134 protein-coding genes, 3 tRNA genes, 1 other RNA gene and 1 riboswitch are annotated in these 202,739 nt (G+C 40.2%); of the genes, 58 read left to right on the forward strand and 80 right to left on the reverse strand.

Annotation, left to right across the window (positions count from 1 at the left end; all coding sequences use genetic code 11):
- Positions 1 to 251 precede the first annotated feature (251 nt).
- From DDZ16_RS12010 to DDZ16_RS12020, 3 genes are all read right to left on the reverse strand, one after another.
- On the reverse strand, positions 252 to 1,520 hold the full coding sequence (locus tag DDZ16_RS12010; RefSeq protein WP_109264725.1) for a pectate lyase: 1,269 nt from the start codon (positions 1,518 to 1,520) through the stop codon (positions 252 to 254).
- Positions 1,513 to 2,055: an acyltransferase gene (locus tag DDZ16_RS12015; RefSeq protein WP_109264726.1), complete on the reverse strand. Its 543-nt coding sequence runs from the start codon at positions 2,053 to 2,055 to the stop codon at positions 1,513 to 1,515. Before DDZ16_RS12015 ends, DDZ16_RS12010 begins: the two co-directional genes overlap by 8 nt.
- A gap of 364 nt (positions 2,056 to 2,419) precedes the next feature.
- Entirely contained in the window at positions 2,420 to 3,187 is a 768-nt protein-coding gene (locus DDZ16_RS12020) for a hypothetical protein (RefSeq protein ID WP_232526644.1), read from the reverse strand.
- Between the two features lie 455 nt (positions 3,188 to 3,642).
- Between DDZ16_RS12020 and DDZ16_RS12025 the strand changes: the two genes are divergently transcribed.
- Complete coding sequence (locus tag DDZ16_RS12025) at positions 3,643 to 5,172, forward strand: pectate lyase family protein (protein WP_109264728.1); 1,530 nt, start codon at positions 3,643 to 3,645, stop codon at positions 5,170 to 5,172.
- Positions 5,173 to 5,362: 190 nt separating this feature from the next.
- Here the strand turns inward: DDZ16_RS12025 and DDZ16_RS12030 are convergent, their stop codons facing one another.
- The 14 genes from DDZ16_RS12030 to DDZ16_RS12095 all read right to left on the reverse strand — a co-directional run bounded on the left by DDZ16_RS12030 (position 5,363) and on the right by DDZ16_RS12095 (position 22,909).
- A complete protein-coding gene (locus DDZ16_RS12030; protein ID WP_109264729.1) occupies positions 5,363 to 6,523 on the reverse strand; it encodes a glycosyltransferase family 4 protein in 1,161 nt (386 codons plus the stop codon).
- Complete coding sequence (locus tag DDZ16_RS12035; RefSeq protein WP_109264730.1) at positions 6,513 to 7,571, reverse strand: glycosyltransferase; 1,059 nt, start codon at positions 7,569 to 7,571, stop codon at positions 6,513 to 6,515. The genes DDZ16_RS12030 and DDZ16_RS12035 overlap by 11 nt, the downstream gene beginning before the upstream one ends.
- A gap of 46 nt (positions 7,572 to 7,617) precedes the next feature.
- The gene (locus DDZ16_RS12040; protein WP_109264731.1) at positions 7,618 to 9,051 is read right to left on the reverse strand and encodes a glucosamine inositolphosphorylceramide transferase family protein; all 1,434 of its coding nucleotides are present in this window, start codon (positions 9,049 to 9,051) and stop codon (positions 7,618 to 7,620) included.
- Positions 9,051 to 10,139, reverse strand: a complete 1,089-nt coding sequence (locus DDZ16_RS12045; protein ID WP_109264732.1) for a glycosyltransferase — start codon at positions 10,137 to 10,139, stop codon at positions 9,051 to 9,053. The genes DDZ16_RS12040 and DDZ16_RS12045 overlap by 1 nt, the downstream gene beginning before the upstream one ends.
- Positions 10,140 to 10,189: 50 nt before the next feature.
- The gene (locus DDZ16_RS12050; protein ID WP_109264733.1) at positions 10,190 to 11,317 is read right to left on the reverse strand and encodes a glycosyltransferase; all 1,128 of its coding nucleotides are present in this window, start codon (positions 11,315 to 11,317) and stop codon (positions 10,190 to 10,192) included.
- A 1-nt stretch (position 11,318) separates the two neighbouring features.
- Positions 11,319 to 12,539, reverse strand: coding sequence for an asparagine synthase-related protein (locus DDZ16_RS12055; protein ID WP_109264734.1), 1,221 nt, complete (start codon positions 12,537 to 12,539; stop codon positions 11,319 to 11,321).
- 2 nt (positions 12,540 to 12,541) lie between these two features.
- A complete protein-coding gene (locus DDZ16_RS12060; RefSeq protein WP_109264735.1) occupies positions 12,542 to 13,723 on the reverse strand; it encodes a sugar-transfer associated ATP-grasp domain-containing protein in 1,182 nt (393 codons plus the stop codon).
- A 37-nt stretch (positions 13,724 to 13,760) separates the two neighbouring features.
- Positions 13,761 to 14,924, reverse strand: coding sequence for a sugar-transfer associated ATP-grasp domain-containing protein (locus DDZ16_RS12065; protein WP_109264736.1), 1,164 nt, complete (start codon positions 14,922 to 14,924; stop codon positions 13,761 to 13,763).
- Between the two features lie 78 nt (positions 14,925 to 15,002).
- Positions 15,003 to 15,836, reverse strand: a complete 834-nt coding sequence (locus DDZ16_RS12070; protein ID WP_109264737.1) for a glycosyltransferase family 2 protein — start codon at positions 15,834 to 15,836, stop codon at positions 15,003 to 15,005.
- Positions 15,829 to 17,091: a glycosyltransferase gene (locus DDZ16_RS12075; protein ID WP_109264738.1), complete on the reverse strand. Its 1,263-nt coding sequence runs from the start codon at positions 17,089 to 17,091 to the stop codon at positions 15,829 to 15,831. The genes DDZ16_RS12070 and DDZ16_RS12075 overlap by 8 nt, the downstream gene beginning before the upstream one ends.
- Before the next feature lie 105 nt (positions 17,092 to 17,196).
- The gene (locus tag DDZ16_RS12080) at positions 17,197 to 18,582 is read right to left on the reverse strand and encodes an MATE family efflux transporter (protein WP_109264739.1); all 1,386 of its coding nucleotides are present in this window, start codon (positions 18,580 to 18,582) and stop codon (positions 17,197 to 17,199) included.
- A complete protein-coding gene (locus DDZ16_RS12085) occupies positions 18,554 to 19,807 on the reverse strand; it encodes an O-antigen ligase family protein (protein ID WP_109264740.1) in 1,254 nt (417 codons plus the stop codon). The genes DDZ16_RS12080 and DDZ16_RS12085 overlap by 29 nt, the downstream gene beginning before the upstream one ends.
- Positions 19,791 to 22,142 (reverse strand): exopolysaccharide transport family protein, encoded by a 2,352-nt coding sequence (locus DDZ16_RS12090; protein ID WP_109264741.1) that lies wholly within the window; start codon positions 22,140 to 22,142, stop codon positions 19,791 to 19,793. The genes DDZ16_RS12085 and DDZ16_RS12090 overlap by 17 nt, the downstream gene beginning before the upstream one ends.
- A gap of 2 nt (positions 22,143 to 22,144) precedes the next feature.
- Positions 22,145 to 22,909 (reverse strand): polysaccharide biosynthesis/export family protein, encoded by a 765-nt coding sequence (locus tag DDZ16_RS12095; protein ID WP_109264742.1) that lies wholly within the window; start codon positions 22,907 to 22,909, stop codon positions 22,145 to 22,147.
- Between the two features lie 490 nt (positions 22,910 to 23,399).
- Here DDZ16_RS12095 and DDZ16_RS12100 point away from each other — a divergent pair, with 490 nt between their 5' ends.
- Complete coding sequence (locus tag DDZ16_RS12100; protein ID WP_109264743.1) at positions 23,400 to 25,115, forward strand: hypothetical protein; 1,716 nt, start codon at positions 23,400 to 23,402, stop codon at positions 25,113 to 25,115.
- A gap of 190 nt (positions 25,116 to 25,305) precedes the next feature.
- Here DDZ16_RS12100 and def read toward each other — a convergent pair whose 3' ends face one another.
- The 6 genes from def to DDZ16_RS12130 all read right to left on the reverse strand — a co-directional run bounded on the left by def (position 25,306) and on the right by DDZ16_RS12130 (position 35,768).
- Positions 25,306 to 25,866 (reverse strand): peptide deformylase, encoded by a 561-nt coding sequence (gene def / locus DDZ16_RS12105; protein WP_109264744.1) that lies wholly within the window; start codon positions 25,864 to 25,866, stop codon positions 25,306 to 25,308.
- A 94-nt stretch (positions 25,867 to 25,960) separates the two neighbouring features.
- Positions 25,961 to 26,380, reverse strand: a complete 420-nt coding sequence (ruvX, locus tag DDZ16_RS12110; RefSeq protein WP_109264745.1) for a Holliday junction resolvase RuvX — start codon at positions 26,378 to 26,380, stop codon at positions 25,961 to 25,963.
- Between the two features lie 87 nt (positions 26,381 to 26,467).
- Entirely contained in the window at positions 26,468 to 29,179 is a 2,712-nt protein-coding gene (gene ppdK, locus DDZ16_RS12115) for a pyruvate, phosphate dikinase (RefSeq protein ID WP_109264746.1), read from the reverse strand.
- 379 nt (positions 29,180 to 29,558) lie between these two features.
- On the reverse strand, positions 29,559 to 30,569 hold the full coding sequence (locus tag DDZ16_RS12120) for a dihydroorotate dehydrogenase-like protein (protein WP_109264747.1): 1,011 nt from the start codon (positions 30,567 to 30,569) through the stop codon (positions 29,559 to 29,561).
- 373 nt (positions 30,570 to 30,942) lie between these two features.
- The gene (gene nifJ / locus DDZ16_RS12125; protein WP_109264748.1) at positions 30,943 to 34,476 is read right to left on the reverse strand and encodes a pyruvate:ferredoxin (flavodoxin) oxidoreductase; all 3,534 of its coding nucleotides are present in this window, start codon (positions 34,474 to 34,476) and stop codon (positions 30,943 to 30,945) included.
- A 113-nt stretch (positions 34,477 to 34,589) separates the two neighbouring features.
- Positions 34,590 to 35,768 (reverse strand): AAA family ATPase, encoded by a 1,179-nt coding sequence (locus DDZ16_RS12130; protein WP_109264749.1) that lies wholly within the window; start codon positions 35,766 to 35,768, stop codon positions 34,590 to 34,592.
- A gap of 434 nt (positions 35,769 to 36,202) precedes the next feature.
- Between DDZ16_RS12130 and DDZ16_RS12135 the strand changes: the two genes are divergently transcribed.
- The 22 genes from DDZ16_RS12135 to lepB all read left to right on the forward strand — a co-directional run bounded on the left by DDZ16_RS12135 (position 36,203) and on the right by lepB (position 64,480).
- A complete protein-coding gene (locus DDZ16_RS12135) occupies positions 36,203 to 38,416 on the forward strand; it encodes an O-antigen ligase family protein (protein ID WP_109264750.1) in 2,214 nt (737 codons plus the stop codon).
- A gap of 362 nt (positions 38,417 to 38,778) precedes the next feature.
- Entirely contained in the window at positions 38,779 to 39,147 is a 369-nt protein-coding gene (locus DDZ16_RS12145) for a hypothetical protein (protein WP_109264752.1), read from the forward strand.
- A gap of 108 nt (positions 39,148 to 39,255) precedes the next feature.
- Positions 39,256 to 40,464, forward strand: coding sequence for a 6-bladed beta-propeller (locus DDZ16_RS12150; protein ID WP_109264753.1), 1,209 nt, complete (start codon positions 39,256 to 39,258; stop codon positions 40,462 to 40,464).
- Positions 40,461 to 41,330 (forward strand): DUF1573 domain-containing protein, encoded by an 870-nt coding sequence (locus tag DDZ16_RS12155; RefSeq protein ID WP_158275659.1) that lies wholly within the window; start codon positions 40,461 to 40,463, stop codon positions 41,328 to 41,330. Before DDZ16_RS12150 ends, DDZ16_RS12155 begins: the two co-directional genes overlap by 4 nt.
- A gap of 60 nt (positions 41,331 to 41,390) precedes the next feature.
- Positions 41,391 to 41,783: a hypothetical protein gene (locus DDZ16_RS12160; RefSeq protein ID WP_109264755.1), complete on the forward strand. Its 393-nt coding sequence runs from the start codon at positions 41,391 to 41,393 to the stop codon at positions 41,781 to 41,783.
- A complete protein-coding gene (locus DDZ16_RS12165; RefSeq protein WP_109264756.1) occupies positions 41,780 to 42,325 on the forward strand; it encodes a hypothetical protein in 546 nt (181 codons plus the stop codon). The genes DDZ16_RS12160 and DDZ16_RS12165 overlap by 4 nt, the downstream gene beginning before the upstream one ends.
- 48 nt (positions 42,326 to 42,373) lie before the next feature.
- Positions 42,374 to 44,305, forward strand: a complete 1,932-nt coding sequence (locus DDZ16_RS12170) for a hypothetical protein (protein WP_109264757.1) — start codon at positions 42,374 to 42,376, stop codon at positions 44,303 to 44,305.
- A 634-nt stretch (positions 44,306 to 44,939) separates the two neighbouring features.
- Entirely contained in the window at positions 44,940 to 45,269 is a 330-nt protein-coding gene (locus DDZ16_RS12175) for a hypothetical protein (protein WP_109264758.1), read from the forward strand.
- A 184-nt stretch (positions 45,270 to 45,453) separates the two neighbouring features.
- Positions 45,454 to 46,596: a 6-bladed beta-propeller gene (locus DDZ16_RS12180; RefSeq protein ID WP_109264759.1), complete on the forward strand. Its 1,143-nt coding sequence runs from the start codon at positions 45,454 to 45,456 to the stop codon at positions 46,594 to 46,596.
- A complete protein-coding gene (locus tag DDZ16_RS12185) occupies positions 46,583 to 47,044 on the forward strand; it encodes a hypothetical protein (RefSeq protein WP_109264760.1) in 462 nt (153 codons plus the stop codon). Before DDZ16_RS12180 ends, DDZ16_RS12185 begins: the two co-directional genes overlap by 14 nt.
- Positions 47,045 to 47,056: 12 nt before the next feature.
- A complete protein-coding gene (locus DDZ16_RS12190) occupies positions 47,057 to 48,175 on the forward strand; it encodes a 6-bladed beta-propeller (RefSeq protein WP_109264761.1) in 1,119 nt (372 codons plus the stop codon).
- Positions 48,176 to 48,335: 160 nt separating this feature from the next.
- Positions 48,336 to 49,403 carry an efflux RND transporter periplasmic adaptor subunit gene (locus DDZ16_RS12195; RefSeq protein ID WP_109264762.1) on the forward strand — a complete coding sequence of 356 codons (1,068 nt, stop codon included), beginning with the start codon at positions 48,336 to 48,338 and terminating at the stop codon, positions 49,401 to 49,403.
- A 300-nt stretch (positions 49,404 to 49,703) separates the two neighbouring features.
- Positions 49,704 to 50,075: a GxxExxY protein gene (locus DDZ16_RS12200; protein WP_109264763.1), complete on the forward strand. Its 372-nt coding sequence runs from the start codon at positions 49,704 to 49,706 to the stop codon at positions 50,073 to 50,075.
- Between the two features lie 67 nt (positions 50,076 to 50,142).
- Positions 50,143 to 53,391, forward strand: coding sequence for an efflux RND transporter permease subunit (locus tag DDZ16_RS12205; RefSeq protein ID WP_109264764.1), 3,249 nt, complete (start codon positions 50,143 to 50,145; stop codon positions 53,389 to 53,391).
- 249 nt (positions 53,392 to 53,640) lie between these two features.
- On the forward strand, positions 53,641 to 56,709 hold the full coding sequence (locus DDZ16_RS12210; protein WP_109264765.1) for an efflux RND transporter permease subunit: 3,069 nt from the start codon (positions 53,641 to 53,643) through the stop codon (positions 56,707 to 56,709).
- A 286-nt stretch (positions 56,710 to 56,995) separates the two neighbouring features.
- A complete protein-coding gene (locus tag DDZ16_RS12215; protein ID WP_109264766.1) occupies positions 56,996 to 58,486 on the forward strand; it encodes a TolC family protein in 1,491 nt (496 codons plus the stop codon).
- A gap of 265 nt (positions 58,487 to 58,751) precedes the next feature.
- Positions 58,752 to 59,081, forward strand: coding sequence for a LytR/AlgR family response regulator transcription factor (locus tag DDZ16_RS12225; protein WP_109264768.1), 330 nt, complete (start codon positions 58,752 to 58,754; stop codon positions 59,079 to 59,081).
- A gap of 888 nt (positions 59,082 to 59,969) precedes the next feature.
- Positions 59,970 to 60,227, forward strand: a complete 258-nt coding sequence (locus tag DDZ16_RS12230) for a hypothetical protein (RefSeq protein WP_109264769.1) — start codon at positions 59,970 to 59,972, stop codon at positions 60,225 to 60,227.
- A gap of 203 nt (positions 60,228 to 60,430) precedes the next feature.
- The gene (locus tag DDZ16_RS12235) at positions 60,431 to 61,504 is read left to right on the forward strand and encodes a BF3164 family lipoprotein (protein ID WP_109264770.1); all 1,074 of its coding nucleotides are present in this window, start codon (positions 60,431 to 60,433) and stop codon (positions 61,502 to 61,504) included.
- A gap of 116 nt (positions 61,505 to 61,620) precedes the next feature.
- Complete coding sequence (locus tag DDZ16_RS12240) at positions 61,621 to 62,097, forward strand: hypothetical protein (RefSeq protein ID WP_109264771.1); 477 nt, start codon at positions 61,621 to 61,623, stop codon at positions 62,095 to 62,097.
- A gap of 211 nt (positions 62,098 to 62,308) precedes the next feature.
- Positions 62,309 to 63,241, forward strand: a complete 933-nt coding sequence (locus DDZ16_RS12245) for a hypothetical protein (RefSeq protein WP_109264772.1) — start codon at positions 62,309 to 62,311, stop codon at positions 63,239 to 63,241.
- Between the two features lie 78 nt (positions 63,242 to 63,319).
- The gene (gene lepB, locus DDZ16_RS12250; RefSeq protein WP_146192232.1) at positions 63,320 to 64,480 is read left to right on the forward strand and encodes a signal peptidase I; all 1,161 of its coding nucleotides are present in this window, start codon (positions 63,320 to 63,322) and stop codon (positions 64,478 to 64,480) included.
- Positions 64,481 to 64,598: 118 nt separating this feature from the next.
- Here the strand turns inward: lepB and rho are convergent, their stop codons facing one another.
- Positions 64,599 to 66,362 carry a transcription termination factor Rho gene (gene rho, locus DDZ16_RS12255; protein WP_198416711.1) on the reverse strand — a complete coding sequence of 588 codons (1,764 nt, stop codon included), beginning with the start codon at positions 66,360 to 66,362 and terminating at the stop codon, positions 64,599 to 64,601.
- A gap of 936 nt (positions 66,363 to 67,298) precedes the next feature.
- Here rho and DDZ16_RS12265 point away from each other — a divergent pair.
- From DDZ16_RS12265 to DDZ16_RS12280, 4 genes are all read left to right on the forward strand, one after another.
- Entirely contained in the window at positions 67,299 to 68,168 is an 870-nt protein-coding gene (locus DDZ16_RS12265) for a sigma-70 family RNA polymerase sigma factor (RefSeq protein ID WP_109264776.1), read from the forward strand.
- 227 nt (positions 68,169 to 68,395) lie between these two features.
- Positions 68,396 to 69,043, forward strand: coding sequence for a ribulose-phosphate 3-epimerase (gene rpe / locus DDZ16_RS12270; protein WP_198416712.1), 648 nt, complete (start codon positions 68,396 to 68,398; stop codon positions 69,041 to 69,043).
- A 113-nt stretch (positions 69,044 to 69,156) separates the two neighbouring features.
- Positions 69,157 to 69,557, forward strand: a transfer-messenger RNA (tmRNA) gene (gene ssrA / locus DDZ16_RS12275).
- Positions 69,558 to 70,225: 668 nt separating this feature from the next.
- Positions 70,226 to 72,532, forward strand: a complete 2,307-nt coding sequence (locus tag DDZ16_RS12280; protein ID WP_158275660.1) for a T9SS type A sorting domain-containing protein — start codon at positions 70,226 to 70,228, stop codon at positions 72,530 to 72,532.
- 501 nt (positions 72,533 to 73,033) lie between these two features.
- On the opposite strand, the gene DDZ16_RS12285 is transcribed toward DDZ16_RS12280, so the two are convergent.
- The 4 genes from DDZ16_RS12285 to DDZ16_RS12300 all read right to left on the reverse strand — a co-directional run bounded on the left by DDZ16_RS12285 (position 73,034) and on the right by DDZ16_RS12300 (position 81,584).
- Positions 73,034 to 74,674, reverse strand: coding sequence for a hypothetical protein (locus tag DDZ16_RS12285; RefSeq protein WP_109264779.1), 1,641 nt, complete (start codon positions 74,672 to 74,674; stop codon positions 73,034 to 73,036).
- 10 nt (positions 74,675 to 74,684) lie between these two features.
- A complete protein-coding gene (locus DDZ16_RS12290; RefSeq protein ID WP_109264780.1) occupies positions 74,685 to 76,445 on the reverse strand; it encodes a RagB/SusD family nutrient uptake outer membrane protein in 1,761 nt (586 codons plus the stop codon).
- Positions 76,446 to 76,464: 19 nt separating this feature from the next.
- The gene (locus tag DDZ16_RS12295; protein ID WP_109264781.1) at positions 76,465 to 79,566 is read right to left on the reverse strand and encodes a SusC/RagA family TonB-linked outer membrane protein; all 3,102 of its coding nucleotides are present in this window, start codon (positions 79,564 to 79,566) and stop codon (positions 76,465 to 76,467) included.
- Positions 79,567 to 79,700: 134 nt separating this feature from the next.
- Positions 79,701 to 81,584 (reverse strand): alpha-1,3-galactosidase-related protein, encoded by a 1,884-nt coding sequence (locus DDZ16_RS12300; protein ID WP_109264782.1) that lies wholly within the window; start codon positions 81,582 to 81,584, stop codon positions 79,701 to 79,703.
- A gap of 384 nt (positions 81,585 to 81,968) precedes the next feature.
- Here DDZ16_RS12300 and DDZ16_RS12305 point away from each other — a divergent pair, with 384 nt between their 5' ends.
- Both DDZ16_RS12305 and DDZ16_RS12310 read left to right on the forward strand, forming a co-directional pair.
- The gene (locus DDZ16_RS12305) at positions 81,969 to 84,527 is read left to right on the forward strand and encodes a T9SS type A sorting domain-containing protein (protein WP_109264783.1); all 2,559 of its coding nucleotides are present in this window, start codon (positions 81,969 to 81,971) and stop codon (positions 84,525 to 84,527) included.
- A 79-nt stretch (positions 84,528 to 84,606) separates the two neighbouring features.
- Complete coding sequence (locus DDZ16_RS12310; protein WP_109264784.1) at positions 84,607 to 86,061, forward strand: arylsulfatase; 1,455 nt, start codon at positions 84,607 to 84,609, stop codon at positions 86,059 to 86,061.
- Positions 86,062 to 87,127: 1,066 nt separating this feature from the next.
- Here DDZ16_RS12310 and DDZ16_RS12320 read toward each other — a convergent pair.
- The 15 genes from DDZ16_RS12320 to DDZ16_RS12400 form a co-directional block, all read right to left on the reverse strand.
- A complete protein-coding gene (locus tag DDZ16_RS12320; protein WP_109264786.1) occupies positions 87,128 to 90,160 on the reverse strand; it encodes a glycoside hydrolase family 2 TIM barrel-domain containing protein in 3,033 nt (1,010 codons plus the stop codon).
- A gap of 85 nt (positions 90,161 to 90,245) precedes the next feature.
- Positions 90,246 to 92,588: a glycoside hydrolase family 2 protein gene (locus DDZ16_RS12325; RefSeq protein WP_109264787.1), complete on the reverse strand. Its 2,343-nt coding sequence runs from the start codon at positions 92,586 to 92,588 to the stop codon at positions 90,246 to 90,248.
- Between the two features lie 192 nt (positions 92,589 to 92,780).
- Positions 92,781 to 93,278: a DUF4625 domain-containing protein gene (locus DDZ16_RS12330; RefSeq protein ID WP_109264788.1), complete on the reverse strand. Its 498-nt coding sequence runs from the start codon at positions 93,276 to 93,278 to the stop codon at positions 92,781 to 92,783.
- Between the two features lie 155 nt (positions 93,279 to 93,433).
- Positions 93,434 to 94,804: a T9SS type A sorting domain-containing protein gene (locus DDZ16_RS12335; RefSeq protein ID WP_109264789.1), complete on the reverse strand. Its 1,371-nt coding sequence runs from the start codon at positions 94,802 to 94,804 to the stop codon at positions 93,434 to 93,436.
- Between the two features lie 256 nt (positions 94,805 to 95,060).
- Positions 95,061 to 96,284, reverse strand: coding sequence for a ComEC/Rec2 family competence protein (locus tag DDZ16_RS12340; RefSeq protein ID WP_109264790.1), 1,224 nt, complete (start codon positions 96,282 to 96,284; stop codon positions 95,061 to 95,063).
- A 157-nt stretch (positions 96,285 to 96,441) separates the two neighbouring features.
- Positions 96,442 to 100,575 (reverse strand): hybrid sensor histidine kinase/response regulator transcription factor, encoded by a 4,134-nt coding sequence (locus DDZ16_RS12345; RefSeq protein WP_109264791.1) that lies wholly within the window; start codon positions 100,573 to 100,575, stop codon positions 96,442 to 96,444.
- A 246-nt stretch (positions 100,576 to 100,821) separates the two neighbouring features.
- Entirely contained in the window at positions 100,822 to 102,411 is a 1,590-nt protein-coding gene (locus DDZ16_RS12350; RefSeq protein WP_198416713.1) for a sulfatase family protein, read from the reverse strand.
- Positions 102,412 to 102,520: 109 nt separating this feature from the next.
- Positions 102,521 to 104,044: a sulfatase family protein gene (locus tag DDZ16_RS12355; RefSeq protein WP_109264792.1), complete on the reverse strand. Its 1,524-nt coding sequence runs from the start codon at positions 104,042 to 104,044 to the stop codon at positions 102,521 to 102,523.
- A 397-nt stretch (positions 104,045 to 104,441) separates the two neighbouring features.
- The gene (locus DDZ16_RS12360; RefSeq protein ID WP_109264793.1) at positions 104,442 to 105,224 is read right to left on the reverse strand and encodes an ABC transporter ATP-binding protein; all 783 of its coding nucleotides are present in this window, start codon (positions 105,222 to 105,224) and stop codon (positions 104,442 to 104,444) included.
- Complete coding sequence (locus DDZ16_RS12365; RefSeq protein ID WP_109264794.1) at positions 105,212 to 106,201, reverse strand: FecCD family ABC transporter permease; 990 nt, start codon at positions 106,199 to 106,201, stop codon at positions 105,212 to 105,214. The genes DDZ16_RS12360 and DDZ16_RS12365 overlap by 13 nt, the downstream gene beginning before the upstream one ends.
- Positions 106,198 to 107,226 carry an ABC transporter substrate-binding protein gene (locus DDZ16_RS12370; RefSeq protein WP_109264795.1) on the reverse strand — a complete coding sequence of 343 codons (1,029 nt, stop codon included), beginning with the start codon at positions 107,224 to 107,226 and terminating at the stop codon, positions 106,198 to 106,200. The genes DDZ16_RS12365 and DDZ16_RS12370 overlap by 4 nt, the downstream gene beginning before the upstream one ends.
- Before the next feature lie 678 nt (positions 107,227 to 107,904).
- Positions 107,905 to 110,040 (reverse strand): TonB-dependent receptor plug domain-containing protein, encoded by a 2,136-nt coding sequence (locus DDZ16_RS12380; protein ID WP_109264797.1) that lies wholly within the window; start codon positions 110,038 to 110,040, stop codon positions 107,905 to 107,907.
- Positions 110,041 to 110,095: 55 nt separating this feature from the next.
- Positions 110,096 to 110,497, reverse strand: a complete 402-nt coding sequence (nikR, locus tag DDZ16_RS12385) for a nickel-responsive transcriptional regulator NikR (protein WP_109264798.1) — start codon at positions 110,495 to 110,497, stop codon at positions 110,096 to 110,098.
- Positions 110,498 to 111,009: 512 nt separating this feature from the next.
- A tRNA-Met gene (locus tag DDZ16_RS12395) sits at positions 111,010 to 111,083 on the reverse strand.
- A 124-nt stretch (positions 111,084 to 111,207) separates the two neighbouring features.
- The gene (locus tag DDZ16_RS12400; protein ID WP_109264799.1) at positions 111,208 to 112,164 is read right to left on the reverse strand and encodes a DnaJ C-terminal domain-containing protein; all 957 of its coding nucleotides are present in this window, start codon (positions 112,162 to 112,164) and stop codon (positions 111,208 to 111,210) included.
- A 201-nt stretch (positions 112,165 to 112,365) separates the two neighbouring features.
- Here DDZ16_RS12400 and DDZ16_RS12405 point away from each other — a divergent pair, with 201 nt between their 5' ends.
- Together DDZ16_RS12405 and DDZ16_RS12410 are read left to right on the forward strand one after the other, a co-directional pair.
- Entirely contained in the window at positions 112,366 to 112,845 is a 480-nt protein-coding gene (locus DDZ16_RS12405) for a low molecular weight protein-tyrosine-phosphatase (protein ID WP_109264800.1), read from the forward strand.
- 12 nt (positions 112,846 to 112,857) lie between these two features.
- Positions 112,858 to 113,721, forward strand: coding sequence for a fructosamine kinase family protein (locus DDZ16_RS12410; protein WP_109264801.1), 864 nt, complete (start codon positions 112,858 to 112,860; stop codon positions 113,719 to 113,721).
- 234 nt (positions 113,722 to 113,955) lie between these two features.
- Here the strand turns inward: DDZ16_RS12410 and DDZ16_RS12415 are convergent, their stop codons facing one another.
- Both DDZ16_RS12415 and DDZ16_RS12420 read right to left on the reverse strand, forming a co-directional pair.
- Positions 113,956 to 114,660, reverse strand: coding sequence for a cytidylate kinase-like family protein (locus DDZ16_RS12415; RefSeq protein ID WP_109264802.1), 705 nt, complete (start codon positions 114,658 to 114,660; stop codon positions 113,956 to 113,958).
- A 1,175-nt stretch (positions 114,661 to 115,835) separates the two neighbouring features.
- Positions 115,836 to 116,195: a DUF6249 domain-containing protein gene (locus tag DDZ16_RS12420; protein WP_109264803.1), complete on the reverse strand. Its 360-nt coding sequence runs from the start codon at positions 116,193 to 116,195 to the stop codon at positions 115,836 to 115,838.
- A gap of 141 nt (positions 116,196 to 116,336) precedes the next feature.
- Between DDZ16_RS12420 and DDZ16_RS12425 the strand changes: the two genes are divergently transcribed.
- Complete coding sequence (locus DDZ16_RS12425) at positions 116,337 to 116,915, forward strand: RNA polymerase sigma factor (RefSeq protein WP_109264804.1); 579 nt, start codon at positions 116,337 to 116,339, stop codon at positions 116,913 to 116,915.
- Between the two features lie 109 nt (positions 116,916 to 117,024).
- Entirely contained in the window at positions 117,025 to 117,432 is a 408-nt protein-coding gene (locus DDZ16_RS12430; RefSeq protein ID WP_109264805.1) for a hypothetical protein, read from the forward strand.
- Between the two features lie 205 nt (positions 117,433 to 117,637).
- Here DDZ16_RS12430 and DDZ16_RS12435 read toward each other — a convergent pair whose 3' ends face one another.
- Positions 117,638 to 118,798 carry a CD0519/CD1768 family membrane protein gene (locus tag DDZ16_RS12435; RefSeq protein ID WP_109264806.1) on the reverse strand — a complete coding sequence of 387 codons (1,161 nt, stop codon included), beginning with the start codon at positions 118,796 to 118,798 and terminating at the stop codon, positions 117,638 to 117,640.
- A gap of 187 nt (positions 118,799 to 118,985) precedes the next feature.
- Here DDZ16_RS12435 and DDZ16_RS12440 point away from each other — a divergent pair, with 187 nt between their 5' ends.
- Both DDZ16_RS12440 and DDZ16_RS12445 read left to right on the forward strand, forming a co-directional pair.
- The gene (locus DDZ16_RS12440) at positions 118,986 to 121,493 is read left to right on the forward strand and encodes an endonuclease MutS2 (protein ID WP_109264807.1); all 2,508 of its coding nucleotides are present in this window, start codon (positions 118,986 to 118,988) and stop codon (positions 121,491 to 121,493) included.
- A gap of 214 nt (positions 121,494 to 121,707) precedes the next feature.
- On the forward strand, positions 121,708 to 125,055 hold the full coding sequence (locus DDZ16_RS12445; protein WP_232526649.1) for a sensor histidine kinase: 3,348 nt from the start codon (positions 121,708 to 121,710) through the stop codon (positions 125,053 to 125,055).
- Positions 125,056 to 125,438: 383 nt separating this feature from the next.
- Here the strand turns inward: DDZ16_RS12445 and DDZ16_RS12450 are convergent, their stop codons facing one another.
- Positions 125,439 to 126,356 (reverse strand): DMT family transporter, encoded by a 918-nt coding sequence (locus DDZ16_RS12450; protein WP_158275661.1) that lies wholly within the window; start codon positions 126,354 to 126,356, stop codon positions 125,439 to 125,441.
- 420 nt (positions 126,357 to 126,776) lie between these two features.
- On the opposite strand from DDZ16_RS12450, the gene DDZ16_RS12460 reads away from it, so the two are divergent.
- The gene (locus DDZ16_RS12460) at positions 126,777 to 131,195 is read left to right on the forward strand and encodes a M6 family metalloprotease domain-containing protein (protein ID WP_109264856.1); all 4,419 of its coding nucleotides are present in this window, start codon (positions 126,777 to 126,779) and stop codon (positions 131,193 to 131,195) included.
- Positions 131,196 to 131,241: 46 nt separating this feature from the next.
- Here DDZ16_RS12460 and DDZ16_RS12465 read toward each other — a convergent pair.
- From DDZ16_RS12465 to DDZ16_RS12475, 3 genes are all read right to left on the reverse strand, one after another.
- Positions 131,242 to 131,313 (reverse strand) — tRNA-Thr (locus DDZ16_RS12465).
- 138 nt (positions 131,314 to 131,451) lie between these two features.
- Positions 131,452 to 131,524: transfer RNA gene (locus DDZ16_RS12470), tRNA-Gly, on the reverse strand.
- Between the two features lie 324 nt (positions 131,525 to 131,848).
- Complete coding sequence (locus DDZ16_RS12475; protein ID WP_109264810.1) at positions 131,849 to 133,021, reverse strand: DUF6051 family protein; 1,173 nt, start codon at positions 133,019 to 133,021, stop codon at positions 131,849 to 131,851.
- A gap of 529 nt (positions 133,022 to 133,550) precedes the next feature.
- On the opposite strand from DDZ16_RS12475, the gene DDZ16_RS12480 reads away from it, so the two are divergent.
- From DDZ16_RS12480 to fmt, 10 genes are all read left to right on the forward strand, one after another.
- On the forward strand, positions 133,551 to 134,387 hold the full coding sequence (locus DDZ16_RS12480; protein WP_109264811.1) for a LytR/AlgR family response regulator transcription factor: 837 nt from the start codon (positions 133,551 to 133,553) through the stop codon (positions 134,385 to 134,387).
- A 43-nt stretch (positions 134,388 to 134,430) separates the two neighbouring features.
- A complete protein-coding gene (locus tag DDZ16_RS12485; RefSeq protein WP_109264812.1) occupies positions 134,431 to 135,183 on the forward strand; it encodes a LytR/AlgR family response regulator transcription factor in 753 nt (250 codons plus the stop codon).
- Positions 135,184 to 135,985: 802 nt separating this feature from the next.
- On the forward strand, positions 135,986 to 136,996 hold the full coding sequence (locus DDZ16_RS12495) for a glutamate ligase (RefSeq protein ID WP_109264814.1): 1,011 nt from the start codon (positions 135,986 to 135,988) through the stop codon (positions 136,994 to 136,996).
- 475 nt (positions 136,997 to 137,471) lie between these two features.
- Entirely contained in the window at positions 137,472 to 138,827 is a 1,356-nt protein-coding gene (locus tag DDZ16_RS12500; protein ID WP_109264815.1) for a glutamate--cysteine ligase, read from the forward strand.
- Complete coding sequence (locus tag DDZ16_RS12505; protein WP_232526651.1) at positions 138,767 to 140,632, forward strand: ABC transporter ATP-binding protein; 1,866 nt, start codon at positions 138,767 to 138,769, stop codon at positions 140,630 to 140,632. The genes DDZ16_RS12500 and DDZ16_RS12505 overlap by 61 nt, the downstream gene beginning before the upstream one ends.
- Positions 140,633 to 140,635: 3 nt before the next feature.
- Positions 140,636 to 142,393 (forward strand): ABC transporter ATP-binding protein, encoded by a 1,758-nt coding sequence (locus DDZ16_RS12510; protein WP_109264816.1) that lies wholly within the window; start codon positions 140,636 to 140,638, stop codon positions 142,391 to 142,393.
- Positions 142,394 to 142,527: 134 nt separating this feature from the next.
- Positions 142,528 to 142,917 carry an START-like domain-containing protein gene (locus DDZ16_RS12515; RefSeq protein ID WP_109264817.1) on the forward strand — a complete coding sequence of 130 codons (390 nt, stop codon included), beginning with the start codon at positions 142,528 to 142,530 and terminating at the stop codon, positions 142,915 to 142,917.
- A gap of 108 nt (positions 142,918 to 143,025) precedes the next feature.
- Positions 143,026 to 144,519 carry an LptF/LptG family permease gene (locus tag DDZ16_RS12520; protein ID WP_109264858.1) on the forward strand — a complete coding sequence of 498 codons (1,494 nt, stop codon included), beginning with the start codon at positions 143,026 to 143,028 and terminating at the stop codon, positions 144,517 to 144,519.
- A gap of 248 nt (positions 144,520 to 144,767) precedes the next feature.
- Complete coding sequence (locus tag DDZ16_RS12525; protein ID WP_317046375.1) at positions 144,768 to 146,051, forward strand: bifunctional 3,4-dihydroxy-2-butanone-4-phosphate synthase/GTP cyclohydrolase II; 1,284 nt, start codon at positions 144,768 to 144,770, stop codon at positions 146,049 to 146,051.
- A gap of 128 nt (positions 146,052 to 146,179) precedes the next feature.
- Positions 146,180 to 147,127 carry a methionyl-tRNA formyltransferase gene (fmt, locus tag DDZ16_RS12530; protein ID WP_109264819.1) on the forward strand — a complete coding sequence of 316 codons (948 nt, stop codon included), beginning with the start codon at positions 146,180 to 146,182 and terminating at the stop codon, positions 147,125 to 147,127.
- Between the two features lie 316 nt (positions 147,128 to 147,443).
- Here fmt and DDZ16_RS12535 read toward each other — a convergent pair whose 3' ends face one another.
- Both DDZ16_RS12535 and DDZ16_RS12540 read right to left on the reverse strand, forming a co-directional pair.
- Complete coding sequence (locus DDZ16_RS12535; RefSeq protein WP_109264820.1) at positions 147,444 to 147,860, reverse strand: PAS domain-containing protein; 417 nt, start codon at positions 147,858 to 147,860, stop codon at positions 147,444 to 147,446.
- Positions 147,861 to 147,957: 97 nt separating this feature from the next.
- Positions 147,958 to 148,881, reverse strand: coding sequence for a glucosaminidase domain-containing protein (locus DDZ16_RS12540; protein WP_232526653.1), 924 nt, complete (start codon positions 148,879 to 148,881; stop codon positions 147,958 to 147,960).
- Positions 148,882 to 149,062: 181 nt separating this feature from the next.
- Here DDZ16_RS12540 and cdd point away from each other — a divergent pair, with 181 nt between their 5' ends.
- Positions 149,063 to 149,551 (forward strand): cytidine deaminase, encoded by a 489-nt coding sequence (cdd, locus tag DDZ16_RS12545; protein ID WP_109264821.1) that lies wholly within the window; start codon positions 149,063 to 149,065, stop codon positions 149,549 to 149,551.
- Between the two features lie 11 nt (positions 149,552 to 149,562).
- On the opposite strand, the gene xseB is transcribed toward cdd, so the two are convergent.
- The 7 genes from xseB to DDZ16_RS12580 all read right to left on the reverse strand — a co-directional run bounded on the left by xseB (position 149,563) and on the right by DDZ16_RS12580 (position 157,915).
- The gene (xseB, locus tag DDZ16_RS12550; protein WP_109264822.1) at positions 149,563 to 149,763 is read right to left on the reverse strand and encodes an exodeoxyribonuclease VII small subunit; all 201 of its coding nucleotides are present in this window, start codon (positions 149,761 to 149,763) and stop codon (positions 149,563 to 149,565) included.
- 6 nt (positions 149,764 to 149,769) lie between these two features.
- Positions 149,770 to 151,170 (reverse strand): exodeoxyribonuclease VII large subunit, encoded by a 1,401-nt coding sequence (gene xseA / locus DDZ16_RS12555; protein WP_109264823.1) that lies wholly within the window; start codon positions 151,168 to 151,170, stop codon positions 149,770 to 149,772.
- 40 nt (positions 151,171 to 151,210) lie between these two features.
- Positions 151,211 to 152,068, reverse strand: a complete 858-nt coding sequence (locus tag DDZ16_RS12560; RefSeq protein ID WP_109264824.1) for a toxin-antitoxin system YwqK family antitoxin — start codon at positions 152,066 to 152,068, stop codon at positions 151,211 to 151,213.
- A gap of 148 nt (positions 152,069 to 152,216) precedes the next feature.
- Positions 152,217 to 154,133 (reverse strand): molecular chaperone DnaK, encoded by a 1,917-nt coding sequence (dnaK, locus tag DDZ16_RS12565; RefSeq protein WP_109264825.1) that lies wholly within the window; start codon positions 154,131 to 154,133, stop codon positions 152,217 to 152,219.
- A 167-nt stretch (positions 154,134 to 154,300) separates the two neighbouring features.
- Positions 154,301 to 155,758 carry a monomeric [FeFe] hydrogenase gene (locus DDZ16_RS12570; protein ID WP_109264826.1) on the reverse strand — a complete coding sequence of 486 codons (1,458 nt, stop codon included), beginning with the start codon at positions 155,756 to 155,758 and terminating at the stop codon, positions 154,301 to 154,303.
- Positions 155,759 to 155,927: 169 nt separating this feature from the next.
- Positions 155,928 to 156,452, reverse strand: coding sequence for a TrmH family RNA methyltransferase (locus tag DDZ16_RS12575; RefSeq protein ID WP_109264860.1), 525 nt, complete (start codon positions 156,450 to 156,452; stop codon positions 155,928 to 155,930).
- A gap of 62 nt (positions 156,453 to 156,514) precedes the next feature.
- Positions 156,515 to 157,915 carry a CCA tRNA nucleotidyltransferase gene (locus DDZ16_RS12580; RefSeq protein WP_109264827.1) on the reverse strand — a complete coding sequence of 467 codons (1,401 nt, stop codon included), beginning with the start codon at positions 157,913 to 157,915 and terminating at the stop codon, positions 156,515 to 156,517.
- Positions 157,916 to 158,252: 337 nt separating this feature from the next.
- On the opposite strand from DDZ16_RS12580, the gene trxA (DDZ16_RS12585) reads away from it, so the two are divergent.
- The 3 genes from trxA (DDZ16_RS12585) to DDZ16_RS12595 all read left to right on the forward strand — a co-directional run bounded on the left by trxA (DDZ16_RS12585) (position 158,253) and on the right by DDZ16_RS12595 (position 160,020).
- Entirely contained in the window at positions 158,253 to 158,612 is a 360-nt protein-coding gene (gene trxA / locus DDZ16_RS12585) for a thioredoxin (RefSeq protein ID WP_109264828.1), read from the forward strand.
- Positions 158,613 to 158,652: 40 nt separating this feature from the next.
- Entirely contained in the window at positions 158,653 to 159,117 is a 465-nt protein-coding gene (gene trxA, locus DDZ16_RS12590; protein WP_109264829.1) for a thioredoxin, read from the forward strand.
- 396 nt (positions 159,118 to 159,513) lie between these two features.
- A complete protein-coding gene (locus DDZ16_RS12595) occupies positions 159,514 to 160,020 on the forward strand; it encodes a hypothetical protein (RefSeq protein WP_109264830.1) in 507 nt (168 codons plus the stop codon).
- 36 nt (positions 160,021 to 160,056) lie between these two features.
- Here DDZ16_RS12595 and argS read toward each other — a convergent pair whose 3' ends face one another.
- From argS to DDZ16_RS12620, 4 genes are all read right to left on the reverse strand, one after another.
- The gene (gene argS / locus DDZ16_RS12600; protein ID WP_109264831.1) at positions 160,057 to 161,850 is read right to left on the reverse strand and encodes an arginine--tRNA ligase; all 1,794 of its coding nucleotides are present in this window, start codon (positions 161,848 to 161,850) and stop codon (positions 160,057 to 160,059) included.
- Between the two features lie 361 nt (positions 161,851 to 162,211).
- Entirely contained in the window at positions 162,212 to 164,104 is a 1,893-nt protein-coding gene (gene speA / locus DDZ16_RS12610; protein ID WP_109264833.1) for a biosynthetic arginine decarboxylase, read from the reverse strand.
- Between the two features lie 56 nt (positions 164,105 to 164,160).
- A complete protein-coding gene (locus DDZ16_RS12615; RefSeq protein ID WP_109264834.1) occupies positions 164,161 to 165,909 on the reverse strand; it encodes a TonB-dependent receptor in 1,749 nt (582 codons plus the stop codon).
- A 74-nt stretch (positions 165,910 to 165,983) separates the two neighbouring features.
- Positions 165,984 to 169,067, reverse strand: a complete 3,084-nt coding sequence (locus DDZ16_RS12620) for a tetratricopeptide repeat protein (RefSeq protein WP_232526655.1) — start codon at positions 169,065 to 169,067, stop codon at positions 165,984 to 165,986.
- 499 nt (positions 169,068 to 169,566) lie between these two features.
- A riboswitch (TPP riboswitch) is annotated at positions 169,567 to 169,658 on the forward strand.
- Positions 169,659 to 169,706: 48 nt separating this feature from the next.
- Between DDZ16_RS12620 and DDZ16_RS12625 the strand changes: the two genes are divergently transcribed.
- Positions 169,707 to 172,142 (forward strand): TonB-dependent receptor, encoded by a 2,436-nt coding sequence (locus DDZ16_RS12625; protein ID WP_109264835.1) that lies wholly within the window; start codon positions 169,707 to 169,709, stop codon positions 172,140 to 172,142.
- 315 nt (positions 172,143 to 172,457) lie between these two features.
- Here the strand turns inward: DDZ16_RS12625 and DDZ16_RS12630 are convergent, their stop codons facing one another.
- The 4 genes from DDZ16_RS12630 to DDZ16_RS12645 all read right to left on the reverse strand — a co-directional run bounded on the left by DDZ16_RS12630 (position 172,458) and on the right by DDZ16_RS12645 (position 176,828).
- Positions 172,458 to 172,904: a C-GCAxxG-C-C family (seleno)protein gene (locus DDZ16_RS12630; RefSeq protein ID WP_109264836.1), complete on the reverse strand. Its 447-nt coding sequence runs from the start codon at positions 172,902 to 172,904 to the stop codon at positions 172,458 to 172,460.
- A 4-nt stretch (positions 172,905 to 172,908) separates the two neighbouring features.
- On the reverse strand, positions 172,909 to 173,463 hold the full coding sequence (locus tag DDZ16_RS12635) for a DNA-3-methyladenine glycosylase I (protein WP_109264837.1): 555 nt from the start codon (positions 173,461 to 173,463) through the stop codon (positions 172,909 to 172,911).
- Positions 173,464 to 173,584: 121 nt separating this feature from the next.
- Entirely contained in the window at positions 173,585 to 174,601 is a 1,017-nt protein-coding gene (locus tag DDZ16_RS12640; protein ID WP_109264838.1) for a histone deacetylase family protein, read from the reverse strand.
- 85 nt (positions 174,602 to 174,686) lie between these two features.
- Positions 174,687 to 176,828: a P1 family peptidase gene (locus DDZ16_RS12645; RefSeq protein ID WP_109264839.1), complete on the reverse strand. Its 2,142-nt coding sequence runs from the start codon at positions 176,826 to 176,828 to the stop codon at positions 174,687 to 174,689.
- Positions 176,829 to 177,933: 1,105 nt separating this feature from the next.
- Here DDZ16_RS12645 and DDZ16_RS12650 point away from each other — a divergent pair.
- On the forward strand, positions 177,934 to 179,484 hold the full coding sequence (locus DDZ16_RS12650; RefSeq protein WP_109264840.1) for a methyl-accepting chemotaxis protein: 1,551 nt from the start codon (positions 177,934 to 177,936) through the stop codon (positions 179,482 to 179,484).
- A 215-nt stretch (positions 179,485 to 179,699) separates the two neighbouring features.
- On the opposite strand, the gene DDZ16_RS12655 is transcribed toward DDZ16_RS12650, so the two are convergent.
- From DDZ16_RS12655 to DDZ16_RS12685, 7 genes are all read right to left on the reverse strand, one after another.
- A complete protein-coding gene (locus DDZ16_RS12655) occupies positions 179,700 to 182,192 on the reverse strand; it encodes a TonB-dependent receptor (protein ID WP_198416714.1) in 2,493 nt (830 codons plus the stop codon).
- Entirely contained in the window at positions 182,189 to 183,064 is an 876-nt protein-coding gene (locus DDZ16_RS12660; protein ID WP_109264863.1) for a FecR family protein, read from the reverse strand. Before DDZ16_RS12660 ends, DDZ16_RS12655 begins: the two co-directional genes overlap by 4 nt.
- Before the next feature lie 33 nt (positions 183,065 to 183,097).
- Positions 183,098 to 183,583 carry a sigma-70 family RNA polymerase sigma factor gene (locus DDZ16_RS12665; RefSeq protein WP_109264841.1) on the reverse strand — a complete coding sequence of 162 codons (486 nt, stop codon included), beginning with the start codon at positions 183,581 to 183,583 and terminating at the stop codon, positions 183,098 to 183,100.
- A 171-nt stretch (positions 183,584 to 183,754) separates the two neighbouring features.
- The gene (locus DDZ16_RS12670; RefSeq protein ID WP_109264842.1) at positions 183,755 to 184,705 is read right to left on the reverse strand and encodes a hypothetical protein; all 951 of its coding nucleotides are present in this window, start codon (positions 184,703 to 184,705) and stop codon (positions 183,755 to 183,757) included.
- Positions 184,706 to 184,817: 112 nt separating this feature from the next.
- Positions 184,818 to 186,764 (reverse strand): PAS domain-containing sensor histidine kinase, encoded by a 1,947-nt coding sequence (locus DDZ16_RS12675; RefSeq protein ID WP_109264843.1) that lies wholly within the window; start codon positions 186,762 to 186,764, stop codon positions 184,818 to 184,820.
- A 10-nt stretch (positions 186,765 to 186,774) separates the two neighbouring features.
- On the reverse strand, positions 186,775 to 188,097 hold the full coding sequence (locus DDZ16_RS12680; protein WP_109264844.1) for a 2-hydroxyacyl-CoA dehydratase family protein: 1,323 nt from the start codon (positions 188,095 to 188,097) through the stop codon (positions 186,775 to 186,777).
- A gap of 65 nt (positions 188,098 to 188,162) precedes the next feature.
- Positions 188,163 to 189,857, reverse strand: coding sequence for a thiamine pyrophosphate-binding protein (locus DDZ16_RS12685; protein ID WP_109264845.1), 1,695 nt, complete (start codon positions 189,855 to 189,857; stop codon positions 188,163 to 188,165).
- Between the two features lie 298 nt (positions 189,858 to 190,155).
- Between DDZ16_RS12685 and DDZ16_RS12690 the strand changes: the two genes are divergently transcribed.
- The 3 genes from DDZ16_RS12690 to DDZ16_RS12700 all read left to right on the forward strand — a co-directional run bounded on the left by DDZ16_RS12690 (position 190,156) and on the right by DDZ16_RS12700 (position 192,172).
- Positions 190,156 to 191,289 (forward strand): helix-turn-helix domain-containing protein, encoded by a 1,134-nt coding sequence (locus tag DDZ16_RS12690; RefSeq protein WP_109264846.1) that lies wholly within the window; start codon positions 190,156 to 190,158, stop codon positions 191,287 to 191,289.
- 101 nt (positions 191,290 to 191,390) lie between these two features.
- Positions 191,391 to 191,702, forward strand: a complete 312-nt coding sequence (locus DDZ16_RS12695; protein ID WP_109264847.1) for a hypothetical protein — start codon at positions 191,391 to 191,393, stop codon at positions 191,700 to 191,702.
- The gene (locus tag DDZ16_RS12700) at positions 191,699 to 192,172 is read left to right on the forward strand and encodes a flavodoxin domain-containing protein (RefSeq protein WP_109264848.1); all 474 of its coding nucleotides are present in this window, start codon (positions 191,699 to 191,701) and stop codon (positions 192,170 to 192,172) included. Before DDZ16_RS12695 ends, DDZ16_RS12700 begins: the two co-directional genes overlap by 4 nt.
- A gap of 420 nt (positions 192,173 to 192,592) precedes the next feature.
- Here the strand turns inward: DDZ16_RS12700 and DDZ16_RS12705 are convergent, their stop codons facing one another.
- Complete coding sequence (locus DDZ16_RS12705) at positions 192,593 to 193,288, reverse strand: RluA family pseudouridine synthase (protein WP_232526657.1); 696 nt, start codon at positions 193,286 to 193,288, stop codon at positions 192,593 to 192,595.
- 78 nt (positions 193,289 to 193,366) lie between these two features.
- Positions 193,367 to 194,185, reverse strand: a complete 819-nt coding sequence (gene panB / locus DDZ16_RS12710; RefSeq protein ID WP_109264849.1) for a 3-methyl-2-oxobutanoate hydroxymethyltransferase — start codon at positions 194,183 to 194,185, stop codon at positions 193,367 to 193,369.
- A gap of 535 nt (positions 194,186 to 194,720) precedes the next feature.
- Between panB and DDZ16_RS12715 the strand changes: the two genes are divergently transcribed.
- A complete protein-coding gene (locus DDZ16_RS12715; protein WP_109264850.1) occupies positions 194,721 to 195,554 on the forward strand; it encodes a CvfB family protein in 834 nt (277 codons plus the stop codon).
- Between the two features lie 14 nt (positions 195,555 to 195,568).
- Here DDZ16_RS12715 and DDZ16_RS12720 read toward each other — a convergent pair whose 3' ends face one another.
- Positions 195,569 to 196,600 carry an endonuclease/exonuclease/phosphatase family protein gene (locus tag DDZ16_RS12720; RefSeq protein WP_232526660.1) on the reverse strand — a complete coding sequence of 344 codons (1,032 nt, stop codon included), beginning with the start codon at positions 196,598 to 196,600 and terminating at the stop codon, positions 195,569 to 195,571.
- A gap of 352 nt (positions 196,601 to 196,952) precedes the next feature.
- Positions 196,953 to 198,380, reverse strand: a complete 1,428-nt coding sequence (locus tag DDZ16_RS12725; protein WP_109264852.1) for a hypothetical protein — start codon at positions 198,378 to 198,380, stop codon at positions 196,953 to 196,955.
- A gap of 294 nt (positions 198,381 to 198,674) precedes the next feature.
- Here DDZ16_RS12725 and DDZ16_RS12730 point away from each other — a divergent pair, with 294 nt between their 5' ends.
- Positions 198,675 to 199,850: an AI-2E family transporter gene (locus tag DDZ16_RS12730; RefSeq protein ID WP_232526662.1), complete on the forward strand. Its 1,176-nt coding sequence runs from the start codon at positions 198,675 to 198,677 to the stop codon at positions 199,848 to 199,850.
- A 347-nt stretch (positions 199,851 to 200,197) separates the two neighbouring features.
- On the opposite strand, the gene DDZ16_RS12735 is transcribed toward DDZ16_RS12730, so the two are convergent.
- Together DDZ16_RS12735 and mdh are read right to left on the reverse strand one after the other, a co-directional pair.
- Positions 200,198 to 200,947, reverse strand: coding sequence for a head GIN domain-containing protein (locus tag DDZ16_RS12735; RefSeq protein ID WP_232526663.1), 750 nt, complete (start codon positions 200,945 to 200,947; stop codon positions 200,198 to 200,200).
- 199 nt (positions 200,948 to 201,146) lie between these two features.
- On the reverse strand, positions 201,147 to 202,076 hold the full coding sequence (gene mdh, locus DDZ16_RS12740; protein WP_109264853.1) for a malate dehydrogenase: 930 nt from the start codon (positions 202,074 to 202,076) through the stop codon (positions 201,147 to 201,149).
- Positions 202,077 to 202,739: the final 663 nt, after the last annotated feature.

The following is a 202,739-nucleotide window of genomic DNA, read 5'->3' on the forward strand; positions in this document are numbered from 1 at the left end:
CGAATTACTGGTTTGTTGGTATTTTTGTTTCGCCTGAAGAGTCCCATATATAAATTGTTTTTGTGGTGAAAACAAAAATATTGGATTCTTCGGGCTTTTAAAAATTAAGACTTTCGGATGACAGTGAAAGCAGGTTAAAGTTTCGCTTCTAAAATTTTAAGGTTTTGAAGAAGGTTCAGAAAAAATCAGGCCTGTAGGCATATGCCTTTAGCAATGCATTCAGGCTCTTCCAGTTACGTCCCTAAAAAGAGTTACTCCTGAATAAACCGGTTTAACATACGGTTGAGAAATATTTCCAGATTTGTAAATTTGCTTCCATGCGGTTTATGGTGCAATTCCTGTGGCAGACATTCCTGAATATGGATTCTTTTATGTGAAAGCTCTGTATTTATATCCAGCTCATCATCCGTTTGAATAATCCGTCCTGAAACATTCTTAATATTTCCAATAATCAAACTATCAATAGCATCCCTGTTTTGAGGTTTAGCTCCTGAGCTTTCCGAGAGAACACCCAATAAGTTAACAGCGGGAGTCATGTCAGAAACTGAAGGATTAAAAGGTCTTTTGGTTACCGGCCTGAAATTTTCAGTTTTATCAAAAAGCTGTTCCCCCCAATAATCCAAAACCCTTCCTTCATGAAGAGTCAGGTTGCCTTGCCAGAAAACCGCCAAAGTATCAGGGGCATTGGCATGAATTGACAACAAATAACGGTTCATATTATCCGGACCAGTTATGTAAAGATTATTTTCCAGCAGCATATGTAAAGGTCTGTTCCTGCCGGCTCTTGTGCCCAAATATACTGCATGGGAAGCCGAATTATAGATCAGGTTATTAATCACCTCTACATTGGTGGATCCTCCACTGACATTAGGGTTTCTGTCATGATTAAAAGCAAAAATATTATTGATTAAACTTACTTTTTCTGCGCCAGAAACCAACATCCCGCAGGAATGGCCCAGCTTATGAAGTCCATAACCAATAATGGAATTACTAATGGTAATACCCGGACCTACTTTCAGCAGCCCCAGGTTTTCATCCAGCCCGAAAGCAAAGGAACATCTGTCAAAAACGACATTGAATACATTAGAGTCCCGGCCTCCAAAACTCACACAATCACTTTGACGAGGGTAATCAGCACCTAACCTGAACCTCAAATCCTGTATCAGCACATCATGTGTTCTGACAATAAAAGGAGCCCCAACAACTGAAATACCTTTTCCAGGTGCCGACTGACCGGCAAGAAACAAATAAGGATCATTCACGATTAGGGCCATATTGGAATGAATGGTGCCCGATACATTAAAAAGCACAATTCGCGGAAATTCCTGACTAAGGGCATCTCTTAAAGAACCGGGCCCGGAATCATTCAGGTTATCCACATAAAGAATTTCAGGAAGACTGTCTCCTGCATAGGCTCCCCTGGATTCGGTGCCAAACCCTGCAGAACCCGGAAAAATATTTTGACCGGAAACTTTAAATGTCACGAGAAGAATCCATCCAAATATCAATATTCTAGTCATTCTTTGCATTTTTCTTCCTGAAATAATCCGTCAACATTTCCTTTTTTTCCTTATAGGTCATTCCTTTGGAATTAAACCGGAACTTGCTCATCAACATTAATCTTTTTTGCATGTCAGTAGACATTACCACTTTGGCCGGGTTGCCAAAGACGACTGAATTGGGAGGTATTTTTCCTTTTACAATAGACCCGGCAGCCACAATTGAATTATCTCCGATTTCAGTATTGGGGAGCAATATCACATTAAACCCCAGGCAAACATTATCCCCTACTTTAATCGAACCAAAAATATCCAGATCAGGATGTTCTTTCCGAAAGACCCAAACAGCTCCGTCATGAGTCAAAAAACGAACATTATTTGAGACCACCACATGGTTTCCAACCTCAACAAGATATGGCTCGGTGCCCCAATCTGCCTTAAAAAGCCTGCAATGCTCACCAATTTTAACACCAATTTTGCGCAGCATCCAGGCCCTGGCCTTACTAACAGGAATCCAACGAACCAGCCTTAAGACAACTTTAACTAAGTACCTCATTATTTATCGTTTGGATAAAAAAAAACACTTAAGCAGGCATTTGTTTTAATCTGCAGATATTACTGAACCAGTTTTGACTCTTTTGATTTTACAAATGCCCCTGTTAAGCTCATCCACATTTCAGACTAAGAAGTGTCTTTCCTTAAATTACCATTTGCGTCGTTGCGCTTGCCGCCCAAATACTCATCCCGAAGCATCGGGACTCCGTTTTTGGCGGCTTCGCTCCCGAAGAATCGGGATGCAACTGGCACTTTCTGACCAGACACGTTATAACAAATACACTATCCCGACTTATTAGACGGGCACCAAGCAAAACCACACTCCTGCATTAAAGCCTAAAAAAGCAAGGGAGTGTGTGACAATCTTATCTTCCTGTAACATTCCCCGTATCCCCATTGCTTTCCAGCACATCCACTATTCTTTGACAGAACAATGGATAAACAGTTCTTGAAAAAGAATGAGAGGGATGCGGGTCCTTCTCGCCGGAAGCATTTTTAGGAAGTAGATAATTCCCCCCCTCTGTTTCTAAAACTCGAAAGTCCCAAACAAAAATATTATCACCAGGTTTATCCCACTCATTAACAACCCAGTTTGAAAAATCTGTAGCTGCCTGAGCGGCTTCAGGATTGGTAATAGCTTTGGTTAATGCCGGGGGCGTCCACAAAATGAACTTAGTGTCCGGATACTTAAGGAGCTCTTCTTGCAAGGCCTGGTATTGCATTTTATAATTCTCAACCATTTTTCTGTCTGAGTCAATGTCCGGCTCTCCGTCAAAAACAATTTTACTAGCCGGAAAGCAGTGTTTGAATATGATCACATCATACTCCGGGGCTAAAGTCTTAAGGGTTGGCTCCTCCATGTAATAATCCCGGTCACCGTTTTTCACCCAAATATTATAGTAATCATAGGGATAGTTTTTCCATCCATATGGAGATTTTTTAGGAAATTCCTTATCCTGAATCAAATAAGATGTTCCATTCTTTTTATTGTAACGGCGAAACCATTTCTCAACACCCCCTTTTAAGCCAAGTTTGCCTTTTACTTTGGTAACAAAACTATTTCCCCCCTGCCATATGTTTTTACCTGTACTATGATGGAGAAATAAAATCTTCTTTGTTTGTTGGTTATTCATATCATCTGATTTAGAATTTTGACAACCAGTAGTTAAAATCATAATAAAAACTATACTGAAAAAAATCGCTAATTGATTCCTCATGGCACAATGTTTTAATTGGTACTTACATCAGGGAAAATAAAGCAGACATTACTGAATGTCCAGTTTTTTTTGACCAATCCATCTACTGAGGCGATAAAAAAACTTAACATATAAGATTAGCCATACCGAACAAAAGTTTTCCACTTTCAGACAATTGCCTGATTTTTTGACGAAAAGACCCCTTTTTTAGACTAATTACATTAACATTTTTTAACCTACCAGCACCAACACCAATAAAGACGGACTTCTTTAAAAGAAATATTTCCGGAATAACTTCAATAATTTATTGACGAAATAACATTTTGAAAAGATCAACGTAATCATGGTCAAAACAAGCAAAAAAGATTACAAACATTTTTTTACTAAAGGCCATGAAGAAATTTTTTTTGAACAGGACACTTTTGTCCATTGGGTTAGTTGGGTTTTTATTTGTTGGATGTGAGCTGGAGAACATTTCCCCGGTAACTGATCCAAAGGTGGACAGAGACCAGGAAGATATTGTAGCCGAGCAACCAACTGAAGAAGAAACGCAAACCCCGGAAGACACCTCTGATACTTCTAATGAATTTAAAGTTCCTGCATTTAATGAAACAAAAGCATTTCCTTCCGCTGAAGGTTATGGACGATTTACAAAAGGCGGACGCGGAGGAAGAACTGTATATGTTACCTCACTGGAAGACAATTCGAATCCGGGCACTTTAAGATATGCCCTTGAAGTGGTATCGGAACCAAGAACAGTTTTATTTAAGGTATCGGGTATCATAGAACTAAATTCTGTCATAAAAATTAAGGATCCTTATGTAACCATAGCGGGTCAAACAGCACCGGGTTCGGGTATCACCATCAAAAATGCTGCTATTCAGGTTGAGACTCATGACATAATCATAAGAAACATCAGATTAAGACCTGGAGATTCTTCAACTGGTGAAGCCCCATCTGACAGGGATGCATTTCGACTTTATAAAAACCGTAACTGTCACAACATCATGCTTGATCAGGTTTCCTTCACCTGGGGAATTGATGAAAACGTTGACTTCTCTACCGGATCGAACAATGTTACAATCCAGAAGTGTATCATTGCAGAAGGACTTTCAAACAGTCTGCACGAAGAAGGCGAGCACTCCAAGGGAATATTGATGCTGAATGACCTTGACAATATTTCTATAGTAAACAATCTGTTTGCTCACAACATGAATCGCAATCCTCTAATGTCAAGCAACAGCCGCAATATCCATGTTGTTAACAACCTTATTTACAACTGGGGACATATGGCTCCCGGATATGGGACGCATTGCCAGATATTCAAAGACGAGATTCCAATCAATGATGCAGTCATTTTCAGAAACGTATACAGAAAAGGTGAAACTTCTCATGATGTACCGCTTTACAGAACAGGTAACTTCTACCTGGTTGACGGATCTTCCTTCTTCATTGATGAAAACTACATGGACGAAAACGGAACCTTGCACGATCTTAAAGATGTAAGTCCCTCTTATAACAAGTACACCGACTTCTATACATTTATCATGGAGTCAGCGCCAAGCGGATGGAGTTCAGGCTATTCTGAAATCCACCAGGCAGATAATGTGGTTGACTACGTGCTTTCCAATGCAGGAGCCAGAAAACCAATCCTGGATGCCGTTGATGAGCGTATTATTGAAGAGTCAAGAAACTTTACCGGTAACTTTGTAGATTCCCCAAGCGACAGAGGTGGTTACCCGGAGCAATATCAAGGGACTGTACCAACTGATTCTGATGAGGATGGTATTCCTGACAAATGGGAAAACGCAAAAGGACTTGATCCGGAAGTAAGTGGCGATGCACAAGAGAACACACTGTCTCCATATTACACTAACCTGGAAATGTACCTCAACGAGCTTGCCGGAGATTACACATTGTAAACCATTCAATTTGCAATAGACCGTTAGATTTTTAGATTTGAGATGTAAGATAAATCGTATAACACTGAAAAACGGCGCATTACCCCAAATCAAAGCATCCCTGAAAACAACTAATTACAAGTACATTGTAAAAATTTAACAGAGTATCGAATATAAGGAATAGCTTTTTTATAGACAAAATTGAGATTACTTATTTCCCCTGGAACGCATCATTATTGCGGTTCAGGGGTTTTTTATGCTCTATCAGCCAATTGTAAATATCAGCATACCTCTGCGCCAAAGTTTCCCAGTCATAATCCTTCCTCAAACGCTCATACCCCCTTCTGGCAACCGCCTCTGCTATCTCCCTGTTCTCCAAGGCATAATTGATCTTTTTGGCCAAATCATCTGGTTCTCCCGTTTTAAAGAAAAAGACTTCTCCTTCGTCAAATACCTGTTCATTTTCAGGAATATCACTACAAATAACTGGAACCTGCGCAGAGACAGCTTCCAAAAGCATATTAGACATACCCTCATGAAAACTTGGAAAAACGAACATTCTGGAATTACGCAAATACGCCATCAGAAGATCTTTATTTTTAATAATATCGATAAATCTTACATTTAATGATTCGGCCAGTTGTTCCAACTTTTCAGAATATCCGGGAGAATGGTCACGGTTACCAATAATCAGCACCCGGCCCTGATAATTGAGTTGATTAAGGGATTGTAACATTACATGTGCCCCTTTAGATGATATCACCCGCCCTGAAGCAAATAATATGTAATCCTTTTCCTTAATATCATAAGGTTTTGGATTATTTTTAAATACAATCCCGTTCGGGATAAAGAATATCTTACGCCTGGTGCGATTTTGAAATAAACCCACAATTGGTTTGCTTACAGAAGTTACCACATCAGCGGGCATTTTAAAGAACAGCCATTCCATAAAAACGAAATACTGCCTGACAACGGAGTTCCACTTTGCAGCTAACTGAGGTCTGGCTCTATGTCCCGATACAACCCGGTATCTTAAGCGGAGCAAAGGCACAATAAACGCCGCATCTACGTGATAAACATGAATGACATCAAAACCTCCTTTAAACAAACAATAAAAAGTAGAAAGCAGGTAATAGTAAATCGTATTAAGCGACTTTATAAAAAACTTCTTAAAAACCACTTGCTCTATTTCGTCATAAACACCGGTTTTACGACTTGTATGTGTCGTGGTGTTGAAAACCACAAAATGGAAATCATCTCTAAGGAAAGCCATCATATTTTCTCCTGCACGGGCAGATCCTCCGTAGGCAGGAAATCCTTTAAGGCCAATAACTCCTATTTTAGGTTTTCTATCTAATTGTTTATTCCTCATGATCTAAAATTTGCAGGTATTGATTCAGAAAATTTTGGGTCGAGAACTTCTCTTTTAAATGTTGATAACCTCTAATGCCCATATTCATGCGCAATGACTTATCATTGATAAGATTCTCAAGGGCATCGGCAAGGGAAGCAACATCTCCAATTCCGGTTAGGAACCCATTCCTTCCTTCTTTAACAAGAAACCGGTTATCCCCTACATTTGTTGCAACTACAGGTAGTCCGGCATTTAGTGCCTCCATAATTGAGTTTGAAAGACCTTCTTTTAGTGAAGTACTTAAATAAATATTGGATTGTAAAAACAGTTCAGGAAGATTATCAGGTGAAATTTTCACTTCTGTCCTATCATTCAGGCCTAACTCCCCAATCCAATTTCGAATTTCCTCCTCCTGCTGACCGTATCCGGCAATAACATATTTAAATTCTGCTCCACGTTCCTTTAATACCTGCAAGGCCTTCAATGCAGTATAATGGTCTTTTTGGGGAAGAAACCGGGCTGCAGTAAAAATAAGGGTTTTCCCATTCTCTTCCTGTGAAGCAGTAACACGTTGAATATCTATCCCGTTGTGAATAACCGTAATCTTCTCCGGGTCAAATCCTCGTTTTGAAAGCACATCAGCCCCTGCCTGATTATTAAAAATGGTTTTATGAGAGACATGATTGTGAAGGAATCTCTGAAGGAAGAACTTGGTTTTCGCGATCTCACAATTCCTTATTCCTCCATAAATTCTCTTAACACCGGAAAGCCTTCCAATAATTCCTCCCACAAAATTATTGATCAATAAGAAGTTGAAAATATGAGTTACCTTTTCCTTCCTTATAATTCTCCAAAACTGAATCATGCGTGAAAGGACAGAACCTTTCAGAAATCTCACCGACAGGTTATTCTCATCAATAAACCGGGCATAACTGGGAGCCACAACCTTTTGCGTCCACACCACCAGAAAAACCTTGTGTTTTTTTTGTAATTCGCGAGACAATAAAAGACTTTGCTTTTCGGCTCCTCCAACACTTAATTGCCTTATAAAAACGAGTACAACCATATTTAAAATTCACTTTTACTTGTCCAACTCATGATATTATTAGTCATCACACGTAACAGTCTCCTATGATGTGATCGCCATAAAGAGCAACGGTGTGAAAAGAAGACATAGGCTTGTTAACAGGAAACCTGAACTCACCCAATACTCTTTCTTCATATCTTTCTTCTGAAAGCTCCAGAACTTCGCAAAACTGAAGCCCCCCTCCATATTTATTATGACAATTCTGAGCCGGACGAATCAACCTTCCTTCATAAAAAAACAGAGCTCCGCCTCCTCTGGCATGCCTTACATCTGAAACAACAGGATTGCAGGGATGCACCTGCCAGTCATCTTTTAAAATATCATCGCAATAAAACAAATAAAGATCCTGATAAGATGATCCATAGTCGGCTACTTTCCGGACTGAAAAAATCCACCACTTCCCTTTGAAAAAAAACGGGGTTGTATCAACCCATTTAGAACCCGAAAAAACTGTTTTGAAATGTGTCCATTCAAAAGGAAAAGCCTCTGCTTTATAAATAGAAAGATCATTGGCAGCGCTATTCTCCGGTATCATGTACCATTGTTCATCTACATTTAAAACAAAAGGATAGGATAAATGTGTTTCTTTCTCCATCACAGTTTTGGAAGGTCCCTGGGGTGACAGACTTTTCCTGTTCAACTCCAAAACAGAAAGCTGTCCCTTCCCTTGCACGATTTCTTCGAAAAACAAAAAGAGTCCTTCACCACTGTCTGCAATAAATGGATCAGCCCATCCCTCTCCTGAGAACAAAGGAATCAGAGTTTCATCAACGGAGGTAAACCTTTCAAGTGATTTTCGACTCATTTTCACCAGTTGCCAGTTAGCCTTCAATACTTTTCTTTTAATTTTTTGAAGAAACTGCCAAAATGGATAGCGAATGTATTCCCGTATTGGAAAATGGACAAAGTCGTTATTAGACCAAACCGGATAACCATGCGGTTTGTCATAAATCAGAAAGTCTAAAATCTTCTCAAGGTTAAAACGCAGGAAACCAAGATTCCGGGAGAGTTTAAAATCACGTGTCTGAAAGAATATACTGAATCTTTGTTGAGTTTTGCTATTTGAAAAAACCAATGGATGTCCTAACCAAAAAAAAGTATGAAAGAAATTAAACCAACCTCTTAAACCTGAAGCCGCTAAATCACTTCCCTTCTCTAAAATCCAGACATTGGCATTTGATGATCCGGCACAAAAATTCTGACAATCACCAAAACAAAGCAAAGGCTCATCCTGATCTAATTCTTGAGGCGAAAGGCAATTTTCAAGTTTTTTGGATGCCCAAAAGCGGATAATATTTTTAGGTAACCACTTTTCCCAAATAGCCCCCCCTTTCCCGGAAGTTCTTAGGCAAGCAAATGAAATTTCCACCTCATTAGCTTTGCCATAACACTCCAATACCTCTGCAAACCAGCGGGCCACAAAATTACTTTCTAAAACTATAGTTACTTTTTGTCTCATCATTTAAGCACCTCAGAATAAACCGATTCGAATGCTGATACCATCTGGTCAATGGAATAATTATTATTCACAAACTCCTTTCCCGCTGTCCCCATTTTCATCGACAATTCAGAATTCTCCAACAGGTCATCAATTTTTTCATGCATAGAATGATAATCATTTGAAGGTACCAGAAAACCATTAACCCCCTCTTCAATTACCTCATTCACACCATATACATCTGTGGCAACAACAGGTTTCCCCAAAAGCATATATTCCAGAAGACTGTTTGAAGTGCCCTCTCCGAAAGAAGCAAGCACCCCGACATCAAAAAGAGATACCACTTCTTCAACATTTCTGATTTTACCTGTGAAAATAAAATGATTATTCAACCCTGAAGGTATCAGTTTTTGTATTTCCTCTTTATCGGGACCATCGCCGACAATAAAAAACGTGACATCGTTTCTTTCTGAAAGTAATTCCAGAGCCGCTTTGACATACATTGGAAAATTCTTTCGCCAGTCAATAGTGGCTACCATCCCTACTACTTTCTGACGCACATTCAATCCATAGAATTTCCGGATTTCATCTTTGTCTTTTAAGTCCACCAACCGGTCAAGATTAATTCCGTTCCGAATCAATCTCTTTTTATCGTCAGGTACTTTGTATACATCTAATCCTATTTGGGAATTGGCAATAATGACATCCGAAAATGGGAAAGTCCATTTTGTGCGAAACCATTCCCGTGACAAAAATTTAAGTCTGGAATTGGCGATCATGCCGTTGACAAAAGGTTTTCGGGATGTAAGTACGTAAGGTAAAGATACCATTGAGGGCAAACCACCCCATGAATGAACAATATCGGGATTAAATCCCCGGGCAATCCTCAGAAAAGAAAAGAAAACCCGTGGATCCAGGCGAAAGCCCCGCTTCAAATAATGAACTTTAACTCCCTTTAATTCTGAAGCTTCCTCATAATGCATATTGTCCTTCAATACCAAAACAAGAATCGAGTACTCTCTTTTGGCAGACAAGATCCGCAACAACTCAATCATTCGTCGCTGTTTGCCACCATCCCTCAAACTTTCTATGATCATCAATAACTTCATGTATCCAAAACCAGATTTTACAAAGTGAATAAAAGAAACTGTTAAAGAGTTCAGCTAATTCGACCGGACAACCAGTCAAATATTAAAGACGCCCTCTTTTTCCAGGTGTAATAATTGATAAATTCCTGATAAGCTTTGTCAGCCATATTCTCTCTCTTATCTTTATCCTGCTTCAGATCTTTTACGGCTCTCACCCAGGCTGACGAATCGCCCGATGGAACCATCATGGCCGTTTCTTCACTTAATACTTCTTTTAGAACAGGCATGTCGCTCACGATAATTGGCTTTCGGGCCGACATGTATTCAAAAATTTTCAAAGGTGACATGTAAGAACTCGTGGAAAAAGCCTGCTTAGCAGATACAAAAACATCGGGCTGATAAGGAGCCAACAAAACATCACACGCGTTTCGAAACTGATGCACCTCGGAAGGTGAAACAAATCCGTAAAACATCAGATTCTGCGGAATATGACCATTATGATTCACCTGATTCTTTTCACCTCCAAAAATATGAAAACCTGTTTCCGGCATCCTTTCAGCCATTTCAATAATTACATCCACTCCTCTACCTGCGAATACACTGCCAAAATAACCTGCATTAAAAGCATAACCTCCTGTCAACTCACCCAAATAATTAAGTGACTTTTCATCTGCTCCATCATGGGCAACAAAGATGTTTTTTTCGGCAATACCTTTTTCTACATACATCTTTTTCAAAGCCTCAGAGATTACAACCAAGCCAAGGAAAGAAGATTTCTGAATGAGTTTTTTAAAAAAGTATTGGGCATAACCCTTTTTCTTTTGGAATAAAAAGGTGTGTGCTTCGAAAGCAGTTTTGCCCGCCACTAAAGACATAAAATAGGCAGACACAACAGATCTTGTATATGCAATGGAAGGCTTGAATCGTAAAACCTGAAAAAATGCAGTTATAGCCAGCCAAAACGCTGCGATTCTTCCGGTTCCGGGAGCATTCACCAATTTGACATCCATGTCTCCATCGATCCCATAATAATCCAACAAAGAAGATTTGTTTTTAAAGGTGGGTGACCGAAACGCTAACAAACGAACCTGAATACCCTGATTCGCGAATGCCTTACACATTCTCATAACATGGATACTACTGGCTTTTTGACCAGGTAAATGCACTTCAGCTGCATATAGTAATTTGGGTTGCTTCATATCACAATGTTTTACCGGCTTTCAAATGAATTTCTAAAGAAAAAAGTCCCTGAATAAGTTGAGTATGATCCATCACTCTTCTTTGATGTTCCTCCCATATTTTTAAGGGACTAAAATCATCCAGAATTTGACGTCTCTGCAGATCAACCAATTGCCCTTTTACCATGGTTTTCAGCTCAGGATCATCTATGAACCGGTTTGAAAGATCAAAATAGTTTATGTTGGGATCTTTTTTCAACCCCATTTTATGTCTTAATTTCAGCCACTTTTTTCTCATTTTTGGCTTCCACTCCGCCACCCCAAGAGGATATCCCATCATACCCTTTACCGGCAAATCAAACAAAGATGGTTTCCACCACATTAGAAACTCATAGAAAAATTTTTGATTCCTTTTTTGCTCGGCGGTTAAGCCCAAAAAGAATTTAATCAACGCGGGATCATTAAACGGAGCTCTGTGTTCAAACCCATTAAGCATAACATGAGGAGCCACATATTTGTCCTGGCGGTTCATCATATCCAAAGGCTCTTCAAAAGTCAGAAAGCCATGATCCGGAGAGGCATATCTTAAGCATTCACTGGCATATTGTCTTGAATCACTTAAATAAAAATTGTCATCCCCTTTTAAAAATTGATTTTTCACGAAAAACCGCTCCCTTGCCTCATCCAAAGATTTGGTCAGCTCCCCTCCAATATGGCTCCCGGCAATAACATCGCCCAAAAAACCAGACCAATGAACCGCTTCCTTAAACTCACGTTCGACAAAACCTAGCGGGGCATGAAAGAACATATGAGTTTGATGATCCATTCTTTTTGAAACTTCAATCAACTCGTTTACCGAAAACCGGTATTTATTCAGATCAATCCTTATATTTTCGACCCCTATCTCACGTGCAACCTGTCCTCCAATTTCATAGTCATAGGAACCAGGTGATCCATAGGTATAGGTCATGATATTAGAAGCCTCGGTAAATTGAAGCAGCCCACCCAGAATAGCTCTGCTATCGCATCCTCCGCTCAGGGGAACGACACAAATCTGACCTGGAGCAAACCCCTGGTCAAAAGCTTTTAGAAGCTTCTGCCTTACAGTCATAAAAAGTTCTGTCTGAGATACACCTTTCTGGTCGAGAGGCTCTATCTTATCCGGAAAATTAATGGTTTGTTTCGGATAATCGATAAAATACCCCATCTCCAGGAAGGAAGATATTTTAGGATTTTGTATCATAATCAATGAATTGTATATCTAAATCCTTTTTTGTGCTTTTCACAATAGTCAATAACCTCATCGGTAAACTCCCGAAATAACGGGCCATTGCTTCGCTGGATAGATTCTACACCAATATCGATGTTATTAATTTCAATGAGTCGCACCTGATCATTTTCATCAACACAGAAATCAAACCCCAGAAAACGACTGTAAAACTGAGTGGCTGCGACTTCTTTGGCTCTCTTCTGCACTTCATCAAACATATAAACATCAAGCCCATTGCTCAAATCAACGTCTCTTACTTTACTAAAAACCTCGCCTGCCGAACTATTGGCACATTTCTTAAACTTCCCTTCATGTGTAATGCCAATGGCTTTTCCGCCCCCGGACATATTATCCACCAAAGAGCCCTCCTTTCCAACTCTGAGCATGGCATGAAGCACATGTATTACATCGTCTTTAACCGAACGATAGGTATAAACCCGCATGGTATTTAATGACGAAGGATTGAACCTTGCATAAAAGGGATGCTGCTGAACGAAACGCTGAATCAGAAAATTATCGCCTACATTTTTTTCGAGCCAGTCGTTATCAACTATCTGCCCCCTTAAGAAAAGTTTTCCGTTTTCACTTTTTAGCAAATATATTTTCTTTCCTCCCCGGGAATCGATGGCCGGTTTTAAAATAAATTTGGCTTCTTCAGTGGAAGCAAGATGAGTTATTTTTCCATCTACGTCTTCAACATGCTGATAATTCTGATCCAGATACTGACCGTGAATCTTACGCAAAACTACGGCCGGTTGCAAAGAGGTATCAAACAGTTTTGCATACATATTCTTATCTGCAAAACTAATCGAGTAAGTATAATTATTAAGAATTGGTTCGATAATGTTGTAGAAAAGCGGGCTGGGAACAAAATCAGGGCTCTCAATTCCGGTAAATGAGGGATATATTTTAATAAAGGATTTGGGCACGGTTGATTCCAGACGCTTCCATTTCGACCTATATTCATTTTCTACTTTTTTATCTACTACTCTAATCGATGGCTTCATCGTTAAAAGAGTTCGCAGAGCTACCAACTTGATATCCATATTGTGGTGATGGTATGAACATCTTCTGAGAATCTTCTTTAACCCCCTATAACCGTAGCCATAGTAATGACGATAACTCTTCAGTATTTCGTATTTTATCTTTTTTATCATCAGCAAACAAATTATTAGTGAAAACAGCTAATTCGGTTCAGACGCGCAGTATATCCTCTTTCTTATGAGATTTACAATACTCTATCACCTCCTCAGTGTAATCACCAAACAGAGGAATTCCGAATATTTGGATAGCTATGCCGGCGTCGTAGTTGTTCAATTCAATCACCCTGGGCTTTCCATTCTTATCCAGGTTGGTGTCAAAAGCAATTAAACGGTTGTAAGGAACTTTTTCAGCAACCTTCACCGCTAATGCTTTCATATCATCCAAACCGGGGGCTTTCCCTAATTCACTGAATTTAACTTCAGGCTCAAGGGGAAAAGATAAGAACCTTTTCATTTGGGAATTAAAGCCGTACCTCACAATGCCATCGCTATCTATGTAAACCGGCATCCCCCCGGCTTTTACATTGTCTACTACACTTCCCTTGCCCCCAATTCGCATTACCGAATGCATAACTCTTGGTTTTTCATCTTTGGGAGATCGATAAACGTAGAGTCTGATAGTATTGAACGAAGATGGGTTAAAACGGCTGTAAAAAGGATGCTGTTCCACATATTCCTGAACCACATAATTATTACCGTAAAACCTCTGTAAAACAGAGAGGTTTAAATCCAGTTCGTCGTTCAGACATTGCCATTTCCCATTTCTATCTCGTTCAAAAACCGCTATTTTTTTGCCTCCACTTGAATCAACTGCGGGTTTTACCAATATCTTTTGTTGCTCTTTCAGGCTCTCATTTAAAAATTGCTCCGGCTCTTTTACCGGATGTCCTTTAAAGTCATAAAAAATGCCATTGAGATTTCTGAAAAGCGACAAAGGCTCGTTGTCAATATCAAACATCCGGGCATAATTTCCTTTTTGAGCATACCCCCATGCCATCAGTCGATTATTGATGGTGGCATTGATGGTATTAAAATAAACTCCAATGGGAACAAAATCAGGTCGCTGAACCCCACTTAAAGAGTAGTACAAATCCATTTCTGTGCGAGGAAGCCTGAAGGATTCACTCCACCCCAGCCACATCTTTCTATGCTGGCGAAGAACTTCATTATCCACCCTGAGCTTCTTTTCCAACTTACTGTAATCCTCCCTGAACTCTTCATTAATTTCAAGATCGCGCCTCAGATAAAAAAGCTTGGAGGCCAAGGTTCTTGTTACCTTATATGCCAAACTAACGGGTTTCGAAAGATTAACCATACCCCTTGATTTTAGTTAGATTAAAAAGAATTGCTATTGAAAACACAGGTTGGGGAGGATTAATTCCAAATAAACGATTCAGGTATTAGCGATTAAATCTCTGATTTCTTCTCTCATTAACCTTCGTTTTTTCTTATTTCTTTCATAGGCCTGCCTTACCAGGTTGATATATCTACTTAAACGTCTGAAGAAACGAATTCTTGAAAGTGTTGATGAATATTGCTTCCTCAGGTATTTAATTTCTTTAATGGCCTTATCAGACTTAGTTTTTCCCAAGCCATACACAGATTTCGATTCTTCATGATCGCGGTAAGCAGCAATAAAGAAAGGGATATGCAAGAATGAAGTTTCTCTCATAAATCGCATCCATAAATCAGCATCCATGGCAAAATGAAGAGACTCGTTGAGGCCATTTACTTTTTTCCAGAGCTTCCCGGTAAAAAAAGTGGCTTCCTGAGGAATACGAAAATTGAAAGCGGCCAAAGTACGGTTCACCGAGACCGGTTCAAACGCATCAATAATGCGTCCTTTGCCGTCAATGACGATCCTGTCGCCATAGACCACCTCATTTTGGGGATATTTCTGCATGTAATGAACCGCAATTTTAACCGCATCCGGGTACAAAATATCATCTGAATTCAGCCAGTTATAGATATCCCCGGTTGCATGTTTAAATCCCTTATTAATGGCATCACTCTGACCATTATCGGGCTCACTCACCCACCAGGCAAGCTTATCTTCGTATTTTTTGATGATATCAACACTGCCATCTGTCGAACCTCCATCCACAATAATGTATTCTATATTGGGGTATGTCTGGTTTAAGACAGATTGTATTGTATCCTCAAGGAAGTCTGCCTGATTGTAAGAAGGCGTAACAATTGTTACTTTAGGTAAATCTGTTTTACTCATAGTCTTTCTTCAATATTGATTGAAAAATTTGGTTTAATCTGTTCCCTACTACTTCTCTTGAAAAATGATCCTCAATTTTCTTGCGGGCAGATTTCTGCATTCTCTGATATTTCTCTTCCGGCATTTTCACCATTTCTTCAAGAGAATCTGCTAAAAGATTCGTATCTGTTTCATCCACCAGAAATCCATTGGATTGATGATCGATCATATCAGAAATGCCTCCAATATCAAATGCTACAACGGGTGTTCCGCAGCCCAGGGATTCAAGTACCGTATTGGGAAGATTGTCTTCCAACGATGGCAGAACAAAGGCTGTACTTGCTGCGTAATATTTGGCCAAATCTTCTTTTTCGCTCACAAAGCCAAGATTTATAACTCTGAAGGGAACGGACTCTAAAGCGGGAGATTCTTTGGCTCCAAATACCAAAAAGACCAGATCATCAGCCGGCACTCTGTTTTCCAGCTTTTTGAGGGCATCCACCAATAGATGGGCGCCTTTTCGGGTATCGTGCATAGAGTTTACGGCACCAAACAGCAAGACCTTTTGGTGTGACTTTATGCCCAGACTCTCCCGAAAAGTCTCACTGTCCATGGGTTTAAAAATGTCCAGTTCAATACTGTAAGGACATACTTCAACACGTTTTTTACCAAACAGTTTACTCTCTTTCACCTTTCGAGCCATCCAGTTACTGGGACAAAGAATGGTTATGTCTTTATCGGCCCAGTTTTTATATTTCTGCATCCACAAATATCGACTCCAGTCCTGATCATGCGAATATTTAAGTTTCGGACAATTGCCACATCCTGTTTGAAAGCCGATGCAATCGCCAGGATAATGACAGCCTCCGGTTACAGCCCATAAATCATGGAAAACCCAAACAACCGGGGCATTAAAGTCACCAATTTCTTTAACAGATAAAAAATCATCATTGATCCAGTTAAGACATAAAAGATCAGGCTTCAATTTTTCTATTTTATTTTTAAAGAATCTGGGTTTAACAGAAACAGACCAATACCCCTCTCCGGGAATTTTTCTTCTTAAAGTTTTCTTTTTCTCACTTTTAAACAAGTATTTCACCAGTTTCTTCTTCAGAAAAGAACGCTTTAACTGCACAATACCATTACCCGGCTTTTGAACATGGGGACTGGCATAAATGGAGGTTCCACCAACACTTCTATAAGCATCGAAGTAGCGGTTGGCAGCAATAGCAGCACCTCCCTTTGTCTGATTTGTACTTAAGAAAACAACATTCATCCGTGTAAAAATTTTTTTTAAAGCTCCTGCGAAACCAGTATGCAAGAACTTACAACAGTTCTTTGTGAATTAAACTTTAATATGCCCGTTTCATCAGAACTTATTTTACTGGTTCCAGATTCCTCTGGCAGTTCCGTTAATAATCCTTTTATATTGAATGGGATGCAGTATTGCCCCAAATGAGAGACATACTATTGTTCCCAGGATAACACCTGAAGATCCCATTTCAAGATTCTTGGCAAAAAATATAGACAATGGAATATTTATCACTGCAATAATTAATGACATGTACAATTGCATCCTTATTTTTCCCACCCCATTGATGAGATAAACAAAGACATTATTCCATGATTTGATCATGTAGAAAAACATCATCAAAACTGACAAACGGAGGGGGACTGAAACCATATCACCAATCCAGATTTCATAAACCCAGCCTGAAAGAGACAGCATAATCAGACTACCAACGACTGAAAGTCCCCATAAAAACAACAATTGCTTAATAGATTTTCGTATCCAGCTATATTCCTTTTTGGTATATGCCTGAGTAAAAGCTGACCAAAAAGGTTCCAATACAATCAGGAAAAGCATTTCAACGATCCCAAAATATTTCCGGGCCACATTGTAAGGAACAACATCCTCAGGCCCGGTTATCTGTGATATGATAATGTTGTCGGTTGAGAACATTATTATGACAGAAATCTGGACAATAAAAAACTGAACACCAATAGATGCCAGGCTTTTAAATTTGTGCCAGTCGATAAACCTGAGCGAGGGCCGAATGTGACGGTAACGTTTGGAAAAGAGAATTATCGAGGCTGCAATTTGAACCAACAGGACCGATCCACTCGATAAAACACCTATCATTACCAAATTTCCGTACATGATGCGATACTTCAGAGCCAGCCATATTCCTATAAAGAAAATAACACTGGCTATTGAGCGAATTGCCTGACTCACTGCCGGTCGTTGGTCGGCTACCAAAATGGTGCTCACCAGCTTGAGAACAAACCGCATAGAGAAAAAGGAAAATACAATAAGCAGGGTGGCTGCTAACATACTCTTGTACGTATCGGGAACAGCTAATATCTTAGGCCAGTTTAGCACAAAAACACTCCCACCAAGCAATAAAAACATAATCAGGCTAATGATCCCAATAATGGCATAGGTTGAACTCACATAACTTCGGGCCAGCGAAATTTCATTCTTTGCAAGAGCTTCTGCCAGTTTGTTTCTTAATCCGGTTCCTAACCCAACATTAAAGAAGCTAAACCAGTTGATGATGCCACCCAATGTCAGCCAGACACCATGAAGCTCTGTTCCCAGGAACTTCAATGTCAGTGGAAAACGCAGATAGCTAACCCCCACATCCACGCCTCTGAGTGCCAGAAGACCTAAGATATTTTTCTTAAGTCCTTCGCCTCTTTTGCTTCCGGACTTAAGAAAACGTTTTTTTAGTATATCAAGTAAGTTCTTTTTCTTTTGACTCATAATAAGATGAAAACAAATAACACAATGCCAGACCGAAAGTAAAAACCCAATAAAAAACCATTGTCACATTGGCCCATAAAAAGACCATAAACCCAAAAAAACTACCGTAGAAACCAGTTATTCTGGCCACTCGCCATAATCTTCTTGCAATTAAGACCCAAAAAAACAGAGCCAGGGAAGTTCCAACTAGTCCGTATGAAAAAAGATGATTTAAGTATCCCACGTGTATTTGGGATGACCTGTCAGCCAATGCCACTTCTACCTGGTGGGTCATGTGCACCCCTGTTCCAAAGAAGGGGGCCTCGGGGAAAAACCGGTTGAAAATTTCAAATGCCAATAATCTTGAGCTCCCGGAATCATCCAATAGCCTTTCCTGCACATACCGGTCAATGTCATATCCTATAGCCTGTAGAATTACTGCCATCAACAAAACCATCAGGATTAAGCTTATCCCCGCATAAACACTGTTCCGTAAAATTTTTCCCTGATAAAACAAGGCCGGGGCTGCAGCCACAAAAAAACCAAGTTGGATGTATCGGGAATTATTAACCACTGCAATAAAAAATCCCAATACAAGGGTTAATATAGGTATCTTTCCGTTCTTTTTTATTTCATGCCCGGTAATTAATGCAATCATTGGCAAAAAAGACAATCCAACGTCATTGACATCTGTAAAGCCAAATATAGACAGCCGCCGGACATGCAAGGTATTGGTTCCCCAATCATATCTGGTCATAAACTGCATAAACTTCTCCGGGGTAAAAAAGAACGGATCATAAATAACCTGCAGCAACGAAACCAAGGCACCTACCACGATTAACCCCTTCATCATACCCACCAGCACATCAATCAGTCTCTTGGAGAACAAAAGGTTATCAACAATAAAAAGAACGGCAACTGCGTGTAATGTTTTATTCAACAGAAACTCATAAAAGATACCTTTCCGGGCTACAGTGGATTGCCACAAAACAATATCCCAGGTAGCATAATAGACTGCCAATATGATCCCTATCGTTATATATGCCTTGATTACTACATTTCCTATACCCCGGCTTATTAAAAGAAGCAGGGCCAAAAGAATAATTGTGGCCCCGTAAATCTTATCAAACCCCTGATCTACTGAATAGTAATCAACAAAACAAACAAACGGGGCAAGCACCAGGGCAAAGAAATACCAGTGCGCCCAAAATCGAACAGAATATAAATTACTATTGTCTATAACCATATTTGTAATTGTAATATCGTCTGTTCAACCCCATAGTTACATCATTTAGTATAACCCCCACTTTTCCTGCTTTGAATTCCTTCATGTTATCGAAGGTCTTCTTAAGCACATTGAGGGGTGTGTAACCGGCACGTGCCACCATTACTACGGCATCGGCTAGTGCAAGGGTTGCTCTGGTATCTGCAACAATAAGTGGAGCTGAGTCTAATACAACAAACTCAAAGTGTTTCTTCACTTCCTCCAACATTTCCCTGAACTTTTCAGATTCGAGAATCTCACTTGGATTGGGAGACATTGTACCTGCCGGTATGACATAAAACCCTTCATCTGAAGTTGGATAAATAATACTTTTCAGATCCGTTTCACCCGTAACGTAATCGACCAGGCCTGGTCGGCCTTTGAACTCGGGAATGTAGTTGCTTACCAATCGTGGACGTCTTAAATCCAATTCAATGAGAAGCGTTGGACGCTCGAGCCGTGCGAGTCCTCTACTCAGGAAAAAGGAGGTGAAAGTTTTCCCTTCTCCCTGAACCGATGAGGATATCAGAATTAACTCCGACTTTGCCTTATGGGGCTGCCCATCTTTACAGAAGGCCAATACATGGCTTCTGAGTGTTCGTAAAGATTCCGCCTGAGCAGAAAACTGGTTCTTTCCTGAAAGTTTTTTAAGCGAACTTGTATGCAGTACTTCCCCAAGAAAATGAGTATTGTCGAGATCTGCCAGATCCTTTTCATCTTTCACTTTTCCAAAAGCATTATCATAAATCAAGGCTAAAAGGGTGGCAAATGCCAATGCCAGAAAAATAGCAAACCCTGTGATACGCTTAGCTTTTGGGCTCACCAATGAAGCATAAGAAGGCGGATCAAACACCTCATAATCCGGCAAATTAGAAGCCCTGGCAATTTGAGATTCGGCTTTCTTCTGCATCAGGTATGTGTAAGTGTCATCGTTCAGCCTGAAATCACGTTTAAAAGTCTGAAGGTTGCGTTGAGTTTCCGGAAGTTGCCTCATCTGACTTTGAATCGAAGCCAGTCTGGAATTAGCTTTCCGCAAATCCTGCTCAGCAATATTCAAAGAGTACCGCACATTTTCACGAATGGTTTGTCGCAAATTGCTGATTCGCGATTCAATCTGACTCAACAAAGGACTTTTTGTTTGCTGATTTTCAATAAGCCGGTTTCTTTGAGCAACCAATCCGATATACTCCTCCATTAATATACTCAGGGAGTTATTATTGAGCGCCATAACCGCCGACATGGAATATTCAGTATAGTTATCATCCTGAGTAATTTGCTCAGACAAATATCTCAGATAATCAACCTGGGATTCATATTCTGTCCTTTGCTCTTTTACTCTTGATAATTCCTCATAAAGTCTCTCCGCACTTTGGGTAACATCCAGAACATCTCTGGCAGATTGATAACTCTGAAGGGTACGCTCAGCCTGACGTAATGAATCAGATACTGATTCAAGAAGCGAATCAATGTAATTGATGGTAGAGTTAGCAATATGATTTTTGCGCTCAAGGTTGTAATTAATAACGGTTTCCAGAAAAGCATCAAGAAAATCCATTCCTTTGACAGCATTATCTGTCCTGAACCAAACATTGACAACCGTACCATTTAAATTGGCCGGTTCCAATGTAAGACGGCTTTTAAAGTTGGCCACTAATTGATCATCGGTTCGAATAAAGAACTTGTATTTCTGCTCCAGCAAAGTAGTAAGATCATCCTGCTCAAGAAAAATCGTGAACTTGAAATTGTCGGTTTCAAAGGGTTTACCAAACTCCCCAACTGCCGAAAAGTTAAGCTCTTCAATTCTTCTTGTGAAAGTGTTATTAATAAAATCGTAAACCCCGCCATTACCTTTCTCTATGGTAATTCGATATTGAGTCTCGGATAATACTTCCAGTTGATAAGGAACGCTTACTAATTGAGGCACCGCTCCATCCATTACAACATTAAAGGGGCTTGAATTGTATAATTCCTCATCAAACATCCAGTTGGCCTGATAGTATTCAATCCTTGTATTAAACTTAGAAATGGTCTCACGGATAATTGGCGAAGCCTGAATGGTGAGCAAGCTGTTCTCAAAATTATTGCGCCCGGCAAACAATTCGGAACCCGGCAAAAAAGAAGATGGATCCACCACTCCCCTTTCCCGCTCATGCACCACAAGCTTGGCATTCAATTCATGGATACTTGGCTTTGACCTAATGTATAAAAAAGCCAATCCCACAAAAATCACCAAAAAGACAGGATATAATTTCCAATATTTAAGAAGACGACGAAATACATTTCTTACATCGTCAGAAACTTGATTTCTTTGAATCATAATTAGTTCCCATTTATATAGTCAAAAATCAATAATGAAGTAGTAGCTGCAGACAGAATAAGTGAAAATGGCACCCGATCAATTCCCCAAACGCGACGGTTAAGGGGTTCTACATAGATAACATCCCCCGAGTCGAGATAGTAATAGTCGGATATAAAAATGCTTTTGTCTGTCAGATCTACTTTATCTTTCATTATACGTCCGTTTTTTTCGCGAATAATGACAACTTCTTCGCGGTTTCCGTATTCACCAATATCTCCTGCCAATCCCAATGCCTGAAAAATATTAATGTTCTCCCCGGAATAAAAGTAGCGTCCGGGACTGGCAACCATACCAACAATCGTGATATTCTTATTTACAAAGGAGACTTTAACCGAAGGTGAGTAGAAGTAGCTTTTTAACTCTTCCTGCACTTCTTCGGCCACCTGATCAACGGTTTTTCCAGCAACATGGGTTTTTCCCAACAGAGGAAGATCAATGTTCCCGTCTTCATCAACCTGATAAGATATCAGAGAATAATCAGTACTGTTGCGCCCCCCCATTCTAACTTCACCGGAGGATAGCATATCGGGGTTTTCTTCGCTAAAACTACTGACATTCACATAAAGTTCATCAAAAGTTTGAATCAAGGCCCGATTTTGTTCATTAACAAATTCATTCCCCAAATCTTTCCTTTTTGATTCATCTTGAATGTAGGCAACCCGATTATTGGTCATACAGCCCGAAAAAATTACGAGCATCAAAATTGAAACAGATATTTTCCACATAGAATTTTGTCTTTCTTTTTAAACAAAAATAGATGAAGTATGATCAGAATGTCAATCGCATTTTTACTGGACTTTTCATCAAAAAACACGGTTTACATCTTACTTTCAGCATCATAAAAAAGACACTAATAACTGTATATCTGACATTTATAAAAATAAAAAAAGTTCAATCCCTCACAAGGCGCCAAAAATCACCATTTGACAAATAAGAGCCCTTACGGGGTGAAGGTTGCACAAAACAGGATAAAAAACACAGGCTTTTCCCTATTTTCAAGCCATTTTCGACTGCAATCCCTTATTAAAATTGATTCTAGTTTAAGTTTTCCCTAAATTATATGAACATAAAGCAGTATTCACCATGTCATTTGCATAGACAGCACGAGTAAATATTGAATGGTTTCGTTTCCGGAGAGATCAAATGCGCAAATACCGCTTATAAAAACAGCCTCTTATATCAACTTGAAAAAAAATTCTTCAAAAAGAAAAAGTCATGGCTAAAACAATCTGGGTATGTTCAAAAAAGCAACTGGGAGAGTTTACTGAAAAAAAACTTCAAAACATTTGTTCCTGCCTGACACCGGACAACATCACCCCCAATAAGCCCGAAATACTTGTTGAGGATAAATTGGCTTTTGCCGTGGTAAACCCAAATGGGACTCAACAGACAAAGGAAAACAGCCTGGCGCTTGGAGTATTCTTTGATGAAATTAAGAACTGGCATATTCCACAAAAACATTATCCCGACGGCTCCTATTCCATGTTTCGTTACGATGAAAAATTCCTGGAATTGGTTTCTGATGCAACAGCCTCTCGTGCCATTTGGTATTACATGGATGACCAACAATTCATTGCTTCAAGTTCTCAAAGGGCTATTATTTTATACCTGGATAACTTTGAATTTAATGAAAATGTAATCCCCTGGATGATGTCAACAGGATGTCTGGGCCCCTCTTTGTCCTGGGACAAAAGATTGAACTTTGTTCCTCCGGACTCTTCTGTAGTTTTGAACAGAAAAGACTGGAGACTTAAGACAAGCACCACTCCTATTGTTTTTAAAGAGGAAAAAAGCACCGAGAAAACCCACCGGAAACATTTGGAAAATGCTCTCCAAAAGACTTTTGAATCGATCAAATTCGATTACAAAAGATGGGCTCTCCCCCTGTCCGGAGGTTACGACAGCAGAGGGATTTTAAGCTATTTACTATCAACCAGCGACACAAAAGATTTAAAAACCCTGACGTGGGGACTGAAATCGTCTTTATCAGATAAAAAGAATGATGCTTATTTGGCTAAAAGACTTTCCGGGGAATTCAATATATCTAACCAATACTACTTCACCAACCTCTCTGAGGAGCCGGCTGAGAAAGTCCTGGACAGATTTCTGATAAACGGAGAGGGCCGTTTGGATAATTTTGCCGGTTACATGGATGGTTTTAAGTTATGGAAAACTCTTTTTGATTCAGGCATCCAGGGCATAATAAGAGGAGATGAAGGAATGGGTTGGACCGATGTATCCTCATCTCTTACAGTAAGATTATCCGTTGGACTTGCCCTTTGTTCTGATTACTCAAACCTGCGGTACATTGCCAAAAAGCATTTCCCAGATCAGGAGATTCCGGAATCGTTGAAACAAAGAAAGAACGAATCGTTAAAACAATGGCAGGACCGTTTATACCAGGGTTACCATACCCCTTTTATCCTGTCATCATTAGGTGATTTAAAGCTTTCATATGTAGAAATGGCAAACCCCCTCTTATCCAGAAAAATACTCTCTGCCGTTCGTACACTCCCGGATTACCTGCGAAAGGACAGAGCCCTGTACAAAAAAATAGTAAACTCAAGAATGCCTAAAATTCCTATTGCCAGGCATCATGCTGAAGCGGTTATATCCAACAGCGTGAGACAAAAAAAGGTAGTTGACCTAATAATTAAAGCATTAAATTCAAATCTCGCCAGCGAATTATTTCCTGAGGAATTGCTGAATCAGGTTTTATCAAAAATCAAGATATCAGATAGTAAGAAGCATAATGAGGCTCGTCCCTTTTCTGTTCCTTTAATCTTGAAAAGGCTTTTGCCCCTCAAAATAAAGAATTTCCTGAAAGACCATGCTTCTTCACGAATGTTTATGGATAATAATTTAATGGCTTTCAGAATGTTTATCATCATAAAAATGAATGAATTATTACAAGAAAAGCATGAAATATAAAAGATTGTATTTTATCACAATAGATCGCCAGATTTTAAGATAAAAGATTCGAGACAAGTCTCAATACACTGAACACATACCCCTTAACGCTAAATTATAACAAAATAGCATCGAAATATTCTTCACAAAAAAAGCCCCAAAAGAGTAATCACTTGCCCTTCTGAGACCTGAATCTTAAAATATTTCAATTCTATTGCTTTGGCAATTTTATGCGATAGCCTACATTCACCTTGCCTTTAGTAATGGCATTCAATTTGCCTTTTAACAAACGTTTTTTCAATGGCGCCAAATGGTCGACAAACAAGATTCCGTCGATGTGGTCGTATTCATGCTGAATAACCCTTGCTGCCCAACCTTCATAAACCTCATCATATTCATTAAAATCCTCATCCACATATTGAATACGGATGCGGGAGGGCCGCCCTACTTCTTCGCTTATTCCGGGTAAACTTAAGCATCCTTCATTGTCACTCATTTTATCCCCGTCTCGTTCAATGATGCGGGCATTGATGAATGCTTTTTTAAAGTCTCCCAATTCGGGAAAATCTTCTGCCAAAGGAGATGCGTCAATAACAAAAATTCGTTTTGAAAGCCCTATTTGCGGGCCGGCCAGGCCAAGACCATCGGCTTTGTACATAGTCTCATACATATCACTGATCAACTGCTTGAGATCATCTTTCTCTTCGGGCACAAAATCGTCAGCTTTCTTTCTCAACAACGGATGCCCGTAAACTACAATTGGATATATCATTACTCAAAAGATTGTTAGATACAAGATTTTTAGATATAAGATTTTTAGATAATAGACAATTTTATTTTCGCCTTTACTTTCTGTTATCTGACTATTAAAGGGGCCTGTTTTCTTCCAGATAGGTCTGAAGAATAATGGTGGCACTGATTTTATCTACCAGCATTTTATCTTGTCGTTTCTTTTTACTCAAACCAGCATCAATCATGGTTTGAAATGCCATTTTACTGGTATAACGCTCATCAACCATAAAAACAGGGATGTGGGGATATTTGTTTTCTAAAGACCTTACAAACGGACGAATCTGCTTCATTGACTCAGAGTCTTCTCCAGAATCTTTGGTCGCATGTCCCACAACAAATGCTTCGACTTCCTCCTTTTCAAGATAATCCTTTAAAAAGGTGTATATTTTGGCCGAAGGAACTGTTTCCAGACCATTGGCAATTATTTTTAACGGATCGGTAACTGCTACACCTATTTTCTTTTTCCCGTAATCAAAAGCAAGTATTCGTCCCACAGCATCAGTTTTTTCAGGGGTACAAAATTAACAAAAAAAGCGGGAACCGCCAGATTCCCGCTTTCTTTCAATTATTTAAAACGTTGCTTATTGCTCACGTGCAGCTGCCTGAGCTGCTGCCAAGCGTGCGATAGGCACACGATATGGAGAACAACTTACATAGTTCATCCCTGTACGGTGGCAGAACTCAACAGAAGAGGGTTCCCCGCCGTGCTCACCACAAATACCTACTTTCAGGTTATCATTGGCACCGCGACCAAGCTTGGTTCCGGTCTGAACAAGTTGACCAACACCTTCCTGATCCAACACCTGGAAAGGATCATCTTTAAGAACACCTTTTTCAAGATAAATTGGCAGGAATTTACCGGCATCGTCACGAGAATAACCGAAGGTCATCTGCGTAAGGTCATTGGTTCCGAATGAGAAGAAATCAGCTTCTTTGGCAATTTCGTTAGCCGTAAGAGCTGCACGAGGAATCTCGATCATGGTACCTACCAGGTAATCGATCTTATCACCACGTTCTTTAAACACAGCCTTTGCAGTAGCATTGATAATTTCAGCCTGCATCCTAAACTCTTTAACGGTTCCAATAAGAGGCACCATGATTTCAGGACGGGCATCCACGCCTTTTTTCTTGAGATTAAGCGCTGCCTCGATAATGGCACGTGCCTGCATCTCGGTAATCTCAGGATAAGTGATTCCCAAACGACAACCACGATGTCCCAACATGGGGTTGAATTCTTCCAGATCAGCAACAGTATTGCGAATTTGCTCGATGGGCACTCCCATTTCCTCTGCCAAAGATTTCTGAGTAGCCTGTTGGTGAGGCACAAATTCGTGCAATGGTGGATCTAACAAACGAACTGTCACACCGTATCCGGCCATAGCTTCGAAGATACCTTCAAAATCCTCACGCTGATAAGGCAACAATTTGGCAAGTGCTTTCTTACGCCCTTCTACCGTTGAAGAAAGAATCATCTCACGCATTGCTTTGATACGCTCTCCTTCAAAGAACATGTGCTCAGTACGGCAAAGTCCGATACCTTTAGCACCGAAGTCACGGGCAACTTTAGCATCATTTGGAGAATCGGCATTGGTCCGAACACTCATTGTGGCAAACTTATCAGAAATCTCCATGATCAAACCAAAGTCACCGCTCAAATCCGGTTTACGGGTTTCAACTTTCCCTTCGTAAACTTCACCGGTTGAACCGTTAAGAGAAATCCAGTCACCCTCCTTGTAAGTTTTTCCATCGATGGTCATGGTACGAGCACGGTAGTCGAGCTTTACATTACCCGCTCCTGACACACAACATTTACCCATTCCGCGTGCAACCACAGCAGCGTGAGAAGTCATACCACCACGAGCTGTCAGAATACCGCGAGCCACATTCATACCTTCAAGGTCTTCAGGAGAAGTCTCAGTACGAACCAGGATGGACTTTTCGAACTTAGTAGCTTCATCAGCAAAGAAAACAACCTGACCGGTAGCAGCACCAGGAGATGCAGGAAGTCCTTTGGCCAATACTTTGGCAGAACGGATCGCTACTGAGTCAAAAACAGGGTGTAACAACTCATCAAGTTTACCGGGCTCAAGACGAAGCAAAGCAGTTTTTTCATCTATGAATTTATCACGATACATATCCATCGCAATTTTCACCATAGCAGCACCGGTACGTTTTCCGTTACGGGTTTGCAACAACCAGAGCTTGCCTTCCTGAATGGTAAACTCAAGATCCTGCATATCTTTATAGTGATTCTCAAGTTTCCTCTGAACTTCAAATAGTTCTTTGTAAAGTTCGGGCATAGTTTCTTCGAGAGAAGGGAATTTACTTGAGCGCTCTTCTTCAGAAATACCCTGGAGTTTGGCCCAACGCTTACTTCCTTCAAGAGTAATTTCCTGTGGGGTGCGGATACCTGCTACAACATCTTCACCCTGTGCGTTAATCAGGTATTCGCCATTGAAAATATTTTCGCCTGTGGCAGCATCACGTGAGAATGCCACACCGGTTGCTGAAGTATCGCCCATGTTTCCGAATACCATGGCCTGAACATTCACAGCAGTTCCCCACTCGTCAGGAATACCATTCAAACGACGATAGTAAACAGCACGACTATTGGTCCAACTGTCAAATACAGCGGCAACTGCTCCCCACAACTGCTCGTAAGCATCAACAGGAAAATCCTTTCCGGTGCGTTTTTTAACAGCATCTTTGAATTTCTGTACAAGGCTTTTCAGATCCTCAACAGTGAATTGGGTATCAAGTTCAATACCTTTCTCTTCTTTCACTTTTTCCATGATTTCCTCAAAAGGATCGGAATCTTCTTTTGATTCTGGTTTGAGGCCCATTACCACATCACCGTACATTTGGATAAAACGACGGTATGAGTCCCATGCAAATCGATCATTACCGGTTTTTTTAGCCATTCCTTCTACTACTTCGTCGTTCAGACCAAGGTTAAGAATAGTATCCATCATACCTGGCATAGAGGCACGAGCTCCTGAACGAACAGAAACCAACAAAGGGTTTTCATTGTCACCAAATTTGGTTCCGGTCTGCTCCTCAACCTGAGCAATGGCCTTCTCAACTTCGTCTTTAAGAAGTTCAACCACTTTATCGTGACCTAACTCATTGTACTCCGTACAAACATCGGTGGTGATCGTAAAACCCGGAGGTACAGGCACTCCAATAAGATTCATCTCGGCAAGGTTGGCACCTTTACCTCCAAGGAGCTCCTTCATACCAGCTTTACCCTCGGCTTTTCCGTTTCCAAATGTGTAAACACGCTTTTCACTCATAATTGCTTTTTTTGTAATGTTTTATGATTAAAGCCTAATAATTTTTTAATTCACGGCCCTAAAATTAATTAAATTTCTATCGTTTTTTCAACATTTTAAGACATTAGATTTCTTTTATTAGGTTTTTTTAAAACCTACTCCTATATCTGACTGCAAATGGTATGGTGAACCAGGCCTAAGAACAAACGACCTATACAGCCTTACAATTCAACACATAAACAAGAATAATCAACCCCACACTAACAAACTAATTCGTCAAAACACAACAATAATGGTCCCTGACCATTTTTTTAAAGCCCAATAATTTATTCAAAAAATTCATAAAAAAACCGGCCTGTTTTTTAATCAGCCCGGTTTTTTTTCAATTCTTTGCTACGAATTACCGCATTGGATATTTCTTAAAATACTCTTTCCCTTTCATCAAGAAATCAACATACTGCCCTCTCTTATAGGCAAATGGCTCAGTTATCCGGCTATGGGCCATTTTCCCTTTGAAGTCATCAATGGACTGGTAACCTTTTTCCTTCATCCATTCTGCCAGTTCATCCAGCATCTTAGTAATTTGGTCGGCCCCGTTTCGATAAATGGTACTAACAACCTGAGCAACGTCGGCTCCGGCCAGAAGCGCTGCAATAAAGTCTTCTCCATCAAGAATCCCGGTATTGGCTGCTAAATTTGCATGAATGCGTCCGTGTAACAACCCAATATAGCGAAGAGCCAGACGACTATCCCCTTTATGACTCAAGTTATAAGGCATTTCAAAGCTTTCCTGCCAGATATTGATATCAGGCTGAAATAAGCGGTTAAACAACACCAAACCATCGGCACCATCTTCTGCCAAACGGTTAATAAACTCCAAAGCATTAGTGTAGAAAGGACTCAGCTTTACTGAAATTGGAATATCAATCTTTCGCTTAACTCTTTTCAGAATCTCAATACGGTTCTGTTCGATTTCCTGCGGTGTTTTGTTAGGATCGGTAATGGTACTGTAAAAGTTAATTTCCAGTCCGTCGACTCCGGTTGATGCCAATTGCTCGGCATATTCTTCCCATGTCTGATCATAGATACAATTAAGACTAGCTATAACCGGAACAGAGACCGATTCTTTAAGTTCCTTAACTGCCATGAGATGAGCCCTGGGGCCCGAATGTTCAACCTTGGGAAAGAGATCGATCATTTCGGCATGCCGGTCATCATATTCATGAAGATCTTCCTCAAGCTCTGCAGCCTCAAGGTTAATTTGCTCCTCAAAAAGAGATTTGTAAACAATGGCGGACGCACCTGCTTCTTCAAGTTTTTTTACCATCTTTTTGTCGGTTACCAGATTACTGGCTCCAACTACTAAAGGGTTTTTAAGGGGAATCCCCATGTAATGCGTAGATAAGTCCATATTTCCAGGGTCTGTTTTTATGGTTATTAAATCTGAGAGTTACTTTATTAACATATTCAAAGGCTTTTTTGTTGAAAAAAGCATAATAATTAACAGGGGCCAAATAGAATTAAAAACACAACAAACTTCAATTCCCTTGAAAACAAGAATCTATCTTTTTTAGATTCATGACAATTAGGAGTTTAATAAAACATTCAAAATCTCCCCCCAATAATACCTCCCAAAGTAAGCTACTTTCGTTTCAATTTTAAATAAAACAAATCATTCACAATTTAGCAAAGCTATCCCAACAAATCAACTGCAAATTTTTATCACTAAAAAAGGGCAGCTCCGGAACCGGAGCTGCCCTTCAAAGGACTATAATGATTACTTATTATTCAGCATCGTATGCCATAGCTGCAAAGCGCTGGTACGTATTGTAACGCCACTTTGCATTATCCTGAGCTGCCTTGAAAAGCTCTTCCGCCTGTTCGGGGAATGATTTCATAAGGGCAGTATAACGAACCTCGCCTTTCAGGAAGTTCTGGAATTTATCCCAGTCGGGTTCTTTAGAATCCATAACAAATGGGTTCTTTCCTTCAGCCTCAAGCAATGGGTTGTAACGGAACAAGTGCCAGTAACCACACTCAACAGCTTTTTTAGACTCTTCCTGCGATGCTCCCATACCACCTTTCAACCCATGATTGATACATGGAGAGTAAGCGATAATAATAGAAGGACCAGGATAAGCTTCTGCCTCCTTAAGCGCTTTGAAGTATTGGTTCTGATTAGCTCCCATTGCCACCTGGGCAACATAAACGTATCCATAAGTAGTGGCCATCAAACCAAGATCTTTCTTGCGAATTTGTTTACCTGCGGCAGCAAACTTGGCAACTGCACCAACCGGAGTTGACTTGGAAGCCTGACCTCCAGTATTGGAGTAAACCTCGGTATCCATAACCAGGATATTGATATCGCGACCTGAAGCAATCACGTGATCCAATCCACCGTAACCGATGTCATATGCCCATCCGTCACCACCGAATACCCAAACGGATTTTTTCACCAGGTAATCTTTAATGGCAAGGATTTCTTTGGCAACAGCATGTTTCTCATTCTCCAGAGCTTTAACAACTGCATTGGATACTTCACGGGTCTTTTCTCCGTCTTCTTTAGCCTCAATCCATGCTTCAAAAGCAGCTTTGGTATCAGCAGCTACCTCAGACAAACTTTCAGTCATCAGACGTTCGATACGATCACGAAGTTTGTCAACACCAACAGCCATACCCATTCCGTACTCAGCATTGTCTTCAAACAATGAGTTGGCCCAGGCAGGTCCGTGACCGTTTTTATCGGTACAGTAAGGAGTAGCAGGGGCAGAACCACCATAGATAGAAGAACAGCCAGTTGCATTGGCAACCATCATACGATCACCGTAAAGCTGGGTGATCAATTTGATATAAGGCGTTTCACCACAACCGGCACAAGCCCCCGAAAACTCAAACAATGGCTGTGCGAACTGAGATGCCTTAAGATTGGTTGACTTGGGTGTAATATTATCTTTAATAGATACTTTCTCAGACATGTAATCCCAACGCTCTGTTTCTTGCATCTGAGAATCAAGCGGCTTCATGATCAAAGACTTTTGCTTGGAAGGACAAACATCAGCACAGTTTCCACAACCGGTACAGTCAAGCACACTTACCTGAATGCGGAATTGCAGTCCGGCAAAAGCTTTTCCGTTGGCCTTTTTAGCTTCAGTACCCTCAGGCGCATTGGCCAGCTCTTCTTCATCCAATAAGAATGGACGGATACAAGCATGAGGACAAACATATGCACATTGGTTACACTGGATACAGTTGTCCATCTGCCATTCAGGAACATCTACAGCAATACCGCGCTTCTCGTAAGCTGTAGTTCCTGCAGGGAAGGTACCATCTTCGCGGCCTTTAAAAGCACTTACCGGAAGATCGTCTCCTTTTTGAGCATTAATAGGGAATACAATATTACTGATGAATTCAGGCACCTGTTTTCCGTTCGAAGCTGCTTCAGGCTGAACCTTGGTCCAATCTGCAGGAACTTCAATTTTAGTTACGTTACCACCTTCTTCAACAGCCTTAAAGTTCATATATACGATGTCTTCACCTTTTTTTGAGAAAGACTTAACGATGAACTTCTTCATTTCTTCAACAGCCTGGTCGTAAGGTATCACTTCAGCAATCTTAAAGAAAGCGGACTGCATGATTGTGTTGGTGCGGTTACCCAAACCAATTTCCTGTGCAATCTTAGTGGCATTGATGATGTAGAACTTAATGTCATTCTCAGCCATGTACTTCTTCATATCGGCCGGAATCTTGTTCTTGGTTTCTTCTTCGTCCCAAATACTGTTGAGCAGGAATGTACCTCCTTTTTTAAGCCCTTTAAGCATGTCGTATTTGCCCAGATATGAAGGAACGTGACAAGCAACAAAGTCGGGAGTATTCACCAGGTAGGGTGAGCGGATTATTTCGTCACCAAAACGGAGGTGAGAAATGGTAATACCACCGGATTTTTTAGAGTCGTAAGCGAAGTAAGCCTGAGCAGACTTATCGGTATTTTCACCAATAATCTTAATAGAGTTTTTGTTGGCACCTACAGTTCCGTCAGATCCCAAACCATAGAATTTACCAGCGAAAGTACCTTTTGGTGCAAGGTCAATCTCTTCCTTCAATGGAAGTGACTTGAATGTCACATCGTCAACGATACCTACGGTAAAGTCATTCTTTGGCTCATTCATTTTCAGATTTTCAAATACTGAAACGATCTGAGCCGGAGTAGTGTCTTTTGAAGAAAGACCATAACGTCCACCAACAACAACAGGGGCATCTTCTTTACCATAGAAAAGGTCACGAATATCAAGATAAAGAGGATTACCGTTTGCTCCAGGTTCTTTAGTACGGTCAAGAACTGCAATGCGTTTGGTGCTTTTTGGAAAAGCTTCGAAGAAATATTTTGCTGAAAAAGGACGGTAAAGATGAACAGCGATCAATCCAACCTTCTCTCCCTGAGCATTCATGTAGTCAACAGTCTCTTTAATGGTATCGGTAACAGATCCCATTGCAACCACAATATGCTCAGCATCTTCTGCACCGTAATAGTCGAAAGGACGGTACTTACGGCCGGTAATTTCAGAAATCTTATCCATGTATTCAGCAACCATATCAGGCACTGCATCATAGAAAGAGTTTGAAGCCTCACGCGACTGGAAGTAAATATCAGGGTTCTGAGCTGTACCACGTGTAACCGGATGTTCAGGATTCAAAGCATTGTCACGGAACTTCTGCAAAGCATCGCGGTCAACCAGTTTGGCCAACTCATCCTGATCAATGGCTTCAATTTTCTGAATTTCATGCGAGGTACGGAAACCATCGAAGAAGTGAAGGAAAGGAATGCGGCTTTCGATAGAGGCAAGGTGAGCAACTCCGGCAAGATCCATAACTTCCTGAACACTACCGGTTGCCAACATAGCAAACCCGGTTTGACGAGCAGACATAACGTCACTGTGATCGCCAAAGATAGAAAGTGCCTGGGCAGCCAAACTACGAGCACTCACGTGAAAAACGCCTGGAAGCAATTCACCGGAAATTTTGTACATGTTAGGGATCATCAGCAATAACCCCTGAGAAGCCGTAAAAGTAGAAGTCAATGCTCCCGCTTGCAAAGATCCGTGTACAGCACCTGCTGCCCCAGCCTCTGATTGCATTTCTTCAACTTTTACAGTCTCTCCAAAAATGTTTTTCCGTCCGCTGGCCGCCCACTCATCAATGTTTTCGGCCATGTTCGATGACGGTGTAATGGGGTAGATAGCGGCTACCTCACTGAACATATAAGCTACGTGAGATGCAGCATAGTTCCCATCACAGGTAATGAACTTTTTGTTTTTAACCATTTGTCTGTTCTCCTTATTGTTTAAAAAATCAGTTTATTTTTTTCACAGCCCGTATTCTGAGCTGTTCTGTCAACCACTTAATTTATTTTTCCAGGTTCCCGTGAGCATTTAGCTTAAAACAAAAAGCCAAACAACCATAGAGGAATCTGATTTCCGGATCCAATCTCGACCATATCACGGGCAAAATAACCTTTTTTGTTGCGGCTTTTCTTTTCAATATTGCGTCCGCCAATAAAAAACGGTTTGTCTCCATCCACTAAAAAGTCGGCATCGCTACTTTTATTTATCCGACTCAAATATCCTACCTGATTGTAGAAAAAGGTTTTATGCAACACATCCATTTCCACATCCCCTCTTGCTACAGAATAAACCAAATTGGGGTTTTGCATAAATACGCAAGCAGGTTTTTTAAGCGGATCAGCTTCCTCTTCATACAGCAAACTAACCAGTCGTCCCTGTTTGAGGTAATTCAGATAATTCATAATGGTTGCCCTGCTGGTTTCCACATCAATACTCAGCCTGCTGATATTTGGCTGAAAAGGGGCAGATTTGCCCACAATATAAAGCAATTTCCGCAATTTGGGAAGATATTTCAATTCAATCTGTTGCAGGTAACTGATGTCTATTTCCAACACCAGATTGATGGTCTTAAGCAGATTTTCAAGATAATTGCGCTTTTCAAGGAAAAACGGATAATAACCATGATGCAAATAATCGGTGAAATATGCCAGTGGCCTTACCTTATCCACAATCTCCGAGGCAATGATCTCATGGTTATTGAGCAATTCATCAAAACTTACCGGCTTAAAATCATTACCGGTCTTAAGGTTAAGGAACTCCCTAAATGTAAACCCCTCAAGATTATACACCTTAGCACGATTGTCCAATTGTGAATTCTCTTCATCAAGCCGCATCAATGGCGATCCACTGAAAACAATTTTCAAATCATCAAAATGGTCGTAACAATACTTAAGTTCCTCAGCCCAGTTTGGGTACTTATACACCTGATCAAGTATGAGAATTTTGCCCCCGGTCTTCCGGAATTCATCAGCAAAAGTAACAACACTGGTTTCGGCAAAATAAAGATTGTTCAGGTTGACATACAGGCAGGCCTTGTCATTGCCATAATGGGTTTTGGCATAATCCAATAAGAAAGTCGTTTTCCCTACACCACGAGAGCCCTGAATACCAATAAGGCGATGTTCCCAGTCGATATACTCGAGCAAATACCGATTAACCTGAACATTCAGGTGATCCAGCAAATAACGGTGCGTTTTTATAAATGCCTGCATCAAAACAATTAGGTTTTGTTGGCAAATTTAAACAATGCAACGAGCTTTTTGCAACTTGCAGATTACATTTTTTAGTCTTGTTTGTTATTTATATTTAGTAAAGATAAATGTAAAAGACTTCTCAAGGCCATGAAACCTTACTAAATCAAAAGCATCCTATTACCAAAGAAACAAAAGGATCCAAAAAACAAACTCGAAAACAATCCATGATTGGCCGCATCCAATAGTTGCCAATGTTTCTTTTTTTCGATATTTACACATCTTACATGGATTATCTTTTTATTAACAATCCGAAAAGCCTTATCCAAAAAAAAACATGATATTCATCACCAAAAACAAGTCATTCATCATTAATTACCCCCCCCATTATTTGTAAAAATGATTTTTTTTATCAATATTTGTAAAAGTAAAAATTACTCTTAAACTCAATAATTATGATACGCACCCTACCCCGTGCTTCATTTATTATTTTTCTCATTTTGACAGTCCTGCTCTTTGCATCGATTTTTGCAATCAAGGCTGATTTCTTCCAATTTCTCGTAACCGCAAAACAATGGAGACTTGAGAAAACATCGCTGGTTGTCATTGCTTTTCTTGTACTTTGGCTCCCATTTGCCAGGAGAGTTAAAATAAGTCTTATTGATGCAGGTGTTCTGTTACTCTCGATTTGGTGGGTATTAAATGAAGTAATTCTTCAAACAAATTATGCTTCTTTCGGGCAAACCATCTTTCAGGTAGTATTGTGGCTTTCCATTTATTTATTCATCCACACCGGGGCATCAAACAATAAATTCATAGCCGGTGTGGCCATAGTATTTCTCTTCACAACATTTTTGCAAAGCGGTTTAGGGCTTCTGCAGTTGTATGGGGTTCAACCTTCATTTCATTCGCTTTTCAGGATTACCGGAACTTTTCATAATCCCGGGCCATTTTCGGGATTCGTGGTGAGCGCGTTGCCGTTGGCAGTTATTTGCTACACAACTTGTCCTGATCTTTCGGGAGAGTTTCACAGAAAAGACACAGAGAAACACGGAGAGAAAGATGCCAGAGTAATACCTGTTAAATGGTCGAAGGCAAGATTTCCAGCCAATAAAATTTTACAGCAAGGCATTAAGTGGCTTTCGTTGCTTACCATTATCTCTATTCTTCTGATTATACCAGCAGCACAGTCCCGCGCGGCATGGCTGGCCGGTATTGCCGGGTGTCTTTATGTTTTCCTGACGTACCCGGGGTCAATTTCGCTCAGGGACAAGCTTAAGGCATCCTTCAAACGATTGCGTTTGTTTACCCGCTTTTTAATTATCACGGGCGCTATCATTGTCATCATCGGCGCGGGCACGGGGCTCTACCTCATGAAACAAGGCTCGGCCAACGGGCGGTTGCTCATGTGGCAGATCACCGCGCAATTAATCAAAGACCGCCCCTTGACCGGTCACGGCAACGGTGCTTTCAGTGCCCTTTACATGGACGAACAGGCCAACTGGTTCGAGAGTGGTAATGGCACAAATGCCCAGACAGCGGTGGCCGGCTCTCCGGAAGCGCCTTTTAATGAGCCTCTGAAACTGTGGCTGGAAAAGGGATTGATTGGGTTGTTGCTGGCGGGAGCGGTGCTGGGAATAATCTTCTTTCCAGGAACTTTCAACAAGAAACCAGAAACTCTAAACTATGAACCCATAAAACCCCACCCTATACCCCCTAACCCCCTTGAGGGGGAACCCCAAACCCGCGATCACAGCACACCCAAAACGGAACCAGAAACTCGAAACAAGAAACTCAAAACAAGAAACTCGAAACCCAACACTCTCAACTCAAAACTTAGATACCCCCAGACATCCGGGAAGTCCCCCTTGGGGGGATTTAGGGGGCTCTCAACTCTTATTTCCGGTCTCAAAGGCACTCTTGTATCCCTTCTCACATTCAGTATCTTCTCCTACCCCTTCGACATCAGTTCTTTCATATTGCAACTGGTCGTAGTTGTCGCACTGTTATCTGCCACAACTCCAGCGTTGATAACCACTAAGGGGCGAAAAAGCCTTCTTCTTACCGTGTCCGTTGTCGGGATGCTTATTGCCGCCGGCATCTGGCACTTCCCAAAGCGGCAGGTACATTACGCTGCACTGAAAACCTGGCAGGAAGCTGCGCAGTTTTACAATATGCGCTCTTATGGTATTGCCACGGAAGCTTATGAAGAGGTATTTCCTGTATTGAAACACAACGGACTTTTTCTTCAAATGTACGGCAAGGCCCTCAGCATGAATGAACAATACAAAAAAAGCAACAAAATCCTGACCTTGGCGCAAAACCACTTGAGCAGTTACATCATCCAAAATACCCTTGGCGACAATTACAAAGCACTTGGCAATTACAAGAAAGCAGAAACGGCCTACAGGAAAAGTGCATCCATGGTCCCCTCTATGCTCCTGCCTAAATATTTGCTGGCAAAACTGTACGTGAAAAGCGACCAACATCAAAAAGCAAAACAAACAGCACAAGGCATATTGAACAGCCCTGTAAAAATAGAATCCACAGCAACAAAGAAAATTATGACTGAAATGAAAGAAATTGTCACACAGAGTAACACGAAGGGATCAAAAAGTTACACAGAGATAACAAATAATCCTCTATGTCTCTCCGTGGCCTCTGTGTAACAAAAAAGATAAATGAGTTATGAAACAACCCGGAATACCACAAGGATACAATGAGAATCACCAAAAATATTACAAAATATTTCTCCGTGAATCTCTGCGTCTCCTCTGTGTGCTCCGTGTAACAAACTGGGAAAAAGAAGAGGAAGCCAAACGCTGTCCAAGCCCACGCTTCCTCTTCCAGCTCCCTTTCCTAAAAAAGAAAGGAGGTGATATGACACAAAGATAATGATAAACCAAACACGATAATCACACTAAGTGGTTACAAACAATGTTCCCTGCCAGGCAGGATAACATTGCACTTTTAAGAAATCAACGACTTCGGTCGTTGAAAATTGAATTTTTATCATTTAAAATTTTAGAAAATGAATCTTAAGAAAAAAGTAATATTTGGAGTGGTTGCAGGCTTCTTTGCCGTGGCTACGATTTTTAACATGGGCTTGTTGAATGATAATGGGACAGGGGATTTGTCACTGGATGCTATTGCGATTATGGCGCAGGCGCAAAGTGAAGGACCAGATTATTCAGTAGGCTATATCAATAATCCTGAAGAATGTACAATCACTGAAACAGTGGAGTGTACAATAGGGGGAATAATATACACACAGTGGGGGCCTATCGATTGCACCATAGGTTTTAGTTACCCCATCACCCACGATGGGACACAAAATTATTGTACCTACACCGGTGGTCCCGGGGGATGTTCATTCCATACTTGCCAAAAAAACAACTAGATAAATAAAAAGCACTACTGCCTAAATAAGCTTTAATACAAAATTTGAATCCAATTAAAATAAACTGAAAAACATAGTTTATTTAGGCAGTATTCAAGAAAGATAATTATGAATTATAGCAATTTAAAAGTACTGACTTTTGCCTTTTATACTTTTGGGATTTTATCTTCATCATGCAATAAGGATAATTCAGGACAAATTGTCAAAATGCAAGACAATGCTACTACAATTAATATTAACCCAATGAAAAAGGATTGGGATAAAACCGATGAGATTATTAAAGAAATTAAGGTCATTCCTTTAGAGACATCACCTGAAGCATTAATTGGAAGAGTTGAAGATATTCAATTTAAAAATAGCAAAATTTTTGTTCATGATGGAACATCTCAAGAAATTAAAATTTTCAACAAAAAGGGCATGTTCTTAAGCAAGATTTCCAATCAAAATAGAGGCCCGGAAGGATATCTCGACATATCGGGTTTTTCGTTATGCGATAATGACAGTTTAATTGAAATTTACGATAACAGAAACCATTCGTTTAAAACCTATACCATAGAAAATAAATTTGTTAAAAGACAAAAAATTGATTACATGGTTACCGATTTCCGAAATATTTGCAACCATAGAAAGATAGTTTATTCTGGATTTATGCCTTCGTATAATTTAAAAAGTTTTCCTTCATTATCGCGTGTACTTTTCTGTAACCAAAATTCTAAAATTTATAAAACAGCTTTGCCTTTTGAATACAAGGAAAACTCAGAAATTCATATGTTTTCCCGCCCAAAAAACAATCTAAGCTATTACAAAGACACAGTTGTATTAGCAGGTGAAAAGCTAACTAATGCTGTTTATCATATACACGGAGACTCTATTAGCAAAAAATATTTTTTAAATTTTGGTAAAAAATATAACATCCCATTAAACTACTGGTCTTCAGAGCACGAATTAAAAGATCTCAGAAAGTCAAATAAATTTAATAATTACGTAAAAATACGCTCAGTATTGGAATCTAAAAATCATCTTTATGTAAAATATTCTTTAAATAACAAGATTTGTTTTTACATATTCAATAAATCTAATCTAAAAGGATATAATATTCCATTATTCTTTAGACGCCAAAGCGATGTATTAAATTTACCTATGCCTTCCTTTAAATGGGATGAGCATTTTGTTGGAATAAAAGACGCATATACGGTAAAAAAAGAGATAACTGAATATAAAAATAAAGAACTTGAGTTACCTATTCCTCTTAAAGACATAGATAATAAAATTACAAACCAAAGCAATCCTTTGCTTTTTTTAATTCAATGGAAATGAAAACAAAATATTTCTTTTTTTTCATCTTATTGGTAATTCTAATCATTTCCGGATGTACTAATAAAAAAATCAAAGAATGTTTTTTAACAAATATTCAAAATCAATGCTCCTTTTCACTATCAGGGAACATATCTTTGTTAGACATAAATGCCAATCAACTATTTATTAATGATTTAACATTAAAAAACACCACATTAGCCCTAAGAATACCGCCAAATGCTCCAATAGCAACATGGCAAACAGAAATAGACTTTATTAAAAGTCAAGCCATAGATGAATCCGAAGTTTTATTGATTTTTTCGGAAAAAAATCTAACTGATCTAAAACTAAAATACAACAAAAATAACTATAATTTTTTTGCAGTCAATTTATATGATTATGAATACGTATTTCCCGAAAATTTAGAAAATTACAAACAACCTTATTACTTTACTATAAGTCAAAATCATACATGTAACAATGTTTTTTTCCCTCATTCAAAATTATTCAACTATAGAGAAATATATATTGATCATATAAAAAGAACTAGTTTATTTCAAAACCATATTAAACAGTCAGAATTTGAACGCTTATTTCAAAGCCGAAGAATTGATATTGGAGAAATAAACTATAAAGACTCAAAACAAATCAGGTTAACTTTCGAAAACACTATAGATAAAACAATTACAATAGAAAGCATAAAAAGCAATTGTGGTTGTATTGTCACTAGTTTGAGCAAAAGAACGATTATGCCAAAAGAAACATTTTCAATTATTGTAACTTATACAGCATTAGATTTCGCTCAATTTTACAAGCATTTCTATTTAAATATAAAAGATAAAGATTCCCCAGTTCGTTTTACCATATGTGGTGTAGTAATAGAATAAGTTAACCTTACATTTTTTATATAACAGAATAACTTTCAATAATTGCAAAAACACCTTATTATGAGCTTTTCACACCCCAAAGATTTTCTTTTGTGGGCTTGCACCAGCTTACTTCAAAAAGAAGAGAAACCTCGGAAAATGGTGAATAAGTCTCTTAAACTTGAAAAATTTGAAATTGTCCAACAAGCAATCACCCTATTGACATTAGAGGAAAAAAGACAAACCCATAAATACCTTTCCATGGTTTACCTACAAAACAGTTGCAATCCCAGCTACCCCAAATTCATCGAGTGGCAGCAAAAAATGGATGCCATTGACACTTTAGACTTACCCCTTACAAAAAGGCTTCATTCCTATTTTGGAAATAAAGACTCTTTTGACCAGCATCTATTATCATTATTGATGCTCATCAGAAAACCACACCCTTTCATAAACATAACCATATTTCAATGAAAAATTTTCTATTTTTAGTAGGAACAGTATTTCTACTTTTCTCATGCAACAACCTTCCCCCAAAGGAAAAGGAACTTCGTAAAATACTGAATAAATCTCTTAACCTTGACAATTTTGAAACCGTCCAACAAGGAAACACCCTATGGTCTTTGGACGAGCTAAAGCAAAACCACGGATACCTCTCCGTGGTTTATCTCCAAAACAGTTGCAACCCCTGCTACCCCAAATTTATCGAGTGGCAGCAAAAAATGGATTCCATCAACACCCCTAACAGTTATACCGTATTATTCGTCATCAAAGGCAACAGTTATGGTGAGTTCATGACCAATGTTCTGGACATCGAATACGTGGAGGATAAGTACTACACAATCATGGACCCCGAGGGAAAATTTCTGGCAAACAACAGCGATATTCCACGGTGGATTATCGACAATTCCATACTTATCGATTCCGAAAACAAGATAAAAATGGTGGGGGCGCCTTTCGCAACGCCGGAAATGACGGAGTTGTTTTATGAGGTATGCCAAAAGCCTTTAAAATAAAAAATCCCTATTTTTTGCATCATTGAAAACCAAACAAACTTATATACCATGAAAAAACACCTAACAATAATCCAAATCCTCTTTCTTTTCTCTATTGCATCGTGCAACAACAGAGAAGCATGCCGCATATCTCCAGAAGTACAGGCAAGATGCGACAGCATAAAGCAGGAGATAAGCCGCTTATCAACAGACATCAACGACACACTAAAACTTGAAGCTCTGCAATTTCTACTGAAACATGTTCCCTATCGCACGCATTACAAAGTTCCTAACATGGGCATTTACAGCGATACTATAAAAAAGTATACCTCAACCCCGAAACTGCAGGAAGAAAAATTACGAGAACTGGCACGCCTTTATTCTCATCAAAACAGGAAGGAGGTCGTAAATGATGCATTTCATTTAACAGGAGAACAACTGGTTGAACATGTTTCCAAGGTAACTGATTTTTATCAACTCACACCTTGGTCTGACCAAATTCCCTTACACGTTTTTCAGGAATATTTATTGCCCTATAACATTTATTCCAATGGAAACAATTCTTGGATTAATTATTACAGGAAACAATTTTTTCAGGAAAACGACAGTGCAATTTTAGATGTGCCACTGGTAGATGCATTTAAAATAGTCCACAATTGGATTTACAAAAAAACAAAAGGATTCAGAGTACGTTGGGGAAATAAGGCACTTAACCTCCCTGATTTAAGCCCACAAACATACAACTTTTTGCGTGCAGGCTCATGTGATGATATCAGCAAGTTTTCATTGATCTTAATGCGCTCACTAAGTATACCCACTTCAATAGATTTTACGCCCACCTATTTAAACCGACCCTCTGGTCACAGTTGGAACATCGCAGTCATCTCAGAAAAAAAATTCATCCCCTATATTAGCAATAATGGGACTCCAGGTAAATACAAAAATGCCAATTTTAAACTTGCAAAAGTTTATCGGCAGTCCTTCTCGGGACAAACCAAACAACAAAAACACTTTTCTAACCCACTAAAACCGCAAAGTTCATTACCCGGATTTATCTTCTTTTCGGATGTAACAGACCAATATACAGAAACCTCAGATTTGGTAATACCCTTGAAAAAACGTTTTTTTCAAGATAATAATATTGGATGGCTGAGCGTTTTCACCCGCGAAGGCTGGGCTCCTGTTGCCAGGGCAAAAGCAACAAAAAACTCACTGACTTTTAGCAAAGTGGGTCGTGGAGGTGTATATAATGTATTAAACGCTCAAGGCAAAAATATAACAAAAAAAAATGCTCCTTTTTTATTAAAACCCAATGGTGAAATTCTGTATTTCATTCCGGACACCTCTCACAGGACAACAATTAATCTGTTTCGTAAATATACTTTTTACGACCGCAATGCTAAATGGTTGGAACGAATGATAGGAGGCCGATTCGAGGGTGCCAACTCTCCGGATTTTAGCGACCGTGAAATTCTGTCAGAAATTACTGAACGCCCATCAGAACACTTCAACACATTGCATATAGAAAATAATACCCATTATAGGTATGTGCGATACCTGTCACCTCCACAATCACGAGGAAATGTTGCTGAAATTATATTTTTTGGTTCCGACAGCATACAGTCCTCTTTAAAGGGAGATGTGATTGGAACCAAAAACTATAATAACGTAAGAGAATTAGCCTTTGATGATAACCCCCTAACTTTCGTTAATATTTGGAAAGAAAATATCTGGGTAGGTATGAAGTTCAATAAACCGGAAGTCATAAGTAAAATAAAGTACATGCCCCGCAATGATATGAACGCAATCCAACCTGGCGATGAATATGAACTGTTCTACTGGAACGAAGAATGGAAATCATTAGGTCGAAAAACAGCCGACTCAACCACGCTTCAATACGACAATGCACCGTCAAATGCCCTCTTCTGGCTAAGAAATCATTCAGCCGGCCGAGAGGAAAGGATTTTTTCTTACGAGAATGGCAAACAGGTTTGGTGGTAATTTATTATTTAACGGACCGCAAAGCAAAACAAACAGCACAAAATATATTGAACAGCCCTGTAAAAATTGAATCCACAGCAACAAGGAAAATTATGACTGAAATGAAAGAAATTGTTACACATAGTACCACGGAGTAGTCACAAAGAAACACAGAGATTAGAAATAATCCTATGTGAATCACTGTTACTCCTCCGATCGCTCCGTGTAACCAAAAAAGACAAATAAATTATGAAACAACCCGGTATATCACAAGAACACCATGAGAATCACCTAAAATATCTCTCCATGAATCTCCGTGTCTTCTCTGTGTGCTCCGTGTAACAAACTGGGAAAAAGAAGAGGAAGCCAAACGCTGTCCAAGCCCACGCTTCCTCTTCCGGCTCCCTTTCCTAAAAAAGAAAGGAGGTGATGTGATCCCGAATAAGAGGATGTAAGCATTTTCGAGAAAATGCAACATTCACTAAACCGGGACAAGTAGCAAAGATAAGAAATTAAAAACCCCAGTAATCAACTTTTGATTACGAACAATGCTACCTGCAAGGCAGGAGGGCATTGAATTTTGAAACAAAACGGGAACACTGAAAAATCACCAAGTTGCCGGAAAATCAATTTTTTATCTTAAAATTTTATTGTTATGAAAATTCGTAAGAAAGTTTTTATCGGAATGGCTACAATGTTATTTGCTGTAGCCACAGTTTTTAATATGAATCTGTTGAACGAGAAAGGAATCATGGATATTACGTTAGATGCTTTTAATCTGGTAGCGCAGGCTAATCCGGAAGGAACAGGCGACTATGCAGCTGAAAGGAAATATATTAGTGGAAGTAGTACTACGAGTTGTGAAAAAAGCGACGGAACTAGTGGTACAAGATCCTATGATTATTGGGGATACGATTGTTTGGGAACAGGTAATTTAGCTTGTACTACAAGCATTACTTTTGTGTACACATCAAGCTGCAACTAAATAAAAAAATGGGATATCTTACCAACTCATATATTGAAGATAATTCAAAAATTTATTTTTGATAATATTCCCCAATGTTAGATATTAGTAAATATTTGGAAATAAATTAATCAAGTATTGGAGAAGGTTAGATATCCCATTATAAACGTTAACTTCAGTTACATTTTTGATCAAATTTAAAAACATGAAAAAAATATTTTTTACAACAGCCTTTATTTTCTTCCTTATAGCTTCTTGCAATGAAAGCAATGTTGAAAAAAAAGATATTGAAAAGATCTTTGTAGATTGTGATGATGTTGAAGGAATAAGCCACAATGATTATTTTGAAAACATAGAATTAATAAATTTAGAAACTTCTCAAAAGTCTTTAATTCATAAAATCAATCGGTTATATTTTTTCAAAGAAAAAATATACATACTTGATAAAAAACAAAATTCAATCTTTGTGTTTGACAAGACTGGTAGATTTTTTAGAAAAATCAGGAATGTAGGCAGGGGGCCTGGAGAGTATATTCAAATTGGAGATTTCACTATTGATGAAAAGAATAATGAAATAATTGTAAGCATGGAAATCCCCAAAAAAGTCTATAGATATAATTTATCAGGTAATTTTAATAACAGTTTTAAAGTAAATGATTGTTATGGCGCTTTTATTTCCATTGTTGGTAACAAAATTGTTCTCTCGGGCATAAATGAAAAATATGATTATACTACACACGAGTATAATAAATCCACCGGAGAATTTATTAAAAGTACTGATAAAAAATGCAAAAATAGCTATAATTACCCAATGATCAGGGGAATGTATCCCAATATGATCAAAAGTAGCAAGAGTTACTATAATCAGCCATTGGACAGATATATTTTTTCGCTCAATGATAGTGCAAAGAGACGTAGGTATTTAATTGATTTTGGTGAAAATAATTTGCCCATTAACATCAAAAACAAATTAGTCGATTTCAACATTTTAGGTTATTGTCGTGAAAATAATTTTAAAACCCTAATAAATAGCTTTAGGGACAATGAAGACTATTTATTTTTCAGATACGAACCTGCTTCATTTGTTTTATATAATAAAGAAACCCAGCATACCCAAGTGTTTAATCATATAATGGATTCGAATACAGGGATGAACATCTATAATATTTTCCCCCATGATGGTTCGTTTAACGGTGTAGTCTCGATTATGAACCCAATCAATATTATTTCTCGAGCAGAATTAATAGAAAAAAACAATATTGAGATTGAAGATTCAACTTTATTTAACCTTCGTAGTAAAGTTACAGAGTCAGATAACCCCATAATACTAAGATATGCGTTTAGATAGATTTATTATACTGATAACCTTTCCTTTATTTTCATGCCAATGCAGTTTTTTTAATACTGACAGACCAACGGATCACAAAAAAATTGAGATTAAATGCCTTAGCAATGGTTGCCAGATAAATAACGAATCGGTTATTATAGTGCTAAACAAAAAAGATTGTCAAAGATGCACAGAGAAAGTTGAAAGATTAGCCGAAATAATTTCAGAGAAGATAACCAAAAAACGCATAGTTTTTATCATTAAAAATTATGATAAGAATACTTTAGCGGCATATAAACGCAGCCTGAGTGGTATTTCAAATCAAATTCTGGAAGACAACGGAGAGGTAACAATGCATTCGAACATTAAGGGCATGAGCCATTTTATTGTTTTTGAAGAGTCAACAGCTAAATACAAAACTTTTTTGCCAGATCAGTTTAATGAAATGTCAAACTTATTAAACTATTAGAAAAGGATTTGCATGAAAAAATTATGCGTTATTATACTACTTTCGTTTAAATTGATTAGTGTTTGTGGTCAGGAACGTTATTATTTTGACATCTCAGAAGGCACTGACGCCTTACATGAAATTGATCTCTATAATACAATAAACCATAGTGAAGGCAATTTGGATTTTGAAATTGAATCTTTCACGCTTTTGAGATCCCGAAAAGCATGGCGGATTAACAGGATTAGAAAAACAGAAATGACTGATGATTTCATCTATGTCACAGATATAAGTAATCGAAACCTATTCATCTATGATTTACAGGGTGAAGCCAAGAACAAAATTGATATCACCAATTACGATGAGAAAGCCTGGATAACTGATTACACAGTATACAATGATACAATTTACATTGTTGATAAAAAATCTTTATTATTATTTAAATTCAACAAACATGGAAACTTCCTATCCCGGGATTTATTAACATTTAATTTTGACGATTTTACGGTTAATCGGGAGGGATTTTTTTTTATTTGCAAGCATGAAAAAGCAAGTAAGGGAAACACAATAAGAATTAATGTATTTGACCGTTCGTTGATGCTATTGAAACAATACTTTGTGTCAAGCCAAAAAAATAAATATTACTTTAAACCAGAATTCTTTTTAACTGAAGATGAAGATGAAATCTTGTTTTCTATTGCCCAAAATAATGAAATGTATAAAATCGTTAACGATTCGGTATTTAGATATCTTAAAATCAAAAATGCAAAAATAATTCATTCTTTATCACATGCACATGGGCTTCATGCCTTTCAGGCATCGAAGAAAAACATAAAGAATGGTGAGCTCTTGTGGACATGCTATTTTAAAAAGGGTGTCATGGAAGCAATTAGATTTGACACAATTAGAAGTGACGATCTTTCAATATTCCTCTATGATGGTCTTGATAATGGTATTTATCAAGATAGTTATCTTAGTGTCCTGGACTTCAATACTCGTCCTTTTCTACGATCAATTCCTGATATGGATTGGTCTTATGCATCCTCAAAAATAAAGAGGAAATTTTTCAACATAATCGAACAAATAAACGAAAGGCAACGCCACGTGGTTATTCGGTATAAAATAATAGATAATACTTCTCTGGAAGATTAAATGAAGGAAGATGATCTTAAGGGAACGAACATTTTTTTAACCTGAATTGCTGCAAAGTCTGGAAATTTCAAAAAAAACAGTAACTCTTTTTTGTAATACACCCAAAGGCATTGAAACGCTTATAATAAAAGGAACCGTCAAATAGAAACAACTATCCCCCATGAGAAAATTTATGCATGTTATTTTTTTACCCTTCATCCTGTTCGCCTGCGACACCTCCCGGGCCGAAGATAACAGTGAAGAAGAGGCCGCCCGCCTCTCCCACACAGAAGCCACGGTAACCGAAGTAGGTACCACTCCGGTAGTTTATGGCCAATTCCCGATGGAGCTGGTGAGCAACGGAAACCTCCAGGCCCGCCAAAAAGCAGTTGTGCCCTTCAGGGTACAGGAACTTATTACCGCTGTAAATGTGCAGGAGGGCGACCGCGTTAAGGCAGGCCAGATGCTGGGCAAGGTGGAATCGTTCAATTACCGTAAACAGCTGAACGATGCACGAAACCAATACGAGAAGGCGCTTATCGACCTGGAAGACCTGCTGCTCGGTCATGGTTACGCTCTCAGCGACACGGCATCCATGCCCGTCAACATCCTGAAAATGGTGCGCATCCGCAGCGGGTACAACAATGCCCTGTCGAACCTCGCCCAGGCAAAAAGAAATCTGACCCAAACGGTGATAAAAGCGCCAATAAGCGGCGTGGTAAGCAACCTGCAAGCCCAAACCAACAATCCATCGGGCAACTACAAGATGTTTTGCGAAATTCTCGACATCGGGGCAATGGAGTTGGAATTCCACCTCTTAGAAACGGAAATCCCAAAGGTGAAAACCGGCCTGTCCGTGGACATGAGGCCCTTTGGGATGCCCGATACGACTTTCAAGGGCAGGGTTGTCAGCATCAATCCCGCTGTCAACGATAAGGGAATGGTACGCATCACGGCCAGCGTGCCCAACCCGGGGGGTGAACTAATGGATGGCATGAATGCGCGTGTCTTGCTCAAACATCTTGTGCCCGGGTGCCTCATCATCCCCAAGGAGGCTGTACTGTATCGCCAAAACCGTGAAGTGGTTTTTGTTTTGGAGGATGGAAAGGCTATTTGGAGATACGTGGAAACGAGCAGGGAAAACAGTACTCATGTGGCCATCAGTGACGGCCTAAAGGCAGGGGATGAAGTGATAGTGGAGAATAATCTGAATCTGGCACATGAGAGTGAGGTTGTTAAAAACAACTGACTTTTAGGCATTTTACCACAAAGGCAACGAAGGATAACACAAAGTATCGCAAAGTAAATAATTTTTATCCTTTGTGTCCCTTAGTGATAACCCTTAGAGCGCCTTAGTGGTTGAACCTTTAAGTGTTTTTTTACCACGAAGGCGAAAAAGGGTGGCACGAAGTATCTCAAAGTAAAATATTTTAACCTTTGCGTACCTTAGTGATAACCCTTAGTGTTCCTTGGTGGTTAAACCTTTAAGTTTTTTAACCACAAAGGCAACGAAGGATACCGCCAAGTTTCGCAAAGTAAATATCTAATCATGAATATAGAAGAAATATTTAAAAAGGTTTTAGACTGCTCTTTTCAGGTTCATACTGCACTTGGTCCGGGATTACTTGAAAGCGCTTATGAAGAATGTCTGTATTATGAATTATGCCAAATTGGTTTAAAAGTTGAAAAGCAAAAGGCATTACCATTAGTTTACAAAGAAGTAAACCTTGAAGCGGGCTATAGAATTGATTTAATCGTGGAAAATAGTATAATCATAGAAATAAAAGCAGTCGTTTCATTATCAGACATTCATTTGGCACAAATTTTAACTTATTTAAAATTATCAAACTGCAAATTAGGTCTATTAGTTAATTTCAATGTAAGACACTTAAAAGAAGGCATAAAAAGGGTTATTTTATAATTTTTCCCTTTGTGTGCCTTTGTGATATCCTTTGAGTCCCTTTGTGGTAAGATAAAACTCTCAACTCGTGAAAAACGCCTTCTCCATAAACATCATATTCCTCCTGCTGACCATTGTTGGCCTGGCCCTCGTGCCCAAACTACCTGTGCAACTACAGCCCGACGATACCGGCGAACGCGTGCACGTCAGTTATCAGTGGCGGGGCATGGGCCCCGAAGTAATCGAAAAAGAAGTAACCTCCCCCATCGAAGGAACACTCTCCTCCATGAGGGGATTGAAGCGGGTAACGTCCAACTCGTACAGCAACCGGGGCCGTGTAACCCTTGTTTTTAAAGACGGAACCGACATGGATGCGGCCCGTTTCGAGGTGATGTCGTTGATGCGTGGCCTGCACAGCAGATTGCCCGATGGCGTGAAACTGCCACAGGTAGGCTACAAAAGAGGCAACGCCGACGACAACCCCCTGCTGATGGTATATACCATTAACGGGGAAGGCAACAGCTATTCCCTTCAGCAATATGCCGAGCGATACATTGCACCGGGCATCAGCAACCTGCCGGAAATTAGCAACGTTTCGGTTACCGGGGCATCGCCAATGGAATGGAACATCACGTACCGTAAAGAGCATCTGAAACAGGCCGGACTGGACGTGAATGCATTGCAAACCGCCATTCGCGACCACCTGAACGTTCGGGAAATCGGCAGTGCTACTGTTCATAAAGGCACGAACAAGGAATTGATCAACCTCACCTACAGTGCCAAGCCGGGCGATTCACTAATATGGAACGAACTGGTGGTCGGGAAACAGGGCAATCGCGTTTTAAAGCTTACCGATGTGGCCAAACCCGAACTCCGCGAAAGTGAACCCCGCTCGTATTTCCGTGTAAACGGGCTCAACACGGTTTACCTTGTAATCAACTCGGCCAAAGGGGCCAACCAGGTGGATCTCGCCGGGCGTGTCAAACAGGAAATAGAACGGCAAAAAACATCGTTCCCCGAAAATTTTTCCATGCTCGTGAATTACGATGCATCGAAAGAGATCAGTCGCGAGGTGGAAAAAATTACTTCCCGGGCGTTGCTGGCCATCATCATCCTGCTGGTATTTGTTTTACTGGTAAGCCGCAACTGGCGGTATCTGCTCATCGTGGGCCTTAGTCTCGGGGCCAACCTCAGCATTGCTGTTATCTTCTATTACATCCTGGGTATTGAAATACATATTTACAGTCTGGCAGGCATCACGGTGTCGCTGGGGATGATTATCGACAATACGATTGTAATGACCGACCATCTGCGGCACAGCAATAACCGGCGGGCATTTCTGGCCATCCTCGCGGCCACGCTCACCACCATGGGGGCTTTGGTGGTTATTTTCTTCCTTAAAGAAGAACAAAAACTCAATCTCATCGACTTTGCCGTGGTAATGATTGTCAACCTGAGTGTTTCCCTTGGCATCGCCCTTTGGCTGGTTCCATCCCTAATGGATCGCCTTCCCCTGAGCTCTTCAACGGGTCGTGGTTTCCGGCGGCGAAAGCGGCGGATTGTCAGGCTTACCCGTGGCTATGCCACCTTCCTTAAATTCGGGTTGCGCTGGCGCCGGGCCTTTATCGTTATTTTTATTTTGGGCTTCGGGTTGCCGGTTTTTCTTTTGCCCGATAAGCTTGAGGCGGAAAAGGACGAAGAACTCGCCTGGTATCAGAAAACCTATAACAGCACACTGGGCAACGACAGTTATACCTCGGTGGTTAAGCCCTGGGTAAACCGCATCCTTGGCGGAAGCTGGTACTATTTTTCCAACTATTTCTCGTCGGGGAATTTCAATTGGGACAACAACCGCACTAAACTCTATATGCGGGGTTCCATGCCCGATGGCTCGTCCGTTCACCAGATGAACGATGTATTTACAGATATCGAGAATTACCTCGCGGGATTCGAAGAGGTCGATCTCTTCACTTCTCGTATTTACAGCATCGAAAATGCCTCCATCGAAATTACATTTACCGATGAAGCAGAAAACAGCTCCTTCCCGCATGTTCTCAAAAACAGGCTTATAAGTAAAGCGAACCAGATTGGCAGTTCCGACTTTACCATCTACGGCGTAGGTCAGGGATTCAGCAATAGAACCCGTGACGGGATGCGCAATAACCGCATTGAACTGAGAGGTTACAATTACGACTTGATATTAGAAGAAGCCGGTGTTTTCAGCGATTCGCTGCTGAAAAATCCGCGCATACAGGAAGTCATCATCCAAACCGGCAGCTCGTGGCGTGGAAAACCCAGGTATGGTTTTGTCATGGGCCTCGAACCCGCCCGCCTCGAAGAAGTGGGAAGTTCCCTGCGCAACGTCTATCAAAATCTGCTCTACCAGGCTCCCAACGATGTAAAAGCCGCTTATATACCCGGGAAGAACGGCACCGTGGCCGTTACGTTAAGCGAGGCCAACCAGGGCAAAACATCAGTGTGGGATATGCAGAACAACCTCCTGTACTCCGGCGAATCCGGTTTCAGACTCAAAGATGTGGGCTTCCTGACCAAAGAACGCACGGGGGATGTTATTCGCAAGCAAAACCAGGAATACGTACTCATGGTTGAATACGACTTTATCGGCCCCTACCAACTCAACCGCCGGGTACGCGAGCGTTTCATGGAACAGCTCAACGAGGAACTTCCCGTGGGGTTTTCAGCAGTCAGTAAAAGCGGATGGGGCGGATGGAACCGTGAGGATAAAACCCAGTACTGGCTTCTTTTAATTGTTGCAGCCGTTATTTTTTTCCTTTGCTCGGTGCTTTTCGAGTCGCTTCGGCAACCACTCGTTGTTATTTCAGCTATTCCCGTATCGTTTATCGGCCTGTTTCTAACGTTTGCCATTTTTAAAATCAATTTCGACCAGGGTGGCTACGCCGCCATGATATTATTGTGCGGACTAACAGTTAATGCTGCCCTGTACATCATAAACGACTATAACAACATGAGAAAAAGTAACCAAACCCAGTCGAAATTTAAGCTGTATTTAAAGGCCTTTAACCATAAAATCATCCCCATCGCGCTCACCACCCTCTCCACCATCATGGGGCTTCTGCCGTTTTTACTGGCAGGCCCTGACGAGGGCTTCTGGTTTTCACTGGCCGCCGGCGCAACGGGAGGACTGGTGTTTTCGCTAATTGCCGTGGCTGTATTTATGCCAATTATTCAGTTACCAAAATCTCAGAATGCCATACCCGGGCCCACTAACCCATTAAAGGGGGAACCACAAACCCGCGATCACAGCACACTCAACAAGAAACACGCAAAACAAAACCCCAAACCAAAAACGCCCTGAAAGGGCAACTCAATTCAGCCCGGTGGCAACGCCCCGGGAAAAAAGTTAGCCAACAACAAGCGCCCTGAAAGGGCAACTTAAACATTATAATTAATCATGGAAACCAATAGCATTAAACTGCCCTTTCAGGGCGAAAAAACACAACATCATCAATCCCCGGGGCGACGCTGCGCTTTGCCCCGGGCTAATATAAACCGGGCTTTCAGCCCGTAACAAGAAACTCGAAACTCAAAACACGAAACAAAAAACATGATAAAATTCCTCATCCACCGTCCCATAGCCGTATTGATGACCTTCCTGGCCATCCTCACCCTGGGTGTTATTGCATCCCGGTTTCTGCCCATGTCGCTGATGCCCGATATTGACATTCCCGAAATCACCATACAGGTAAACCGGCCCGGCGAATCGGCGCGACAAATTGAAGATGGCACCGTCAACCCCATGCGTTACCACCTGATGCAAATTCCACATCTCGATGACATTACCACCGAGAGTCGTGACGGACGGGCAACCATCCGGCTGCGGTTCAACTACGGGGCCGATATCAACTACGCCTTCATCGATGCCAACGAAAAAGTAGATGCCGCCATGCGCAATCTGCCCCCCGATATGGAACGCCCGGCCATTATAAAAGCCACGGCATCCGACCTGCCGGTATTTTACATTAACCTCTGGATGGAAGATGCCGGCAACCTGGAATTTATGGAACTCAGTGAGCTGGCCCGCTCAGTAATGGTAAAGCGTCTGGAACAACTGAACGAGGTGGCCATGGTTGATGTCACCGGTCATTTAACCCCGGAGCTTTACATCCAACCCAACGAGGAACTCCTGAAATCCTTAAATCTGCATCACGGGCACATCACACAGGCCCTGGAACAGAACAACATGTCTGTGGGCTCCATTGAAGTGGCCGATGGTCAGTATCGTTTCAACATCCGGTTTGCCAACAGACTGCGAACCGTGGAGGATGTGAAAAACATCCGCCTGAAAGCGGGGCCCCGATTGATGAAGCTGAGTGAAATTGCCGAAATAGGACTTCGCCCTGCCAAGCAGCAAGGGGCTTTTCTGAAAGGCAATACACCTGCATTGTCACTGGCCGTCATCAAACAATCCGATGCCAGGATGGACGAGCTAAAAGAGAGCGTTGACCGGATGCTTAATCGTTTCGAACGGGACTACCCCAGGGTAAATGTTGAAATCGTGCGGGATCAAACGGCCCTTCTCGACTATTCCATCAGCAATCTTCAACAAAATCTGCTATTTGGAGGCTCACTGGCTTTTCTCATCCTTTTCTTTTTCCTGAAAGATGCACGCTCCCCATGGCTTATCGGAATATCTGTCCCCGCCTCACTCGTCATCAGTCTCCTGTTTTTCCACATCGCCGGTTTGTCCATCAACATCATATCTCTTTCCGGGCTGATACTTGGCGTGGGGATGATGATCGACAATGCCATTATCGTAATCGACAACATTACCCAGCACGCCGAAAGAGGCAAATCGCTGGCCGAGTCGTGCATCAGGGGGACCAATGAAGTCATACGCCCGCTGATCTCCTCGGTGCTGACGACCTGCGCGGTTTTCGTGCCGCTCATCTTCATCAGCGGCATATCCGGGGCCCTGTTTTACGACCAGGCCATGGCCGTGGGCATTGGGCTCCTCGCCTCGCTAATCGTCTCCATCACGTTAATCCCGGTGCTTTACCATATTTTCAGCCGCAGGGCGGAAAAGAAAGGAAACATTCAGGGTGGAAAAATCACCAGAGTGTTTCAAAACATCAACCTTTTTCAGACATCGGAGCTATACGAAAAAGGCTTCGACCGTGTTTTTAAGCATCGAAAAGCCTTTATTTCCTTTTTCCTGTTTTTAATCATTCCCGCCCTGCTGGGGGGATTGTACATGACCAAAGAGCGTTTCCCCTCTTTCAGTCGAGATGACGTGTTTCTGAAAATTGACTGGAACCGGAAAATCAATCTTGAGGAGAACATCAAACGGGTTAACGCCCTGAACGGGTTTATCTCCGGGACGGTTAAAAACAGCAATACCTACGCGGGCACTCAAAAATACATGCTGCACAAAGACATGGATCAGTCGGTCTCCGAGGCCCTCTTGTATTTCAAAGCAAACAGCCGGCAAGACATCGAAAAAGTAAAAGAACAAGTATCTGCCCGGATAAAAGAAAATTGGCCTGCTGCTGTTTTCTCGTTCCGCCCACCGGGAACCATCTTTGAAAAATTGTTTCAGGAAGATGAGGCATTACTCGTGGCCCGTGTCAGCGATAATAAACAAAGGGGAATACCCGAAATCGGCAAGATGGAACGTATTACTAAATACATGTCGGATACACTAACCCGGGAAAAACTACCGCCCCCGGTGGCCGGATCGCATATTGAAGTACAAGCCAAACCTGAAATTATGGCCCTTTATGATGTAAAACACCGGATATTATTCAACCGGCTTCAATCGGCTCTCAATGCCTGGGAAGTGGATGTTTTACACACCGGCTCGCAATATGTACCCATCGTGATAGGCAATGCACCCGCACCTGTACATCAGCTGATTAATGAGCTCAAGGTTAACAATCAAAAAGGCACCGAAATTCCGGTAAAAGAACTGGTATCGCTCCAGACCAAAAACGATTACAAAATACTGTACGGCAGTTCAGAGGGTGCTTTTGTGCCGGTGGACATCAATGCCATTCCCGGTGACAATGCCCAACCATTCATGAAAAAGGTCAGTCGTCACCTTAAACAGAAGTTTGACGTGGACACGGCTTTCACGGGTAGCTGGTTCTCTTCGCGACAACTCGTGGGCGAATTGCTCATCGTGCTGCTTATTGCACTGTCGTTGCTCTATTTCATCCTGGCGGCGCAGTTCGAGTCGCTGCGCCAGCCACTTATCATCCTTCTGGAAGTCCCCATCGACATTGCCGGTGCGCTTTTCCTTTTATGGCTATTCGGGGGCACCATCAACATCATGTCCATGATAGGGATCGTAGTGATGAGCGGTATCATCGTCAACGATTCCATCCTGAAAATAGACACCATCAACCGGCTGTATCGCTACGAAAACATGCCGCTTTTATCCGCCATCCGGGAAGGCGGTCACCGACGTTTAAAACCCATTATAATGACCAGTGTCACCACCATCCTGGCCCTCGTGCCGGTAATTTGGGGCAGCGGCATGGGCAGCGAGTTGCAACGCCCGTTGGCACTGACTGTCATCGGAGGTATGATATTGGGAACCTTTGTTAGTTTGTATTTTATACCGTTGTGTTATTATTATTTAGTGCGGGAAAAGAACAGCAAGGAACGTATTTAATCTTCGCCCTGAAAGGGCAACTAAATTCAGCCCGGTGGCAACGCCCCGGGGGTTAAATGTAAACATCAACAGGCGCCCTGAAAGGGCAATTTAAATAACATAATTAATCATGGAAACAAATAACATTAACCTGCCCTTTCAGGGCGAAAAAACAAACCATTATCCATCCCGGGGCGACGCGATGCTTTGCCCCGGGCTGATATAAATTGGGCTTTCAGCCCGGAAAAAAATATTATTCCAAATACACCGGAAAAAACCATTCCAAAACACATTAAACAACCCATAAATGAAAAAACTATTCATTCTCCTAATCATTCAACTCCTTCTGATATTAGAAATTTCAGCTCAGGAAATCACCGTGCGCCTGTCGCTAAACGATGCACTGGAACTGGCCCGCGAACAATCGCTCCAGGCATTTCTCAACGAACACTATTACATGGCCCATTACTGGGCCTACCGCAGCTACCGGGCCGATTACCTGCCATCGGTCAGTTTACAGGCCAATCCTCTCTCCTATTCCAATGCTTCAAGATTGAGATACAATTCAAACACACAAACCGATGAATACATAAGAACCGAAAATCTTAGCTCGGATTTGCAGATGAACATCTCCCAAAAACTGGCAGCCACGGGCGGTACTTTCTTTTTGGAGTCGGAATTGGGACGCATAGAGAACTTTGGCAACAATGATTATCAACAATACTCATCAGTCCCTTTCAGGCTTAGGTACCGGCAAAAACTTTTTGGTTTCAATCCCATGAAATGGCAACGAAAAATTGAGCCTTTAAAATTTGAAAAGGCCAAAAAAGAATACATTCAGTCGGTGGAAGAAATGCACATCTCCACCATCAGGCACTTCTTTAACCTCATAAGAGCCACCATCAGCCTGGAAATGGCCGAAACAAACATGAAAAACACCAAAAATCTGCTGAAGACAGCCCGCCGGCGATTTGAACTGGGAACGGTAAGCCGCGAAGAGTTGCTGGACCTGCGCCTCTCCGAAAACAATGACGGAATCGCCTGGCAGGAGGCCAAACTCAATTACAGGGAAGCCAACGAGAACCTTCTGAATTTCCTGATGCTCCCGGTTGATACCGAACTGGACATTAAAATCCCCGATAAAATGCCTGTTACCGGAGTGGATGTTGAACGGGTACTCCAAAACGCCCTGGATAACAATCCTGAACTCCTGCAGCTAAAACAGCAAATACTTGAAAATAAAAGAAATGTGGCTGAGGCAAAAGCAGGCAGACACTTCAGTGCTGATATCAATGTTTCATACGGAATAAGCAAAGATGATGGAAATCTGATGAAGGACGGAAATATTGGTACCGTTTACCAACCAGATTTTGACAACCATCAAATGGTATCGGTAGGGGTTAACATTCCAATACTCGACTGGGGACGCAAAAAAGGACAATATGAAATGGCCAAATCACGAAAACAGATTGCCGAAGTATCAGCACGAAAAACCTTACAGCAATTCGAACAAAATGCTATGACCAGAGCCATTGCCTTCAACATACAGAAGTCCAAAGTGGAATCGGCAGCTTTATCAGACACCCTCGCATCGGAAAGCTATGAACTCACCATGACAAGATTCAAAACCGGAAAAGCGGATGTTTTGCGCCTCACAAACTCTCAAAAGGCCAAAGACAAAGCCACGCTGCAATACATCAACGCGCTCTCCGAGTACTGGGACAGCTATTTCTACCTGCGAAAACTCACTTTGTATGATTTTGAAAATGAAGAAGTTTTGGAGTTTGAGGAGTTTTGAGTTAAAGATTGAGCGTTTAATTAGTCTTTGCAAGAAAACACCAACTACTTCGTTATTCTTGTTATTGAATCAGTCATTTACGAAAAGTAAACTCCTTGGATTCAATAACTTCGAAAGCCTCGTATTTGGCGCTTTCTTATCAAAGACTGAAAATACCGGGGTTTTTCTGCTGACACTAATTATGAATTCAAAACTCATTTAAAAATAAAAGCAAAGAAAGTATTTATGATTTTTTAGTGAACATCATTATAACAATTTGCCGTATATGAAAAATGTATTAAAAGTTCAAAATACTGAAGGTTTTTATATTATACCTTATCAGGAAATATATTATTTAGAAGGTGATGGAAGATGCACGATAATCCATACTAAAATGACCGGGGACTTAAAACAAGTCTCCAGTAGCTACAACCTTAAAACCTTTGAGGAAGAACTGAAGCATCCTGATTTCTATAGGGTTTGCAAATCTCATATTGTAAATTTAAAGGAAATAGCAAATATATCATCGAGAAATAAATCGGTAATTATTAAAAACGGTAAAAATATAGATATTCCCAAAGCGAGAATCTATAAATTAAAACAAAAAATGCAATAACCACATTTCGTTACATTATTGTCCCGTTTGGTTACATATTTGACCCGCTTGGTTACATAATCCACCCATTTGGTTCTTTGCAAATAAAAATCACTTGGAATTAAATATTTAGGAGAATACTTTTACAGAAATGACTCAGCTGGCAAGGAGGAAAGAATCTTTTCTTTTGAAAACGACTAACAGGTTTGCTGATAAATTATTATTCAATTGATTTTTAATCGCTAAACTCCATTAAAAAGATATCAAAACTATGAAGCAAAACAAACAGCACAAAATATATTAAACAGCCCTGTAAAAATAGAATCCACAGCAACAAAGAAAATTATGACTGAAATGAAAAACATAATCAATGAGCAATGATCAGTTATCAATTATCAGTTGAAAAAGCCAATTCTCAAAGTGTTATTGGTCACTGATTATTGGTAATTGGTCATTGTTTTTAGGGAAAAAGAAGAGGAAGCCAACAAGCTCACCAGCAACCGCTTCCTCTTCCGGCTCCCTTTCTTAAAAAAGAAAGGAGGTGATGTGATCCCGAATAAGAGAATGTAAGCATTTTCGAGAAAATGCAACATTCACTAAATCGGGACTGACAGTACAAAGATAATGCCCCTAATTGAGTGATTCTCACTCACGATAAAGAAATAGTAAAGTTTCCGCCTCATTCATTCGGTGTAAACCAACAATTTCTAAATCGGGGTTATACCTAAGTAAAGCGCTACTTTGCTAAACTCGTACCGCTCAACTTAGGAATAATAAACCAAATACGATAACCTCGCTAAGTGGTTACAAACAATGTTCCCTGCCAGGCAGGAAAACATTGCATTTTTGAAAAATCAACGACTTCGATCGTTGAAAATCAAGTATCTTATCATTTAAAATTTTATTACAATGAATTCAAAGAAAAAAGTTATATTCGGAATGATTGCAGGCTTCTTTGCTGTGGCTACAGTTTTTAACATGGGAATTGAAACACATCAAAAGAGTTCAGATACTTTTTTGGACGTTTTTTCCCACATTGCAACTGCGGGCAGCGAAAGTAACTACGATGAAGGTTGTTCAGGCTTTGGATGCTCCGGTGAAGGTTCCGGGTGCACATTTCAAAGTGATGAAGGATACCCTGTGGGCGTAGGAGGATGTAAAAACTGAAATATTTAAATAAACTAATGTGGGTGCAAATGTTCCCACATTAGTTTATATTACAGAACAAAAGTCCTCTTTCTTAATGATCGGCTTTACACAAGTACAACTTAAAAAAACAAAATATATTAATATTTTAAAATATTTATTCAGCCTAAAACCAATAAAGCGCTTATCATCAAACAAAAGAATTTTAGGTAAAAAAAACAATCATGAAACACGCTATTTATATCTTCTATTGGATAATTGGACTTTTAACCATTTCCTGTTCTACAAATGAATCAGGAAGAGTTGATTTCGATGAATCCTCTTTTGCTGAGAAACATTTACTGAAAGATGGCCGTTTTCTTTTCGAAGACACCCTGGACCTTGAATTATTAGACCCGCGATGGATTCGTTATCATCCAGACTCCTTCCTTGTATTGCAAGAGTTAAGAGCCCCGGAACTAATAAAAATAATTGATTTAAAAACCCTTACAACTCAAAGCCTGGTAAAAAGCGGGCGTGGCCCTAAAGAAGTAATAAGCGGCTGGGGCATTTTCATTGTTGGCAAGGACATTTGGTTATATGATGCTCAAAAGCCTAAACTTTTAAGGTTAGCTAAGTCTGATAACCGAACATTTAAAGTAGCTGAGCAGGTAAAAATTAACGCTTTGCACCTCACACCTCCGGGTTTTTTAAATGCTGACACAAATTACATTGGTTTGCTTTACAATTCAAAACACAGATTATCAATGTACAACCCGAGAGGTGACCTCATAAAGCAAACCGGAACACCTCCGCACTTTCAGCATGACAATAAGTCGAAACCCGAATTAAGTACCATATTTCGATCAACGATATCGGCATCTCCCGATGGTCAACGAATTGTTTTGGGATGTGAAAACACCGATATTATTGAAATCTATGACTTTGATAAAGGTTTTCAAAAGCGTTTTCACGGACCATTTGGTCATAAATTTCACGTGGAGACTACAAAAAGCGGTAATCTGACAGGCCAAAAAGTTAGACCAAGCTTAAGAGCGTACAGGAATGCTATTGGAACAGAAAAAGGGTTTTACATTGGCTATAATGGGTTGTATAAAGAAAATAAGAAACAAATTACTGAAAATTCCAGACTCATACCGAAACATATCTTTTATTTTTCCTGGGAAGGCAACCCATTAAAACATTATGAGCTTGATTCGTCTTTTCGTTCATTCGATTTTAGCACCAACAAAGAAAAACTCTTTTGTATTACCCTGACACCTGCCCCCAAAATTATGGTCTATGACTTTCCAAATTAATATTCCCGTGAAAAAAATCAATCATAAAAAATATCATGCGAGAGCGAAGCGGTTCCATTCGTTCTCAATTTTTTTTAATTAGTTTGTCTATCAGTCAATTACAAAATTTCAAACGAATGAAAGTCTGCTATTACATCATCGTTTTATTCCTGATCACCATCAGTTGTAGCGAGAAGAGTACTTCCCTTAAAATACCTGATCAACTTGCATCTGAAATCAACATTGACATTAATGAAAAGAATAAAATAGACAAAAAGATTAAAATACTGGTATTCTTTGATGGTAATTGTCCTGCCTGTTTTGGGATTATAGGGGCAGTAGCTGATAATTTCCCCTCAATTCCATTGTTTGCAATATCAAATGCCGTTGATACCGTATCCATAAATTACAATTTTGAAAAACTCAACATCAACGGTTCGCTGGTTTATGATCCTCAAGACCTGTTTTTTCAAAAAAATAAGTCACTGCTGGTAGAACATCAAATATTTCTTTTGAAAGGAAATATTATAATTGCGAAACATGAATTTTTATTTGATAATAGTTTGAAAAAAACTTTTGAAACTGCAATTAAGAAGGAATTTGATAGTGAATAGTTTTTGCAAGAAAACGCCAAGTGCTGCCACGATAAAAAAAAGAGGTAAACCCAAATTCCCGTTTTTAAAACCAACGCATTAACAAAGAGTAAACCACTTTTTTACATCCATCCCGGACGAAAGAGACCAATAAAACCAGGGCAGGTTTTATATATTTGACGCTTTAGCCTGTTTTATTCATGGATTATCGCTTACATCAATAAGAACCCTCATGAAATCAAAACTCATTATTCCTGTCATCTTCATTTGCTTATCAGCAGCATTGCTTCTCGTTTTAACCCCTACAGGTGATGATGACCAACTAACGAAAGCCAAAACAGACCTGCTCCCGGATAAAGCTAATTTGAAAGAGGACATTAAATCCAGTATTGGCCACATAGCGGTTAACATTGCATCCCCGGCCGAGTTAGCAACTTCCATTAAAAGCGCAGGAGGTGCCTTTTCGCGAAACATACTGCTAAATACCGATGTAGACAAATACATAACACCCAAAGACAAAGCATTGGCCCTAGGAGGTATAGGCGTTGACCTGGTATATATCAACTTATTTGAAAACCGCTCAGCGACAATTGTTCCTTTAAACCAAATCCGAAAGCTATCAAACGATCTCTACCTGTCGCAATATTTCGATTTCGAATCGCTCAAAAAACTTGCAACCACCAGCCTTACAAAAAAAGAGATGGACTCTCTGGCCCTCATGACAAATGTAAGACTTAACAGCATTGAAGAGCAAATGCTGAAACCCGGCAGAGCTGAAACCGGAATTTTCATGATAATCGGGGCATGGGCCGAGGGCTTGTTCCTCTTAACCCATTACGCTCAGAACTCCGACTCTAAAGAAATAATAGACAAAGTGGCAGAACAGCAGATATCCTTCAAAGAGTTGCTAAAATGGCTCGATAAATTTCAGCACATTAAAGAGGTAAATGAAATCCTAAAAGAAATAAAACCTCTCAAAAAAGAAGTTCTGTCTGCTCAGATAAAGTATGAAAAGATTGGCCCCCCCATAAATACAGTGGATATAGATGGAAATGAAATTTCTTATCGACAAGAAATAAGTATCGCAGTTATTGACTCCACGCAACTCTCAAACATTGCTAGAGAATCTGCCAAGTTTAGAAATAAAATATTCAAATTAAACTAAATTTCCTTCTAATCTAAATATGAATCTTAAATAATTGTAGTAAGGTAATTAGTTAAAACAACATTAACATCCACAATTTTGAAAAAGAAGATAACAATTTTAATTCCGGCAATAATCGCGCTAATACACCTCCTCATGGGGATGTGGTGGTTAACAGCTGCATTTTTGCTGGTTACAGCAATCGCATGGTTGTTCGTGAGTGAGCACAAAGCTGTTGCAGCTTTCAGGAATACGACCATTGTTGTTATCCCACTACTTCTTACCGGAGCTGTTCTACTTGCCATAAGCTTGCGTGTACTGGTATTTGGCGTGTTCACAATTCCTTCGCAATCCATGGAGCGCACCATCGTTCCGGGTGATTTGGTTTGGGTAAACAAGCTTGCTTACGGGCCACGCCTGCCTTCAAATGCTTATGAAATCCCATGGATAAACCTGATAGCATGGCTAACGGAAGATCCAGATACCGACCGGGAGAAATCAACCTGGCCATACCGGCGTTTAAAGGGTTACACCACCCCTCGGCCCGGGGCCGTAGTGATTTTTAATGAACCGCACAAAAAAACCGTGTTCATAAAAAGATGCGCAGCAACGCCCGGCGATACCCTGCAGATTACAAATGGTCAGGTTTATATTAACGGGGAAAAGTTAAACGATCCGGCGGGAGTTATTTACTACAGCAGGGTTGCTTACACGGATATGCGTCTGGCCAGGCAGGTTATCGACAGCCTTGGTCTTAATCTCCACAAAAGCCACAAAAAAAATACATTCAACGGATTCCTTTCAAGAGGTGATGTAAAAAAACTTCTGAAAAGTCCTCATATTCTTTCCGCGGGTATCGAGCCAGAAAGAGCCGATACTGCATGGAAAGTGTACCCGCGCCGTGAAGAACTGGACTGGAATATCGACAATTACGGCCCATACGTCATCCCGCGAAAAAACCTCGAAATACCACTGAACGACAGCACATTTGCCATTTACAGGCAGGTTATGCGAAAATTTGAAAAAACAAAAATTCATAATTCTGACGGACAATACATTGTTAACGGCCTTCCCGCCGACAGCTTTACTTTTTCGAGGGATTATTATTTCATGATGGGTGATAACCGACATGACAGCCGGGACTCCAGGTATTTCGGGCCGGTTCCCGAATCGGATATTATTGGAAGAGCTACATCGATACTTCTCTCCACCAGTACAAAAATACCCTGGTATCAGAGAATCCTAAAAAAACTCAAATAAAAAAGGCCGCCACCAGGCGGCCTTTTTTATTTTATATCTTTGTATTCAAGAACGTCCGACGAAACGTTAAAGATAAGCATCTCATCTACTGACCATTCTCTACAAACTCCTCACTTAATTATCCATCATTCATAGACACCAGAAACTCTTCATTCGAACGCGTCTTCCTCATTCGATCTCTCAAGAACTCCATGGCTTCAACAGGATTCATATCAGCCAGATAGTTACGCAGAATCCAGATGCGGTTCATAGTTTCTTTGTCTAACAACAACTCTTCGCGACGAGTGCTTGAAGCATTGATATCCACAGAAGGATAAATGCGCTTGTTCGACAAGCGACGATCGAGCTGAAGCTCCATATTACCCGTTCCTTTAAACTCTTCAAATATCACATCATCCATCTTAGAACCTGTCTCGGTGAGGGCAGTAGCCAAAATAGTCAGCGATCCGCCACCCTCAATATTACGGGCAGCACCAAAGAAACGTTTGGGACGATGCAATGCATTGGCATCCACACCACCCGAAAGGACTTTTCCTGATGCAGGAGAAACAGTATTGTAGGCACGTGCCAGACGAGTTATGGAGTCAAGCAGAATAACAACATCGTGACCACACTCTACCAAACGCTTAGCTTTTTCAAGAACAATATTGGCCACTTTCACATGACGCTCTGCAGGCTCATCAAAAGTAGAAGAAATCACCTCAGCATCAACACTTCGAGCCATATCGGTCACCTCCTCAGGACGTTCATCAATCAGCAATATCAGCATGTACACCTCAGGATGATTACTGGCAATGGCATTGGCCACATCTTTCAGCAACACAGTTTTACCTGTTTTTGGCTGGGCTACAATCAATCCACGTTGTCCTTTACCAATTGGGGCAAACATATCAACAACCCGGGTAGATATATTACTATAGGGCCCTTGTGTTAGTACAAATTTTTGATCGGGGAACACCGGCACCAAGTGATCGAAAGGCACACGGTCACGCACAAAGTCGGGCGTGCGACCATTAATGGATTCCACTTTGATTAATGGGAAATACTTCTCACCTTCTTTCGGAGGGCGAATACTTCCTTCCACGGTATCTCCGGTCTTCAAACCAAACAGTTTAATCTGAGACTGAGAAACATAAATATCATCAGGAGAATTAAAATAGTTGTAATCTGAAGAACGCAGAAAACCATAACCATCAGGCATAATCTCAAGAACACCGGCGGCTGTTACAATGCCTTCAAATTCGAAAGCTTTATCATTCCGGTTATCCTGCTGTTTATCATGATGTTTACGCTGATGTTGCTGATCACGTCCCTGACCTCCCTGCTGTTTGTCTCGTTGCTGCCACTTGCCCTGTTGTTTGCGGGAAGATGGCTGATCAACCCGGGAAGCTTCATCTTTAGGCTGTTGAGGCTTGCTTTTTTGCTTATTAGATGCATCTGCCGAAATTCCTGCAGGTTTTTCAACAGGTTTATCTTCAGCAGGTTTTGTCTGCCCCCTCTCTTTACCAGGCTGAATTTCCTTCTTTTCTTCTTTGGCGGGCACCTCTTCTTTAGCAGGCTTGGGGGCCTTATCACTTTTTGCCTTCTCAACTTCAGAACTTTTGGGGGGTTCTGATTTCTGCTCCACAGGTTTTGAAGCTTCTACGACTTTCTTTGGTGGGCGTCCCCTTCTGGGGCGCTTTTCAACTTTGCCTGGATCTTCTGCAGGTTTTTTATTTTCAGGTTTTTTCTTTCTTTCTGATTCCTGAATAGCTTGTTCGTCAAGAATCCTGTAAACCAGGTCTTGTTTCTTGTAGGATTCAACGCGGCGAATACCCAAATCTTTGGCTATTTGACGCAATTCAACAAGCTTTTTGCTGTTTAATTCAATAATATCAAGCATATGAATGTAATACTGACTTTTAGTATAAAATTGGAATTTATTATTTGATTTCTTGTGTATCCGAAATAAAGATAACAGGTTAAATTAAGAATGGCTTTTATTTAAAGGCAAAACCGGTGTGGCAAACGAATGGCCAGCCGGGATGGAAATACACTGCAAACATACACCATAAATATTAATTCTGCAAAATTTTTTTCCATGCCGGACAACAACCTCATCCTTTGGTCCTTACCGAGTTTGATTTTGGTTTCAATTTCAAAAACTGAACAATCATTTCGACCAGCAATATTTATTCTCGTTTTAATTTTTCTATTATGTGAAACAAACAATAGATCGTTAGATTTTTAGATAAAAGTAGCCCAGCCGCGCGGAAGCCGGAAGCTGGAGGCTGGAAGTTAGAAGCTGGAAACTTTCGAATATAAGAAATTTTGATTCTTTTTGCGGCATACCTAAAAAATTACGAAAATTATAAAAAACACATTTTAAATGGTTTATGACTTTACTTAGATGAAAGATTTAAGATAAACCATATAGCGCTAAAAACCAAAACTTTAAAGCAATTACGTGTATAATTCCAAAAAGTTAATTGATAGCCTTTTACAATCCCGAACCATCGGGATAACGGAGCATTGAAATACAAAAACAGAGCTGAAATTAATTCAAATTCCCAGAAGCTGGAGATAGCAGGCACTCTCAGTCCTATACTCAAGAAATCAAATCTCTCTATTAAAATATTAGCATGTCAAATGCGTTTGCATAATAAGCCCCATAAAGTTCGACTTGCAACAGCCTTTATTCTTTCAAAATCAGACCTGTTTATCCCAGGATAAAAAAACTTGAAGTTAAATTTTTCTGATCAAAAAAAGAATAAATAATAAACACCGAAAGAAGATTTTTGTTAATATTACAATCCCTAAACACAGTAACCAAGTTTTTATGAGACAACTAAAAATAACCAAACAGGTTACAAACCGAGAATCCCCGTCACTTGACAAATACCTTCACGAAATTGGAAAGGTTCAATTAATTACAGCTGAAGAAGAGGTTGTTTTGGCAAAAAAGATCAAACAGGGTGATGAAAAAGCCCTGGGGCAATTGATTAATGCCAACCTGCGCTTTGTCGTTTCTGTTGCTAAACAATATCAGAATCAAGGCCTAAGCTTGCCCGATCTAATAAACGAGGGTAATCTGGGGCTCATAAAAGCAGCTCAGAGATTTGATGAAACCCGGGGTTTTAAGTTTATTTCCTATGCTGTATGGTGGATTCGTCAATCTATATTACAGGCACTGGCAGAACAAGCCCGGATAGTTCGTTTGCCTCTCAATAAAATAGGTAGCGTCAATAAGGTTAATAATACCTTCTCAAAACTGGAACAGGAATTTCAAAGGGAACCAACCTCCGAAGAAATTGCTGATATTCTGGATATGGCCCCCAAAGACGTTAAAGAAGCTTTAAAAGTTTCCAACAGACACGTATCCATGGATGCCCCTCTTAAGCCGGATGAAGAAAACACCCTCTATGATGTACTTCTGGCCTCAGACACATTAAGTCCGGATGCCGATCTGTTAGATGATTCGCTTCGACGTGAAATAGAACGTTCTTTATCCACTCTCTCTGCCCGCGAAGCTGACATTATTAAGCTTTATTATGGGCTAAACGGAGAACCTCCCTACTCATTGGAAGAGATTGGAAAGTTATTCAACCTCACCCGCGAAAGAGTACGCCAAATCAAAGAAAAAGCCATTAAGAGGCTTAAACACACCTATAGAAGCCGGATACTAAGGAACTTCATCAATGATGATTAACAATCCGCACTATACCTGAGTTTATGCCCGTTTGTTAGGTCATCCTCCAATACAAACATTTTTGTTCTAATGAATAAAGAGACGTACTTTTGTGCGTCTTTTCCTTTTTTATTCACGAATCAACAAAAATAGTACATTGTTCCTACTGAATGAATTTTTCTTCAAAATCTGATTAACCCTGAAAAGATGAGATCTTATTATTTAATTTCTAAAAGAAACATATACTGATGAATAAAATGGTTGCTCCTTCTCTCCTGTCCGCAGACTTTGCAAACCTGTCGAAAGATATAGAAATGATCAATGAGAGTGATGCCGATTGGTTTCACCTGGATATAATGGACGGTGTTTTTGTGCCAAACATTTCTTTCGGCATTCCGGTGGTTGAGGCCGTCAATAAACTGGCAAAAAAGCCTCTTGATGTTCATTTAATGATCATTCAACCGGAAAAATACATCAACACCTTTAAGGCTGCCGGGGCTGATCTTCTGAATGTTCACTATGAAGCATGCACTCATCTTCACCGCACAATAGAAGAAATCCAAAATGCCGGAATGAAAGCCGGTGTAACACTGAACCCCCACACTCCTGTTAATTTACTTGAAGACATTATTGATTTGCTTGATTTGGTCTTAATCATGTCTGTAAACCCGGGATTTGGAGGACAAAGTTTCATTGAAAACACCTATTCCAAGATTGAAAAGCTCAGAAATTTGATTGAAAAAAAGAACAGTAAGGCTTTGATTGAAGTCGATGGCGGCGTTTCAACTGCCAATTCGGCACAACTCTACCAAGCTGGTGCAGATGTTTTGGTTTCGGGAAGTTTTATTTTCAAATCTGACAACCCGAAAAATACTATTGCCCAATTAAAGAAATAATCATATTAGGTATTCTTCCTTTCTGGGAAAAAGTCTAAAGAAAAGAAAAACTGCCTTGGCAAACCACAAAAAGGCACTATCTTTGCAGTTCTATAAATAACACCGCCATTATCGGGGCTGACATGGAATTGACAGCAAGGTAAAGTGGTAAGTAAGCATGCCGAGCGTTGTGAAGCTGGCTCGTAAATCCCAGGGCTCAACTTTTTTAACTGGCGAAGACAATTACGCTCTTGCTGCGTAACCGAATAACAGTAGGTTATGCTTAATCCCGGCCCGAGGGGCCGGGACGAGACATCTTCCGGATGCCGTCGTTTCGGGGCTATCCGATCAGAAGGTGCAGATAAACCGAAGCTAGTCTTAGGCCCGCTCCGAGCCTGAGGCGAAATAAAGGAGCTAAGGTCTGGTTCGGGTGTCGCTACCCTCGCCTGACCCGACAATCAAGAAGCGACTAAGCATGTAGAAAGCTTATGGCTTCCTTGTCTGGACCGGGGTTCGATTCCCCGCAGCTCCACTCTGAAATGAAAAAGGCTAAACAAATCATTTCATTTTCGGATATTTATATTCATTCCATCATCCTTCTTGAGAACAAAATTCTCAAGTTATTTCCAGATTTGTTTTACAAATGTTTAACAAAAATGGAAATAACTTGAATGCGACAGCCTAATTAATTCTTCGAAGATGTAACTTAAGCAAAGAAAACAAGGAATCCGGAAAAATGAAAATCATTTCTCTCTCAGGAAAATTTTTGATACTTTAAAATTAAATATCCATTTGCTTATTTTGACTTTAAAAGAATAATACTCCAAGACAAACTGGCCATCAGAAAAGGAAAAACTTTTTTCATTTTAACCGGATCAAAAAACAAATGAAACCTGTTATCAAAAGATTTATGAACAATTATACTTAAATGAGTGCTCTGAGATTCTTATTCCGGTTCATTAAGGAAAAAGATCCAACAAATTCGCATATTCACTTCTAAACGATTAATAGATACTCGCAGTCAAAGATCTTTCCTTATTGCTTGATAAAGCAGACTCATATTACTGAGGGTTACAATCATTTTATTCCCGGAGACAAGATGTATTAAAGATTGTTTTTTATTTGATGTACTCTAACCTTTCAGCTCCGCTGAATATGTCTTACCCTCCAGCAATCTTTTATCAACTTATAAATCGATCTACTATGAAATTTAAATCTACTCACAAAAAACGTGGTGAAAACATCTATCATCTAAGGTTACTGCAATTAAGGCTCAATTTCTTATGGCTTTTTTTTATAGTAACTTTCCCCGGCACATTATATGCTGCAATTGATGATGAGGCAAACTTCTACACCCCGCCTACAAGCTTTAACGTTACTAAAAATCTTGTAACAGATTACAATGTTGACAATTCTTTCAACACAGATGACAGCCAGATTTTACAGCAGGCTTTAGATGATATTACCTCATTAGGAGGAGGAAAACTTGTGATTCCGGCCGGGGATTACACACTATCGGAAATATCCATCCCCTCAAATGTACATATAGAAATTGACTCCGGGACCATTATAAGACCCTCTACAAGGCCTGACAATAAGAATTATGGGATATTCAGGATTGGAGAAAAAACTCCGGACACAGTAACAGCCACACAGAATGTCAGCATTGTCGGAATAAATGGCAATTTCACTATTGATTTACGATATGCCAATAACAAAAATGTAAGATGTTTCTTTTATCGAAACTGTAGTAATTTCTATCTGGCAAATCTCACTGTACTGGATACTAAATCGATATTTGCAGCTGTAGAGTATGGAGGAGTAAATATTGACGGAACAGTTTATGGCCCCAACAATGGAATATTAAAAAATATTGAAGTGTATGACGCTCATTATGGATACGGGGTTGTTCAAGTTCAATATGGGAGAAATATTTTATTTAAAAACCTATTTGGTTTAGGTGGTACAACTTTAAGATTAGAGTCCCATTATAAAACCTATTACGGCACAGACTGCTTAAACTACATCGATGATATTGTAGGCAGAGGCATATCAAGTGAAAATGGTAATAGCTCAGTAATGCTATCTCCCCATTTTGTAAAAAACGGATATGTAGATATTAGTGATATTACATCCAAAGGCTCCGGATTTGCAGTAAGAGTAGAAAAAGGATATACTACTTCTGATGAACAAGCGGCAGGTCTAACCCCCGGTTGGTTTATCTCAACCTCTACATTAAGCAATATAAAGGCGAAATTTTCATTAAGCGAAGCTCAGCTAAAAGAGAAGCATTTCGAATACATGCCATGCTATTTGCGCCCTTACATACTTGAAGATTCAAGTTCGATAATTTATTCCGGCCCATCAATAGCCGCCGTTGTAGATCGTAACAACTATGACCTCAGTGTGAATGAATCCGAGATAACTGTCAGTGGAGGATTCAGAAGTTCTGAGAAAATCGTCACGGAAATTGACAGTAAGAGTGATACAGAATGCACAGGTATTGATGCAGACAATGATCTTCTTGCTATTTATGCACCTTCAAACGCCCAGGCAGGCCAGACTGGTAAAATCACTATTGATTACACTGCCAATCAGACTCTTGATCTTCATGCAGAGCTCATACAAAAAACGACAGGGGAAGTTATTGAAGAAAAACAAACTGCCATAAGCACAGTTGCAGGAGCAAAGGATATTGATATTACAATTCCAACCGATGCCAATGGAGAGTATTTATGGAGAGTTTGGACAGCCCTCCCGGGAAGCACCTATAGCAACAGACTTGAAGAACTATCCCAAGATGTAACTATCCGGAGGGTCTTTTATATTGTCAATCGCTTTACAAGTAAAAAAATAAAACCTGTTGCAGATAGTCTGAAAGCACCAATTATCCATGCACCATCGACAGCAACGCATGATTCTGTAAGGTGGGAAAAAGTTGATGCAGGCGATGGATATTTTTATCTCAAAAATGTAGCTACAGGAATGTATTTCAGACCAAATGGAGTAGCTGATTACGCTCCTTTATATCAATGCCCAACCAGCTGGAATGGCGATTACACCAGATGGACTCAAATTGAAACGGATGGAGATTACTTCCATTTACAGAATAAATCCACCGGTAAATTTATTAGACCTGAGTTTTGGGCAGACGGGTGTAATATTCTTCAATATCCAACCAGTAGCACAGGCAACTGGACTCAATGGAGTTTTGTTGATGTGATAACAGCAGCCAATTTAAAATCTGCTGCTGCAAAACAAGCAATCACTAATAATACTTATATTCGGATATACCCAACCCCGACAACAGATTTTCTGAATATTATATTAGATATTGATGTTCAGCCTAATGCTATAATACAAATTCTAAATCTACAGGGCAAAACCGTAATGGAAGAAAGCCTGGCAGTGTCAAACAAATTGAATGTTCATGATTTGAAATGTGGTGCCTACATAATGCATATCATAAACGGGGAAAAAAAAACGGTACATAAGATAATAAAACAATAAGGAGCGAGCAATGAAAATATACACAAGCCCAATTAGCGTGGGGATTGTGCTGTAACAGATACCATCGATGATTAATTTTGTCGGTGGTATTCCTTTATATCACTAGTAGTAGAAAACAATGTGAAAGTTTCTTTTATCTCCAAAAGTCCTATAGAAGTTAAGAGCTGTTTCGAATTATTGCTTTCAAAAATAATCTGATTCCCTTCTCCGGACACACTTGAAATGTTGATCCAAAATTGAGAGTATCTTTTTTTCAGGCTGAAGCTTTAACCAGTTTACTTTCGACTTAAAAGACAATGATTCAATTTCCATTAAAGGACATGCATCCATCCTTTTCAAATGAGGGCAACGATAGGCAATACCGCATACTATAAACATTTCTTCCATATAACCTTTGTTATAAACCTTGGATAACCTTCTTTCTGAAAAGATTCATTAAAAAAGCCGTTAATTATTAAAACTAACGGCCTTTTTAATTTAAGCACTAAAGAAATGACCTAGTTAAGGCCTTTCTTCCAGTTCAACAAATGAAATGTCATCCACATAAAGCAATTGTGGGCCTGAAACATCCGAGTTATCAGCTTTGTGAACCTGCAATTTCATTTCAGTATACTCTTTATCGAAAGTAAAATCTTTACTCAGGGTAACCCACTCTCCTTTATTTGCATTACTAATATCCCATTGAATCAAATTCCAGGGAATTATTGGCGTTCGAATACCTTGAATGGTTGTTCCCGGATCTATCCAGACTTTTAGGGACATTCTGTACTTTCCGGGAGGTACTGACATACCAAGTTCGGCAGCTGTTCCATGGAGGGTTGAGACATTTGGTGCGGACGAATAATCGTCTATCTGATACTGCATGGAAGCAGAACCGACAGACTGGTCTTCCGACCTGGACCATTGAGGATGTTGTCCCCACCAACCCAAGGCTCCTCCATTCTTATCAGCTGGTGTTTCAAAACCAAAGACATCCTGATTGCTTAGAATACTTGCACCTAAATACATTTGTACCGTTTCAGGACCAAAATCTTCTAATGGACGTTCATCCAAAGACATGATTGCACCACCTGAATAAGAAACAGTAACCAGATCTGTGTTATAGATAGATTCAGCAAGAGTAAGTTCGATAATAGTGGCGTCATTGGGATTTACTTCAACAGATTCAACCTCAATAGTCCCTTCAAATCCTGCCACATCATTCGATACATTAACGATGAAATTATCTTCTTCATTAAAGAAGGGGGCTGTTTCTCCGGTAACATTAAAAGATATCTTTTCAGATTCATGCTCCATCAAATTCCCATCAAAAACGAATGGCTGAGACGATTTAACCACATTTATTTTCAGAGGTATATATTTAAAAGCGGATCCCGGAGGCAACTCATTCCCCTGTCTTCTGGAAGATATAGATCCAAAATAGCTACCCATCTTGTAATAGGACACTGTTACAATAGAGTCTCCACCCGAAGAAGGCTTTCCTCCCATCAGGTTCCATGTCCTTGCATTAGGACGGCCATTGCTTGTCAGATCAACATAAGTTAAGGACTCCCCTGCTTCAATTGTTATTTCAGGCCAGGAAGCTGAATCTTCTATTTGAACGCCATCCTCTCCCGATACATTAATTATTTCTTCATCACCATTCAAGACTTTAAAAGCAGGACGGATACTATCAAAAACATCAATTTCAAAAGTCTTGTCGATGATCCATAAATCATCGACCTTCTCTGCGTATAATGTATCTTCACCGGTAAAAGCAACCGAGTCCTCAAAAGTAGTATATAAACGTACTCTGTTTATTCCAGGATTGGAGAATAGAACATGAACGGTGGTTTCCTCAGAAATCAATCCGGCATCTTCATCTATAAAACTATCCAGCACTGAATCGTTTCTGGTAAATCCTTCCTTCAAAAAGAAATTACCTTCCTCAATTTCCCATTGATGAGTTAACTTTCCAGGAGAGGGGTTTCTGAAGGAAACAAAACCTCCGGCCGATACCTGATAAGGGGTTCCGGGACGGATGCTCGTGTACCAGGTAACATCCGAAAAAGACTCCGGAGCTACATACTCGTCTTTCTCACAACTTACCCCAAGAAGTAAAGAGAAAAATCCGGCTATTATTATTGAAATATTTTTCATCATTAGTCTCCTTTTAATTATTTGAAAGGTTGGGATTGGTCAGGATTTCGCCCAACGGAATTGGATAATATGCATGCACCTCTGCTTTGTAATTGTCAGCAGCCTGTTCATAATCTTTTATTACAATAGAGTTTGAATCCGAAGGCTTTTCTCCTTTAACCAAATGACTTAAAGGTTTGATTTTTGTAATGCCCTCCTGATCAACATACGAATAATCCTCAACATAATAATTCTCCTCTGAGAGGTTATTGAACCGTTCTTCAATAATACCCCAACGGCGCATATCGATCCACCTAATGGAGTGACCTTCAATAGACATCTCAAGCGGTTTCTCAACGTAAATCAAATGATCCATTAATGTTTCAGAATCGTAATTGATCCCATTATAGTCATGTGCAGAGTTTTTGGCAGGACCAACAAGTTGAAGTCCCCAGCGTTTGCGCACAGCATTAATAGCATCCAAAGCTCCATCAATGTCACCGGTTTTTATCAAACATTCTGCATACATTAGATAAACATCAGCCAACCGGTTAACTGTCACATTCTTACCGGAGCGCCATGATCCATAGGGAAGATCCAGTTCTGTCGCTACAATATCATGGTTGGTATATTTCTTATAATATCCAAACTCAAACTGGGTAAATGGTGCTTGTTGTTGGGTGGTACCATCCAAATAATACATCGACTGATCGTCTTCAACCAATGCTATCATTGAAGAAGCCCTGAGTGAAACATTTCTAAGCTTCGAACCACCCTCACCGTCACTCACCCAGTTTCTGGGATCTTTGGTATCCAAAGGCTCATTTTGATATTGATAGGTAATCCAGGCCACGGGAAGAATTCCCCTTCCTGCACCAAACTGCCCCGGACCTGTACGTCCCAGTCGATTGGACATACTTTCCTCATCCCATTGACCAAGCTCCGGCTTATGCTCAAGATTATAGGCAATTTCAAAAATCGACTCATCATTAAATTCGCCGGCATTTGTGAATAACAGATCAAGATCCTTTACCAACCTATACCCATATTCCGGATTGTTTATGACATCTTCAAAATAAACCATTGCCTGGTCATATTCTTCTTCGTAAAGATGGCTGGTTCCAAGAATAGTAGCTGCTGTTCCGGCAGTAACACGACCCAGGTCTTTCTTTTCTCCCCATTTTGCAGGTAAATGCATATAGGCATACTCAAGATCCTCCCTGAAAAATTCAATCACCTCTTCTGAAGAAGAAACCGGTAAATTAAAATCCTCTGCAGATTTAGGTACGAAATCACGAATTATAATACGACCCTCATTGAATGAAGAGTGCAAATAAAAATGCAATAACCCTCTGAAAAACCGGGCTTCTGCCATATGCGTTTCCCATCTATCTTTATCTTCAACAGATCCTTCCATTTTTTCAAGCCCTTCAATAACCTGGTTTGCCCGAAATATCCCTTCATAACAGGCCTCCCATTTTCGCTCGATATATTGATTACTGTTTCCATAAATTTGGTTATACCATACAACCATATCACCGCTGGGACTTGGGCGGTTCCAACCAGGATAACCCATATCAGATCGCATTGCATCTGGCTGAATATTCAAAATATAATGATTGAGCATTGTTGTATAAAGTGTAACAACTCCTGCATAAGACTGATCAAGTGATGTCCAATAACTATCAGTGGCCACTTCAGTAGGGTTGGTTTCTTCAAGAAATTCCTCATTGCAAGAACTCATTGAGATAATCAAAGTGAGTAATCCTGCAAAAACTATTATTCTATTTTTCATATCGTTCTGTTTTTTCAGTTTAAAAGTCCAGTTTAAGACCAACCAAATAAAAAGCTGTCACCGGGTAATTTCCCTTATCCAGACCTCTTGAGGTCACTCCATCTCCTCCAATCTCAGGGTCAAAACCTTCATAACCCGTAAATGTGAGTGCATTCTGTGCTGACACATAAACTCTCATTTTACCGATTCCCAATCTGCTATTAACACTTTTTGGTAATGTATATCCAAGAGTAATATCCTTCAACCGAACAAAGGTTCCATCTTCTAACCAAAGGTCGGTAAAGCCGGCATAGTTTACATGGGCTTTACTATCTCCTCTGTAAGCAGGTATAGTGGACGTTGGATTCGCCTCTGACCAGGCATAAAGCAGATCCTTATGACGACGGAAGCTGTAAGCTGCAGCCTTGCTGCCATTCATTATTTCATGTCCAAAAGAACCATACCACATCATATTCAGATCAAATCCTTTATACTTAAAGTTCATATTCAAACCGGTTTCAAAATCAGGCAAACCGCTTCCTGCATAAACCCTGTCAGCATCAGTGATATCACCACTTCCATTGGCATCCTTGTAAATAAGATCCCCCATTTGAGCATCAGGTTTAATGGTCTGATATTCGGCGAGTTTTTCTTCAGTATCAACCACGCCGTCAGTTTCATTTATGAAGAAAGCACCTGCTTCATAACCTTCAGCCAGTACTGTAATTTTTGAATTAGGATCTCCACCAATTAAGCCACCGTCACTTGTGAAGATAAAGTCACTGTCCCCACTCATATGTGTAATCTCATTTTCATTTTTAGAGAAAGTACCGGCAATTGAGATATCCATTTGTCCTATCTTATCCCGGTATTGCAGGGATAGTTCAGTACCTATATTGGTCATATTACCAACATTTAAAGTAAGACGTGAATTCCCCCCGGATCCTACGCCCGCAGACCTGGGTAACTGGACAGGAAACAACATGTCCTCTTTCTGTGTATTGTAGTAGTCGGCTGTGAACGTCACCTTGTTCCTGAAAAGCGTTAAATCAATCCCCACATTGGCCTGTACAGATGTCTCCCATTTTACTAATGCATTGGCATAAGAGGTTTGAGCAGCACCATTTACAAGGACATCACTTCCGGAGCGACCAAATGCATAAGCAATCCCCTGTGTTATGGATGATGAGTAACTGTAAGGAGAAAAATTCTGGTTACCCGTCGTTCCATAGCTACCTCTTAATTTCAAACTATTGGCAATTTCTGAAAGACCTGCCCAAAACGGCTCCTCAGAAACATTCCAGGCTGCAGAAACAGAAGGAAAGACTCCCCACCTGTTCTCCTCTGAAAACCGGGATGACCCATCCTGTCTGATACTGGCACTTAACATGTAACGACTGTTAAAATCATATTGAATTCGTCCCAGGATACCAATTAAGCTATTTGTATAATCATTTCCGGAATAAATAAAAGGATCTACGGTGGCACCGTTTATTACTTTAATGTTGTTATCGGTTACACCATAGCGGCCTCCGTAAAATGCCTTATGCGTATAGCTCTCTACCGTATAAGCAGCTAATGCTTTGATATTATGATTTCGGATTCTTTTTGAATAGCTTATCCGTGAGTCCCAGCTCCAGGATTGCCACCTGTCACTGTATTCTGAAATAGAACTTTCATTAGGATTATTCAGCAACTGACCCTGCGAATCATAATTCTCAAAAACAGGTCTGAATACCGTACGATTCAAATTTGTAACGTTGGACCCTACTCTTGTTGACAACTTAAGTCCTTTAATGGCCTCATAAGTAACATTAATGTTTCCATTTAATTTGTCACGTTTGCCATCGTCTTCATTTTTCAGACTCCTCATCACCCAGTTAAGGGCAGTAGCTTCGGGTGAGAAACCGGAACCGGGAGACTCAACCTGAACGTCATTGTCAGGATCAAATTGTGGCTGGTAGGGAAAATACCTGACTGATTGGGCAATCAACGCAGACGGTTCATTACTTATATCTTCCAACGATATCCCAAGACCAGCATTAATGGACCATTTATCCTTCTTATAAGAAGTATTAGCCCTTGCATTAAATCTTTCAAACCCGGAATTTCTAATTACTCCATCTTCTTTGTAATACCCCCCCACGACGTTGTAGGTAATATCCTCAGATCCACCCGAAACATTGACACTGTACTCCTGGGTAGGAGCATTATTAATGTATACAAGGTCACCCAGGTTTGTTTCATTCTGAAAGTAATAAGGATTTTGAACCAATGATAGTATTATCTCCTCATCATGGTTATTATTCACGTTTCTATTGAAAACAATGTCCACGTAAGTTTGCTCTTCCGCCGTCAACAAAGGAGTTCCTGAGGTTATCCTTCTGATTCCGTAGGATCCTGATGCATTAACCCTTAACTCTCCCTTCTCTCCTCTTTTAGTAGTAATCAATATTACACCCGCAGAACCTCTTGTTCCATATATCGCGCTGGATGCCGCATCCTTTAATACATCAATTGACTCAATTTCATTAATGCTTAGCCGGGGATCTCCTTCCTGAGGAATTCCATCTACAACAAACAATGGTGTATTAGAACCTGATATTGATGAAATACCACGAATCTGGATATTCGAAGATGCTCCCGGAGCTCCTGAACTTGCTGTTACATTAACCCCGGCGACCTGTCCCTGCAGAGCTGTTCCCAAATCAGAACTCACAGTTTTTTCCAACTCCTCCGATCTTACTCTGGCTACGGCACCCGTAATTTCTTTTTTCCTGACAGATCCGTACCCAATAGCAATAACTTCATCAAGGGCAACAAAATCGGATTGCATCTCAACATCAATCACGGAACCATTAACGGTTTTATTTACCGTTTTCATTCCAATAAAGCTAAAACGTAAAACATCTCCTATTGAGGCATCAATAGAATATCTACCTTCTGAATCGGTAATTGTTCCGGTTGAAGTTTCTTCTATTAACACTGAAACCCCAGGAACAGGACCATTGTCGTCAATAACGGTTCCGGAAACAGTTATTTCTTGCGCCTGAATACTTATACTTCCTATCAACGCGAGAATCGATAGAAGTAACCATCTTCCGGGCCGATTGTCTAAAATCAAAAATTTCTTTCTTTTCATAGTCTGAATATAAATACATTAACAAATGTCATTGCACATAAAATGCTGATTAAAACTTGTTTGTTTTTAAATACCGGTTTTCCCAGTTAAATAAAACCAGAAAAATTAATAGTTTTCGTCATAGGTCTTTATCTTTAATCAAACTCAATTTTTTCTGTTACGTCATTGGTCTCCAAGATTCTATTCGCATTTCCTGAATATTTATTATTCTTAAATTCAATTTTCTCCGAGGCTTTAACAGAAACTGCAGGATTTTGAGGAAACAACTTTGGGAATTTTTCTGAATGAGAAATCACATTACCCCTGAACAGAAGATCCTGGGTATTATTGATTTCAAGAATCAAATTATCAAACTGAATAAATTCGTTGTTCAATATTTTAACTCCGTGAAAAGCAATGTTTTTATTATCATCATCGGTAACAAATCGGATAACACCCCTGTTAAAGCCGCTGTGATTACAATTTTCAAACTTGTTATTCACGATAGTAAGATCTGTGACACTACCTGATTCATACCAGTGATTACTCTCCACAGGAATAAGAAGAGCTTCCATTTCAGTGTGAAAATAGTTGTTTCGGATAACAGTTCTTTTGGGGGTTGATAAAAGTAGTCCTCTTGCCCGGTTATTACTGATGTTACAGTTTTCGACCAATAACTCGGGATACGCATCTAAATTCTCTATCAGATCGCCTGCTTTAATGTTATCAGTCAACGGTTTTTTTAACTTAATTAAATGGAACCGCCCATTAATGAAAGTAACTTCTTCAATTTCATTTTCTTCAAAAGCAAAGAACGAATTAGCTAGCCGGACAAATCCTATTTTATCTCCAGGCTTTCCAATCGTAAAGCCAAGTTGTTGATAATGGCCAATCCTTACGCCAATTGTAAATTCATCAATTTTCTTAACAACTTTCTGGTAGGTTCCGTGAACATTAGAGGCATCATCCAACTGGTTTTGGAATGTGCAGTTTTTTAACTCCACCTTGCCTCTGCATCCAACGAAATGAGTTGCATCCGCAGTCGTAGAAACCATTCTCCCTTTGGAGGGGGTTACATTGAAACTATCAAGAATTAAATCAGCGCTGCTTTCGGCAATTAATCCCATTCCTCCCGCATGATGAACATTAATATTGTTTGCGGTAAACCCATAAGTATTTACAATATGAAAAGCCGGTGCCAGGCGATTCTGGTTCTGCTCTCCTTTAGATACCAATATTAATCCTACCCTGGGTAATTTCTTATTATGATTATACACTCTTACACGACCGGGTTCTATTTCTTTAACCCTTAAGCGGTTTTCTTTACCCATTCTGGAATGCTGGGGATCTCTGGGATCCTCTTCATACTTATATTTAATCTCAGAAAGATATTCAGAACTAACTGAATTCTTATACAATGTTAAAGGGGTATGAGATTCAGTGTCATAAGCTATTGCCTTTCTTTCGGGATTATACAAAATTGCTTGTCCTAAGTTATGCTCATAATACTCCTTAACAAACACAAGCTGGTCATTACGAATTTCATAAGGATATTCTTTGGTTATTTTCAAGTCAAAAGAGTTTTCTTCCTGATCATTTGCAACGACCAAAGCTTCGCTGTGAAAAGGCATTGCCCAATCTATTGAAAGGTTTTTAATCTTAAACTTTTCAGAATTATCAATTATAAAAGGAATCATTCGTCCGTGAAAAATAAACTCTGAGCCTTGTCCGTCTATCGTCAACCCGTCATAATTGTCAATAGGGAAAGCCGTTCTTATCAATTCATCATTGTGATTGGAAATATAACGATACATTTCAAGGCCTCTTTCCGGATAAAAATGATAAATCCCTTTTTCAAATTTTATTTCGGATATTTCTTTTTCTGTATCGGATAAAAAGGTTTCTAAAACCTTAAAAGTAGCATCATCCTGTATTTCTTTAGTGAAGAATACTTTTTGTTGAGCCAACGTAATTGGTGCACAACTAAATAGTATTACAAAAAGAGTTATCCAGGTAAAACTCATCTTTATCTTTACCATATTAAAAGGATTAAAATTTAATTCAAATTATTAATACTTGTAAAAGTGCTTATTATTGGCGGCAGAGGATTATTCCATAGTAAATCCCATGTCTTTTTTAGTCAATATGATCCTCCCAATCTCCTTAAAAGACTGACTAGATGCGACTTACATGTTTTAAAAAAAGCACAAATTGAATATCTGATGAAAAGACAGTTTATATGAAGAGAGAAACACAGCTCCAACCAATTACAGGAACTCAGGAAAAAGGCGCTTTCTCAGAAAAAAACAATTTCCATTTACCTGCAGATACCTTTCAAAAACCCATGAATACAAATTATACTCAAAAAAAAACAACTTTTGTATCCAAGATGAAAACTATCTAAACAATAAAATCTTTAAGCCATGAAATCATCTATACACCCGAATTATCTACGAATTTTAATAATTCTTTCTATTTGTTGTTCTTGTAGTCTATTGACTGCCCAAACTCTTGAAGATCAAATTTCAGACAAGATCAATCAGCTGGAGCTGTTGATTCAGGAAGCCCAAGGGCAAGAGATCGATGTTCGAAAAGAGAAAATGACCATAAGAACAGCAGAGATATTTGTAAAATATGCGGAATGGGATGAAAATAACGTGGCCACAAACAAAGAGTATTTTGAACTGGTACCGGATTTTAAGAATGAAGCTCAAAGATATGCTGAAGAGTTACCTGACCTGATACGAAATAATACTATAGAGATGCTTGACGAAGCCATTTCAAATATGAATCTATTAATTAATGGTGAAATATATCGTGAACCCATTCCGGAAATTGATTGGACGCAAGTAACTCATGAAAGTGATATTCTAAGATATAATGGACGTCCTGTTTTTTTGGCCGATTATAACTGGAAACCCAGAATTCCTGAATTGACAGAGTTTTACGGGAACCAAAATGAATTATATTTTGACCCCAACAGAATTAAAAATGAGCAGGGAGATATTGCTCCCTGGTTTGTAAGTGAATTAGAAAACAAACCAGATGGTGAAATTGGCTTCATTTTCCTGGGCAACAAATCTGTGCCTCAGTGGGCAGAGGATAAATATGGCCCCGGATTCAAAATGCGGGAAAATACCTACACAGGTTATGACATCGATAATCCAGGGGCCAGAGAAATGATGGAATTTCTTTTTGAAGGAACTGTACCCTTTATGGCCGGAAAAAAATATTCAGAACTGGGTTACATGTTGTGCAATGAACCTCATTTTTATACAACTAAAAATTCCTGGGCTACTGGTCCTGTTTCTGAATATACAAAAGAAAAATTCAGAACATGGCTCAGCAACAAGCATGAATCGATAAATGTTTTGAACGAACTTTGGGAAACCAACTTCTCATCTTTCGATGATGTAACAATTGAAATCCCAATCGATCAAAATCTTCAGGGAACCCCTAAATGGTACGATTGGGTAATATTTAATAATTTCAGAGTAACCGAATGGTATAAGTTTCTCAAATCAGAACTACAAAAACATGATCCAAACACCAAGGTTCATATCAAAATAATGCCCAATTTATGGTCGGACAACAAACGAAATCACGGAATTGACTTTGAAGCCCTTACGCAATTGAGTGAAATAAGTGGGAATGATGCTGGTGCAGAAAACTCCTACATGTGGGGAGGGCCTAAAGACTGGGAAGAACATTATTCCTGGGACTGGCGCGAATTGTGCATGAGCTATGATTTTATGAAGTCAGTAAGTCCGGATAATATCATTTACAATACCGAACTCCATTTTTTATCCAAAATACCATTCAGGGACCGTCACATGGATCCTGCTTATGTTCGAACAACATTTTGGACGGCACACATGCAGGGATTAAATGCAAGTCAGATTTGGGTCTGGGCACGATATCAGGATGGTTCAATAAATGCTCAAGCCGGGAAAGGATATGCCGGAACTTTTAACCAACAACCCAAGATCGTGAATGAAATTCATTCCACGATGATGGACTTAAATTCATACGCAGAAGAAATAACCGCTGTGCAGCGGCAAAGAAAACCAATCCGGGTTTTTTATTCGGAAACATCGGCCACTAACAAAACCAGTCACATGGACGATGTCTTTGAAATGTATGAATCTTTGTTTTTTGAAGGTATACCTATTGGTTTTGCAACCAAAAATATTCTTAACAATCAGAATCACTCCAATTGGGATGTTGTCCTTGTTCACAAAACCCAATTCGTTACAGAATCAGAATTGGAGGCACTTCAAACCTATTTAAACAACGGGGGAACAGTAATAATTGACGATGTAAGTCTCTCGGGAAACGAATATGGAAATAGCTTGTCCACATTGAATCAAGGTACAGGGGCGTTAATTAAAGTTAACTCCATTGAACAAATAAAAGAAGAAGCCCTGAATATTATTGACCAAAAAGGGCTTTTCCCTGAGGTAGAAGTAACTGAAACAAATACAGGGGGGCATAAGGGATGTGTTTGGAGAGTCGTAAAAAACGAGGCTGGGAACAATGTTTTATCTGTTGTTAACCTGGGAAAAACTGAAGCATCATTAACAATTAATCTCAAAGATGCTCAAGTAGGTACTGCTTGTAAAGACCTGCTAAAAGGAATTCCGGTAACAAACAAACCGAAACTAAAACCCTATGAAGTTTATTTTGTAGAAATCACTGATGATGAAGAAGTTTCAGCCATTTTTGGAATTGACTCTCCTTCAGATGATATTGCCATTATTTATCCAAACCCTTCAAAAGGAGAATTTGCAATTGATTTGAATAGTTTTCATGATAAAATAGACATGTCAATTTCTAACATTTCGGGGCAACCGATATTTGAACATCGTTTTTTCGCAACTAATCGCATATTCCACAACATGGGATCAAGTCCCGATGGCTCTTACATTGTGAACATTAAAACTAAAGATGCCTCACAAAGTTTTTTTTTAATTAAACAATAAGATTTGCATTGTGAGGATATGTTCAGAATCATTCTGCCCTAAAACAGCGCACCTCAAAATTAACTAAATAACATTCAACATGTTTCTAAAAAACATCATTATAGGATTAACCCTTTTTATCACATTAGCGTCATGCTCTACTACCCGCAAGGAGAAAGACACCCAAAAGTCAATGCCCAATATTATTTACATCCTGGCCGATGATTTAGGTTACGGTGATTTGGGTTGTTATGGCCAAACTAAAATTGAAACACCCAATTTAGATCAAATGGCCAATGAAGGAATTCTATTTACACAACATTATTCCGGAAATACGGTTTGTGCCCCTTCAAGAAGTGTAATGTTAACGGGCCAACATACAGGACATACCCCCATCAGAGGAAACAAGGAACTTTCCCCCAATGACGGTCAGTTTCCCTTGAAGAAAGAATCTGTCACCATTGCTGAGATGCTAAAAAATGCTGGTTATGAAACAGGAGCTTTTGGAAAATGGGGACTGGGAATTACAGGCTCTGAAGGAGATCCTAACAACCAGGGATTTAATGTGTTTTATGGGTATAACTGTCAGCGACAAGCTCACCGTTATTTTCCTAAATACCTTTGGCATAATAGCGAAAAGGTGTTATTGAAAGGCAACGATTTCAAAAATAAAGTAGTCTATGCCCCAGACGATATACATAAAAAAGCCCTGAAGTTTATTGATGAAAACAAAGACAAACCCTTTTTTATGTATTACCCTCATATTGCACCTCATGCAGAATTAATAATACCTGAAGGGGAGTTAATGGAAAAATATCGTGGTCGCTTTGAAGAAACACCTTTTATTAATAATCGTCCGGGAGCCGATTACGGGGATGACAATTTTATGGTGAAATATTACTGTTCGCAACCCGAACCCAGAGCAACTTATGCAGCAATGGTTTCTCTGCTTGACAAACACGTTGGCCAAGTATTAGCGAAACTCAAGAAATTAGGCATTGAAGAAAATACTCTGGTCATTTTCACATCGGACAATGGACCTCACGTTGAAGGGGGTGCTGATCCTGATTTTTTTAACAGCACCGGAGGTTTAAGAGGAGTAAAGAGGGATTTGTATGAGGGAGGAATTCGTGTTCCAATGATTGTAAAGTGGCCCAATCATATTAAAGGAGGTACCAAAACCGACCATATTTCTGCTTTTTGGGATGTGATGCCAACTCTTGCTGAAGCCTCCGGTATATCGATTCCTGAAAACATTGACGGAATTTCTTTCCTCCCGGAATTATTGGGTAAAGAACAGAAAACGCATGATCATCTATATTGGGAATTTCATGAGCGTGGAGGGAAAAAAGCTGTGAGAAAAGGAAAATGGAAAGCGGTAAAAATCAATTGCTTTAATGAGAGCAAGACACGTATAGAACTTTATAACCTTGAAGAAGATAGAAACGAGTCCAATAATATCGCTGAAAACCATCCGGAAATTGTAGCTGAAATGGAAAGCATAATGGACGAGGAACATACCCCAAATCCAAATTTTCCTTTTGAAAAGAACTGAGTTTTAAATAACGGTGGCTTTTCATTACCCTTTTCTAATAATGAATGGTCAAGAAGATAAAGGCTGTCTCAAAAACAAGATTTGAGATGGCCTTTTTAATCATTTAGTAACCAACTAAAAAGAGATGTTTGTGGCTGTAGCTTAAAAATGCGTTTTTGCCCTCGGAGATTAAATAGTGCAAGGCCTTGCAAGGTCAAAGTCACCATATTAAAGTAAAAAAAGGCATCATTGGTACTCCTGAAAAGGTAGTACCGAATTAGGTCTGGCGGATTCCGATCCGCCACCAGAGGTAAAACGGCGGATCGGCTTCGGCTCTGCCGCTTTCCCAGAAAGAATCCGCCGCACCTGATCTTCCATTGGTAAGGTTCGATCCCCAAAAACACGCAAAAATAAACTTAAGCCATGTTTGTTTTGAGATTAAAAAGAGGTGGTCTGTTTTTTTACATTCTCTTAAAGCATTATTGAGTATCTCTTTTAAATAAGATTCAAATCTATCTCAATAGATCGTTAGACTTCCTGCCTATCGGCAGGCAGGTTAGATAGAAGATTTAAGATAAATCATAAAATATTGATAATATGCCACTTAATACAAAAACCCAATCAATCACAAACACCTGAACTTTAGGCTTTTATAAAAGTTCAACAGAGTATTGTATCTAAAACCAATTATTATCTCAAGTAAGCAATTTGCCAATAAGCTGAACAAACAAACTTCAATTAAACAAGTCACAATCCCACACTATTGGCTTCTTTCAGATTGGTTCTGATAGGAGTAACTCTTAAAATATAGTTTTATTGCTATATCACAAAAACCAGGAGATTCTTCCTTCCTAGCAAATCTTTCTTCAATGAGTATGCACAAGGAGGTAATTAGTTCACCAATATCATAAAAACGCATCATTGCTTGCTCTTTATGATGGGCTAAAGCAGGTACAAAGACCTTGTCCCTCATTCATAAACCAACGTTGAATGATAAAGGTAGTTGAATGAAAATCGTGATAACAGGTATTTGGGCAAAATGTAAAAAGAGAGGCTACCATGTTTTGACAGCCTCTCTTTTTAAAAATTACTCAACCCTAAGTTCATCAACACATAATCCCCCATCTTCAAGAGCCTTTAATTGTATTGTATTGGCCCCTATTTTTAAGGGTACCTTAACTTCATAAACCTGCCAAACATTTCGGAAATTCTTATTTGAGGGTAATGTCAATTCCTGTGATTCATCGTTTACTGTCAGTAATACTTTATGGGTATCTCTTATCCACTCCGAAGCACTGTAACGGACTTTTAATTTATAGGTTCCGGGACTGCCATCATTTTCCTGATACCATTCCACGTAACCTCCACTGTTTCTGCCAAAATAAACATATCCATCACCATTATAGTTACTCCCCTCGACAGAGATACCAGCAAATTCAATTTTAGCGTCCTCGGCCTGATCAGCTCCCGGAACCTCAGGATAGGCAGCGGCATCCCAAACAAATCCTTCATCCTGGGCAAACCTTTCTTCCATTATATGTACTGCCTCTCCGTTTAATAAAACTAAAGCCTTCACAGTTGTTCCCAAACTTACGTTAAAAGGTGAGGTATACCGCATGGATTTTACGGTTGGCAATGATCCATCAGTTGTGTAAAATACCTCTATATCAGCTTCAGGTATTGAACCTCGTAAAGAGAGTAATTGAACATCAATACTCACTTGATCAGAAGAAATTTGCTTTTTTTCTCCCAAAATTGCCGAGGCAAGGAGTGCAATATTACCGGTCTCATTATTCGACTCAATGTAGGCCCTTGCGAGACCAAAGAATGCAATTCGGTTTGTCGCTTCAAAATGTTTTTCTGTGTCAATCGGACTCCCATTATCAAGGGCTCTTATCTTAGCAGGGCCTATGACATGGAAATAGTTCCTGTTTTCACCATATGGATAAAATTCCCCTTTTTGATCGAGCGTGGCAACTCTAATCTGGACAATATCTTTTCCCCTTTCTTTTAATGGCTCCCCATCAACCGAAAGAGCAATTCTTCCAGGGGCATCAGCCGTTTTTATGGTTTGTTCAGCAACAACAAACCCATCATTGTAGCCAATTGCTTTTAATTCACCGGGAGACCATCCCACCATCCATTCACATTGCATTTCGTCCCAATTATTTCCAGGCCTTTCTTTTCCTAAAGACTTACCATTTAAAAACAATTCTACTTCATCACAATTAGAATAAACCCACACAGGGATATCCGTTCCCTCCTCCATGGAAGGGTGTGTCCAATGAGGCAGAATATGAACCATTGGCTCATCAGTCCATTGGCTTTGATAAAGATAATAAAGGTCCTTTTCAAAATTGGCCAAATCTATTGCTCCGCCCATGAAAGCTTTAAATGGCCAACCTCCATGCACGTAAGAGGCCTCCCCTAAATAATCATGCCCTGTCCATCGGAAAGATCCCGCATAATAAGAGATATCCCGCAATTGCTGAATATTTTGGCGGGAGGTAAGTCTCACCATTGCGTTATCATAGCTTGAGTTAAAGACCTGCTTAAAATTTTTTCTACCAGCTGCGTTGGTCCAGTCATATGAAAAAACCTCTTTTTCTGTCAGATCCGGATAGTAATATGGCATTTGTCTCTCATTGGGATAACCATCCCGATACCAGGTTTGAGTACGATAGAAGCCGCGAACCTGCCAGGTATGTGTATTTTCAGTACCTACAAAGACCCGATCTGTCTCCAGGTTTTGAATAAATCCCTTCCTTTCGCTATGCCCGTTTACGCCTAAAATATCCATATACTCCGAAGCAGAATGACCAGATGTTACAGGCCGGGTGGGGTCTAGTTCATGACAGCGGGCAACCAATTTTTCGCCAATCTCTCCATGTGTTTCATTGCCTACGCTATAGATTACGACAGATGGATGATTACGGTCCCTTTTTATCCAGTCAGTCAAATCACGGTTCCACCATTTATCAAAAGCATGTGCGCCATAATCATGTTCGGCTTTTTGTGACCAACCATCAAAAATCTCGTTCATGACCAGAATGCCCATCTCATCACACATATCATAAAATTGAGGAGTTTGAGGATTGTGTGCAGTACGTATAGCATTTACACCCATATCCTTGAGTTGCCTAAGACGATAACGCAAAATTTTATCCGGGACAGCAGCACCAAGTGCTCCGGCATCCTGATGGTTACAAACCCCATGCAACTTAATATTCTTGTCATTAAGCCACATTCCGGTTTCAGGCTTCCACTCAATATCACGAACCCCAAACCGGGTTTCAACCTTGTCTATAACCTGACCATTATGCTCTATTTCACTTATCAGAGTGTACAAATAAGGTGATGCCGGATACCAAAGATTAGGATTGTTAATAATGAGATCCTGACTTGTTTTCTTTATTTCATCTTTGCCCGCTTTTACTCTCTGCTTGTGTTTGGATACGACCTTCCCCCCGGCATCTCTGACAGAAGTTATTAATAAAGCATTCTGTTTGCTGGAGAGGGTATTTTTTATCTCGGTATCCACAATTACTTTATTTCCATTCGTGCGAACAAAAATTCCTGAATCAGGAATATGAATCTTGTTTTTTACCCTTATCCATGTATTGGCATATATTCCACTACCCGTATACCAGCGGGCGGAAGGTTGTTTATCATTATCTACCCTCACAGCAAAAGTTATAGAATCAGAATTAGAAACCAGATTGCTGATATCATAACCAAAGGAGATCCATCCGTATGGCCGATGCCCCAGCTTTTGGCCGTTGGCCCAGACGGTACTGTTCATAAAAATGCCATCAAAGGCTATTTCTATATATTTATCTTTCCATCCATCAGGAACCTTTATCGTTTTTCGATACCAGCCTATTCCGGCAGGCAAATAACCACATTGCCCACCCATCGGATTATTCTTTTTGTATTCTCCTTCAATGCTCCAATCGTGAGGTAAGTCAAGTGTACGCCAGTCTTTATCAATATCTGTAACACTTTTAGCTTCAGGAAAATCTCCTAATGAAAATTTCCAGTTCTCATTAAAGTCGATATTTGTTTGACCATTAATGCCTAACGACAAAGACATTAAAAAAAATAAAAACAATTTTCTCATATAACAACCCAATTTAAAAATCTATTAAAACCCTTAATTTCAACCAAATTGTAATTCGTGATGCATCCTATTAAAGATTCTCAATCTACTTTGTAACCAAAAAATCAACAGCGCCATTTAAACCCTTTTCAGATTTTGCAGCTAAAGAAATGGACCCTCCGGTTTTCCCAATTCGGACTAGAGCCGTTGCAATACCAGCTTCAGCTTGAACTTTGCCAACATTCATGATCTCAGCATCTCCATCTAGTAAAAGATCAATTTTCTCCGTAAAATCCGGCACAATGGTGCCATTTTCATCAACTCCGGCGATATATAAAAACAATAAATCATTACAACCGGCTTCAGGTTCTTTATTGCTTTTGTCTACCCAAAGTTTCAAAGAGACAGGATCTTCGGGTGTTTTCACAACATGCTCTGTAATCAATTGATCCTCAATATAACCTTTGGCCTTTAGTTCTCCGGGGCTAAACTCATCAATACTAAAAGTAAAAGGAGGATGTTTAAGATTATAAGAAATAGAATCTGAATCCGGCTTGCGCTTCTCAATCAGCTCATCGTTCAGGTAAAGAGCAACTTCATCACAGTTGCTAAAAACTTTAACATCCAACGGGGAATCATTATTCCAGTAGGAGGCAATAAAGAGAGTGGTATCCTTAATAATATCTCTCTGGCTTTTAAAAAAGTAAGTTGAAAATTTAGGCAACCGGAAAATATCCATAATTCCCGAGTGTTCTATTTCATCATCATACCCCCTGTTATAATCGTACATAACCCAGTATCCATCAGCAAAAGCGGGAGTATTAAGATTATCATTGTGGGCCTCCTGAACATTTTCCACTTGCTGAAGCAGGCGAGACTCCCCAAAACCTCGTTTCTGACGACTACTCAGTTCATAACGAAGTTCTTTACCATATTCATGCTGATTTAAACCGGCATTCATCGAAAAATATTCCCAATCACCATACTCTGAAACAACATAAGGTTTGATCTGAATTGAATCATAATGCTTGATTCGATGCTGACGAGCCTGAAAGTAAATATCATAGACTTCGTTTTTCCAACCTGCAGTATATGTATTTTCCCCCGGATACTGGCGATGTACAATATCATGGAGTTCCTGCATAAAAAACCGTGGCATTTGAGTTTCATTAAGTGACACCTCCCACGCTAAAACTGAAGCATGATTTCGGTCACGGTAAACCAAATCACGGGCTGAACGATAGCAATACTCTCTAAAGGCATCGCTATCTAAATAATACTGCCAACCAAGAATGGCATCTATGGAAACCAGTCCCAACTCATCACAAGCATCCATAAAAGCCGGAGAATGGGGATAATGAGACAATCGCACATAATCATACCCTGCCTCTTTGATTTTCCATGCGTCACGGTATTGGGCATTATCGGAGAGGGCATACCCGACAAATGGATATTCCTGATGACGATTTACACCCCTCAAAAAGGTTTTCTCCCCATTTATATAGAGTTCATTACCCTTAAATTCAAAAGATCTGATGCCAAAACGTGTATCCTGAGAATCAACAACAACCTGATCTATTAAAACTTTTGTTTTTAAATTGTATAATTTAGGAGAATCAGGAGACCACAACCTTGCATTATCCACCTTTATCGTCTGTAAATTTTCAATATCTTCCCCCGGCTTAACAAGCAAATCATTTTTGCTAGTTTGTTCCAGAATCAAATTTCCGTCTAATAATAACTCCTGAACAATTTTTACGGATTGAATGCTATCTGAATTATTTTTTATATGGGTTTTAACATTAACAACAGACTGCTTTTCATCAACAACAGGTGTTGTAATAAAGATGCCCCCACCGGCTTCTTTCTGTTCCAATACGGGGTGGGAGATGTGTACTTTGTTTTTTACAATGAGCCAGGCATTCCGATATAATCCTCCATACATGTTAAAATCAAGAATCGTTAATGGCTTGGGACCTGTCACCGGATTATCTTCATTATTTAATCTCACCGTAACTACATTTTCTTTCCCGGGAATAATAAAATCTGTGGCATCTACAACCACGGGGAGGTAACCACCATTATTCTCAGAAACTTCAATCCCGTTAATCCAAATTAACGAGTGGTTCATGGCTGCCTCAAATTCAATCCAAATCTCTTTTTCATCATAAATTTCCGGAACAAAAAACGATTTTCTGTACCAACAAGAGCCCTGCCATTGATCATTCACTGTTAATGGTTCGAGTTTTGCGGTGTGGGGCAAACAAACATTTTCCCAACTTGAGTCATCAAAATCGGACTGAAAAAAGGCACTGTTCTGCATTACAGAATCATCCTGAATCATAAACCTCCAGTCATCATTAAAACTAAGTTTTCCAGCTCTTTCACCATCAGCACAACTGCTCAGCAACACCAGAAATAATAAGATAGAAAAAAACGAAATCTTCATTGTTAATTTATTGTTAAATAAAGTTTGCCTGCATTCTGTGTATGTCAGAATTGATTCTCTCACTGACCACCTTTACCAATTTTCAGCTAAACAATCGTGAATTATGTCTATGTGCTTTAAGATTGTATCATTTTTTGAGTTGGAGACATTTCTTTGGTTATCCGCTGTGTGCATTCAAAAGACAACTGAAATTTACAATGCGGAAGCTATTTGTACCTTAACCTCTTTGAAGCTACTGTTACCAGCGACATCAATCGTCTGAATTTTTAATTTGTATTGCCCAATAGTCGTATTTTCAGGAATAAAGCCAAACGGACTTTCATTCTTCAATTCAAAGGATTTTTCAGAAATATGGTAGCCAACCGGATCTGGTTGAAATGAAACTGGATCCGATATACTTGCAACGACATCTTGAGTATTTAATTCTTCTTTTAATGAAAGGCTTTTCAAATTAGTGGATAGGGTGACAATACAAGTATCCAACCCGACATTATCAGTGAATTGAGCTGTTATTTCTATTTCATCTAGTCCGGACAGAAATGAATCACCATCAGCAGGTTTTTCAATAGTAATCTCCGGAGAAATTTCATCCACCGGGGTTTCTTCACTTTCATCACCCTTTCCACAACCGGTAAACAAAAACATTGGAATTAAAACACCTATAAAACTATATCTTACAATCCTATTCATTCCATTTCAATTTTTAATACCCTCTAACCTGCTAAATAAAACAAGCATGAACTTCGGATAGCCAGTATTAAAAAAGGCCTTCCGAAATTCATTTAAAACAACTCTAAGTAATTAGGAGTTAACAACATCCCGGAACCCACATAAAGAAAACAGTATTACTTAATTGTGATTTTCTCAACGATAGTTCTTTTATCTCCTTTGACTCTTAAGATATAAAGGCCTGAAGGAATCCCTGCCAAAGACAGCCTCTCCAAATCAGATTTAGCAACCAGGGTTTTAACTAAAGTTCCCGTAATATTATAAATTGAGACCTGGCTTCCTTTTAAATCTTTTAAATAAATATATTCTGTTGCAGGATTTGGGTAGACCTTAATTGACTGCTTATTAACCAAAGAAGCCAAAGAAGAAGGAGTCGTTTCCACAACAGAAATATCATCTACACGAAAAGTACCAGAACCTGTTTCAGGAAGATTCTCATTTGGTACACGAACGACCATCAATCGTGAAACGATATCGCCCTCGGATAATCCTCCTCCGGTATATTCAATAACCTGGGTCTTTTCTATCCATTGACCTCTCTGGGATATTTCATCTAAATTCCAGGAAATGCTTTGAAAACCAATTCCACTTTCTCCTTTTATATTTGTTTCAAATCCAGATGGAAATGCAGCTCCGGCTATATCCTCCATAAAAACCTTAACTCTAATTTCATAGAATTTCCCCATCTCAAGTTCTAAACGACCTTCAGGAATATCTTTTGATGTTGCCATTACATTTACGCTGCTTCCGACAGTAGAATAATCGGCAAAAGAACACTGCAATGAAAAAATTCCGGTGGCAGATTCTAAATGATTTACCTCTACGAATTCTTTGTGAGCAGGTTGTATCCACCAACTATCACTACCTGCCTCAAAACTAAAATAATTTTCATCAATCTGTGTTCCTGCATCATCAAGATCCACAGCTTCCAATACCTCTATGTCATCTACGTAAAAGGCACCAGATCCTGTCATCCCTGAAAAGGTGCTTTTGAAGACCTGAACTAAAAATCCTCCATCAACAATATCATTAGGTAACGATATGGTTTGCATCAGCTCAACCCACTCGCCTTTTTTAACATCAGTAAGATCCCAGTCTACCTGAACCCAATCAGTTTTAAAAATGGTTTTTAATAACGATGGTGCATTATCTTCAACATATACTTTTACTTTCATATAATAGGTCCCTGCTGTCAAATCAACTTTTGCCCCATCACCTACTACCGTCTCTGCTGCAACGGATGTAGAACCATCACTCAAGGTAGTATAATCAGAGAAGTTAAATTTCAAACTGGAAGTTCCTGTTGCTGCTTGCTCAGTGGATATCTCCAAATATGGTGAACTCGCAGCGTTTATCCACCACCCATCGGGACTTTCATTCTCAAAACCAAAAAATCCTGAAGGCATCAGATTAGTTTGGGCCATTATTAGGCCGGTAAAAGTAAAAAACACAAAAGACCAAAAACCTCTTCGTAAATAATTTTTCATAGCACAAAAATTTAGATTAATACATTAGTGTACTACAAATCACGAGATTTAACTTTTCTTTAAATTATCTTTGAATAAACCAAATGTCTTCAGGAGTAAATATGTAGCATTCAATAGCCCGCCGTAATGCTATTCTTGGGCTTTTTAAAAAGAACATTTACGTGGCTTGCATCAAAAAACACCCACGCAGGCAGATCGGAAAGGTGGAAAAATCACCGCTCCTTTGAACAGAAAATATTCTTTAACGCCTGTTACATTATGGGGTTGATAAGATACAGGTGACTTCTGATGGAAAAATTTCAGGACTTTCTTCAATTTTAAATTCATATTCTTCTACAGAACTATTTCCATATATATCACGTGCCATGGTTTTTACAGTGGTCGTTTTGGTAATTTTCAATTGTATTTCAGGATAAAAAAACTCATTCCAGGTGGCTCCATCATCTAAACTATAGTAACCTCTCCTTTCTCCAGGATATCTATTATCGTGGTAAGGCTCCGCCAAAGTCAATGTCAATGTAAACGACGCATTTCTAGCGATCCCGCTATCCTCAGATGCAGATATTGTTGGAGGAATATATTCTTTCGAAGTAAAAGTGGCTATTTCGCCGTCCTCATGGCATACTATCGTTATATGGCCATGAGTCCCTAACATGAATGATTTTAAGCCTGTATCACTTCCCCAGGTATAATTGTAAAGCTTGTCAAACGATGCATGTGTTAACTCGCCATGACCTGGATTATTACCTGGCATGGTTTGCTTAGTGATAATACCATATTTAGGTTGTATAATTTTCATAAAATACCCCACAGAAAAATGGTCATCTAACTCAAATTGAGTATGGTGCCCGTATTTCAAAACATCAGCTTTAAGTTCATTCCCATAAGCATTGATAAGTTCCCTATTTTGATATTCCATGCCATCGCCCATATATAAGAATTTTCTTCCATTGCGCAAATCGGTAATCATACATGCCGCAGAACCGTCATTTTTTCCTGATTTTGGGTAAGGATCAGGGGGAAATAGTGTTTTGATTTCCACTTCAGGGTCAAGATTTATTAAGGATCCTCTTTTAATTACTTTATATTTAACCTCCTGATTTAGACTAAAAGGCAGGATCAAAGTGTTAAAAACTGCCTTGGAATCATTTTCATCTACTCCATAAAATTCCGACACATGATACGTTGCAAGAATCCCGTCCTTTCCTGTCAACCCCCCGTAATGGTCACTATGAGCATGCGTGAGATATACAGCATCAATAGTGGTAATATTCTCCCTCTCTATAAAATTTTTTATTCGATTTACATGCCAGGAACTACCCGCATCAATAAGCATGGTTTTACCATTGGGCGTTTGAACTAAGTGTGCATCACCATGCACATGTATGCTATGTATCTTTAAACTTTGAGAAAAAATAATATTTACACTCAAAAGCATGAGGCTCAATACAATAATCAGCCTTATTTTAATGTCTATCATTGTTAATCTCGCTTAATGCTTTAAAAAACAAGGCTGGGTTCATTCCCTATTGCGGCAAAATGCCATAAGCAGCCTGCAATCTACCGTGCATAGTCTTGACAACCGTTAATCAAATCTCAATCCTACAAAGCCGTATATCCTGGTGACCATGGAAAAATCATTCCGCAGATAATTTTTTCTTCATCTCATCTGCATATTTTCCCGGAGTAACAGAGTATTTGTCCTTAAAAATTTTACTAAAGTGCGTACGACTTTTAAACCCTGTCATCATTGATACCTCAGCAACCGGAACATCCCCATTTACTAACAAATCGGCAGCTTTTTTAAGTCTAAAGGCCTTTAATAACTCAAAGGGTGTGTATCCTGTAATTGCCTTTACTTTCTGATAAAAATGAGTCCGATTTAGATAAAGTTCTCGGGCAAAGACATTTATATCCAAATCCTGGTTATCAATATTTTCAGAAATAAGTTGGTAAAGTTTCTCCAGAAAAGCATGGTCTTTTCCCGTATCATTCTCCTTGTCAAGAGTAAGCGGAAAGTCCATCTGAAAACGTTCTCGTAATTGCTTTCTTCCTTGAAGCAGCGACTCAATTGAAGCAACAAGATGTTCAATATTGAAAGGTTTTCCTATGTAGGAATCGGCACCTCCCTTTATTCCTTTAATTTGATCTTCTATATCTGTACAGGCGGTTAAAAGAATGACTGGGATATGGCATGTTTTAATATCGCATTTTATTTTATCACACAGTTCAAATCCATTAATATTTGGCATTAATACATCACTCACAATAATATCAGGCCATTCTTCATTTAAAGCCTGATGGCATTTTTCTCCATCAGGGAAAGATTCTACAATAAAAAACTCAGACAAAATATCAGAAATAAATTTCCGCATATCAGCATTGTCTTCAGCTAAAAACACCTTTGAATTCTTAAATTCGGGATCAACAGATAGTGTTGGATTATTACGCAATTCCAGGTAATTGATACTTGAATGTTTTTCTATTTCTAATATTTTTTGGATATTTTCTTCCTCGCTCAGTTCTCCATTTTCTGACAGAATCGGTAACCTGATTGAAAAACTTGTTCCTTTACCTACTTCACTTTCCACGCTAATAAAACCGTAATGCATCTCAACCAATCTTCTGGTAAAAGCCAATCCAATTCCGGAGCCACCAATATTTTGATGTTTAGGTGATGAAGTGGATTGAAAAAAGCGATCGAAAACAAATGAAAGGTCTTCCGAAGAAATACCTTGCCCTGTATCACTAATCACTATAAGTAGCTCATCATTCTTTTTTATATATGAAACACTGATCCCATCTCCTTCGGAAGTAAATTTGAAAGCATTATTTAAAATATTACTTAGAATTTTCTCTATTTTATCCCTATCCGCTTTAACCCATGTTTCTGATCCATCTTTTCGATCAATTTTCAGGTTTTTGCCTTCCTGCGAAGCAATGAAATCAAAGTCCTTTATTACATCTGTCAGAAAATCATCAAACAAAAATGTTGAATAGTTCAATTTTAATCTTTGATTTTCCGATTTATGAAAGTCTTGAACTTGTTCAACCAATTGGTTCATTCTCTTTAACTGCCTCTTAACCATGAACAATTGATTCTGTAGCGTTGTATTTCCTCTAAAATGTTCAGAAATAAAGCTAAATGTTCCACCTATTAACGTCAGGGGAGTTTTTATTTCATGTGAAATATTTACAAAGAACCGAAGCTTTTCATCGTTAATCTCTTGGACCTTTTCTTTTTCTACGTGTTCAATTTCCAAATTATGTTTAAGGTTTTGTATTCTCAAGACAATCACAATTATCCCGGAAATTATCACCAAAAACAATAAAAAGTAGATACCGTATGCCCAACCGGTTTCCCAAAAAGGAGGGGATATTTTAATCACTATTTGTCGTGGGGGAGTCCACTTGTTAAAAGAATTTGAAGCCATAACGGAGAATTTATACTCTCCTGGCTTCAATCCCGTAAAGTTTATATATTTCTGATCAGAAACAACTTTTATCCATTCGGGACTAACAGGGTCAAGTTTGTATTTTATGTAATGATTTTCGGGTGTTGAAAAATGAATCGATTTGACTTCAATCGAAAAAACATTCTCATTATACCTTAAATCCAGTTCTGACAAATTATTCAAGCGCTTTGTTAATAGTACTCTGCCATTTACAGTATCTCCCGGGAATACTGTTTCATTAAACATCTTTAAGTCTCCAAATGTCAGATCCGGCAAGGGTTCTTTATCGGGAATATTCTCAGCATCAAAATAAAAGAAGCCATCCAATCCTGAAAACACAAAGTTCCCATTATCCAATTGTGCTGTTGAGTAGGTAAAATCTTCAAAGGGCAAACCATCCTCCTCATGATAATTCTTTACATCTAATTTTCTGGGATCAATTCTATTAAGTCCTATATTAGTGGGAATCCACAGGTTGTTCTTATCATCAAATACAATGGCTTTTACAACATTATTAGACAATCCGTCTTTTTCAGAAAAAGACACAAACCTCGGATCTCCATTACTATCCAGAACTTTAAAAATTCCACCACCTTCAGTCCCTACCCACAACTGTGTATTGGTCACACGGGTTATTGATGTCACGAAGTTGCTCGATAAAGAAAGTGGTTCATTATTAATAAATTGACACTGATAAATCTTTGCATTTATTAAACTCACATTTGCCCCGTTTTCAATTCGAAGTAATCCATCTTTCATCGTTCCAACCCAAATATAATTATACTCCGGATCCTCATATATGGCGAAAACAGGTGAGATTTTTTCAAATTTTATTCCGGCATTGTTGTTTATTGATTCTATTTTCTGGATCTCATGCACATCATTTAATACCACCTTGTAAAGATCGTTTTGTGTCCCAAACCAAAGATTGCCACGGCTGTCTTCATAAATCTTTTTTGGTGCTATTTGATTGAATTGAGGGAAAAACGATGGATCAACCTTTTTGATGTAACGGGTTCCATTTTTCACCACTCCAAGTCCCAAAGCACCTGGAATTCTTAACCAGATATTCTTATGAGAATCGACAAAAACTGATGTAATGCTAACCGGGTCAACGCCATCTGGCAAATCAAAGGGTAATGGCTCAAATAAATTATTTTTAGTATTAAAAAGACCACTCCCTCCCCTGTGAGTTGAGATAAAAACCCGGTCTTCATCAAAAACTGACATCTGAAGTACTTCATTTGATTTTACACCATGGTTCAACCCCATCGAAGAATTATAATAAAAAAAAGGACTTTCATCCAGATCAAAACGAAAGATACCATGGGTGAAAGTTCCTACCCAGCAACCTGAATTTGAAGAAGTATAGACCAAACTCCCTCTTGTACCCGGAGTGTCACGTTCCCAAGTCAAAAAACTAAAATCATTCCCTGTTATAAAATCATTAGTATTCGTAATTTTAATAATACCATTGTATAAGGACCCCAGCCATAAGTGCCCCTTTACATCTAAAGAAGCAGTATTAAATATTTTATCTTCAAAATTTCTCTTTTTTAGATAAAACTCATACTTATCTGCCCTGGAATCATATTTTATTAGTCCGACTCCAGTTCTCATGCCTACTAACAGATAGTTATTATCCAGGGATAAAACGAAATTCGAAACATCGATTTTCCCGCCAAGAACTTTATTAAATTCTCCATTTTGGATATTAAAAACAAATAAACCATTACTTGTTGCACACAAATAATCTTTATTGGAAAGCTTTAAGGTTCCATTGAAAACAGGCGGGGGAACATCTGAAGAAAGAGATGGGGTATATTGTCCTATAAATTGTTGCTGATCGTCAAAAACAATTATTCCTTCACTTTCAGTACCACATAAAACCCTTCCTTCATCAATCAATATATCAAGGACTATAGGGCCTCCTTCCGTACCAATCTTATCTTTTAAATACAGATTCCTGAAATCATTGTTATTATAATTGTAGATTGTAATCCCTTCGTCAGTTCCTATCCAAATATTACCCCTTTCATCCTCAGCTAAAGACCTGATTCTATTACTCTTTAAAATACTTTTGCCATTCCTGTTTTTGAAGGTTCTAAGATCATAACCATCATACAAATTTAATCCATCATACGTCCCTAACCACACAAGTCCGTTTCCGGATTGAATAATTGAGGTTACACCATTATGAGCCAACCCATTGGATATGGATAAATGGGCTGTATAATCTAATGCCTGCCCATATGAATGTGATTGGGAAAAGCCCAATACAAAACAAATAAGTAATATGTGAAAATGAAACCTCATATGATGCAAAGTCAACCTACCTTTTATTTTTCATAATTCACTCACATTAAAACCCTTCGATGACTCCAAAATTAATTCTTCCCAAAAAATAAAATATATTTTTTGGGGTTAATATACCTATTTAATTGGATAAAAATATGGGTCTGTATTTATTTACGTTTAAAAGTCTCCAAAAGTTAAAACCCAAAAAGGCTGTCACACTTATATAAGCATCACAACCTCTTTTTCGATAGCGAATAATATACTTTAATTCAGCTTTAAAATTTCAATTTCTCCATGATCTTTCCCTCTGATTTTTTTAAAGGCATTCACCATTTCATATAATTTCTCAGGTTTTTCCTTCGCCATATTATGTTTCTGTCCTATATCATTTGACAAATTATACAATTGATATTCTGAGGAATTTCCCAACTCTATATTGACTTTTTCATTTTTTACCGGCCCCTTATATGGGGGAATCATAACCCAGTCCCCTTTTCGAAAGGCAGTTCGGGTTGTGGCCTCAAGCACCAGCTGATCGCGTCCCTTCTTGCTTTCCCCCATTAAAACATTCATCAAATTTTGACTATCAGGACCTTCTAAATCACTACCTACTAGTGAGGCTATGGATGAAAAAAGATCCAACTGACTCACCAATGCATCGGATACTCCAGGCTGAATAGTTCCTTTCCAATAAGTAATGAAAGGCACACGGGTTCCTGCTTCAAACAAACTGTACTTACCGCCTCTCAAGGGACCTGCTGGAGTATGATCACCAAGTTTTTCAACCGCATCATCGTAATAACCATCATTGAGAACAGGCCCGTTATCACTAGAAAAGACGATCAAGGTATTTTCCATAAATTCTTCTTCTTCAAGAGTCTTCATAAATTCACCAATGCACCAGTCGGCCTCCAGAATTACATCTCCCCGTGGGCCCATGCCGGACTTTCCAACAAAACGAGGGTGGGGCGTTCTTGGGACGTGGGGCTGTTGCATAGCGTAATAGAGAAAGAATGGTCGATCATCTTTCTGTGATTTGACATACTGCTGAGCTTTCTCCAAAAAATGATCAGCCATATCCACATCACTCCATTTGGCACTTTCTCCACCTTTCATATAACCAATACGTGGAACACCATTAACTATCGTGGAATTATGTCCATGATGCCACATCATATCACATAATTCCGGATTATCTTTACCCGTTGGCTCTCCTTCAAAATTATTCTTATAATCCACTTGAATGGGATCTTCAGGATCCAGCCCCACTACATACCCGTTTTTTAGATAAACGGTTGGAACCCGGTCTTGTGTTGCTGCCATGTAATAGGCATAATCAAACCCCACTTCATTGGGGCCGGGAGAAACACGCTTATTCCAATCAACCACTCCGGTTCCGAGGCCAAGATGCCACTTACCCACTAAAGCAGTTTGATAGCCTTCAATTCTTAATAATTTCGGCAATGTCATCCGCGCAGTATCAATAATTAAAGGCGCCGTTCCCGGGAGAATTTTGGCATTTTTATTCCTCCACGGATACTGACCTGTCATCAATGCGTAACGACTGGGGGTACAGGTGGCAGAAGAGGCATATCCCTGTGTAAATCGCACACCGCCCTTCGCCAGATTATCAATATTTGGGGTTTCAAGTTCGGTAGCCCCGTAAGCACTCACATCGCCATACCCAAGATCATCAAGATAAATAAAAACAATGTTGGGGGATTGTGTTTTTTGATTAGATTTTTCGCCGGAAGGCAAGACATTACATGCTAAGAAGAAGGTACTCATAACAAATAAAACCGCTATGTGACAAATATTTGGCTGGCACCTCAATGGTTTACTTTTTCTTTTCATTTATTAGTGTTTTAGTATTAGTTGATTATAAAACGATAGGACAAGTATTCACACAAACATTTTATTCCCCTTGCAAACTCAATTCAATTAGTAAATTAAAAAATGTTGATTAATTAAACTGATCAAATTCAGGACTAACATCAGCATTTTTAAATATGGGCCTGTCTTTCCACAGGTCGTAAGTCGCCTTTAGCTGAACCGAATCCTCAAGATACTGCCCCTGGTCGTCAGTTTCTTTAATCCACCTCCCCAGCAAATCCCTGTGAAATTCAAGAATATCCTGATATTTGGTTTTATCTGCCAGGTTATTCATTTGGTGAGGATCTTTTTCAATATCATATAGTTCTTCCCGAGGTCTTAATCCAAACCAATGATTAGACTGATATTCATTTAGATCACCATCCTTATGTAATTTCTTTAAATCTTTAACAATACGGCTGTTGTCTCTATAACCTGCCTGCAGCATAGGTCTGTGTGGGAAGTAATTTCTGATATACCGAAACCGCTCTGTGCGTACAGATCTTATTCTGTCAATAGTATAATCGCAACGGTCTCTCGCTCCAATTACATATTCTCTGGGTTGGTAATTATCGCTAAACAAATCCTGTCCATCCAGATATTCTGGTAATTTCACTCCTCCCAATGCTAATGTCGTTGCAGAAACGTCTAATAAGGAAACTAAATCTTGTACCACCTCACCTTTTTGAAATGCCGGATGATTGCCGGAAATAATTAAAGGCACGTGGAGTCCCCCTTCGTAACAAAACTGTTTGTGTCTCAAGGACGTATTACTTCCATGATCGGAAAAGAAGAAAACAATGGTATTTTCAAGCTCTTTGTCTGCCTTCAGTTGATTTAATATTTCCTCAACTTGTGCGTCTGTTCCTCTGCATGCATTGTATTGGTCCGTCCAGGCTTTTCTTTGAGATTTAATATCAGGGAAGTATGGAGGTGGTGTTAATGCGAAATCATCTAATTTCTCACCTTCACGAACATGCCTGGCAAAAGCTTTCCCTCCTTTCAGCATTATTTGCCCAAACCATGGCTGGGATTTATCTTTTCTGGCATTCCATGTGTCTTTTGTAAATGACATCGAATACTCAGCCATATTTCCCTGCCAACCATTCATCCCAGGCAAATAACTATCCGGAGTTCCTACTTCGTATAACTGATTTCTATCATAATGAAAGTTGTAATCATCCTTACCACTATTAAAGGTAAAATAACCTGCAGATTTCATTAATTCAGGAATTGTATTTACATGTTTTGGGAGATAGATTCTTGCCTTTTCAGGGACTACTTTTCCGTCTGTCCACCTGCTTGATCGATGATTATGCGTACCCGTAGTAGTTTGCATAATACCTGTAATGATTGCTGATCTACAGGGTGAACACACAGGAGAGCTGGCATAGGCCCTTGAAAAAAGAACTCCTTCTTCTGCAAGGCCATCTATAGCCGGAGTGTGTCCTTTGTTTATGGAATCTCCATAACAACCAAAAAAAGGTGATATATCTTCGGGGAAAATCCATAGGATATTTGGTTGGGGTGTTGCTTTTTCTTCTTTACAGCCATAAAAGGCAAAAAGGAGAACCAACAAAATGAAAAAGGACCAACCTGGTGAAAGTTTTCTCATTATTATCTATTTTTAGTGGTAGTAGTTCTAAAATCAAAAATGAATGAAAACGCCAAAGACTTCGTATCCCTGAATATATTAATTGTATTCCAGGGTAAAATCGATTAAACATAAATCTATTGGATAGGTTATAACCGATTAATCAAAGGGAGCGATTCGACTTCCAGCTATACCTGATCTTTGAAATTATCAATATTGAGATGTGCTTCAAAAGCTGACATCCGCTTATTTACCGGGATGACGAAAGTTTTCTCGGCTGGTGTGATTAATGTGTAATTAAAAATTATTCTAAGATAATTAAAGCAGGACAAGAAATACTATAATTAATCCATCTTGAAAATGGAGACGATTATCCCGGGATGTTCTGGAAAATTAAACCTTTCACCCGTAAATGATTTTATTTCACCCGTGGCAGAAAGACATATCTCCCTTCATGTTTAAACATGGTTAAATCATCGTAAAACACTTCCCGAACCAGCTCATGGTTGAAAGTTTCTGCAGAATCGACTTCATGCACTTTGCGGTTATGCACAAAGAGAAATCTTTCCCCAAATAAATTAGCCATATTAGGGTCGTGAAGTACTGCAACGATAGTCAGGTTTTGATTTGTCAACGAACTAAGCATTTTCAAAACCCGCAGCTGATTATTGTAATCAAGATGGCTAATGGGCTCATCCAACATCAATACCTCAGGCTTTTGAGCAATAAGACGTGCTATCATAACCAATTGTTGCTCACCTCCTGAAAGATCGGAATAAACCCGATCTTTCAGGGCTGATATTCCTAAAAGTTCCAGTGCTTTATCAACCTCATAAACATCCTTTTTTCCGGGAGTAAAATTCACATAAGAAGCCCTCCCCGTAAGAACCACTTCGGATACTTTAAACGGGAAAACCGGTTTATGATGCTGGGGAAGAAAGCCAATTTTACGGGCTCTTTCTTTAGGCTTTAATTCTCTGACTTCGCTCCCCTTTGCCTTCACAGTCCCGAAATGATAAGGCAAAATCCCGGCTGTCATCCTTAATAAAGTAGATTTCCCGGAACCATTTTGTCCCATTATAACGGTAAACTGATTTTCAGGAATGGAAAATGAGACATCCTGCAAAACCGGTTTTCCATTAACATAGGAATGGGAAAGACGATTTACCGTTATCGCTGGTTTGTCGACTATTGCTGCCATCCTATTTTTGATTTTTTAAGTAGCCAAATGAAAAAAGGAGCACATATCAGCATAGTAAAAACCCCAACCGGAATTTCAAAACCTTTGAAAGACCTGGAGAAATTATCAATAATCACTAAAAAGCTTCCTCCCAGTAGAATATTTATCATCATGGTGGTTTTATTATTAACACCCATAAGCATTCTGACGATATGAGGCACTATCAAGCCATACAAACCAATAATCCCTGAAACAGCTATTACTGCGGAACTTGCCAGTGTTGCAGATAACAAGATCCAGATTTTTATGCGTCCCGGATTAAGGCCTGCCGACATAGATTCTTCATCCCCAAGAGCCAACACATTCAGTTTCCACCTAAAAAGGTAAAGCACTATCCCCCCGGCCACAACGGGAAAAAGGACCATGTTCAGTTCATCCCAATTGGCCGAATGAAAACTTCCCATTATCCAATGCACAATACTTTGTAGTTGAAGGGGGTTACTGATAATCTGTACAACCGTTAATAATGAAGTAAAAATGCCGTTGGTAATTACGCCAGCCAAAATAAGTCCTACAACCGAGATCTGCCTGTTTTTACGAGCCATCATATAACTCAGGCCCACAGCTGCTAAGCCAAAAATAAAAGCCGATAACTGAACCGGGATAAACAATACAGAAACAGCCAAAGCTGCCCCAAAAGCAGCACCTGAAGACAGCCCAAGAATATATGGGTCTACCAATGGATTTCGAAAAACGGCCTGCATCGCAGAGCCGGAAACAGCCAGTACTGCCCCCGTAATAAACACAAGTAGTATTCTGGGCAAACGCACATGAAAAAGAATGGTATGAGCCAAATTGGAACCGGAGGTATTTGTCCAAAATTCATAACTAAAGATTTTGGCTAAGGAAATACTCTCGGAAGCCCCTACCAATAGAGAAAGCAGCAATATCGGCAGCGGTAAAACAACTATCAGTTTTGTCAAAATTCCCTTTTTCATTTCATCAGCTTTTTGCCATACAACACCTCATACATTCGTCTCAATTCCCTTTCCAAGATCTCACTTTGAATTTCTTCGGCATATGCCCACTCTGCAATTAATCGAGCCGGATATTGCATTTTCAAAGTCCAGAAATCACATGAAAAAACTTCAGGCAGTTCATATACCCGACCGTTTTGAATTGCACTAAGTCCCTGGAGCAATGGATCTTTCAGCACATCCTCAGGATCCATCCCCTTGTTATTCCACATAACAATCATATCCGGGTCCCAGTCATATATTTTTTCAACACTGACTGTTACATGTTCAGAGGGCATATCACATGCATTTTCAACTACTGCGGTCTGAAACAACTGAGTCACGGTACTGTTTTTACCAGAAGTTTCGTTTATTCCCTCTGACCACATAAAATAAGCACTTTTTTTATTTTGGGTTGAAGAGTATTTCTCCCGAAGGTTTTCCAATGTTCCTGCTGTATATTTAATAAGAGAGTCTGCGCGCTCCTCACAGTTCATTATTTTACCAAAATCTTCAATTTCCTTATACACGTCTTCAAAACTGTGCAGCATCACGGCATACACCGGAATCCCAAATTGCTCTATACTTGAAATAGCATCAGTTTGTGAGGCCCATATTATTACCAAATCAGGCTCCAGTTCTATTATTTGCTCAAGACTAATAAAATCCCAATCTCCTGGAGTCGGCAATGTTTGCTCCTTTATTCGCTCATCAAGGCGGGAGTAATAGCTATAAAGCTCCTGATCATAGACACTTGATGGTACGCCTACCACCCTGTTTTGCTGACCCAGCATATAGATTCCAGACAAAGCACTCTCTATGAGACAGACAACTTTTTGGGGAGGCTCAGTAAATACCAGTTCCTTTCCCCTGAAGTCGGTTACCTTAAGTTTACCGGTCTTTTCTCCTGACTCTGTTGTTCCCGGACAACCGTAAAGCCCTGCAAGCATCAGAACACATAACACCCAGGTTACGATCTTTATCGTTACTCCCCGCTTCAGTCTCATTACATAGTTGTTTTAATAATTGATGAATATCCGATTACGTCCCTAATTGAAAATCCAGACAGGCTGTCCAAAAATTCATGAATTTTTAGCCTTTTGTCATTCTGAACGTAGTTAAGAATCTTTTCGTTTGATATACAAACGTTTCGCCTACGCTTAACATGACAACCTTTTGGTGTTTTTAACTTTTTGGACAGCCCCCTTAAACCCCAATTACTTTTTTGTCTTGACACAAAAAAGTAATCAAAAAAAGTCAAGGCTGTGACCGCTTCACTCAAAAAAAACAGCGTTTGATGGCTAAAATCTTTTAAACTCTCCTATCGGCTCAAACAGAAAAGATTTTTTAACGCCATCTTCACTTGTTTTTTTGGCTCACCGGTCAAGGCCGTCCTTTTAGGCGGGTCTGCTTTCAAGTTGGGTATAAAAACGGATACTCATTTTATCTTAAATCTAATATCTAAGGATCTACTGGTAACGGATACTCATGTGAAAAAATTCTATTTGGGTAGTCGCTAATTAGTGCGTGTCCATAAAGTCCCATTTACTGCGTTACGCTTGCCCGAAAATTACTCATTTACAAAAGTAAACTGCGTATTTTAGGGCTTCGCAAGCCTTGTAAATGAAACTTTCTGAACACTCACATAAATTTTGACACTGTTTTGCTTAGTTTATAGACCGACGCTAATTAAAAGTGACTTTGAAACCTCCTGAAATGGCAATACCTGTATTTTTGAATTGCCAGGGCATTTCAAACCGATTATCTGTCAAATTGTATACTTCAGTAAATAAATCAATCGCATAAGCTTTCTCCTCAGCCAGGCGTTGGGACCCAAAAAAATTAATTACAACACCAGGCTCAAATTCGTTCCTGCCCGACTTTGAACTACTGTCGTAATAAGCTCCGGTATAATTCAATACGGGTCTCAGGGTCAACCCGAAGTCAGTAGTCAACAGAATTCCCGCATTGCCAACCAGCTCAGGAGCAAAAGGGACCGATGCGCCATCCTGATCGTCATCGCGATCATTGGAGATCCGGGTCTCCATGCTTGTGGCATTGGCAAACCAAGAGAAACCTGGACTTAATTCCTGTCTGAATTCCAATTCAAAACCTGAAGATCTGGTACCACCCGCATTGATTGATTGTGATTGAGAAGGGTTTTCACTCACGCGAATATCAATAATGGCATCATCCACTGAAATGTAGAAAGCCCTTAGATCCAGAAAAAGATTATTTCCAATCGATACATTACCCCCGAGGTCAAATGCCCGGCCCAATTCAGGATCCAGATCGGGGTTTGGCAACTGCCCGTGTTTCCCGGGTTCATTTCTGTCTTCAGGATCCAGTGTTCCACCCATTGATTTTAACCCGGGCGCCATGAAGCTGTTTCCGCCATTGGCAAATAATGATACAGCTGTTGAAAGATGGTATTTCAGCCCTGCACTCCACAAGAATCTATGGTAAGCAATCTCTGGTTCACCGGGATTACTTCCGGCAAAAAGATCAATTTGGGTGTTCAAACTATTGTAACGCAAACCTCCGCGAAGGGTGAGATCTCCAAAATTCAATTCCTCCTGCAAGTAAACGCCAGCCTGGGTAGCCCTGAATTTATTGCCATACTGCTCATAACCATTCACAGGATTTGAAGTGGTATTATAAGAAGCATTCTGATAATCGGCTCCAAAGGTCAGCAGATGCGCTTCTCCATGTCCCAGAGTGAAATTAACATCAAAGGGTAATATCCTTTGGTTGGCACCATTTTCTGAAACCAGACTGTCAACCATATTGAAATTACTTTCCTGCCAACTGCGGTCATAGAGCCGCATTCCTGCAGAGGCATTAAAGGTGAAATTTTCAGACAACTTTGATGACTGAGCAATATTTACCGTTGTGTACTCATGCGCAAATCCGCGGTAAACGCGGCCGGCATCTCCATTATGCCAGGTTTTATTGATAAAAACAGATAGCTGATGATCGTCATTCTCACCAAATAAGAAATTAGCCCCACCAAAGATTTTAAACTTTTCATACTCCGGGTCTTTCTGCATATTCAACCACGAATCAGATGTTCCATAGTTAGTATAATCTGATTTTTCATAATTGACACCTCCAAAATAATTCAAGTTATCATTCCCGTTCTGATAGTAGGTTTGGGTGTTAAAGGTATTATAAGAGCCGTAAGATGATTTAAAAACCGCCTTTTCGTCCTCGAAGTTTTCTTTTAAAATGAGGTTTACAGTCCCGGCCAAAGGACTTTGATTACCTGCAAAATCCTGCGATAAGTAACCGGGATACAATACCGATGCAGGACCACGTTGTATCTCGATACGCTCAACAGCCATTAAATCCAGAGCCATCGGATCAATAAAGGCATCCACCGGGAGTCCGTTCAGCATATAAGTGCTGTATTTGGGACCAATGCCGGCGTATGTGCCCCAGTTGGCATCATTACGGGACAATGCACTTACAGAAACTCCGGGTTTACCTCTTAAAACTTCAGCAATATTGTTGTTGCCGGAAACCGCATTCTCAAGATCCCTGGTTTTTAGAACATCAATTTTTTGAGTGACATTTCCGGCAGAACGATATCTTTTGCTCCCGGTCACCACCACTTCTTTCAATGCCACCGAATCACTGACCATCTCCTGAGAAATCACGGGCAAAGACAACAAAAAGAAAAGGAACAAAAATGTCCCTTTCAGAACAATAAATGACAACTCTTTCGCATAACATCTTCCACAATAATTCTGATTAGCAGGTATTCTGTTGAGGAATTCGCCTTTAAACAAGTCCGGTTTTGAGAAATTTGAATGTTTCATCTTTAATGTCGTTGTTACTTTTTATATTTTCGTGTCACCAATTGATCAAAAAAATTTAGCTGGCCCGTGTCATAGTCAGCTTTCCATGCTGCATTCCTTTAAGGGCAATGAGTTTATCGGCAAGTTCGGTAAGTTTAACAGCTTTCCCTTTTACTGCTATAATTTCCAAACACAAATCTTTGTCGAGATGAAAATGCTGGGATGACAAAATTTCTTCGTGGTAATCATGTTGCAAATCCATAAGTTTCGTCAACAAATCCCGTTTGTGATGATCATATACTAAAGTAATAGAACCCGCAACAATATTATTGCACTGCCATTTCGAGGTTACCGTATTTTTATTTATGAGGTTTCGGATTGCCTGGGACCGGTTTGTAAAATGGTTGTCTTTCACATATTTGTCCAGAACCTCCATCAACTCCTTTTCAAGAGATACCCCAAATCGAACAATAGACATCGTGTTACTATTTATAAATTCGTAATACCAACAGATCAAAGGTAAATAATTAATGTAAATAGGAGCGAAAAAGGATTATATTAAAAAAGCAGTTCTTTACACCCACCTTGCATCGCACCTGCTTCGGCACATAGCCGTGCCCACTCCTCTGTAAAGTCATATTAAAGTCAAATTAAATTCAATTAGAATAGTATTTAGTTAGGCTTTAATACGATTTAAATACATCTTGAAAAAGACTTTAATGTGAATTTGAGACGGAGTTGTTTCGAAACTGAAACGAAGCTGTTTAGGACAGGGAAAACTACTTTATTTGCAGAAGTACTAATTTTGCCAGATCATTCAATGCTAAAATAAAAGATTTCAGAAGGCAGTTCAGGGGCGTGACGGATGTGAAGTTCTTCCTTTATAGATTAGCTAAAGTTTATGCCTAGACCAAGGTTTTGCATGTGGTCCCTGGCTCCTTTGAAATAAAAAAGGTTGTAATCCTTTTCAGAACTACAACCCTTATTCTGTAGCGAGAGGCGGGTTTGAACCGCCGACCTCATGATTATGAATCATGCGCTCTAACCAACTGAGCTACCTCGCCATTCCTTTTTTGCGGTTGCAAATGTATGCGATTTAGGGATATTCTCCAATAAAAATTTGACATTTTTTTCATCCCATCCCCAGCCCCAGCCATAATCTATTCGTTTACCGAAACTTGCAATTCACTATTTTTTGTCATGCAAACTCTTAAGTTCTTTAAAAAGCCTTTCTTCTTCAGCTGACAGATTGGTCGGGATTTCCACCTTAAGCCTTAGAAGTAAGTCTCCGTGCTTCCCGGATTTGTCCTGATAAGGCATTCCTTTCCCCCTCAATCTAAACACTTTTCCAGGCTGAGTTCCCTTTGGAATGTTTACATTAACAACACCTGCAAGGGTTTTCATCCTTATTTTTCCACCTAAAACAGCTGTATAAAAATCAACAGGAACATTCTTTATTAAATTTGCACCCTCAATCTGATACTCATCATCCGGAACAATCTTAATACGAAGATAGATATCCCCATTAGGCCCACCTCCAACTCCCGGTGAACCATTTCCTTTAATCCGGAGTTCCTGCCCATTCCAGGCACCCGGCTTGGTATTTACTCTCAGTTTTTTCCCATTCACATTAAGAATTCGGGATGTACCGTGGAAAGCCTCATAGACCGACAATTCCAATTCGGCTTTTAAGTCCTGTCCTTTAGTAGCTCTTCTACCACTAAAGCCCCCTGCTGAAGAGGCCCCCATTCCTCCAAAGAACATATTAAAGAAATCGGAAAAACCACCTGCGGATTTACCAAACATATCGCCAAGGTCTCCTTCAAAGTGATTGGAACCACTGCCCGGTCGACCTCCGAATTGAGACCAGTCAAATCCACTAAAGTCACCACCCTGGTTGCCATAGCCTGCATGCTCATATTGCTTCCAATTAGCGCCTAACTGATCATATTTTTTACGCTTTTCCTGATCTTTTAAAACTTCATAAGCTTCATTTATTTCTTTAAAACGATTTTCTGTCTCCTGGTCATCAGGATTCTTATCAGGATGATATTTAACAGCCAGTTTTCTGTAGGCTTTTTTTATTTCATCCTGACTTGCACCTTTCGATACACCCAGAGTTTTATAGTAATCTTTATAATGCATTTTTGGATAATCTTTTCTTTTTTTAGCACAAAGTCCACGCCAATAACAAAACCGTAACCACAAACAGCCAAATTGACCTAAACACATAACAGCAAGCGCCTTAACTTGACATTTTGGCACTAAAAACAAAACAGGAAACCTTTAAAACCAAGCCATTCATCTTCTCTGAAAACATTATATATTTGCAAAAAACACGATACAATGGAAAAGAAAAAAATACTTTTTGTTTGTCTTGGAAATATTTGTCGTTCTCCAAGTGCAGAAGCTGTTTTCAGGGGATTAATAGAAAAGGAGGGCATTCAGGACCAAATGCACGTAGACTCGGCTGGCATTACCGATTACCATGCCGGTGAACCAGCAGACCAAAGAATGCAGGAGCATGCAATAAAAAGAGGCTACAACCTTACCAGCATTAGCAGACCGGTTAATCCACGGTTTGACTTCAAAGAATTTGATATGGTCATCGGCATGGACAATCAAAACATAAGGGACCTGGAGCGTCTTGCCGATGGCGAGTCAGATTTGAGTAAAATCTTTAAGATGACGGACTTCTGCAAAGAATGCTTTTACGACGAAGTTCCTGATCCATATTATGGTGGAGATGAAGGTTTTGAATTGGTATTAGACCTGTTAGAAAAGTCATGCACAGGCCTGCTGAACTTTCTTAAAACAACTGAATAAAACACAGAAACCATGAAAAAAGAAATGCTGGAAGAAATATTGAACGAAAAACTCACAGGCATGTCGTCTGTGGGGGGAGGATGTATTGCCGACTCACAGGTCATCTCAACACAATCCGGAAGAAAATATTTTCTTAAGCAAGGCTTTTCAAATGGCATGTTCCGAAATGAGGCCAATGGTCTAAAAGAACTCGCAAAACCCAACGCAATAAAAACCCCTGAAGTCATTGACTTTGGTGAAGATTACCTAATTCTTGAACACATTGAGCAGGGTTCCCGGAAAAAAAATTTCTTTGAAGAATTTGGTCGCAAGTTTGCAGAACTACACCGCTTCAGCTCAGATAAATTTGGTTTTTTCGAGGACAATTTCATTGGCTCCACTCCTCAAAAAAATCTGCCTGCGGAGGACGAAGCCGCAAATTGGGCTAATTTTTACTGGAATAAAAGGTTAATGTTTCAACTAAAACTAGCTGAAGAAAATGGTTATGCTGACGAAAAAATGCTTCGCCATTTCTCCCGCCTGGAAGAGATTTATGAATCACTTCTTAATGGAAGTGAGGAGCCACCTGCACTGATGCATGGTGATCTTTGGAGCGGAAATTACATGTCGGATATCGACGGAAACCCGGTAATAATCGACCCTGCTGTTTATTATGGCCACCGGGAAGCAGACCTGGCAATGACAAAACTTTTTGGAGGTTTTTCCGGTACATTTTACAAGACATATAACGAAACCTGGCCATTAAAGGATGGAGCTGAAAGAAGAGAGCCTCTGTATCTTTTATATCATGTAATGAACCACCTGAACTTATTTGGACCGGGCTACTACGGACAAGCAATAAACTTAATTGAAAAACTGACCCGGGAAAAAGCTTAGTGTCAAGTCAAGCATAGTCTGACGGCCCAAGCCTTGCTCTTTCTACCTTGTGCTTCTCAAAAAAAGACTCACGTAGCTACGGCTATGCTTACTTTTTTGTTGTTTTCCACAAGGCGAAAAATAGCGGTGGCTTACCCGACATTCTACACTTGACTTGACACTAGTGTCTGAAAAAAAAGGGGGGGAGATGGAAAAAACTCACCCCTGGCAACCTCTTCATTCACCGGAAACAGATTAAACCACAAAGCCTCTGGATTCGGCAAGAATCACTATACTTTCAATAATCTCTTCATCCGACAGAGTTGAACAGTTAAAAAAGAGATCGAAAAAATCAATATCGGGCCGTTCTTTTTCAAAATAATTGCGGAAAAGGGACCGACGATGATCCATTTCTATTGCCTCTCTTTTAGCCTCCTGAATATTCATCCCCTGAGAATCGGCAACTATTTTTGCCCTCCAGTCAAGTGGTGCCTGCAATTTCACATGAAGTGAATTAGCAAAATTTTTGGTAATAGCCTCAGCAGCACGACCTACAATAACAACACTTCCTTCAACGGAGGCATTGTATATAAATTTCGCAATGGTATTTTTAATTTTTACATCACTGGGATAATATTCATCGGAAAAGAAAAGAGCAAGATTTTCAAAAAAGCCACGCTCTTTATATTCCGATAAATCCTGCATCAACGAAGGAGAAAGCTTAAGTTCTCTGGCAGATTCTTCAATAATTTCTTTGCTAATCCACCTCCAGGTCCTGTTATTGCCGAAGGATTTATTTTTTTCGGTAAGCGTCTCCGATAATTTACGGGCAATTCTTCGACCAGGACAACCATACTCACGAGAAATTGTAATTACAGGTCCTGGAGATTCAAAACTGGGTCCCGGACTCTTTTTCCGTCCGGTGCGTTCACGCATGTATTTCAAAAACAGATTATCCATAAATTACGAGATTGGTGTGCAACAAGCCCTAACCGATTCCAACAGGAATAAATTCTGGCTATCTGTTTTAAAAATACGGTTTTTTGTCTAAATACACAAAATAAAAAAGGGCAGAATAATTCTGCCCTTTCCCTTTAAATCAGCATTTGCTAACCAAATCCAAGTCTATGAAAAAAATCTACACTGCAAAAGTGAGAAATATTTCCTTTAATAACACTAAAACTCGCTTAAAGCTTGTTAAAGAATTTTCATGGGCAAATACTCTAAAACAACTCTGTCCTTAGAATAGATCGTTAGACCCTAACTTTCGGGATAAATACCTGCCTGGTTGAAGTCAAACAACATCTATGGGAAACCAAGTGTCAAGTCAAGCATAGTCTGACGGGCCAAGCCTTGCTCTTTCTACCTTGTGCTTCTCAAAAAAAAGACTCACGTAGCTTCGGCTATGCTTACTTTTTTGTTGATTTGCACAAGGTGATAAATAGCGGCGGATTACCCGATATTCTACACTTGACTTGACACTGGTAATGCTGATAAGCTTAGAACTTACACAGACACACCTGCAGCTTAAACCAATTGAATTTTAGATATTCACAAATATATGCCGAAGTATTGCTCTCAGATTTGGTCAAAAAAAAAGGACAGCGTTTTTAAAACCCCTGCCCTTTTCCCTTAAATCAGCTTTGTTAACCAAATCCAAATCTATGAAAAAAAATCTATATCAAATATAGCCATTCATTCAATTAAAAAAATCCAACGATGGTTAAATGAGGTTAAAAAAATGACTGAATAAAAAAGGAACATTGCTCCTTAATCAATCCAGTCATTTTTAAATCCAAGTTTTATGAAAAAATCCCAATACAAAGATGACTAATTAAGTGCAAAAAGCACAGTTATTTGAGTTAATATTTGTTAATCAACAGGCAGCAAAACATCATTCTATAACTTCAAAGCACCTGAAAATTACATTCCTCAATCCGTTGAGAGATATTAATTGCAATATGAAACACACCACTTTTATTCCGGGGCTCCCCAAAACGCTCTATTGCTCAAAAGCCATTTAGGGGTATCTGATAATACCTTCCTAAATGGCTTCCATGAAAATCACATAGTCCTTGTCTGAAAAACAAAGCCCCATTGTAAGGTGAAGATGTATTTCTTTTTTAAAGTCTCTCTCATTCACCTAAAGTAATTTCCTTCCTTTTTTTTCTTGTCAAAAGATAAAAACCCAAAAGGGCAATTCCCCCAAACAAAAGCACCATTGAAATATAAGAAACTCCTTCACTCATAACCCCATTCATTGCCAAAGAATCTCCAACCATAAAACCAATGGCAATTCCAATAAGAAATATCCCGTATTTCAAAGAACTGATTTTACTTTTTTTCTCTTCCTCCTCGAAAATTGAGGCGTCCCTGCCTGATGCGATCAGGGCTGTGCGTTCCATTCGTTTGTTACGGTAATAAGTAACCAACACAATAATCCCAAATATCATTGCAAAAAACGCTACCGGTACAATTACTTCTACGTCGCTCATAATTATTGATTTTTATTTGTTTTGTCCATTGGACGCCTCAATTTTCTTTTTGGTTACACATTCTTCCCCCGGTTTATCCTTTTTTATTAAAATTCATATTAACTTGTAACCAACACGGAACAAACAGCGTCATAATATCAAATGGCAGCAAAAGAAGACAAACATATTATTAAACAAATAAAGAATGGAGATGTAGCCGCGTATTCGGTTCTCATTGAAAGATACCGTCATATGGTTTTCACTTTGGCTTTGCAGTTATTAAAAAATGAGGCCGATGCAGAAGAGGTAGCCCAGGATGCATTTCTTAAAGCCTACAGAGCTTTAGATAAATTTGAGGGGCGTTCTTCTTTTTCAACCTGGATATATAAAATCACCTATTTTCAGGCCATATCAAAATTAAGGAAATCAAAGAAAAAAGAAGTAGGCTATGACGAAGATTTCAACGGTTATGAAAAAAGCCAATTTACAGAAGATTTAGGCACCGATCTTTTAGAAGCCCAGGACAGAAGCCGCTTTTTAAAAATAGCTTTAGGAAAAATTAAAGGAGAAGAAGCCACGGTTCTGACACTTTTCTATTTTGAAGACCTTAAAACAGAAGAGATTGCCGAAATAACAGGAATGAGTGTATCTAACGTCAAAGTAAGGCTGCATCGGGGAAGGCAAAATTTGCTCAAAGAACTTAAAGTGGCATTAAAGAAAGAAGCAGCTTCTTTGTTGTAACCGCTTTCTATCGCCGATAAAAGATGAATTTTTAGCCCAGGCCCAGCTTAATCTTAAGCAAAAGTTGCTTAAAAAACGCTTGAGATCTTTCATTCAAAAAAGACAGGAAATGAAAAAAAACAAACATAAAACAGAAGACCAGGTCATTAGAGAGTTATTTCAAAATAGCTTTCAACCAGGTCAGATTAAATCTGAGGACTTTAACCGCAACATAATGGATCAGGTAATGAGCGAATGGGTATCGCAATCTAATTATTACCAACCATTGGTAGACAAAAAGAACCGATGGTGGATTTTGCCCGGAATCGCCGTGCTTTTTATTGTTGGTTATTTATTTGATTTGACCAGGATCGGCTCTGCAAGCAAGGAAGCAATGTTGCTGAGCAACATGGCATCAGCTCTCCAGTCACTTTATTCCTGGATTGAACCAATACATATTATTATTCTCGGAGCATCTGCGGCCATTGGTTTATTGCTAGCCCTGGATCGTTTTTTTCAAAAATTATCCAATATATAGTATTTGCAAGGAAACAACAATTGCTGCTTTATGCTTGTCTTCAAAACAGTTATTTAGGAAAAGCAAACACCTCTTTTCAGAAATCGCAAGCCTTGCACTTGACGTCTTCTTTCAAGCACAGATGAAAAACATGTTTTTTCTTGCAGGGTTTCCTGAGCTGGCAACAATATTAAAGCCTGCAAAACGAAAGAGTATCAAAAATCATTCAGGTAAAAAAATTCAGCCCCACAAAAATCAAATGAGCCGTAATTCCCGCAATCAAACCTCCAACAGTATGCGCCAGTAATGCCCTTGAGGTCAAACTCCTATACCCGAGAGTATCCAGCATCGCAGTATGTGTACTTAAATATCCGCTCCAACACATTCCCATCGCTGTAAATACTGCAATTTCATTAGTACCTACAATACCTTGAGCCACAAAAGCTTTCACCATCGACAAGGCAGCTCCAACTGCTCCTAAAGAAGTAACGGGAAAGGCAATCAATTCAGGATTCTCAAATCCGAAAAGGAACTCAAAAATCCACGAGCAATAACCTGCCAGGCGCGGCAAAACAGGAACTCCCTCATAAGCAAGCCCCTGGTAGCCGACCGACGGATCATTTACTGAAAACGTAACCACCATTATGAAGGTACTGATTACCAAAACTCCGGGAATAATTGACAGTCCCAGATCCACTCCCGATTTCCCTCCATCAAGAATGGCATTCAAAAAACGCTGGAATGTGGGCCCGCGGGAATCAAAGCGAATTTTTTCAACATTCTGTTTTTCCTCTGCAATGGTTGTCTCCTCAAAGGAAACATTTTTTAACAGAGCCTGCATTAAACGCGTACTCACTATGGCTCCGGCCAATGCACCAACCAGGCCAATCATCGCTCCTTTAAAAAAACCAAGGCTGCTCATAAAAGCCAGAACAATCAGTCCCATTCCAAATGCTGTCCCAAAATTAGTCAGCGACAATAACTCACGCTTCTTAAAGAAACTATTAAAATGCCTGTCATGCGAGAGACCGATAATTGCCGGATTGTCAGAAAAAAAAGTCATTAATCCTGCAAGCGAAGCTACCCCCGGAAGTCTAAACAAGGGGCGCATAAGTGGTGCAAGAACCAGCTCCAGTAATCGTACCACTCCAAATTCGATCATCAATTTGCCAAGAGCTCCCGTTAGAACTGTTATGCCAAGAATAAACAACACGGTATTCATAAGTAAGTCATGAGCCGTTCGCATTAAGGTGTTAAGCAAATTGGTGACTCCCATTTCACTTCCGAGATAACCAAAAAATAACCCAAAAACCATTAAAAACACAACCGCTTCATAGCGCCTGCGTTCCAGGTAACCCCTTTCTTTCAATTTTTTGACTGGTCCCATACCATCTATCCTAAAAACATATTAATCATGGTGGCTAAAATAATTTGGGAATTCTAAAAAAAACAAGACGAAACTCAGGCTTTTCAACTAACGCTACATGAATTATATCAGCGATTTAGATTGATAATTACCATAAAAAAGTGCTGCACCCAATCTTTTATTTATTTTTGCAAAAAAATGAAGACACGTGATTTATCCAACCACATTTGAATCAAAGTTATATTTCGATAAAATAAGAGAATTAGTCAGAGGAAACTGTCTTAGCCCTATGGGGCAGGAACGGGTTGACAAGATGACTTTTTCCGACAATTATGAGAATATCACCACCTGGTTGCGTCAAACGCACGAAATGATGCATGTCTCTGATGACGGACAGGAAATGCCGGTGGGGCACTTCTATGACTTAAGAAAACCACTTAAGAAATTAAGAGTAGAAGGCCTTTTTCTCGAAATACAGGAACTTTATGACCTTAGAAGGGCCTTAGGAAGCGTTCGTGATATACTCCGTTTCCTCCAAACAAAAGACAAGGAAGACTTTCCGGCTCTATTCAAATTAGCAGATCCGGTAATGGTATACCCGGCTGTGCTGGATAGGATAGACACTGTCATCAATAAGCATGGCGAAATACGAGACAATGCTTCCCCTGATTTATTGCGGATACGTCGGGAAATACGGAGCAAGCAAAGCAGTATTTCAGGAAAAATGTCTGCCATTTTGCGCCGTGCTCAACAAGCAGGCATAGTGGATTCGGAAGCAACGATAGCTATCCGGGACGGAAGAGCTGTAATCCCAGTACTTTCTGCTAATAAACGCAAACTTGCCGGCATCGTTCAGGATGAATCGGCTACAGGAAAAACGTCTTACATTGAACCGGCAGAAATAGTTGAAATCAACAATGAAATACGAGAACTGAGCTATGCTGAAAGAAGGGAGATCGCCAAGGTGCTTTCAGAGCTTTCTGTTTTCCTGAAGCCTTATCTGGAAGAGATATTATATGCGTTCCGTTTTATAGGCATAATCGATTTCATCAGAGCCAAAGCACGTTTTGCAAAACGAATAGAAGCCATTGTCCCCAATGTTTCCAACGAAACATCCTTTGTCTGGGAAAAAGCCATGCACCCCTTGCTTTTTATCCAAAATAAAGCCGCAGACAAACCGATTGTTCCATTGGATATTGAACTCAACGAGGAACAAAGGATATTGTTGATTTCCGGACCCAATGCCGGAGGTAAATCTGTATGTCTCCAAACAGTAGGTCTGCTTCAGTATATGCTTCAATGCGGTCTTGCTGTTCCGGTTGGAGATAATTCCAGAATGGGCCTTTTCAGCAGCATTTTCATGGATATGGGCGACGAACAATCCATCGAAAACGATCTAAGCACCTACAGTTCCCATCTTCTGAACATGAAAAACTTCCTGCGACATTGCAATGAAAAATCATTGCTTTTAATTGATGAGTTTGGAACGGGAACAGAACCAATGCTGGGAGGGGCCATTGCAGAGGCAGTTCTGGAACAACTAAATCAGCAACAGGTATACGGGGTAATCACCACGCATTACACCAATCTGAAACATTTTGCCTCAGAACATGAGGGGATAGTGAATGGGGCAATGCTGTTTGATACACACCATATACAACCACTTTTTAAGCTGGAGATGGGACAACCAGGCAGCTCCTTTGCTTTCGAGATTGCCAGAAAAACAGGTTTGCCTGAGGATATACTTCAAAAAGCTAAAAACCGGCTGGGTGAAGATCACATCAATTTCGACAAGCACTTGCGGGAAATCATCCGGGACAAGAGATATTGGGAAAAGAAAAGGCAATCTGTTCGTGACCGGAACAAAAAACTTGAAGATACGATTGCCAGATACGAAAAAGACCTGGAAAAATTAAAGAGTGAACGCAGCCAGATCCTGGATTCAGCAAGAAACCAGGCAAAAGAAATGCTGAGTTCTACCAACCGGGAAATAGAGAAAACCATACGTGAAATAAAAGAGGCCCAGGCAGAAAAAGAGAAAACACGAAACCTTCGAAAAGACCTTGATTCTTTTAAAGAAAAGATTGAAGACAATAGTGTAAATGAAGAAGAGCAGAAAAAACTGGAAAAAAAGATCAGAAAAATAAAAGATAAACAAGCCGGCAAAAAGAATAAAAAAGAGAGTCAGCCAAAATTAGCAGAAGAAAAGAAGTCCGGCAAAAAAATCAAAGAGGAGCAACCCAGACAACTAGAGGCTGGAGATCCGGTAAAACTTGAAGACCAAAATGTACCCGGAGAGATAATTCAAATAAATGGAAAAGAAGCACTTGTCGCTTTTGGACAGTTAATGACATCTGTAAAAATAAACCGACTGGAACGAATCAGTAAAAACGAATACAAAAAAAGTTTGCGCCAATCGGGCAGCATATCCACTCCCAACTATAGTGATCAGGTTCGTGAAAAGAAACTCTCATTCACCCCTGACATTGACGTGAGAGGCATGCGCGCCGAAGATGCTATTTCAAGAGTTTTAGAGCATCTGGATGAAGCATTGCTCTGCGGAGCGGAAACCGTCAAAATCCTTCATGGGAAAGGCAATGGTGTACTAAGAGAGCTCATTCGTCAACATCTTGCAACTCTTAGCTTTGTTTCACGTTATTATGACGAACATGTTCAGTATGGAGGTAGCGGGATAACCATTGTTGAACTGGAATAAAACGTTTATGGTATTTCTGATAAAAAGTTCCACTTTTCGAATATATTTATCAGACCCGTTTACATCACTGAATAAAATCTTTTTATATTTCGGCATGCTTGCACCGGTGAAAAATATATTCTTTTGCAATCTGGGACTTTTAAAAAAAACGACCCTGTGTTTTTTTATGCTTTTCACTTTCTTAGTCAGTAAAAGCCAGAATAATAATGGTCCGGTGCATTTCGAAAACCTTTCCAGGGCAAACGGACTGGTGCAGTCGAATATTAGCTCCATAACCTGCGACCACAGAGGATTTGTATGGTTTGGTTCGTCTGATGGTTTATATGAATGGGACGGATTGTCTCTTTCCATATACACCAGCGAAAAAGGTGATTCGCTAAGTCTGAGCGATGATAATATAAGTTGCCTCCATCCCGATCCCAATCAAAAAGGATTATGGATAGGAACCGTTTTTGGGGGTATAAACTATTTCGACTACGACAAAAAAGAGTTTCATTCATTTTTACCCTCAATAAACAATGAGAATGGAGTCAAAAACTATCTCAACAACATAAGAAGCCTTTGCAAAATAAACGACTCTACATTACTTATCGGAACCAAAGCCCAGGGCCTTATAAAGCTCATTATCAAAGGCAAAAAAATAAAATCCCTTGAAAGAATCAGCACTTCTGCCGATGAACTGAACTTCAGAGTTTACAAAATAAAAAAAATCAATACTCAGATATTTGTTGGCAGCTCCAGGGGCCTTCTAATTCTAACAGAAGAAGGAAAGCTCACTGAGCACTATTCTCCTTTCACCTTCTCAAAAAACAGCAGAACACTTTTCAAGGACTTTACAACTCTTCCTTCGGGGCAGATTGTATTGGCTTCAGTAAATAACTTATGGTATTGGAATCAAAAAAACAATTCTGCCTCCATTCTAGCCATGGACGAAAGCATTTCCAATATAACCTGCTTATCCACCGATCACAAAGGACGACTTTGGATAGGAACTATCAGTGAAGGTTTATATAGTTTTGACACAAAAAAAAGAAAACTAAGACACTACACTTCGGATTACCAAAACACACATAACTCGGGATTAATCAACAATCAGGTGAATGATCTGGTTTTTTACAAACATCAACCATTTTTAATGATAGCCACCCCGACGGGTATTTCTTCGATAGACTTTAACCGCTATCTCTTTAAAAGCTACGACATTCAGAAACTTTCAGAAGCCAGCAACACTTCTGTATTCTTTCAGCTCAAACATCCGGATAATACACGCTGGTTTTGGACACTAGATGGTCTTTACAGACAATCGCAACCTGACCAGGAATTTCAGAAAGTTCTCCATAGTGATATTGGGAAAAGAGTCAATCTGATCAACAAAGGAATTGTCGAAAACCGCACTATTTGGTTTGCGACATCTAATGGTTTACTTGAAATGCGGGAAAATCAAAAGATGGGAAAATGGCACTTTTTTGAGCATCCTGATTTGCCTGCAAAAAAGCTCAATGATTTTGGCAGCCTGAAAGCAGATGAAAACGGAATGATTTGGCTGGCTTCACGAGCCGGTTTAGTCGTATTTGACACCACTGATAATAATTATACGGTATATCCTTTCCCCCTTAATGAATGGGGTCTGGATATAGTTCCGGTTACAGATCTGGTACTGACAAACAATCGGGAAGCCTGCTGGATTGGGAGTAAAAGTGAGTTTCTCATAAAATTTGACAGGAAAACCAAAGAATATTATCAAGTACCTGCGTGGGTAGAAGCCACCGATTCAACCCGTCACTCCAAAGCCAACTATGTTTTATCAATGGTGACCGATGAAGATAACCGATTGTGGCTGGCAACCTATGGCAACGGATTGTTATACATGAATCCGGATTCACCTCAACTACAGGACGTCTTTGCTAAAAGCACCCTGGCAGGAAATACTTATGCCCTTACTTTTGGAAGCGACAGCAGCCTTTGGATTTCAACCGATTACGGCATCACTCAATTAAACCCAAAAACCGAAAAAATGATGGAATTTGGGTTAGACGAAGGAACTTTTTGCCAGGAGTTTAATGAAGGTGCTGTTTTCCAAACTTCTGAGGGAGAAATATTAATGGGGGGAATGAATGGCTTCATTGAATTTGATCCTCATAAAATAAAGCTCAACAAATACATTCCTCCGGTTTATATCACAAGCTATTCTATCGGATCATCCAATGTCACCATTGGCGGACAGGTTTTACGGGATGTGGAATCTGTCAAAAGTAAGGAAATTGAAATTCCTTACGGAAAAGACATCATCTCCTTTGAAGCTTCAGTTCTAAACTTTAGTCATCCTCTTAAAAATCAAATATCGTGGAAGCTGGAGGGCTTTGATGAAAAATGGTCTAATGCTCCCTCTTATCATGTCATAACCTACTCCAACCTTCCTCCCGGCAATTACCGGCTGAGAGTAAGGGGAGCCAATAACCACGAGGTTTGGAATAGCGAGGGAGATTATCTTGATATCATTGTTAAGGCACCGTTTCACCTTCAGCCATGGTTCCCCTGGCTTATTGGAGGTCTCATTTTAGTACTTATTGTTCTTGTTTACTGGCTTCAAACACGTTTACTTCAACGACAAAAAACATTGCTTTCGAAGATGGTACGGGAGCGCACAAAAAGCCTTCAGGAGGCGTACAGTGAATTAAAGAAAAGCCAGCAAAAAGTAATGGTTCAAAACCAGGAACTGGAAATGCACCGGCATGACCTGAAAAAACTCGTTGCTGAAAGAACAGCGGACCTTGAAAAAGCCAAGAAAAAAGCTGAAGAATCAGATCGTTTAAAAACAGCCTTTCTGGCCAATCTATCCCATGAGATACGTACGCCAATGAATGCCATTGTTGGGTTTTCAACACTGCTTTCAAATATAGATTTATCGGATGAGGATAAAGATGAGTTTGTTAAAATGATTCAACAGTCAGGAGATAATCTTCTGGCCTTAATTAATGATATTATTGATATCAGCCGCGTTGAGACCGGTCAAATGATCCTCCATAAAGAGGAATTCATCCTGGGTCCCTTCCTACAGGAAATCATCAAGACTTTAAAAATGCAGCCACAGAAGAAAAGCCAGGTAAGCATTAATCTTGATGTCCCGGAACATCTTTTTAACCAACCTCTAAAAACAGACAAACAAAGGCTAAATCAAGTCATTACCAACCTCATGGGAAATGGCATGAAATTCACAGCAGACGGACAAGTAAAGCTCTCTCTTGAAGCCCTTAAAGGCTCTGAACTCCTCAGCTTTATTCCATGGTTTGAAGTGGAATCAATTCCGGAAGATGTTCTTCTTTTCATTGTAGAAGATACGGGAATAGGCATTTCTGAAAAAAATCAAAAAAACATTTTCCAACCGTTTAGCAGAGTCGAAAACTCAGGAGAATCAATTTATGGTGGCATGGGACTGGGCCTCAGCATCGTGAAAAGCATCCTTCCTCCTCTTGGCGGAGATATTACCCTGAAATCCCGTCAGGGAGAAGGTACAACCTTTTATTTCTATCTGCCAGTCAACAATAACCTGCCAGATTCTTAAGCTTTAGATTATCTATTAATAGAAAATCACCTCTTCCGTTTAATCAGGAAGCGCTGAAAACACATATTTCATTAACTATCAAATCCTTACACTACATCAACAAACACTTAAGTGAAAGGTTATTTCACAATACACTCAAATTTCTTTGCATTGGACTATATTAAAATAGCTAATCAAAAGAATAAAATTTACTTCACCCCCACAACCTCAAAGTATTTACACATTCCTTCGATTGGGCGGCTTGTAAATTATGCCAATTTGACTTTTTCAGCAGTCCCTTCTTAGTGTTTGCAAGAAAACGACAATTGCGGCGTTATGCTTGCACTTTCTGACCAGACACATGACTAAAAACAAATTTTACTTAGTTTATAGACAGGCACTACTTATAAAACTTTCTTCTTCCGGTTTTGAAGATTGTATAATACAAGGGAAATGCCAATAATAATCATCCCGACGACCTGAAGAAGAGTTGGATTTTCTGACTCAATCAAAAGCCAACTAAAAAAGGCCCCGAAAACAGGTATAATAAATTTCCAGATATTCAAATCGGACACTTTTACAGCGGGCCGGTTCAACAAGGTAAACCAAAGTGAAAATGCTGCAGCAGATAAAAAACTTAGCCATAATAAAGAAACGTAATACGGCCATTCAAAATCAAACCCATTGAATGGCTCTACCCATAATGAGATTACAAATAACCCGGCTCCTCCTAACATCAATTGGACAGAGCTAAGGCTCACGGGTGAAATATCAAGTTGGCTTTGCCGGCTGACCAAGACATTTCCATACCCTGAAGCAATATTGGCTAATACTAATAAACCAATACCCCCCAACTGAGACAACAATCCAGCACCACTAAAGCTCAGCCCCTTCTCTATCGCCACCAGAATAATCCCTGCAATGCCTATCACAATGGTTTGAAATTTCTTCATGGTAAGAAGGTCATTCTTCATGGCAACATGGGCAACCAGGGCGGTAAACAATGGTTGGGAGCCAATAATTATTGCTGTTGTTGCTCCTTCCACAAGGTTTATACCCTGATAAAACAAGGTATACAAAACAAAAGTCTGGAAAAAGGCAATTTTCAGAAAAACCAATGGGTATTGGACAAGGGCGCTGCCCAGTTTTTTCCAGGATGGCACCAGAGGTAAGAGCATTGCCCCGGCAATAAAAAACCGGGTCCCGGCAAACTGCATTGGACTCGTATATTCCAAACCTATTTTGATTCCCACAAAAGCAGTAGACCATAAAAGACAAGCCAATATGGCCAAAAATGAAGTACTCTTAAACCCTGACGACATGCAATTTGTATTCAAATTAATAGGGAGCTCCGAAAAACGCATATTTCATTAACTATTAGAACTTTAAACCATCTCAACAAACACTTAAGTGCAAGTTTATCTCACAATATACTCGAATTTCTTTGCACTTGATTATATGTAAAATGGCTAATCAAAAGAACAAAATATACTACACCGGGTCAATCCCGAAGCATTTCAATACTCCTTCGATTGGGCGGCTTGTAAATTCTGCCCTTTTGACTTTTTCAGCAGCTCCTAAATAATCCCGTATCCTGAGAAGGAAATCCTGGAACTTTTTTTGCTGTTTTCCGTTAACAAAGATATATATTTGAGGTAATTTTCCTGTATGGCCAGAGGTCAGAATAAACTGAAATTTCTTTAAAAAATTTAATGCCATACACTTTTCTAAAGGCAGAGATCATGGGGTTATCGGATAGGAACATGAAGTTCTTCTTTATCATATTGTTTGGAGTATTCCTTTTTATTTCATCCATCCAGAATACTTATGCTGTAGGGGCTTACCCTTACCCGCAAGAAGTAAAGCAGCCAGATGGCAGTTCACTCACAATAAAAATACATGGCGATGAATGGTATAACTGGATAACAACAACCGATGGCTATCGTATCTTAAAAACTGAAAATGGTTTTTTTGAGTATGCTTCTTTGTTAAAATCAGGAGAAGTTGTCAATTCCGGCATTAGAGCATCCAATCCTGATAAAAGAGAGACATCTGAAACAAACTTTCTCAATTCCATCTCCCAAAACATTGGAGTCAGCAGAGATGCTTTCAATAAAAAAAGAGACGAAAAATACGGATCGTTCCTCAAAAGTTCGACCATGTCAACCTTCTATCCTTCTTCCGGGGAAAATAACCTATTACTTATTCTTGCTAATTTTTCGGATACAGACACCACTTACTCAAGCAATAAGTTTGATGATTTCATGAATCAGGCCGATTACGATGGCACCGGAAGCTTTAGAGATTACTACCAGGAGGTAAGTAAAGGTGCATTAACCATTAACACCACTGTCAGTGAATGGGTAGAAGTGCCAGGTAACCACGATTACTACGGTTCGGAAGAAAAATGGGGTGAATTTGCCCTTCAGGCAGTCCAACAAGCTGCCGCTTCAGGAATCGATTTTTCCCAATTCGACAATGATGGAGATGGCGTTGTTGAGGGAATTGCCATCATTCATCAGGGGGCCGGCCAAGAAGTAACCTCCGATGAAACGGACATATGGTCGCACTCCTATTCTTTCTCATCCTGGGGGGTTTCAGAATCAGAAAGAACATTTAACGGCGTTGTAGTCGATCAATACACCATCCAGCCCGAATGGCGCAGTACCTCAGGCGATATAAACACCATTGGAGTGATATGTCACGAATTTGGGCACAACCTTGGTCTTCTGGATTTCTACGATACGAATGAGGAGACCGATGGGCAATATCCGGGAACAGGTGTATGGGATATAATGGCCAGTGGAACATACAACGGTTCACCGAGCGGCTCCACTCCTGCCCACCACAATCCATTCTCAAAAGCTGAATTGGGATGGGTGGATGTCACTGTTATTGATGAGCCTGCCGGTATAACTCTTAATCCGGTTTACAATTCGGGAGAAGTTTTGAGGATCAACAGCCCTGTCGCTAATGAATATATTTTACTTGAAAACAGACAGAAAACCGGGTTTGATGCCTATTTGCCCGGCGGAGGAATGTTGGTTTATCATGTAGACGGAAACCTGATAGAAGAACGACGCCAAAGCAACACCATCAATGTGGACTCGCACCAGGCCTTTTACCCCATTGCTGCAAATGGAACCATCGGGAATGCATCGTGCCCTTTCCCCGGATCAGCCAATGTAACAGCACTTACAGATGACACCTCCCCTGCCATGGAAACCTGGGATGGACAAGGGTTTAACAGAAGTATGACCGCCATTGGCAAGACCGATGATGTCATTACATTTGATTTCATGAGCATTCAGGATGGGTCTCCTATCGATTTTGACGCCATTGCTGCAGATGATCAAAACATAGATCTCTCCTGGACCCCTGCAACCGAGAACTATCCGGTTTTAGTAGCCTGGAGTTCCGATGGCACTTTTGGAGCCCCTGTAGATGGACAAACATATTCTGTAGGCGAAACTATTTCTGGAGGAGGAACTGTACTTTATTATGGAGACAGCCAAACAGCTGAAACCCATACAAACCTTAATTCATTAACCAACTATCATTACTCCATTTGGAGTAACAAAGGCGACATCTATTCAGCAAATTTAAAAGACAGTGCCCAAACAAAGCCGGCTGCAGTATCCAGTTTCCCATGGACAGACGGTTTTGAAAGTGAGCTCATCAACTGGTCCCAGGAATTCAGGTCAGGAGATACACAATGGGGTACCGGCCCGGTAAAAGTGAACAATATCGAGGTAGCTCCATATGAGGGAACGTTATACGCATCATTTTTTCAGGAAGGTTATACAAGTCCTGCTACCAGGTTAATTTCACCACCTCTAAACCTGGAAAGCACCGAATCTTATCAATTAAAATTCAGACACATTCAGTCGGAATGGGAAGGAGACCAGGACGAAATGAGAGTGCTTGTAAGAACTCAAAGCTCGGGGGTTTGGGAAGAGATAGCCTATTATGGGGCTCACACCCCTGAGTGGGCTGAAAGAATAATTGACATACCTTATTCAGAGTCACTTGAAATAGCTTTTGAAGGAACTTCCAACTATGGCTACGGCATTGGCATTGATGAAGTAACAGTTTACAACACAAGCCCCTGTCAGGTAAAGCCAGATATTTCAGTTTCTAACATTTCCAGCTCCGACTCCACTAAAACAACTATTAATCTGACATGGGACCGTGGTAATGGAGATGCACTGCTTGTACTTGCAAGAAAAGACTCCGCAATTTATGAGATTCCGGATGATGGTATTTCGTATACAGCTAATTCAAATTTTGGATCAGGAGAAAAGCTTGGCAACAACACTTATGTAATTTACAATGGAACAGGCAACGACATTTCATTGTCAGGACTTGAGCACACATCCGATTATTATTTTGCATTCTATGAATACTATTCATCAGACCACTGTTATCAAACGGATGCAGTAACAGAATTATTTGAAACAGAACCCAACATCTACGATATCACCGTTTCGGTCACTGATCCGGAAAATGCAGCTATTGAAAATGCTATGGTGGTCTATAATGACAAAGACACACTTTATACTGATGGTTCGGGTCAAACACTATTCCAGGCCATTCATAATGAATTATACCAACATATTGATGTTTTCAAAAATGAATATACTGCAAAATCATACCGATTCATTACTGATGCATCAAAAACTCTGTCAATCGCCCTCAAACCGTTTGATCCTATTGCCCCATCAAATTTATCATACACAAAGGATTACCAAACCATTGATTTAAAGTGGGATCCGGTCATTAATGATAATTTTGACCATTACCACTCCTTCCACACCTCCATTGACGGATGGCAATTTATCGACAATGATCAATCTGAAACCTATGGAATTGGCGGGGTTACCTTCCAGAATGAAGGCAACCCTATGGCATTTATGGTATTTGATGCATTTTCAGAAGAAGTACTCCAGACAGGATATGATATGGCACCATGGTCAGGAGACAAAGTCCTGGCGGCTTTTGCAGCTGCAGAGCCTCTTACACCCAATAACGACTGGATTATCTCTCCCGAATTTACCGTAAAAGAGGGAGACTTTTTCTCATTTATGGGAAAAACGCTTTATGAAGGATCTGGTGAGGGTGCATGGGGCAAAGAAATTATTAACATCAAAGTTAAACCATCGGGTCAAACAACCTGGACAACGTTGCTCCAGGAAGAACCAGTTCCCACTTCCTGGTCTCGCTTTGAATCTGACCTTTCATCCTATGTAGGACAAAAAATTCAGGTGGCCATCCAAAGTGTGGGCAACGACACCTTTGTTCTGTTGCTTGATGATTTAAGAGTAGGACCTGAACTTGGAGCATTATCAATGGAGCCAACCTTTCCGGCTCCTAACACTACTTTTTCTAAAGCAGAAAGACACAAAGAGAACATTTCAAAACCCCGAAAAAATCCACGTAAAACTCAAAGTACTGCATCCAGTGCCCCTTCAATGTATGTTGGGAACGTTGAATATGCAATTTACAAAGATGGCTCCGAGATAAGCAGAACTTTTGGTTTTGGAAACGCGCTTTATACTGACATAGTTTCTGACTGCTCCCTTTATGATTATACAGTAAGTGCAATCTACGGAGACGTCAATATGGAATCAGCTACTGCCACAACAATACAGATTCAACCGTGTTATTCTGTGACTTTCATAATAAAAGATGAATTTGGCAATCCAATACAAAATGCTTCTATCACATTTAACAATGAAACAATGATTACTGATGCCAACGGAGAAACCCGGTTTTCGGGCGTCTCCTCCGGTGCGGGGCAATCGTATACTATAACAATGACTGATTATGACCAATATGAGGATGTTGTTGATGTAAATAGTGACACGTCGGTTCAAATAGCCATGACTGTATCTAACACCGCTATTAGTGAAGAGTGGAAAGAACAACTTAAATTCAACCCGAACCCGGTAAATACCAATGGTACAATAACCGGCTTACCCCACGGCACTTTTGAAATAGAGTTGTATGATATCACAGGCAAAATGATAGAACGCAGGACTATCTTTGGTGGTCAGGATATTATTTGGCCTTTTAGTGTACATAAGCCAGGCTTATATATGATGCTGATAAAAAACGAGGACGGACAGGCTCATCGCCTGAAAATCATTAAAAAGCACTAAAAACAAAAAGCCTTCACAAATTAATCTTGTGAAGGCTTTTTTATTGAGCCAATGACGGGATTTGAACCCGTGACCTCTTCCTTACCAAGGAAGCGCTCTACCACTGAGCTACATCGGCAATAACATACTTTTAAGTGATAAAAAAAAAGGGAATCCAACTAAGGAAAAAACCCTTTCTATCTTTCTAACAATTGAGTTTTCATTTTCTCAAAACTCAAAGAATATTTTATATTTCTTCGTTAAGAAATAATGCTTGAGCGAAAAACGGGACTCGAACCCGCGACCCCGACCTTGGCAAGGTCGTGCTCTACCAACTGAGCTATTTTCGCATTTCCCATCAGGCTTTCCCCTGTCAGGCGGTGCAAAAGTAGAAAAAATTTCTTTCACGCAAAACTATTTCGAATAAAAAACACACTCCAAAACGCGAAAAAGTCGCCACAAACGTTTTTGCAGCGACTTTTAAATTATGGAGAGCAGAAAAACAATTTACTTAGGGACAGCTGAAAAAGTCAAAAGTGCAAAGAAATCCGATTTTGATGTGGAATAATCTTACACTTAGGAGTTTGTTGATGTGATTTAAAATTTTAAACGCTAATAAAGTAGGCGCTTTTCAGCGCTCCCTGCTTATTAACCTACAAGTAAGAAATCTAACCTTACTCACCCGTACCCCTTAAAAAGCCGGAGGCCCTACTGAAAATATTACAAAAAGCCTCATCTACATTTCCTGATACAGAACTATCCCGGATTGGGAAAGGATTTTCATGGCTGTGCTTAAAGTCAAAGTCTGACAAAGAAAAATTATTGAAAAATCCCCCCATGGAAATTGTATTGTAAATAGCATCTGCGGGAATAACTTTATCAAGTTTTAATCCAATAGCATAAACCCTTCCGGATAAAAGATCAAGAGCGGACTTGTAGTTGTCCTGCCACTTATTCAATGTAACCAATGAGGAAAATGACTGAATTAAGGCATTCCCATATGGAATGATTCCCTTAGGGAGTAAAGAAATTAAGTTGAAAAAATCAGATTTAGTGACAAATTCTCTCAATGAGCTAAAAGCACGATTGTCCAAAATACTTCTGGAACGCCCATCCATTTGATCAAAAGTAGAGCCACCGCAAAAAAAGAAGGCTTTACTTCGGGAGTAGAGTTTCATTGGATTAGCCATTAGCAAAACTTCAGTTACCAGGGCGCCAATTGAGTAAGCAAAAAAATCAACTTCGGCACCCCTCCTAAAAAGGGAATGTTTGCCTGAACGAATAGAACCTGTAAGTTTTACTATATCAGAAATACTTTGAAGGCCGGATGACATAAAAACCTGAGGACAATGATCAATTCTGGAGCTCAGAGCAGCATTAACGAAAGAACTATTAGGAATTTTTCCATAAAAATTTTGACGCTTTTTCACTACATCTGCCATCTTTCTGGGGAAACTCCACCATTCCGGTGAGCGATTAATGTGATTGGCCAAAGGAAATAAAACAACCGGCTTCCTGGTAAGATTGGTCAAATTGTAAGCCCATGTCAAATACTTGTCCCAACTCCTTTCATTCAGCCCGTGTAACAATATGATGGCACGCTCTCTATCACCTCCTCCGGCCGGACTAAAAACAGCATATCGAAAATCTCCGTTTCTGTCATTTTGGGCAACCAATTCGCCATCTCCTATTTTTTTATTCTTTTCAGTATGTGACGAAAACTCATTTTTCATCTCAGAAGAAAAAGCATATGTATGACAAACAACTTTGTCATCAAACGCCAGGAATGGTTTATTAATGTCGAATTGTTGACGCAGTAAATCATCCAGTTCATTTAAAAACGCCATAGATTAGAAATTTTGGTGCAACTCGGTTTTCCTTTTACAAAGGAGCAATATTTTCTATAAACACCGACCTCAAATGTAGTAATCAACAGCCTTTTGGGATAAACAACACAAGGAGTGGGACGAATAAACTTCTTGAGGGGTCAGTGAAACACATGACAATTATCACAAAAAACATTCTCTTGAACAACACTTTTTATTAAATACAAAATGTAATTTTGAATCTTAAAAATTCAAAATTCAAAAAAGAGATCATCATTACAATAGATCGTTAGATTTTGAGACACATGACCAAATAATAACATTAAAGAACTGAATGAATTGCCATTACCAAGCTGACTAGTTTAATATCAAAAGACTGGTAACAGGTCATTAAAAAATCATTCCCACACCAATGAAATGAGCCATCACCGGCTATTCTCTGCTGTTAATAGTACAGGAAGCCCAAATCATATATTATTGATTTCTGACAAATATCATTAATTTTGACTTTTAAGCAGCTAAAATTTATCCCAAAACCAATCATAAAAAAATGAAGAAGGGACAACGGCTTATACCTGAATATTTTATTACAAAAAAGAATACAATACTCCAGGTACTGTTCACCACTTTATTTGCATATGTTTTCATTAACATTTATCGCCCTTTTGGTTCAGGCGATTGGTACAATGTAAGCTGGTGGGAGTTTTCACTCTACTCCGGTTTATTGGTTATAGCCGGAATGCTTGTGGTTTTAATCAGCCGCTTATTATTAATGTTTCTTATAAAAAAGAAGAAGCCCGTAACTATCCGGTACTATGTACTCATGGTAATCGGGGAAATCCTTTTCATGGCAGCAATTTATGCCATAGCCGAAAAAGCATTCATCAAAGATGAACGTAAATTTGGCCACTTGTTATACCTCGCCATTCAAAATACAGCTCTCATCCTCCTAATACCTTATGTAATAAGCATTCTGTTTTTTGCATGGAAAGCTAAAACCATCAGCCTGAACAATCTATTAAAACAGCTGAGGCACAATTCAAATTTCATCCCCTTCCGCGATGAAAAGGGTGTATTACGAATTTCCTTAAAGGCGGAAGATTTATTATACATTGAATCTTCAGACAACTATATATCAATAAAGTATTTACAAAACGACCAGCATAAATCTATTCTAATCAGAAACACCCTGAAAAACCTTGAAAAAGAATTTGAAAACTCTTTATTACTCAGGTGTCACAGATCTTATATGGTGAATGTAAAACGAGTCAGCATGGTTAAGAAAGAAGGCCATAACCTGAAATTACTTTTATCCAGTCCGGAAAACGAAAAAATCCCGGTATCCAGGGGGTATCATGCCGTCGTTAAGAATTTTTTTGAGAATTAATCAGAGGAACACCAGAAAACCTTAATTTTATAAGTAACTCGAAATGCAAAAGGTAGTTATTGTCGATGATGAGCCAGGTGCTCTTTCAGTTATCAGTCGGATGGTTAGTGATTTTTTTGACTTCAATATAGTGGGAGAATTTACAGACGCAGATCAATTGGTCGAAAAAATTGCAACACTCAGACCGGATGTCCTTTTTCTGGATATCCACCTTGGCGATAAATCGGGAATGGAAATTGCGAAAGAGCTTTACCATGCCAGATTTAATACAAAAATTGTCATTGTCTCAGCTCACCAGGAATATGCCATTCAAGCATTTGAATACAATATCATTGATTACATTCTAAAACCTGTCAGCAGGGAGAGGCTTAACCGTTGTATCCAAAAATTAAAAAAGCCCGCCATTGAAGCAATGGAAAGAGACAAAGAAAACAATGTTTCAGGATTGGATGACAACACGGTGCGCTTTAAAACCAAAAACGGATTTATCCTGATTAATCCCATTGAAATAGTTTGTCTTGAGGCTGACCAAATGTATACAAAAATGGTTTTGGCAAAACAAACAGATCATTTTTTGGCCCAAAACATGGGCAAGATTCTTTCAAAAATTGATCAAAGTAATTTCCTCCGAATTTCAAGATCAATTGTAATTAACCTCAAATATCTTAGAGAAGTCAATCGCACCCAGCGAAAATGTATGATGTTTGATGGAATTGAAGAGTATGAATTGCTGATTACTAAGTCAGGAATGAAGGTTTTGGATGAATATTTCGATAAAAAAGCCCTTTCTGATTAACATAAAATGTTCCATTCGGAAAGCCAACCCCGCCATTCAGAAAGTAAACCCCGCCATTCAGAAAGTAACTCGAAAATCTCTTTTTTATATCATTATTATCCACCAACTTTGAACTGCATTTAATTATGTAGTGCAACCCAGCATCTTAATCCGGACAATGGCCTTTTTGTTTCTCTTTTTTTCCAAAAGAGGATTGAGAAGTTTTTCTATTGTCCGGATTTTTTAAGAGATTCTTCTTAAGCCCAAATCCTATAACAGAAATGCCCAAATGTCAGTAATGAAACTCTGGCTTCATCTTAACCTTTAATTAAAAACGGGTTCACAGGAGTAAAATGGCTTTTACTTTTCTCAACATGGTCTTAATAGTTGGCCTGCTCCGTGAACCTGTTTTTAGCCCTTGAATTTAACCCCGCTCAAGATCCTTAACCGGTCCCAGAAGTTAAAGAGAAAACGCGCATTCCCAAACACTGCGCGTTTTCTTTTTTCTAACTTTACCTTTCACAATAGATCGTTAATTTTTAAATACCTGCCTGGCGGCCATCAGGAAAGATTTAAGACGATCCATATAGCGCTAATAAACAGAGCTTAAAAGCAACCACACGTAACCCCAAAAGCTGTTTGATAGCCTTTTACAAAAGTTTAACGGAGTATTGCTTTCAAACAAGAGACCTTTTTCCGAACAAGATGTAAAAGTTTTTTTCTCCAATTTTTTGGCTATAAACATGGACAAGAGAACCAAATCACCCTCCAATTCCAATTCATCAAAAAAAGACCTTAAATTTGAATTCAAATTATCAATGCTATGCAAAAAAGCCAAGTTCCATCATATAGTTTTTCGCCTCTAAAAGGCTATGAGAATTTTGAAGCCACAACTCAAATCATTATCTCCGAAATATTAGAGCGAGGACTGCCATTTGAAATTCTTGATACTGAGAACAATTTGGTAGCTGTTCAATACAACAATAAAGAATACGTCATTCATGAGGGCACTATTTCGGACGCCAACAGCCTTATTGCGTATTGGATTTCAAATGACAAGTGGATGACAAAACTATTCCTGAAAAGAAACAATATTCACCATGCATCAGGAGTTCTATTGCAATCTACCTACAATGACAAAGACTTTAAATCACTGCAATTTCCACTTGTGGTTAAACCCACTGATACTGATCATGGAATAGCTGTAAGCACCAATATCCAAAATCAGGAAGATCTACATCAAGCCATAAACTATGCCTTCAGACATTCTGACAAGGTCATTGCAGAGGAATATTTCCCTGGCCGGGAATATCGTTTTTTGGTTATTGACTATCAGGTCAGGGCCATTGCGTTTCGTGAACCTGCCAATGTGATGGGCGACGGTCAATCCACCATTCAACAATTAATAAATAACAAAAATGCAAACCGGGGGGAAGATTACACCCATCCCCTCTTAAAAATAAAAACAGATGAAGAGGTTGACAGGCATCTGAAAGCACAGTCTCTCTCTTTAACTTCAGTCCTTCCAAATGGCCAAAAAGTTTACTTGCGAAAGAATTCCAACCTAAGTACAGGGGGAGACAGCATCGACGTAACAGATGAAATGCCTGATTATTACAAAGAAGTAGCAGTTAAGGCAGCAAAATCAGCAGGACTTAAGATTGCCGGTATTGATATTATTATCTGTAACCTAAATAAAGAACCTTCATTCAACAACTATATTGTAGTTGAGCTTAATGCACCGGCAATGCTTTCCATGCACAATTTTCCCTACATCGGTAAAAACAGACATGTTGAAAAGTATGTCTTAGATGCCATTTTAAATGCAAAATAAAAAGCTGTCAATATTAAGAAACTGTTTAAGTTTTATCCTTTGGGATGTTTTCTGGTCTTGAGCTCTTAAACTTTATCAAAATTTCCTTAAATAGCGTTGCTATTCGTGTCAATTTTGACTTGTCTAAGAACTCAATTCTTCAAAAACATCTTCCAAAAACAAAATTTAAACAGTTTCTAAATTCAATCCACACTGAAGGAATAAACCTAAGATTTAAGAACTATTACAAACATTAACGCTTTGTTCCATCTGTAATTAATACCTTTGCGGCTGAAAGGCTAAATACTCAAGAAGCCTCCATTCGGGAAGTTATTCCAGTCTTTTTGAAACAATTTCTTGTGTCATTTAACGGAGTTACTCAACCAGGTTCACAAAGCGGTTTTCAATAACATTTTGACCGGACCATTAAGCCCAACCCGGGTGAACAAAAACAAAGCATTATCCTTATTCGGTTATCATCATCCATTATTGAGCAATGACCAAAAAAAACGAAACAGAAATAAACAGCAAAAGCCAACTTATTGACTACTTTGAAAAGGGCAATAAACCCCCTGATCAATGGGGAATCGGCACCGAACACGAAAAATTTCTTTTCCGAAAGGATAATTTAGAAAGGCTTAGTCATAACACCCGTCCCGGAATAGGGATGGTGATGCAACACATGCAAGATAGCGGATGGCATCCGGTGACTGAAAACGACAAAATCATTGCCTTAAAGAAGGACGGGGCCTCCATTACAATAGAGCCTGGAGGTCAGTTTGAACTTTCGGGTAAGAATTTCGGAAACATCCATCAAACCTTTGGTGAAACCAGAAAACACTTTGAGGACTTAAGTGAAATCTGCAAAGAAATTGATGCTATTACACTGGCCCTGGGCTTTGACCCCATCCAGCCCCGCCACAAAATGCCCTGGATGCCCAAAGAACGTTATCGCATTATGAAAGCCTACATGCCAACAAAAGGCAACCTGGGCCTTGACATGATGACACGTACTGCCACCATTCAGGTAAACCTGGATTATAGTAGTGAGCAAGACATGATAAAGAAAATGCGTGTTGGACAGGCATTGCAGGGAATTGCAACAGCCATATTTGCCAACTCCCCTTTTACCGAAGGAAGGCCCAACGGATATTTAAGCTACAGAGCTAAAATCTGGGACGACACAGATCCGGATCGTTGCGGTTTTCTTCCCTTTATCTTTAATCAGGATTTTGGCTTTGAACGCTGGACAGATTATCTTCTGGATGTCCCAATGTACTTTATTCTCAGGGACGGTCAATACATTGACAGTCAAAAAATAACTTTCCGGGAATTCATGAACGGACAACATCAGTTAAGACCAACGATGGAAGACTGGGAAACCCATGTATCAACTGTATTTCCGGACATTCGACTTAAAAAATTCATCGAAATGCGGGGAGCTGATGCAAGTTGTGTTTCGCACATAGCCGCACTTTCTGCATTTTGGGTAGGACTGCTCTACGATCAGGATGCACTGAATGAAGCTTATGAAATCACTCAATCATGGGGGATTGAAGCGATCAGGGATATAAGAGAACAGGTACCAAGGCTGGCACTTAATGCCAAGTCAGGTTCATTAAATGCAAGAAAAATTGCTCATCAAATGATTGCCCTTTCAGCACAAGGACTGGCAAGACGCTCTCATGAACTGAACATTGAAGATGAAGGAAAGTATCTTGCCCCTATTGTCGAAATTGCAGAATCCGGCATTACTCAGGCCGAGAAACATCTTAATAAGTTTCACAAAGAATGGAATGGAGATGTTTCCAAACTTATGCAATGCTGGCCACAAGCCGAACCTTTGCAATAGATTATACCTCTGTCATAGCGACTGTAATTACAGGCATCCACACCTTCAACGACTATATTAACAACATGCTCTCAAAACTAAAATTTTTACTTCGATACACACACCGTTACAAATGGTGGTACACAGGAGGTTTTTTATTTCTGGGCCTGACCATTTGGACCTCCGTTACCATTCCCGAGTACATTCAGAAGAGCATTGATATCATATCTCAAGGCGAAACGGGCAATCGTGAGGATTTTTACAATTACGTTCTGATAATTCTTGGAATGGCACTGGTACTTATTCTCATACGTACATTGTCGCGTGTGCTTATATTTGTTCCCGGGCGGCTTATAGAAAAGCAACTTAAAGGGGAAATGTTTCGAAAACTGTCCTTTTTTGGCAAAGATTATTACGACAGCAACAGCACAGGCTCCATTATATCGAGGATCAACAACGACATCAACGGGGTTAGAATGATTACCGGTTTTGGTCTTCTTCAAACAGGAAACATTCTTTTTTCCCTTTCGCTTACGCCATACAAAATGTGGAATCTCTCCCCTGCCCTGACGCTCTATTGTATCGCACCTATGATTATCATATTCATTCTTGTAAGGATTGGTATGGTAATAATGGTAAAAAACACCCACAGAAGAATGGATACCCTTCAACAATTATCAGGTAAAACCATCTCTTTTCTCTCGGGCAACGGAGTCATAAAAAGCTACAACATACACAAATGGGCCGAGCAGGAAGTAGAAAAAGAGAATACTTCCCTCTTCAACTATACCCTGAAAATAACATGGGTCAGATCATTCATTATTCCACTTCTGGCAAACCTAGAGCAGGTATTGAAAATAGTCGTTCTTTTTGTAGGCGGAATGTATGTAATTGAGGGCAAGTTCACCATTGGGCAGTTGACGGAATACATCGCCTATTCAGCTCTCCTCACCCATCCAATAATGGGACTTGGATGGGTGTTAACAGTATTCCAGCAGGGATTTGTAGGCATTTCCAGTATTCAAACCATTATGGGACGCAAAGGCCAGGATGAAGATAAAAAACACCTTCCTGTGTCAAATCAAAGACAGCTGTTTGATAAAGGCATTCACCTTAGAGATCTGACATATACTTACCACAATGGCGAACACCCTGAACTGAAGAATATCTCATTCAGTATAAAGCCGGGACAAGTGGTGGGAATAACAGGCAAAGTTGGATCCGGAAAAACCACTTTGATCAATCTTCTTAATGGATATTTACGTCCTGAGAAGGGCCAATTATATATGGGTGATAAAGACGTGACAGATCTCACCGCTTCCGACATAAGGTCTGTTGTAAAAACGGTGACCCAGGAAGTCTTCCTCTTTTCGGATACTATTAAAAACAACGTCATCTTTGGATCTGAGCAGGCTGAAAGCACCAATGACTTTACAGATGTGATTTACAAAAGTGCATTTGCCGATGAACTGACACGCTTTCCCAAGCAGGCAGAGACACTGGTTGGAGAAAAAGGCATTATGCTATCGGGGGGGCAGAAACAAAGAATCAGCCTGGCAAGAGCCCTTTATGCACCTTGCAAATTATTGATATTAGACGATGTATTCTCGGCCGTAGATACCGATACAGAGAGATTTCTGATAAAACAAATATTTGAAAACCACCCGTCCGAAAGTCTGGTCATTGTTTCCAATCGCACCAGCGTATTGGAAAAAACAGACTTCACAGTGGTACTGGAAAATGGCGAAATAGAAACCATTGGAAACCACAAAGAATTATTAAAAAGATCAGATTTTTACCGTGAAACCTGGGAATTGCAGAAATAAATTATGACCAAACTACTTACATATAAAGACTGGCAACTATTAAAGAAGTTTGCTCATTATTTTGTACCGCATAAAAAGTGGCTCATTATCAGTCTGTCTTCCATTCCTGTAACCACAGCTGCAGGCATAATGTTTTTGTGGCTGGTAGAGAGAATTATTGACGATTATATTGTACCCGGAGATTTTTCAGGTTTGAAATTGTATGCGGGACTCCTTTCCGGAGTACTCCTCCTCAATCTTCTTTTTGACGGCATTTACAGCTACACTTTCTCCAAAGCCGGAGGCCTGGCGATTGTGGATCTGCGCCGCGAGCTTTTCGGAAAAGCCATAAGATTTCCCATGAGTTATTACGACAAACACCCAATAGGTGTGACTTTGAGCCGACTCACCAGCGACATGGAATCCATCAGCGAATCCTTTGCAGCAGGGATATTAGGTTTGCTATCTGAAAGCATCAAAACACTGGCATTGGTAAGTTATCTTTTTTACCTCAACTGGCGTCTGACTTTGGTATTGCTCATTGTGGTGCCATTGATTGTATTGGTAATGCGTTATTTGCGCCGAAAGATCCGCAGAGCTTACAATGACTCGAGAAGTAGCCTGGCCAAATCTGCAGCTTACCTTCAGGAATCGCTTAACGGAATGAAAACCATCCAGCTCTACAATGCAGAAGATGAAGCCTGGACAAAATACAATTCCCTGAACAAAGAATACTGTGATGCCCAAAACCGCTCCAATGTATATGATTCAGCCCTTTACTCAATTGTTGAAGGCATCACTTCAATAGCAACAGCGCTGGTTCTATGGTACGGAGCCATTCAGATATGGGATTACGGATATACAATGGGAGTTCTGGTTGTTTTTATAACTACCCTGGGACGGTTATTCATTCCGGTGCGCCAGTTTGCCCAGCAGATTTCCACCATTCAAAGAGCTTTATCAGCGCTGGAGCACATCAGCCATCTATTCGGACAAGATACAGAAGAAAGGGAATCATCGGAAAACGAACTCCCAATTCCCTTAAACGAAATTGAATTTAACAATGTCTCGTTCCGCTATAGCGAAGACACTCCTGATGTATTAAAAAATGTCTCATTTAAACTTAACAAGGGAGACCGAATCGCCCTTGTAGGAACCACCGGATCCGGAAAATCAACCATAATCAGGCTGTTAACGAAAACTTACACCGGGTATCGGGGGGCAATAAAAATAAATGGACAGGAGTTAAGAGACATTCCGCTTTCGACCATTCGCGCCAGTATGGCACTTATGCAACAGGATATTTTCATGTTCAATGATACCATCAAATTCAACATTGCACTTGGCAGAAACGGCATATCTGATATGGACGTTGAAAAAGCCGCTTCATTTGTTTATGCAGACAGATTTATCAGCACTCTGCCCGGTAAATTTGATTATATCATTCAAGACAATGGAGACAATTTAAGTAAAGGACAGGCGCAGTTAATTTCTTTTGCCCGGGCCATCAGTGGAAATAACGAACTCATTATCCTTGATGAGGCCACGAGCGCAGTAGATTCTCTCACCGAACAATACATTCAGAAAGCCATTGAAAACATTTTCTCGGCCCGCACAGTAATAGCTGTCGCTCACAGGCTAAGCACCATCAAACATTCAGATCTTATTCTTGTACTCGAAAACGGAAAAATTATTGAACGTGGGAATCATGAGGAGCTGGTAGATCAGAAAGGAAAATATGCTCATTTGGTAAAGAGCTGGGAAGAAGAAAAGGAAGAGTAAACATCTTAACTCCGGAAAAATTTGAGCTTTCGCAAAAAGATACCCAAAATTCCCCAAAGAGGTTTTTGGGGTTTTATTTTTTTTTATGGATAAATCCACTATATTGTGAGCGTAAACAAAAAAACCTAATTCCAATGGCAGACAGTTTAGCAAGAATTGAGCTGGAATATTTGCTCAAAACATCGCCGGCCATCTTATTTAACCGGCTGGCCACACCCAGTGGCCTATCAGAGTGGTTTGCCGATAATGTAAACGTTAAAGGGAAGGTATTTACATTTATCTGGGAAGGTAGTGAGCAACAAGCCGAACAAACTCTAAAAAAAGAAAACAAAATGGTCCGTTTTCAATGGCTGGACGAAGGCATGGAAGACATGTGGTTTGAATTCAACATAGATGTTGATGAACTTACCGGAGATGTAGCCCTGCTAATTACCGACCATGTTGAGGCCGATGACAAAGAAGACAGTATTGAGCTTTGGGACCAGCAGGTAGACGTATTAAAACACGGTTTGGGCTCTGCCTGATTTTTTGACGTTTTATCGCAACGATTCATTAACTTTGCATTCAAAATATGGTACATATTTTGAATGCTTTTTTTATGCCTTAAAACGGCAAAACACAACCTGGTTGCCATGAAGAAAGTCCATCTTTTCATTCTTAAAAGCTATCTCGGCCCTTTGCTGATGACCTTTTTTATTTCCATGTTTATATTGGTCATGCAGTTTCTGTGGCGATATGTCGACGACCTCGTAGGTAAAGGACTGGAGTGGGATGTCCTGGCTGAATTGCTCTTTTATGCTTCATTGCAGGTGGTGCCCATGGCTTTGCCACTTGCCATTTTGCTTGCTTCATTAATGACATTTGGCAATCTGGGAGAAAACTATGAGCTCACAGCTCTAAAGTCAGCAGGAATTTCACTGCCACGCATTATGCTCCCGCTTATTATCCTCACAGTACTCACTTCATTTGGAGCATATAAATTCTCCAACAATGTACTTCCTGTGGCCAATTTAAAGCTGGTTTCCATCCTCCATGGCATTAAAGAAACGCGCCTTGAACTGGACATTAAAGAGAATGTATTTTATCAGGGAGTAGATGATTTTAGTATAAAAGTTAAGAAAAAAGACCCCTCCAAAAACATGCTTTACGACGTGATGATTTATGACCATCGCGACCGTTATGCACGAAACAGCAACGTAACGATTGCCGACTCAGGAAAGCTGCTTATGTCTGACGACAAAAAATTTCTGAAACTAATCCTTTACAACGGCATACGGTATGATGAGAAAGTTGGATTGGAAAAGAGTCGACGACAGCGTGATGAAAACATGTTCAGGAAAGATCATTTTAAGGAGCAAACGGCAATCATCCCCCTTAAAGGATTCGACTTCTCTAAAACCGATGAGAATCTTTTTAAGCACAGTGACCGAATGAAAAATCTGGATCAAATCACACATGATCTGGACTCTATTAATCATGAAAGAATAAAGTTTGTAGATAATCTGGAGAGCCGCTCCAAATCATTCTATTTTTCCCGACTTAAATACAATCCAAGTGGATCAGGAAACAACCCTAAAGACATTGCTCAAATTGATTCCGTTAAATCGGCCAATACAGACAGTGTTTTCGAAACTTTTTCAGAGTCTAAGCAACAAATGATCTTTGACACCGCACTGAGAAAGGCAAGAAACACTAAACAGACCATTGATGAGAGATTAAAATTCATTGAGAAAAAAGACAGCAATATCAGACGTCACAAAATGGAGTTGCACCGAAAATTCACCTTGCCTTTTGCCTGTTTGATATTTTTCTTTATTGGTGCTCCACTTGGAGCCATCATCAGAAAAGGAGGGCTCGGGATGCCGGTGGTTATATCCGTATTGTTTTTTGTAGCCTACTATATCATCGATACCATGGGCGCAAAAATGGCCCGGGAAGGGGTTTGGATGGTCTTTCAGGGAATCTGGTTATCATCAGCCATACTGCTTCCCCTGGGCATTTTCCTGACTTACAAATCGGCAACCGATTCTTCCATAATGAATGCAGATGCCTATACCATTTTCTTCCAAAAATTGCTTTCAAAATTCAAAAAACACAGAAAATGGAAGAACATGGATAGTGAATAGAAAATAAAAAGAACCTCAATGTGAAAAGCAAAAACTGTAAAAGAAAAAATCGAATTTTGCGTTAGGCCTCAACCAGTCAAGGAACTAAAATCAAATTAATTCATGTTTGCCGGGAAACCACAATTCCGGTAAACAAGTTTAATTCATAAGGTTTAACCAACCCATTGCGCCCATTTCTTAAACCCAACCGATAACTGTAAATTAGTCATTGCTACTGATTAATATTTGTTTAATTTTGCAATCTTAAAATGACAACCAAAATAGGCATGGGCAATAATTCCGATATTCAACTGAATACCATCGATGAGGCGATTGAAGCATTCCGTAAAGGTGAACTGATCATTGTAGTGGATGACGAGGATCGTGAAAACGAAGGTGATTTTATCACTTCAGCAGAATTAATAACACCGGAAAAGGTCAATTTCATGACCAAGTACGGAAGAGGCTTGATTTGCACCCCCCTCATTGAGGAGCGTTGCGAAGAACTGGAGCTTGAATTAATGGTAGGCAAAAACACCTCTCTTCATGCCACTCCATTTACAATTTCCGTGGATTTATTAGGACAAGGTTGCACAACCGGAATTTCAGCTTCAGACAGATCTAAAACAATCAAAGCGCTGAGCGATCCCAATACGAAACCAGAAGATCTTGGCCGGCCGGGACATATATTCCCGCTCAAGGCCAAAGAACGTGGGGTATTAAGAAGATCCGGACATACAGAGGCAACCATTGATCTGGCCAGACTTGCAGGCCAATCCCCTTCGGGAGTGTTGGTGGAAATAATGAATGATGACGGCACCATGGCTCGTTTACCCGAGCTTGCAGAGATTGCCAAAAAATTCGACCTCAAGATCATCACGATAAAAGATCTTATTGCTTACCGTCTTCAAAAAGAAAGCCTTATCATCAAAGGAGTTCAGGTGCATTTACCCACTGCTCATGGCGATTTTCAATTCATTCCTTTCAAACAAAAATCGAATGGCTTGGAACACATGGCACTGATCAAGGGTACCTGGGACAAAGATGACCCCATTCTGGTGAGAGTCCATTCATCGTGTGCGACGGGAGATATATTCGGCTCCCTACGATGTGAATGCGGTGAGCAATTGCATAAAGCGATGGAAACCATCGAAAAAGAAGGGAAAGGCGTCATTGTTTACATGAATCAGGAAGGACGTGGAATTGGCCTCATGAATAAGATCAAAGCTTATAAGCTGCAGGAAGAAGGCCGGGATACAGTAGATGCCAATACTGACCTCGGATTTGAGGCCGATGAACGCGATTATGGTGTGGGAGCCCAGATTTTAAGAGAGTTGGGGGTAAGCAAAATGCGACTGATGACCAACAATCCCATAAAACGAATTGGCCTTCAAGGCTATGGACTTACCATTGAAGAAAATGTCCCCATTGAAGTTGAGCCAAATCCATACAACGAATTTTACATGCACACCAAGAAGGAAAAGATGGGGCACAATCTCAAGTTTTTTAAGTATATGAATTCTTCGTCTTATTCTAAAGATAAAGACGAATAAACATTCTTTTAATAATTTTTCAGCCGGTCTCTTATCCAGGACCGGTTTTTTTATTTATAATCCAGGGCTTTATAAAAAATGACTGAACGCCTCATTTTTTCTATATTTGTTCAAAAACAAAAGATATTATGCAGGACCTGAAAATTGTATTCATGGGAACCCCCGATTTTGCAACAGAAAGTCTTAAAGCTTTGCTGAACGCCGGGGCTAATGTTGTTGGGGTTGTTACAGCTCCTGATAAACCTGCCGGCAGGGGTAGAAAACTGACCCCTCCTCCGGTTAAACAATTTGCTGCAGAAAAGGGATTAAAAGTCCTGCAGCCGGAGAAACTAAAGGCGCCTGATTTTCTTGAAGAATTGGCTAATCTGAAAGCCGACCTGCAGGTAGTTGTCGCATTTCGCATGCTTCCCGAAGTGGTATGGAATATGCCGTGTAAAGGAACCTTCAACCTTCACGCCTCCCTTTTACCGGAATACCGGGGAGCAGCCCCCATTAACTGGGCAGTTATCAACGGTGAAAGCAAAACCGGCGTAACCACCTTCTTTCTCAAACATGAAATAGATACCGGTGACATTATTTTCCAGGAAGAGGTCGCCATTTCCTCTGAAGACACAGCAGGAACTGTTCATGACAAATTGATGGTAAAAGGAGCCGAACTTGTAGTTAAAACTGTTGAAGCAGTCTCAAAAGACGAGGTTACACCAATCCCTCAACCAGAAAAAGAATTAAAACCAGCGCCAAAGATCTTTAAAAATGACTGCCGCATTGACTGGCAACAAAGTGCAGAAAACATCTACAATAAAATCAGGGGATTAAGTCCTTACCCGGCAGCCTGGACGGAATTATCAACTCCTGAGGAAAAGAATAAATCCGTAAAAATATTATTAACAGAAAAGGCCCGATCAAAGAATCTTAAACCTGGTGAAATTTTTTGTGACGAAAAAAAGCAGATACTGGCCGGAACCGCCGATGAAGATCTAGTAATTAATGAATTACAAGTTGCCGGCAAAAAAAGAATGAAAACGGAGGACTTCCTTAGAGGCCATAGTATTTCTGAGGGATCTTACTTTGTATAAAAAACGAAAATTGACAAATAAAAAAAACGCAATGAAAGGGATAATTTTCCTTTCATTGCGTTTTTTTTATTTAGGGTGCACTAAAAACATCGATAATACTGAAAGATAATTTGTTATAGCAAAATTAAATCATTCAGATGCAAAGCTTTTTAATGCAACAGATTAACTGGCGCCTGAGACAAAGAAATTTGCCAGCCGAAAGGAAAAAATTTTCTTCACCAACAAAATCTCGAAGTATTCCAATACATTTTCGAATTGTAAATTATGCCCTTTTGACATTTTCAGCAGTCCCTATTGGCAGAGGTTTCTGGATGTATCAGGCATTCTCATCATAATACACAAATGTCACCTTATGCCCTTTCCCTTTGTTATTAAATATGTTATCGAAGAATGCAGCCGCTGCCTGAATTTTAATCTTCTCACCCAACTTATTCAGAACATCCCAATACCTGACAATTTCATATTCATTCTTAATAAACATATCATGTGCCGTTTGCAGTCGCTGCCTCAATTCGGGAGGAACAACATCTGTAAAATGTTTACCTACGAGTTCACCGGGGGTGTATTTGTAGATTTCATTGTATCGATCGTTGACATAGGTATAGTACCCCCTCTCATCTGTAACACAAATGCCCAACACTGACTCAGCATCAATAATGTCCTGAGCTTTTCGTGGACTATCTGAAATAGCTTGTTTAATTTCTTTTGTTTTTAAAATGTTAATTCTTCCCATAATGGTTTCTGTTGATTTAAAAATTCCACTTTTTATTTAAAAACCAATAAACCATATTTTTGTTTAATATTTTTGAGTTATGTATAAACAAAACAAATTAACGCAATACCAACCGCTCCCCGGGACGAGGTTTTTCCCCTTCGCTCATATCATTTAATTTATTCAAATTCTTAAGTTTAACCCCGTATATTTGAGCAATTTCAAACATGGATTGATTCTCCTTTACCACATGAGATTCATGATCGGGATGGGCATTTTTTCTTTTTGGATCAATGTACAAATAGTTGTAATCAGTAGCTCGCCCACCTCCGGGTAAATCGTTGTAGCGTGGCAATTCCCAATCACGCAAATCAAATTCTTTCGAAATCGATGAAAAAGTATCTCCTTCTTTTATTCTAACATATCGTACACCATTGTTGAAATGCACTTCATGTTTTACAAAAGGGTCCACTACATAATGGTCACTGGTACCTCCACCATTTGACTTCCGCCAGGCAACAGCACCTTTATTGTCTTTATCAAAGAGATACAACTTATTATCTTCTATTAAATCAATCAATCTTTTGGCATAATTGGGATCAGTAGCATAGCCTGCCTTTTTCAAGCCCCTCGCCCATCCTTTGTAATCTGTTATTCTCAGGTCAAACAACGAAGCATATCGGGAACGTGTTGTAAGAAAACGGGCATGATCGGCAAACGAGTCGTAGACTGAATTATACTTCCGAAAGCACTCATTTCTGCGATCGTCATGGTGATAAACTTTTTTGCCGGTCCAATCGTGACACTTAATACCAAAATGATTCTTAGCGTCAACGGCCAACCTGCTGTTTCCGTTTCGGGATTCCAGCATCCCCTGCGCCAGCGTAATACTAGCGGGGACACCACTCCGTTTCATATTCATTACAGCCCACTCCTGATAACGTTCGATGTACTCCTCGCGTGTCATCTCATCAGAAACTTGAGCCACAGAAGCTATAGAAAAAATAAAAAGAACCGCAATGAAAAATATTTTTATCTGCATGATTTGAAAATTGATTATACAGGCATGATGTACCTATTTTGATAATATTGCCAACAAATATAAAAAAACGGAACATCAAAAAACTATCCAATTATATTTTTTATTCGGTTAGCACTAATCAAACTTGCTCTGGCTTTGGCATTAAGGTAGAAACTGTTACTTTTAAAGAAAGAAAACCGGTATGAACGCAAACAAAAATTCCATATACAAATTCCCCTTTGAGGAATATTCCTCAGAAGCAGCACTTTCCGAGCAGGAACAAGAGCTCATAAAAAAAGCCAGGGAGGCTGCTCAAGATGCCTATTCACAATATTCCAAATTTAGTGTAGGGGCAGCTGTGTTATTAAAAAACGGCGAAATTATCACTGGCAGTAATCAGGAAAATGCAGCTTATCCCTCCGGCCTTTGCGCAGAACGGGTGGCTCTTTTTTATGCAGCTTCTCAATATCCGGATGTCCCGGTAAAAAAGCTTGTTGTCACCGCTCTTCGAAAACAAAAACCTATCAAGGAACCCGTTCCTCCCTGCGGAAGTTGCCGACAGGTTTTTATTGAATGGGAAAAGCGCTTCGGTCAGCCATTTGAAGTGATCATGGCAGGCACCCGGAAAATCATCAAGATTAAACAAGCAGGATGGCTGTTACCTTTTAATTTTCAGGCCGATTTTCTATAAAACGGAAGGAATTATTCTTCCATTTCCTTCAGGACTTTCTCCACCTCTTCTTCGGTCGTTTTTAGTTTGTTGCGACAGTAAGTCACCAGTTCGGAGACTCTTTTTACCTTCTCGGACAGCTCATCCACATCAAGTTCGTCGCTTTCCATACGCTCCAGAATCTCCTCGATCTCAGTAATAGCCTCGTTGTATGACAGTTTTTTCTTTGGCATAACAATTTAATATTTGTTGTTATTATTCTTCTTATTTACCATTTCAACTACCCCCTTAATTTCCCCGTTAGAGATGCGGGTTGTTATCTGATCTCCCTTTTTAACCAGTGATACATCCTTAACCAATTGGCCATTGACATATGAAAGAGAATATCCTTTTTTAAGCAACTTAACCGGATCATTGAGAACAGCTGTTTGTTCCAGATATTTCAGTTTCCTGTCTTCTTCCAGAAAACGTTTAAAAGGGAGAGTCGAGACCTTTTGAAGATTTGTCTTCAAACTATTTCTCTCTCCTCTAATAATTTGTATTGAAAGACTCCCTGATTTATCAGCAATCCTACTGAGTTTATTAAAGGCATCCCCCAATCTTCGGGATACTGTTACGGGCAGTCGTCCCACTTGCCTTTCCAACCGTGCCTGACGCTTTTGCAAATCCATCTTAACCAAAGGCACATATGCCGAAGCTAAATTCTCAGTTCGTTGCTTTTCCTGTTGAAGGCGTTCCCGGGCAATATCGGCAATCCAGGCTGATTTCTCATCTATAATCTGTATAAAAGCACCTGCTCTTTCAATTAAAAAAGCGGCCACAGCAGTAGGCGTTTTTAAAGTAGTATTGGCCACCAAATCGGCTACGGATTCATCGCGCTCATGACCAATTCCAGTGATCACCGGCAAGGGAAATTGAGCAAGGTGATAAGCCACCCAATAACTATCGAAACAAAGCAGGTCAATAGAAGCCCCTCCTCCACGGATTAAAACCACGGCATCAAAAAATCCAACGTACTCAAAAACCTTATCAAAGGCTTCTGCAATGGAAGACTCTGCATTTTCGCCTTGCATAACGGCAGGGAAAAGGTGATGATAGAATTTTATTCCCCAATGATTTGTCTCCAGTTGATCAACAAAATCACCATATCCGGCGGCAGTTGGAGAAGAAATAATAGCAATTTTCTGAATCACATCCGCCAATTGAAGTTCTTTGTTCATCTCAAGAACACCCTCCTCTTCTAGCTTCAACAGAACCTCACGTCTTTTACGGGCAAGATCACCCATGGTATAAGACGGATCAATATCAGAAATCACCAAACTCATACCAAACACTTCCTGAAACTGGACAGAAACCTTCACCAGAACTTTAAGTCCGGTTGTTAGCGACTGACCTGTAGTTGACTCGAAATAGGCCTTCAGCATCCGAAAATTACGGGCCCAAATCATAGCACGTGAACGAGCTTTGAGTTGATCCGTATCATCACTCTTTTCAATTAAATCCAGGTAACAATGCCCGTTTCGGTTGACACGGAGTTCCCCTATTTCAGCCTTTACCCAGATAGAAGTAAGTAAGGCATCATCAATGATGCCCTTTATTCTTTGATTGAGTTGAAATAATGTTATGGCTTCCTGCCCCATTGATTGATCTGTTTTTAAAGAATTTTAAGGCCACATCAGACTAATTCGAATTTCTGATAAATTCCTCCGGTCTTCCCTGAAAGTTCTCAGGATCTTTCAGTCGTTTACGATTCTCTTCATAGCGTCTGAATTCCTCTCGTTCCATTTCATTCAGGAGATCCTCATTTTGCAGTTCTCCTTTTTCAAACACGAGGGTAAATCTTTTGTTTCCCCTGGCATCATAAAACACCCAGTTTCCATCCCTCATATTATCGGTGTATTGGCCTTCTATTTCTTTTTGCCCGTTTTCAAAAAACACAGAGTAAGGGCCATTCAATTCTCCATCTTCATAATTAACGATCACACGAAGATCTCCATCGGGATAAAATCTTTTTTCAACTCCCTGTTTCTTTCCTTTTTCGTAATGGGCAACAGCCGCCAAACGACCTGAATCAAAAAACACTCTTGACTCTCCTTCCCTCTTGTCAAACTGATACATTTCTTTAGACTTCAGGTTTCCCGCTTCATCGTAAAACCGCCAGGTACTGTCTTTTTGCATATTCAAATAAAAGCCCTCTGCCAGAAGATCTCCCTGTTCGGAAAAAAACTTTACTTCTCCACGATTCGTCTCTTCTTCAAAGACAATCTCTACAAACTTTTCTCCGTTTTTGTAATACCGTGTCAGCGTATCAATGGGTTGATCATCCTTAAAACGCGCTTTATAAGCAGGCTTCCCGTTGGGATGAAACCGCATCCACTCGCCCTGGCGTCTGCCTTTCTCGTCGCGCCGGTTCTCATAAGGATTCTCTGTTTTTTTCATTTTTCGTGAAGCTTCAGGTTTTTCGAAAAGTCCAACCTGGGCCTTGGCAGAAATTCCAAATCCTGCGAAAAGAACTAATATCAGAAGTCGTTGCAGCATATCATTTGTTTAATTGGCCTATGCAATTTTTATGCAAAGTATTAATCTTGACTGATGACAAAAGTACCAAAATTAAAAAAGGTTGCCCGTAATGGACAACCTTCTTTTTTTAAAACAGCTCTCAACAATGAGTGAGATATATATTTGTTTATTTGACTTCTTCAAAGTCAACATCTGTCACCTCATCATCGTCGTCACCTTTTTTACCTGACTGATCTCCCTGAGGCTGCTCACCGCCTGGTTGCTGCCCCCCCTGGGCCTCCTGACTGGCGTTATACATCTCCTGAGAAGCGGCCTGGAAAACGGTATTCAGTTCTTCAGTAGCTTTGTCAATGGCTGCAACATCCTGGCTCTTGTGAGCTTCCTTCAGCTTAGCCAAAGCATCTTCGATGGGCTTTTTCTTTTCTGCCGGAATCTTATCTCCAAACTCTTTCATTTGCTTTTCTGTCTGGAAAATCAGACTGTCAGCAGAGTTGAGTTTGTCAATCTTTTCTTTGGCCTGTTTATCTGCATCCGCATTAGCTTCAGCTTCTTCTTTCATTTTCTTGATTTCGTCTTCCGACAAACCTGAAGAAGCTTCGATTCGGATGCTTTGCTCTTTGCCGGTTGCTTTATCCTTAGCTCTAACATGTAAGATACCGTTGGCATCGATATCAAAAGTCACTTCAACCTGAGGTGTACCACGTGGCGCCGGTGGAATACCGTCGAGGTGGAATCGACCAATGGTCTTATTATCTTTTGCCATTGGGCGCTCACCCTGCAATACATGAATCTCAACCGATGGCTGATTGTCAGCTGCAGTGGTAAAGGTTTCAGACTTCTTGGTAGGGATTGTTGTGTTGGCTTCGATCAGCTTAGTCATAACACCCCCCATGGTTTCAATACCAAGAGAAAGCGGAGTAACATCCAACAACAATACATCTTTAACTTCTCCGGTCAGTACACCACCCTGAATGGCAGCACCAATAGCAACCACCTCATCAGGATTTACTCCCTTAGAAGCTTTTTTTCCAAAGAAATTCTCAACTACTGACTGAATAGCAGGGATACGAGTAGATCCCCCAACAAGAATTACTTCATCAACATCAGATGCACTCATTCCGGCATCTTTAAGTGCCAACTTACAAGGCTCAAGTGTACGCTGAACCAATTCATCGGTAAGCTGATCGAACTTAGAACGTGACAAGCTCTTAACAAGGTGCTTGGGCACACCATCTACCGGCATAATATATGGCAGGTTGATTTCAGTATTTCCTGAACTTGAAAGCTCAATCTTAGCTTTCTCAGCAGCATCCTTCAAACGCTGAAGCGCCATAGGATCTTTTCTCAAATCAACACCTTCATCACTCTGGAATTCATCAGCCAGCCAGTTCATAACGACATCATCGAAGTCATCACCCCCCAGGTGAGTATCACCATTGGTTGATTTCACTTCGAATACACCATCACCCAATTCAAGGATACTGATATCGAAAGTACCACCACCAAGGTCAAATACAGCCACTTTCATATCCTGGCCTTTTTTGTCAAGACCATAAGCAAGAGATGCGGCAGTAGGCTCGTTGATGATACGACGAACTTTCAAACCGGCGATTTCACCAGCTTCTTTGGTAGCCTGACGCTGAGAGTCGTTAAAGTAAGCAGGAACAGTAACAACAGCTTCAGTCACCTCTTCGCCAAGATAATCCTCAGCAGTTTTCTTCATTTTTTGAAGAACCATGGCTGAAATCTCCTGGGGAGTATACTGACGGTCGTCAACCTGAACACGTGGCGTGTTATTTTCACCCTTAACCACTTTATAGGAAACCCTCTGAACCTCTTTGGGGATTTCATCATAGAGGTCTCCCATAAATCTTTTGATCGAATATATTGTTTTTTCAGGGTTGGTAATAGCCTGACGCTTTGCAGGGTCACCCACCTTACGCTCACCATTCTCTACAAATGCAACAATAGATGGTGTGGTACGTTTTCCTTCACTGTTGGGAATTACAACAGCCTCATTACCCTCCATCACTGAAACACATGAGTTGGTTGTACCTAAGTCAATTCCAATTATTTTTCCCATTGTATAAATTATTTTTCGTTCTCAATATTTTCGTAATTGCTCCTCTACTAAATCAAAGCATGTGCCAATTCATTTTTAACTCAAAAAGATGCAATAATGACACCGGAGAACAAAAAAATACCCGGATCCTGTCAGAATCCGGGTGACAAATCGGCAGAACCGGGTATTTATTTAGTTACAGTCTCTTTGGAATAAACCGAGTCAAGAGACTGATCGAATTGCTTTTTACTTTTGCGGTCATCGGCAATGGCACAGGGGCCGGACAAGCATCCTCCTTCGCAGGCCATCACTTCTATAAAACTACCGGGCGCTTTTCCGCGGGCATAGGCCTTAAGCACATTAAGAGACTTCTTGTCAAGACCATTAATGATGACCTCTTTAATGTAAATGTCCTCGCCGGCTTTTTTTACTGCATTGGTAACACCGTTGCTTTTGGCAAATCCTCTAGCCTCGCGTGGAACATCCACCAGGGGTGCATTGTCAGGCATTTCGCTGACTTTTATGCCCAACCCTTCAAAGATGGCATCCAACTCCTCGAAGGTCAGCACAAAATCAACCAGTCCTGAATCTTTGGCTTCTTTACGTTTGGCAACACACGGCCCGATAAAAACCGTTTTAGTATCCGGAAAACGTTCTTTAGCCAAACGGGCTGAAAAGATCATTGGAGAAGGGGTTTCACTTACCAATTTTTTTAATGCCGGCACATGCTTATTCACAGCCTGTACATAACTTGGGCAGCAGGAAGTCGTCATTAGAGAGCAGCCTTCTTCCAGGCGTTCCTGAAGCTCAGCCGCCTCGGCACGGGCTGTCATATCGGCTCCTTCTGCCACTTCGGCAACATTAGTAAAGCCAACTTTTTTAATGGCATTTATGACCTGACTGGGCTTAACTCCGTACTGGCCATGTAAGGCCGGAGCAACCATTGCTGTCAACTCTCCACCCTTTTTTATATGGCTGAGAACATCTACAACTTGTGACATTTCGAAAATAGAACCAAAAGGACAGGCATTGATGCAGCGTCCACACATAATACATTTGTCCTCATCAATCTCTTCTACGCCGTCATCATTCTTTTTTATAGCACCTACGGGGCATGCTTCTTCACATGGAACGGGAACATAGATAACAGCATGGTAGGGACAAGCCTTGTGGCAAATACCGCAACTAATGCAATCTTCTTCAACAATCTGAGCTTTTCCGGCTGCATTTATTACAATGGCATCCTTGGGACAGTTCATCTGACATGACCGGGCCACGCAACCACGGCACAGATTACTTACCACATAATTGACTTTTACACAACTGGTGCAAGCCTCATCAACTACTGTAAGGGTACTTTTATTGCTGGCTTTTTCACGATCAAGAGCCACATTGGCATAATCTGCCAGGGGAGTCAACTCATCCTCTTCATCATCGGGACTAAATCCTAAAAGAGGCATGGTTTTATACTTAATAACTGCCCGTTCTTTGTGATGACAACAGCGGCGACGCGCCCCTTTCTCTTTAGGAGCCATTTCCAGCGGTATGCGGTCAATTTTCTCGGCAAGTTGGTCTTCATGGATTAGTTTGGCCAATCGGGCAATAATTTCGCGCCTGATGACCATGGTGTTTTGGACGTAAGCCATAGGATAAAAAGGGATTTTTGAGGTTTTGCTTAATACGCCGCAAAAGTAGAGATTATTAAAGAAAAGTATCTGTAATTGCTGTTAAAAAAGAAAAATTTCTTTAATCGTGACAAATTATATTTTATCCTGAGAATAGAAAAAAGGAATTGAATACTTCGCTGGCACAAAGTTATTCAACATGGATAGTATGTTGCCTCACCCACTCAAACAAGCAAACACTTGCCGCATGAGAGACATTCATCGATTTCACCATCCCATGCATGGGAATATGAACGTTTTGCTGATTAGGATAATTCACATCAACAGGAATCCCGGAACGCTCACTCCCCACCATCAAAGCCATTTTCTCAGGTAAAACCTCATTATACAAATTGGAAGATTCGGGGGAAGTCTCAAGAGCGATAAATGTATAATCGGAAGGTACCATTTGCTCCACCTCTTGTGGCAAACAATATTTCCAATTAATATTTTTAGCTGCCTGTCCGGCCACATATTTCATTTTGGCCGATTTGAAGTTCACTTCTTCCTCCTCCTTTACAAATAACACCAACCTGCAACCCACATTAGCTGCCAGACGCATAAGGTGACCGGCATTTTCTGGTGTTTGAAGATGCCAGGCAATGAGAATTGGGGCCCTTTCTTTAGAAATGGGCTCATAATTTTGGTACTCGAAGAATTTATTGGCCTGATTCAAGATATAGAGTTTTGAGTTTTGAGTTCGGGGTTCGGGGTTCGGGGTTCGGGGTTCAGAACTCTTCACCTCCCCAACCCAAGCTCCTTCCCTTTTTTCAACATATACTCATGTGCTTCCTGGTAGTCATTATGTATTTCTCCCTCCAAAATAGCCTCCTTGATAGCTGCTTTTATTTCGCCAACCGTCTGACAAGGTGGCAAATTAAATGCTTCCATAATTTCTTCGCCAGAAACTGGCGGCTGAAAATTCCTGACCCGGTCTTTTTCTTCAATTTCTTTTAGTTTCTGACGAACAATCTTAAAATTTCGCAGAAACTTACGGACTTTCGCTTCATTCTTAGAGGTGATATCAGCCTCGCAAAGCGTCATTAAACTGTCAATATCATCTCCGGCCTCAAACAGCAAGCGTCTGACGGCAGAATCGGTCACAATATCTTCACTCAATACGATGGGACGCATGTGAAGCTCCACCATTTTTTGGACAAACTTCATTTTTTCATTCTGAGGCAAACGAAGCCGTTTAAAAATATTGGGAACCATTTTCATCCCAACAAAATTATGAGCATGAAATGTCCATCCCAGTTTTGGGTCAAATCGCTTGGTACGAGGCTTTGCAATATCATGCAACAAGGCTGCCCACCGCAGCCAAAGGTCATCTGAATTGGGCACCAACTGATCCAGAACCTCAAGAGTATGATAAAAATTATCTTTATGCCCTACTCCTTTTACCTTCTCAACCCCTTTCATATCCTGAAGCTCGGGAAGAATCATGGGCAACAATCCGGTTTTCTCCAACAGCTTAAATCCAAGTGACGGCTTTTGGGACATCATCATTTTATTGAGTTCTTCAGCCACCCGCTCCATGGAGATGATCTTCAACCGGTCCTTCTGAGCAACAATACCATCATATGTCTTTTCCTCAATTCGAAAGTTAAGCTGTGTAGCAAACCTGATAGCGCGGAGCATCCTCAAAGGATCATCGGAAAAGGTAACCATAGGATCCAGCGGAGTACGAATAATCCCTGCCTCTAGGTCCTTAATGCCATCAAATGGATCAACCAGCTGTCCAAAGGTATTTTCATTTAAAGACAAAGCCAGAGCATTGATGGTAAAATCTCTTCGGTTTTGATCGTCTTCAAGAGTTCCATCTTCAACAATCGGCTTTCTGCTGTTACGCTGATAAGATTCACGTCGTGCACCAACAAACTCTACATCCATGCCCCGGTACTTAAACATGGCCGTTCCGAAGTTCTTAAAAACACTCACTTTAAGCCCACCTAATTCGCGGGCCACAGCCTCAGCCAGGCCAATGCCGCTACCAACTACCACCACATCTATATCGGTAGTAGGCCTATTCAGAATTAGATCCCTGACAAAACCGCCGATAACATATGCCTCTTTGTCGTATTGATCTGCAACTTTGGAAATGATTTTAAAAACCGGAGACTGTAAATGTTTCTTCATATGCCACTAAACCCCTATAAAAAAGGAATCTGCCTGTTAAAGATTTATATTAGAATTGTATTCTCCCAAACATCTTATTAACTTGAATGTTTAAATAAAATGAAAAGAGCTGTATTCAATCGCTTCAGTTACATGCCGTTTTTTTAAAAAACCGACACATGCGACATTGAACCTTAAAGGGCCAAAATTACAATTTAAATCCCATTCAGACTAAGGAGTTGACAAAAGTCCGTTTTTTGGCATGGTGATTGTATTAAGATATTTACAGATTTAGATATTTTGAATATTTCGAAAGAAATCATTATTTTTGAACCAATATTAAAAAGCAACAAGTATTATGGTTGAATTTTTGACAAAAGAGACTTTCAAAGAAAAAGTATTTGACTTTGAAAACAACAAAGAGTGGAAGTTTGAAGGAGAAAAGCCCTGTCTGATTGATTTTTATGCCGATTGGTGTCAGCCTTGTAAGATGGTAGCACCTATTCTTGACGAGCTATCGGATGAGTATGACGGAAAAGTGGATATTTACAAGATTGACACAGAAGCCCAACAAGAACTAGCAGGTATGTTTGGCATTCAGAGTATTCCTTCATTGCTTTTTGTTCCAACTGAAGGACAACCTCAAATGGCACAAGGTGCATTGCCAAAGGACACATTTGAGCGAGCAATTAAAGATGTACTGAAGGTGGAAAAATAATTTTCCGCCTTCACCCAGAAAAACAAGGAGATTATCAGTCATGAGGAAGAACGTATCAGCTATATTCTTAACAGCCGCCCTGCTTTTTGCGGGAACGAGTTTTACTAATGCCAATGAGCCTTCGAAAGGTGAAAGCCCCGAGAATGGAGTAATAACTCTGGATAAGTCAGCCTTTATTCAAAAGGTTTTTGATTACGAAAACAATCAGGATTGGGACTATAAAGGTAACAAACCTGCCATTGTGGACTTTTACGCCGATTGGTGTGGACCTTGCCGAAAATTATCCCCATTACTCGAGGAAATTCAACAGGAATACAACGGTAAACTCCAGGTGTACAAAGTTGATACAGAGAAATCCAGGCAACTTTCTGCCGCATTCGGCATCCGAAGTTTACCTACAATTGTGTTTATTCCCATGGATGGCGAACCAAGAGCAGTGCTGGGATATGTTCCCAAGGAGCAATTGACCAAAATGATCACTGATATTTTAAAAGTATCGAAATAATCATACTTTATTCCTGATTTGATTTTATTTGTCGAAACAAAAAAGCTGCCCCTGGGGGCAGCTTTTTTTTGCTTTAGTTTTCAAATATGGGTGTGAAACCAACTCTGAATTACTTTTGAACCGGCATTAATTTATAAATCATTAAATTTATAGCAATAGATCGTTAGATTTTTAGATACCTGCCTGACGGCAGTCAGGTTAGATTTAAGACAAAACACATAGTACTAATAAACAAAACCTTAAAGCAACAATGCATATAAATCCCAAAAGTTGATTTATAGCCTTTCACAAAAGTTTAACAGAGTATTGTATAGAATGCAAACCGGGAAATAATTAAGATCCTGCGGTGCAAGATTAATATCCCTGTATTAAATCGAACCACAATCTTATTTCACAATGGAGGAAAACACAGAAAAATCGGCTAATTACGCACTTCTGGAAGAACGTATTGCCAGACTTAATAAAAAAAACTTCGACTGGACGGCATGGAAAAAAGGTACCCTTTTGGTTCTGGAGAAGATTTTCGGATATGACAGTCTTTACGTCAAGGAACTTTCAGAAACAGATTATCACTACAACAGCTGGTCGCTTAGAGATACGGCGGGAAGTGAAGATCCCGTAAAAGCCAGTGTTCGCGAACTTTTAAACATCTGTCTTACCGACGTGGAACACAGATCAACCGAGCCCCTTGCTCAAAACCAGGGAGAAAAGTCAAACCTGACAAATCTCCTCAGCCAATTTCTTGACAATGACACAGTGGCAGAATTTAAAAAAATTGCTTCATCCGGAGGTCCATTGGTGATGAAAGAAGAACAGGCCAAAGACCTTATAAATGAAAAATTGCCCAAGCATCAGGATGTGTTGCTGGGCAAAATTCTGCTAGATTATTTTTCGAAAAGATAGTTCAAAGGCGCAAATTCATGCGCCTTTATTGTATCCTTACATACGCTCGGGAACATCAATGCCCATTAACCACATGCCTTGCTTAATGGTTTGACCTACTGCCTGACTCAATGTCAGACGCATGGACCTTATGGCATCGTTTTCCTCATAAACAATTGGGGATTCATGATAGAACTGGTTAAATTCTTTAGCCAAATCATATATGTAATTGGCCACCAGTGCCGGACTGTAAACCTCTCCTGCATCGTTCACCACATTGGGGAAATTTCCTATCATTTTCAACACACTGGCTTCCTTTTCTGTCAACTCCAATCCGGCTTCTATTTTCGTTGAAGTATCAATACCTTTTTCATTTGCTTTCCTGAAAATGGACTGAACGCGGGCGTAAGTATACTGAATAAAAGGTCCTGTATTTCCGTTAAAGTCAATCGATTCGCGTGGATCAAAAGTCATGTTTTTCCTGGGATCCACTTTCAGAATGAAGTATTTCAACGCGGCCAAAGCAATAGTGCGGTAAATTCGCTCGGCTTCTTCATCAGAATAGCCATCCAGTTTACCTAGCTCCTTAGACATTTCGCGGGCAGTATCAATCATGCCTGCCACCAAATCATCAGCATCTACAACAGTTCCTTCGCGGGATTTCATTTTTCCTTCGGGCAGCTCAACCATTCCGTAACTGAAATGTGCCAGATCTTTTCCCCATTCGAAACCAAGACGATCCAAAAGAATAGACAGCACCTTAAAGTGATAGTCCTGCTCATTTCCTACCACATAGACCATCTTGTCAATTTTGTAGTCCTCGAAACGCATTTTGGCCGTTCCGATATCCTGCGTCATGTAAACGGAGGTACCATCAGAACGAAGCAAGATCTTTTCATCCAGACCTTTTTCGGAGAGGTCAGCCCAGACACTTCCATCTTCATGGCGGTAAAACAGACCTTTCTCCAACCCTTCGAGCACCATTTCACGACCAACAGTATAAGTCTGAGATTCGTAATAAATCTTATCAAAATCTACCCCGAGCGCCTTATAGGTCTCATCAAACCCTTCATAAACCCATTCATTCATGGTTTTCCAGAGTCCAACCACCTCTTCATCATCTGCCTCCCATGCAAGAAGCATTTCTCGGGCTTCCTGCATCAATTTCGACTCTTTTTCAGCCTCCTCTTTGGAAAGTCCATTTTCCATGAGGCTATTCAATTCTTTTTTATATTCCTTATCGAATTTCACATAGAAATCTCCCACCAGGTGATCACCTTTTTTCCCGGTAGATGCGGGCGTTTGTCCTTCACCCCATTTTTTCCATGCCAACATGGATTTGCAAATGTGAATACCACGATCGTTCACAATATTGGTTTTCACAACCTGGCGTCCGGTAGCGGCTGCGATGCGTGAGAGTGAGTAACCAAGGAGGTTGTTACGAATGTGTCCCAGGTGCAGAGGTTTGTTGGTATTGGGGGATGAGTACTCAATCATCATCAAAGGACTGTTCTCATCAGCACGGGTAAAACCGAAGTTTTCATCTCCAATTACCTGTTCCAGAATACTGAGCCAATAGGAATGAGACAATGTAAGGTTTAAGAACCCTTTAATTACCTCAAAAGAAGCAATAGAAGTAAGTTCCTTTTTAAGAAAGTCCCCAATTTCATTAGCAGTATCTTCAGGCTTTTTGCGGGAAATGCGCAACAAAGGAAACACCACCACGGTAAAGTCGCCCGTTTGATCCTTTCGTGTCAATTCCAAAGGCACATTATCAACTTCAAAATCGGCCCCATACAACTCTTTTATGGCCCGGACCACGGCCTCTTTGATATGCTGTTCAATTCCCATTATGATGAATGATTTTTACGTTCAGATTCTCTTTTTTTCACCGAACCTGTTTCGAGCGCACTAAGAAAGCAGAGAAACAGGTAAAAGGCAGAAGAAAAATCTTTTCTGCCTCATATACTTCGAAAAGTGAGTGCAAAGATAACAAAACACAGGAAAAGGAGAATATTTTATTGATAGCAGTCCATATAGCCGACATGGGCACAAAAGGCAGTTTACCTTACTTTTTTCAGGTAGCAATGCAAACATCCCACCACTACATTGATACTCACCTGTTCATTTAAAGCCCTGTCATAAAACCTTTCCCGAACATCAGAGTATCAAACACCCAATTTCACTTTGTTCTTTGCACTATTAAATTATCCTATTCCAAATAAGTATAGCCGTACAATCCGGAACGGTAATTCGATAAAAATTCTTTGCCTTCCTCAGCTGAAATTACTCCGGATTTAACAGAAGACATCACCCAGGTTTCCACTGCACGCACCATTTTTTTAGGACTGTACTGCACATACTCAAGCACTTCAGCCACTGTTTCACCATCAATGATTTGATCTATATTATAACCATCCTCATTAACAGAAACATGAACCGCATTGGTATCACCAAAAAGGTTATGCATATCGCCCAATATTTCCTGATATGCCCCAACCAAAAAGACACCTATGTAATAAGATTCCCCTTTTTTCAATTTGTGCACAGGCAGATAGTAAGAAAAATTGCGTGTGGCAATGAAATTATCGATTTTGCCATCCGAGTCGCAAGTCGCATCCTGAAAGGTAGCAAGCCGGTCCGGTTTTTCATCCAGACGATGTATAGGAATAACCGGAAAAATCTGATCAATGGCCCAGCTGTCGGGAAGTGACTGAAACAATGAAAAATTGCAGAAATACCTGTCTGCCAATAATTTCTTCAGGTTCATCAACTCCCCCGGCACATGTTTGAGCTTGGAGGCCATATCCTGAACATCTTTGGCAATTGACCAAAACAGGCGTTCAACACGAGCACGGGTGCGCAAGTCAATCAGGCCAAAGCTGAAACGATCCAGTGCTTCCTCCCTGATTTGCTGGGCATCGTGCCAGGTTTCAAGCATTCTGGGTTGATTAAGTGTGTCCCATAAAGCAAAAAGGTCACGAACCAACTCATGGTCTTCTTTTGTTACCTCCTCATCTTCGTCCCATTCGGGAATAGAGGTGGATTCAATGGCTTCAAAAATTAAAACTGAATGATGGGCTGTCAACGACCTTCCGGACTCGGTAATAATATTGGGATGTGGTATTTCATGGCGATTACTGGCCTCAACCATGGTGTAAACCGCATCATTGACGTATTCCTGTATGCTGTAATTAATGCTACTCTCGCTATTTGCCGAACGAGTACCATCGTAATCCACTCCAAGTCCACCGCCAATGTCAACGAATTCAACACTAAATCCCATTTTAAAGAGCTCCACATAAAACTGTGCGGCTTCTCTGAGTGCATTTTTTATTCGTCGTATTTTGTTTACCTGACTGCCAATATGAAAATGAACAAGTTTAAGACAATCTTTCAGCTCCTGGGTTTCCAAATAATCAAGTGCCTGAATGAGTTCGCTGGAGGTAAGTCCAAACTTACTCACATCACCCCCCGAATCTTCCCACTTGCCACTTCCGGAACTAGCCAGTTTGATTCGAATACCAATATTGGGACGGACCTTCAATTGACGGGCAAGGCGGATAATGAGCTTCAATTCGTGAAGTTTCTCAACCACCAGGAAAATGCGTCGTCCCATTTTCTGAGCCAGCAGGGCCAGTTCTATGTATGCTTCATCCTTATAGCCATTACAAACGATAAGAGAATCACTATCGGTGTTGGTAGCAATAACCGCGTGCAACTCTGGTTTTGATCCGGCTTCCAGACCAATATTAACCTTCTTTCCATGACCCACAATCTCCTCTACAACAGGTCGCATCTGATTTACCTTAATGGGGTAAACGATGAAATTCTGACCCTTAAACTGGTATTCATCCCGGGCCTGCCAGAAACATTTCTGCATGGTTTCAATCCGGCTATCCAGAATATCCGGAAAGCGAATAAGCATGGGAGCTTCCACATCTCTTAAAGTAAGCTCATCCACCAGCTCTTTGAGATCAACTTCAACACCTTTTCCTCGAGGAGTTACCGCAACGTTCCCTTTTTCATTTACTGAAAAGTAGTCTATTCCCCAGCCATTGATATTGTACAATTCGGCAGAATCTTCGCTACGCCATTTTCTCATTACTGCAGCGTTAAGTTTGGTTAAAAAAATGATTAACTCACGTAAATATTACTCAATTAGAAAGAATATCCGGCTCCAACTCTAAAATTAATTCCCTGCATCGGATATCCCGACCATCGATAATATTTAGCTGCAAATATATTCTGAATTCGCCCGAAAAAATGCAGCCTCTTATTAAATTGATAATCGGCCCCTAAATTAAAATCGGTTACCGCATCCAGCTGTTTAAAACCATCCGGACTATTAAGGTCCAGGGCTTTTCTTTCTCCCAGCACATTGAATGCCGCATCCACCCTCAGTTCTTCACTAAAAATGTAACCGGCCCTTATACTTATCTCCATCTCTGGCTTGTGCCATGCCTCAGCCAAAACGTCAGTCTGCCAACCATAGTAGGCTCCTTTCAGAACAACATCAAGCTCACGAACAGGTCTTACCAGTAGTTCGCCGGAGAGGGTCAACAGTGTAACATCATCGTAAACCGGAGTAAAAAGATTACTCATCCCGAATTGTGTTTCAGATCCGGAAAATGGAAAGAAACGGTTTACGAAGAAATGCTCATTTTCGATAAACTCATAATCAAGCCGGGCAGTAAAAGAGGTGGCGCTGCTGAAATTCCCTTTAACACCCGCAAATCCTCTGATATTCGAATGAGCGGTTTCCACAAGTTGGTCGGGTGACACAAAGGGGTTTTCTTCCATAATAGCTCTGTAGCTGTCCTCATGAACTTCGCCGGTCATTCCCATAAAAGTGGAAACAATACCTTCGGCAATTACCAGTTCTCCCTTTACATGAGGCGATAAATAAAAATCTTCGGTTTCGGCAAACTCTCCTGTAAGATTTACGCCCACTTCCAAATTCAATTTTTCTCCGGGAATTACCAAACGAGGGTCCATGGTCAAGAAGATCTGCTCACGATCATCGAATGTCCACAAATCAGGCATTTTATCATCTCCCGATGGCTTATGAACATTTCGATAAGCAGCACCTCCATTAACATAAAGTGCCATATTACTGAATGGCAATTTAAGATCGCCACTCAACTCAAAAACATTCTCTCCTACGCCGGTATAATTATTAAAAGCCCCATAGTCAAAACCGACATGATAGCGTGTTTCATCCTCATCGGCTTGTTGGCCCAACAATCCAATATGAAGGTCAAAAGCCGTTTGCCTTTGTTTACGGTCAGGAATCAGGTTTTCTCCGGAAATGGCATCATCAGAGTCATTGGGATCATACAACACTGAAGGGTCCACATTATGAAAACCATAATATTCGTAAGCATACCTGTCAAAATCCAGATCAAACTCAAGTGTTTTATCATCGAAAAAATGCCTTAGATAAAGACTTCCGTCAGTTTGATGATAAGGAGCTTCGGAATCGCTTCCATCTTCCAGCTCAAGTTTGCCCCAGGATGATTGTTGTCCCAAATGAAGAGCAAAAGCAAATTCCTCATTACGGGTAATATTATAAAAGATATCTCCAAAAAGCGTTTGGTAATTGCCCAGTCCGCCACGAACGTAAGACGGAAACAAATCACCTTTTCTCCGGCGGGCCAGCCTCGCAGCTTTCAACGATTCAACATCAGGGTTCCCGACCAGAGCATGCCCCATCACGTTGTAATTAAATTCGGGGGAAACTTCAATGGTATCCTCCCGCTCAGGCATCTGATTGATTTTCATAGCATCCGAAACGGTAGGATCAAATTCCCTCACAACACGAACATCCTGACTCAAAGGTTCCTGTGCATTTACGCCTATGGCTATGTAAAAAGCAAATATCAAGGTTAATATACTGAAGCTCTTCATAATATATATGGTAAATTCTCTTTAATCCTTATTTCTAATCCACTCTTTGCGTTGTTACGATCTTACTTGAAACATTACCCCCGGGCCTCTTTCAATTCCTCTAATCGTGCATTTGCCCTTTCCCGGATGTCATCCTCACGATCCTGATAATTTTCCAGTAAGCTCTCAATATATTGTCTGGCCTGAAATAACTCACCCCGCTCTTCATAAATATCAGCCAACAACAAGAAGCACCTGGCTATCCAATACTGATGGGGCGTACCAACGTTTACAAAATCGAAGATTTCCTCTTCAGCTGATTCCATTTTCCCATTGTCGAACAGTATTTGTGCAACACGGTATCGGGCTTCTGCTCCTTCAGGTGAACTGGGATTATCTTTCAATTTTTCAAATTCTTCAAGAGCAAGATCTTTTTCCCCCAGCTCAAGATGGGCATCAGCTTTCATGTATCTGGCCTCCCTGGCAATTTCAGGAGAGGTTTTAGGATCTTCCAAAATGCGTTCAGCCAGACGGGTAACAAAGCCCGGACGATCGCCCATGTGGGACAGACAACGCATCTGCCCTATCAAAGCTTCACGTCTGTTTTCCATATCCTCAGCTTCATTTTCCAATCGCTCATAATAGCCCAGAGCATCGTTGTAACGCTCCTGATGATAGCTGATACGGGCAACACCAATCAATGCATCCTCAATAAAAATATTACCCGGGCGGCTCACCACAAACTCGAAAGACTGACGAGCACCGTCATAGTCTTTGTTGCGATACTGACAATCGGCTTTATAGAAGTGTGCATTAACCGCAAATCGGCCATTGGGATAGTTCCTCAGATAAGACTCAAACTGATTGATGGCCTGTAAACATTTGTTTTGCATATACAGTTTTTCAGCTGTCACATACGAGAGTGAATCTTCCTGACGCTGATCAATACTTGCAAAGCCACCTACCTGACGGGTATATTTAATATAACCATCAGCATCGTTGCGATCGATGTAAATATTTTTTATTCCAAGTAAGGCATCCTCTGCTTCGGGAGTACCAGGAAACTCGTTAACCACCCGCTTGTAAAATGCCAGCGACTGATCCAGATCATCATTGTTGTAATAAACCAATCCAAGCTGCAACATGGCCTTCTTGGCGAAGTTGCTGCGTGGATACTTTTCCTTGATGGTTTTGTACATGCGAATAGCGGAGGTCAAATCATTCAAAGCAACATATGACCGTCCCATCTCATACAGTGCATCATCCACATAAGACGATTCGGGGAAACGATCGTTCAACTCCTGCAACTGACGGATTTTTCCTCTGTGATCTTTATTGATTCCCATGGCAAAGGCTTTCTGGTACATGGCATAATCAGCATTGGCCCCGGGAACATTGGTGGCTCGCTCATAATAATCGATAGCCCGCGAAAAATCACGTTGCATAAAAAAGGCATCGCCAATCCGGTTAAGAGCATCTCCAAGCATAGGCGACTGACGGCCATCCATCAGGTTTTCATACTTGCGGAACCAGGAAGCGGCCTCCTGATAATTCTTCTGCTTAAACCAGGCATAACCAATATTATAATGAGCCGTTTTGAATTCATCCAACCGGTATGATCCGGGTGTGCGAATAAACGTATCAAAGCTTTCGATGGCTCTGTCGTAGTTTCCCTGACGATAATAAGCCTCTCCCAGCCAATAATAAGCCTTTACTTTGAGGTTGCGATTGTACTCACCATACTGAAGGCTGTATTGCAACATATCGATGGCCTGGGTAAATCTTAAATTAGTAAACAGCTCCAGACCACGATGGTAAGCGATGCGCTGAAGTGCCCGATAGTTATCTGCGGTTTTATTCTGCACCTGCTCCAATGCCTCAAGAGCTTCTCGATAGTTGTTACTGGTAAGGAGGGCTTGGCCAAGATATTGCCAGGCTTCATCGATGTAACGGCTATTTGGAAACCGGTCAATAAAACTCAAAAAACTGTCAATAATTTCATTGAACGGGGAAAATGACAACTCATAATTGAGCTTAATATAATTAAACATGGCATCCTCCGTGATGGCCACATCAAAATCATATTCTGAAGCCGCTTCAAAAGCAACTCTGGCCCTTTTTTTATCGTCCAGTCTTAAATAACAATCTCCCAGGTGATAATAGGCATTCTGAGCCATCAAATCTTTTTCTTCGGTTACCTGAGATAAAGCTCCCGCTGCTTTATCAAATTGTTTCTGATGGTAATAACTCATCCCCAGGTGGTAAAAATCCTGCCGGGCAGGTTCTTTGTTCAGCTCAACAGCCAGAGACAGAAACCTGGCAGCATTTTGGTAATCGGCCATTGCATAATAGGCATTGCCTACCACCTGCGCCATTTCTCCTTTTCTTACACCACGCGCGTCTTCAACCAATGGAGAACCATAATCAACAGCCTTTTGGTAATCTTCCTGGAGATAGTATATCTGAGCAATGTAAAAAGGAACCTCAGCACCAAAACCGGGTTCATCTTTTAGCTTTTCGAAGATGGCAAGAGCAGGTTTGTAATTTCCCTGCTCGTATTGAATATGTGCATAATAGTAATTGGCTGCCGACCACCATTGAGAATCAACATTCCGGATTTCGGCAAAAGCAGAAAGAGCCTGATCATATTCCTCTTCCATAAAATGACAGTATCCGGACTTAAACCTGAAGTCGTAACGGGTATCACGATCCAGCTTTCGGGCATCTACATATTTGTAATTACGTCCGGCCTGGCGGTATTTCCCATCTTCGTATTCCATGTCGCCTAATCTCTTGTAGACATAAGGGCGCATGCCACTTTCAGGAAAATCGATCAAGAATGCTTCCAGCATATCTTCGGCATCTTCATTTTCCAGTTTGGAAGCCGACATTGCCTCGTAATAGGCAGCTTCTGCTTTAAGGTTACTTTGTCCGGGAGCGAATTTCTGTTGAAGTTCTTCAAACATAGATCGAGCTAATCCATATCGCTCATTACGATATTGCTTAAGGGCTTCATCAAAAAGTCGCTCGGGTTGCCGACTGTCGTATGATTGTTGCCCAAAAGTAAAGGGTGCTGAAATAATTAACAGAAATAAAACCGAAAGGGTGCATAATTTTGTCATGGTACCACAAAGATATTGTTCTATTGGTATTTCCTGAATTTGTCCTGCTTTATTCATGAATTATCGTTATGAGATGTTCAAATATCAAGAAATACAATTAACCGCAAATAAAATGGATGCAGGAAATAATGAATTATTTTCAAATCCATCTTTATAGAGGACGGTTGTATTTTGCCGATAGTTGGACATCGGAATAGAAAATTTGTGAATAAAGCAGGTTATATTAATCAACGAAAATAGAGAAAATTTGGTGTATATCCTGATTGTTTTAGGATTTGTTTTTTAAGTCATCCCAATTTCAGACCTAAAAATCTTTTTCTCTTTTAAAAAACCTCTTACCTTTGCAGCAAATTACGGGGGTGCCCATTCAATGACTGAGAACAGACCCTTAGAACCTGAGACGGGTAATGGCGGCGCAGGAAGGAAGTCTCACCATTTTATAAACATTCCCGGAATTATAGGTTTTATAGTTATAGTGAGTAGTAGGTAGAAGTTTATTTATCAAGCGACTCTGCTTACCGTCTAACAACTGTAAACTACTTACTATCCACTAATCAAAACTACAATGGGGTGCCTGTCATCAGGCTGAGATCATACCCTTTGAACCTGGCCGGGTAATGCCGGCAAGGGAATGTATGATATCTTGTTCTTCCTCATTGCAGTTCGGTTTAATTGTTAAACTTTAACTGCTTTGTCATGCAAAAATTATTGTTATTCGTGGGCTTGATTTTCATCTCAGCCCAACTGTTTTCACAAAATGCTTTGAAAGGTCTGGTAAACACCACCAAAGGAGAACCTCTGGCCGGGGCTTCAGTTGTCATTAATCCGGGAAACCGCGGAGCTGTTACGAATCAGGAAGGTGAATTTACCTTCACAGAAATCACTCAAAACAACATTGAGGTGACCGCTTCCTTTTTGGGTTATGAAACGTGGAAACAAAATGTCGATCTCGCAAGCACCGGTTTCATTAAGATCACTATGACACCTAAATCTCATCTCACCGAAGAGGTGGTGGTAACAGCCTACCGTGCAGGCAATAAAACGCCGGTTGCTCATACCGACCTGGATGGTGAAGAGTTGAGATCTACCGGAGCCGGCAATGACATTCCATCACTTCTCAAGCTCACTCCATCTCTCATAACCACTTCTGAGAGCGGGACAGGTCTGGGATACACCGGTTTCCGCATCAGAGGAACCGATCCTACCCGCATCAATGTGACCATGAACGGAGTCCCGGTAAACGACTCCGAGAGCCAGGGCGTTTTCTGGGCCAACATGCCCGATTTTGCCAACTCTGTAGAAAATGTACAAATCCAGCGAGGTGTAGGTACTTCCACTCAGGGTCCGGCAGCTTTTGGAGCCACGGTCAATTTTCAAACACAGACCAGCGAACCTGAGGCTTTCGGAGAAATATCTTCAACGGCCGGGTCTTTCAATACCATCAAGAACAGTTTGAGACTTGGCACCGGAATGATCAATGATAAATTCTCTTTTGAAGGACGGTATTCCCGACTTAAAAGTGACGGTTACATTCAGAATGCTTTCTCCGATCATCAGTCGCTTTATTTGGGCGGAACCCTCCATCTGGATCACAGTTTTTTGAAAATGGTTCTACTCCATGGTGATCAACGAACAGGTATCAGCTGGTGGGGAGTTCCTCAGGAAATGCTGGATGAGAACCGTCGATATAACCCGGCAGGAGCTTATACCGATGAGTTTGGCAATGAACGTTATTATGATGATCAAACAGATAATTATAAACAAACGCATGCCCAGCTTTTTTACAGTCATGCCGTAAATGATCAGTTTTACTTTACAACAGCGTTGCATTATACAAGAGGTGACGGCTATTATGAGCAATACAAAGAGGATGAGCCTTTTTCAGTTTATGGACTCCCAAATATTACTATTTCGGATCAAACATTTGAAACAACCGACCTCATCCGCCGCAAATGGATGGGCAATGATTTCTATGGTGGCACCGTATCCGGAAATGCCAGGCTTTCACCCGGGGTTGAATTCATCTTTGGCGGTGGATGGAACCAATACGATGGTAATCACTTTGGCAGGTTAATCTGGATGCGATATGCCGGTAATACAGAGAAAGGACATGAGTGGTATTACAACAATGGGCTTAAAACCGATTACAATGTATTTACAAAGCTCAACTGGCAGGTTTCACCGCTCCTGAGAACTTTTGTTGATTTGCAATACAGGGGAATCAACTACGATATGTCGGGTGAAGATGACGACCTGTTATCTCTGGAGCAAGAGCATAACTTTAACTTCTTTAACCCGAAAGCCGGTTTTTATTTCACCCCAAATAACCGCCACAGTTTTTATGCTTTTGCAGGTATTTCGAATCGCGAACCTACCCGTACCAATTTTAAAGATGCCAAGAATGACCCGAGTGCCACTCCTCACCCGGAGCAACTGATAGATGTCGAGATCGGGCACAACTATCAATCCTCTGTTTTCAGCAGCGGAGTCAATTTCTATTATATGAATTACAAAGACCAGCTGGTACCAACCGGGGAAAAAAGCAATACGGGATACGACATCATGACCAACGTGCCCGACAGTTACCGGGCCGGGATTGAACTAGTGACTGCATTGCGCCCGCTTTCGTGGCTTACATGGGACATGAACGTTACCCTGAGCCGAAACATCATTAACGATTATGTGGAGACTGCATCAAACAGTTACCCTGTCATGGAAAACGGAGAAGAAGTTTGGGAAACGGAAACCATCACAAAGGATTTGGGCAACACCCAAATTGCCTACTCACCATCGGTATCTGGAAGCAGTAATTTATCAGCTGAAGTGACTAAAGGTCTGAAGGCATCTTTAATCAGCAAATACGTTGGCGAGCAATATTTCGATAATACAGAAAGTGAAGTGCGAAAATTAGATGCTTATTTTGTCAATGACCTGCAATTCAGCTGGTCGTTATACCCCAAAGCTTTTAAGCAAATTAACCTGAAACTGACCGTACACAATGTTTTAGATCATGAATACTCATCTAATGCCTATGGGGGAAATTGGTATGAGCAGGGCGAAGAAAAAACCTGGGCATACTATTACACCATGGCAGGAAGGTATTTTATGGGACAGGTAGTATTGAAGTTTTAGAACAACACTCAGAGTCTACTTCTTTAAAAAACCCTGACAGGGTTTGAAACCCTGTCAGGGTTAAAGATGCGGTTAATAAATTTTTCTTCCAGTACAAAAATCACTTCATTGAGTAGCCACTTTCCCCCTGCTCACTTTAACTGTTAACTAATTAGTATCTGTCCATAAAGTACCATTTGCTGCATTACGCTTGCCGCCAAAATACTCATTTACCCAAGTAAACTCCTTTTTTAGCGGCTTCGCAAGCTTTGCAACTGGCACTTTCTGACCAGACACATGACTAAAGACAAACTTTACTTAGTTTATAGACAGACTCTAATTAATTTTCTTACATTTCTCAATCAAGCCGTCTAAAATCTCAGAAGCTCCATCAATTAATTGGGAACAGGTCTTTTCGAAAAGATTATTTTCACGAGCGTAATCGCGACCTTCAGAGGTACCGATATCAGCACCCAATAGTTGTTTGCAATCCAACCCATTAAAACGGTTCTCGAAAGTCTCCAGGAACTCCTTTTTAATCCTAAGGGCTCTCTCCTTTTCTGAAGGATTTTCAACAGATGAATATCCAAAGTGTAAACCTAAAACCATTAAGGCACCTGTAACAGCCCCGCAGGTGTGCCCTCTTCCACAAATGCCACCACCAAACCCGGAGGCCAGTTTTAATGCATACCCAGCATCCTTAAAAAACGCTTCACCATGACTCAACAGCACTGATTGAGCGCAATTAAAGCCTTTATTAAAAACAGAACTTGCCTTTTCCATAATATTATTGTTGAGCCCAGGAGGGTTCGTGTTTTAGTATTTCGTGATAAACCGGACACGACTCGATATGTGCGCCTGGAAGATATCCGGTACTCATCAGAAACTCATTCACAATTTCACCCCCTGTAAATTTAAAAGTTTTGCGAAATAACTTCACCCATTCCTCTTTAGACTTGGGGTGATGATGGTCCAGCCAGCTCTTAAAGGAGCCAAAATCCTTTTGAAGAGTCAATACCACGTTGGCATTGTGAATGGTGGCATCCACTTTTCTGCGATTTCGAATAATTCCGGCATCATTTAATAATCTCTCCCGGTCTTTTTCGCCATAACCGGCCACCTTTTTTATTTCAAAACCGTGAAATGCCTTTTTAAAATTATCCTGCTTTTTAAGAATGGTGGTCCAACTTAAACCAGCCTGATTGATTTCAAGAATCAGTCTTTCAAACAATTCATTGTCATTTTCAATGGGAAAGCCATAAGCCGTGTCGTGATAGACACGGTGAACGCTGTCGTCTTCCATTATCTCTACTGCTTCGCAATACGATTTGGGTTGTGCCATAAGATTTAATTTCATAAAGATTTCCGCCAACCAAATTAAAGGCTGGCCATACAGATAGGCGATGGTAAAAAATCCTGAACGAAGTTAAAAAAATTCCTGGCTTATTTATGGCATTAAAACCTCATCTTGCCTCCTTCAGTCCGGATAAGAAATTTTTCACACAAGCACCAAGAACTTCAAGGTTGTAACCCCCTTCCTGACAAATCAGAATAGGCAGATTCAGGGCTCCAAATTCTTTCCCAATGGTAAAAAAATCCTCAGTTTGAAGATTGAATCCACCAATTGGATCATCAACATGAGTATCAAATCCTGCAGACAAAATAAGCCAGGAGGGATTAAATTCCTTAATATGAGTAGTAATGCGTCTCACCGCTTCCAGGTATTCAGGCAAACCTGTTCCTTTGGGCAAAGGTTCGTTGTGATTTGAGCCAACACCCTGTCCCTTTCCGGTCTCCTCTGAATATCCCCAGAAATATGGATACTCATTTGAAGGATCGCAATGAATGGAGGAAGTAAAAACCGATTTGACTTCCTGGAAAAATTCCTGAGTGCCATTCCCATGATGATAATCCGTATCTACTATGGCCACGGTTCCGTGAGGTAACAGATATTCGGCTGCCGTAGCCGCATTATTGAAATAGCAATAGCCGCCAAATACCCGCGGACCGGCATGATGGCCTGATGGCCGGCAAAGTGCATAAACGAGGTCTGCATCCCCTTTATGGAGCATTTCGGCTCCGGTCAAAGCAGATTCGGCAGAGGCCCGTGCTACATCATAGGTCTTTTTCTTGATAGGAGTAACAGCATCTGTGCACCATATTCCGCCCCACAAAGGTGAATCAACCCTTTTGGGGAGATGCGCTCCTTCCCCCGGAAACAAATCGGGATAGAATTCCTCATCCTCTTTCATCTCAAGTGCTGTGTTGCGAATGTAATCATGGTAAGGATGTATTTTAGCAATATACCGTTCGGGGAATTTTCTGGCCTTAAAAAACTGAAAGTCTGCCTCATTACTCAAAGCTTGCTTTATGGTTTCAACCCGGTGCGGTGTATCCTTTATTTCATAAGATTCGGGCCCAAGCTGAAATTTCCAGTAAGGATTGTGAAGACTGTCGTTGTATTTTTCAATGACTATCATTTTTTTAGAACATTAGAAGTTAGAAACCAGAGGATAGAAACGCCATCTTAGAAAACTCATAGCTTTATTTAATCATGAAGCAAACTCAAATCTTTCTGCCCCCTTTTAATATTTCCACTACCCGATCGTGAGGAATTGGGGGACACCATCTTTGCATACGTCCGTTCATCCCTCCCGAGCAAAACATTGCATTCAGGACAGCTTCTTCAGTAGCTTCCACAACAGCTTCATAAACAATGTTAATATGAGCGTCAGAAATACACTTAAGGGTGATGAATTTATTTGTTGAAGAGGTGGACCTCGGCTTACGATTACCCGTGCTAAAAGCCACGATTATTTCTCCGCTTGTGGAAGCAGCAAAGCTCCCGGTTCGTCCCAACCCCAGCGCAGCCCGGCGGGACAAACGATTGAGCTGACTGCTGATCAAAGGCACATCGGTACCCACAACCACAATAACAGAACCTTCCGAAGCTTCCCGCCGGCTCAAATAATCAAACTCTTTATCCAGTTCACGACCCACTACCGCTCCATCCACGGTGAGGTTGCGCATTTTTCCAAAGTTAGACAATACCAATACCCCAACAGTAAAACCGCCGCCTTCGGGCATATCAATGATTCTGGATGATGTGCCAATTCCTCCGGCAAAATCGAAACTCGTCATTCCTGTACCGGCACCAACAGACCCCTGCAAAACGCCCTTATCAGTAGCCCTTTCTATGGCCTTTACAGTATCCTGTCCACTGCAATACCCAACTCTTACATCATTCAGAAAAGAATCATCCGCTTCCCCCACCACAGGTAATACCACATCGGTCACAGTACCCAACTTGGGATACTTTCTGATCATATGGTTTATTACACCGGAATAAACCCTCCCTACAGCGTGGGAGTTGGTCAATAAAACAGGTGTTTCCAACCAGCCGGTTTCCAAAACCTGGGTCAGGCCTGCCATCTCGCCAACCCCGTTGAGAATAAAGCCACCGGCCACCAACCTGTTAATGTAAGTATGTCCGGCCGGTAAAACAGCAGTAACTCCGGTTCTGATACTTGTCACCTCTGTATGTCCGGGAATTTTCACATTGTCCTCAATCCAGGAAAAATGCCCCACTCTCACTCCCTTAACATCTGTTATGGCATTTTGCAATCCCGGACTCAGATGACCGACTGAGACTCCAAGCTCTCTGGCCGTAGGTCTTTGAACGCCAATCTCATAATCCCCTTTCAGGCTTTTCCTAACCGGCCGAATAGCCAATCCATAGCGACGGGCAGCCGACCGGATTATCAGCCGGATAACATCACGAAACTCCAATCCCCTTTTTCTTGCGGCAACCATCAATGAGGCATTTGGATGAAGACTGGGAAGTGGATTTAGTTCAATAAAATAAGGCTTTCCACTTTTATCCAGCCTGATGTCGACCCTTCCCAAATCAGGACAAGTCATGAAATCAAAAACCTTCCGGGCCATTTCCAGAACAGCCCGTTCCTCTCTCGCACTTATTTCGGCCGGGCATTTAACATGAACAGCATCTTCATTTACGCCCTGTTTAAGCGAATAATCGTAAATATTAAATTTTCCTCCCGTTTTCTCAAGATCAAAGGTGTGTTCCACTATATCCAGAATTTTACCCGGATAACTTTCAATAAACGGAACGCTGAGCTCACGCCCCTGAATAAATTCCTCAACAACCAACCCGGCAGGATATTCACGCAACAGTTCATTAATGCGTTTTTGTGCAGTACGTGAATCCTCAACAACCGATTTCTGTGAGATCCCGATACTCGATCCCTCCGAGTTAGGTTTTATCATCAGTGGATAGTGAAGATTCCCCGGAATAATATGGTCTTTGGGAGTAACAAGGGATCCCAGAGGCACCCTGATTCCGCGTGAACCAAGAACAGTCTTCGTGAGGTGCTTATCCAGATTCAAATGCAAAAGAGAGGCATTTCCTCCCGTAAAAGGAATCCCCATTTGCTCGTATAAGCCGGGATAAAAAGCTTCACGGGAGCTTCCGATAGTACCTTCGGCCAGATTAAAAATCAAATCGGGCTCACTCTCCAAAAGTCTCTCAACTACATCGTTGGGCTTTCCCGAAACTTCAACCAATTTAACAGTGTGTTGCAAACTCGAAATGGCGTGAAAAATCCGCTCAATATCTTCTTTTGCAATCAACTCTGCGGATTGTTCCTCTTCATTATAACGAAGGTTAAATGCGATAGTAATTCTCATCTTTTGCCTTGAATTAACTTCTGATAAATGGACTTAATATCAATAATATAAATCTAAGCTGTTTTGATGCGCTAAGTCAATAGTTATTTCTCAGGGCCCGCTTGGCAACAAGACTCCGCCAGGCCTTCAAAATACACTCGTATTTAATTACTTGCAGACACCCATTAATTTAGACTAATGAACAGGTTTTCAGCACCATAAGATTTGCCACACCTCTTATATGACTCCCCGTCAGGCAGGTATCTAAAACTCTAACGATCTATTATGGTAAACTAACCCACAGAAATAACCGCCATGATAATATTTTAACCTTCAAATCAATTACTTGAAATTCGCATTCAAATATCACATCCCATATGACAACAGATTGTTACTTTAGAATTTTCACGCGCCTTGAATTTGAACTTTCTATCTCAAACACGTGAAAAACGCTTAGTTTATAGACAGACTCTAAGTAATCAACAGGCGGAAGTCTGAGAGACAGAAAGCAGAAGGAAAAAATTGACGCTCAGTCAGCATTCAACATTGTCAGAGGACGATTGCCTGAAAAGCAAACACCCAACTACATGCATTAAGGCTTTTACATAAAGCGGATTACAACCTGAGTTAGATAAAAGTAGCCCAGCCGCGCGGAAGCCGGAAGCTGGAGGCTGGAAGTTAGAAGCTGGAAACTTTCGAATATAAGAAATTTTGATTCTTTTTGCGGCATATTTAAAAAACTAAGAAAATCATAAAAAACACATTTTAAATGGTTTATGACTTTACTTAGATGAAAGATCTGAAATAAACCATATAACCTCCTAACCTGAGATTTTCACAGACACACACTTAATGATAAAACGTTGACTTATGGCTTTTTACAAAAGTTTAACGAGGTATTGATTTGAGAAATGAATCTATATTGGGGATTTTCCGTATAGATACTGTATTGACCGCCTACCCTTACTATTTGAACCAATTATACTTAACAAAAACAAAGCATTATAATACCATTGATTTCCTTTAAATGCAGGAAACAGAGTTTAGATCATTATGATTCAAATAACGAAACACAGCAACGAGACAAATTGAAAAGACGAGTACGAAAAGGGAATAAACAGGTTTTATGAAAAAGATTTCTAACAAAATTGTAACACTGGCAGTAACCGTTGCATTCATTATCGGGGGGACAACAGGACTTGTAACCACATATCTGCTCAACAACAAGCAAAAAAAGGATCTTCACCAACTGAATCAGATGTTAAAGAACAACTTCGACCAACTAATAAAATATGAAGTTGAGACCGCTGAAAGTATGCTTTTAAAAATAGATGAAGTGAAGCGGGAAGGTGTGATATCAGAAGACCAGAGTCAGATGCTCGCAGAAGAATTGCTTCGTGACCTCAGGTATGGTCCTGAAGGATATTTCTGGGCTGACACCAAAGAAGGAGATAATGTTGTATTGCTTGGAGGGGATAGCGAAGGGAAGAATCGGCTCGAATTACAAGATGAGAAAGGTAACTACCTGATCAAAGAGATTATTGATGCCGGACTTAAAGGTGGGGGTTATACAGACTACTGGTTTTCGAAAAAAGGCGGTGATGAGCCCCTGCCTAAAAGAAGCTTCAGCAAATATGTGGAGCCCTTTAACTGGATTATCGGAACTGGAAACTACATCGACGACATAGACAAAGTAATCGCCGAAATTGAAGAAGAAAACAAAGCTTATACCAGGAATATCATTCTTTCTTTGCTTGGAATCATCGTTTTACTCATCATTGTGAGTACCGGAGTCGCATGGATCATGGGAAAACGCATTTCCAATCCTATTGTTAAACTGACACGCACAGCCGGTGAAATTGCCAAAGGAAATCTGAAAGAAAAAATCACCACCCGAACAAATGATGAAGTAGGCATTCTGGCTGACAGCATGCGCCAGATGTCAGAAAAGCTTAAAGAAATTATTCTGAATATATCGCGGGCCTCACAGGATATCAATGGAGCCAGTAATCAGATTAGTGACAGTTCTCAATCACTTTCGCAGATTGCCCAGCAACAGGCCAGTGCCTCCGAAGAGGTATCTGCGTCCCTGGAAGAAATGTCTTCTAATATTTTCCAGAATGCGGAAAACTCAGGAAAAGCGCAGGAAATTGCTCAGGAGGCAACTCAAAGTATGCAAAAGATGGAGGAGTCAGGGCAGGAAAGCATACTAGCCATCCAGGATATTGCTGAAAAAATCACCATCATTAATGACATCGCATTCCAAACCAACATACTGGCTCTCAACGCTGCGGTTGAGTCAGCCAGAGCGGGAGAAGCAGGAAAAGGTTTTGCGGTGGTAGCAGCCGAGGTTCGTAAATTGGCCGAGCGAAGCAAAACCGCAGCGGATGAAATTGCTCAGCTTTCAAAATCCACCCACAGCATTTCGGAAGAATCTGCGACCATTATTAAAACATTGGTACCTGAAATTACCAACACCCACACTTTGGTTCAGGAAATTAACAGCGCCAGTCAGGAGCAGAACATTGGTGTTCAGCAAATCAACAATGCTCTGCAGGAACTCAATGAGTCGAGCCAGCAAAATGCTGCATCGTCCGAAGAGCTGGCTTCCAGCGCACAGCAGCTAACAGCCCAGTCAAAGGCCCTGGATGAACTGGTCGAGTTCTTTAAACTGTAAACCAAGCCGTTTTACTATATATAAAAAGGAGGTTGTCTCAAAAGTCCGAATTTGACGTAATTCTGAGCTTGTTGAAGAATCTTTTTGTTTTATATACAGATGTTTCGCCTACGCTCAACATGACAAGCCATTAATGTTTTGTACTTTTGGGACAGCTTCTTTTTTATGATGTAAAGCTCAAACTATAGCAAAAAATCGTTTTGCTGACTTAGTTGCTAAAACCTCATTTTCAAAAAAACCAATGGAGTAAAGTCAACTGCCTCCGCATCAATATAGGCTGTATTTAACTGGTCAAGCGGAATTTGTTCGAAACTTGAATATTTTACATTGTAATGGTCCAGGGCATTGAGCAGAGAGAGACCTAACTCTCCATCAATTTTGGAAAGCGAGAGACGATAAACTAAAGCAAGATCCAACCGGTTGTAATCCGGCTCGGTAAATCTATCACTCAAATAATTGGCGTAAAGCGGGAATCCCGTTCCAAATACATATGTAGCAGACACATGAATATCTTTAAACAAGTGCACCAGGGCTGCCATTTTCAATTCATGACGCTGATCGTGTGGTGCCCGGCGGTATTGCTGTTCCGGAAAATAAGGAAACAACTCTTCTGCCCGACCGACAGAATAAGATGTCCAGAAAGTGTGTCCTTTAAAATCTTTTTTCAAAAAAACATCAAGCCCATAGCTCTGTCCCGTTCCTTCATAAACCTCTTCCCGACTTTGGCTAAAGCGAACATAACGGGTAAATCCCTCCACACTTTTGTAATAACCGTCCAGACTGATGGTAAGGTCGTTATCAGCCCATGTCACACCCCCTACCCAGTGTTGTGAATTCATAACCGGAATGTTTTCTCCGTCGGCCAGCGACCAGGTGTACCTGAAATTATCCGTCTCATCAAACAATGAGCTTTTCACCAAAAACTGATGATACTGTCCCCAGGCTGCGTTCAGCTTAATGTTTTGTCCCAATTTATACTTAAGTTCAACCCTTGGATCCAGATAAGATTTAGAAGTATAAAGGGAATGGTTCATTCTAATTCCGGCTTTCAACTCAAAATGCTCACTTAACAACATTTTGTTCTGCAGAAAGCCGGCAATTCTGTATCCCTCAAAATCGGAGCTTATCCTTTCCATGTCTGAGGAATCTTCTGTGATATTCAAATGGTCCCTCACCAGTTCCAATCCTATGCGGGGAACATTTTTTGCTTTTCGCTGAAATTGATAATCGACCTTCAGTGCTCCTTCATCCACCTTAGTCACCGTCTCGTTATCCACTCTCGGAAACATCCGGTTAAAACGGAGGTTTTCAATATAACGTCTCACCCCATAAGTCGAATTCAGGCCCGACCAGGAGCCCTGTAATTTTAGGCGATCCCCGTTTTTAAAATTTTCTCCCCAGAATAGAGCCCCCCCATATTGATGGTTCTCCTCAGAAGTTGTTTGGGTAATAATGTTTTGTTGTCGTTCTTGTCTGGCCGAATAAGAAAAATCGTCATCGCCAAACAACATACTCACATAAAAGAGGCTGCCATCATCCTCCTGCCATGAATATTTGGCATTGAAATCGCGAAAACGATATTCAGGCTCCACATCAATTTTATATTCAAGGTCGCGGGAATCAGAAAAGTCAATATCCTCGGGTTCAAAAAGATTGTAGTAGGTTTGCCGAAAAGCCAACACCACTGACGATCTTTCCGACAAGGGTGTCTCCACCATGCCGTTAATGGTTTCGTTATTCAAAAACAAATTCACTCCCGCGCGATCCCGGCGGCCGGTTTTTCCGGCAATTTCGACCACACCACCGACCAAATCATCATGGGTAACATCATAACCGCCTTTAAAAACTGCCACATTTTTAGACATAAAAGGATTAACGGCACTGATGTTGTCATTAAAGTTTTTCAGTCCCCAGATGGTCATTCCATCGTATTTCACCTTACTGGTTCCTTCATAACTGCCCCAGATAATCAAATCATTGGGTTGTTCACCAGCTGCAACAATTCCGGGCTGAAGCCGCAACAAATTAAAAACGGCATTATCGCCGCTACCTGGCAAATAGCCGGCAATGTAAGAGTTCAAACTGATCATACCGGGTGCTTCCCCCATTTGAACGGACCTTTCAACCACGTTATGACTCACAATTACTTCCGGCAGATCATAAGCAAATGGCGTAAGCTCAATTCTATGACTTCTTCCGGGCAATAAAACGGTATCCATAACAAAGCACCCCAAATGGGATGCTTGAACCTGAAAGACAGAATCACCAGTGGCGGTGTAGCGAAATGCCCCATTAACATCAGTAACAGTCTGATATCCGTTTATTGAAAGATGCGAGAATGGCAAAGACTCACCTGTCTCTTCTTCAATTACCAGCCCCGACAAATAAAACTCCGGGGGAGCCTCCGGAATTTCTTTTTCATAAATCACATAAACCTCACCCATCAGTTCCCAGGAAAAAGGCAGTTCCCTGAAAATGGCATCCAGAAGTGCCGGTACTGAAGAAAAATTATGAGAGATAGAAACCGAAAACCGGGACAGTTTCTCGTCATCAAAAGAGAATTGCAAATCATATTGCTGGCGAAGTTCGATCAAAAGACGGTTCAGTGATTGATCGTGACAATCAACACGATAATCCTGAGATGAAGCAATTTTGCCAAAAATCAGGAAAACAGAAAGAATCAGAAAAACCCTTTGAAAGACACTCATTTTTGAACCTTAACAATTACAAATTCCTGACCAGAATTCCTGAATTGCAGCCCGTAAGGTTTACAAACCATTTTCAAAACCTGCTCCACTGTTTGATTACGCGAAAAATTGCCGGTATATAAGTAATCCAGATCAGCTTCCTCTGAGATCGCAATATTGTATTGACGCTCAATCTCATCAAACACCTCATTCAAAGGCGTTCCGGTAAACACAAACATATCATTCAGCCAGGAAGCAGCTTCTTCAGGATTTTTCAATTTGGATAATCGCAAGGAACCATCTCTGTTAAGAGCCGCCTGCTCATTGGGTATAATCTCCAGAACATGCCCGCTTTGCCGGGCAACAACCCGCACCTTTCCGGTAAAGCAGGTAACTTTGTATTGATTTTCCCTCGCATAAATATTAAAGCTGGTGCCTAAGACTATGGTCCTGCCTGCCTGGGAGTTCACTTCAAACTCCTCTCCCTTTTTTACCTCAAAAAAAGCTTCCCCTTCGAGATGAGTCTCGCGATTAAAAGGCCACCAAAATGGTTTATAACTTATCGACGAACCAGCATTGAGCTTCACCTCTGATCCATCCGGTAATTGAGCCAAAACGTGCTCTCCCAATGGAGCAATAACTTCAGTCGTGTAGAGACGCATAAAAAGACCTGTTCCCAAAACCACAATAACTGCTGCTGCCGCTATCATCCAAATTCGTCCCGGAAACATTTCCACCAGTGAACCGGACGATTCAGTTCCTGAAGCTTCAATGGATTTGGACAAAACGGCCCAAACCTCATCTTTTGATTTCTCAAAATCCAGATTGAGATCAGGAAGCCGGTTCAGATTCTCATCCAGCTTTTTATCAATATGTGATTCTTTTCTTTGCATCTGCTTCAAGGGATCAATCCCCATTCTAAATACCTAATAAACAAGTGCTTCTTTTAAAATACCCAATGCCTTTGTCATCCTCTTTTCAACTGTTTTAATACTGATTCCCAGTCTCTCTGAAATTTCCCGGTTTTTCAACTCTTCGGTTCGGCTCATCAGAAATACTACCCTCAGTTTTTCAGGCATTGCTTTTAGTACGCTTAAATATTTACTTTCCAACTCTTTGTATTGCATTTCTTCATGAGGTGAAGAAGAGTGATATTCTCCGTTAGTCCTCAATGCAAAATTCTCAACCACTTTGGCATGTCTGAATTTACTGATAAACAAATCATGACCTATTTTAAAGAGGAGACCCTTTAATTTGTCCGGGTCTCCTTTGGGTTGTTTTTCCCAGAGGCGAAGGAAGCATTCCTGGGCTATATCGGTGGCCAGATCTTTATCGCCCGACCGATAATAGAGATAGTTTCGCAATGCATCAAAATTGGCATCAAACAATGTTTTAAATACTTCCCTTGTCACCTCTTAATAGATCATTAGTCCCGAATGCTTCGGGATAGATATTAGATTTAAGATGTCTCTTAAGACACTGATAATATGAATTTAACAAGTGCCATCCCATGATGACCAATAGCTATATTGCAATTCATTAGAAAAGGTTAACAAACTGTTGACCTCTGAAAAAGATTATTTTTATTTTCCGCCCTGATTTTGATTTCTGTTTTGCACTCTTTCCCTTACGTGCTCTCCAATCCGAAACTGTTTTTCTTGCCCTGCCATATTAATTACAGCCACGTTATCACAAGTGCCATCGCCATAGTTAACAGATCCAAAAGCCAGTCCGTTGGCCGAGTATTCAACCTCTCCGCTAACCAGATAACGACAACCACCTCTTTTTTGGAGTTGCTCTTTTATCTCACGGGTATACTCATTGCCATCCGAATCTTTACAAGTGGCAAATCCGGTAATTCCCATCACATCATCACCATGGTAAAAAGGCGTTCCCATTCCCTGAATCCAGGTACGTTCCATTTCTGCATAATACTCAACTTCGGTACCATCCGGATAGGTTACCTCCAGGTCACGAACAATGTGTACAACCCGGCCATCTTCCAGGCTGACCACCTCTTTTTCAATATATCCGCTAACAACCAGAGAATCTACCGAAAAATCGGTAAAGGTAACCGTTCTGGTTGCCCCTTCGGTATTCATAGGAGCAGATACAACGATTTCAATTATTCCGCTGATAATCCGTCCGTTTTCAAGCTCAGTTTCCTCTCCATAGTCCAATGTTATGGTTCTTGGAAAATCTCCGTTATTCCAGTCAACAGAAACATCCGGCATGTTGCCCAATCTGTAACGATTGCGGTATTGCTCACGATTTCCCGCTTTCAACTGGTCCTCGATGGAAGCATCGCTACTCAAATCATCAATAGCACCCGTTGTACCGGAAAAAAGATCCACCTCATATTCTACTGATTCAACAGCATCTTCAATCGCTGCATCAGTAGTAACCACTGATTCAACAGTTACATTAAAATCAGGTTCTGCATAATCGCTGGCAGGAACAATTTCATCCTCATTATTACATGCGGAAAAAACAACTGCGGTTCCTATAACCAAGCCAAACAATAATTTTTTCATAACTCAAAAGTTTTAATTCTCAATTTCAATGTTTGCTTTTATATAGATACCGCATAAGATTTCGTTTACCCTCCTTTTTTTTCTAAAAAAAATTTCGCCCCCACATAATACATTATTTTTTAGACACTAAGGGGACAGAAAAATAAAAAGTTGTACCTTCTCCAAGTTCCGATTTCAGCCAGATTTCCCCACCCAGGAGTTCAATGTAGGCCTTGGAAATCGAAAGTCCGAGTCCGGCCCCTTCATAGCCACTGGCAAAACCCGAATCAACCTGGATGAAACGTTCCAGAACCTTTTGCTGGTTTTCTTTACTAATGCCAATACCGGTATCGGAGACATAAAACTCAAAATTATCCTTCTTTTTTATATATCCAAACCGGACACTTCCTTCATCGGTGAATTTAATGGCATTTTTAATTAAATTGGTCAGTATGGCGTAAAGCTTTTCTTTATCTGTCATCACTACGGCTTCATCATCAGACAAAGGGCTGGTATGGGATATCTCGATCCCTTTAGTTTTACCCTCTCCTTCAAAAAAGCCTTGCAGAAAACTCAGCTGAGAATTGATATTGGTTTCTTCAAACTTCACCTGCATCTGGCCCGATTCAATCTTTGAAATATTGATCAAATCATTGATGATGCCCAGTAATCGGTTCCCGCTTTTACGAATCATGGCCACGAATTCTGTTTTCTCCTGGTTCGAGAGATCAGGATCTTTCAACAAATCTGAAAACCCAAGAATTCCATTCATTGGGGTTCTGATTTCATGACTCATATTGGCCAGAAAAGCGGACTTCAACCGATCTGATTCTTCAGCCTTTTCTTTTGCAAGGATCAGTTCCTGATCAGCCTCTTTTCGTTTGGTAATATCCACCCAATATCCGATCATTTCCATAGGATCACCCTCGGAATCGTATAATATTTTGGTTTCATCCAAGATCCATATGTAAGAACCATCCTTGCAACGAAACCGGTACTCCATTATCAGGTGACCATCCAATACAATTTTGTCAAGTTTTTCAAGTGTCTCGGCCTGGTCATCGGGATGAACATGTTCTGACCAAAAAGACTGGCTGTACAAAAAATCTTCAGGCAAATAACCTGTTAAATCGCTTACATTTGCACTGATAAAAGTCCATTGATAAGGAGGTAAAACTTCAGACGTGTAAATAACAGCAGGATTGGATGAAAGTAAATGGTCCATCTTTTCGCTATTCCGTTTTAAAGCGTCCTGAGCATTAATTCTCTCAGTAATATCTTCATGCATCAGAACGATAAATTCCAGTTTTCCGTCGGATAAAAAAACCGGGAAAATTACCGATCCTATACAAATGGGGTTATCGGGATATTTGGGATCGAGAAGATGTGCATTGTACCAGATAGGTGGTGTTTGAACAATTTCCCCCTGAAAAACACGGTAAAGCCTTTCCTTCAACCCTCCCCCTGTAATCTGCTCATCCTGTAAAATTGACCACCCCTTATCAGGTTCCGTTTTAAACAAATTAAAAAAGGCTTTATTGGCACGAAGATGATAACCTTTTTGATCCAAAATTTGAATGCTGTAAGGGTTGTACTCAATAATCCTGTTGAGCACATCCGACATTTTCTGTGTTTCAAGCTGGGAAGTATGAACTTCGGTAATATCTTGTGTAATTCCAACTGCTTCAACAACATTTCCAGCACCATCTTTTACAGAAGGTGTCAGTTTCATAGAAAAAAAACGACCATCAAATAAAAAACCACGATACTCAACAGTTTTCCCTTCAAAAACCTGGTCATAATATGGTTTTAACCTGGAAAACGGCTCTCTGCCCATTACTTCTTCAAGCGTCCTCTCTTTAACATGGTCCGTTCGGATATTGTATAACCGGGCTAGTTTGCCTTCACTGAAGGTTGAATAATATTTTCCGTCCCCGCCTTTTTTACAGCGAAAGATATGACTCTCAAGTTTTTGTATTATCTGAAGGAGATTGATCTCTTTATCGTGAGACTTGGAAAGTTGTTCCTCAAGCTCTTTTATTCTGTCATGAGCTTGTTCTAATTGTTTTCGCTTACTCATAATCTTGGATTTACGGGTACAAAAAGTTCGAAATTTCCTCTTCCAGCATCAATTCCTTTTCAAAAAACTCCATATAATCGGATTCTATAACCAGAGATGCAATCCCCCTTTGGTTCAACAAATTATTAATATTATTGGTTTTCTTATGCATAATTTCACAATTCCGGAAAGAGAAATGGATTACTGCATCAACGTTATATTCATCGATGCTGTGCAGGATTTTATCCATGTCAAACTCCTTCACACAAGAACTGGAATTAATATCCACACATGCCAACATATATTTTGCAGCTGATTCGGATCCATTTTTGATCAGAATCTCATTCAAACGGGTTAATTCATAATTGATATTGGTAATGCCCATATCAATCTCTTCATAAACAATAATTCCGCCCGCATTTTCAATTACTCTGTAAATCTCACCAAAGGGTGGCATAATTCTGGGGGTTATGAGCATCACCCGCTTTCTTTTTCCTTCAGCGTCGTAACCAATATTCTCCGATGCCCGTTCCAACAACTCCTTTTCCAGCGTTTTTAGTCCACGGAGTAACTTACGGGGTTCTTCAACCAACATCAGTTGTTGAATCCAAAGGCTGTTTTTGCCGTTTATCGGGGGATTACTTAATTTCCTTAAGTTGAAGATCGACTGGTAAGTGTAGCGGATTTCGGAATATAAAGATGCATACTCAATAAGTCTTTTACTATTTAAGCCATTGCCACCGTTAATAGAGTTTACCCAATTCATAAAACCGGAAGTATTCACATTCAGTTTTCCTCCCCGGGCTTTATTCGTTTGCAGACAAAAAACATCAAACTCATCACTTATTTTTTCAATAATATCCGAAGTCTTTTTTAACGAAGGGCAAAGGTCCGAGGACAAAATATGATCGGCCAGATTGAAAAAAACACACATCCCTGATGACAGAAATCCGAGCAAGGATCTTGAAACTGAACACATTCCCTTTGAATATTCGTCAGCATAGGGCTCCACTTCACCAGCCCCCATGCAAACACTCACCGGAATAAAATTGCCCATGGCGTAAACCAGTTCCGGAGGCAATGAATTACAGATTAATGCCATAACATGATTGCCCTGCCGGCGATAAGCATATAAGTTCTTTACCCGGTCACCGTGCATTCCGTTCATCATTTCATCAAATAACGCCATGGCCTCAGGACGTTGAGTTTCGGAAGCAATTTCGGAAGAGAACCTCACCAGTTTCTGCTTCATTTGATGGTTAAGACGTACCTGCTCATCCCGGGGCACAAATCTGGATTTGTTTTTCCGATAAGCAACATCAGTAATTATATCTGACTTTTCAAAATTATCCATAGCAACGATCTATCAACTTATTAAACAAGGTTTGACCCCTTACCCATGGAAGGCAGGGACATGGATTAATCTTCAGGAATTAGCTTTCGTTTTCCAATAGGGGGAATCTCCGTTTTATCGATCAAAACATCGATCACCACAGGTTGGCCTAAAGCCAAGGCATCTTTGTAAGCCCTTGCAAAATCATGTGAATTATCAACTCTAAAACCGGTAACACCCATAGATTCTGCCATTTTTGCAAAGTTTGTATCCGAAAGACTTACGCCAATAGTTCTATTATACATTCGTTTGATGGAGGCCTCCGGCATGCCGTAACGTGAATCATTAAAAACAATCCATATTACCGGGATGTTAAACTGGCCGGCGGTGGCAACCTCATTACCACCCATTAAGAAAGAACCATCACCGCAAATACAAACCACCGGATTATCATTCCGGCTGAGTTTGATGCCAATGGCTGAGCCGATGGATGCGCCCATGGCGCCTAATCCAAGCGTTGGGTAGAAATTTCCGTTTTTCTTTATTTTCAGATAATGCATCGACCAGGCCCAATGAGAGCTTGAATCGGCCAAAAAAAGTGTATTGTCCGAAGAGATCTTATTGACCAATTCAAACAAACGCTGAGGTTTTAAAGGCACACTATTATCACCCATCTTCTCAGGATTCATAACCCTTCCAAGCGAGTTTATGAATTCACTTACTAATCGGCCGGAGGGTTTCGCCTTTATGCCGGCTTTCCGGATCATCAAATTCAACTGATGGATAATGATTTTAGCATTTCCTGTAAGCCCAATTTCAACGGGATAGTTTTTGCCAATCTCCCGATTATCAATATCAATTTGAATGATTTTCTTTTTGCTCAGAAAGCGGCTGTCCCAACCATAGGTGGAAAACTCACCAAAACTGGTTCCTACGGCAATTAATAAATCAGATTGATCAAATACATAATCAACGGCCACCTGATGACCGCAAATCCCAACTACCCCCAGACAAAGTGGATGATCTGAAGGAATGGCTCCCTTGCCCTGTATGGTCGTTGCCACAGGAATTTCAAGATTCTCCGATATTTCAATAATTTCTTTGTGAGCTTCACTCTGAACAGCGCCCCAACCAACAAGAAAAACCGGCTTTTGAGCTGAATCAAGCAATGAAAGAGCCTCCTTCAGTCCGGTGCTCTCTCCTACAATTCCATTGGTATGTGCACGAGAATTGAAATCCGGCTTTGAAAGGTCAATTTCAGCTTGTTGAATATCAAACGGGATATTAATGTGAACAGGCCCCATACGTCCCGATTGGGCACTTCGAATACCATATTCAATAGCATCCGCCACTTTAAGAGGGTTGATAGCAGCAAAACTTTCTTTGGTAACAGAACGGAAAAAATCGACAGTATCTATCGACTGCCCAAAACCTGTTGACTCCTGAAATGCCCCTTTCCCGTAATCCTGAGTGGAAACCTGGCCGGTAATAACCAGCATTGGAACCGAGTTCATAAAAGCCGTTGCAACGCCTGTAGCAAGATTGGTAGAGCCGCCGCCGGTGGAGCCGCAACACACACCAATATTCCCGCTGCCCTGGGCGTAACCATAGGCCATAAGAGCAGCTCCATTTTCATGCTTTGCGGCTATGTACTCTATCTGTTCATAATCAAGAAGGGCATCTAAAAAAGGGGCAATCGTTTTGCCGGTTACCCCAAACACGTATTCTACCTTTTTATTAATCAACAATTGAGCAATAACATTAGCGACACGTTTTTGCATAATTTGCCTGGTTTAAGGTTAAATTATAGTCGATCATATCGTTATTTACAATGACCATATTGGCCCAAACGGTCAGGAAAAAACGATCTATTCCGTAAGTTACAGAAAAAAATATTAAATCAAAAACCTGGTGGTAAGACCGATACTAACAATTGAACTCAATTTCTTTCCAAGAACCCTTTGTATTTTGTTGCAAAATAATAGTTGCCAAATCCTTATACACCCAGGTTAACAATATTTTAAGAACCATAGAATTAAAATATAAAATACTTAACTTTCGTTCAAAATTTTTCAAACAATGGATGCAGATTTTTTGCTGGTTATCGCAGTTTTTGAATCCCTTTTTCTCTTATTTCTGGTCCTGACAAAAAAGCATAAAAAACAGTCGGACTGGCTATTGGGAACCATTCTTTTCATAAATGCCCTTACCATCTTTCTGAGTTGGATGGAGATGTATAATCGAAAGAACGCTTATCCTTTCCCTTTCTTCATTAACAGCTCAACACCATTCATTCTTCTCCACGGCCCCGCATTGTGGTTATATGTCAAGTCGCTGACATCTGAGAAATTCTCACTAAAACCCAAGTATCTTATTCATGCACTCCCTTTTTTGATGCTCTTCACTTTTCTTAGCCTTGCTTATTACTCCCTTGCCCCGGAGGATAAAATCCTATCTGATTCCCAACAATTATTTCAACAACGCTTATCCTATCCAATAACCATCTTAGCCATTCTTGTTTTCACACAATATTATATTATCAGCAGCCTTTTGCATATAAAACGATACAGGAAAAAAGCTAAAACAGTTTTTTCAAGCATGGATAACTTCAACCTGAAGTGGTTACGCTTCGTTCTGTTCTCGGCCATGATTTTTTATGCCACCATAAGCGCAACTTATATTCTTGACTATTTTTTGAGTATTTTTCCATACAAAATATTGCAGCTAATCGGTTTCACCATTGCTTCCATTTACATTTTGGTGCTCGGATTTCAGGGTCTTAAACAAGGAAACATTTTTTCATCTCATAATTTGGAAAACATTCCATCTGTTGCCCCCATAAAACAGAAAAAGCCATTATTAAAAAAGGAAGAAATATTTGTTACCTCTTTGCTTCAATACATGAATGACCAGGAACCATTTCTTAACCCGGACCTGACATTGAGCACTCTGGCCAAAGAATTGTCTGTTACCCCGGAGTATTTATCCGACATATTAAACGGGCACCTCAAATCCAGTTTTTTCGACTTCATAAATCAATTTCGAGTAGAAAAATTCAAAGCCCTTTGCAAAACAAACAAACAAGAAACGCTCACTCTTATAGCCATTGCTTATGAGTGTGGTTTTAACTCAAAGGCTACCTTCAACAGAGTTTTTAAAAAGCGTACAGGTATAACACCGGGGGAGTATTCCCGGCAGGTCTCAGAAAGTTGAGACCTCTGTTTTGGGGAATTTCCGGAACATGAGACTTCATTTCCCCAAAAAGAGACTTCAGTGAAAATAGATTGTTCTTCATTTGCATCAAACACAAAGTCATGCAAAAAAGAACATCCTTTATCACATTATTTGAATTTCTAAGCCTTTTGGGATATAAAAGTTCCATCCTGAATTCTGAAAAAGAATCTTCTCCAACAAGATTGGTATCTAAAATTCAGGCTGGAGTCAACGCAAAATGTATTGTTGAGAGCAGAAATCCCGACAACGAGACGAGACTTGCAATAAATATCTTTGGCGGTGCAACAAAAACCGGGTTTAATTCCGGGCTCAAGCTCCACAAAGTTTTGCATGATTTATCATTTCAGCAGAATAAAAATTCTACAATCACCTTAAAATCACATACACCATGAAAACAGCCATTATTTATGCATCAAAGCATGGAACTACACAAAAAGTCGCCGATGAAATCTCAAACCATTTGGCCCGTCATGAGGTGGCCCTTTTTAATATCAGGAAACATTCTAAGATTGACCTTTCTCTTTATGATCAGGTTATTCTTGGTGGTTCTATCCATGCAGGAACCATACAACAATCACTGCAACGATTCATAAATCAGAACACAACCGTCCTGCTTCAGAAAAAACTAGCCCTGTTCCTTTGTTGCATGTACGAAAAAGAAGCGCAAAAACAATTTGAAAACGCGTTTCCGGAGATTCTCAGAAACCATGCCTCAAGTTGCCAATGTGTAGGAGGTGAATTTATTTTCGAGAACATGAACCTGCTTGAAAAACTAATGACCAAAAAGATAGCAGGCATCAGCCAGTCCGTTTCCAGGATAAATCACAAGAAAATTAAGGAACTTAGTCTTGCAATGGACTAATTTTCCTCTAAACGATTCAGAATAAAAAAACACCAATGAAGAGAGAATATTCCTTCGATTGGTGTCACCTTAGCGTTAAAAACTATCAAGACGAGTGTCAAATCAAGTGTAGAATAGCGGGTAAGCCGCCGCTGTTTTTCACCTTGTGCAAATCAACAAAAAGGTAAGCATACCCGTACCTACATGAGTCTATTTTTCGGGAAGCACAAGGTAGAAAGAGCAAGGCTTGGGCCGTCAGACTATGTTTGACTTGACACTAGTGTGATATTTATTAAATTGGTTTACTTGAATTTTATGTGATTTTTTTCTTTATGCAAGGCGGGGTTTGCTAAGCATAGCCTTAGCTATGGTTAAAAGCCCCAACGAAGCAGTAAGGAAAAAAGCGCCTGAAATTAGTGAATGAATTTAGTAATTGTCACACTAGCCCTTCATCACATTATCAAATTCCTTCCAGAGATTGTCATCCTGAGGAGTGGGAGCCTCAATTACAATCGGTTCCTGCTTTACAGGGTGAACAAACTCAATTCGGCGTGCATGGAGGGATATCCCTCCACTCTTGTTAGAGCGGGGAAATCCGTATTTCAAATCTCCTTTAATGGGGCATCCAATCTTAGCCAGCTGACTACGAATCTGATGGTGTCGGCCGGTTTTCAGATCCACTTCCAACAAATGATAGTTAGAAGTACTGGAAATAAGGCGATATTGAAGAATTCCTTCTTTGGACCCTAATCGTTTTTTGGGCAATGCATAAGACTTGTTTTTATTACTGTCCTTTAGCATGTAATGGCGTAATTCGCCTTCCTCCTGGGGAGGTAATTCCTTAACAACAGCCCAGTATGTTTTTTGAACCTTTTTTTCCTGAAAAAGCTTATTCATCCGGCTCAGTGCTTTGCTGGTGCGTGCAAATAAAACAACTCCGCTCACCGGCCTGTCCAGGCGATGAACCACACCCAGAAAAACATCCCCGGGTTTATTGTATTTTTCTTTTAAATAAGTCTTTACTTTCTCGCTTAAAGGCTCATCACCGGTTTCGTCTCCCTGCACCAGGTCCGATCCGGTTTTGTTTACAGCAATCAAATGATTGTCTTCGTATAATATATTCAAGTTCATACTCATTTTTTCCGGTTTCTTCTCGTTATCAGAAACAGTTTTGTTTTTTAAGTTAGAATGGGAAATTTCTCTTTAAAAAGCAGGTTAGTATTGTTCCCTTTCATTAGGGAAGTCGCCTGATTTCACATCTTCGATGTAATTTCCAACCGCACCCGTAATTTCAGCAAATAAATTGTGATAGCGCCGCAAAAACCTGGGAGAAAAAGCCTGATTGATCCCAAGCATATCATGCAATACCAAAACCTGACCGTCAACCCCGTTTCCGGCTCCAATTCCAATAACAGGAATTTTCAATTCTGAAGCCACTTTTTGAGCAAGGCTCGCAGGAATTTTTTCTAACACAATTCCAAAACAGCCTGCTTCCTCTAAAAGGTGGGCATCTTCAATTAATTTTTTGGCTTCCTCTTCCTGACGGGCCCGCACAGTGTAAGTCCCAAATTTATGAATAGACTGAGGCGTCAATCCCAGGTGTCCCATCACCGGAATTCCGGCAGAAATAATCCGCTTAACAGAGTCAATAACCTCAGCACCACCTTCCAGTTTAACAGCATCGGCAGCCGTCTCTTTCATTATTCGTATAGCCGACTGCAAAGCCTCAAGACTATTTCCCTGGTAGGATCCAAAAGGCATATCTACCACGACAAGGGCTGTTTTTACAGCCCTGACAACAGAGGCCCCATGATAGATCATCTGATCAAGGGTAATGGGCAAAGTAGTCTCCCAACCTGCCATTACATTGGAGGCCGAATCTCCAACAAGTATTACATCAACACCAGCCTGATCTACAATAGTAGCCAAAGAATAATCATAAGCGGTGAGCATCGAGATTCTCTCACCTTTCATTTTCATTTCACTCAAAACATGAGTTGTCACCTTTTTAGGACGTTCATTTGCAGCTGACATAACACAAATCTGTTTTATATTAAATCTAAACGGCAAAGTTATTACTTTAATTTGGAGAATGCCCACCTCTTTGAATTAAATACGAATGCCCTCTTCAAATAACCTCCGCTTCCCCCTCCAAAACAAAGGAACATTTAATGTGGCCTGCTTCCTGCCGCTGGATGAACACGATGAAGAATAATGCATCAATCATTTTTAAGAAAAGTAATGCGGACCGGTTGCAATCTAATTTTTATTTACACCTGCAACGAAATTCACAATCCGGCTAACTTTTCAGTGTCTGTGGAGAACATCTGGCGAATGCCATCAAAACCATTATCTTTGCATAGGCTCCGGAGGCAATTATCATGGGTGGGTCCGGACCTTAATTTTACGGGTTTTTGCACTATGGCTTAATGATAGAACTCAAAACTTTCCCATACACAGGAACCATTGAGAATTTAGAAATCTTGAGATCGGAAATTTCTGAAATAGTTATTTCAGGAGGAACAGCCCTCATATTATGAGAAAAACAAACACAAATAATCGCAGCTGAATGATCCAAATAGGACAATACAACAAACTAAAGGTTTCGGAGTTATCACAATTTGGAGCCTTTCTGGATGGCGGCAACCTGGGCAACATACTTTTGCCAAACCGGTATACAGAAGATGACCTGAAGCCCGGCATGGAAATCAGGGTTTTTATTTATCTGGACTCCGAAGACAGACTGGTAGCTACCACTGAAAAACCAATTGCAAGAGTAGGCGATTTTGCCTTTCTTAAGGTTTCGGCTGTAACCAATGTCGGTGCTTTTCTGGATTGGGGACTGGCCAAAGAGCTGCTGGTGCCGTTCCGTGAACAAAGAGTGCGAATGCAGGAAGGGGAAAAACATCTGGTATATATTTATTTGGATGATGCCACAAAAAGAATTGTTGCCTCTGCCAAAATCGATAAATTTTTGGACAACACATCTCCCAAATATGAACCAGGAGACAAAGTAGAATTGATCATCTCAGGTGAAACTGAAATTGGATTCAAAGCCATTATTAACCAGACTCATTCAGGTCTTTTATACAGGAATGAAACAAATGAGCAACTTAAAACAGGAGCTCACATACCAGGATACATTAAACGTATAAGAGAAGATGACAAAATCGATTTGTCTCTTTCCCCCCTTGGGATGCAAGCCATACAGGACAATTCTTCATTACTGCTGTCCCGGCTGGATCAGAACAACGGCTTACTGCCCCTTACCGACCAGTCCAGTCCTGAAGAAATAAAACTTCTTTTGGGAATAAGCAAAAAAGCATTCAAAAAAGCTGTTGGAACACTTTACAAACAGGGAAAAATAACACTGGAAAAAGATGGTATACAAAAAGTAAAATAACACCCCTGCCGATTTCATGGCAGGCTGGTCAAGCTTATCATCACGGGAAGATGATCGCTGTATCCACCATGGTATTTGTAGCCAATATAAGTCCGGTTCACTCTTACCCCCGGATATTCAGGATCTTTTTCTAACAGGAAAGGAAGTCCTTTTATTTGAAGCTGCACCTTTTTGAGAATGTATCCATGGGGCTTTTTATTTTGTAACAGTGCATTAGAAATCAAAATTTGGTCAAAAATTGCCCACTCAAACCGGTGTTTAATAGTACCTTCCACTTTTCCCTCAGCAAAAAAGCCCAGATTCACCAATTTTTGATCCGATTTATTGAAAACGGAATCACTTACCAATCTTAAACTAACATCCCCGGGTTCATCGTTAAAATCCCCCATTGCTATAATGCGGGCATTCGCATTAATTTTGAGCACCGAATCGCAGAGCTGTTTAAGTGTCAGGGCAGCTTTTTTGCGTTTTTCCCGGGTACTGGCCTCCCCACCCCAACGTGAAGGCCAGTGATTCACCATCACATGCAGAGTATCCAGTCCGTCAAGAAGTCCGCAAACATACAATATGTCGCGGGTAGGCCTGTCTTTTTCATTCATCCTCACCGCAACAGGATAAGAGCTTAAAACCCTAAAGCGATCCCTTCTGTACAGGAGTGCTACATCAATTCCCCTTTTGTCAGGTGAATCAAAATGCTCAAATGCATAACTAAGATTATTCAATCCGGTATTCCAGATAAGTCCTTTGAGAGATTTTTCATCTTCAACCTCACATAGTCCGACCAGAACAGGTGGATTCCACTGTCCTGAATACAATATCACCCGTGCAATATTATTCTGTTTCCTGACAGTCCGGGAGTAATTCCAGTGCCGCATTCCCTCCTCCGTAAATTCATCGTCATCCTTTTCCGGATTGTTTTCAGGATTGAATAAATTCTCGACATTGTAAAATAAAATACCCGCACTTTTATTAGCAGTATTCTGTGCTTTGGAAGAATGAATAATAAGGAAGAAGAGACCGGAAAACAATAAGAAATAAATTTTCATTATTTGGGTTTTAAGAGATGGGTTAACCTGAAACGAAAAACAAAGCCTTTAGCAAAAAAAGGGTGGAAAGTACCTGAACTGCATTTCTCAATGTAAGAGGTGTCCAAAAACACCTTTATCGACACTACTAAAAATCATATAAAATGAATATCCGGTTATTTACCTAATTCAAAATATTGAGGGGCTTTGCCTCTTGAACCCCAATTCCTTTTTTGTCTTGATACAAAAAAGCCTGCCTGCCGGTAGGCGGGGAATCAAAAAAATTATTTCATGATTATTGCTACACTCAGCATTGCTCAAGCAAGCTTGACACTGCTTTCGCTAATCGCAATAATCCAAGGCTGTGACCGCTTCACTGTGCATCCACACGCTCATAAGCACCCAGATCCGGGCCTTTATCTTCCAATCGACTAACACCAAGGGCATCCTTTGGATACTGTCGTGCAATTTCCACATTCCCTATGTCCTGAGCAAAGGAGAGGGAATCTAACTGATAATTATATTTAGAAACATCAATAAAGGCAGGATCTTCATTTAATAAAACATCCTTAAAAGTGTGCGAATAAACTTCTATTTCACTCTCCCCAACCTTAAGCATGGAGTTAGAAAAATTTACATCAACCCAGTCTGCAAGATCCTGATCTGCCTTCACTTTAAAGTCAAGACGTATTTCATTCGAATTCCGTCCAACAATTATCGAATTAAAAAAATCGGCATTCAATTTTGGATTAACCAATTTATCATTATTGTCGGTAAAATAGTTGGAAATAACCACAGCCGGTGTACTGCGAAAGTCCCAATTGAAATAATTGGCTATTGTACAGTGGTAGAATTCATAATGGCCTCCAACAGTAAGTGCTACCGAAGCACTCCCACAATCAGCAAAAACAGAGTTAGAGGCCTCAATTCTGGAGTTCTGGGCAATGAGCCCCTGCGAAGAAATATGCTCAATTCTTACATTATTCAACTTCAAAGGTGGTTCATCATCCTTTACCCCAACGGAATCAACCACCAGTCCCATAGTACTGTTTTTGATGATTGCATTATTAAAGTGGTGTTCACTACTTCCGGGCATCAATTGAATATAACCCCATTGACCCGGTTTGTCTTCATACCATTCATCAAGCCTGTCACTTGAAAACATAACGGGATTGTCAATTTCACCATTTACCCGGATAGATCCAAACACAATTAAAAAGGCATCTTTATGAAAATGCAGTCTGGCCCCTGGATCGATGGTAAGTGTTTCTGCACTGTCCACTACCACCCAGTCATAAATTAAGTAAGGCTTTTCATTTGTAAAAGTAGTGGACGTCAAGTTTTCCTTCCTTAAAGGCACTACATTTTGTCCGTAGGCCAAAAGTTGGACCTTATGAATTTTATTTTTGGTATAAAAGAAGATGGAATCCGAAACGACAAAAGGGGTATTTTCCGAAGTAGGATTGACATTAACCTCAACAAAAACAAAAAGACTATCGTTTCCTCTCAAAGGAATATCCCTGATCATACTACCGGCTGTTCCATTTACGTTCATTATAAAATCTGAGTCATCACCTCCTACCAGTTCAATGGCTTCAATTACCACATCATCGGGAACAGGATTATAAACCCTCAGGTTTTTAGTGGTAGATCCCACAGAAGTAAAAACAGTATCAAATGCCAACGTATCAACACTAAATGAAAGGTCCTCGCTTTCACCACGGAACACGTATTCTCTCTCGCAACTCTCAAAAATCGCGAAAGCCAACAAACAAACTATGACACAAATCCGTGACGACATACAATTAAATCTCTAAATCAACAACTTACCCAAAATATTTATTCTTCCCTTTTCTACTAAAATCTAATGTGCAAAATAAGTAAGGATTCAGGAAAACGCAATGGTTTTTTTATTAAAGTCGAACTATTTTTTACAAATATTAACAATGAAATTCTACGATTGTTCTATATTTAAGTTTCAAAATCCATTATATCTTTGAAAAAAACTTTCAGAACCCTACATATCAATCGTTAACCCAACGAATCAACATGCAAGCCGATTTTGGCTGCTTGTTTCATAACATAAATTATACCAATGGCATCAGAACATAATTCAAATAATAATCTTGATAATTTTTTTTCCGGTAAACCTTATACATTCGACAGAGTGGTCCGCATGCTCATTGCAGGGCTCGTCATCGCAGGACTTATACTCTTCGTCAGATATTTAAGCAACGTATTGGTTCCCTTTTTTATTGCCGTATTACTGGCTTATTTAATCGATCCGTTAGTAAATTTTGTTCAAACCAAAATAAAAATCCGTCATCGGGGTATTTCAGTTATTTTGTCACTGCTTTTTCTTTCGCTTATTATCACGGTAGTCTTATGGTGGTTAATTCCCCAATTCATGGGTGAAATGAAAAAAATGGCCCAACTTGTAAAATCATACCTTCAAAACACCTCTTACCACGACATGCTTCCTGCCGGCATTGACGAATGGCTCAGGGACATGCTTGCCCGCCAGGATCTTCAAAAACTGCTTAACACTACAGACATAACCGAAACATTAAAAGACATTTCGCAACCATTACTAAAAGTTTTTTCCGGCTCTCTGAGTATTCTATTTGGCACATTAGGTTTATTGATTGTTTTACTCTATTTAATATTTATCCTGATTGACTATCCAAAGCTGGAATCTGACTGGCCCAAATTGATTCCCCAAAAGTTCCGGCCTCTGGCAAAGGAGATTGCAGAGGATCTGAAAATCTCCATGCGCATCTATTTTCGCAATCAATTCATGATTGCGATGACAGTTGGCATTCTTATGGCCACCGGCTTTAAGATCATAGACCTTCCTATGGGTATTACTCTGGGCCTTCTCATCGGGGTCCTGAATATAGTCCCCTACCTCCAGGTAATTGGCTTTCTGCCGGCCATTCTTCTGGCACTGCTTAAATCTATGGAAACCGGTGATAGTTTTTGGCAAATACTGTTGTCAGTCTTCATTGTTATTGCTATCGTTCAGGTTTTACAGGATACCGTATTGGTGCCCAGGATCATGGGAAAAGCATACAATATGAATCCCGCCATCATCCTGCTCTCACTCTCCATATGGGGTTCTGTTATGGGCCTTTTAGGCATGCTTTTGGCCCTGCCGTTAACCACACTTATCATCTCTTATTACCGGCGCCTGATCATCAAAGAACCTCTAAATTCAGGCCCGCTGGCGAGTAAAAAAAACCCTCCGCAGCAGGAGGGCACAAACCACTAGTAGTGCGTTCGCTAAATAGTGTTTCAAATATTTTGCTTTCATTTTTTCTTTCTGCAAGGCAAAACTTTAAAGCATAGCCATAGCTACGTTGCAAAATTTTAACGATGCAGGAAGGGAAAAGGGATGTGAAATATGAAATAGTATTTTGTGATCGCACTACTAGTGTCAAGTCAAATGTAGAATATCGGGTAAGCCGACGCTATTTATCACCTTGTGCAAATCAACAAAAAGTAAGCATAGCCGTAGCTACGTGAGTCATTTTTTTGAGAAGCACAAGGTCGAAAGACCAAGGCTTGGGCCGTCAGAATATGCTTGACTTGCCACTATGATTAAAATCTATAAAGTTGCTAATCGGCTTCCTTAACCCGCCCTATACCGGAAATATTTGTAAATACCTCAGCCGGGTTACCCTTATAGCTGACAGAGCAGGCTCCTGAAAGGTCTACGTTCAATTGTTCGGAAACATAAACTTTAGCTTTTCCCGCACCTGAGAGATCCAGGTCAAAATTCTCAGTTTTCAATTCATAGGCTGAGATCTTGCCAGCCCCGGGAATATCGAGCTTCACTGTTTTCACATTTCCTCTTAAATCCAAATCTGAAGCACCTGACAAATCTGCCTCAAGCATCTCACCTTCAAGTTCCATATCCATTTTAAAAGCACCTGCACTTTCAATTTTAAGGGTAGTAAATTTAAAGGGTTTATCAGAAACAAATTTTGCCGATACTCTCACCTCGATATTCTCAAGAGAGGGAGCCTTTATAATTAATTCGGGCGTATCATAATTATCCCAAAGCTTTTCCTCCAGCGTTACCACTTTCAAAACCCCATGCTTAACCTCTGTGATGATCAATCTGTTCAATTCTTCATCTGCAAATACTTCAAGCGAACAGGTGTCTGAATTCTCCAGTCTCACAACATAATTTCCCTCCAGCTCTATAGATGAAAAATTTTCAACCTGACGGGTTTCCGCTTCACCCCTATCCTTTTTATAAGAATTTCCATTATTCTCATAAACGCAACCTATCATCCCTATCGGGATAACAAGAATGGCTAATATTATAATACGACGTAACATGGTTTTTTCCTCCTTAATCATTTTTCAATAAAGCAACACAATTCAGGCCAAACACATCAAAAACCTGATAAACAATCCACTTAAAACACCTAACAGATTTTATTACCTCAAAGATACTGTGCGATAGTGTATTTGATCTGTTCGAAAACGAACAAAAAAAATACCGGGGTTAAAAAGAACCCCGGTAAGTCTGTTTTTTTAAAGCAATAGGAGAATCGTATCAGCTCAGGCGATCCAGTACTGACATGACCTCTTTTACGTGTTGGCGACTGTCTTCAAGAAGCGCTTTTTCATCCTCGTTAAGATCAAGTTCAATCACCTTCTCTACTCCGTTTTTACCCAGAATAACAGGAACACCAAGATAGCAATCATCAATACCATATTCACCTTCCAGTTTAACACAAACAGGGAATACACGTCTCTGATCTTTAACAATGGCCTCTACCATTTGAGCAGCAGCGGATCCGGGAGCATACCAGGCTGAGGTACCCATCAATTTAACCAATTCTCCGCCACCAAACTTAGTGCGTTCAATAATGGCATCCAGCTTATCTTTCGCAATCATTTCAGTAACAGGAATTCCACCAACTGTTGTGTAACGCGGAAGAGGCACCATAGTATCTCCATGACCGCCCATCAAAACAGCCTGAATATCCTTGGGTGACACATTTAATTCTTCAGCTAAAAAGGCACGGTACCGGGCAGTATCAAGAATACCAGCCATTCCGATAACCTTATTACGTGAATTTTTTGAAGAAATATGAGCCTGATAAGTCATCACATCCAAAGGATTGGATACAATAACAATGGTGGCATCTGGAGAATACTTAATAATCTGTTCGGTAACAGACTTTACGATACCGGCATTTGTTTCTATCAAGTCATCCCGGGTCATTCCAGGCTTGCGTGGCAGACCGGAAGTAATCACCACTACTTCAGAACCTGCAGTTTTGGAGTAGTCGTTGGTCACACCCGTAGTCTTGGTGTCGTAGAGATTAATGGGGGCTTTTTGCCATACATCAAGGGCTTTCCCTTCAGCAACCCCCTCTTTAATATCAACCAGGATTACTTCATTGGCAATCTCTCGATAAGCCAATACATCGGCACATGTAGCGCCCACATTTCCGGCGCCAACAACGGTAACTTTCATAAATAATACTTTTGAAATTTAATAACTTTCTCTATTTCTTAATTCAAAAAAACCACTTCGTGTATGCCCCTTGATTTTCATAGAGACCTCTGATCACGAGGGCTAAAAAAAGAACAACAACGTAATTTTTGTCCGGACAAAGATAGCCAAGCCCTGTTGATTGAAGAAAAATTTCTTCATTTTTTTGTGTTACTTTAAACTAAAACTCTTTAATAATCCCAAACAACAAACCGTCACCAAACTTCAAACAGAAGGTGGTGACGGTTTGTTCAGAATACATTTATTTTGGCTGTAGTTTGGTTTTGCGATGATATTAACAATTAGGTTCTTTCTGTAAATCACATACTTTGTGAATGACACAAATAGGGCTAATCCATCAAGTCCCTGATAAGCTTGCCTGCCGGGAGGCAGGGGGCGAACTTAAATAACCCCGGGGCAAATGTCCCGGGGTTAAACATGCTCCCGGCACCGGGTCCCTGAAAGGGCATAGCCGTCAGGCTTACAAAGCCTAAGTGCTTGATTTGAAGATTGGTAAACAGACGCAACTCACCCCTTTCGGGATGATAGTCGAATTTTCTTCATATATTTGCTGTGATTTATTTAACAATAAAAAGGCCGATCTTGATTGGTGAATCTTAAAGCGATCGGCCTTATTTTACACTG

It is taken from the genome of Marinilabilia rubra, assembly GCF_003121985.1.
Lineage (GTDB): Bacteria > Bacteroidota > Bacteroidia > Bacteroidales > Marinilabiliaceae > Marinilabilia > Marinilabilia rubra.

Coding starts and splice junctions, on each gene's coding strand:
- rpe (WP_198416712.1), top strand. CDS start 68,396: ATGAATAAAATGGTTGCTCCTTCTCTCCTGTCCGCAGACTTTGCAAAC.
- rho (WP_198416711.1), bottom strand. CDS start 66,362: ATGCTTGATATTATTGAATTAAACAGCAAAAAGCTTGTTGAATTGCGT.
- DDZ16_RS12420 (WP_109264803.1), bottom strand. CDS start 116,195: ATGAGCGACGTAGAAGTAATTGTACCGGTAGCGTTTTTTGCAATGATA.
- DDZ16_RS12620 (WP_232526655.1), bottom strand. CDS start 169,067: ATGAATAAAGCAGGACAAATTCAGGAAATACCAATAGAACAATATCTT.
- DDZ16_RS12625 (WP_109264835.1), top strand. CDS start 169,707: ATGCAAAAATTATTGTTATTCGTGGGCTTGATTTTCATCTCAGCCCAA.
- dnaK (WP_109264825.1), bottom strand. CDS start 154,133: ATGGGAAAAATAATTGGAATTGACTTAGGTACAACCAACTCATGTGTT.
- trxA (WP_109264828.1), top strand. CDS start 158,253: ATGGTTGAATTTTTGACAAAAGAGACTTTCAAAGAAAAAGTATTTGAC.
- DDZ16_RS12055 (WP_109264734.1), bottom strand. CDS start 12,539: ATGATACAAAATCCTAAAATATCTTCCTTCCTGGAGATGGGGTATTTT.
- DDZ16_RS12045 (WP_109264732.1), bottom strand. CDS start 10,139: ATGAAGTTATTGATGATCATAGAAAGTTTGAGGGATGGTGGCAAACAG.
- DDZ16_RS12380 (WP_109264797.1), bottom strand. CDS start 110,040: ATGAAACATTCAAATTTCTCAAAACCGGACTTGTTTAAAGGCGAATTC.
- ppdK (WP_109264746.1), bottom strand. CDS start 29,179: ATGAGTGAAAAGCGTGTTTACACATTTGGAAACGGAAAAGCCGAGGGT.
- DDZ16_RS12705 (WP_232526657.1), bottom strand. CDS start 193,288: ATGAGTATGAACTTGAATATATTATACGAAGACAATCATTTGATTGCT.
- DDZ16_RS12170 (WP_109264757.1), top strand. CDS start 42,374: ATGAAAAAACACCTAACAATAATCCAAATCCTCTTTCTTTTCTCTATT.
- DDZ16_RS12320 (WP_109264786.1), bottom strand. CDS start 90,160: ATGAGAAAATTGTTTTTATTTTTTTTAATGTCTTTGTCGTTAGGCATT.
- DDZ16_RS12080 (WP_109264739.1), bottom strand. CDS start 18,582: ATGAGTCAAAAGAAAAAGAACTTACTTGATATACTAAAAAAACGTTTT.
- DDZ16_RS12370 (WP_109264795.1), bottom strand. CDS start 107,226: ATGAGACTGAAGCGGGGAGTAACGATAAAGATCGTAACCTGGGTGTTA.
- DDZ16_RS12330 (WP_109264788.1), bottom strand. CDS start 93,278: ATGAATAGGATTGTAAGATATAGTTTTATAGGTGTTTTAATTCCAATG.
- speA (WP_109264833.1), bottom strand. CDS start 164,104: ATGAGAAAATGGCGTAGCGAAGATTCTGCCGAATTGTACAATATCAAT.
- DDZ16_RS12025 (WP_109264728.1), top strand. CDS start 3,643: ATGAAGAAATTTTTTTTGAACAGGACACTTTTGTCCATTGGGTTAGTT.
- DDZ16_RS12190 (WP_109264761.1), top strand. CDS start 47,057: ATGAAAAAATTATGCGTTATTATACTACTTTCGTTTAAATTGATTAGT.
- DDZ16_RS12500 (WP_109264815.1), top strand. CDS start 137,472: ATGACCAAAAAAAACGAAACAGAAATAAACAGCAAAAGCCAACTTATT.
- DDZ16_RS12340 (WP_109264790.1), bottom strand. CDS start 96,284: ATGATAGACATTAAAATAAGGCTGATTATTGTATTGAGCCTCATGCTT.
- DDZ16_RS12180 (WP_109264759.1), top strand. CDS start 45,454: ATGAAAAAAATATTTTTTACAACAGCCTTTATTTTCTTCCTTATAGCT.
- DDZ16_RS12210 (WP_109264765.1), top strand. CDS start 53,641: ATGATAAAATTCCTCATCCACCGTCCCATAGCCGTATTGATGACCTTC.
- DDZ16_RS12435 (WP_109264806.1), bottom strand. CDS start 118,798: ATGGGACCAGTCAAAAAATTGAAAGAAAGGGGTTACCTGGAACGCAGG.
- DDZ16_RS12300 (WP_109264782.1), bottom strand. CDS start 81,584: ATGGTAAAGATAAAGATGAGTTTTACCTGGATAACTCTTTTTGTAATA.
- DDZ16_RS12165 (WP_109264756.1), top strand. CDS start 41,780: ATGAAAAATTTTCTATTTTTAGTAGGAACAGTATTTCTACTTTTCTCA.
- DDZ16_RS12225 (WP_109264768.1), top strand. CDS start 58,752: ATGAAAAATGTATTAAAAGTTCAAAATACTGAAGGTTTTTATATTATA.
- DDZ16_RS12495 (WP_109264814.1), top strand. CDS start 135,986: ATGCAAAAAAGCCAAGTTCCATCATATAGTTTTTCGCCTCTAAAAGGC.
- DDZ16_RS12135 (WP_109264750.1), top strand. CDS start 36,203: ATGATACGCACCCTACCCCGTGCTTCATTTATTATTTTTCTCATTTTG.
- fmt (WP_109264819.1), top strand. CDS start 146,180: ATGCAGGACCTGAAAATTGTATTCATGGGAACCCCCGATTTTGCAACA.
- DDZ16_RS12240 (WP_109264771.1), top strand. CDS start 61,621: ATGAAAGTCTGCTATTACATCATCGTTTTATTCCTGATCACCATCAGT.
- DDZ16_RS12460 (WP_109264856.1), top strand. CDS start 126,777: ATGGGGTTATCGGATAGGAACATGAAGTTCTTCTTTATCATATTGTTT.
- DDZ16_RS12245 (WP_109264772.1), top strand. CDS start 62,309: ATGAAATCAAAACTCATTATTCCTGTCATCTTCATTTGCTTATCAGCA.
- DDZ16_RS12265 (WP_109264776.1), top strand. CDS start 67,299: ATGAGACAACTAAAAATAACCAAACAGGTTACAAACCGAGAATCCCCG.
- DDZ16_RS12145 (WP_109264752.1), top strand. CDS start 38,779: ATGAATCTTAAGAAAAAAGTAATATTTGGAGTGGTTGCAGGCTTCTTT.
- DDZ16_RS12280 (WP_158275660.1), top strand. CDS start 70,226: ATGAAATTTAAATCTACTCACAAAAAACGTGGTGAAAACATCTATCAT.
- DDZ16_RS12425 (WP_109264804.1), top strand. CDS start 116,337: ATGGCAGCAAAAGAAGACAAACATATTATTAAACAAATAAAGAATGGA.
- DDZ16_RS12485 (WP_109264812.1), top strand. CDS start 134,431: ATGCAAAAGGTAGTTATTGTCGATGATGAGCCAGGTGCTCTTTCAGTT.
- DDZ16_RS12695 (WP_109264847.1), top strand. CDS start 191,391: ATGCAAAAAAGAACATCCTTTATCACATTATTTGAATTTCTAAGCCTT.
- DDZ16_RS12400 (WP_109264799.1), bottom strand. CDS start 112,164: ATGCATTATAAAGATTACTATAAAACTCTGGGTGTATCGAAAGGTGCA.
- DDZ16_RS12520 (WP_109264858.1), top strand. CDS start 143,026: ATGAAGAAAGTCCATCTTTTCATTCTTAAAAGCTATCTCGGCCCTTTG.
- DDZ16_RS12200 (WP_109264763.1), top strand. CDS start 49,704: ATGAATATAGAAGAAATATTTAAAAAGGTTTTAGACTGCTCTTTTCAG.
- DDZ16_RS12355 (WP_109264792.1), bottom strand. CDS start 104,044: ATGAGAAAACTTTCACCAGGTTGGTCCTTTTTCATTTTGTTGGTTCTC.
- panB (WP_109264849.1), bottom strand. CDS start 194,185: ATGTCAGCTGCAAATGAACGTCCTAAAAAGGTGACAACTCATGTTTTG.
- def (WP_109264744.1), bottom strand. CDS start 25,866: ATGATATATCCAATTGTAGTTTACGGGCATCCGTTGTTGAGAAAGAAA.
- DDZ16_RS12535 (WP_109264820.1), bottom strand. CDS start 147,860: ATGGGAAGAATTAACATTTTAAAAACAAAAGAAATTAAACAAGCTATT.
- DDZ16_RS12475 (WP_109264810.1), bottom strand. CDS start 133,021: ATGGCGTTTTTAAATGAACTGGATGATTTACTGCGTCAACAATTCGAC.
- DDZ16_RS12410 (WP_109264801.1), top strand. CDS start 112,858: ATGAAAAAAGAAATGCTGGAAGAAATATTGAACGAAAAACTCACAGGC.
- DDZ16_RS12680 (WP_109264844.1), bottom strand. CDS start 188,097: ATGGATAATTTTGAAAAGTCAGATATAATTACTGATGTTGCTTATCGG.
- DDZ16_RS12700 (WP_109264848.1), top strand. CDS start 191,699: ATGAAAACAGCCATTATTTATGCATCAAAGCATGGAACTACACAAAAA.
- DDZ16_RS12515 (WP_109264817.1), top strand. CDS start 142,528: ATGGCAGACAGTTTAGCAAGAATTGAGCTGGAATATTTGCTCAAAACA.
- DDZ16_RS12505 (WP_232526651.1), top strand. CDS start 138,767: ATGGAATGGAGATGTTTCCAAACTTATGCAATGCTGGCCACAAGCCGA.
- DDZ16_RS12510 (WP_109264816.1), top strand. CDS start 140,636: ATGACCAAACTACTTACATATAAAGACTGGCAACTATTAAAGAAGTTT.
- DDZ16_RS12030 (WP_109264729.1), bottom strand. CDS start 6,523: ATGAGGAATAAACAATTAGATAGAAAACCTAAAATAGGAGTTATTGGC.
- DDZ16_RS12720 (WP_232526660.1), bottom strand. CDS start 196,600: ATGAAAATTTATTTCTTATTGTTTTCCGGTCTCTTCTTCCTTATTATT.
- DDZ16_RS12670 (WP_109264842.1), bottom strand. CDS start 184,705: ATGAAAAAATTATTGTTTGGCTTGGTTATAGGAACCGCAGTTGTTTTT.
- DDZ16_RS12065 (WP_109264736.1), bottom strand. CDS start 14,924: ATGGTTAATCTTTCGAAACCCGTTAGTTTGGCATATAAGGTAACAAGA.
- DDZ16_RS12100 (WP_109264743.1), top strand. CDS start 23,400: ATGGCTAAAACAATCTGGGTATGTTCAAAAAAGCAACTGGGAGAGTTT.
- DDZ16_RS12155 (WP_158275659.1), top strand. CDS start 40,461: ATGAAAACAAAATATTTCTTTTTTTTCATCTTATTGGTAATTCTAATC.
- DDZ16_RS12310 (WP_109264784.1), top strand. CDS start 84,607: ATGTTTCTAAAAAACATCATTATAGGATTAACCCTTTTTATCACATTA.
- DDZ16_RS12150 (WP_109264753.1), top strand. CDS start 39,256: ATGAATTATAGCAATTTAAAAGTACTGACTTTTGCCTTTTATACTTTT.
- mdh (WP_109264853.1), bottom strand. CDS start 202,076: ATGAAAGTTACCGTTGTTGGCGCCGGAAATGTGGGCGCTACATGTGCC.
- DDZ16_RS12290 (WP_109264780.1), bottom strand. CDS start 76,445: ATGAAAAATAGAATAATAGTTTTTGCAGGATTACTCACTTTGATTATC.
- DDZ16_RS12430 (WP_109264805.1), top strand. CDS start 117,025: ATGAAAAAAAACAAACATAAAACAGAAGACCAGGTCATTAGAGAGTTA.
- DDZ16_RS12325 (WP_109264787.1), bottom strand. CDS start 92,588: ATGAAGATTTCGTTTTTTTCTATCTTATTATTTCTGGTGTTGCTGAGC.
- DDZ16_RS12050 (WP_109264733.1), bottom strand. CDS start 11,317: ATGAAGCAACCCAAATTACTATATGCAGCTGAAGTGCATTTACCTGGT.
- DDZ16_RS12230 (WP_109264769.1), top strand. CDS start 59,970: ATGAATTCAAAGAAAAAAGTTATATTCGGAATGATTGCAGGCTTCTTT.
- DDZ16_RS12640 (WP_109264838.1), bottom strand. CDS start 174,601: ATGATAGTCATTGAAAAATACAACGACAGTCTTCACAATCCTTACTGG.
- DDZ16_RS12215 (WP_109264766.1), top strand. CDS start 56,996: ATGAAAAAACTATTCATTCTCCTAATCATTCAACTCCTTCTGATATTA.
- DDZ16_RS12615 (WP_109264834.1), bottom strand. CDS start 165,909: ATGAAGAGCTTCAGTATATTAACCTTGATATTTGCTTTTTACATAGCC.
- DDZ16_RS12650 (WP_109264840.1), top strand. CDS start 177,934: ATGAAAAAGATTTCTAACAAAATTGTAACACTGGCAGTAACCGTTGCA.
- DDZ16_RS12580 (WP_109264827.1), bottom strand. CDS start 157,915: ATGAAGAAACATTTACAGTCTCCGGTTTTTAAAATCATTTCCAAAGTT.
- DDZ16_RS12345 (WP_109264791.1), bottom strand. CDS start 100,575: ATGAGGTTTCATTTTCACATATTACTTATTTGTTTTGTATTGGGCTTT.
- DDZ16_RS12730 (WP_232526662.1), top strand. CDS start 198,675: ATGGCATCAGAACATAATTCAAATAATAATCTTGATAATTTTTTTTCC.
- DDZ16_RS12085 (WP_109264740.1), bottom strand. CDS start 19,807: ATGGTTATAGACAATAGTAATTTATATTCTGTTCGATTTTGGGCGCAC.
- DDZ16_RS12660 (WP_109264863.1), bottom strand. CDS start 183,064: ATGCAAAGAAAAGAATCACATATTGATAAAAAGCTGGATGAGAATCTG.
- DDZ16_RS12450 (WP_158275661.1), bottom strand. CDS start 126,356: ATGTCGTCAGGGTTTAAGAGTACTTCATTTTTGGCCATATTGGCTTGT.
- DDZ16_RS12235 (WP_109264770.1), top strand. CDS start 60,431: ATGAAACACGCTATTTATATCTTCTATTGGATAATTGGACTTTTAACC.
- DDZ16_RS12630 (WP_109264836.1), bottom strand. CDS start 172,904: ATGGAAAAGGCAAGTTCTGTTTTTAATAAAGGCTTTAATTGCGCTCAA.
- DDZ16_RS12070 (WP_109264737.1), bottom strand. CDS start 15,836: ATGAGTAAAACAGATTTACCTAAAGTAACAATTGTTACGCCTTCTTAC.
- DDZ16_RS12130 (WP_109264749.1), bottom strand. CDS start 35,768: ATGCAGGCATTTATAAAAACGCACCGTTATTTGCTGGATCACCTGAAT.
- DDZ16_RS12185 (WP_109264760.1), top strand. CDS start 46,583: ATGCGTTTAGATAGATTTATTATACTGATAACCTTTCCTTTATTTTCA.
- cdd (WP_109264821.1), top strand. CDS start 149,063: ATGAACGCAAACAAAAATTCCATATACAAATTCCCCTTTGAGGAATAT.
- DDZ16_RS12015 (WP_109264726.1), bottom strand. CDS start 2,055: ATGAGGTACTTAGTTAAAGTTGTCTTAAGGCTGGTTCGTTGGATTCCT.
- DDZ16_RS12160 (WP_109264755.1), top strand. CDS start 41,391: ATGAGCTTTTCACACCCCAAAGATTTTCTTTTGTGGGCTTGCACCAGC.
- xseA (WP_109264823.1), bottom strand. CDS start 151,170: ATGGGGCAGGAAGCCATAACATTATTTCAACTCAATCAAAGAATAAAG.
- DDZ16_RS12735 (WP_232526663.1), bottom strand. CDS start 200,947: ATGATTAAGGAGGAAAAAACCATGTTACGTCGTATTATAATATTAGCC.
- DDZ16_RS12540 (WP_232526653.1), bottom strand. CDS start 148,881: ATGCAGATAAAAATATTTTTCATTGCGGTTCTTTTTATTTTTTCTATA.
- DDZ16_RS12195 (WP_109264762.1), top strand. CDS start 48,336: ATGAGAAAATTTATGCATGTTATTTTTTTACCCTTCATCCTGTTCGCC.
- DDZ16_RS12095 (WP_109264742.1), bottom strand. CDS start 22,909: ATGTGGAAAATATCTGTTTCAATTTTGATGCTCGTAATTTTTTCGGGC.
- DDZ16_RS12725 (WP_109264852.1), bottom strand. CDS start 198,380: ATGTCGTCACGGATTTGTGTCATAGTTTGTTTGTTGGCTTTCGCGATT.
- DDZ16_RS12120 (WP_109264747.1), bottom strand. CDS start 30,569: ATGGACTTATCTACGCATTACATGGGGATTCCCCTTAAAAACCCTTTA.
- DDZ16_RS12715 (WP_109264850.1), top strand. CDS start 194,721: ATGATCCAAATAGGACAATACAACAAACTAAAGGTTTCGGAGTTATCA.
- DDZ16_RS12060 (WP_109264735.1), bottom strand. CDS start 13,723: ATGATAAAAAAGATAAAATACGAAATACTGAAGAGTTATCGTCATTAC.
- DDZ16_RS12335 (WP_109264789.1), bottom strand. CDS start 94,804: ATGAAAAATTATTTACGAAGAGGTTTTTGGTCTTTTGTGTTTTTTACT.
- DDZ16_RS12295 (WP_109264781.1), bottom strand. CDS start 79,566: ATGAAAAGAAAGAAATTTTTGATTTTAGACAATCGGCCCGGAAGATGG.
- DDZ16_RS12480 (WP_109264811.1), top strand. CDS start 133,551: ATGAAGAAGGGACAACGGCTTATACCTGAATATTTTATTACAAAAAAG.
- DDZ16_RS12635 (WP_109264837.1), bottom strand. CDS start 173,463: ATGGCACAACCCAAATCGTATTGCGAAGCAGTAGAGATAATGGAAGAC.
- DDZ16_RS12305 (WP_109264783.1), top strand. CDS start 81,969: ATGAAATCATCTATACACCCGAATTATCTACGAATTTTAATAATTCTT.
- DDZ16_RS12655 (WP_198416714.1), bottom strand. CDS start 182,192: ATGAGTGTCTTTCAAAGGGTTTTTCTGATTCTTTCTGTTTTCCTGATT.
- DDZ16_RS12090 (WP_109264741.1), bottom strand. CDS start 22,142: ATGATTCAAAGAAATCAAGTTTCTGACGATGTAAGAAATGTATTTCGT.
- DDZ16_RS12360 (WP_109264793.1), bottom strand. CDS start 105,224: ATGGCAGCAATAGTCGACAAACCAGCGATAACGGTAAATCGTCTTTCC.
- DDZ16_RS12350 (WP_198416713.1), bottom strand. CDS start 102,411: ATGAAAAGAAAAAGTAAACCATTGAGGTGCCAGCCAAATATTTGTCAC.
- DDZ16_RS12645 (WP_109264839.1), bottom strand. CDS start 176,828: ATGAGAATTACTATCGCATTTAACCTTCGTTATAATGAAGAGGAACAA.
- trxA (WP_109264829.1), top strand. CDS start 158,653: ATGAGGAAGAACGTATCAGCTATATTCTTAACAGCCGCCCTGCTTTTT.
- nikR (WP_109264798.1), bottom strand. CDS start 110,497: ATGTCTATTGTTCGATTTGGGGTATCTCTTGAAAAGGAGTTGATGGAG.
- DDZ16_RS12365 (WP_109264794.1), bottom strand. CDS start 106,201: ATGAAAAAGGGAATTTTGACAAAACTGATAGTTGTTTTACCGCTGCCG.
- DDZ16_RS12035 (WP_109264730.1), bottom strand. CDS start 7,571: ATGGTTGTACTCGTTTTTATAAGGCAATTAAGTGTTGGAGGAGCCGAA.
- DDZ16_RS12040 (WP_109264731.1), bottom strand. CDS start 9,051: ATGAGACAAAAAGTAACTATAGTTTTAGAAAGTAATTTTGTGGCCCGC.
- DDZ16_RS12675 (WP_109264843.1), bottom strand. CDS start 186,764: ATGAGTAAGCGAAAACAATTAGAACAAGCTCATGACAGAATAAAAGAG.
- xseB (WP_109264822.1), bottom strand. CDS start 149,763: ATGCCAAAGAAAAAACTGTCATACAACGAGGCTATTACTGAGATCGAG.
- DDZ16_RS12525 (WP_317046375.1), top strand. CDS start 144,768: ATGACAACCAAAATAGGCATGGGCAATAATTCCGATATTCAACTGAAT.
- DDZ16_RS12075 (WP_109264738.1), bottom strand. CDS start 17,091: ATGAATGTTGTTTTCTTAAGTACAAATCAGACAAAGGGAGGTGCTGCT.
- argS (WP_109264831.1), bottom strand. CDS start 161,850: ATGGGAATTGAACAGCATATCAAAGAGGCCGTGGTCCGGGCCATAAAA.
- DDZ16_RS12020 (WP_232526644.1), bottom strand. CDS start 3,187: ATGAATAACCAACAAACAAAGAAGATTTTATTTCTCCATCATAGTACA.
- DDZ16_RS12690 (WP_109264846.1), top strand. CDS start 190,156: ATGGATGCAGATTTTTTGCTGGTTATCGCAGTTTTTGAATCCCTTTTT.
- DDZ16_RS12685 (WP_109264845.1), bottom strand. CDS start 189,857: ATGCAAAAACGTGTCGCTAATGTTATTGCTCAATTGTTGATTAATAAA.
- DDZ16_RS12285 (WP_109264779.1), bottom strand. CDS start 74,674: ATGATGAAAAATATTTCAATAATAATAGCCGGATTTTTCTCTTTACTT.
- nifJ (WP_109264748.1), bottom strand. CDS start 34,476: ATGGTTAAAAACAAAAAGTTCATTACCTGTGATGGGAACTATGCTGCA.
- DDZ16_RS12415 (WP_109264802.1), bottom strand. CDS start 114,660: ATGGATAATCTGTTTTTGAAATACATGCGTGAACGCACCGGACGGAAA.
- DDZ16_RS12010 (WP_109264725.1), bottom strand. CDS start 1,520: ATGACTAGAATATTGATATTTGGATGGATTCTTCTCGTGACATTTAAA.
- DDZ16_RS12595 (WP_109264830.1), top strand. CDS start 159,514: ATGGAGGAAAACACAGAAAAATCGGCTAATTACGCACTTCTGGAAGAA.
- DDZ16_RS12570 (WP_109264826.1), bottom strand. CDS start 155,758: ATGGCTTACGTCCAAAACACCATGGTCATCAGGCGCGAAATTATTGCC.
- DDZ16_RS12405 (WP_109264800.1), top strand. CDS start 112,366: ATGGAAAAGAAAAAAATACTTTTTGTTTGTCTTGGAAATATTTGTCGT.
- DDZ16_RS12175 (WP_109264758.1), top strand. CDS start 44,940: ATGAAAATTCGTAAGAAAGTTTTTATCGGAATGGCTACAATGTTATTT.
- DDZ16_RS12560 (WP_109264824.1), bottom strand. CDS start 152,068: ATGCTGCAACGACTTCTGATATTAGTTCTTTTCGCAGGATTTGGAATT.